207 protein-coding genes, 2 pseudogenes and 1 riboswitch (2 of these 210 cut by a window edge) are annotated in these 227,361 nt (G+C 71.5%); of the genes and pseudogenes, 114 read left to right on the plus strand and 95 right to left on the minus strand.

Features of this window, described 5'->3' with window-relative positions; all coding sequences use genetic code 11:
- Together ACFSKW_RS20640 and ACFSKW_RS20645 are read left to right on the plus strand one after the other, a co-directional pair.
- On the plus strand, positions 1-331 hold the 3' end of the coding sequence (locus ACFSKW_RS20640) for an aldo/keto reductase (RefSeq protein ID WP_379573912.1). It extends 650 nt beyond the left edge of the window; only the last 331 of its 981 coding nucleotides appear in the window; the start codon falls outside the window, past its left edge; the stop codon is at positions 329-331.
- A 231-nt stretch (positions 332-562) separates the two neighbouring features.
- Positions 563-1,393, plus strand: a complete 831-nt coding sequence (locus tag ACFSKW_RS20645; RefSeq protein WP_379573913.1) for an SDR family NAD(P)-dependent oxidoreductase — start codon at positions 563-565, stop codon at positions 1,391-1,393.
- A gap of 32 nt (positions 1,394-1,425) precedes the next feature.
- Here ACFSKW_RS20645 and ACFSKW_RS20650 read toward each other — a convergent pair whose 3' ends face one another.
- Positions 1,426-2,448, minus strand: coding sequence for a glycoside hydrolase family 18 protein (locus ACFSKW_RS20650; protein ID WP_379573914.1), 1,023 nt, complete (start codon positions 2,446-2,448; stop codon positions 1,426-1,428).
- 78 nt (positions 2,449-2,526) lie between these two features.
- Here ACFSKW_RS20650 and ACFSKW_RS20655 point away from each other — a divergent pair, with 78 nt between their 5' ends.
- The 5 genes from ACFSKW_RS20655 to ACFSKW_RS20675 all read left to right on the plus strand — a co-directional run bounded on the left by ACFSKW_RS20655 (position 2,527) and on the right by ACFSKW_RS20675 (position 9,930).
- On the plus strand, positions 2,527-3,432 hold the full coding sequence (locus ACFSKW_RS20655; protein ID WP_379573915.1) for an LLM class F420-dependent oxidoreductase: 906 nt from the start codon (positions 2,527-2,529) through the stop codon (positions 3,430-3,432).
- 147 nt (positions 3,433-3,579) lie between these two features.
- On the plus strand, positions 3,580-4,983 hold the full coding sequence (locus ACFSKW_RS20660; protein WP_379573916.1) for a 3' terminal RNA ribose 2'-O-methyltransferase Hen1: 1,404 nt from the start codon (positions 3,580-3,582) through the stop codon (positions 4,981-4,983).
- Positions 4,973-7,471: a polynucleotide kinase-phosphatase gene (locus ACFSKW_RS20665; RefSeq protein ID WP_379573917.1), complete on the plus strand. Its 2,499-nt coding sequence runs from the start codon at positions 4,973-4,975 to the stop codon at positions 7,469-7,471. The genes ACFSKW_RS20660 and ACFSKW_RS20665 overlap by 11 nt, the downstream gene beginning before the upstream one ends.
- 58 nt (positions 7,472-7,529) lie before the next feature.
- A complete protein-coding gene (locus ACFSKW_RS20670) occupies positions 7,530-8,933 on the plus strand; it encodes a sugar porter family MFS transporter (RefSeq protein WP_379573918.1) in 1,404 nt (467 codons plus the stop codon).
- Between the two features lie 118 nt (positions 8,934-9,051).
- Positions 9,052-9,930 (plus strand): hypothetical protein, encoded by an 879-nt coding sequence (locus ACFSKW_RS20675; protein ID WP_379573919.1) that lies wholly within the window; start codon positions 9,052-9,054, stop codon positions 9,928-9,930.
- On the opposite strand, the gene ACFSKW_RS20680 is transcribed toward ACFSKW_RS20675, so the two are convergent.
- Positions 9,917-10,264: a winged helix-turn-helix transcriptional regulator gene (locus tag ACFSKW_RS20680; RefSeq protein ID WP_379573920.1), complete on the minus strand. Its 348-nt coding sequence runs from the start codon at positions 10,262-10,264 to the stop codon at positions 9,917-9,919. The two genes, ACFSKW_RS20675 and ACFSKW_RS20680, sit on opposite strands and share 14 nt — an antisense overlap.
- 92 nt (positions 10,265-10,356) lie before the next feature.
- Between ACFSKW_RS20680 and ACFSKW_RS20685 the strand changes: the two genes are divergently transcribed.
- The 3 genes from ACFSKW_RS20685 to ACFSKW_RS20695 all read left to right on the plus strand — a co-directional run bounded on the left by ACFSKW_RS20685 (position 10,357) and on the right by ACFSKW_RS20695 (position 13,490).
- Positions 10,357-11,853, plus strand: coding sequence for an MFS transporter (locus tag ACFSKW_RS20685; RefSeq protein WP_379573921.1), 1,497 nt, complete (start codon positions 10,357-10,359; stop codon positions 11,851-11,853).
- Positions 11,854-11,932: 79 nt separating this feature from the next.
- Positions 11,933-12,424 carry an Lrp/AsnC family transcriptional regulator gene (locus ACFSKW_RS20690; RefSeq protein ID WP_379573922.1) on the plus strand — a complete coding sequence of 164 codons (492 nt, stop codon included), beginning with the start codon at positions 11,933-11,935 and terminating at the stop codon, positions 12,422-12,424.
- Positions 12,425-12,533: 109 nt separating this feature from the next.
- A complete protein-coding gene (locus ACFSKW_RS20695) occupies positions 12,534-13,490 on the plus strand; it encodes a DMT family transporter (protein ID WP_379573923.1) in 957 nt (318 codons plus the stop codon).
- Positions 13,491-13,505: 15 nt separating this feature from the next.
- Here ACFSKW_RS20695 and ACFSKW_RS20700 read toward each other — a convergent pair whose 3' ends face one another.
- Positions 13,506-13,667: a hypothetical protein gene (locus ACFSKW_RS20700; RefSeq protein WP_379573924.1), complete on the minus strand. Its 162-nt coding sequence runs from the start codon at positions 13,665-13,667 to the stop codon at positions 13,506-13,508.
- A 161-nt stretch (positions 13,668-13,828) separates the two neighbouring features.
- Between ACFSKW_RS20700 and ACFSKW_RS20705 the strand changes: the two genes are divergently transcribed.
- The 4 genes from ACFSKW_RS20705 to ACFSKW_RS20720 all read left to right on the plus strand — a co-directional run bounded on the left by ACFSKW_RS20705 (position 13,829) and on the right by ACFSKW_RS20720 (position 16,511).
- The gene (locus tag ACFSKW_RS20705; RefSeq protein ID WP_379573925.1) at positions 13,829-14,164 is read left to right on the plus strand and encodes a PadR family transcriptional regulator; all 336 of its coding nucleotides are present in this window, start codon (positions 13,829-13,831) and stop codon (positions 14,162-14,164) included.
- On the plus strand, positions 14,161-15,111 hold the full coding sequence (locus ACFSKW_RS20710) for a permease prefix domain 1-containing protein (RefSeq protein ID WP_379573927.1): 951 nt from the start codon (positions 14,161-14,163) through the stop codon (positions 15,109-15,111). Before ACFSKW_RS20705 ends, ACFSKW_RS20710 begins: the two co-directional genes overlap by 4 nt.
- A 162-nt stretch (positions 15,112-15,273) precedes the next feature.
- Positions 15,274-16,239, plus strand: a complete 966-nt coding sequence (locus ACFSKW_RS20715; RefSeq protein ID WP_379573928.1) for an NAD(P)-dependent alcohol dehydrogenase — start codon at positions 15,274-15,276, stop codon at positions 16,237-16,239.
- Positions 16,240-16,310: 71 nt separating this feature from the next.
- On the plus strand, positions 16,311-16,511 hold the full coding sequence (locus ACFSKW_RS20720; protein WP_379573929.1) for a hypothetical protein: 201 nt from the start codon (positions 16,311-16,313) through the stop codon (positions 16,509-16,511).
- A gap of 677 nt (positions 16,512-17,188) precedes the next feature.
- Here ACFSKW_RS20720 and ACFSKW_RS20725 read toward each other — a convergent pair.
- Both ACFSKW_RS20725 and ACFSKW_RS20730 read right to left on the minus strand, forming a co-directional pair.
- Positions 17,189-17,533: a hypothetical protein gene (locus ACFSKW_RS20725; protein WP_379573930.1), complete on the minus strand. Its 345-nt coding sequence runs from the start codon at positions 17,531-17,533 to the stop codon at positions 17,189-17,191.
- Positions 17,534-17,744: 211 nt separating this feature from the next.
- Positions 17,745-18,293 carry an RNA polymerase sigma factor gene (locus ACFSKW_RS20730; RefSeq protein WP_379573931.1) on the minus strand — a complete coding sequence of 183 codons (549 nt, stop codon included), beginning with the start codon at positions 18,291-18,293 and terminating at the stop codon, positions 17,745-17,747.
- A gap of 384 nt (positions 18,294-18,677) precedes the next feature.
- On the opposite strand from ACFSKW_RS20730, the gene ACFSKW_RS20735 reads away from it, so the two are divergent.
- Together ACFSKW_RS20735 and ACFSKW_RS20740 are read left to right on the plus strand one after the other, a co-directional pair.
- Entirely contained in the window at positions 18,678-19,643 is a 966-nt protein-coding gene (locus ACFSKW_RS20735; protein ID WP_379573933.1) for a GlxA family transcriptional regulator, read from the plus strand.
- Between the two features lie 2 nt (positions 19,644-19,645).
- Positions 19,646-20,269, plus strand: coding sequence for a DJ-1/PfpI family protein (locus ACFSKW_RS20740; RefSeq protein WP_379573934.1), 624 nt, complete (start codon positions 19,646-19,648; stop codon positions 20,267-20,269).
- A 20-nt stretch (positions 20,270-20,289) separates the two neighbouring features.
- On the opposite strand, the gene ACFSKW_RS20745 is transcribed toward ACFSKW_RS20740, so the two are convergent.
- Entirely contained in the window at positions 20,290-21,018 is a 729-nt protein-coding gene (locus ACFSKW_RS20745; protein WP_379573935.1) for a GntR family transcriptional regulator, read from the minus strand.
- Between the two features lie 234 nt (positions 21,019-21,252).
- On the opposite strand from ACFSKW_RS20745, the gene ACFSKW_RS20750 reads away from it, so the two are divergent.
- The 5 genes from ACFSKW_RS20750 to ACFSKW_RS20770 all read left to right on the plus strand — a co-directional run bounded on the left by ACFSKW_RS20750 (position 21,253) and on the right by ACFSKW_RS20770 (position 29,241).
- Positions 21,253-21,945: an N-acetylmannosamine-6-phosphate 2-epimerase gene (locus tag ACFSKW_RS20750; protein WP_379573936.1), complete on the plus strand. Its 693-nt coding sequence runs from the start codon at positions 21,253-21,255 to the stop codon at positions 21,943-21,945.
- A 5-nt stretch (positions 21,946-21,950) separates the two neighbouring features.
- Positions 21,951-22,865: an ROK family protein gene (locus ACFSKW_RS20755; protein WP_379573937.1), complete on the plus strand. Its 915-nt coding sequence runs from the start codon at positions 21,951-21,953 to the stop codon at positions 22,863-22,865.
- A 252-nt stretch (positions 22,866-23,117) separates the two neighbouring features.
- Entirely contained in the window at positions 23,118-23,912 is a 795-nt protein-coding gene (locus ACFSKW_RS20760; protein ID WP_379573938.1) for a class I SAM-dependent methyltransferase, read from the plus strand.
- A gap of 64 nt (positions 23,913-23,976) precedes the next feature.
- A complete protein-coding gene (locus ACFSKW_RS20765; RefSeq protein WP_379573939.1) occupies positions 23,977-29,091 on the plus strand; it encodes a tetratricopeptide repeat protein in 5,115 nt (1,704 codons plus the stop codon).
- Between the two features lie 3 nt (positions 29,092-29,094).
- A complete protein-coding gene (locus tag ACFSKW_RS20770; RefSeq protein ID WP_379573940.1) occupies positions 29,095-29,241 on the plus strand; it encodes a hypothetical protein in 147 nt (48 codons plus the stop codon).
- A gap of 52 nt (positions 29,242-29,293) precedes the next feature.
- Here ACFSKW_RS20770 and ACFSKW_RS20775 read toward each other — a convergent pair whose 3' ends face one another.
- From ACFSKW_RS20775 to ACFSKW_RS20785, 3 genes are all read right to left on the minus strand, one after another.
- On the minus strand, positions 29,294-30,478 hold the full coding sequence (locus ACFSKW_RS20775) for a cytochrome P450 (RefSeq protein ID WP_379573941.1): 1,185 nt from the start codon (positions 30,476-30,478) through the stop codon (positions 29,294-29,296).
- A 67-nt stretch (positions 30,479-30,545) separates the two neighbouring features.
- Positions 30,546-31,103 carry a DUF1707 SHOCT-like domain-containing protein gene (locus tag ACFSKW_RS20780; RefSeq protein ID WP_379573942.1) on the minus strand — a complete coding sequence of 186 codons (558 nt, stop codon included), beginning with the start codon at positions 31,101-31,103 and terminating at the stop codon, positions 30,546-30,548.
- A gap of 190 nt (positions 31,104-31,293) precedes the next feature.
- Positions 31,294-32,037 carry a PadR family transcriptional regulator gene (locus ACFSKW_RS20785; protein WP_379573944.1) on the minus strand — a complete coding sequence of 248 codons (744 nt, stop codon included), beginning with the start codon at positions 32,035-32,037 and terminating at the stop codon, positions 31,294-31,296.
- A 398-nt stretch (positions 32,038-32,435) separates the two neighbouring features.
- Here ACFSKW_RS20785 and ACFSKW_RS20790 point away from each other — a divergent pair, with 398 nt between their 5' ends.
- Both ACFSKW_RS20790 and acnA read left to right on the plus strand, forming a co-directional pair.
- Complete coding sequence (locus ACFSKW_RS20790) at positions 32,436-33,161, plus strand: metal-dependent hydrolase (protein ID WP_379573945.1); 726 nt, start codon at positions 32,436-32,438, stop codon at positions 33,159-33,161.
- A gap of 152 nt (positions 33,162-33,313) precedes the next feature.
- A complete protein-coding gene (gene acnA, locus ACFSKW_RS20795) occupies positions 33,314-36,040 on the plus strand; it encodes an aconitate hydratase AcnA (protein WP_379573946.1) in 2,727 nt (908 codons plus the stop codon).
- A 407-nt stretch (positions 36,041-36,447) separates the two neighbouring features.
- Here the strand turns inward: acnA and ACFSKW_RS20800 are convergent, their stop codons facing one another.
- Positions 36,448-37,293 carry a neutral zinc metallopeptidase gene (locus ACFSKW_RS20800; protein ID WP_379573947.1) on the minus strand — a complete coding sequence of 282 codons (846 nt, stop codon included), beginning with the start codon at positions 37,291-37,293 and terminating at the stop codon, positions 36,448-36,450.
- Positions 37,294-37,313: 20 nt separating this feature from the next.
- On the opposite strand from ACFSKW_RS20800, the gene ACFSKW_RS20805 reads away from it, so the two are divergent.
- The 5 genes from ACFSKW_RS20805 to ACFSKW_RS20825 all read left to right on the plus strand — a co-directional run bounded on the left by ACFSKW_RS20805 (position 37,314) and on the right by ACFSKW_RS20825 (position 42,696).
- Positions 37,314-38,039, plus strand: a complete 726-nt coding sequence (locus ACFSKW_RS20805; protein WP_379573948.1) for a sulfite exporter TauE/SafE family protein — start codon at positions 37,314-37,316, stop codon at positions 38,037-38,039.
- 173 nt (positions 38,040-38,212) lie between these two features.
- Complete coding sequence (locus ACFSKW_RS20810; RefSeq protein ID WP_379573950.1) at positions 38,213-39,340, plus strand: sugar ABC transporter substrate-binding protein; 1,128 nt, start codon at positions 38,213-38,215, stop codon at positions 39,338-39,340.
- 70 nt (positions 39,341-39,410) lie between these two features.
- Positions 39,411-40,175: an ATP-binding cassette domain-containing protein gene (locus tag ACFSKW_RS20815; protein ID WP_379573951.1), complete on the plus strand. Its 765-nt coding sequence runs from the start codon at positions 39,411-39,413 to the stop codon at positions 40,173-40,175.
- Complete coding sequence (locus ACFSKW_RS20820; protein WP_379573952.1) at positions 40,172-41,443, plus strand: sugar ABC transporter permease; 1,272 nt, start codon at positions 40,172-40,174, stop codon at positions 41,441-41,443. Before ACFSKW_RS20815 ends, ACFSKW_RS20820 begins: the two co-directional genes overlap by 4 nt.
- Before the next feature lie 35 nt (positions 41,444-41,478).
- Positions 41,479-42,696: an ROK family transcriptional regulator gene (locus tag ACFSKW_RS20825; protein WP_379573953.1), complete on the plus strand. Its 1,218-nt coding sequence runs from the start codon at positions 41,479-41,481 to the stop codon at positions 42,694-42,696.
- Positions 42,697-42,754: 58 nt separating this feature from the next.
- On the opposite strand, the gene ACFSKW_RS20830 is transcribed toward ACFSKW_RS20825, so the two are convergent.
- Complete coding sequence (locus ACFSKW_RS20830; protein WP_379573954.1) at positions 42,755-43,525, minus strand: neutral zinc metallopeptidase; 771 nt, start codon at positions 43,523-43,525, stop codon at positions 42,755-42,757.
- Positions 43,526-43,611: 86 nt separating this feature from the next.
- Positions 43,612-44,427: a neutral zinc metallopeptidase gene (locus tag ACFSKW_RS20835; protein ID WP_379573955.1), complete on the minus strand. Its 816-nt coding sequence runs from the start codon at positions 44,425-44,427 to the stop codon at positions 43,612-43,614.
- A 153-nt stretch (positions 44,428-44,580) separates the two neighbouring features.
- On the opposite strand from ACFSKW_RS20835, the gene dxs reads away from it, so the two are divergent.
- On the plus strand, positions 44,581-46,470 hold the full coding sequence (gene dxs, locus ACFSKW_RS20840) for a 1-deoxy-D-xylulose-5-phosphate synthase (protein WP_379573956.1): 1,890 nt from the start codon (positions 44,581-44,583) through the stop codon (positions 46,468-46,470).
- On the opposite strand, the gene ACFSKW_RS20845 is transcribed toward dxs, so the two are convergent.
- Positions 46,412-47,053 carry a DedA family protein gene (locus ACFSKW_RS20845; RefSeq protein WP_379573958.1) on the minus strand — a complete coding sequence of 214 codons (642 nt, stop codon included), beginning with the start codon at positions 47,051-47,053 and terminating at the stop codon, positions 46,412-46,414. The two genes, dxs and ACFSKW_RS20845, sit on opposite strands and share 59 nt — an antisense overlap.
- A 182-nt stretch (positions 47,054-47,235) precedes the next feature.
- Between ACFSKW_RS20845 and ACFSKW_RS20850 the strand changes: the two genes are divergently transcribed.
- Both ACFSKW_RS20850 and ACFSKW_RS20855 read left to right on the plus strand, forming a co-directional pair.
- Positions 47,236-48,717 carry an amino acid permease gene (locus tag ACFSKW_RS20850; RefSeq protein WP_379573959.1) on the plus strand — a complete coding sequence of 494 codons (1,482 nt, stop codon included), beginning with the start codon at positions 47,236-47,238 and terminating at the stop codon, positions 48,715-48,717.
- Positions 48,718-48,785: 68 nt separating this feature from the next.
- Positions 48,786-49,427 (plus strand): hypothetical protein, encoded by a 642-nt coding sequence (locus ACFSKW_RS20855; RefSeq protein WP_379573961.1) that lies wholly within the window; start codon positions 48,786-48,788, stop codon positions 49,425-49,427.
- On the opposite strand, the gene ACFSKW_RS20860 is transcribed toward ACFSKW_RS20855, so the two are convergent.
- Genes ACFSKW_RS20860 through ACFSKW_RS20880 form a run of 5 tightly spaced genes read right to left on the minus strand, consistent with a single transcriptional unit; the run spans position 49,417 to position 54,175 of the window.
- Positions 49,417-49,791: an SSI family serine proteinase inhibitor gene (locus ACFSKW_RS20860; protein ID WP_379573962.1), complete on the minus strand. Its 375-nt coding sequence runs from the start codon at positions 49,789-49,791 to the stop codon at positions 49,417-49,419. The two genes, ACFSKW_RS20855 and ACFSKW_RS20860, sit on opposite strands and share 11 nt — an antisense overlap.
- 56 nt (positions 49,792-49,847) lie before the next feature.
- Entirely contained in the window at positions 49,848-51,908 is a 2,061-nt protein-coding gene (locus ACFSKW_RS20865) for a 3-hydroxyacyl-CoA dehydrogenase NAD-binding domain-containing protein (RefSeq protein ID WP_379573963.1), read from the minus strand.
- Positions 51,905-53,089 carry a thiolase family protein gene (locus tag ACFSKW_RS20870; protein ID WP_379573964.1) on the minus strand — a complete coding sequence of 395 codons (1,185 nt, stop codon included), beginning with the start codon at positions 53,087-53,089 and terminating at the stop codon, positions 51,905-51,907. The genes ACFSKW_RS20865 and ACFSKW_RS20870 overlap by 4 nt, the downstream gene beginning before the upstream one ends.
- 39 nt (positions 53,090-53,128) lie before the next feature.
- Complete coding sequence (locus ACFSKW_RS20875; RefSeq protein WP_379573966.1) at positions 53,129-53,824, minus strand: hypothetical protein; 696 nt, start codon at positions 53,822-53,824, stop codon at positions 53,129-53,131.
- Positions 53,825-53,860: 36 nt separating this feature from the next.
- Complete coding sequence (locus ACFSKW_RS20880; protein WP_379573967.1) at positions 53,861-54,175, minus strand: ArsR/SmtB family transcription factor; 315 nt, start codon at positions 54,173-54,175, stop codon at positions 53,861-53,863.
- Positions 54,176-54,270: 95 nt separating this feature from the next.
- On the opposite strand from ACFSKW_RS20880, the gene ACFSKW_RS20885 reads away from it, so the two are divergent.
- The 7 genes from ACFSKW_RS20885 (at position 54,271) to ACFSKW_RS20915 (ending at position 64,364) form a co-directional block, all read left to right on the plus strand.
- Positions 54,271-55,656, plus strand: a complete 1,386-nt coding sequence (locus ACFSKW_RS20885; RefSeq protein ID WP_379573968.1) for an MFS transporter — start codon at positions 54,271-54,273, stop codon at positions 55,654-55,656.
- Between the two features lie 57 nt (positions 55,657-55,713).
- On the plus strand, positions 55,714-57,099 hold the full coding sequence (locus ACFSKW_RS20890; protein WP_379573969.1) for an FAD-dependent monooxygenase: 1,386 nt from the start codon (positions 55,714-55,716) through the stop codon (positions 57,097-57,099).
- 72 nt (positions 57,100-57,171) lie between these two features.
- On the plus strand, positions 57,172-58,107 hold the full coding sequence (locus ACFSKW_RS20895) for a hypothetical protein (RefSeq protein WP_379573970.1): 936 nt from the start codon (positions 57,172-57,174) through the stop codon (positions 58,105-58,107).
- Between the two features lie 116 nt (positions 58,108-58,223).
- Complete coding sequence (locus ACFSKW_RS20900; protein WP_379573971.1) at positions 58,224-59,216, plus strand: LacI family DNA-binding transcriptional regulator; 993 nt, start codon at positions 58,224-58,226, stop codon at positions 59,214-59,216.
- On the plus strand, positions 59,213-60,001 hold the full coding sequence (locus ACFSKW_RS20905) for a sugar phosphate isomerase/epimerase family protein (RefSeq protein ID WP_379573973.1): 789 nt from the start codon (positions 59,213-59,215) through the stop codon (positions 59,999-60,001). The genes ACFSKW_RS20900 and ACFSKW_RS20905 overlap by 4 nt, the downstream gene beginning before the upstream one ends.
- Positions 59,998-60,888, plus strand: a complete 891-nt coding sequence (locus ACFSKW_RS20910) for an alkaline phosphatase family protein (RefSeq protein WP_379573974.1) — start codon at positions 59,998-60,000, stop codon at positions 60,886-60,888. The genes ACFSKW_RS20905 and ACFSKW_RS20910 overlap by 4 nt, the downstream gene beginning before the upstream one ends.
- Before the next feature lie 818 nt (positions 60,889-61,706).
- Positions 61,707-64,364, plus strand: coding sequence for a PEP/pyruvate-binding domain-containing protein (locus ACFSKW_RS20915; RefSeq protein WP_379573975.1), 2,658 nt, complete (start codon positions 61,707-61,709; stop codon positions 64,362-64,364).
- 290 nt (positions 64,365-64,654) lie between these two features.
- Here the strand turns inward: ACFSKW_RS20915 and ACFSKW_RS20920 are convergent, their stop codons facing one another.
- From ACFSKW_RS20920 to ACFSKW_RS20940, 5 genes are all read right to left on the minus strand, one after another.
- Positions 64,655-65,491 (minus strand): sugar phosphate isomerase/epimerase family protein, encoded by an 837-nt coding sequence (locus tag ACFSKW_RS20920; RefSeq protein ID WP_379573976.1) that lies wholly within the window; start codon positions 65,489-65,491, stop codon positions 64,655-64,657.
- On the minus strand, positions 65,488-66,651 hold the full coding sequence (locus ACFSKW_RS20925; RefSeq protein ID WP_379573978.1) for a dihydrodipicolinate synthase family protein: 1,164 nt from the start codon (positions 66,649-66,651) through the stop codon (positions 65,488-65,490). The genes ACFSKW_RS20920 and ACFSKW_RS20925 overlap by 4 nt, the downstream gene beginning before the upstream one ends.
- Complete coding sequence (locus ACFSKW_RS20930) at positions 66,648-67,787, minus strand: Gfo/Idh/MocA family protein (RefSeq protein ID WP_379573980.1); 1,140 nt, start codon at positions 67,785-67,787, stop codon at positions 66,648-66,650. Before ACFSKW_RS20930 ends, ACFSKW_RS20925 begins: the two co-directional genes overlap by 4 nt.
- Before the next feature lie 68 nt (positions 67,788-67,855).
- Positions 67,856-69,151: a ribonuclease D gene (locus tag ACFSKW_RS20935; RefSeq protein ID WP_379573981.1), complete on the minus strand. Its 1,296-nt coding sequence runs from the start codon at positions 69,149-69,151 to the stop codon at positions 67,856-67,858.
- The gene (locus ACFSKW_RS20940) at positions 69,148-69,741 is read right to left on the minus strand and encodes a DUF3000 domain-containing protein (RefSeq protein WP_379573982.1); all 594 of its coding nucleotides are present in this window, start codon (positions 69,739-69,741) and stop codon (positions 69,148-69,150) included. The genes ACFSKW_RS20935 and ACFSKW_RS20940 overlap by 4 nt, the downstream gene beginning before the upstream one ends.
- Positions 69,742-70,353: 612 nt before the next feature.
- Between ACFSKW_RS20940 and hemE the strand changes: the two genes are divergently transcribed.
- A complete protein-coding gene (hemE, locus tag ACFSKW_RS20945; RefSeq protein WP_379573983.1) occupies positions 70,354-71,382 on the plus strand; it encodes a uroporphyrinogen decarboxylase in 1,029 nt (342 codons plus the stop codon).
- Here the strand turns inward: hemE and ACFSKW_RS20950 are convergent.
- Both ACFSKW_RS20950 and ACFSKW_RS20955 read right to left on the minus strand, forming a co-directional pair.
- On the minus strand, positions 71,371-72,129 hold the full coding sequence (locus tag ACFSKW_RS20950) for a sulfite exporter TauE/SafE family protein (protein WP_379573984.1): 759 nt from the start codon (positions 72,127-72,129) through the stop codon (positions 71,371-71,373). The two genes, hemE and ACFSKW_RS20950, sit on opposite strands and share 12 nt — an antisense overlap.
- Before the next feature lie 352 nt (positions 72,130-72,481).
- Positions 72,482-73,609 carry a DUF4349 domain-containing protein gene (locus ACFSKW_RS20955; RefSeq protein ID WP_379573985.1) on the minus strand — a complete coding sequence of 376 codons (1,128 nt, stop codon included), beginning with the start codon at positions 73,607-73,609 and terminating at the stop codon, positions 72,482-72,484.
- Between the two features lie 146 nt (positions 73,610-73,755).
- On the opposite strand from ACFSKW_RS20955, the gene ACFSKW_RS20960 reads away from it, so the two are divergent.
- The 4 genes from ACFSKW_RS20960 (at position 73,756) to ACFSKW_RS20975 (ending at position 77,287) form a co-directional block, all read left to right on the plus strand.
- Complete coding sequence (locus ACFSKW_RS20960) at positions 73,756-74,397, plus strand: class I SAM-dependent methyltransferase (protein WP_379573986.1); 642 nt, start codon at positions 73,756-73,758, stop codon at positions 74,395-74,397.
- Positions 74,398-74,416: 19 nt separating this feature from the next.
- On the plus strand, positions 74,417-75,829 hold the full coding sequence (gene hemG, locus ACFSKW_RS20965; RefSeq protein ID WP_379573987.1) for a protoporphyrinogen oxidase: 1,413 nt from the start codon (positions 74,417-74,419) through the stop codon (positions 75,827-75,829).
- 4 nt (positions 75,830-75,833) lie between these two features.
- A complete protein-coding gene (gene hemQ / locus ACFSKW_RS20970; RefSeq protein WP_379573988.1) occupies positions 75,834-76,538 on the plus strand; it encodes a hydrogen peroxide-dependent heme synthase in 705 nt (234 codons plus the stop codon).
- A 101-nt stretch (positions 76,539-76,639) separates the two neighbouring features.
- Entirely contained in the window at positions 76,640-77,287 is a 648-nt protein-coding gene (locus ACFSKW_RS20975; protein ID WP_379573989.1) for a hypothetical protein, read from the plus strand.
- A gap of 2 nt (positions 77,288-77,289) precedes the next feature.
- Here ACFSKW_RS20975 and msrB read toward each other — a convergent pair whose 3' ends face one another.
- Positions 77,290-77,691, minus strand: a complete 402-nt coding sequence (gene msrB / locus ACFSKW_RS20980) for a peptide-methionine (R)-S-oxide reductase MsrB (protein ID WP_379573990.1) — start codon at positions 77,689-77,691, stop codon at positions 77,290-77,292.
- Between the two features lie 354 nt (positions 77,692-78,045).
- Between msrB and ligD the strand changes: the two genes are divergently transcribed.
- The 3 genes from ligD (at position 78,046) to ACFSKW_RS20995 (ending at position 80,337) form a co-directional block, all read left to right on the plus strand.
- Positions 78,046-79,044, plus strand: coding sequence for a non-homologous end-joining DNA ligase (gene ligD / locus ACFSKW_RS20985; RefSeq protein ID WP_379573991.1), 999 nt, complete (start codon positions 78,046-78,048; stop codon positions 79,042-79,044).
- 68 nt (positions 79,045-79,112) lie between these two features.
- Positions 79,113-79,658: a hypothetical protein gene (locus ACFSKW_RS20990; RefSeq protein WP_379573992.1), complete on the plus strand. Its 546-nt coding sequence runs from the start codon at positions 79,113-79,115 to the stop codon at positions 79,656-79,658.
- Entirely contained in the window at positions 79,651-80,337 is a 687-nt protein-coding gene (locus ACFSKW_RS20995; RefSeq protein WP_379573993.1) for a class F sortase, read from the plus strand. The genes ACFSKW_RS20990 and ACFSKW_RS20995 overlap by 8 nt, the downstream gene beginning before the upstream one ends.
- A 270-nt stretch (positions 80,338-80,607) precedes the next feature.
- Here the strand turns inward: ACFSKW_RS20995 and ACFSKW_RS21000 are convergent, their stop codons facing one another.
- From ACFSKW_RS21000 to ACFSKW_RS21020, 5 genes are read right to left on the minus strand one after another with little or no spacing between them, the layout of a single operon-like run.
- Entirely contained in the window at positions 80,608-83,250 is a 2,643-nt protein-coding gene (locus ACFSKW_RS21000) for an acyl-CoA dehydrogenase family protein (RefSeq protein WP_379573994.1), read from the minus strand.
- 43 nt (positions 83,251-83,293) lie between these two features.
- Positions 83,294-84,724 carry an aldehyde dehydrogenase family protein gene (locus tag ACFSKW_RS21005; RefSeq protein ID WP_379574562.1) on the minus strand — a complete coding sequence of 477 codons (1,431 nt, stop codon included), beginning with the start codon at positions 84,722-84,724 and terminating at the stop codon, positions 83,294-83,296.
- Positions 84,725-84,761: 37 nt separating this feature from the next.
- The gene (locus tag ACFSKW_RS21010; protein WP_379573995.1) at positions 84,762-85,115 is read right to left on the minus strand and encodes a hypothetical protein; all 354 of its coding nucleotides are present in this window, start codon (positions 85,113-85,115) and stop codon (positions 84,762-84,764) included.
- Between the two features lie 26 nt (positions 85,116-85,141).
- Positions 85,142-86,266: an ATP-dependent DNA ligase gene (locus ACFSKW_RS21015; protein WP_379573996.1), complete on the minus strand. Its 1,125-nt coding sequence runs from the start codon at positions 86,264-86,266 to the stop codon at positions 85,142-85,144.
- A gap of 5 nt (positions 86,267-86,271) precedes the next feature.
- Positions 86,272-86,991, minus strand: a complete 720-nt coding sequence (locus tag ACFSKW_RS21020) for a pyrimidine reductase family protein (protein WP_379573997.1) — start codon at positions 86,989-86,991, stop codon at positions 86,272-86,274.
- A 130-nt stretch (positions 86,992-87,121) separates the two neighbouring features.
- On the opposite strand from ACFSKW_RS21020, the gene ACFSKW_RS21025 reads away from it, so the two are divergent.
- Positions 87,122-87,520 carry a hypothetical protein gene (locus ACFSKW_RS21025; RefSeq protein ID WP_379573998.1) on the plus strand — a complete coding sequence of 133 codons (399 nt, stop codon included), beginning with the start codon at positions 87,122-87,124 and terminating at the stop codon, positions 87,518-87,520.
- On the opposite strand, the gene ACFSKW_RS21030 is transcribed toward ACFSKW_RS21025, so the two are convergent.
- A complete protein-coding gene (locus ACFSKW_RS21030; RefSeq protein ID WP_379573999.1) occupies positions 87,513-88,409 on the minus strand; it encodes a LysR family transcriptional regulator in 897 nt (298 codons plus the stop codon). The two genes, ACFSKW_RS21025 and ACFSKW_RS21030, sit on opposite strands and share 8 nt — an antisense overlap.
- 73 nt (positions 88,410-88,482) lie before the next feature.
- Here ACFSKW_RS21030 and ACFSKW_RS21035 point away from each other — a divergent pair, with 73 nt between their 5' ends.
- Positions 88,483-88,866: a RidA family protein gene (locus ACFSKW_RS21035; RefSeq protein ID WP_379574000.1), complete on the plus strand. Its 384-nt coding sequence runs from the start codon at positions 88,483-88,485 to the stop codon at positions 88,864-88,866.
- Here ACFSKW_RS21035 and glgX read toward each other — a convergent pair.
- The 4 genes from glgX to ACFSKW_RS21055 form a co-directional block, all read right to left on the minus strand.
- Positions 88,863-91,004 carry a glycogen debranching protein GlgX gene (gene glgX, locus ACFSKW_RS21040; RefSeq protein ID WP_379574001.1) on the minus strand — a complete coding sequence of 714 codons (2,142 nt, stop codon included), beginning with the start codon at positions 91,002-91,004 and terminating at the stop codon, positions 88,863-88,865. The genes ACFSKW_RS21035 and glgX overlap by 4 nt on opposite strands.
- A 175-nt stretch (positions 91,005-91,179) precedes the next feature.
- Positions 91,180-91,608 carry an OsmC family protein gene (locus tag ACFSKW_RS21045; RefSeq protein ID WP_379574003.1) on the minus strand — a complete coding sequence of 143 codons (429 nt, stop codon included), beginning with the start codon at positions 91,606-91,608 and terminating at the stop codon, positions 91,180-91,182.
- Between the two features lie 100 nt (positions 91,609-91,708).
- Positions 91,709-92,236 carry a hypothetical protein gene (locus tag ACFSKW_RS21050; protein WP_379574004.1) on the minus strand — a complete coding sequence of 176 codons (528 nt, stop codon included), beginning with the start codon at positions 92,234-92,236 and terminating at the stop codon, positions 91,709-91,711.
- A 163-nt stretch (positions 92,237-92,399) separates the two neighbouring features.
- On the minus strand, positions 92,400-93,806 hold the full coding sequence (locus tag ACFSKW_RS21055; protein WP_379574005.1) for an ankyrin repeat domain-containing protein: 1,407 nt from the start codon (positions 93,804-93,806) through the stop codon (positions 92,400-92,402).
- 95 nt (positions 93,807-93,901) lie between these two features.
- Here ACFSKW_RS21055 and ACFSKW_RS21060 point away from each other — a divergent pair, with 95 nt between their 5' ends.
- Entirely contained in the window at positions 93,902-94,561 is a 660-nt protein-coding gene (locus ACFSKW_RS21060) for a DUF1707 SHOCT-like domain-containing protein (protein ID WP_379574006.1), read from the plus strand.
- Positions 94,562-94,646: 85 nt separating this feature from the next.
- Here ACFSKW_RS21060 and ACFSKW_RS21065 read toward each other — a convergent pair whose 3' ends face one another.
- The 5 genes from ACFSKW_RS21065 to ACFSKW_RS21085 form a co-directional block, all read right to left on the minus strand.
- Positions 94,647-95,453, minus strand: coding sequence for a sirohydrochlorin chelatase (locus tag ACFSKW_RS21065; RefSeq protein WP_379574007.1), 807 nt, complete (start codon positions 95,451-95,453; stop codon positions 94,647-94,649).
- On the minus strand, positions 95,435-96,163 hold the full coding sequence (locus tag ACFSKW_RS21070) for a phosphoadenylyl-sulfate reductase (RefSeq protein ID WP_379574008.1): 729 nt from the start codon (positions 96,161-96,163) through the stop codon (positions 95,435-95,437). Before ACFSKW_RS21070 ends, ACFSKW_RS21065 begins: the two co-directional genes overlap by 19 nt.
- A gap of 64 nt (positions 96,164-96,227) precedes the next feature.
- Positions 96,228-96,371 (minus strand): Insertion element protein, encoded by a 144-nt coding sequence (locus tag ACFSKW_RS21075; RefSeq protein WP_185077756.1) that lies wholly within the window; start codon positions 96,369-96,371, stop codon positions 96,228-96,230.
- Complete coding sequence (locus tag ACFSKW_RS21080; RefSeq protein ID WP_379574009.1) at positions 96,368-98,041, minus strand: nitrite/sulfite reductase; 1,674 nt, start codon at positions 98,039-98,041, stop codon at positions 96,368-96,370. Before ACFSKW_RS21080 ends, ACFSKW_RS21075 begins: the two co-directional genes overlap by 4 nt.
- A gap of 114 nt (positions 98,042-98,155) precedes the next feature.
- Positions 98,156-98,269, minus strand: a complete 114-nt coding sequence (locus tag ACFSKW_RS21085) for a putative leader peptide (protein ID WP_379574563.1) — start codon at positions 98,267-98,269, stop codon at positions 98,156-98,158.
- A gap of 172 nt (positions 98,270-98,441) precedes the next feature.
- On the opposite strand from ACFSKW_RS21085, the gene ACFSKW_RS21090 reads away from it, so the two are divergent.
- The 4 genes from ACFSKW_RS21090 to glyA all read left to right on the plus strand — a co-directional run bounded on the left by ACFSKW_RS21090 (position 98,442) and on the right by glyA (position 102,023).
- Entirely contained in the window at positions 98,442-99,221 is a 780-nt protein-coding gene (locus ACFSKW_RS21090) for a TIGR03084 family metal-binding protein (protein ID WP_379574010.1), read from the plus strand.
- Between the two features lie 33 nt (positions 99,222-99,254).
- Entirely contained in the window at positions 99,255-99,626 is a 372-nt protein-coding gene (locus ACFSKW_RS21095; protein WP_379574011.1) for a YccF domain-containing protein, read from the plus strand.
- Positions 99,627-99,693: 67 nt separating this feature from the next.
- Positions 99,694-100,650, plus strand: coding sequence for a YihY/virulence factor BrkB family protein (locus tag ACFSKW_RS21100; RefSeq protein ID WP_379574012.1), 957 nt, complete (start codon positions 99,694-99,696; stop codon positions 100,648-100,650).
- A 13-nt stretch (positions 100,651-100,663) separates the two neighbouring features.
- A riboswitch (ZMP/ZTP riboswitch) is annotated at positions 100,664-100,744 on the plus strand.
- Between the two features lie 25 nt (positions 100,745-100,769).
- The gene (gene glyA, locus ACFSKW_RS21105) at positions 100,770-102,023 is read left to right on the plus strand and encodes a serine hydroxymethyltransferase (protein WP_379574013.1); all 1,254 of its coding nucleotides are present in this window, start codon (positions 100,770-100,772) and stop codon (positions 102,021-102,023) included.
- Positions 102,024-102,083: 60 nt separating this feature from the next.
- On the opposite strand, the gene ACFSKW_RS21110 is transcribed toward glyA, so the two are convergent.
- A complete protein-coding gene (locus tag ACFSKW_RS21110; RefSeq protein WP_379574014.1) occupies positions 102,084-103,079 on the minus strand; it encodes a LacI family DNA-binding transcriptional regulator in 996 nt (331 codons plus the stop codon).
- A 106-nt stretch (positions 103,080-103,185) separates the two neighbouring features.
- On the opposite strand from ACFSKW_RS21110, the gene ACFSKW_RS21115 reads away from it, so the two are divergent.
- Genes ACFSKW_RS21115 through ACFSKW_RS21130 form a run of 4 tightly spaced genes read left to right on the plus strand, consistent with a single transcriptional unit; the run spans position 103,186 to position 106,605 of the window.
- Positions 103,186-104,061, plus strand: coding sequence for an ABC transporter substrate-binding protein (locus ACFSKW_RS21115; protein ID WP_379574015.1), 876 nt, complete (start codon positions 103,186-103,188; stop codon positions 104,059-104,061).
- Entirely contained in the window at positions 104,058-105,158 is a 1,101-nt protein-coding gene (locus ACFSKW_RS21120; RefSeq protein WP_379574016.1) for an amino acid ABC transporter permease, read from the plus strand. Before ACFSKW_RS21115 ends, ACFSKW_RS21120 begins: the two co-directional genes overlap by 4 nt.
- The gene (locus ACFSKW_RS21125) at positions 105,158-105,901 is read left to right on the plus strand and encodes an amino acid ABC transporter ATP-binding protein (protein WP_379574017.1); all 744 of its coding nucleotides are present in this window, start codon (positions 105,158-105,160) and stop codon (positions 105,899-105,901) included. The genes ACFSKW_RS21120 and ACFSKW_RS21125 overlap by 1 nt, the downstream gene beginning before the upstream one ends.
- Positions 105,898-106,605 (plus strand): type 1 glutamine amidotransferase, encoded by a 708-nt coding sequence (locus ACFSKW_RS21130; protein ID WP_379574018.1) that lies wholly within the window; start codon positions 105,898-105,900, stop codon positions 106,603-106,605. The genes ACFSKW_RS21125 and ACFSKW_RS21130 overlap by 4 nt, the downstream gene beginning before the upstream one ends.
- Positions 106,606-106,724: 119 nt before the next feature.
- Here ACFSKW_RS21130 and ACFSKW_RS21135 read toward each other — a convergent pair whose 3' ends face one another.
- The 3 genes from ACFSKW_RS21135 to ACFSKW_RS21145 all read right to left on the minus strand — a co-directional run bounded on the left by ACFSKW_RS21135 (position 106,725) and on the right by ACFSKW_RS21145 (position 109,465).
- Entirely contained in the window at positions 106,725-108,044 is a 1,320-nt protein-coding gene (locus ACFSKW_RS21135; RefSeq protein ID WP_379574019.1) for a CHRD domain-containing protein, read from the minus strand.
- A 168-nt stretch (positions 108,045-108,212) separates the two neighbouring features.
- Positions 108,213-108,914, minus strand: a complete 702-nt coding sequence (locus ACFSKW_RS21140) for an anti-sigma factor family protein (protein WP_379574020.1) — start codon at positions 108,912-108,914, stop codon at positions 108,213-108,215.
- Complete coding sequence (locus ACFSKW_RS21145; RefSeq protein ID WP_431902648.1) at positions 108,911-109,465, minus strand: sigma-70 family RNA polymerase sigma factor; 555 nt, start codon at positions 109,463-109,465, stop codon at positions 108,911-108,913. Before ACFSKW_RS21145 ends, ACFSKW_RS21140 begins: the two co-directional genes overlap by 4 nt.
- A 461-nt stretch (positions 109,466-109,926) precedes the next feature.
- Here ACFSKW_RS21145 and rsgA point away from each other — a divergent pair, with 461 nt between their 5' ends.
- Together rsgA and ACFSKW_RS21155 are read left to right on the plus strand one after the other, a co-directional pair.
- Positions 109,927-111,027 carry a ribosome small subunit-dependent GTPase A gene (gene rsgA, locus ACFSKW_RS21150; RefSeq protein ID WP_379574021.1) on the plus strand — a complete coding sequence of 367 codons (1,101 nt, stop codon included), beginning with the start codon at positions 109,927-109,929 and terminating at the stop codon, positions 111,025-111,027.
- A gap of 58 nt (positions 111,028-111,085) precedes the next feature.
- A complete protein-coding gene (locus tag ACFSKW_RS21155; protein WP_379574022.1) occupies positions 111,086-111,715 on the plus strand; it encodes a phosphoribosyltransferase in 630 nt (209 codons plus the stop codon).
- Positions 111,716-111,726: 11 nt separating this feature from the next.
- Here ACFSKW_RS21155 and ACFSKW_RS21160 read toward each other — a convergent pair whose 3' ends face one another.
- Positions 111,727-112,191, minus strand: a complete 465-nt coding sequence (locus tag ACFSKW_RS21160) for an ATP-binding protein (RefSeq protein ID WP_379574023.1) — start codon at positions 112,189-112,191, stop codon at positions 111,727-111,729.
- Between the two features lie 178 nt (positions 112,192-112,369).
- Here ACFSKW_RS21160 and ACFSKW_RS21165 point away from each other — a divergent pair, with 178 nt between their 5' ends.
- Both ACFSKW_RS21165 and ACFSKW_RS21170 read left to right on the plus strand, forming a co-directional pair.
- Positions 112,370-113,260, plus strand: a complete 891-nt coding sequence (locus ACFSKW_RS21165) for a helix-turn-helix domain-containing protein (RefSeq protein ID WP_379574024.1) — start codon at positions 112,370-112,372, stop codon at positions 113,258-113,260.
- A 64-nt stretch (positions 113,261-113,324) separates the two neighbouring features.
- Entirely contained in the window at positions 113,325-113,558 is a 234-nt protein-coding gene (locus ACFSKW_RS21170) for a DUF397 domain-containing protein (protein ID WP_192773818.1), read from the plus strand.
- Positions 113,559-113,710: 152 nt separating this feature from the next.
- Here the strand turns inward: ACFSKW_RS21170 and ACFSKW_RS21175 are convergent, their stop codons facing one another.
- The 4 genes from ACFSKW_RS21175 to ACFSKW_RS21190 all read right to left on the minus strand — a co-directional run bounded on the left by ACFSKW_RS21175 (position 113,711) and on the right by ACFSKW_RS21190 (position 117,092).
- Complete coding sequence (locus tag ACFSKW_RS21175) at positions 113,711-114,022, minus strand: WhiB family transcriptional regulator (RefSeq protein WP_192773819.1); 312 nt, start codon at positions 114,020-114,022, stop codon at positions 113,711-113,713.
- A gap of 101 nt (positions 114,023-114,123) precedes the next feature.
- Positions 114,124-115,038, minus strand: coding sequence for a sucrase ferredoxin (locus tag ACFSKW_RS21180; protein ID WP_379574025.1), 915 nt, complete (start codon positions 115,036-115,038; stop codon positions 114,124-114,126).
- A 78-nt stretch (positions 115,039-115,116) separates the two neighbouring features.
- A complete protein-coding gene (locus tag ACFSKW_RS21185) occupies positions 115,117-116,598 on the minus strand; it encodes a glycerol-3-phosphate dehydrogenase/oxidase (protein WP_379574026.1) in 1,482 nt (493 codons plus the stop codon).
- Positions 116,595-117,092, minus strand: a complete 498-nt coding sequence (locus tag ACFSKW_RS21190) for a TetR/AcrR family transcriptional regulator (protein ID WP_379574027.1) — start codon at positions 117,090-117,092, stop codon at positions 116,595-116,597. Before ACFSKW_RS21190 ends, ACFSKW_RS21185 begins: the two co-directional genes overlap by 4 nt.
- A gap of 32 nt (positions 117,093-117,124) precedes the next feature.
- On the opposite strand from ACFSKW_RS21190, the gene ACFSKW_RS21195 reads away from it, so the two are divergent.
- Positions 117,125-118,663, plus strand: coding sequence for an FAD-binding oxidoreductase (locus ACFSKW_RS21195; RefSeq protein WP_379574565.1), 1,539 nt, complete (start codon positions 117,125-117,127; stop codon positions 118,661-118,663).
- On the opposite strand, the gene ACFSKW_RS21200 is transcribed toward ACFSKW_RS21195, so the two are convergent.
- A complete protein-coding gene (locus ACFSKW_RS21200; protein ID WP_379574028.1) occupies positions 118,632-119,015 on the minus strand; it encodes a hypothetical protein in 384 nt (127 codons plus the stop codon). The two genes, ACFSKW_RS21195 and ACFSKW_RS21200, sit on opposite strands and share 32 nt — an antisense overlap.
- 101 nt (positions 119,016-119,116) lie before the next feature.
- Here ACFSKW_RS21200 and ACFSKW_RS21205 point away from each other — a divergent pair, with 101 nt between their 5' ends.
- Positions 119,117-120,607, plus strand: a complete 1,491-nt coding sequence (locus tag ACFSKW_RS21205) for a metallophosphoesterase family protein (RefSeq protein ID WP_379574029.1) — start codon at positions 119,117-119,119, stop codon at positions 120,605-120,607.
- 303 nt (positions 120,608-120,910) lie between these two features.
- Complete coding sequence (locus tag ACFSKW_RS21210; RefSeq protein ID WP_379574030.1) at positions 120,911-122,506, plus strand: bifunctional 3'-5' exonuclease/DNA polymerase; 1,596 nt, start codon at positions 120,911-120,913, stop codon at positions 122,504-122,506.
- A 387-nt stretch (positions 122,507-122,893) separates the two neighbouring features.
- Here ACFSKW_RS21210 and ACFSKW_RS21215 read toward each other — a convergent pair whose 3' ends face one another.
- The 6 genes from ACFSKW_RS21215 to ACFSKW_RS21240 all read right to left on the minus strand — a co-directional run bounded on the left by ACFSKW_RS21215 (position 122,894) and on the right by ACFSKW_RS21240 (position 131,833).
- Entirely contained in the window at positions 122,894-124,168 is a 1,275-nt protein-coding gene (locus ACFSKW_RS21215; RefSeq protein WP_379574031.1) for an MFS transporter, read from the minus strand.
- Positions 124,169-124,438: 270 nt separating this feature from the next.
- Complete coding sequence (locus ACFSKW_RS21220; RefSeq protein WP_379574032.1) at positions 124,439-125,254, minus strand: MOSC domain-containing protein; 816 nt, start codon at positions 125,252-125,254, stop codon at positions 124,439-124,441.
- A gap of 359 nt (positions 125,255-125,613) precedes the next feature.
- Entirely contained in the window at positions 125,614-128,097 is a 2,484-nt protein-coding gene (locus ACFSKW_RS21225; protein WP_379574033.1) for a serine/threonine protein kinase, read from the minus strand.
- A 147-nt stretch (positions 128,098-128,244) separates the two neighbouring features.
- Positions 128,245-129,624: a YlbE family protein gene (locus ACFSKW_RS21230; RefSeq protein ID WP_379574034.1), complete on the minus strand. Its 1,380-nt coding sequence runs from the start codon at positions 129,622-129,624 to the stop codon at positions 128,245-128,247.
- Positions 129,621-130,973, minus strand: a complete 1,353-nt coding sequence (locus tag ACFSKW_RS21235) for an FdrA family protein (RefSeq protein WP_379574035.1) — start codon at positions 130,971-130,973, stop codon at positions 129,621-129,623. Before ACFSKW_RS21235 ends, ACFSKW_RS21230 begins: the two co-directional genes overlap by 4 nt.
- Complete coding sequence (locus ACFSKW_RS21240; protein WP_379574036.1) at positions 130,970-131,833, minus strand: oxamate carbamoyltransferase subunit AllH family protein; 864 nt, start codon at positions 131,831-131,833, stop codon at positions 130,970-130,972. Before ACFSKW_RS21240 ends, ACFSKW_RS21235 begins: the two co-directional genes overlap by 4 nt.
- Positions 131,834-131,943: 110 nt before the next feature.
- On the opposite strand from ACFSKW_RS21240, the gene ACFSKW_RS21245 reads away from it, so the two are divergent.
- From ACFSKW_RS21245 to ACFSKW_RS21285, 9 genes are all read left to right on the plus strand, one after another.
- The gene (locus tag ACFSKW_RS21245) at positions 131,944-133,524 is read left to right on the plus strand and encodes a PucR family transcriptional regulator ligand-binding domain-containing protein (RefSeq protein WP_379574037.1); all 1,581 of its coding nucleotides are present in this window, start codon (positions 131,944-131,946) and stop codon (positions 133,522-133,524) included.
- Between the two features lie 10 nt (positions 133,525-133,534).
- Positions 133,535-133,744: an RNA-binding S4 domain-containing protein gene (locus tag ACFSKW_RS21250; protein ID WP_379574038.1), complete on the plus strand. Its 210-nt coding sequence runs from the start codon at positions 133,535-133,537 to the stop codon at positions 133,742-133,744.
- An 82-nt stretch (positions 133,745-133,826) separates the two neighbouring features.
- The gene (locus ACFSKW_RS21255; RefSeq protein ID WP_379574039.1) at positions 133,827-135,137 is read left to right on the plus strand and encodes a uracil-xanthine permease family protein; all 1,311 of its coding nucleotides are present in this window, start codon (positions 133,827-133,829) and stop codon (positions 135,135-135,137) included.
- Between the two features lie 206 nt (positions 135,138-135,343).
- Positions 135,344-136,702, plus strand: coding sequence for a uracil-xanthine permease family protein (locus ACFSKW_RS21260; RefSeq protein ID WP_379574040.1), 1,359 nt, complete (start codon positions 135,344-135,346; stop codon positions 136,700-136,702).
- The gene (locus tag ACFSKW_RS21265; RefSeq protein WP_379574041.1) at positions 136,699-137,562 is read left to right on the plus strand and encodes an FAD binding domain-containing protein; all 864 of its coding nucleotides are present in this window, start codon (positions 136,699-136,701) and stop codon (positions 137,560-137,562) included. Before ACFSKW_RS21260 ends, ACFSKW_RS21265 begins: the two co-directional genes overlap by 4 nt.
- A complete protein-coding gene (locus ACFSKW_RS21270) occupies positions 137,552-138,034 on the plus strand; it encodes a (2Fe-2S)-binding protein (RefSeq protein WP_379574042.1) in 483 nt (160 codons plus the stop codon). Before ACFSKW_RS21265 ends, ACFSKW_RS21270 begins: the two co-directional genes overlap by 11 nt.
- Positions 138,031-140,385 (plus strand): aerobic carbon-monoxide dehydrogenase large subunit, encoded by a 2,355-nt coding sequence (gene cutA, locus ACFSKW_RS21275; protein WP_379574043.1) that lies wholly within the window; start codon positions 138,031-138,033, stop codon positions 140,383-140,385. The genes ACFSKW_RS21270 and cutA overlap by 4 nt, the downstream gene beginning before the upstream one ends.
- Positions 140,382-141,395: a leucine-rich repeat domain-containing protein gene (locus ACFSKW_RS21280; RefSeq protein ID WP_379574044.1), complete on the plus strand. Its 1,014-nt coding sequence runs from the start codon at positions 140,382-140,384 to the stop codon at positions 141,393-141,395. The genes cutA and ACFSKW_RS21280 overlap by 4 nt, the downstream gene beginning before the upstream one ends.
- Before the next feature lie 35 nt (positions 141,396-141,430).
- Positions 141,431-141,835 carry a hypothetical protein gene (locus ACFSKW_RS21285; protein WP_379574045.1) on the plus strand — a complete coding sequence of 135 codons (405 nt, stop codon included), beginning with the start codon at positions 141,431-141,433 and terminating at the stop codon, positions 141,833-141,835.
- On the opposite strand, the gene ACFSKW_RS21290 is transcribed toward ACFSKW_RS21285, so the two are convergent.
- Positions 141,825-143,054, minus strand: a complete 1,230-nt coding sequence (locus ACFSKW_RS21290; RefSeq protein WP_379574046.1) for an MFS transporter — start codon at positions 143,052-143,054, stop codon at positions 141,825-141,827. The genes ACFSKW_RS21285 and ACFSKW_RS21290 overlap by 11 nt on opposite strands.
- A gap of 103 nt (positions 143,055-143,157) precedes the next feature.
- On the opposite strand from ACFSKW_RS21290, the gene ACFSKW_RS21295 reads away from it, so the two are divergent.
- A complete protein-coding gene (locus tag ACFSKW_RS21295; protein WP_379574047.1) occupies positions 143,158-144,873 on the plus strand; it encodes a M4 family metallopeptidase in 1,716 nt (571 codons plus the stop codon).
- Positions 144,874-145,030: 157 nt separating this feature from the next.
- Here the strand turns inward: ACFSKW_RS21295 and cydB are convergent, their stop codons facing one another.
- From cydB to ACFSKW_RS21310, 3 genes are all read right to left on the minus strand, one after another.
- Complete coding sequence (gene cydB, locus ACFSKW_RS21300; RefSeq protein WP_379574048.1) at positions 145,031-145,981, minus strand: cytochrome d ubiquinol oxidase subunit II; 951 nt, start codon at positions 145,979-145,981, stop codon at positions 145,031-145,033.
- Positions 145,982-145,991: 10 nt separating this feature from the next.
- On the minus strand, positions 145,992-147,332 hold the full coding sequence (locus ACFSKW_RS21305; protein ID WP_379574049.1) for a cytochrome ubiquinol oxidase subunit I: 1,341 nt from the start codon (positions 147,330-147,332) through the stop codon (positions 145,992-145,994).
- A gap of 229 nt (positions 147,333-147,561) precedes the next feature.
- Positions 147,562-148,431, minus strand: a complete 870-nt coding sequence (locus ACFSKW_RS21310) for a polysaccharide deacetylase family protein (protein ID WP_379574050.1) — start codon at positions 148,429-148,431, stop codon at positions 147,562-147,564.
- An 86-nt stretch (positions 148,432-148,517) separates the two neighbouring features.
- Between ACFSKW_RS21310 and ACFSKW_RS21315 the strand changes: the two genes are divergently transcribed.
- A complete protein-coding gene (locus tag ACFSKW_RS21315) occupies positions 148,518-149,255 on the plus strand; it encodes an SRPBCC family protein (RefSeq protein ID WP_379574051.1) in 738 nt (245 codons plus the stop codon).
- A 104-nt stretch (positions 149,256-149,359) separates the two neighbouring features.
- Here ACFSKW_RS21315 and ACFSKW_RS21320 read toward each other — a convergent pair whose 3' ends face one another.
- Both ACFSKW_RS21320 and ACFSKW_RS21325 read right to left on the minus strand, forming a co-directional pair.
- Positions 149,360-150,025, minus strand: coding sequence for a B3/B4 domain-containing protein (locus ACFSKW_RS21320; protein WP_379574052.1), 666 nt, complete (start codon positions 150,023-150,025; stop codon positions 149,360-149,362).
- 8 nt (positions 150,026-150,033) lie between these two features.
- Positions 150,034-150,630 carry a LysE family translocator gene (locus ACFSKW_RS21325; RefSeq protein ID WP_379574053.1) on the minus strand — a complete coding sequence of 199 codons (597 nt, stop codon included), beginning with the start codon at positions 150,628-150,630 and terminating at the stop codon, positions 150,034-150,036.
- 28 nt (positions 150,631-150,658) lie between these two features.
- Between ACFSKW_RS21325 and pdxR the strand changes: the two genes are divergently transcribed.
- The 3 genes from pdxR (at position 150,659) to ACFSKW_RS21340 (ending at position 153,666) form a co-directional block, all read left to right on the plus strand.
- Positions 150,659-152,146 carry a MocR-like pyridoxine biosynthesis transcription factor PdxR gene (gene pdxR / locus ACFSKW_RS21330; protein ID WP_379574054.1) on the plus strand — a complete coding sequence of 496 codons (1,488 nt, stop codon included), beginning with the start codon at positions 150,659-150,661 and terminating at the stop codon, positions 152,144-152,146.
- A 23-nt stretch (positions 152,147-152,169) separates the two neighbouring features.
- Entirely contained in the window at positions 152,170-152,970 is an 801-nt protein-coding gene (locus ACFSKW_RS21335; RefSeq protein WP_379574055.1) for an ArsR/SmtB family transcription factor, read from the plus strand.
- A gap of 120 nt (positions 152,971-153,090) precedes the next feature.
- The gene (locus ACFSKW_RS21340; protein WP_379574056.1) at positions 153,091-153,666 is read left to right on the plus strand and encodes a TetR/AcrR family transcriptional regulator; all 576 of its coding nucleotides are present in this window, start codon (positions 153,091-153,093) and stop codon (positions 153,664-153,666) included.
- Positions 153,667-153,672: 6 nt separating this feature from the next.
- On the opposite strand, the gene ACFSKW_RS21345 is transcribed toward ACFSKW_RS21340, so the two are convergent.
- Genes ACFSKW_RS21345 through ureA form a run of 3 tightly spaced genes read right to left on the minus strand, consistent with a single transcriptional unit; the run spans position 153,673 to position 157,050 of the window.
- Entirely contained in the window at positions 153,673-154,710 is a 1,038-nt protein-coding gene (locus ACFSKW_RS21345; protein ID WP_379574057.1) for an agmatine deiminase family protein, read from the minus strand.
- A gap of 28 nt (positions 154,711-154,738) precedes the next feature.
- Entirely contained in the window at positions 154,739-156,373 is a 1,635-nt protein-coding gene (locus ACFSKW_RS21350; RefSeq protein WP_379574058.1) for an urease subunit alpha, read from the minus strand.
- The gene (gene ureA, locus ACFSKW_RS21355) at positions 156,373-157,050 is read right to left on the minus strand and encodes an urease subunit gamma (RefSeq protein WP_379574059.1); all 678 of its coding nucleotides are present in this window, start codon (positions 157,048-157,050) and stop codon (positions 156,373-156,375) included. Before ureA ends, ACFSKW_RS21350 begins: the two co-directional genes overlap by 1 nt.
- Positions 157,051-157,191: 141 nt before the next feature.
- On the opposite strand from ureA, the gene ACFSKW_RS21360 reads away from it, so the two are divergent.
- Together ACFSKW_RS21360 and ACFSKW_RS21365 are read left to right on the plus strand one after the other, a co-directional pair.
- Positions 157,192-158,088, plus strand: a complete 897-nt coding sequence (locus ACFSKW_RS21360) for a hypothetical protein (RefSeq protein WP_379574060.1) — start codon at positions 157,192-157,194, stop codon at positions 158,086-158,088.
- A gap of 15 nt (positions 158,089-158,103) precedes the next feature.
- Positions 158,104-158,703, plus strand: a complete 600-nt coding sequence (locus tag ACFSKW_RS21365; RefSeq protein ID WP_379574061.1) for a DsbA family oxidoreductase — start codon at positions 158,104-158,106, stop codon at positions 158,701-158,703.
- 151 nt (positions 158,704-158,854) lie between these two features.
- Here ACFSKW_RS21365 and ACFSKW_RS21370 read toward each other — a convergent pair whose 3' ends face one another.
- Positions 158,855-159,376 carry an AAA family ATPase gene (locus tag ACFSKW_RS21370; RefSeq protein ID WP_379574062.1) on the minus strand — a complete coding sequence of 174 codons (522 nt, stop codon included), beginning with the start codon at positions 159,374-159,376 and terminating at the stop codon, positions 158,855-158,857.
- 252 nt (positions 159,377-159,628) lie between these two features.
- On the opposite strand from ACFSKW_RS21370, the gene ACFSKW_RS21375 reads away from it, so the two are divergent.
- From ACFSKW_RS21375 to ACFSKW_RS21385, 3 genes are read left to right on the plus strand one after another with little or no spacing between them, the layout of a single operon-like run.
- Complete coding sequence (locus ACFSKW_RS21375) at positions 159,629-160,555, plus strand: ABC transporter ATP-binding protein (RefSeq protein WP_379574064.1); 927 nt, start codon at positions 159,629-159,631, stop codon at positions 160,553-160,555.
- 31 nt (positions 160,556-160,586) lie between these two features.
- A complete protein-coding gene (locus tag ACFSKW_RS21380) occupies positions 160,587-161,378 on the plus strand; it encodes an ABC transporter permease (protein ID WP_379574065.1) in 792 nt (263 codons plus the stop codon).
- Complete coding sequence (locus ACFSKW_RS21385) at positions 161,375-162,895, plus strand: alpha/beta hydrolase (RefSeq protein WP_379574066.1); 1,521 nt, start codon at positions 161,375-161,377, stop codon at positions 162,893-162,895. Before ACFSKW_RS21380 ends, ACFSKW_RS21385 begins: the two co-directional genes overlap by 4 nt.
- A 226-nt stretch (positions 162,896-163,121) precedes the next feature.
- On the opposite strand, the gene ACFSKW_RS21390 is transcribed toward ACFSKW_RS21385, so the two are convergent.
- Positions 163,122-163,355 carry a response regulator transcription factor gene (locus tag ACFSKW_RS21390; RefSeq protein WP_379574067.1) on the minus strand — a complete coding sequence of 78 codons (234 nt, stop codon included), beginning with the start codon at positions 163,353-163,355 and terminating at the stop codon, positions 163,122-163,124.
- Positions 163,356-164,394: 1,039 nt separating this feature from the next.
- A complete protein-coding gene (locus tag ACFSKW_RS21395; protein WP_379574068.1) occupies positions 164,395-164,928 on the minus strand; it encodes a YbhB/YbcL family Raf kinase inhibitor-like protein in 534 nt (177 codons plus the stop codon).
- A 144-nt stretch (positions 164,929-165,072) separates the two neighbouring features.
- On the opposite strand from ACFSKW_RS21395, the gene ACFSKW_RS21400 reads away from it, so the two are divergent.
- Both ACFSKW_RS21400 and ACFSKW_RS21405 read left to right on the plus strand, forming a co-directional pair.
- Entirely contained in the window at positions 165,073-165,777 is a 705-nt protein-coding gene (locus tag ACFSKW_RS21400; RefSeq protein WP_379574069.1) for a GntR family transcriptional regulator, read from the plus strand.
- A gap of 99 nt (positions 165,778-165,876) precedes the next feature.
- Positions 165,877-166,302 (plus strand): annotated as a pseudogene (locus tag ACFSKW_RS21405) (helix-turn-helix domain-containing protein); the annotation flags it as partial.
- 846 nt (positions 166,303-167,148) lie between these two features.
- Here the strand turns inward: ACFSKW_RS21405 and ACFSKW_RS21410 are convergent.
- A complete protein-coding gene (locus ACFSKW_RS21410) occupies positions 167,149-167,799 on the minus strand; it encodes a thymidine kinase (RefSeq protein ID WP_379574070.1) in 651 nt (216 codons plus the stop codon).
- A 55-nt stretch (positions 167,800-167,854) separates the two neighbouring features.
- Between ACFSKW_RS21410 and ACFSKW_RS21415 the strand changes: the two genes are divergently transcribed.
- The 6 genes from ACFSKW_RS21415 (at position 167,855) to ACFSKW_RS21440 (ending at position 175,592) form a co-directional block, all read left to right on the plus strand.
- On the plus strand, positions 167,855-168,241 hold the full coding sequence (locus ACFSKW_RS21415) for a hypothetical protein (protein ID WP_379574071.1): 387 nt from the start codon (positions 167,855-167,857) through the stop codon (positions 168,239-168,241).
- Between the two features lie 356 nt (positions 168,242-168,597).
- Positions 168,598-170,613 (plus strand): hydantoinase/oxoprolinase family protein, encoded by a 2,016-nt coding sequence (locus ACFSKW_RS21420; protein WP_379574072.1) that lies wholly within the window; start codon positions 168,598-168,600, stop codon positions 170,611-170,613.
- Positions 170,610-172,412: a hydantoinase B/oxoprolinase family protein gene (locus ACFSKW_RS21425; protein WP_379574073.1), complete on the plus strand. Its 1,803-nt coding sequence runs from the start codon at positions 170,610-170,612 to the stop codon at positions 172,410-172,412. Before ACFSKW_RS21420 ends, ACFSKW_RS21425 begins: the two co-directional genes overlap by 4 nt.
- A gap of 121 nt (positions 172,413-172,533) precedes the next feature.
- Positions 172,534-173,424, plus strand: coding sequence for a Gfo/Idh/MocA family protein (locus ACFSKW_RS21430; protein WP_379574074.1), 891 nt, complete (start codon positions 172,534-172,536; stop codon positions 173,422-173,424).
- 72 nt (positions 173,425-173,496) lie between these two features.
- Positions 173,497-174,504, plus strand: a complete 1,008-nt coding sequence (locus ACFSKW_RS21435; RefSeq protein ID WP_379574075.1) for an NAD-dependent epimerase/dehydratase family protein — start codon at positions 173,497-173,499, stop codon at positions 174,502-174,504.
- 5 nt (positions 174,505-174,509) lie between these two features.
- Complete coding sequence (locus ACFSKW_RS21440) at positions 174,510-175,592, plus strand: dihydrodipicolinate synthase family protein (protein ID WP_379574076.1); 1,083 nt, start codon at positions 174,510-174,512, stop codon at positions 175,590-175,592.
- On the opposite strand, the gene ACFSKW_RS21445 is transcribed toward ACFSKW_RS21440, so the two are convergent.
- On the minus strand, positions 175,589-176,794 hold the full coding sequence (locus ACFSKW_RS21445; RefSeq protein ID WP_379574077.1) for a helix-turn-helix domain-containing protein: 1,206 nt from the start codon (positions 176,792-176,794) through the stop codon (positions 175,589-175,591). The two genes, ACFSKW_RS21440 and ACFSKW_RS21445, sit on opposite strands and share 4 nt — an antisense overlap.
- A 68-nt stretch (positions 176,795-176,862) precedes the next feature.
- On the opposite strand from ACFSKW_RS21445, the gene ACFSKW_RS21450 reads away from it, so the two are divergent.
- From ACFSKW_RS21450 to ACFSKW_RS21460, 3 genes are all read left to right on the plus strand, one after another.
- Positions 176,863-178,056, plus strand: coding sequence for a DegT/DnrJ/EryC1/StrS family aminotransferase (locus ACFSKW_RS21450; protein ID WP_379574078.1), 1,194 nt, complete (start codon positions 176,863-176,865; stop codon positions 178,054-178,056).
- A gap of 86 nt (positions 178,057-178,142) precedes the next feature.
- Positions 178,143-179,393, plus strand: coding sequence for an ABC transporter substrate-binding protein (locus ACFSKW_RS21455; protein WP_379574079.1), 1,251 nt, complete (start codon positions 178,143-178,145; stop codon positions 179,391-179,393).
- Between the two features lie 57 nt (positions 179,394-179,450).
- On the plus strand, positions 179,451-180,317 hold the full coding sequence (locus ACFSKW_RS21460) for a carbohydrate ABC transporter permease (RefSeq protein WP_379574080.1): 867 nt from the start codon (positions 179,451-179,453) through the stop codon (positions 180,315-180,317).
- A 50-nt stretch (positions 180,318-180,367) separates the two neighbouring features.
- Here the strand turns inward: ACFSKW_RS21460 and ACFSKW_RS21465 are convergent.
- Positions 180,368-181,543 (minus strand): annotated as a pseudogene (locus ACFSKW_RS21465) (RNA-guided endonuclease InsQ/TnpB family protein); the annotation flags it as partial.
- Positions 181,544-181,668: 125 nt separating this feature from the next.
- Between ACFSKW_RS21465 and ACFSKW_RS21470 the strand changes: the two are divergent.
- Both ACFSKW_RS21470 and ACFSKW_RS21475 read left to right on the plus strand, forming a co-directional pair.
- Positions 181,669-182,532, plus strand: a complete 864-nt coding sequence (locus ACFSKW_RS21470; RefSeq protein WP_379574081.1) for a carbohydrate ABC transporter permease — start codon at positions 181,669-181,671, stop codon at positions 182,530-182,532.
- 67 nt (positions 182,533-182,599) lie between these two features.
- A complete protein-coding gene (locus ACFSKW_RS21475; RefSeq protein ID WP_379574082.1) occupies positions 182,600-183,862 on the plus strand; it encodes a dihydrodipicolinate synthase family protein in 1,263 nt (420 codons plus the stop codon).
- 335 nt (positions 183,863-184,197) lie between these two features.
- Here ACFSKW_RS21475 and ACFSKW_RS21480 read toward each other — a convergent pair whose 3' ends face one another.
- The 3 genes from ACFSKW_RS21480 to ACFSKW_RS21490 are packed head-to-tail and all read right to left on the minus strand — an operon-like array spanning position 184,198 to position 187,632.
- Positions 184,198-186,138 (minus strand): ligand-binding sensor domain-containing protein, encoded by a 1,941-nt coding sequence (locus ACFSKW_RS21480; protein WP_379574084.1) that lies wholly within the window; start codon positions 186,136-186,138, stop codon positions 184,198-184,200.
- A gap of 43 nt (positions 186,139-186,181) precedes the next feature.
- Positions 186,182-186,910, minus strand: a complete 729-nt coding sequence (locus ACFSKW_RS21485) for an amidohydrolase family protein (protein ID WP_379574085.1) — start codon at positions 186,908-186,910, stop codon at positions 186,182-186,184.
- Positions 186,907-187,632 (minus strand): amidohydrolase family protein, encoded by a 726-nt coding sequence (locus ACFSKW_RS21490; protein ID WP_379574086.1) that lies wholly within the window; start codon positions 187,630-187,632, stop codon positions 186,907-186,909. Before ACFSKW_RS21490 ends, ACFSKW_RS21485 begins: the two co-directional genes overlap by 4 nt.
- 246 nt (positions 187,633-187,878) lie before the next feature.
- On the opposite strand from ACFSKW_RS21490, the gene ACFSKW_RS21495 reads away from it, so the two are divergent.
- From ACFSKW_RS21495 to ACFSKW_RS21515, 5 genes are read left to right on the plus strand one after another with little or no spacing between them, the layout of a single operon-like run.
- Positions 187,879-189,819 carry a hypothetical protein gene (locus ACFSKW_RS21495; RefSeq protein WP_379574087.1) on the plus strand — a complete coding sequence of 647 codons (1,941 nt, stop codon included), beginning with the start codon at positions 187,879-187,881 and terminating at the stop codon, positions 189,817-189,819.
- A gap of 10 nt (positions 189,820-189,829) precedes the next feature.
- Complete coding sequence (locus ACFSKW_RS21500) at positions 189,830-190,495, plus strand: amidohydrolase family protein (RefSeq protein WP_379574088.1); 666 nt, start codon at positions 189,830-189,832, stop codon at positions 190,493-190,495.
- Positions 190,492-191,220 carry an amidohydrolase family protein gene (locus tag ACFSKW_RS21505; RefSeq protein WP_379574089.1) on the plus strand — a complete coding sequence of 243 codons (729 nt, stop codon included), beginning with the start codon at positions 190,492-190,494 and terminating at the stop codon, positions 191,218-191,220. Before ACFSKW_RS21500 ends, ACFSKW_RS21505 begins: the two co-directional genes overlap by 4 nt.
- Positions 191,217-192,365: a DegT/DnrJ/EryC1/StrS family aminotransferase gene (locus ACFSKW_RS21510; RefSeq protein WP_379574090.1), complete on the plus strand. Its 1,149-nt coding sequence runs from the start codon at positions 191,217-191,219 to the stop codon at positions 192,363-192,365. The genes ACFSKW_RS21505 and ACFSKW_RS21510 overlap by 4 nt, the downstream gene beginning before the upstream one ends.
- Before the next feature lie 52 nt (positions 192,366-192,417).
- On the plus strand, positions 192,418-194,451 hold the full coding sequence (locus ACFSKW_RS21515; protein ID WP_379574091.1) for an outer membrane protein assembly factor BamB family protein: 2,034 nt from the start codon (positions 192,418-192,420) through the stop codon (positions 194,449-194,451).
- A gap of 57 nt (positions 194,452-194,508) precedes the next feature.
- On the opposite strand, the gene ACFSKW_RS21520 is transcribed toward ACFSKW_RS21515, so the two are convergent.
- Positions 194,509-194,706, minus strand: a complete 198-nt coding sequence (locus ACFSKW_RS21520; RefSeq protein ID WP_379574092.1) for a hypothetical protein — start codon at positions 194,704-194,706, stop codon at positions 194,509-194,511.
- Positions 194,707-195,051: 345 nt separating this feature from the next.
- Here ACFSKW_RS21520 and ACFSKW_RS21525 point away from each other — a divergent pair, with 345 nt between their 5' ends.
- Entirely contained in the window at positions 195,052-195,729 is a 678-nt protein-coding gene (locus ACFSKW_RS21525; protein WP_379574093.1) for a histidine phosphatase family protein, read from the plus strand.
- Here ACFSKW_RS21525 and ACFSKW_RS21530 read toward each other — a convergent pair.
- A complete protein-coding gene (locus tag ACFSKW_RS21530) occupies positions 195,726-196,241 on the minus strand; it encodes a uridine kinase family protein (RefSeq protein ID WP_379574094.1) in 516 nt (171 codons plus the stop codon). The genes ACFSKW_RS21525 and ACFSKW_RS21530 overlap by 4 nt on opposite strands.
- Before the next feature lie 118 nt (positions 196,242-196,359).
- Here ACFSKW_RS21530 and ACFSKW_RS21535 point away from each other — a divergent pair, with 118 nt between their 5' ends.
- A complete protein-coding gene (locus ACFSKW_RS21535; RefSeq protein ID WP_379574095.1) occupies positions 196,360-197,517 on the plus strand; it encodes a CaiB/BaiF CoA transferase family protein in 1,158 nt (385 codons plus the stop codon).
- Between the two features lie 43 nt (positions 197,518-197,560).
- On the plus strand, positions 197,561-199,051 hold the full coding sequence (locus tag ACFSKW_RS21540) for a carboxyl transferase domain-containing protein (protein WP_379574096.1): 1,491 nt from the start codon (positions 197,561-197,563) through the stop codon (positions 199,049-199,051).
- Here the strand turns inward: ACFSKW_RS21540 and ACFSKW_RS21545 are convergent.
- From ACFSKW_RS21545 to ACFSKW_RS21580, 8 genes are all read right to left on the minus strand, one after another.
- Positions 199,048-200,889 (minus strand): hypothetical protein, encoded by a 1,842-nt coding sequence (locus tag ACFSKW_RS21545; protein WP_379574097.1) that lies wholly within the window; start codon positions 200,887-200,889, stop codon positions 199,048-199,050. The genes ACFSKW_RS21540 and ACFSKW_RS21545 overlap by 4 nt on opposite strands.
- Positions 200,886-201,356 carry a sigma-70 family RNA polymerase sigma factor gene (locus ACFSKW_RS21550; RefSeq protein ID WP_379574098.1) on the minus strand — a complete coding sequence of 157 codons (471 nt, stop codon included), beginning with the start codon at positions 201,354-201,356 and terminating at the stop codon, positions 200,886-200,888. The genes ACFSKW_RS21545 and ACFSKW_RS21550 overlap by 4 nt, the downstream gene beginning before the upstream one ends.
- Before the next feature lie 14 nt (positions 201,357-201,370).
- Positions 201,371-201,847 (minus strand): hypothetical protein, encoded by a 477-nt coding sequence (locus tag ACFSKW_RS21555; RefSeq protein ID WP_379574099.1) that lies wholly within the window; start codon positions 201,845-201,847, stop codon positions 201,371-201,373.
- 31 nt (positions 201,848-201,878) lie between these two features.
- A complete protein-coding gene (locus ACFSKW_RS21560) occupies positions 201,879-202,274 on the minus strand; it encodes a hypothetical protein (RefSeq protein WP_379574100.1) in 396 nt (131 codons plus the stop codon).
- Positions 202,271-202,723, minus strand: coding sequence for a hypothetical protein (locus tag ACFSKW_RS21565; protein ID WP_379574101.1), 453 nt, complete (start codon positions 202,721-202,723; stop codon positions 202,271-202,273). The genes ACFSKW_RS21560 and ACFSKW_RS21565 overlap by 4 nt, the downstream gene beginning before the upstream one ends.
- 66 nt (positions 202,724-202,789) lie before the next feature.
- Positions 202,790-203,584: a carbon-nitrogen hydrolase family protein gene (locus tag ACFSKW_RS21570; protein WP_379574102.1), complete on the minus strand. Its 795-nt coding sequence runs from the start codon at positions 203,582-203,584 to the stop codon at positions 202,790-202,792.
- 10 nt (positions 203,585-203,594) lie between these two features.
- Positions 203,595-204,071, minus strand: coding sequence for a hypothetical protein (locus ACFSKW_RS21575; protein WP_379574103.1), 477 nt, complete (start codon positions 204,069-204,071; stop codon positions 203,595-203,597).
- The gene (locus ACFSKW_RS21580; RefSeq protein WP_379574104.1) at positions 204,068-205,702 is read right to left on the minus strand and encodes a RyR domain-containing protein; all 1,635 of its coding nucleotides are present in this window, start codon (positions 205,700-205,702) and stop codon (positions 204,068-204,070) included. The genes ACFSKW_RS21575 and ACFSKW_RS21580 overlap by 4 nt, the downstream gene beginning before the upstream one ends.
- Before the next feature lie 61 nt (positions 205,703-205,763).
- On the opposite strand from ACFSKW_RS21580, the gene ACFSKW_RS21585 reads away from it, so the two are divergent.
- A complete protein-coding gene (locus ACFSKW_RS21585; RefSeq protein ID WP_379574105.1) occupies positions 205,764-207,698 on the plus strand; it encodes a hypothetical protein in 1,935 nt (644 codons plus the stop codon).
- Here the strand turns inward: ACFSKW_RS21585 and ACFSKW_RS21590 are convergent.
- Genes ACFSKW_RS21590 through ACFSKW_RS21600 form a run of 3 tightly spaced genes read right to left on the minus strand, consistent with a single transcriptional unit; the run spans position 207,634 to position 211,630 of the window.
- Positions 207,634-208,860, minus strand: coding sequence for a M20 metallopeptidase family protein (locus tag ACFSKW_RS21590; protein ID WP_379574106.1), 1,227 nt, complete (start codon positions 208,858-208,860; stop codon positions 207,634-207,636). The two genes, ACFSKW_RS21585 and ACFSKW_RS21590, sit on opposite strands and share 65 nt — an antisense overlap.
- Positions 208,857-209,702: a DUF418 domain-containing protein gene (locus ACFSKW_RS21595; protein ID WP_379574107.1), complete on the minus strand. Its 846-nt coding sequence runs from the start codon at positions 209,700-209,702 to the stop codon at positions 208,857-208,859. Before ACFSKW_RS21595 ends, ACFSKW_RS21590 begins: the two co-directional genes overlap by 4 nt.
- The gene (locus tag ACFSKW_RS21600; protein WP_379574108.1) at positions 209,699-211,630 is read right to left on the minus strand and encodes an alpha/beta hydrolase; all 1,932 of its coding nucleotides are present in this window, start codon (positions 211,628-211,630) and stop codon (positions 209,699-209,701) included. Before ACFSKW_RS21600 ends, ACFSKW_RS21595 begins: the two co-directional genes overlap by 4 nt.
- Positions 211,631-211,656: 26 nt before the next feature.
- On the opposite strand from ACFSKW_RS21600, the gene ACFSKW_RS21605 reads away from it, so the two are divergent.
- Positions 211,657-212,823 (plus strand): pyridoxal phosphate-dependent aminotransferase, encoded by a 1,167-nt coding sequence (locus ACFSKW_RS21605; protein WP_379574109.1) that lies wholly within the window; start codon positions 211,657-211,659, stop codon positions 212,821-212,823.
- Between the two features lie 18 nt (positions 212,824-212,841).
- On the plus strand, positions 212,842-213,528 hold the full coding sequence (locus ACFSKW_RS21610; protein WP_379574110.1) for an aspartate/glutamate racemase family protein: 687 nt from the start codon (positions 212,842-212,844) through the stop codon (positions 213,526-213,528).
- Positions 213,529-213,606: 78 nt separating this feature from the next.
- Here ACFSKW_RS21610 and ACFSKW_RS21615 read toward each other — a convergent pair whose 3' ends face one another.
- Positions 213,607-214,530, minus strand: coding sequence for a LysR substrate-binding domain-containing protein (locus ACFSKW_RS21615; RefSeq protein ID WP_379574111.1), 924 nt, complete (start codon positions 214,528-214,530; stop codon positions 213,607-213,609).
- A gap of 116 nt (positions 214,531-214,646) precedes the next feature.
- Here ACFSKW_RS21615 and ACFSKW_RS21620 point away from each other — a divergent pair, with 116 nt between their 5' ends.
- Both ACFSKW_RS21620 and ahpD read left to right on the plus strand, forming a co-directional pair.
- The gene (locus ACFSKW_RS21620; protein WP_379574112.1) at positions 214,647-215,198 is read left to right on the plus strand and encodes a peroxiredoxin; all 552 of its coding nucleotides are present in this window, start codon (positions 214,647-214,649) and stop codon (positions 215,196-215,198) included.
- A gap of 64 nt (positions 215,199-215,262) precedes the next feature.
- Positions 215,263-215,799: an alkylhydroperoxidase, AhpD family gene (gene ahpD, locus ACFSKW_RS21625; protein ID WP_379574113.1), complete on the plus strand. Its 537-nt coding sequence runs from the start codon at positions 215,263-215,265 to the stop codon at positions 215,797-215,799.
- A gap of 127 nt (positions 215,800-215,926) precedes the next feature.
- Here ahpD and ACFSKW_RS21630 read toward each other — a convergent pair whose 3' ends face one another.
- The 3 genes from ACFSKW_RS21630 to ACFSKW_RS21640 are packed head-to-tail and all read right to left on the minus strand — an operon-like array spanning position 215,927 to position 218,528.
- Positions 215,927-216,589, minus strand: coding sequence for a TMEM175 family protein (locus ACFSKW_RS21630; protein WP_379574114.1), 663 nt, complete (start codon positions 216,587-216,589; stop codon positions 215,927-215,929).
- A 36-nt stretch (positions 216,590-216,625) separates the two neighbouring features.
- Positions 216,626-217,273: an alpha/beta fold hydrolase gene (locus ACFSKW_RS21635; protein ID WP_379574115.1), complete on the minus strand. Its 648-nt coding sequence runs from the start codon at positions 217,271-217,273 to the stop codon at positions 216,626-216,628.
- A gap of 10 nt (positions 217,274-217,283) precedes the next feature.
- The gene (locus ACFSKW_RS21640) at positions 217,284-218,528 is read right to left on the minus strand and encodes an alpha-hydroxy acid oxidase (RefSeq protein ID WP_379574116.1); all 1,245 of its coding nucleotides are present in this window, start codon (positions 218,526-218,528) and stop codon (positions 217,284-217,286) included.
- Between the two features lie 393 nt (positions 218,529-218,921).
- Between ACFSKW_RS21640 and ACFSKW_RS21645 the strand changes: the two genes are divergently transcribed.
- Complete coding sequence (locus ACFSKW_RS21645) at positions 218,922-219,401, plus strand: SRPBCC family protein (protein WP_379574117.1); 480 nt, start codon at positions 218,922-218,924, stop codon at positions 219,399-219,401.
- On the opposite strand, the gene ACFSKW_RS21650 is transcribed toward ACFSKW_RS21645, so the two are convergent.
- Complete coding sequence (locus ACFSKW_RS21650) at positions 219,365-222,505, minus strand: AfsR/SARP family transcriptional regulator (protein ID WP_379574118.1); 3,141 nt, start codon at positions 222,503-222,505, stop codon at positions 219,365-219,367. The genes ACFSKW_RS21645 and ACFSKW_RS21650 overlap by 37 nt on opposite strands.
- 100 nt (positions 222,506-222,605) lie before the next feature.
- Between ACFSKW_RS21650 and ACFSKW_RS21655 the strand changes: the two genes are divergently transcribed.
- Together ACFSKW_RS21655 and bar are read left to right on the plus strand one after the other, a co-directional pair.
- The gene (locus ACFSKW_RS21655) at positions 222,606-223,505 is read left to right on the plus strand and encodes a carbamate kinase (protein WP_379574119.1); all 900 of its coding nucleotides are present in this window, start codon (positions 222,606-222,608) and stop codon (positions 223,503-223,505) included.
- Complete coding sequence (bar, locus tag ACFSKW_RS21660) at positions 223,506-224,597, plus strand: barbiturase (RefSeq protein ID WP_379574120.1); 1,092 nt, start codon at positions 223,506-223,508, stop codon at positions 224,595-224,597.
- Positions 224,598-224,769: 172 nt separating this feature from the next.
- Here the strand turns inward: bar and ACFSKW_RS21665 are convergent, their stop codons facing one another.
- The gene (locus ACFSKW_RS21665; RefSeq protein ID WP_379574121.1) at positions 224,770-225,204 is read right to left on the minus strand and encodes an RpiB/LacA/LacB family sugar-phosphate isomerase; all 435 of its coding nucleotides are present in this window, start codon (positions 225,202-225,204) and stop codon (positions 224,770-224,772) included.
- Between the two features lie 3 nt (positions 225,205-225,207).
- Positions 225,208-226,071 carry an NAD(+)/NADH kinase gene (locus ACFSKW_RS21670; protein ID WP_379574122.1) on the minus strand — a complete coding sequence of 288 codons (864 nt, stop codon included), beginning with the start codon at positions 226,069-226,071 and terminating at the stop codon, positions 225,208-225,210.
- A gap of 76 nt (positions 226,072-226,147) precedes the next feature.
- On the opposite strand from ACFSKW_RS21670, the gene ACFSKW_RS21675 reads away from it, so the two are divergent.
- Together ACFSKW_RS21675 and ACFSKW_RS21680 are read left to right on the plus strand one after the other, a co-directional pair.
- Positions 226,148-226,693, plus strand: coding sequence for an SseB family protein (locus ACFSKW_RS21675; protein ID WP_379574123.1), 546 nt, complete (start codon positions 226,148-226,150; stop codon positions 226,691-226,693).
- Positions 226,694-226,762: 69 nt separating this feature from the next.
- Positions 226,763-227,361 carry the 5' portion of a prepilin peptidase gene (locus tag ACFSKW_RS21680; RefSeq protein ID WP_379574124.1) on the plus strand. It continues 34 nt past the right edge of the window, so the window shows 599 of its 633 coding nt (coding positions 1-599); its start codon is at positions 226,763-226,765; its stop codon lies beyond the right edge, outside the window.

Consider the following 227,361-nt stretch of genomic DNA (forward strand, 5'->3'; position numbering starts at 1 on the left):
GACGGACCAGTTCGCCGCCGACGACTTCCGGAGGAACAACCCGCGGTTCGCCGAGGGCAACTTCGAGCAGAACCTGCGCATCGTCGACGAGGTGGAGGCCGTCGCGCGGGAGGCCGGGGCCACGCCCGCGCAGGCGGCACTGGCCTGGCTGCTGTGCAAGGGCGACGACATCGCCCCCATCCCCGGCACGAAGAGGGTGTCGCGGGTGGAGGAGAACGCGGCGGCGGACGCCGTCCGGCTGACGCCTGAGCAGGTCAAGCGGCTCGACGCCATCACCCCGCCCGCGGGCGCACGCTACGCGGAGGAGCACATGCGGACGGTCGAGGGCTGAACCGGGACCGCCGACGCCGAAGGAGCGCATGCGGACGGTCGAGGGCTGGACCGGGACCGCCGGCGCCGAAGGAGCGCAGGCCGACGGTCGAGGGCTGGACCGGGCCGACGGGCAGGCGAGGTGGGAGGCGTGCCGGATCGGCCGCGCCGTCGAGGGTATGCGCGGCGGGCATGGGAGCTGTGCGAGACGGTCGCTTGTCGGCCGTCGCCCCGCACGCCTACCGTTCCTGGCATGAGCAAGATCGCATTGGTGACGGGCGCGAACCAGGGGCTGGGCTTCGCCCTGGCCGAGGGACTGGCCCGGCGGCTCGGCCCCGGCGACGTCGTCTACCTCACAGGACGTGACGCGGCCAGGGTCGCTCGGGCGAGGGAACGGGTGTCGGGCGCGAAGGCCGACGTGCGGGCCCACCTGCTGGACGTCGGCGACGCGGACGCGGTGGAGGAGTTCGCGCGCGAGCTGCGCAACCGCCACGGGGGCGTGGACGTCGTCTTCTCCAACCACTACCTGCGCACGGTGCCGCAGGACGTCCCGGCCGAGGTGATCGACGCCTACGTGGACGTCAACAACCTCGGTACGACGCGGATGACGCGCGCGTTCCTGCCCGTCCTTCGGCAGGGCGGACGCTTCGTCGTCGTCTCCAGCAGCCTCGGCCGCCTGCGGGAACTTCCCGAGGGGCTGCGGGGGCGCTTCGACGGGGCGCGGACTCCAGAGGAGGTCGACGCGATCATGCTGGCGTGGCGCGACGCCGTACGGGAGGGGCGGGCGGCGGCGGAGGGCTGGCCCGGGTTCATCAACATCCCGTCGAAGGTGGGGCAGGTGGCGGCCGTGCGGGCCCTCGCGCGGCAGCGGCGGGCCGACGACCTGGCGCACGACCGGCTGCTGGTCGCTGTCTGTCCCGGCATGATCGACACTGCCTCGTCGCGGCCGTGGTTCGACATGACAGGCGCGCAGACACCGGAGCAGGCGGCTGTCGCGCTCCTCGACCTGGCGCTGGAGCCGGGTTTCGATCCACGTCTCTACGGCGAGCTGGTGCGGTTCGGCAGGGTGCTCTCCTGGTCGTGAGGCGAACACGCATGCCATCCTCAGGAGCGCCGTCAGGCGCGCTCGCCCCTCAGCGCCCTGAGGACGGCGGCGGGCGGGGTGGCGCCACGTGTCGACAGCCATGCCAGGTGGTTGCGCGTGGAGTACCACGACAGCTTACGCGCGTCGAGCAGGCTGAGATCGTCAGGGCCGGCCAGGACGGCGGTGAGCGCGGTCCGCCGCCACGTCGTGGCCGCGTCGATCCCCAGGGCCCCCGCCAGCTGTCCCTGCGCGGCGCGGACGGCGGCGGCCAGCCGCCGCATGCGGCCCTCGCCCCCGGCGCGCGGCTCGATCGCGGCCAGCAGGTTGACCGTGTCGGGCGCCGCTCCCGCGGCCCTGCTCTGGCGGAGCATCTCGACGTCGGAGGGCGCCAGGCCGGAGGGTCCCAGCGGGACGCTGAAGACGACCGTGAACTTCTTGTCCCGCCGCAGGTCGGCCAGCGCGACGGCCCTGCGGCGTACGGCGGACACGTCGCCGCCGTCGCGGATCTCGAACTCCGCGAAGGAGGCGCCGAAGGCGGCGATCACCTTGCGGTAGGCGGAGGTGAGCGCGCGCTGGTCGGCGCAGGCGGCGGCCAGTTCCCTGCCCACGGGCCCGCCGAAGGCGAGGCCCGCGTCGCCGCCGGCCGCGCGCAGCCCCGGCAGCCGGTTGGCGACGGAACTGCGGCCGAGGTCGATCGTGCCGCCCCACTTGGGCGCGCAGCCGCTCGGGCCGGCCATCACCCGGCCGAGGGAGAACCACCGCACGCCGGTACGGCGGGCCGCCGCGGGCAGGTCGAACCCGGGGTCGGCCACGGTGTCGACGAAGGCCACGTAGCCGGAGGGCTCCGTCACCGCGAGCGCCGAAGGCGCGGACGCGGGGGAAGGGGAGGCGGCCGTCCGGGCGGGCGGGCTCGCGGCGGCGAGGGAAGCCGACCATTCGGGCGTGGCCTGGGCGGGCAGGAACCAGACCGCCACACCCGTCACGCCCGCCAGGCCGAGCCCTGCCAGCACCACGAGGGTGCGCGGCGGGGTGCCTGGCTCTCTGTGACGCGCCATGCTCACCTACCGTGTCAGGGTGATGACCGATGGTGAACGCTAGCAGGGCGCGGCTGAGGGCGACCCGATAATGGCCATATGAGGCTAAGGATCTTCACCGAACCCCAGCAGGGCGCCACCTACGACGATCTGCTGGCGGTGGCGAAGGCCACCGAGCGGCTCGGGTTCGACGCGTTCTTCCGCTCCGACCACTACCAGCGCATCGGCCCGGGCGAGCCGGGGCCCGGCTCGACCGACGCGTGGATCACCCTGGCGGCACTGGCGAGGGAGACCTCGACGATCAGGCTGGGCACCCTGGTCACGCCCGCGACCTTTCGCCTGCCGGGACCGCTGGCCATCAGCGTCGCCCAGGTGGACCAGATGAGCGGCGGCCGGGTGGAGCTGGGCTTCGGCACCGGCTGGTTCGACGGCGAGCACAACGCCTACGGCATCCCCTTCCCGCCGCTCGGCGAGCGGTTCGCCAGGTGGGAGGAGCAGCTGGAGATCATCACAGGGCTGTGGTCGGCCGACAAGGACTACTCCTTCGAGGGCGCCTACTACCGCGTGGTCGACTCGCCCGCGCTGCCCAAGCCCGCCCAGCGTCCCGGTCCTCCGATCATCATCGGCGGTATCGGCGCCAAGCGCACGCCGCGCGTGGCCGCCAGGTTCGCCGACGAGTACAACGTGCCCTTCCACTCGGTGGAGGAGACCGGCGCGGCGTTCGACAGGGTACGGCGGCTCGCCGAGCGTCCGATGATCTACTCCGTCGCGCAGACCGTCTGCGTCGGCGCCGACGAGGCCGAGGTGGAGCGGAGGGCGGCCGCCATCGGCGGCACCGCCGCCCAGCTGCGCGAGGGTGGCCTTGCCGGTACGCCCTCGGAGGTGCTCGACAAGATCGGCCGCTTCGCCGAGCTCGGTGCCGAGCGGATCTACCTGCAGGTCATGGACCTGTCCGATCTGGAGCACCTCGAGCTGATCGCGGCGCAGATCCTGCCGTCCGTCTGACGTCCACCCCCGAGGCGCCCTGGCCCACGCCGGCAGGGTGCCTCGGGCTCGGCTTCCCGCCGGACGGCGGCGCGTGAGCGTCGCCATGCGCATGTCGGCTGAAATTATGAGATGGCGACAGAAATATGGCTGCGGCACACTTGACGGGTGCTGCTGACGATCTCGACCACCGCCACACCGGCCACCGACCTGGGCTTCCTGCTCCACAAGCATCCCGACAGGGTGCAGGGGTTCGCCCAGTCCTTCGGCACGGCCACGGTGTTCTACCCGGAGGCGGGCGAGGAGCGGTGCACGGCGGCGCTCCTGCTCGACGTCGACCCCGTCGCGCTGGTGCGCACCAGAGGCCGCACGTCGCCCGACTTCAGCCTGTCGCAGTACGTCAACGACCGGCCCTACGCCGCCTCCTCGCTGATGGCGGTCGCGATCGGCGACGTCTTCCGCACCGCGCGCGGCGGGCGCTGCAACGCCAGGCCCGAGCTGGCGGCGGGCACGCTGCCACTGGAGATCACGCTGCCCGCGCTGCCCTGCAGAGGCGGTCCCGACCTGGCTCGCAGGCTGTTCGAGCCGCTCGGGTGGGAGACGGAGGCGCAGGCCGTACCGCTGGACGAGGCCTTTCCCGAGTGGGGTGACTCGCGGTACGTGCGGCTGCGGCTGCGCGGGCGGCTGCGGCTGGCCGACGCGCTCAACCACCTGTACGTGCTGCTGCCCGTGCTCGACGACGGCAAGCACTACTGGATCGCCCCCGACGAGGTCGACAAGCTGATCCGCGCGGGGGAGGGCTGGCTGGCCCAGCACCCCGAGCGGACGCTGATCACCCGCCGTTACCTGGGGCGGCGCCGGGCCCTGGAACGTACGGCCTTCGCCAGGCTCGCCGAGGTCGGCGACGAGACCGAGGAGGCGCTCGAGCCGCGCATCGAGGAGGACAAGGGCGGCCCGCTGGAGGAGAAGGCCGTCCCGCTGAACACCCGCCGCCGCGAAGAGGTCGTGAAGACGCTGGAGGAGCTGGGCGCCTCCTCGGTCATCGACCTTGGCTGCGGCTCGGGCCAGCTGGTCGGCGCGCTGCTGGCCGAGCCGAGGTTCGCCAGGATCGCCGGCGTGGACGTCTCGACGCTCGCGCTCGGCATCGCCGCCCGCAAGCTCAAGCTGGAGCGGATGCCGGACGTCAAACGGGCCAGGCTCACCCTGTTCCAGGGCGCGCTCACCTACACCGACCCGCGCTTCGCCGGGTACGACGCCGCCGTGCTCATGGAGGTCATCGAGCACGTCGACCCGCCCAGGCTGGCCGCGCTGGAGCGGGTGGTCTTCGGGCACGCCGCCCCGCAGCACGTGATCGTGACCACGCCCAACTCCGAGTACAACGTGAACTACGCGTTCCTGACCGGGATGCGCCATCCCGACCACCGCTTCGAGTGGACGCGCGCCGAGTTCGCCGCGTGGGCCGAGCGGGTGGCGCGGGAGTACCGCTACACCGTCACCTTCAAGCCGGTCGGCGACGAGGACCCCGGCAGGGGCTCGCCGACGCAGATGGGAGTCTTCACCCGTGAGCACTGAGATCCGCGTTCCCGAGCTGTCCCTCGTGGTGCTCGTCGGCGTCTCGGGCAGCGGGAAGTCGACGTTCGCCGCCAGGCACTTCAAGCCGACCCAGGTCATCTCCTCCGACTTCTGCCGCGGCCTGGTCTCCGACGACGAGAACGACCAGTCGGCCACGCACGCCGCCTTCGAGCTGCTCGACCACATCGTCTCGACCAGGCTCTCGCGCGGCCTGCTGACCGTCGTCGACGCCACCAGCGTGCAGTACGGCCCGCGGCAGAATCTCATCGCGCTGGCCAAGAAGCACGACGTGCTGTGTGACGCGATCGTCCTCGACGTGCCGGAGGAGGTGGCGATCGAGCGCAACGCCGCCCGCCCCGACCGCGACTTCGGCGCCGGCGTGGTGATCAGGCAGCGCAAGGACCTGCGCCGTTCCCTCGGCAAGATCAACAAGGACGGCTTCCGCAGGGTCCACGTGCTGCGCGGCGTGGAGGAGATCGACACCGCCACCGTCGCCTACGAGAGGGCGTGGACCGACAAGAAGGATCTCACGGGACCCTTCGACATCATCGGCGACGTCCACGGCTGCCGCGCCGAGCTGGAGTCGCTGCTCGGCGAGCTCGGCTGGGAGCTGACCCGCGTCGACGGCAAGGCGGTGACCGCCACGCATCCCGAGGGCCGCACCGCCGTGTTCGTCGGCGACCTCGTCGACCGCGGCCCCGACTCGCCCGGCGTGGTCCGCCTGGTCATGGGCATGGTCGCGGCCGGCACCGCCGTCTGCGTGCGGGGCAACCACGAGGAGAAGCTGGTCAAGGCGCTCAAGGGCCGCAAGGTGCGCGTCGCCCACGGCCTGGAGCAGTCGCTCGAGCAGTTCGCCGCCGAGAGCGAGGAGTTCACCCGCGAGGCGACCGCGTTCCTCGACGGGCTCATCAGCCACTACCAGCTCGACGAGGGCCGCCTGGTCGTCGCGCACGCCGGGCTGAAGGAGGCCTACCACGGCCGCGCCTCCGGCAGGGTCCGCTCCTTCGCGCTGTACGGCGACACCACGGGCGAGACCGACGAGTACGGCCTGCCCGTCCGCTACCCGTGGGCCCAGGAGTACCGGGGCCGCTCCATGGTCGTCTACGGCCACACCCCGACGACCAAGCCGGAGTGGATCAACAACACGATCTGCCTCGACACCGGTTGCGTGTTCGGCGGCAGGCTGACCGCGCTGCGCTACCCGTCGCGCGAGCTCGTCTCGGTGCCGGCCGAGAAGGTCTGGTACGAGCCGGTCAAGCCGCTCACCGCCCCCGGCTACCGCGACCCGGTCAGCCTCGACATCGGCGACGTGCAGGGCACCAGGTACGTCGAGACGCGCTTCGGCGCCAGGGTCAAGGTCATGGAGGAGAACGCCGCCGCGGCGCTGGAGGTGATGAGCCGCTTCGCCGTCGACCCGCGCTGGCTGGTCTACCTGCCGCCGACCATGGCACCGCCGGAGACCTCCCGGCTGGACGGCTACCTGGAGCACCCGCACGAGGCGTTCGAGGAGTTCGCCGCCCACGGCGTGCGCGAGGTCGTGTGCGAGGAGAAGCACATGGGGTCGAGGGCGGTCGCCGTTCTGGCCAGGACTCCTGAGGTCGCGGCCGAGCGGTTCGGCGTCACTGACGGCGGCGCGGGCGCCGTCTACACCCGCACGGGCCGGCCGTTCTTCGACGACCTGACGCCGCTGGTCGACCGGCTGCGGCAGGCGTGCGAGCCGCTGTGGGCCGAGCTCGGCTCCGACTGGGTGGCGCTCGACTGCGAGCTGCTGCCGTGGTCGGCGAAGGCGGGCGAGCTGATCCGGTCGCAGTACGCGTCCGTGGGCGCCGCGGCGCGCGCCGCGGTGCCCGAGGCGGTCGGCGTGCTGGAAGCGGCGGCCGGGCGCGGGCTGGATGTGGGCGAGTTGCTGTCCCGCACCCGGCGTCGCGAAGACAACGCTGCCCGTTTTCGCGACGCGTATGCGCGCTACTGCTGGCCGGTCGACGGACTCGACGGGGTACGGCTCGCGCCGTTCCAGATCCTGGCCGTCGAGGGACGCAACACCGCGCTCGAACCGCACGCGTGGCACCTGCAGCGGCTCGCCCTGCTCGACGACCCGATCATCACGCCCACCAGGCATCTGTTCGTCGACCTCGACTCGGCCGAGTCGAGGCGGAGCGCGGTCGAGTGGTGGCAGGCGCTGACGGAGGAGGGCGGTGAGGGCATGGTCGTCAAGCCCGCCGCCCACCCCGAGGGCCGCGTCCAGCCCGGCGTGAAGGTGCGCGGGCGCGAATACCTGCGCATCATCTACGGGCCCGACTACACAGAGTCGCTCGACACGCTGCGCCGCCGCTTCCTCGGCAAGAAGCGGTCGATGGCGCTGCGTGAGCACGCGCTCGGCCTGGAGGCGCTGGCCCGTCTCGCCGACGGCGACCCGCTGTGGCGCGTGCACGAGCCCGTCTTCGCCGTGCTGGCCATGGAATCGGAGCCGGTCGACCCCCGCCTGTGATCGTCAAAGTTTGGCCAGGCAAAGCCGTACAAGGGTGACATCTGGGTAGAGCTCGGGCATGGCGAGCTCCAGGGGAGTACGGCAGGAGAACATCGGCCACGTCGTGTTCATCACGGCGGCGGCCGCCATCGGCGGCTTCCTGTTCGGTTACGACAGCTCGGTGATCAACGGCGCGGTCACAGGCATCAGGAAGTACTTCCAGGTGGGCCCGGTCCAGACGGGCATCGTCGTGGCCATCGCGCTGCTGGGCTCGGCGATGGGGGCGTGGCTGGCCGGAGGGGTGGCCGACCGGTGGGGACGCATCAGGACGATGCAGGTGGCCGCGCTGCTGTTCGCGGTCAGCTCGATCGGTCAGATGCTGCCCTTCTCCATCTGGGACCTGGCCTTCTGGCGGGTGCTGGCGGGCGTGGCGATCGGCATGGCCTCGGTGATCGGGCCCGCCTACATCGCCGAGGTCGCCCCGCCCGCCTACCGCGGCAGGCTCGGCTCGTTCCAGCAGCTGGCCATCGTGCTCGGCATCGCCGTGTCGCAGCTGGTCAACTACGTCATCGCGCGCATCGCGGGCGGCAACGTCAACAACCCCCTCTTGGGGCTGCAGGCCTGGCAGTGGATGCTCGGCGCGTGCGTCGTGCCCGCCCTGCTCTACCTGCTGTTCGCCTCGGTGATCCCCGAATCGCCGCGCTTCCTCGTCGCGGTCGGCAGGACGGCGACGGCCAGGAAGGTCCTGGCCGAGGTCGAGGGCGAGCACGCCGACCTGGACGCCAGGATCGCCGAGATCCACGACGTGCTGAAGACGGAGGAGCGCTCGACGATGCGCGAACTGCGCGGCCCGGCGCTCGGCCTGCTGCCGATCGTGTGGATCGGCATCGGGCTGTCGGTCTTCCAGCAGTTCGTCGGCATCAACGTGATCTTCTACTACTCCTCCGAGCTGTGGCAGTCGGTCGGCATCAACCAGAGCGAGTCGCTGCTGTGGAGCTTCTCCACCTCGGTGATCAACATCATCGGCACGTTCATCGCCATCGCCCTGGTCGACAAGATCGGCCGCAAGCCGCTGCTGCTGATCGGCTCGGCCGGGATGACGGTCTCGCTGGCCACGGCCGCGTGGGCCTTCAGCGCCGCCAGGACGGTGGAAGGGAAGGTCACGCTGCCCGACCTCCAGGGCGCCGTCGCACTGATCGCGGCCCACACGTACGTGCTGTTCTTCGCCCTGTCGTGGGGTGTCGTGGTGTGGGTCCTGCTGGGAGAGATGTTCCCCAACCGCATCCGGGCTCTGGCCCTGTCGGTCGCGGCGTCCGCGCAGTGGCTGGCCAACTGGGCGATCACCGTGACGTTCCCCAGCCTGTCGGCCTGGAACCTGCCGCTCACCTACGTGATGTACACGATCTTCGCCGCGCTGTCCTTCCTCTTCGTCACCAAGTGGGTCAAGGAGACGAAGGGCCGCAAACTCGAGGAGATGGGGTAGTACTCCGCCGGTCGTACCGGAGCGGACGGCGTGACCGCCGTCGGTTGCGCGGCGAGAGCGCGCGGTGCCGCCCTGGGGCCGATGCGAGGGGACGGCTCCGCGCGTGAAGCTGGGCGGCATGCGAGCACGAACGATCACCGTCCTGGCTCTTGCCCTCACCTTCACCGCCTCCACCGCCGCGGCCCACGCCGATCCCGAGGCCGGTGCGACCACCGTCGACGTCGTCGTCGAGACCTCCGGCGTCACGGCGCCTGCCTCCGTGCCCGCCGGAGCGGCCACGTTCAGGATCCGGTCGGCCGACCCCGAAGGCGCCTACCTGGGCGTGCTGCGGGTCAGGCCGGGTCTGCCGCTGCGGCGGGTCCTCGCCGACCTGGAACGCGCCTACGACCGTGCGAACCCCCAGGACGCGCTGACCGCGGCGCGGACGCTGTCCAGGGAGGTGGTGATGCACGGCGGCGCCGCCGTCCTGCCGGGCACGCCCGTCTCCTACACCGCGGAGCTGGCCGCGGGCACCTACCACCTGATCGACTTCAAGGAGGTCGGCAGGCCAGGTCTGGAGGAGAAGGTCCGCACGCTGCGCGTGAGGCCCGCCCCCTGGCGCCCGTCCCTTCCGCCGGCCGCCGCGCAGATCACCCAGTACCGGGCACAGGACGGCACCAGCCGGTTCGAGGCGCCCGCCGCCATCGGGTCGGGCCTGCCGGTGCGCGTGGTCAACCGGTCGGGCCAGTTCAACGAGGCCATCCTCATGCCGGTACGGCCCGGCACCACCCGCGAGCAGGTGGGCGCCTTCTTCACGGCGATGGACGAGGGGCGGCAGGCGCCGAACCCGTTCACCGGCGGACCTGTCGGCCTGGTCCCCATGTCCCCAGGACGGTCGGCGATCGTGCGGGCGGACCTGCCGCCCGGCCCGTACGCGCTGGTCACCTGGTTGCCCGACTACCGCACGGGACGCGGGCACGCGGCCCAGGGCATGCACGAGCTGCTCACCGTGGAGTGACGGGACGGCGGTGGTCGAGGTACCACCTGCCCCACGCGTCGAGGAGCCTGGTGATCTCCTCCAGGCTCCTGCCCGTCTCGGTCAGGGAGTACTCCACCTTGGGCGGCACCTCGCGGTAGACGGTCCTGGTGACCAGCCCGTCCTCCTCCATCTCGCGCAGCTGGCGGGTGAGCATGCGCTGGGTGATGCCGCCCATCGCGCGCTTCAGCTCGCCGAACCTGTGGGTCCCGTCGAGCAGCTTGCGCAGGATCGCCAGCTTCCAGCGGCCGCCCAGAACCTCCATGGCCACCTCGACCGTGCAGGGCTCCGCCACCGTGTCGAGATCGCCACGCATCGCTCTGACCTCCATAGGTATACAGAACGGCACTATGCCACAGAAAAGACCGTACTTGTCGATGAGGAACCGGCTTCCGCAGGCTGTCCCGCATGGATGTGGACAGGAGCCGGACCCGGTGGGCCGTGCTGGCGGTGATGTGCGCCAGCCTGCTGCTGGTGGGAATCGACCTGACCGTGCTGCACGTGGCATTGCCGAGCATGAGCAGGAGCCTGATGCCCGGAGCGAGCGGGCTGCTGTGGATCGTCGACGTGTACTCGCTCACCGTGGCGGCGCTGCTGGTGACCTGCGGCACCCTGGGCGACAGGCTCGGGCGCAGGCGGCTGGTACTGGCGGGGTTCGCCGTGTTCGGCCTGGCGTCGGCCGCCGCCGCCTTCTCCGCCACGACCGCGCAGCTCATCGGCGCCCGCATGGCGCTGGGAGCGGGCGCGGCGATGATCATGGCGTCCACTGTCGCGATCATCAGGTCGGTCTTCCCCGTCGACCGCGAGCGCGCCCTCGCCCTGGGGCTGTGGACCGCGGCCCACAGCGCGGGGGCCGCGATCGGGCCGGTCGTCGGAGGGGCGCTGGTGGAGCGGTTCTGGTGGGGCGCGGTCTTCCTGGTCAACGTGCCCGTCGTGGTGATCGCGCTGGTGGCGGGTCTCCGGCTGATCCCCGAGTCGAAGGACCCCGCGCCGCGCCGCTGGGACCTGGCAGGGGTGGCGCTGTCGGTGGCGGGCCTCGCGCTGACCGTCTACGCGCTGAAGCGGGCGGCCGAGCAGCCCGGCACCGGCGCCCTGGTCGCGGGTGCCGCAGGGATGGCGTTGCTCGGCCTGTTCGCGGCCCGCCAGCGGCGCGCCGCCCAGCCGCTGCTGGACCTCGCGCTGTTCGCCGACCGCCGCTTCACCGCCGCGACGGTGTGCGTGCTGAGCTGCTTCGGCTGCTACACGGCGCTGCTGTTCTTCGCCACCCAGTGGCTTCAGCTCGAGGCGGGCCACGGCCCGCTCACGGCGGGCCTCGCGCTCGCGCCGCCGGCCGTCGCGAACGCCGTGGGCGCCGCGACCGCGCCGTGGCTGGCGGCCAGGATGGGACATCGCCGGGCGCTGACCTGGAGCCTGACGCTGTTCGCCGCGGCGCTGGCCACGCTCACCGCCGGGGGCGGTGCGGCCCTGCCCGGGGCGCTGGTCGCGGCCGGCGCCGGCGCGGGCGTGGTGATGACCCTGGGCGCCGACCTCATCATGTCCGCGGCCAGGCCGGAGCGGGCGGGGGAGGCCGCAGCGATCCAGGAGACCTCCTTCGAGCTGGGCGCTGGACTGGGGATCGCGGTGCTCGGTACGGCGCTGGCCGCCGCCTACCGCGGCGCGCTGCCCGCCGTACCGGGAGTGGACGGCGGGGCGGCCGAGACGGCGGGGGAGTCGCTCGCCGCGGCGCTGCAGGTCGCGGCGACACTGCCGCCGGCGGCGGCCGAGCCCCTGCGGGCCGCCGCGCGTGAGGCGTTCGGCCAGGGTTTCGCCGCGGTGACGGGAACGGCCGCGGCGCTGCTCGCCTTCACGGCGGTGCTCGCGACGGTCCTGCTGCGCGAGCGCCGGACCTCCTCGCCCGTCGAATAAAATTCGGAGAAGGAGCCGGAACGCTGACGGGACGCGCAGGACGTTCGCCTCGTCGGCACGGATGCGAAGGGGCTTTCACGTGGACGCCGTCGACCAGGCGATCCTCCGTCGGCTGCAGCGCGACGGCAGGCAGACCAACCGCGAGCTGGCCGAGGCTGTGGGGGTGGCGCCGTCCACCGCGCTGGAGCGCACCCGCGCCCTGCGCGCCCGCGGCGTGATCACCGGCTTCCACGCCGCTGTGGATCCCGAAGCCCTCGGCCGCGGAGTGCAGGCCCTGATCTCGATCAGGATCAGGCCGCAGTCGCGCGAGGCCATCGAGTCGACGCGCGACACCATGGCCGCGCTGCCGGAGACCCTCGGCGTGTTCGTCGTGACCGGCAACGAGGACATCCTGGTGCACGTGGCCGTCCCCAGCACGCAGTACCTGCGGGACTTCGTCCTCGACCGGCTGGCGCGGCGCAAGGAGTTCGTGGACGTGCGCACGACCGTGGTCTTCGACTACGTGCAGCCGGTGGAGCAGTCCGAACTTCCTGTGGCCGAGCGCAGGGAACGCCGAACTCCGTACGTCTGATCCGCTTCCGTGCGGCCGAAACCCGAAGGACCGGCGGCTTTCCACGCCTCGGCCGAATGAGCTTCGGCTGAACCGTTGGCGATCCGCACGAACGCCTAGCGTCCGAAGAGTGAACCAACGAAACGACGTCTCCGGCAGCCTGCTGGTGCTCGGTGCCGGGGTCCTGTGGGGAACGGTCGGCCCCGCCCAGGTCATGGCCGGGTCGGCGGCGAGCCCGGTGACCGTCGGCTGCGCCCGCATCCTGTTCGGCGGCCTGCTCCTGCTGGCCTTCGTGCTGCTCACCGACCGCGCCGCCTTCCGGACCCTCACCAGGCCCGCCTGGCCGCCGCTGCTGTCGGCCGCGGCCGCCACGGGAATCTTCCAGGCGGCGTTCCTGACCTCGGTCTCCCGCACCGGCGCCGCCGTGGCCACCGCGCTGGCGTTCGGCTTCGCGCCCGTCTTCACCGGGCTGTGCCAGCGGCTGTTCCTGCGCACCCCGCTCACCAGGACCTGGCTGGCCGGTACGGCGGCCGCGGTCGTCGGCGTCACGCTCATGTCGACGCCAGCGGGCTCGGCACGCGTCGATCCGCTCGGCCTGGTCCTGGGCGTCGTGGCCGGAGGCTGCTTCGGCGTCTACACCGTCTCGGCCAAGCGGCTCGTCGACGACAGGGTGGCGATGCCCGCCGCGGTGTCGCTGACCCTGCTGGTGGGCTCCATGGTCACGCTCCCATGGTTCGTGGCAGGGCTTCCCCTGCTCGCCGACGCCCGCTCGCTCGGACTGGTGGCCTGGCTCGCCGGGGCCACCACGGCCCTGGCGTACATGTTCTTCGTGAGCGGGCTGCGCAGGGTCAGCGCGGCGAGCGCCGCCACGCTCAGCCTCGCCGAGCCGCTGGTGGCCAGTGTGCTCGGCGTCCTCGTGCTGGGCGAGCGGATGCCCGCGCCGGTCACGGCGGGCGCGCTGATCCTTTTGGGCGGCCTCGCCGTGGTCAGCCTCTCCGGCCGCCGAGAGCCTGTCGTGGAGACGACGCGGCCGGTGCGGGTCCACGAGCGCGATCCCGGCGTCATCGGCCGGCGGCGGTCAGGCTGACGAGCACCTTCGGGGTCATCCCTCCAGGAGCCCGGCAGGGACGCCGGCCTCGTGCCGATGCCGCCGGGCGTGCATGTCCCAGAGGATGTCGGCCAGCTCGGCGGGGCGGCCCCCCGCACGTACGGCGACGGTCTGTCCGGCGCCACCGTCAAGCTCCGTGGCGTGTACGAGCTGCACGGCGACGTGGCCTCCCGCCTGCTGGACCCGCCCGCCTCACTCAGGCCGATCACCGCTGATCGCGAACGCGCACCGGCCCCGCTGCCACCGGGTGAGCGGTGCGGGTCCGTTCCGGGGGAGGTCTGTTGCAATAGTGTGTGCCACACACTATTGTGGGTCGCATGCTGAACGATGAGCTGCTCTCCACGCATCTGCAGGAGCTCAGGCGGGGCACCGTCGTGCTCGCGTGCCTGCTCATCCTTCGGCAGCCGAACTACGGGTACGCACTGCTCGACCTGCTCGGCGAGCGCGGCTTCACCGTCGACGCCAACACCCTGTACCCGCTCCTGCGCCGACTCGAGAAGCAGGGCCTGCTGACCAGCGACTGGAACACCGAGGAGTCCCGGCCGCGCAAGTTCTACCGAACCAGTGGCGACGGCGTCGCACTCGCCGACACCCTGAGCCGCGACTGGGACGAGCTCCACACGGCATTCCGCACCTTGAAGGGCGAGTCATGATCCCCGCGAGCACCCTCACCGACCGCTACGTCGACGCGACCCTGCGCCGCCTGCCCGAGCGGCAGCGGCCCGACATCGAGAAGGAACTCCGCGCCTCGATCGCGGACGCCGTCGACGACCGCCTCGACGCCGGAAGCGACCCGGTGGAAGCCGAGATCGCGGTGCTCACCGAGCTGGGCGACCCGGCGCGGCTGGCCGCGGGCTACGCGGATCGTCCGCTCCAGCTCATCGGGCCCGCGCTCTACCTCGACTACACCCGGCTGCTGACGGCGCTGATGGTGACGATCGTGCCTGTCGTGGCCGCGGTCGTCGGGCTCGCGCGGGCCCTGCAGGACGGCACCGCCCTGCTCGTGATCGGCGACACCCTCGGCGCGGCGTTCACGACCACCGTCCACATCGCCTTCTGGACGACGCTCGTCTTCGCGATCATCGAGCGCGTCTTCGCCGGCCGCAGGGCGACGGCACGGCCCTGGACCCCCGACTCGCTGCCCGAGCCGCCCAGCCGTCGCGCCCGGTACGGCGAGCTGGTCACCGGGACCGTGCTGTTCGTCCTCATGACGACCTTCATCCTGCTCTCGCCGGTGGTGAGCACCGAGACGGACGCGAACGGCGACCCCGTCGGCCTGCTCTCGCCCTGGCTGTGGGAGAGCGGCGCCGTCTACCTGTTCATCGCCTTCGTGATCGCGACCCTCGGCTTCGCCTTCGTGAAGTACTACGTGCGATGGAGCGTTCCCGTCGCCGTCGCGGGGTCGATCGCCGACCTCGCCTCCGCGGTCATGCTGATCTGGCTCGCCGCGACCCACCGGGTGCTCAACCCGGCCTTCGTCGAGGCGGCCGGTTGGTCGCCGAACGTACCGCAGTGGATCGACACGGGGCTTGTCGTGCTCTCCGCCGGCACGCTCGTCCACACCGTCCTCGAGGGGATCGGCCGGGCGCTTCGCCGCTGAGCGGCCGTCGACCCCGCTCCCACCAGTCCCCCTTCCCAACAGCCGGTCTACCGGCCCGAGCCGGTCTCCTGACCGGCCCCGATCCCGCGGGCACGCCGGACGTCGCCGGCACGATGCCCCCTGCCCTGGGACGCCCGTCCACCATCGAAGTGAGGAGCACCCATGAAAGCGATCGTCTACGAGGAGTACGGCTCCGCCGAGGTCCTGAGGTACAGCGACGTCGACAAGCCCGCAGTCGGCCCCGACGAGGTGCTCGTGCGGGTTCGGGCGGCTTCGGTCAACCAGGGCGACAGGTTCGCCATGCACGGCGTCCCGCGCATCGGGCGTCTCGCGTTCGGGATCCGGCGGCCGAAGGCGACCATCCTCGGGCGCGACATCGCCGGGACGGTGGAAGTGGCAGGGGCGAACGTCACCGGCCTCCAGGTCGGCGACGCGGTGTTCGGCGAGACGAGTCAGCGAGGCTTCGCCGAGTACGCGGCGGCGCCGGAGAAGCACCTGGCCCCGATACCCGCGGGGGTGACGTTCGAGCAGGCGGCCACCCTTCCCGTGGCGGCGACGACCGCGCTGCAGACGCTGCGTGCCGGCCAGGTCGGGCCCGGCCGTACAGTGCTCGTCAACGGGGCTTCCGGCGGAGTCGGCACCTTCGCCGTGCAGCTCGCGAAGACACTCGGCGCGGAGGTGACCGGCGTCTGCAGCACCCGGAACGCGGACCTGGTGCGCTCGATCGGCGCCGACCAGGTGATCGACTACACCCGCGAGGACGTCACCCGAGGCGCGGCCCGATTCGACGCCATCCTCGACTTCGCGGGCAACCACCGGCTCTCGGAGTTCCGCCGGGTGCTCGCGCCGAAGGGCGTCTACGTCTCGTCGAGCGGTGCGGGAGGAGAGGTGCTCGGCCCGCTGCCGCGGCTGTTCGTCCTCGCCGTGACCTCGCCGTTCGTGAGCCAGCGGCTCCGCGGACTGACCGCGAGGCGGAGCGTCGAGGATCTGACCCTTCTCGCCGGGCTCGTCGCGGCAGGAAAGGTCACCCCGGTGATCGAGCGGGAGTATCCCCTGAGCGAGACCGCCGACGCCATCCGCTACGTGGAGGCGGAGCACGCGCGCGGAAAAATCGTGCTGACGGTGTGAATGCGAATACCCTTGACAAGGGGCCCGCTTTCAGGTCGTTCGGACGGTGACCGGCGTACACGCTGCCTTTTATGAGCGGCATCGACAGCCGGGGGCGGCATTTCCGTAGGCGGATCGGCCTCGATGCCTTCTCGCTCGATATCGGTGATTGTTCTTCCGGTCCCCTGTTTCCTGCCCACTTCGCCGGGGCGACCGCAGCGGGCGTGCATGTCAAAGCTCTTCACCCGGTTATTCCGGCTGGATACTGGAAACGCAAAGGGACCATGTGCTGAGGTGTCCGGCCCGGCGTGAATGATGAGCCTTGTCCGGCCGTCCGTCATGGATCGCGTGCCCGGGATATCCGGCGCCGAAATCGTGCGCGAGCCGCGCCCATTCCCGAGCGCTTTCGCGCTGGATCGTCGCCAGGGACAGCGTGACGACCGAGGCGCGCGGGGGCGTCCACGGTACTGATCCGCTCCGGCCGTCAGCGTGACGATCGAGAAGCGCGCCGGGTGTCCACGGTGCCGATCCGCCCCGGCCGTCAGCGTGACGATCAAGGAGCGCGGGGGGCGTCTCCGGTACCGATTCGCCCCGGCCGTCCTGATCGGGAAGGCGAGCTCTCCTCCAGGTCGGACGCCTGGTGGAGCCTCGGACGGAGAACGGCTTGAGCGCCGCGTGACCTCGGCGGTCGCACGGCGCGGGAAGCAGGATGGAAGCGCGGAGGAGCGGGACCACGGTCCCCGCGTGTCGTCGTGCTGGTGGTCTCGGCGGGAACCTCGAACCCCGAAACCACCAACACGACACGCGACCGGCATGTGGCCCAGGCTCACCGTATTCGGCGAACCACTGCATTCCGCCCGCGATTATTCATCGACTCAGAGGCGAATTCCGCAATGCGCTAAGTTTCTCCCCAGGCTTCGGGCAGAGCGCGGGCCGGCGATGCCGGCCCGCGCCTATCCTGCTTTAGCGCTTACGACACCGTGTCGTGGTGGTGCGGGTCGTTGTTGCGGTTGTCGAGGTCGTTGTCGTTGTCGTTGTTGTTGTGGACGTTGATGTTGTTGTGGATCCTCACGTGACCGCCCCTGTGGTGACGGCCGCAGCAGCCGCGACGGCCCCAGCCGCCCCAGCCGCGGCCGAAGCCGCAGCGACGGAAGCCGCAGCCACCGCCCCAGCCGCCCCAGCTGGCCTGGTAGGAGACGGAGGTGGTGCTTGCGGCGGCCGACGTGGCGGTGGTCGCTGCGCCGAGGGCGACGACGCCGCCCGACATGGCGGTGGTGAGAGCGAGGCCTGCGATGACGCGCTTGAAGCTGGTCATTGGGTTTTCCTCCTGAAAGGACTGACTGCCCGTGAATGACGAATTCAGGGTGGTTGAAATGTTCTCAATGGTCACGAGCGACCATCCCTGCGCTGTCTTGATTTCCGGGCGGCATGCCAGACAAACGACTCAACGCCCCATTTTGCTATACATTAACAAGCCTATTGCTCTGAATAAACATCTATGCGTCCTTATAGCCCGATTTGGTCGGTTATAACGGGACGAGTGAATGTACAAAAGTTGCATTTCTCATAAAAGGGGCGAATAGGTCTATATCCGGACATCTCGCCCCATCTTGATCTCCGTGCAGCAGGACGTCCCTGTCCCCGGCCGAGAGCTCGGCCAGCGCCGCGGCCGGCTTCGGCTGCATGACCGCGGCGGACACGCGGCCCGCCACCTGGTCGTCGTGGCTCGCGTGGTCGGCGGGTTCGACGCTCCTCGCCATCGCCCGGTACCCGCGGGCCTCGCCGCGGGCGTGGTCGGCGATGAGATTGGACGCGATGCCGTACAGCCGGCCGCGGGCGCCGGCCCTGGTGGTGTCGAACTGCCTTCTGGCGCGGAAGGCGCGCAAGAAGGTCTCGGCGGCGATGTCGTCGGCGGCCGACTCTCCCAGGCGCAGGTGGGCGTAGCGGTGGATGGCGTCGAAGTAGCGGTCGAAGACGCCGCCGAAGCGCTCGGGGCGTTCGAGCGACGCGTGGATCAGGTCGGCGTCCGTCTCGGCCAGAACGGTCGTGGGATCCTGCGTGGGGCTGACATGCATGGTGGCCCTTCGGTGAGTACGTCGGACACGATTGGTACGGCGCAGCGCCGATCCGTATTCACGCCCGATCGGCCGGCCGGCCGGAGAACGGGGTGCCGCCCCGCCGATCCGGGACGATCAGGTCCATGCCGGTAACCTCCGCCTCGCTCGACCCACGGCCGCCGAAGAGGGCCTGATGCGGCGGTTACGACCTCTCCGGCCGAACGATCCCCGGCACATCGCCGGATTCTCCCTGCGCGGGCGGCCAGGGCAAGGTCTTCCTCTGCACCTCGCCGAACGGGGAGGAGGTGGCCGTCAAGCTCCTGATCCTGGAACGGATCTTGGCGGAATGTGCAATGTTCGTGTCATTGACGCCATCGCACTGTTCTGACCAGCATGAAAGACATGCAGCGACGCGTCGTCATCGTGGTCTTCGAGGGATTCCAGCTGCTCGACATGGCGGGTCCCGCCGACGTGTTCGCCCTGGCTGACCTGATGGCCGGTGCCGACGGCTACCAGGTCGAGGTGACCGCCGTCCGCGCGGGGAGCGTGACGGCGCACAACGGGATCGCGACCGTCGTGAGCACGCCGCTGCACAGGGTCGACGGGCCGATCGACACGCTGATGGTCGCCGGCGGGCTGACCACCATGGAGTTCCTGCCGGACAGGGAGCTCGTCGGCGGCATCGAACGGCTCGCGTGCCTGTCCCGGCGGATCACGTCCGTGTGCAGCGGGGCCCTGTTCCTGGCCGAGGCGGGACTCCTGGACGGCAGGCGGGCGACGACGCACTGGCTGATCGCCGACACGCTGCGCGGCCGGTACCCGCGGGTCGACGTGGACGCCGACCCCATCTACGTCAAGGACGGGAACGTGTGGACCTCGGCGGGAGTGACCGCCGGCGTCGACCTGGCGCTCGCGCTCGTCGCCGAAGACCACGGTCACCGGCTCGCCAGGGACGTGGCCTGCGGGCTGGTGGTCTACCTGCACAGGCCCGGTGGGCAGAGCCAGTTCAGCATGCCGATGAGCGCGTTTCCGCCGCGCAGCGAGCCGCTACGCGAGCTGCAGGCGTTCATCGACGCGAACCCGGCCGACGATCTGAGCGTGCCCGCCCTGGCCAGGCACGCCGGGATGAGTGAGCGGCACTTCTCCCGTGTCTTCACCGAGCAGGCGGGCATGCCGCCTGGCCGGTACGTCGAGCGCAGCAGGGCCGACGCCGCCAGGCGCCTGCTGGAGGTCACCGACCACCCGCTCGAGCGCGTGGCCAGGGAGGCGGGGCTGGGCACGCCGGAGACCCTCTACCGCGTCTTCCACCGCCACTGGCGGATCTCACCCGGCGCCTACCGGCGCCGGTTCCAGGCAAAGGAGAGCTGAGCATGCATGTCGCCATCCCCCTCTATCCGCGTTTCACCGCGCTCGACGCCGTCGGGCCGTACACCGTGATGGCCTTCGCCCCCGGCCACACCGTCACGTTCGTCGCCGCGGAGCCGGGGCCCGTCACCGACGACCGCGGCAGCCTCACCCTGCAGGCGACGGCGTCCTACGCCGACCTGCCGCACCCCGACGTGGTCATCGTGCCAGGCGGCGTCGGGACCTTCGATGCGCTCGCCGACCAGGCGCTCGTCGACTGGATCGCAGAGGCGCACGCGCACGCCCGGTGGACGACGTCGGTCTGCAGCGGGTCCCTCCTGCTGGGTGCGGCGGGCCTGCTCGGCGGCAGGAAGGCCACCACGCACTGGGCCCTGCTCGACTTCCTGGTCAGGTACGGCGCCGAGGCGGTGAGCGAGCGGGTGGTGACCGAAGGCAAGATCGTGACGGCGGCCGGGGTGTCGGCGGGGATCGACATGGCGCTCACCCTGCTGGCCCAGACGAGCGACGTGGAGACCGCGCAGGCGGTGCAGCTGGTCATCGAGTACGACCCGCGGCCGCCGTTCGACGCCGGTTCGCCGAAGACCGCGCCCGAGGGGCTGGCGGAGCGGGCGCTGGCACTGCTCGGCTGAAACGCGGCGGGGGCGGCGGCCTACGAGGTGCGTTCGATGGCGATCTCGTAGGAGTAGCGGTCGCCCCTGTAGAGCGACTTGGCCACCTCCACCGCGCGCCCGCGCTGGTCGTAGGCGGTGCGCTCGACCAGCAGCGCGGGGGACAGGGGCATGGCCTGCAGCAGCTCGGCCTCCTCGGGATCCAGGACGGTGGCACGGATGACCTGGTCGGCGCGTACGAGCCGGATCCTGAAGCGGGTCTCCAGCAGGGAGTACAGCGAGCCTTCCAGGGGGAGGTCGAGGAGGCCTGGCGCGAGGGCCAGGGGGACGTGGGAGGTCTCCAGGCACATGGGCGCGTCGTCGGCGGTGCGGACGCGGCGGACGCGGAACACGGGGTCGGCGGGGCTGATGGCCAGGGCGTACCCGATGCGGGCGCCCGCGGGGGTCTCGACGGCGTCGAGCAGCCGGGAGCCGGGCGACAGCCCGCGGCTGCGCATGTCCTCGCTGAAGGACGTGAACTCGATCGTCTTGGTGATGGGACGCCGGCTCGCGAAGGTGCCGGCGCCCTGGACCCTGTAGACCAGACGTTCGCTCTCGAGACGGTCGAGCGCGCGGCGGACGGTCAGCCTGCTCACCCCGAACTCGTCGGCCAGCTCGCGCTCGGTGGGCAGCCTGTCGCCGGGACGTAGCCGCTCGCCGACCAGCGTGGAGAGGTGCTCCCTGAGCTGATCGGTCTTGGTGAGCCTTTGGTCCGCACCAATTGTCGACATACCACGGAGCATAACAGCAGTATTGACGCTACTTTCAGAATTGGGCTATACCAATGTCGACATGGAGGTAGCCGTGATCCGACCAATGCCCCGCACTTCGCACGTCCCTGTTGGGTCGGCGTCGGTATTCGCCTGCGGTGAGGTGGCCGCGACGACAGAAAAGGGCGGCCCAATCGCCATCACCTTCTCCTGCGTGCGGGGGCGCCACCAGGAACCGATCGCGGACCGGACGCGATGACCGGCACCCTCATGGCGATCCGCGACGGTCTGGTGGTCTCCTGCCAGGCGCCGGACGGGCATCCGCTCCGCCGTACCCCGGTGATCGCGCTGCTGGCCGAGTGCGCCGAGCGCGGTGGCGCGGTCGGCCTGCGCGTCAACCATCCCGACGACGTCCGGGCGGTGAAGGACGTGGTCAGGCTGCCGGTGATCGGCCTGACCAAGGTGGTGAGACAGGAAGGGCGGGCGCTGATCACCCCGGAGTACGGCCTGGCCGAGCAGCTCGTCGCGGCGGGGGCCGACATGGTCGCCGTCGAGGCCACCGAGGAGGTGGAGGCCCTGTACGGGGACCCGCGCGCGCTCGTCACGCGGATCCGCGAGGGGCTCGGCGTCCAGGTCATGGCCGACGTCTCGACCCTGGAGGAGGGGTTGCGGGCCTGGGACGCGGGGGCGGACGTGGTGTCCAGCACGCTGTCCGGGTACACGCCCGCCTCTCCGGGCGCGGGCGGCGAACCCGACCTCGACCTGGTGGCCAGGCTGGCGTCCAGGGGCGTCAGGACCGTCGCCGAAGGCCGGCTGGCCACGACCGGGCACGTGACGACCGCCTTCGCGGCGGGCGCGTGGGCCGTGGTCGTCGGCGGGGCCGTGACCGACCCGCTGGCGATCACCCGGCGGCTGGCCGCGGCGACCCCGCTCGGGACCCGGCGGTGAAGGCCGTGCCGCGGGCCCCGGAGGCGGGGGAGGCCGTGCTGGGGATCGACATCGGCGGCACGAAGATCGCGGCGGGACTCGTGAGCGCCGAGGGCGTCGTCCTGCGCAGCCGCACGGCGCGCACGCCCGCGCGCGAGGGCGCCGCCGCCGTCCTCGCCCAGGCGGTACGGCTGGCCAGGGAGGTCTGCGCCGAAGGGGGCGAGATCGTCGCCTGCGGAGTGGGCAGCGCGGGCACCATCGACGCCGAGGGCGTCGTCACCCACGCCACCGCCGCCCTGCCCGGCTGGATCGGCACCGACCTGCGTTCGGCCTTCTCCTCGGCACTGCGACTGCCCGTGCGGGTGCTGAACGACGTGCACGCGTGGGCACTCGGCGAGGCCCGCTTCGGCGCGGCGGCGGGGGCGGAGGACGCCCTCGTGGTCACGGTCGGCACCGGCGTCGGCGGCGCGATCGTCCGCGAAGGCCGGGTCGTGCGCGGCGCGACGAACTCGGCGGGCGCCATCGGCCACATCCCCGCCCCGTCCCCCCTCCCGGGCCGCGCCGCGCGCCCCCGCCGCTGCCCTTGCGGGCGGATCGGGCACCTGGAGGCCTACGCCTCGGGTCCCGGCATCCTGGCCACCTTCAGGGAGCGCGGCGGTACGGCCGACGATCTGGCCTCGATGGAAGGCGGCCTGGCCGACGAGGTGATCGACGAGGCCGCCACCCTGCTGGGCCGCGCCCTGGCAGGGGTGATCACCGTCCTCGACCCCGAGATCGTCGTCATCGGCGGCGGCGTCGCCCGGTTGGGCGAGCGGTTGCTGCTCCCGCTGGCGCGAGCCGTCGGGCGAGAGGCCCTGCCGGGACCGGACAGGGTCACCATCCGCCCCGCCGCGCTCGCATCGGCGGGCGGCGTCGTAGGCGCCGCGGCGGCGGCGATGTAGGGCGCGCCCCTTCGTCCACCGCACCGATCCTGGATCGGCGGGTGAGGTGGTCATGCGACGAAGGGCCGGCGACCGGGGGCTGCGGCCTGCGGCTCGGCCACGCCGAGGCCGGTTTCCCTCTCGCGGGAGAAGGGGAGGGGACAGCTATCGGTGAAGCGGGGGCCGCCGCGGCAGGCGGGGGGACCCTTGAGCCGGGGTGGCCGCGCTCGGAGGGGACTCTCGCGGAGCCTGCCATTCGCCAAGGAGCGGGTCATGGGGTTCGAGGAATTCAAGAAGCGGCAGAGTGTCGTCTGGGGGACGGGGCCGTACGAGCGGTTTCCCGAGCACTACGAGCCGCTGCTCGACCACGTGGCGCGGGCGCTCGCCGCCGCTCCAGGGGAGCGGGTGCTCGACGTGGGCACGGGGACGGGCGCGCTGGCGACCAGGCTCGCGCGCACCGGCGCGGAGGTCACCGGCGTCGACCTGGCGCCGGCGCTGATCGCGACGGCGAAACGGCTCGCCGCCGACGACGGCCTCGACATCCGCTACGACGTCGGCGACGCCGAGCGCCTGCCGTACGAGGACGCGAGCTTCGACGGCGTCGCCTCGAGCGTCGGCTCGATCTTCGCCCCCGACCACGCGGCCGTCGCCAGGGAACTGGCGCGCGTCTGCAGGCCGGGCGGGCGGCTGGCGCTCGGCATGTGGAGCGACGAGCGGGGCGTCGTGGACATGTTCCAGATGATGCGGCCCTTCATGCCCGCGCCGCCGCAGGGGGCGGGCTCGCCGTTCCAGTGGGGCAGCAGGGACTACGTCGAGCAGCGCCTGGGCGCAGACTTCGAGCTCCGTTTCGAGGAGGGCGACGCGCCGCAGACCGGCGAGTCGGGCGAGGAGGTCTGGGAGCTCTTCTCCACGGTCTACGGTCCGGCCAGGACGCTCGCCGAGTCACTCGAGCCCGGCCGTCGCGAGGAACTGCGCCGCGCGTTCGTGGAGTTCTACGAGCGCTACCGCACCAAGAGCGGCGTGCACCAGCCCAGGCCGTACCTCGTCGCCGTCGGGGTCCGCCACTGAAACAGCAAGATCCCTGAATCCCCTGTGACCACGGTTACACATGTGTAGCTTTTTCACTCTATCCGTGACTGTGGGGGTGGAGATGGGGTCAAGTGAGCGGCTCGCCGAGGCCATGCGACTGTGGGGAGAGGGCGATCTCGACGGCGCCGCCGTGCTCCTGAGACAGATCGCCGCCTCAGGAGACCCCGAGGGCTCACACCACCTGGCCAGGCTGCTGGAGGAGCGGGGCGACCTCGAAGGGGCGGAGGCGGCGCACCGGTCGGTGATCCAGTCGGGTCACCCGGTGCTCGGACAGCATTCGGCCATCTCGCTCGGCATGATCCTGGTGGACGCCGGTGAGTGGGCCGCGGCGCACCGCGTGCTGACGGTCGCCTCGGACGGCGCCGACTTCGAGGTCGCCGCCCTCGCGGACACGGCGCTCGTGCTGGTGCTCAACAAGCTCGGCGACCAGCGGGGGGCGATGGAGGCGCTGGAGCGGGCGCGCCGATCCGACAGCCCCTCGGTCGCGGAACTGGCCGCGCGGCTGGAGCTGCCGGAGTTCGGCGGGCCTGACCCCGCGGCGGCCCGCGAGATGTACGAGCTGGCCGTGCAGATGGACGACGAGGACGCCTTCCGGCACCTGCTGACCTGCGGCGATCCGGAGATCGTGGCGCTGTCGGCGTTCCGGCTCTACTCCGTCTACGCCGACGACGAGGACTACGAGGCCGCCCGCGAGGTGTGCGAGCGCGCGATCGCCGTCGGCCATCCCGACCATCTGACGATGGCCTACAAGTTGCTCGGCGCCGTGCTGGTCGACCTTGGGGAGTACGCCGAGTCGCTGGAGGCCTACCGCAGGGCCGCGGAGGACAGCAGGCCGGAGCTGCGCCTGCCGGCGCTCATCGAGCAGGCGAAGGTGAGCGCGCAGCTCGGCGACGTGGAGACGACACGGGCGATCTTCCACAGAGTGATCGCGAGCGGCCACGCGGAGTTCGCGGTCGAGGCCCACGCCTGCCTGGGGCAGATGGCCGTCGAAGCGGGCCAGTACGCCGAGGCGGTCGAGGAACTGCGCGCGGTGCTCGACGCGGGCGCGTCGGAGTGGTGCTCGATCAGCGTCTCCATGCTGGGCATGCTGCTGGATCAGGCGCCGGCCCATCGCGAGGAGATCCTGGCGATGCTGCGCGCGGCCACGGAGCACGAGGACCAGGACGCGGCGTTCAGGGCGGCGCTGGTCCTGGAGCAGGCCGTCCTGCAGGAGCCGCTCGCCGACCCGGTCGAGGAGCAGGCGCTCCAGGACGTCGACACAGGCCTGCAGCTGCTGAGAGAGGGCGAGCTGGGCGAGGCGCGCAGGCTGCTGCGCCGCGCCTGCGACTCGGGCGCGCGGGAGCAGTCCGTGCGCGCCATGATCGCGCTGGCCGAGCTGGAGATGGCCGAAGGAGACCTGGAGCAGGCCGACGAGCTGCTGCGGTACGTCGCGGAGGGCGACGACATCCGCCAGGGCCTGTTCTGCGCCGTCTTCCTGCATCTGCTGGAGCAGCAGGGCGACGGCCTGCATCCCGTGCTGCGGGCGGTCGCGGTCCATCAGCGGCTGGGCAGGCAGGAAGGACTGGCCGCCTACCGGGAGGCCGCCGAGCACCCCGACTCCGGGGTGGCGGCGATCGGCACGGTCTTCCTGGCGCAGATCCTCGCCTCGATCGGACTCGACCTCTCCGACGCGGCCAAGCTGTTCGTCCGGGCCGCCGACTCGGGCGACCCGTTCGCCCTGTCGTACACGGCGCTGCTCTACAGCGAGGTGCTGGCGGGGCAGGAGATGGAGGAGGCGCTCGACCTGCTGCGCCGCGCCCACGCGGACGGGCACCAGGCGCTCGCGCCGTGGGTCGCCTACGAGCTGGGCCGGATGGTCGGCGACGAGGAGGACGGTTGGGCCGAGGCCCGCGCCGCCTATACTCCCCTGCTCGACGCGGGCCACGCGGGGCTGCGCTCGGAGGCGGCGGCGGCGCTGCTGCAGGTGCTGGAGAACCAGCAGGACCTGCTGGCCGCGTGCGCCTTGCACGAACGCGTGATCGCCCAGGGCGACCCTGAGCAGGCGCCGCGCAACGCGCTGCTGCTCGGCCTGACCCTCCTGCGGCTGGACGAGCCCGAGCGCGCACGCGTGGCCTTCGACCTGGTTCCCGAAGGCCACGGGGAACTGTCGCACGACGGCGTCTACGCGCGCGCCCTGCTCGACCGCGACCTCGCCGGCGCCTCCAGGGCGCTCGCCCTGGCGGGCGCCGGCTGGGTCGCCACGATGATCGCGATGCAGGCCGCGCACGCCTGGCAGCGTCGAGGCGAGATCGCGGCCGCCGACGGGGCGCTGTCGCTGGCTCTCGAGACGGGCCACCGGTCCTTCCGCCAGGAGGCCGCCGTCTACCTCGGCGCGCTGCGCAACGACGCGGGCGACGGGCGCGGCGCCATCGCCGCGTGGCGGCAGGGCGTCGACGGCGACAGCGAGCGGCTGACGAACCTGCTCCTGCACCGCATCGGGACCGCCGCGAACGCGCTGGGTGAGCACGACACCGCGGCGGAGGCCTTCCTGCGCGTGCTCGAAGAGCCTGACGACGAGCACGCGCGCGACGCCACCACGGGGCTCGGGCAGGCGCTGGTGGCCACGGGCCGGATCGACGAGGCCCGCGAGCTGTTCTCGGGCGCCTTCGGTGACCGGGCACCGTTCCACCTGGCGCCCGAACTGGACAGGGCGGGCAGGCCCGAGGAGGCGATCGCGGAGTACCGGACCGTCGCCCACCACCCCGAGCTGGCCGGGCCCGCCTCGATCAACATCGCGGTCGTCCTGCGCGCCCAGGACGACCTGCGGGGCGCCATCGCCGCGGCCCAGGCGGCCGTGGCACGCGCGAACGCCGAATGGGCCGCCGAGGCCGCGCGGACACTGGGCTCGCTGCTCGCCGAAGCGGGAGATCCGGCGGGGGCGAGCGCGGCCTACGAGCAGGCGGTGCGGGCCGACCGGCAGTCGGCGGGCACGAGCCTCCTCGAGCTCGGCCGCGTCCTGGAGGAGGCGGGCGAGTTCGAGGCCGCCAGGTCGGCGTACGAACGGGCGGCGGCGCAGGACGACGACCAGCGCGCCGCGGCCATCGCCGTCCACCGGCTCGGCATGGCCGCGCCGGAGGAGCGCCCGTGGGCCATGCTGGCCGACGGAGACAGGACCGGCGCCCTCGCGGGACTCACCGAGCTCACCGGGTCGGCGCCGCTGGCCGAACTCCTGCTGGCCCTCGACGCGGGCGACGTGGCCGAGATCGGCGTGCTGCTGACCGCCGACTCCGGCGAGGACTGCTTCGAGGAGACGATCCAGGCGGCCCGCGCGGACCACGACGACGCGCACGCGCTGCTCCGGCTGGTCATCGACCGCGGCGGACCGGTTCAGGCGGCCAAGGCCAGGCTGGTCGAGGCGGGCATGCTGGCCGAGGAAGGGCACCCGTGCAGGGCCGAGCTGTGCCTGGTCCCCGTGACCACGTGCGGTGAGGCCGAGTTCGAACGGTACGCGTGGAAGAACACCGCGATCCTGCGCGAGCGGCGGGGCGACGTCGACGGCGCCGTCGAGGCCTACCGCGCCGCGATGCCCGGCACGGTGGGGGAGGTGGTGCGGCTGCTGGAGGCGCGCGGCGACGAGGACGGCGTCCTTGAGACCCTGTACGGCGGCGCGGACGCGGGCGACCTGGAATCCCTGCGGTTCCTGCTGGGCCACCTGCTGCTGCGCCAGGACCACGCGCGGGCCGCGGCCATGGCCGAGCGGGCGGTCGCCACGGGCGACAAGGAGACCGTGGCGATGGGCTACTGGACGTGGGGCGACGTGCGCAAGGCCGAGGGCGATCCGGCGGGCGCGGTCGTGATGTACCGCAAGGGCATGGACGCCGGCGACCCCGACACCCTCGAACCCATCAGGGTCGACCTCGGGCAGGCGCTGCACGCCCAGGGCGACGTCGAGGGCGCTCGGCGGGAGCTGTGGCGGGCGATCGAGTCGGACAGCCCGGACGCGGTGGCCAGGGCGGGGGTGACGCTGGGCATGTGGTCGTACGAGGACGGCGACCTGCTCGGCGCGGCCAGGGCCTTCGCCCGCGCGGCCGCCACGGAGAGCCCGTTCGCCGGCAACGCGCTGACCAACCTCAACGCCGTCGCCTACCAGGCGGCCGGCCGGGGCGAGCACGCGCTCGCCGTACGGGTGCTGGAACTGGTCGGCGCGGAGGCGGCCGACACCGCGAGGGACCTCGCCGCCGAGTGCGCCGACCCTGAGGCGGTCCGCGGCTACTACGCGGTGATCGGCGCGGACCCGTACACCGAGCTGGGCCTGGCCGGGCGGCTCGCCGAGCTCGGCGAGACCGGCCAGGCGCGTGCCGTCTACGAGCGGCTGCAGGAGCACGACGATCCGAAGATCAGGTTCATCGCCGGCAGCCAGGCGCTGTCGATGCTCGACAAGGACGAGGACGGTGAGGCCGTCTACGAGCTCACCGCCCGGCGGGCGGCCGACGCCGACAGCCCGCTCCACGACGTGTTCGGCAGCCTGCTCGGCCTCCTGCAGAGCGAGCGGGGCGACGCCGAGGACTCCCTGCGCACCCTGCGGGCCGCGGCCGAGGGCGGCGCGCCTATGGCGCTCAGCGTGCTCGCGCAGGCGCTCGTCGCGGCGGGCGAGGTGGACGAGGCGCGCGAGACCTACGTGCGGGTGGCCGAGGGTGACGACGCCGACCTGGCCGCCCGAGCCATGATCTCCATCGGCCGGACCTACCACGACGAGGACGAGGAGCGGGCGCGCGGGTGGTACCTGCGCGGGGTCGCGGCGGGGGAGGGGCACACGGGCGCGGTGGCCGCGATGTACCTCGGCGCGCTGGCCAAGCGGGCCCGCGACTTCCCCGAGGCGCTCACCTGGTACCAGCGGGTGCTCGACTCGGGCGACTCCGAGTCGGGGATGGCCGCGGCGCACCTGGGCGAGCTGTGTTACTGGCTGGGCGACAGGGACGGCGCGCTGCGCTTCTACGAGCTGACGCTGAGCCTCACCGAACAGCCGGACCTGGTCGCCGAGGCCGCGCACCGGCTGGGCGAGATCCGTTTCGCGCACGGCGATCTGGCCGCGGCCCGCCGCATGCTGGAGATCGCGATCGAGACCGGTGACGCCGCCTTCGCGCCCCAGGCTCGTGATCTCCTGGCGCGGTTGCCCTGATGCGTGATCACGCTTCTACCTGCGGTGATCGTCCCGTTCCAGGTTGATCGGGTTTCGCAGACCCTCGCCGGCAAGACGCCGATCCGCAAGAGCGTCGTCTGCCAGGACATGATCTACCACGCCGGCGGCGGGGCCGCCTGCTCCGGCTGACGTCCTGATCCCGTACGGCCCGCGCGATCGAGCGCGCGGGCCGTACGGGCGGTCACATGCGCACCGGCAGCCGCACGGGCCGGTGCACCAGGTTCCCCTCGGTCCACGGCAGGTCGCCGGCGGGCTCGGTGAGCGTGAGCCCGGGCAGCCGCTCCACCAGGACGCCCAGGATCTCCTGCAGCTCCATCCGGGCCAGGTTCGCGCCAAGGCAGAAGTGCGCGCCGCGGCCGAACGTGATGTGCTGCGGCCCCTTCCTGTCCAGGGCCAGGGTCTGCGGGTCAGGGAAGACCGACGGGTCGTTGTTGGCGCCGACGAAGGCGGCGATGACCCCCTCGCCCTTGCCGATCGTGCCCGAGGGAAGCTCGACGTCCTCGGTGGCGACCCTGATCATCGCCCCCTCGCCGGGCGTCTCCAGCCGCAGCAGCTCCTCGACGGCGGTCGTGATCAGCTCGGGATCGGCGACGAGCCGCTCGTAGCCCTCGCGCGGGTCGAGCAGCCTGAGCATCGACCTGGCCAGCACCGAGCCCGTCGTCTCGTGCCCGGCGAGGAAGAGCCCGACCGTCATGCGCACGAGCTCGTCCTGGCTCAGCCGGTCGCCCTCGTCCCTGGCCTCGATCATCGACGCGAGCAGGCCGTCTCCTGGATCGTGGCGATGGGCGGCGATCAGGTCGGCGCCGTAGGCGTAGAACTCCATGGCCGCCGCGAGCTTCTCCTCCGAGGTCAGGCTGGAGGTCGACAGCATCGCGTCCGACCAGCCGCGCACCTGCTCGGTGTCGATGCCCGCCACGCCCATGACATCGCAGATCATCTGGACGGGAAGGGGGAAGGCGAGCTCGCCGACGAAGTCGAACTCGCCGGGCAGCGTGTCGATCAGCTCGTGCGTGAGCGCCCGCAGCCGCGGCCGCCAGGTGGCGACCTGCCGCGGGGTGAACGTGCCCGAGAGCAGCCTGCGCATCCTGGTGTGCTCGGGCGGATCGGTGTTCATCAGGCTGCCGGGGGAGTCGGCGATGTTGTACCCCTCGAACATCCTCGGCGCGCCCGGATAGCTCAGGTCGCGGCTGAACCGGGGATCGCTCAGGACCGCGACGACGTCGTCGTACCTGGTCACCAGTGTCACCACGTCGCCGCTCGGCAATTGGACCCTGCCGAGCGGATCGCTCTCGCGCCGCTGCGCGTACCGCGCGTGCGGACACCCACGTGGGCCGGTCAGAAAGGGAAAACTCTCGAGTTCGGCCATGGTTCGGACGGTACCCAGCGATCGGCGGGCTGAATAGCCTCCCGCCCTCATGAGGGACGGTCCTCGGTCAGGGGCCGAGACGGCGCATGTGGGAGCGGCGGTGCGCGAAGCCGAACACCATCACGGCCACCCACACGAAGAACAGCACCTTGAGCACCGTGAACCCGCCCACCGCGAGCCCGATGACGAGCGCGACGAGCAGGATGGGGGTGAGCGGCCCAGGACCCCTGTGGTGGCGGTGGCCTCTCATGTGCGCGTGGCGCAGGTGGCGCATCCGCCGCGCGTGCATGCGTTGCAGGTGCCGGTGGTGACTCGGGTGCGCCATGGCCCACTCCGGGGCGTATCCCTCCGGTCCCATCGGCCGGCCGTGGCCGAACTCCTCGAAATCCGGGTACCGCCCGGGCCTGCGCCGGTCCGCCTCGTAGGCCGCGAGGCGGCTCCCTGGACCCGGCAGGTCGGCGTGGACCCGGGCCAGGTCGCCCACGGTCCGCGCGGACAGCGCGAGGTCGAGCCGCTCGTCGAGCTCCTCGCGGGTCAGCCGGCCCTGCGCGAAGTGCTCGCGCAACGCCTCCATCGTCTCGTCGCGCTCGGCGTCGCCGATGCGCAGCTGGTCATCGGTGCTCATGCGTGGCTCCTTTCGGGAGCTCCTTCCAGGGCTCCCGGCCTGCGCTCTGCCTGGACTCTATGCGGCCTGCGCCCGCTGCGCGCGCCTGCTCGGGCCTCGAACCGCGGGTCCCGGCGAACCCGCGGTCGGAGACGTTCTCGTCGGAGCCCGGACGGGCTCGGGGCGCGGCGCAGGGGATCACGGCCGGGGATCACTCGTCGTCGTCGCCGTCGGCCAGGATCTGGTACAGCTTGCGGCGCGTCTCGATCAGCGCCTTGCGCGCCTCGCGGACCTGCGCCTCGGTGCCGCTGTGCAGGATCTGCATCATCGCGAACGCCGACTGCTTGGCGATGTCCATCAGCTCGGCCGAGTTGTCGTCGATGTCGGGACGCATCTCGTCCCAGGGAGCGCGCACCTCGTCCGGGTGCTCGGCGATGTAGGTCCTGCCGGCCTCGGTGAGGCGGAAGGTCTTGCGGCCCTCGCTCTCCTCGGCGATGACCAGCCCCTCGTCGGTGAGCTGCTGGAGCGCCGGGTAGACGGCTCCCGGGCTGGGCTTCCAGCCGCCCTCGCTGCGCTCGGCGATCTCCTGGATGATCTGGTAGCCGTTGCGCGGCTCCTCGGCGAGGAGGGCGAGGATGGCGGCGCGGACGTCGCCGCGCTTGGCCTTGCGCTGCCTGCCGCCGAAACCGTGGCGGCCGAAGGGACCGCCGGGGCCGCCCCACGGGCCGCCTCGCCCGAACTCGAAGGGGAAGGGGCCAGGCCTGCCCCTGCCGCGCTGCCGGTGGTCGTGCGGGCCGCCCTCGCCCTCCGGCCGGGGGCCGCGCCGAGGGTGGTGGTGATGCCCGCCGTGCTGCTGCCACGCCTCGGACATCATCCGGAACGCCTCACGCGCGGCGCGCTTGATCTCTCTGGCGTCGCCCCACTGGCCGGCGCCTGCTGCTTGTGCGGAAGTCATGGTGAGCTCCATTCGTACGCGATCGACCATCGATCGCTCTCGATGCTTCAAAGATATATCGCTAATGTGTCGATAGCAACCCTTCGTTCCGCTCCACGTCATGACTTGGCCAACAGAGTGAGCTAGATCACGAAAAAGTCGCGGAAATCGGGAACATGCTGGGGGATGGAGGCCGTTAACTAGAGCAGACGAGGTCGTTCCGCGTCGGCAGGGCTGGGGGGTGCTGTCGCCGAGGTAACGACCTCGTCTTTGTCTTTCCCTGGGCGCGGCGGTTCCCGCCCGTGGAATCTCCGGGGATCTCCGGCGCGTCCCCGGCTCCCACGCCTCCGCGTGGCGCGCCGGGCCATTCCATCGCATGGCGCGCGCTTTGCCCTACGATGACGTAGCGTGATCTTGACATGATGGGGCACACGCACGCGATGACCGGAGCCGTCGCCTGGCTGGGCCTGGCGCCCGCGCTGGCCGTGCTCCCGTTGCTGAACGAGTCGAGCCGGTTCATCGAGACCGGCATCATGGTGGGGGCTCTCAGTCCCGCGGAGATCATCGCGGGCGCGCTGGTGTGCGCGGGCGCCGCGATGCTCCCCGATCTCGATCATCCGAGCGCGACCATCGCGCAGACCTTCGGCCCGGTCACCTGGCTGCTGAGCAAGGCGGTCTCGTGGCTGTCGGGCGGGCACAGGGGGGCCACGCACTCCCTGGTGTTCGCGGTCGCGATGGGTTTCGGCGCGCACTGGCTGGCCGGCGCCTATCCGATCGGCAGGGACATCATGGTCGTCCTGCTCATCGGGCTCGCGTTACGCGCGATCGGCATCGGCATCCCCGGCAACAAGCTCGGCTCGGCGATGGTCAACATCGGCCTCACCGCGGGGTTGTACGTGGTGTTCATGTCGATGGGCGTCGGCTACGCCTGGCTCGGTCTGGCGGTGGCGATCGGCTGCCTCATCCACGTGGTCGGCGACTGCATGACCGAACGCGGCTGCCCCGTGCTGTGGCCCATGGCCTACAAGTTCATGCTGCCGTGGAAGATCGGCATCAAGACCGGCAAGAAGTTCGAGCAGAAGATTCTCGCGCCGATACTTTCGGTCGCCATTCTCGGCCTCCTGTACTGGAGGCTGGCCTACTAGCCGGTAACTTGATGTCGAGATACTTACCGAGATATCTTGATGTCGAGAGATCCGCCGCCACCTGCGAGTTAGGGTGACCTAACGTCGTGAGAGGTGCTCACGTGCGGGAGGATCTGTGACTGAGAACTTGTCTAACGAGGAGGCGAATCACCGTGTCCGCGAACAGCTTCGGCAGCCGTGACACGCTACGCGTCGGCGACGCGTCTTACGAGATCTTCCGGCTGGATGCCGTCGAGGGCGCTGCCCGCCTCCCGTACAGCCTGAAGATCCTGCTGGAGAACCTCCTTCGCACCGAGGACGGCGCCAACATCACCGCCGACCACATCAGTGCGCTGGGCCAGTGGGACCCGAACGCCGCCCCGAGCGTGGAGATCCAGTTCACGCCCGCCCGCGTCATCATGCAGGACTTCACCGGCGTGCCGTGCGTGGTCGACCTGGCCACGATGCGCGAGGCCGTACGCGACCTGGGCGGCGACCCCGCCCGCATCAACCCGCTGGCGCCCGCCGAGATGGTCATCGACCACTCGGTGATCGTCGACTTCTTCGGCCACCCCGACTCCTTCCAGCGCAACGTGGAGAGGGAGTACGAGCGCAACCGCGAGCGCTACCAGTTCCTGCGCTGGGGCCAGACGGCCTTCGACGAGTTCAAGGTGGTCCCGCCCGGCACCGGCATCGTCCACCAGGTCAACATCGAGCACCTGGCGCGCGTGGTCATGACCCGCGACGGCAAGGCCTACCCCGACACCTGCGTCGGCACCGACTCCCACACCACGATGGAGAACGGCATCGGCGTGCTCGGATGGGGCGTCGGCGGCATCGAGGCCGAGGCCGCGATGCTCGGCCAGCCGATCTCCATGCTGATCCCGCGCGTGGTCGGCTTCAAGCTGACGGGCAAGCTCCCCGCCGGCGCGACCGCCACCGACCTGGTGCTGACCATCACCGAGATCCTGCGCAAGCACGGCGTGGTCGGCAAGTTCGTCGAGTTCTACGGCGAGGGCGTCTCCTCGGTGCCGCTGGCCAACAGGGCCACGATCGGCAACATGAGCCCCGAGTTCGGCTCCACCTGCGCGATCTTCCCGATCGACGGCCAGACCATCGACTACCTGCGGCTGACCGGCCGCTCCGAGGAGCAGATCGCCCTCACCGAGGCCTACGCCAAGGCCCAGGGCCTGTGGCTCGACCCCTCGGCCGAGGAGCCTGTCTTCTCCGAGTACATCGAGCTCGACCTGGCCACGGTCGTCCCCTCGATCGCCGGGCCCAAGCGTCCGCAGGACCGCATCGCGCTGTCGTCGGCCAAGGCCACCTGGCGCCACGACGTCCTCAACTACGTCGTCGACGGGCTCGACGAGGAGGGCGAGGAGTCCTTCCCCGCCTCCGACGCCCCCGCCTCCAACGCCAGCGCCAACGGCCGCCCGCACAAGAGCGTGCCGGTCACGCTCGCCGACGGCACCAGCTTCGAGATCGACCACGGCATCGTCTCCATCGCCGCCATCACGAGCTGCACCAACACCTCCAACCCCTACGTCATGCTGGGCGCGGCCCTGCTGGCGCGCAACGCGGTGGAGAAGGGCCTGACCCGCAAGCCGTGGGTCAAGACCTCGCTGGCTCCCGGCTCGCAGGTCGTCACCGGCTACTTCGAGCGTTCGGGGCTCCAGCCGTACCTCGACAAGATCGGTTTCAACCTCGTCGGCTACGGCTGCACCACCTGCATCGGCAACTCGGGCCCGCTGCCCGAGGAGATCTCCGCCGCCGTCCAGGAGCACGACCTGGCCGTCACCGCGGTCCTGTCGGGCAACCGCAACTTCGAGGGCCGCATCAACCCCGACGTGAAGATGAACTACCTGGCCTCGCCGCCGCTGGTGGTCGCCTACGCGCTCGCGGGCACGATGGACATCGACCTCGACACCGAGCCGCTCGGCGCGGGCACCGACGGGCAGCCGGTGTTCCTCAAGGACATCTGGCCCTCGCCCGAGGAGGTCGCCGAGGTCGTCAACTCCTCCATCGGCCGCGAGATGTTCGAGCGCGACTACGCCGACGTCTTCAAGGGCGACGAGACCTGGCAGTCGCTGCCGATCCCGACCGGCAACACCTTCGAGTGGGACCCCGCCTCCACCTACGTGCGCAAGGCCCCCTACTTCGACGGCATGCCGGAGAAGCCCGAGCCCGTCAGCGACATCGCCGGCGCCCGCGTCCTGGTGAAGGTCGGCGACTCGGTCACCACCGACCACATCTCGCCCGCGGGCTCGATCAAGGTCGGCACCCCCGCCGCGCAGTACCTTCAGGCCAACGGCGTCGAGGTCAAGGACTTCAACTCCTACGGCTCGCGGCGCGGCAACCACGAGGTGATGATCCGCGGCACGTTCGCCAACATCCGCCTGCGCAACCAGATCGCGCCGGGCACCGAAGGCGGCTACACCCGCGACTTCACCCAGGACGGCGGCCCGGTGTCGTTCATCTACGACGCCTCGGTCAACTACGCCGCCGCGGGCACGCCGCTGGTGGTGCTGGCCGGCAAGGAGTACGGCTCCGGCTCCTCTCGTGACTGGGCGGCCAAGGGCACGGCGCTGCTGGGCGTCAAGGCCGTCATCGCCGAGTCCTACGAGCGCATCCACCGCTCCAACCTGATCGGCATGGGCGTGCTGCCGCTGCAGTTCCCCGAGGGCCAGACGGCCGTGTCGCTGGGGCTGAGCGGCGAGGAGAGCTTCGACATCACCGGTGTCGAGGAACTCAACCACGGCTCGATCCCCGCCACCGTCCACGTGAAGGCAGGCGACGTCGAGTTCGACGCGGTGGTCCGCATCGACACGCCCGGCGAGGCCGACTACTACCGGCACGGCGGCATCATGCAGTACGTGCTGCGGTCGCTGCTCGCCAAGTAAGGGGACTTCCCGCACCCGCGCCCGGCCACCCGCCGGGCCGCGGGCCGCGGGGGCCCGGCCGAGGCCGGGCGGGCGCGACCCTCAACGCGCCCATCTCGGGGGAACCACCCGACCCTGCCGCCGCCCCGCGCACCAACCCCGCGCGGGGCGGCGGCCTCTTGCCTCCTCTCCGTACGGCATGTCTCCTTTCCCGTACGGCAGGCCCCGAGTACGGCAGGCCCCGAGCCGGGCCTGCCCTGGTCACCGGTGACCGCCCATCCATCACGCGTACTCCAGCGGGACTCTGTTTCCCGCCGCGACGTCGCCCCCGCCGGTGCCCCGTGTCCCGCGCCGCCATGCCCCATGCCGGCGCCCCATGCCGCCGTTCCTCGCGCCGCCGTTCCTCGCGTCGGCCCGCGTGTGCGGCCTCAGGACACCTTGGACGACGGCGCCGACCAGGTGTCGCACGCCGCGGGCGACACCGCCGAGAGCCCTCGCTTGAACCAGGACACGCGGCTGCTCCCCGACCCGTGGCTGCGCGGTCCCTCGGGGTCGTCCCCCGCGGCCCTGACGGCGCCGGCCAGGGCCGTCCAGTCCTGCTCGGAGCGGCCGAGCGAGCGCCGGACGCTCCCGGCGAACACCCCCGACAGGCAGTCGGCCTGGAGTTCGTAGCGGCGGCCCAGTTCGGCCTGATCGTGCCCGCGGGCGCGTACCAGCCTCTCGTAGGCGGCCCTGATGCCCGCCCGCTGCTGCACGTGGTGACCGTACTCGTGGGCGGCGACCTTCAACGGGTACAGGTCGGTGCGTCCGTCGATCCACTGCCCTTGCAACGGGAAGACGAGGGTGGCCCGGCCGGTGCAGTAGAACGCCGCCGCGCCGCCCGGCCAGCGCACCCCGCAGACGCGGTCCATGGGCTCATCGACGTAGAGGATCTTCGGCGGGTGATAGGGCAGTTTGGCCCGCTTGAAATGCGCAGCCCACCCCCTATCCAGACACTTCGTGACCGCGACCAGGTACTCCTTCGGTCGCGGGATCCCCCCGGCGACGAGCGGCGGCTCCGGACATGAGGCGGCACGGAGTCTGCCGCTCCCGTAGAGCGCACGCGGCGAACCGCCCGTCGCCCCGGCACCGGAGGAGGGCGCTCCGGCCATGGCGCCGGGGGAGGGCGCGCCGGCCGGGGTGGGGGAGGAGAGGGCCTGCGGCGCGGTGGCCGCCAGAAGGGCGGCGGCGAGGCTGGTGGCGAGGCTGGTGGCCGAGAGAAGAGGGAGTCGCACGAGCATGCAGCATAGAGCTCATGACTTCTGAGGCCTTGGTCATGCTGTTGGCGGGTTTGGCGGTACTTGTGGGGGCGATCGTCCAGGGCGCCGTCGGCTTCGGGCTGGGCCTGGTCGCCGCGCCCGTCGTGACGATGCTCGACCCGACCCTCATGCCGGGCGCGATCCAGGTGGTCAATGTCACGCTGCCGCTGTTCACGCTGGCCGCCGAGTGGCGCAGGATCGACTGGCGCGGGCTCGGCTTCGCCGTCCTCGGCCGCCTGCCCGGCAGCGCGATCGGCGCGCTCATCGTCGTCTACGTCTCCACCCGGACGCTCGGCCTGTTCGTCGGCGTGATGGTCCTGATCGCCGTCACGCTGACCGCCAGGGCCGTCGCCGTACCGAGGAACGGGTGGACGATCACGGGGGCGGGCTTCGCCTCCGGCATCACCGGCACCGCCACCGGCATCGGCGGCCCGCCGGTGGCGCTGGTCTACCAGAACGCCAAGGGCCCGCAGATCCGCGCGACGCTGGCCGCCTTCTTCTTCCTCAGCGCCGCCCAGTCGCTGATCATCCTGTGGGTCGTCGACCACCTGCCGGCCAGGGCGCTGGCGTCCGGGGCGCTGCTGATCCCGTTCCTGGTCGCGGGCTTCCTCGTCTCGGGCCCGCTGCGCCGCCACCTCGACGGAAGCGGCGTGAGGGGAGCCGTCCTCGCGGTGGCCGCGCTTTCCGCGCTGGCGCTGATCGCGCAGACCCTGATCGGTTAACCGGGCGTTTCTGGATTGTTACCCGCCACAACAAACTCACCCTGTTGGGGGTCTTCCAAAGCAGGCCGTCGCGGAATACGTTGCCGCAAACAACATTCACCGAGTACGGCAGGCGCCGCCGTACCCCAGGTGGACCCGACCCCCCATCCATTCCCCAGAAAGGACCTTGCACCATGCGCAAGGGGATCCTCAGCCTCACCGCCGTGGCAGCGGCGACGACCCTCGGTCTCACCGCGTGCGGGGGCGACAGCGGTGGCACCACCCAGGCCAGTCCCGCCCAGTCCAGCGCGGCGCCCGCCTCCAGCGCGGCCGCCACGGGCAAGATCGGCGTCATCCTCCCCGACAGCAAGTCCTCGGCCAGGTGGGAGACGGCGGACCGCAAGTACCTGGAAGAGGCCTTCAAGGCCGCGGGCGTCGCCTACGACATCCAGAACGCCCAGGGTGACAAGAACGCCTTCCAGACGATCGCCGACCAGATGATCACCAATGGTGCGACCGTGCTGATGATCGTGAACCTGGACTCGGGGACCGGAAAGGCCGTGCTCAGCAAGGCCAAGTCGCAGGGCGTGGCGACGATCGACTACGACAGGCTCACCCTCGGCGGCGGTGCCGCCTACTACGTCAGCTTCGACAACACCAAGGTCGGCACCCTCCAGGGCGAGGGCCTGTCGAAGTGCCTGACCGACAAGAAGGCCGACAAGCCCATCGTCGCCTACCTCAACGGCTCGCCCACCGACAACAACGCCACGCTGTTCAAGCAGGGCTACGACGGCGTGCTCAAGCCGAAGTTCGACGCCGGCGAGTACGTCAAGGGCCCCGACGAGTCCGTGCCCGACTGGGACAACGCCAAGGCCGGCACCATCTTCGAGCAGATGCTCACCGGCGAGTCGAAGATCGCCGGCGTCCTCGCGGCCAACGACGGCCTCGGCAACGCCGCCATCACCGTGCTGAAGAAGAACAACCTCAACGGCAAGGTGCCCGTCACCGGCCAGGACGCCACCGTCCAGGGCCTGCAGAACATCCTCGCGGGCGACCAGTGCATGACCGTCTACAAGGCGATCAAGAAGGAGGCCGACGCGGCCGCCGCGCTGGCCGTCTCCCTGGCCAAGGGCGAGAAGCCCGCCGCCACGGGCAGCGTCAAGGACACCGAGAGCGGCCAGGACGTCCCGGCCGTGCTGCTCGACCCCCAGGCCATCTTCTTCGACAGCGTCAAGGACGTCGTGGCCGACGGCTTCGTCACCAAGGACGAGCTCTGCACGGGCGAGTTCGCCGCCAAGTGCACCGAAGCCGGAATCCAGTAGGCCGGAATCCAGTAACCCGCGGCCAGGGGCACGGCTGGCGACAGCCGTGCCCCTGCGGAGGACGCAGAATATGAACCCCGTTCTTGAAGTCCGAGGGATCGACAAGAGTTTCGGTCCCGTGCAGGTCCTGCACGACGTCACCTTCTCCGCCTACCCCGGCGAGGTGACCGCGCTGGTCGGCGACAACGGCGCAGGAAAGTCCACCCTGGTCAAGTGCATCGGCGGGATCTACCCGATCGACGCGGGCGACTACTACTTCGACGGCAACCAGGTGCAGGTCAGCGGCCCGCGCGACGCCGGCGAGCTGGGCATCGAGATCGTCTACCAGGACCTCGCGCTCTGCGACAACCTCGACATCGTCCAGAACATGTTCCTGGGCAGGGAGCGCAGGAGCGGGCTGGTGCTGGACGAGGCCACGATGGAGGAGATGGCCCAGCAGACCCTCTCCAGCCTCTCGGTCAGGACCGTCAAGTCCATCAGGCAGCAGGTCTCCAGCCTGTCGGGCGGCCAGCGGCAGACCGTCGCCATCGCCAAGGCCGTGCTGTGGAACAGCAAGGTCGTCATCCTCGACGAGCCCACGGCGGCGCTCGGCGTGGCCCAGACGGGCCAGGTGCTCGAACTGGTCCGCAGGCTCGCCGACAAGGGCCTGGCCGTCGTGCTCATCTCGCACAACATGAACGACGTCTTCGCCGTCTCCGACCGGATCGCGGCCCTCTACCTCGGGCGGATGGCCGCCCAGGTCAAGACCTCCGACGTGACCCACGCGCAGGTCGTCGAACTGATCACCGCAGGTCGCAGCGGAGAACTGGGCCTCAAGAACGGGGTCTCGGCATGAGCAGGATCCTCACCAGCGAGCCCGCCGAGGACGGGGCGATCGTCACAGCGACGCGCCGGCCCTCCGTCGGCAACAGCGCCCGCGCCTACCTCGAGCGGGTCCGCGGCGGCGACATGGGCGCCCTGCCGGCCGTGCTCGGCCTGGTCGTCCTCTGCACCGTGTTCACCGTGCTCAAGCCGGTGTTCCTCACCCCCGTCAACTTCGCCAACCTCTTCCAGCAGGGCGGCCAGGTCACCGTCATCGCGATGGGGCTGGTCTTCGTGCTGCTGATCGGCGAGATCGACCTGTCGGCGGGCTTCGCCAGCGGCCTGTGCGCGGCCGTGCTGGCCGTGTCGCTCACCAACATGGGCCTGCCGTGGTACGTCTGCGTGCTCGCGGCCATCCTCACCGGCGTCGTCATCGGCCTCGTGCTCGGCGTGCTGGTGGCCAAGCTCGGCATCCCCTCCTTCATCGTGACGCTCGCGGGCTTCCTGGCCTTCCAGGGCGTCCTGCTGGCGATCCTCGAAGAGGGCACCAACATCTCCATCCGCGACGAGACCATCCTCGCCATCGCCAACAAGAACCTTCCCGCGGCGCTGGGCTGGGGGCTGTGGCTGGTCGGAGTAGGCGGCTACGCGGCCGTCCAGGTCGTCAGGTCGGTCAAGCGCGGCAGGCGCGGCCTGGTGGCCGACCCGGTCTCGCTGATCGCGGCCAGGGTCGGCACGCTCGCCGTGCTCGGGGGCGTCGCCGTCTTCGTGCTCAACATGGAGCGCAGCCGCAACCCCGCGGTGGCGTCGCTGAGCGGCGTGCCGATCGTCGTCCCGATCGTGCTGGCGCTGCTGGTCATCTGGACGTTCGTCCTCAGCAGGACCCGCTTCGGCCGTCACCTCTACGCGGTCGGCGGCAACGCCGAGGCCTCCCGCAGGGCCGGCATCAACGTCGACCGCATCAAGGTCAGCGCCTTCGTCATCTGCTCGGCGGTCGCCGCCGTCGGCGGGATCATCGCCGCATCGCGCGGCGCGTCCGTCGACCCGAACACCGGCGGCAGCCAGGTCCTGCTGTACGCCGTGGGCGCCGCCGTCATCGGCGGGACCAGCCTGTTCGGCGGCAAGGGCAGGGTCCTCGACGCCGTCCTCGGCGGGGCGGTCATCGCGGTCATCGACAACGGCATGGGCCTGCTGGGGTTCGCCTCGAGCGAGAAGTTCATGGTGACCGGTTCGGTGCTGCTGCTGGCGGCGGGGGTTGACGCCCTCGCACGTCGTAGGGCCGCCGCCGCTGGTCTAAGGTGATCAGCGACTTCGGCACTGCAAAGGATTTACGGACTATGCGAGCGGGCCCGTCCCAGGAGGAGATCAGGCGCCACAACCTGGGCGCCCTGCTTCGTCATGTCCATCTCGGAGGGCCCACCTCGCGTGCCGAACTGACCTCGAGGATGGGCCTGAACCGCAGCACGATCATGGCGCTGACCTCCGACCTGACCGCGGCGGGCCTGGTGCGCGAGGAACTGCCGCGCGAGACGGGCCGCGCGGGCAGGCCGTCCCTGGTGGTGCGGCCCGAGTCGTCGCGGGTCTACGTCTTCGCCTTCGACCTGGGCCCCGACCGGCTGGTCGTCGCCCGCGTCGGCCTCGGCGGGGTGATCCTCGACAGGCGCGAGGCCGTACGGCGGCGCGGCGCCTTCGACCTGGACGAGGTCGTGGGCGCGCTGGCGGGCTTCGCCAGGCAGATGCACCGCAAGACCCGCGCCGACACCGTCTGCGTCGGCGCGGCCGCCGCGGTCGCCGGCGGGGTGCGCAAGAGCGACGGCGTCGTCAGGTACGGGCCCAACCTGCTGGCCGTGGACGTCCCGTTCGGCGAGGCGCTGAGCAAGAAGCTGGCACTCGGCCTGCCGGTCAGCGTCGGCAACGACGCCAATCTGGGCGCGCTGGCCGAGCACACCCGGGGTGTGGGCGCGGCCGTACGGGACCTCATCTACCTGCACGGCGACGTCGGCGTGGGCGGCGGCGTCATCGCGGGCGGGCACCTGCTCGGCGGGCACGAGGGCTTCGGCGGCGAGGTCGGCCACATGGTGGTCCACCCTGGCGGGCGCCTGTGCGGATGCGGCTCCCACGGCTGCCTGGAGGCGGAGGTGGGGGAGCGGGCGCTGCTCGAGGCGGCGGGCAGGGCCCCCGACGGCCCGGCCGAGGGGCCGCTCGGCCGGGACGCCGTCAGAGCCGTCGTCGACGCGGCCGACAGGGGCGACATCGTCGCGCAGGACGCGCTGAGCCGCGTGGGCGACTGGCTCGGCCTCGGCGTGGCCAACCTGGTCAACATCTTCAACCCCGAGATGGTGATCTTCGGGGGGATGCTGCGTGAGATCTACCTCGGCGCGGCCGCCCAGGTGCGCAGCCGACTCGCCGTCGACGCGCTGCCCGCCCACAGGGAGAGGCTGCGGCTGCGGACCTCGGCGCTGGCCGACGACGCCACGCTGGTCGGCGCGGCCGAGCTCGCGTTCGCGCACGTGCTGGCCGACCCGCTGGAGGCGTTGGCCAGGGCCGGCGGCTGACCGGCCCCTCCCATGCCGATGTCCGCGACCGGAAGCGATCGCGGACATCGGGAAGGGATCAGGAGACGCGGGCCTTGGGGGCGCTGAAGGTGTTGCAGGCGTTCGGCGATTCGGCGTCGAAGCCCTTCTTCAGCCAGTAGGCGATGTTGGCGGGCTTGCCGTGGATGCCGTCGTCGAACCCGGCCTGCGCGACCTTCAGGATGTACTTGAAGTCGAACTCACGCCTGCCCAGCGAGTGCCAGACACTGCCGATGAAGGCGCCGGACAGGCACTCGGCCTGCAGCTCGATCCTGCGGGCCTCGTCGTAGATGCGCTTCTTGCTCTTGCCCTTGACCCGGTCGACGACCTTGAGCATGCCGGTCAGCTCCTGGATGTGGTGGCCGTACTCGTGGGCCACGACCTCCATGAGGAACAGCTCGGTCGGCTCGGACAGGATGTAGGGGTCGAGCAGGACCGTCATCTTCCGCTCGGGCGGGCAGTAGAGCGCCTGCGCGCCCGCGGGGAACTTGCCGCACTTGCCCACGGGCTGGCCCGGCTTGCTCACGACCGCGAACTTCGGCTTGACGAAGGGGATCTTCGCCTTGGCCAGCTGCCGGCTCCACGACTCGTTCAGGCAGCCGAGCACGAACTCCAGGTAGACCTTGGCGCCGTCCAGCGAGTCGCGCTGGATCGGCTGCTCCTCGCACTCCTTGAGCTCCATCGCCCCGGTCTTGTAGACCTTGTTGTCGGTCAGGACCGGGGGGAAGCCGGAGGTCCCGGCGGCGGCCGTGCCGGCGAACAGCAGGCTCGCGAGGGCGCCGGAAAGTACGGCGAATAAGGGGGAACGCATAGTCACAGGACTTTAGACCACAGAACGGCCGCGCAGGAAGGCGCGGCCGTTCTGAGGGGCGGAGAGGTCAGGAAGCGGGCAAGGGACTAGGAGACGTACCTGGCGGGCGAGGTCCAGGTGTTACACGCGGCGGGGGCCCCGTAGTTCCAGCCGCGCTGCATCCAGCGGGCCTGGTTGGCGCTGGAGCCGTGGTCGTTCTGCGGCCAGATGGAGGCGCCCTTCTCGCCGAACCAGTCGATGATCTGCTGGTAGTAGGCCTCGTCGACGGGCAGCGAGTCCTTGACCGACTTCATGAAGACGGCCGACATGCACTCGGCCTGCAGCTCGAGGCGGCGGGAGTAGGCGAGCTTGGCCGACTTGCTCGCGCGCCAGCTCGCCTGGGCGTACCAGGGCATGATGCCGGCGACCTGCTGCACGTGGTGGGCGTACTCATGGGCCATCAGGCGGCCGATGCCGACCGGCGACGGGTTGCGCAGCTCCGTCTTGGTGATCAGCATGTACATGGTCTTGTCGGCGGAGCAGTAGACGCCGGAGGCGCCCGTCAGCCACCTGCCGCAGGCGGTGTTGCGCTTAGTGGTGATGATTCGCAGCCTGGGCTTGGAGAACGGCATCTTCGCCTGCCTGAACTCCGAGGCCCACGACCGGTTGAGACAGTTGGTGAACGCCTGGAGGAAGTGCTTGTAGGCGGCCGTGCTTCCGCGCTGGATGTCTCCAACGGGGCAGTTGCCGGCGAGCCTCCCGGTCTTGTACAGCGGGCTGCTCGTGGCCGCGGCCTTCCCTCTCGGAGGCGCCGCCTGGGCGGTGGCCTGGGTCGCCGTGGACTCCTGGGCGGTCGTCGTCGACGCCTCGGCGACGCCTGCCGTACCCACACCCATCAGGGCAAGAACCAGTCCGGCCGACACAAGTGACGAGAGTTTCCTAAGGGGGACAGTGTTCATAGTGGGTCAACCCTAGGCCAAGATCGGACAAATCAGGGTGCATTTGACTCCGTGGAGTCATCTTCTGCTCCACGAACTAGACTCGATCCGTTGACGAGTGGATGAGGGGATGATTCCGTGAGCGGGCTGCTGGCCTCGATCAAGGGACCGCACGACGTCAAACGGCTGGCAGTGGAGGACCTGCCACTGCTCGCACAGGAGGTCCGCGACCTTCTTGTCGACTCGTGCGCGAGGAACGGCGGACATCTCGGGCCCAACCTGGGCGTCGTCGAGCTGACCATCGCGCTTCACCGGGTGTTCGACTCCCCGGGCGACCCGATCATCTGGGACACCGGCCACCAGTCCTACGTGCACAAGATGCTCACCGGGCGCGCGGACGGCTTCGGCGCGCTCAAGCAGGAAGGCGGCCTGTCCGGCTACCCGAGCCAGGCCGAGTCCCCGCACGACTTCGTGGAGAACTCCCACGCCTCGACCGCGCTGTCGTACGCCGACGGCCTGGCCAAGGCGTTCAAGCTGCGCGGCGAGCGCGAGCGGGTCGCGGTCGCGGTCATCGGCGACGGCGCCCTCACCGGCGGCATGGCATGGGAGGCGCTCAACAACATCGCGGCGGTCAAGGACCTGCCGTGCGTCATCGTGGTCAACGACAACGGGCGCTCCTACTCGCCGACCATCGGCGGCCTGGCCACGCACCTGGCCAAGCTGAGGGTCGACCGCCGTTACGAGGACATGCTCGACTTCGTCAAGGACAAGATCGGGAACGTTCCTGTCGTCTACGACGCCCTCCACGGCATCAAGAAGGGCCTGAAGGACGTCCTGGCGCCGCAGGTGATGTTCGAGGACCTCGGCATGAAGTACGTCGGCCCCATCGACGGGCACGACGAGCAGGCCGTGGAGGAGGCGCTGCGCAAGGCGCGCGGCTTCGGCGGCCCCGTCATCGTCCACGTCCTCACCCAGAAGGGCCGCGGTTACGCGCCCGCCGAGAACCACGACGAGGACCAGTTCCACTCCCCGGGCGCCTTCGACAGGGACACCGGCGTGGAGAAGCCCAAGGGCCGCATCTGGACCAACGTGTTCAGCGAGGAGCTCGTCGCGCTCGGCAAGGAGCGCGACGACCTGGTCGCGATCACCGCCGCCATGCTCCACCCGACCGGGCTCAACGCCTTCGCCGACGCCTACCCCGACCGCACCTACGACGTCGGCATCGCCGAGCAGCACGCGCTGACCAGCGCCGCGGGCCTCGCGCTCGGCGGGCTCCACCCCGTCGTCGCCGTCTACGCCACCTTCCTCAACCGCGCCTTCGACCAGCTGCTGATGGACGTGGCGCTGCACAGACTGCCCGTCACGGTCGTCCTGGACAGGGCGGGCGTCACCGGCGACGACGGCGCCAGCCACAACGGCATGTGGGACCTGTCGATCCTGCAGGTCGTCCCCGAGCTGCGGATCGCGGTGCCGCGCGACGGCGAGCGGCTGACCGAGCTGCTGCGCGAGGCCGTCGCCGTCGACGACGCGCCGACCGTGCTGCGCTTCCCCAAGGGGCCGGTGGCCGAGACGATCGAGGCGATCGGCAGGCTCGGCCAGATGGACGTGCTGCGCGCGGGCGAGCCCGACGTGCTCCTCGTCGCCGTCGGTCCCATGGCGCACGTCGCGCTGGAGGCCGCCGTCCTGCTCGACGCGCAGGGCATCTCCGCCACCGTCGTCGACCCGCGCTGGGTCAAGCCGCTCGACGAGGCGCTCGTTCCGGCCGCCTCCGCCCACAAGCTCGTGGCCGTCGTCGAGGACAACGGCAGGGTCGGCGGCGTCGGCGACGCGGTCGCCCGCCTGCTGCGCGACAACGACGTCGACGTGCCCGTGCGCACGTTCGGCATCCCGCAGCGCTTCCTCGACCACGCCAAGCGGCCGAAGATCCTCGGCTACGCGGGTCTCACCGGGCAGGACCTGGCCCGCGAGGTCACCGAGGCGGTCGCGCGGCGGAGCGCGGCTCTGGAGAACCAGCCCGCCCAGCAGTGACCATCCGGCGGACCGCGGCGGAGACCGTCACGATGACGAGCGCCGCCACGGCCGCCACCGGCAGCAGCAGCTCGGCGTGCTCGCGGACGACTCCGCCCGCGAGCGCGCCGATCGTCACGTAGGTGCTCACCCACGCGGTGCCGCCGACGAGCGCCCACGGCATGAACCGCCTGTACGGCATGCCGAGCGCCCCGGCCACCGCCGGGGTGAGCGCGTGCACCACGGGCAGGTAGTAGGCCAGGGCCAGCGCCCAGCCGCTGCGCTCGAACAGCTCCTCGGCGCGCTGCCAGCGCTCCTCGCCCACCCTGCGGCCCAGCCTGCCGTGGCGCAGGCGGGACCCGAACGTCCTGCCCAGCCAGTGTCCGCCGGAGGCGCCCGCCACGCAGGCCAGAACGCCCGCGGCGACGAGCGCGACGGCCTCCGACGGCGTGCCGGCGGTCGTGCCGGCGACGATCAGCAGCGCGTCGCCCGGCACGATCAGGCCGATGCCGGCGGAGGCGTCCAAGGTGAGGAAGGTCAGCATGAGGGGCCACACCAGGAGCAGGTCCTGGGCGGCCAGGGCGTCGAGCAGGTCCCCGAACATGCCCCCAGCCTGCAGGCGCGGGCGTCTCGGCCCATCAGGGCCGAACCCCGGAGCGACCCGGAGATCTCCCGGCCACAAGGAGGACCCCAGCCGCCTCTCAGGCCGGTAGCGCGCAACCGCGTGCCCGTCGCGCAGGCCGCACGCCTCCGCATGGTCACTGCTCGTGTGGGCAGGATCACAGCGTGGAGATCTTCAGAACCAAGACTGTCGAACAGTCGATCAGAGACACCGAGGAACCGGAGCACCAGCTCAAACGCCGCCTGTCCGCCGTCGACCTGACCGTCTTCGGCATCGGTGTGATCGTCGGCACCGGCATCTTCGTCCTGACCGGCCGCGTGGCGAGGGACACGGCGGGTCCCGCCGTTGCTCTGTCGTTCATCATCGCGGGCATCGTGTGCGGCCTGGCCGCGCTGTGCTACGCCGAGTTCGCCTCGACGATCCCGGTGGCCGGCTCGGCCTACACCTTCGCCTTCGCCACCCTGGGCGAGTTCCCCGCCTGGATCATCGGCTGGGACCTGATGCTGGAGATGGCGCTGGCCGGGGCGGTGGTCGCGGTCGGCTGGTCGGGCTACTTCAACTCGCTGCTGAACACGATCGGAGTGAATCTCCCCAAGTTCGAGGTGCTCGGCGTCGAGGTCAACTATCCGGCGATGGCGATCGTCGCGATCCTGACCGTGGTGCTGACACTGGGCATCAAGCTCTCCTCGCGGGTGAACCTGACGATCGTGGTCATCAAGGTGGCAGTGATCATCTTGGTCATCATCGCCGGCCTGTTCTTCATCAACCCCACTCACTACACCCCGTTCATCCCGTCGCCTGAGCCCACCGCCGCCGTCCAGGGGCTCGACGCGCCGTTGATCCAGGCGCTGTTCGGGATCACTCCCGTCGCCTACGGCGTGCTCGGCATCTTCTCCGCCGCCGCGATCGTGTTCTTCGCGTTCATCGGCTTCGACATCGTGGCCACCGCGGCCGAGGAGACGATCAACCCACAACGTGACCTGCCGCGCGGCATCATCGGCTCGCTGGCCATCTGCACCTTCCTCTACGTCGCCGTCTCGCTCGTGGTGGTCGGCATGCAGCCGTACAAACAGCTCAGCGAGGACGCTCCTCTCGCGGACGCCTTCCGCGCGGTCGGCCAGCCGTGGATCGCCAGCCTGATCAGCATCGGCGCCATCGCGGGCCTCACCACCGTGGTGATGATCCTCATGCTGGGCCAGACCAGGGTGCTGTTCGCCATGTGCCGCGACGGCCTGCTGCCGCGCGTCCTGTCGAAGGTCCACCCGAAGTACGGCACCCCCGCGCGCATCACGGTGGTCGTCGGTCTCGTCACCATGCTGCTGTCGGGGGTCGTCTCGCTGAGCGAACTGGCCGAGCTGGTCAACATCGGCACGCTGTTCGCCTTCGTCGTGGTGTCGGCCGGTGTGGTCATCCTGCGCAAGACGCACCCCGAGCTGCACCGCGCCTTCCGCACGCCCTTGGTGCCGGTGCTGCCGATCCTGTCGGTGCTGGCCTGCCTCTACCTGATGATGAACCTGCCGGTGATCACGTGGCTGCGGTTCTTCCTCTGGATGATCATCGGCGTGGCGGTCTACTTCTGCTACGGCTACTGGCACAGCAGGGTCAGGGGCTGGCGCGGCAGCGCGCCGAAGCAGCCGAGCGTGTAGCACCTGGACGATCTCCACCACAGACGACGGTGCGAGAACCCGGAGCCGCCGGCCGGTGTATTCGGGGCATGAGACGCATCGTGCTCGTTCTGGCCCTGCTCCTGCCCGCCCTGGCCGTGGCGGCCCCGGCGCGGGCGGGCGGCTGGGCCGCCACCTACCTCGACCCCGTCCCGGCGACGTTCGCCCAAGGGGGCACGTACACCGTCGGCTTCTGGATGCTGCAGCACGGCACCCACCCTTACGAGGGCCCCGGCCTCGGCGAGGTGGGACTGAAGTTCACCAGCGGCGCCAGGAGTCTGGAGTTCACCGGCGTCCCGCTGAAGGAGAAGGCGCACTACGCCGCCGCGATCGCGCTGCCCGCGGGCGACTGGCGGGTGGAGGCGATCCAGGGCTGGTTCGCCCCCTTCCCCGTCGGCACGCTCAAGGTGCCGGGCGCGCTGACCGTCAAGCCGCTCGACCCCGAGCTCAAGGGCATGATCGCCAACTATCTGGACATGAACGGCGGCAAGGATCCGTGGGGAGAGGTGCGCCCTCCCGGCTTCGCCAGGAAGGGCGCGGCCAAGCCCGCGGCGGCGGCCGCCTCCGTGCCCGTCGCGGCTCCCACTCCCGCGCCCGCTGCCCGTGAGGTCTGGCCGTACTGGCTGGGGCTCGGGGTGGCCGCGGTGGCGGGCCTGACCTTCCTCGTGGCCAGGCGACGCGTCAGAGCGTGAAGACCGCTCCGCCCGCCGACTTCATCAGGCACGCGTTGGCGAAGGTCGTGGTGAAGCTCACGGGCCTGCCGCGCCAGGTGCCGCGGACGCTCACCACGTGCGGGCGGTACTCCCTGGTGCAGACCGGGTCCTTCACCCGGAGCCTGGCCGGGTCGCCCTTCACCGCGCGCAGCAGGCGGCAGGCCGTCCTGGGCGACGGGTGGTCGCCACCGTCGCGGTCGCACAGCAGGCCGGCGGACTTCGTCGCGCCCGCCGCGGTGACGCTCACCTTCAGCGAGGCCAGCGGCCGGTGGCCGGCCAGTGCGGGGGAGGCGGCGGCCAGCACGATCGCCCCCGCGAGGGCCAGTGTCGTGATCGATCTCATTCGCCCCACGCTACGGGGTCGCGGCGTGGGGCGAAGGGCGGAGGACCGATCGGATGTCAGGCGGGGACCGAGGCCACTCCCGGCTCGAGGAAGCGCGGAGCGGCGAAGCCCGCCCTGTCCAGGTACGGCGTGATGCCGCCGAGGTGGAAGGGCCAGCCCGCGCCGAGGATCATGCACAGGTCGATGTCCTGCGCGGCGGCGACCACGCCCTCGTCCAGCATGAGGTGGATCTCCTCGGCCAGCGCCTTCAGCACCCGCTCCCTGACCTGCTCGGCCGTCGAGGGCGCGCCGCCGCCGGCGAACAGCGCCACGGCCTCGGCGTCGAGGGAGAAGTCGGGAGCGTAGACGCCGGGCTTGCCGGAGGCGACCAGCTTGGCCATGTTCTCCGACACGCCGAACCGCGACGGGAAGGCCGCGTGCAGGGTCTCCGAGACGTGGTGGCCGACGGCCGGGCCGACGAGCTGCAGCAGCGCGAACGGCGTCATCGGCAGGCCCAGGTCGTCGAGCGAGTGCTCGGCGACCTCGAGCGGCGTGCCCTCGTCGACGGCCGCGATGACCTCGCCCATGAACCGGGTCAGCAGCCTGTTGACCACGAACGCGGGAGCGTCCTTGACCAGGACCGCCGACTTCTTCAGAGACCTGCCCACCGAGAACGCCGTCGCGAGCGTCGCGTCGTCGGTCGCGGAGCCCTTGATGATCTCCAGCAGCGGCATGACGGCGACCGGGTTGAAGAAGTGGAAGCCGACCAGCCGTTCGGGGTGCCTCAGCTCGGCGCCCATCTCGCCGAGCGAGAGCGAGGAGGTGTTGGTGGCCAGCACGCACTCGGCCGAGACGTGCTCCTCGACCTCGGCGAAGACCTTCTTCTTGACGCCCATGTCCTCGAAGACGGCCTCGATGACGAAGTCGGCGTCGGCGAAGGCGTCCTTGGTCAGCGACCCCGTCACCAGCGCCTTGAGCCTGTTGGCCTGGTCCTGGCTCACCCGGCCCTTGGACAGGAGCTTGTCGACCTCGGCGTGCACGTAACCGACGCCCTTGTCCAGGCGCGCCTGGTCGAGGTCGGTCAGCACGACGGGCACCTCGAGCCGGCGAGCGAACAGCAGCGCCATCTGCGAGGCCATCAGGCCCGCGCCGACCACGCCGACCTTGGTGACCTTGCGGGCCAGCGCCTTGTCGGGGGCGCCCGCGGGCCGCTTGGCGCGGCGCTGCACCAGGTCGAAGGAGTAGAGCCCGGCGCGCAGCTCGTCGCCCATGAGCAGGTCGGCCAGCGCCTCGTCCTCGGCGGCGAAGCCGGCGTCGCGGGTGGCGTCCTTGGCGGCGGCGATGAGGTCGAGCGCCCGGTAGGGGGCGGGGGCCGCGCCGCGCAGCTTCATGTCGACCAGGAAGCGGGCGTCGGCGACGGCCTTGTCCCAGTCCTCCTCGATCGCGGGCCGCTCGACCGCGACCGTGCCGTTGAGCACCTGGGCGGCCCAGCGCAGCGACTCCTCCAGGAAGTCGGCCGGCTCGAACATCGCGTCGGCGACGCCGAGCGCGAACGCGTCCCCGCCCTTGATCATGCGGTTCTGCGACAGCGGGTTCTCGATGATCAGCTTGATCGCCTTGGCCGGGCCGATCAGGCGGGGCAGGAGCTGCGTGCCGCCCCACCCGGGCACCAGCCCGAGGAAGCACTCGGGCAGCGCCACGGCCGGCACGCCCGAGGAGATGGTGCGGTACGTGCAGTGCAGCGCGATCTCCAGGCCCCCGCCCATGGCCGCGCCGTTCACGAACGCGAAGGACGGGACGTCGAGCTCGCCGAGGCGGCGGAAGACGGCGTGTCCGAGCCTGCCGATCTCCAGCGCCTCCTCCCTGGTGCGCACCAGCGCCGCGCCCTTGAGGTCGGCGCCGACGGCGAAGATGAACGGCTTGCCTGTGACGCCGACGGCCGCCAGGTCGGTCCTGGCCGCGACGGCGTCGAGGGCCTCGTTCAGCAGCGTCAGGCCGCCAGGCCCGAAGGTGTTCGGCTTGGTGTGGTCGAACCCGTTGTCCAGGGTGATCAGCGCCATCGTGCCGGCGCCGTGGGGCAGCTCGACGTCGCGCACCAGCGCCTTGGTGACTACCTCATCGTTGAACAGGTCGCTCATGCCAGGTTCTCCCAAATGACCGTGCCGCCCATGCCCATGCCGACGCACATGGTGGTGATGCCGTACCGCACGTCGGGCCGCTCGCCGAACTGGCGGGCCAGCTGCGTCATCAGCCGCACGCCCGAGGAGGCCAGCGGGTGGCCGAAGGCGATCGCGCCGCCGTACGGGTTGATCCTGGGGTCGTCGTCGGCGATCCCGAAGTGCTCGAGGAAGGCCAGCACCTGGACGGCGAAGGCCTCGTTGATCTCGAACAGGCCGATGTCGTCGATCGACAGCCCGGCCAGGCGCAGCGCCCGCTCGGTCGACGGGATGGGGCCCACGCCCATGACCTCGGGATCGACGCCGGCGAAGGCGTAGGAGACCAGACGCATCTTCGGCGAGAGGCCGAGCTCGGCGGCCACGTCGGCGGCGGCCACGAGGCAGCCTGTCGCGCCGTCGTTGATGCCGGAGGAGTTGCCGGCGCTGACGCGGCCGTGCGCGCGGAAGGGGGTCTTGAGCCCCGCGAGGCCCTCGACGGTCGTGCCGGGACGCGGTGCCTCGTCGGTCACCGCCAGCCCCCAGCCCTTCTCGGCGGTCCTGACGGCCGTGGGGACCAGGTCGGGCTGGATCTTGCCGTCGGCGTAGGCCTTGGCGACCTTCTCCTGCGAGAGGGCGGCGTAGGCGTCGGCGCGCTGCTTGGTGATGGTGGGGTAGCGGTCGTGCAGGTTCTCCGCGGTCATGCCCATGACCAGCGCACTGCCGTCGACCAGCTTCTCCGACAGGAACCTGGGGTTGGGGTCGACGCCCTCGCCCATCGGGTGGCGGCCCATGTGCTCGACGCCGCCGGCGATGGCCACGTCGTAGGCGCCGAAGGCGATGCCGCCTGCGACGGTGGTCACCGCGGTCATCGCACCCGCGCACATGCGGTCGATGGCGTAGCCGGGCACGCTCTTGGGCAGCCCCGCCAGCACCGCGGCCGAGCGCCCGATGGTCAGGCCCTGGTCGCCGATCTGGGTGGTGGCCGCGATCGCGACCTCGTCCACCCGCTCGGGCGGCAGCTCAGGGTTGCGCCTCATCAGCTCGCGGATGACGCGGACGACCAGGTCGTCGGCTCTGGTCTCCGCGTACAGGCCCTTCGGCCCCGACTTGCCGAACGGCGTGCGCACGCCGTCGACGAAAACGACGTCACGAGAGGAAGGCACGGATTCGCTCCTCGTTGCAGGACTGATTCGGCCCCTATGCTACTCGCGAGTAACTACAACTGAGACGAGGGTGGCCACCAGCAGCGCGCACACCAGCCAGGTGGCCGGCTCCCACAGGTGCGCGCGCGCTCCGACCAGCGCCGCCGTCGTCACCGCCGCGCCCGCCCACGCGGCCACGCGCCTCGTCCCCTCCTGTCCCGGGTCCCACGGGTCGTGCGGGGACCGGGTGCGGCCCGCGAACGTCTCGCGGGTCCACCACAGGGCGAACAACACCCCTGCGGCCAGGCAGGCCGGGGCCAGGACCCCGATCGCGCCGGCCAGCGACTCGGCGATGCCGTACAGCGCCGACTCCCTGAACAGCCGCGGCACCGTGAAGCCGAGCAGCAGCGTGACCAGCCAGCAGCCCGCCACGCCCAGCCTGGCGGCCGGGCCTCGGGCGCCCGAGGAGGGGCGGCCGTAGAGCGCGCGCTCGCCTTCGCGCACGCGGCGCGCCCGTGCTCCCCAGATCGCCTGGGTCGCGGCCAGCGCGGGGACTGCCAGGGCGAACAGCGCCAGGGCCAGCCAGGCGAGCGGTCGCGTGCCCTCCCTGGTCGGCGCTCGTTCGGCGAGCACCTGCGTGGTGGCCAGCGCGGCGATCGCGACGGTGAGCGCGATCAGGGCGAAGCGGCGCGCCGACCTGGCGCGGGCGCGCAGGCCGGTGAGCGCGGCCGCGCCTGGAAGGGTGGTGGAGGCCATGCGGGCCATCTTCGTCGGCGACGGCTCCCGGTTCGTTCACATCGCGGCGGATTCCTGGACCACCAGGTCGAGAAGGCCGGGAAAGCGGGCGTCCAGGTCATCGCGGCGCAGCGTGATGAACAGCTTGCGGCCTTCGGGCCGCTGGCGGATCACCCCCGCCTCCCGCAGCACCCGCCAGTGGTTGGTGAGGGTGGACTTGGGCACGTCGGGCAGGACCGAGCCGCAGAACAGCTCCTCGCCAGGGCCCTGCGCCCAGAGCGTGCGGACGATCTGGGCCCGCACCGGATGGCCGATCGCGGCCATGACCTCGATGAGCTGGATCTGCTCCCTCGTGGGGTGAAGCGCCGTCATTCGACCATTGTACGGAACTGTCGAACTTGACGCCGATCGTCCGACTGTACGAGTATCTCGTACTGTTCGTTGTTTCCGAACAGTTGAAGGATCTCATGCCGCACACCCGCTGGACGCTCGCCCTGCTTGCGCTCTCCCAGCTCATCACCTCTCTCGACTTCTTCATCGTGGTCGTGGCGCTGCCGGACATCGGCGCCGACCTCGGCTTCTCCGCCCAGAGTCTGCAATGGGTCTCCAGTGCCTACGCCGTCGCCTACGGCGGTTTCCTGCTGCTCGGCGGGCGGCTGGCCGACCTGGCGGGTCGCCGCAGGCTGTTCGTCGCCGCGCTGGCGCTGTTCGCGCTGTCCTCCCTGGCGGCGGGCCTCGCCACGGGCCCCGGCGTGCTCGTCGCGGTCAGGGCGATCCAGGGGCTGGGCGGCGCGCTGCTCTTCCCTGCGACCCTCGCCCTGGTCAACACCCTGTTCGAGGAGGGCAGGGCGCGCAACTCGGCGCTGGCGGTATGGAGCGGAGCCGGAGCCGGCGGCCTGGCGCTCGGTTCGCTGCTCGGCGGCCTGCTGACCGGCGCGTTCGGCTGGGAGGCGGTCTTCTACGTGAACGTCCCGCTGGCCGGCGCCGCCATCGCCGCCGCCTACGCGCTGATCCCCGCAGACGGGCCGATGGAGCGCGGCCGCCGCCTGGACCTGCCGGGCGCCGTCCTGGCCACCGCGGGCGTGAGCCTGCTGGCCTTCGCCCTCATCCAGGGCCCGGAGAGCGGATGGGCCTCCACGCCCGTCCTGGTCGGCTTCGGGCTCGCCGTCGTGCTGCTGGCCGCCTTCGTCGCCGTCGAGCGGGGCAGCGGCGACCCGCTCATGCCGCTGCGGCTGTTCGGCAACCGCAGCCTGACCTCGGCCATCGTGATCATCCTCGTCTTCGGCGGCACGTTCAACTCACTGCCGTACTTCCTGACCGTCTACTTCCAGACGGTGCTCGGCCACGGCGTCGTGACCACGGGGCTGGCGTTCCTGGTGCCGGCGCTGCTGATCGCCCTGGGCACGCAGCTCGGCGGACGGCTGGCAGGCCGCGCGGGGATGCGCGCCACCCTGCTCACCGGCACCCTCGGCGGCGCGGCGGGCACCGCGGCGCTCGCCCTCGGCCTCGGCTCCGGCGGCTACTGGGCCCTGCTGCCCGGCATCGTGGTCCTCGGCGTGAGCCAGGGCCTCACCTGGACCGGCATGTGGATCGCCGCCGCCACCGGCGTGGCCCCCCACCGGCAGGGGGTCGCCTCCGGCATGGCCTCCACCGCGCTGCAGGTCGGCTCGGCCATCGGCCTGGCCGTGCTCGTCGCGGTCGGCGGCGTGGGCGAGGCCACGGGCGCGGCGCTCGCGGGAGGGCTGCGCAGCGCCGTCATGGTCGCGGCGGGCGGCATGCTCCTCGGCGCCGCCATCTCGCTCACCTTCGCAAGGAAGCAGCGGGACGCCGGACTCCAGCCCACGCTCGCCTGACGCAACGCCCGCACCCTCGCCGGTGTTCACGCCCCAGTCCCTACAGAGGAGTTCCACATGTTCGATGTCGCCGTGGTCGGAGGCGGGCCCGTGGGCATGCTGCTCGCCGCCGAGCTCGCTCTCCAGCAGGTCGACGTGGTCGTGGTCGAGCGGCGCGCCGTACCGCTCACCGAGTCGAAGGCGGGCACCCTGCACGCCCGCACCGCCCAGAGCCTCGACCGGCGCGGGCTGCTGACCGAGGTCGGCCACCCGACCTGGGGGAGCGTCGCATTCCACTTCTCCGGGATGTTCGGGCTCGACCTGGGCGCGGTCGTCGAGGACGGCCCCTCCATCGTGGGCAGCCCTTCGGCGTGGGCCGAGCACGTCTACGCCGAGCGGGCGACGGCGCTCGGCGCGACGATCCTGCGCGGGCAGGAGGTCACCGGTCTGGTCCAGCACGACGATCACGTCCGGCTGTCCAACGGGATCGAGGCCCGCTACGTGGTCGGGGCCGACGGCGCCCGCAGCGCCGTCCGCAAGGCCGCGGGCATCCCGTTCACGGGAATGGGCGCCAGGGTGGCCGCGCTCATGGGAGAGGTACGGCTCCCGCCCGGCCTGCCCGGCGGATACCACAGGACTCCTCGCGGCTGGCTCATCGTCTGGCCCGGCGGCCGGATCACCACCTACGACTACCGGGGGCCGCACGCCGACAGGGACGCGCCGGTCACCCTCGAGGAACTGCAGGAGGCGGCCGAGTACATCGCGGGCTTCCCGATCCCGATGGCCGAGCCGCGCAGCCTCACCAGGTACGGCGACGCGTCACTGCAGGCGCGGACCTACCGCAGCGGCAGGGTGCTGCTGGCGGGCGATGCCGCCCACGTGCACTTCCCCTGGGGCGGCCAGGGGCTCAACACCGGGATGGAGGACGCCTTCAACCTGGGCTGGAAGCTGGCCGCGCAGGTGCGGGGCAGAGCGCCGGACGGCCTGCTCGACACCTATCACGCGGAGCGGCACCCCGTGGCCGCCAGGGTGCTGTGGAACGTCAGGGCGCAGAACGCGCTGGCCGACCCCGACCCGCGCATGGACCCGCTGAGGGAACTGTTCGCCGAGCTGATGCGCTTCGACGAGGTCAACACCTACCTCAGCGGCATGATCAGCGGCGTCGACACCGTCTACGACGTCGGGGTGCCGGGCGCAGGATGGATGGCCCCCGACCTGACCATCACCACTGACAGGGGCGCGGTCACGCTTGTCGAGCTGCTGCGGAAGGCGCGGCCGCTCTTCCTCGATCTGAACGGCAGGGACGACCTGGCGACGCTCGTCGGGGGCCGCGCGGAGGTGGTCGCGGGGAAGGCCGAAAGCCCCCTCGAAGCCCTGCTGATCAGGCCGGACGGGTACGTTGCGTGGACCTCGGAGGCGGGGGAGGAGACCCTGCCTGGAGCACTTGATCGCTGGTTCTTGTGAAATATCCGGACAAAGTGTGGGGGAGTCTGTTAGGAAGGTGCGCGATCACGTAAGCACTAGAGAGGTTCCACCGTGGCGCGCGACGAGAACGACAGCCCCGATCTGACAGGTGACGTGCTGTCGGACCGCTGGACCCCCGAGTCGGACGTAACCGACGAACAGCCCGCCGTCGTCGCGGAGGAGGAGCTCCTCGCCCCTGTCTCCGCGCCTGCCCCGCTCGTCGTGGAGGCGGAGGACATCCCCCTGGTGACGGTCATGGACGCGCCACCCGTGGTCGCTCTCGAGGTGCCCGAGACCGAGGCGCAGTACCTTCCCCTCGACCGGGGCTACGACGCTTCGGCCGACGAGGGCTACGACGCCCCGGGCGACGAGGGCTTCGACCCGCCGAGCGAGTCGTCCCCGCGCGGTTTCCTCGGCTCCGGCTGGACCGAGGACAGCGCCGCGCCCGAGCGGGAGGTGCGCAGGCGCACCAGGCTCCTGCTGGCGGGCGCGGCGGCCATCGTGGTGGTCGGCGCGGCCGGCGGGTGGATGCTGACCGGTTCCGGCGGCGACTCGTGCGCGGGCGGGACCTGCGCCTCCAGCCGCTCGGTGGCGCCCGCCGTCTCCGAGACACCCGTCGAGGAGACGGAATCGGACACCGAGCCCATCGTGGACCCGGTCATGGACCCCTCCCAGACCCCCGAGTCGTCCGCGACCGTCAGCGCCACGCCCGAGCCGCCCGTCCGGGTACGGCAGAGCAAGCAGCCCGATACGCCGCGGCCCACGGCCACCACGCGCATCGGCACGCCCACCACCAAGCCCAGCTCCAGGCCGGTGCGCACGCTCAGCGGCGAGACCGCCAAGGAGCAGACGTCGAAGAACGAGCCCGCCACCGAGCCGACCACCCAGGCCCCGCCGGCCGTCAGCACCGACGCGCCGCCCGCCGCCACGGAGCAGCCGGCCCCGCCTCCCCAGCAGCCCACCGAGGACAGGCGCTCCGGAGGGCTCCTGGACTGGTTGTTCGGCTAGGACCCCGCTCGCCCGCAGCCGCTCTCCCCTGGGGAGGGCGGCTGTCGCGTCGTTGCCGTACGATCGCGCGGAGGCCGAAGGTCTGACAGACTGGAAATCGCTTTCCGGGAGGGGCCATGATCACGCTCGAGGACGTCGCCAGGCAGGCGGGCGTCTCCCTCGCCACCGCCTCGCGCGTGCTCAACGGCAGCACCCGCCAGGTCGGCGCCTCCCTGCGGGCCAAGGTCGAGCAGGCCGCCGCCGAGCTGGGCTACCGCCCCAACCTCGCGGCCCAGACACTCGCCCGCGGCGCCAGCAACATCATCGGCATCGTCGTCCACGACCTCACCGACCCCTACTTCGCCGCCCTCGCCGACGGCGCCATGCGGGTGGCCGACGAGCAGGGGCTGCTGGTCATGGTCGGCGCCACCCACCGCGACCCCGAGCAGGAGATCGCCTACGTCGCCTCGCTCAACGCCCAGCGGGTGCGGGCGGTGCTGCTGGCGGGCTCGCGGGTCGACGATCCCCACGTCACCAGGCGGCTGCGCGAGGAGCTGGCCCGCTACCGCGCCAGCGGCGGCAGGGCCGCCTGCGTCGGCCAGGACCTGCTCGACGTCGACACCGTCGCGCCCGCCAACAGGAAGGGCGCGGCCGACCTGGCCCGCGCGCTGGCGCGGCTCGGCCACACCCGCTTCGCCGTCCTGGCCGGGCCCGCGGGGCTGCTGACGGCCGCCGACAGGTGCGCGGGGTTCGTGGACGCCCTCGCCGACCTCGGGCTGCCCGAGCCGGTGGTCGTCCACGGGGCCTTCGACCGCGACGGCGGGTACGCGGCCGCGCGCGAGACGGGCGAGGCGACGTGCGTGTTCGCGGTCAACGACGTGATGGCGGTCGGCGCGCTGGCCTCCTACCGCGAGCGCGGGATCGGGGTTCCGGCCGACGTGTCGGTGGCCGGGTTCGACGACATCGCGACCCTGCGCGATCACGTCCCGGCCCTGACGACGGTACGGCTGCCGCTGGCCGACATGGGGGCCAAGGCGTTGACGATGGCGCTGGGCGCCGACGACGAGACGTGTGTGGAGCGGGTCGTCGGACAGGTCGTGCTCAGAGAGAGCGTGAGGAGGCACGGGTGAGGCTGGCGGTCAGCACGCTGGGAATGCCGGGCGAGAGCCTGGAGTCGGCGATCGAGATCGCGGTGAAGGGCGGGTGCGAGGGTCTGGAACTGCGGCTGCATCCCGACACGGGGGTGCACGCCGGGCTGTCGCCCGCCGAGCGCGACGCGGTCCGCGAGCGGATCGCGGGCGCGGGGCTCGCCATCGCCGCTCTGGCGGGATATGTCGGCATCTGCGACCCGGAGCCGTCCGACTCCTCCGTCGAGGCGGCCCTGCTGGCCGACCTCGGGCTCGCCGCCGATCTAGGCGCCCCCGGCGTGCGGGTCTTCCCCCGGGGCGACGATCCGGCGGTGGGCGCGCGCAGGCTGCGGGCGGTCGCCGACACCGCCGCCTCGCTCGGCGTGCGGGTGTTCGTGGAGACCCACGACAAGATGCCCACAGGAGCCGCCCTCGCCGAGCTGCTGGCGCGGACCGGCAGGCCGGACGCGGCGGTCGCGCTGTGGGACCTGCTGCACCCCTGGCGGAACGGCGAACCCCTCGAGGAGACGCTGGCGGCCCTGACGCCGTACCTGGCCTACGTCCAGGTGAAGGACGCGGTGTCCGCGACCGAGACCACCCCCGTCCCCCTGTGGTCGGGTTCGGTGCCGCTGGACGCGGCGGGCGAGCTGCTGCGCGCGCACGGCTACGACGGGTGGGTCTCGCTGGAGTGGGAGCGCACCTGGTATCCGCAGGTCGCCCCGGTCGAGGAGATCCTGCCAGGCGCCTCCGCGTGGGTCGCCCGCTTCTCGGGCGGGGCCGCCTCATGACGCCGGTGCCCAAGGTGCTGGTCGTCGGGATGGACGGGCTCAGGTTCGACCGCGTCATGGCGGTACAGCCGCCGGTGCTGATCGGGCTGATGGCGGCGGGAGCCCACGGCACCAGCCTGCTGCCGTACGGCGAGGCGGCCGCGCCGCGCACCGAGTCGCCGGGCGAGGTGGTGCCGGCCGATCGGAGCGGCATCCTGGCCAGGACCGACTCGGGCCCCGGCTGGTCGTCGATCGCGACCGGTGTCTGGCCCGACAAGCACGGCGTGGTGGACAACAGCTTCGCCGCCGCCAACTTCACGAAATTTCCGGACTTTCTCACCCGGGCTAAGGCCGCGCGCCCCGAACTGTCCACCTTCGCGATCTTCTCGTGGGCCGCGCTCGCCGAGCACGGCGCGTTCGGCGAGGGCATCGGCACGCGCATCGTGTTCGACGGCTACGCCGACACCTTCGCCGCCTGCGACGTCCGCATCGCCGACGCGGCCGAGCGACACCTGGCCGAGCGGGATCCCGACCTGGCCTTCGTGTACTTCGGCGACACCGACGAGGTCGCCCATGACCTCGGCCCGCTGTGCCGGGAGTACACCGCCGCGCTGCTGCTGCAGGACGCCTTCCTCGGGCGGTTGCTCGCCGCGGTCAGGGGTCGCGCGACGTACGCCGGCGAACGCTGGACGGTGATCGTCACCACCGACCACGGGCACGTCGACGAGGGCGGGCACGGCGGCGTCTCCGACGAGGAACGCACCACGTTCGTCATCCTCGCCGAACTCGACCGGCCGACGGCGCCGCTGCTCTCCCCGCGCCTGGTGGACATCGCCCCGACCGTCCTGGCCCGCGTCGGCGTCCCCGTCGACCCCGCCTGGAACCTCGACGGCCACCCCCTCTCCTGACCCCGCATCGACCCCCTCTCCTGACCCCGCATCGGCCTCACCCGCTTCCCCGCCTCGCCTCGCCTTCTCGCCCTGACAGGTCTTCTCACCCGGGCCCGCCGGGGCTGCCCCGTCGACCTGGGCCGGGCCCGACCCGTCCTGGCCTTTCACGCAGTTCCTGATCCAGCCCTCACCTGTCGGGCCGCTCGCCTGTCGGGCCGCTTACCTGTCGGGCCCCTCGCCTGTCGGGCCCTCACCCGCTTCCGGCCCGGCACCCGGAACCCCGGCGCCGCCTCCGTCTCCTTTTCGCCTCCGGTGCCGCCTCCGTCGACTGTTCGCCGGGCCTGCCGACACCCGACCCGAGATCCCTGGCCCGGTCCGAGCGCTCGGCAGCCGCGCGTTTCGCTCCCTCCACCGAACCGCCGCCTGGCGAACGTCCCCGCGCGGCCCGGCATCCCGCGGCCCGGTACCCCACGGCCAGGCATCCCATCCACGGCCCGGCATCCCACGGCCCGGCATCGTGCGGTTCGCGGCCGTGCGGCTTGGCATCGCCGCGGCCGTGCGACCGGTCCGCTCGCCTCTCCGGCCCCGTCGACCGTGCTCGCCCGTCGCCACCCGGCAGGCCCGCCGTCTGCCCTGACATGGCCTCCGGCATGGTCTCCGGCAGGTCCTGGCGGGGTCCCGCTGGGGTCCCGGCGGGCCTCCGAGGGGCTCCGGCGGGATAGAAGTTCATCACTTGATGAATTTTTTTACGGAAAGGCATTCCCTCGTCCCTCTCCGCGATGCACACTGCTGACAAACAGGATGAGAAGCACAGCTGATGGCAAGGGGAACGCCAGATGACGACCGCACGCGAACCGCTCGCACTCCCGTTCACCGAGATCAACGCGGGCATGCTCGCCGAAGTCGGTGGCAAGGCGGCCAATCTGGGTGAACTGACCACCGCAGGCCTTCCCGTGCCCCCCGGATGCTGCCTGACCACCGAGGCCTACCACAGGGTCGCCGAGGGCACGGCCCTGAAGGACGTCATCGCCGAGCTCGCCACGACCGAGGCCGCCGACACCGCGACGCTCGCCGAGCTGGCGGGCAGGGCCAGGGCGCTGCTGCTCGAGGCCCCCGTCCCCGACGAGGTGGGCGAGGCCGTCGACGAGGCGTACGCGCGCTTGGGCGACCGGGTCCCTGTGGCCGTGCGCTCGTCGGCGACGGCCGAGGACCTGCCGTACGCGAGCTTCGCGGGCCAGCAGGACACCTACCTCAACATCGTGGGCCCCGAGGCGGTGCGAGAGGCGGTCCGCAGGTGCTGGGCCTCGCTGTGGACCGACAGGGCGGTGGCCTACCGCGCCTCCAACGGTATCGACCACGCGGCGGTCAGGCTCGCGGTGGTCCTGCAGCGGATGGTGGACGCCGAGGTGGCGGGCGTGATGTTCACGGCGAACCCCGTGACGGGCCGCCGCCACGAGGCCGTCATCGACGCGGCGCCCGGCCTGGGCGAGGCCGTGGTGTCCGGCGCGGTCAACCCGGACAGGTTCGTCGTCGACATGGCGAGCGGCCGGATCACCGAGCGCAGGATCGGCGACAAGCGCGTGTCGATCCGCTCCCTGCCGGGTGGCGGCACCGAGCGCGCCGACCTGGACGGCACGCAGGAGGCGTGCCTGACCGACAGGCAGGTACGCGAGCTGTCTGAGCTCGGCCGGAAGGTGGAGGACCACTACGGCGCTCCCCAGGACACCGAGTGGGCGATCGACGCCGCCGGCGGGCTCTGGCTCACCCAGGCCCGGCCCATCACCACGCTCTACCCTCTCCCCGAGACCACCAGGGACGGCCTGCGCGTCTACTTCTCCGTCAACGTCGCGCAGGGCGTGATGCGCCCGTTCACGCCGATGGGCCTGGCGGGCTTCAAGGTGATCAGCGGAGGGGCGGCCACGATGGCGGGCCACCCGCCCGCCGACCCGCAGGACGGGGCCGCGATCGCGACGGCGGGGGGACAGCGGATGTTCCTCGACATCACCGCCGCCGTGCGCAGCAGGGCGGGAAGGGCGATCCTGCCCAGGGCGCTGGCGTTCGGCGAGGCGCGTGCGGGTGTGGTGTTCCGGCAGGTCGCCGAGGATCCTCGGCTGTCGGTCACCACCACCTCCGTGCGGCCCTTGATCCGTACGGCGATGCGGATCGCGGGACGCGTCGGCGCCCCCAAGCGGGTGGCACTCGCGCTGGCCAGGCCGCAGGCGGCGCTCGACTACACCAGGCGGCTGGGCGAGACGCTCGAGGCCAGGCTGCGCATCGCCCCCGACGCGACCGCCGAGCAGCGCCTCGACCACGCCGAGCGCTGCCTGCGCGGCACGTTCCCGATGATCTTCTCGATCATGCCGGTGGTGCTCGTCGGCTACGCGGGCTTCGGCCTGGCGGGCAGGCTCTCGGGCGCGAAGGGCGACCAGTTGCAGGCCGTCCTGCGCAGCCTGCCGCACAACCCCACGACCGAGATGGACATCGAGCTGTGGCGGCTGGCCACCGACATCGGCGCCGACCCCGAGGCCGCGGAGCCGTTCAGGACGCAGCCGGTGGGCGAGCTGGCGGTCCGCTACAACGGCGGTGAGCTGAAGGCGCAGCGGGCGATCGAACGTTTCCTGGCCCGTTACGGCCATCGCGGCGTCGCCGAGATCGACCTCGGCATGCCGCGCTGGTCGGACGAGCCCGCGCACATCCTCGGCGTGCTGGCCAACTACCTCAGGCTGGACGGCGACGACGTCGCTCCCGACGCGATGTTCGCCAGGGGCGCCCAGGAGGCCGAGCTGGCGGTCAGGCAGATCGTGTCCATGGCGGCGGCCAAGGGCAGGTGGCGCGGGCGGCTGGCGGCGTTCGGGCTGCGCAGGACCAGGCTGTTCGGGGGCCTGCGCGAGCTGCCGAAGTACTACATGGTCGAGGTCCTGGCCGCGGTACGGCGCAGCATGCGCGTCGTGGGGGAGGAACTGGTGGCCAAGGGCGTGCTCGACACGGCCGACGACGTCTACTTCCTCGACTTCCGCGAGGTGCGCGCGGCGCTGGGCGGCGGACACCTCGGTGAGCTGGTGGCCGGGCGCAGGGCGTCCTACGAGCAGGAGGTGCGCCGCCGCCACGTGCCCAGGATGCTGCTGTCCGACGGCACCGAGCCGGAGGCGCTGGCCGTCAGGGAGGCGGCCGAGGACGGCGCGCTGACGGGCACCCCGGCCTCGGCGGGCACGGTCACCGGCCCCGCGAGGGTCGTGCTCGACCCGGTCGGCGCGCATCTGGAGCCTGGCGAGATCCTCGTCGCGCCCTCCACCGACCCCGGCTGGACGCCGCTGTTCCTGACGGCCGGCGGGCTGGTGATGGAGATGGGCGGCTCGATGTCGCACGGCGCGGTGGTGGCCAGGGAGTACGGGATCCCCGCGGTGGTCGGCGTGGCCGACGCCACCCACCAGATCGTCACCGGGCAGACGATCACCGTGGACGGCTCGGCGGGTGTGATCTCGATCGCGGACTGACCTCCCCGCCCGGCCCCACGCGCCCCGTTCGTTATAACGCGCCCATCCGTACCCACGCGCCCATCCCGTTCCCACGCGCCCATCCCGTTCCCACGCGCCCATCCCGTTCCCACGCGCCCATCCCGTCGCTCCGCGCGCTTCTCGCGGGTGACCGCAGGCGCGCGCGGGACGGCCGCCGTGCGGGGGCCGCGGGCGGACGCGTGAGGCCCCGGCCGCCTGCGCGGGGGCCGGACGGGCAGGTGGGGGTCCGGGAGGGCAGGTGGGGGCCTGGGCGGGGGCGTGGGCCGGGGTCAGAGCGGGAGGACGAGCGAGGCGAAGCGGTCCTTCATCGTGGACATCACCGTGTCAGGGTCGGCGGCCCAGACGTCGGCGTTGAAGATCTCCACCTCCACGTCCCCCGCGTAGCCCGCCTGCCGCACCGCCCGGGTGATCGGCGCGAACTCGATCACGCCGTCGCCCATCATCCCCCTGCCCAGCAGCACGTCGGCGGGCAGCGGCTGCAGGAAGTCGCACACCTGGTACGAGGCGATCCGCGCCCCCGCTCGCGCGATCTGCGCGAACAGCTCGGGGTCCCACCACACGTGGAAGGTGTCGACCACGACCCCCACCTGATCCACCGGGTACGGCTCGGCCAGGTCGAGCGCCTGGCCGAGCGTGGACAGCACCGCCCGGTCCGCGCAGTACATCGGGTGCAGCGGCTCCAGCGCCAGCCGTACCCCGCGCTCACCGGCGTAGGGGGCGAGCAGGGTCAGCGCCTCGGCCACCCGCTCCCGCGCCGCCGGCAGGTCGCGGGAGAACCCCTCGCCGGGCCCCTGGCCCGCGGGGACGCCCGGCAGACCGCCGACGACCATCACCAGGCAGGCCGCGCCGAGCTCGGCCGCCTCGTCGATCGCCCGCCTGTTGTCGTCCATGGCCTCTTGTGAACCGCCGGTCAGGAAGCCACCTCTGCACAGCGACGACACCCGCAGGCCGGCGTCGCCGACGAGCTTGACCGTCTCGGCCGGCCCCTGTGCCGCCACCTCCTGCCGCCACAGCCCGATGGCCTCGACGCCGTGCCGTACGCATCCTTCGACGGCCTCGGCCACCGTCCACCGCCTGGTGGTCCACTGGTTGAGCGACAGCTTCACAGCCCGTTCACCGCCAGCAGCGCCCGCATCCGCCGTACGGCGAGCTCCTGGTCGGCCAGCAGTCCCGCCTGGTCGGCGAGCCTGAACACCTCGCACAGATGGGGCAGCGACCTGGCCGCCTGGGCGCCGTTGACCATGGCGAAGGCGTCCTGGTGTCCGTTGAGCCAGGCCAGGAAGACGATGCCGGTCTTGTAGTTGTACGTCGGCGTCTCGAAGATCTTGCGCGACAGCGGGACGGTCGGGGCAAGGATCTCGTCGTAGTGGGCCAGCAGCCGGTCGCGCGCCTCGGGGGTGCAGGCGGCCTCGGCGGAATCGAGCACCTGGAGGGCCGCGGCGGCCGCGGGCGCGATCGCGTCGAAGATGCCCAGCAGCGCGTGCGAGCCCGTCCTGATCAGCGACGGATAGTTGAAGTCGTCGCCGGTGTAGAGCCTGACGCCCGGCGGCAGCGCCGCGCGCAGCGCCACCTCGTGCGCCTCGTCCAGCAGCGACACCTTGACGCCCTCGACCATCGCGGCGTTGGCGTGGATCAGCTCCAGGAAGGACTCGGTGGCCTTGGCGACGTCGTGCGAGCCCCAGTATCCGGCCAGCTGGGGGTCGAACATCTCGCCCAGCCAGTGGAGGATGACGGGCCGGTCGGCCACGCCGAACAGCTTGCCGTACACCCGGTGGTAGTCGGCGGGCCCCGCGGCGACACGGGCGAGCCGGCGTGAGGCCATCACGATCACGCCGGCGCCGGCGGCCTGCACGGTCTCGATCTGCTCGGTGTAGGCGGCGGTGATCTCGTCGAGGGTGCCGGCGCCGGGCGCGTGGTCGGTGCCCGCGCCGCAGGCCACCAGCTCGGCCGGGTCGCCGAAGGCGCGTGCCGCGGCGGCGCTGCGGCTGATCAGCTCGCGGGTGGCGGCCCAGTCCAGGCCCATGTTGCGCTGGGCGGTGTCCATGGCGTCGGCGACGCGCAGGCCATGCGACCACAGGTGCCCGCGAAAGCGCAGCGTCGCGTCCCAGTCGACCGCGGCGGGGGAGCCGGGGGTGTTGTCGCCCATCGGGTCGGCGACCACGTGCGCGGCGGCGTAGACGACGCGGCTGGTGGCGGGCCGGTCGACGACCGGCCAGGTGACGGGGTCGCTCAGCGTGTAGGCGCCACCAGGCAGGTCGATCCTCACAGCTCCGTCACCGCGATCCTGCGGCCCTCGGCCGAGCTGCGCAGCCCGAGCTCGGCCAGCCGCACGCCGCGCGCGCCCGAGGCGAAGTCGTAGGGGAAGGGCGCGCCCTCCACGACGTGCCTGACGAACAGCTCCCACTGGATCTTGAAGCCGTTGTCGAAGTCGGCGTTGTCGGGCACCTCCTGCCAGCCGTCGCGGAAGCGGGCGGTGACCGGCAGGTCGGGGTTCCAGACCGGCTTGGGGGTCGTGGCGCGGCTCTGGACGCGGCAGTCGCGCAGGCCCGCGACGGCGCTGCCGTGCGTGCCGTCGACCTGGAACTCCACCAGCTCGTCGCGGTTGACGCGCACCGCCCAGGACGAGTTGATCTGCGCGATGACGCCGCCGGACAGCTCGAAGATGCCGTAGGCGGCGTCGTCGGCGGTCGCCTCGTACGGCTCGCCCCGCTCGTCCACCCTGGTCGGGATGTGAGTGACGGCCTTGGCGTAGACGGACTCGACCTCGCCGAACAGGTTCTCCAGTACGTAGTGCCAGTGCGGGAACATGTCGAGGATGATGCCGCCGCCGTCCTGGGCCCGGTAGTTCCACGAGGGCCGCTGGGCGCTCTGCCAGTCACCCTCGAACACCCAGTAGCCGAACTCGCCGCGCACCGAGAGGATCCGGCCGAAGAAGCCGCCGTCGATCAGCCTCTTCAGCTTGAGCAGGCCGGGCAGGAACAGCTTGTCCTGCACGACGCCGTTCTTGACGCCCTTGGCGGCGGCCGCCTCGGCCAGGGCCACGGCCTCGGCGTAGGTCTCCGCGGTGGGCTTCTCCGCGTAGACGTGCTTGCCCGCCTCGATAGCCCTCAGCACCGCCTTGACCCGCGCCTGCGTGACCTGGGCGTCGAAGTAGACGTCGGCCTGTTCGAGCGCGGCGTCGAGGTCGGTGGTGTGGTCGGCGATGCCGTGCCTGGCGGCCAGATCGGCGAGCTTGGCCTCGCTGCGGCCCACGAGGATCGGCCGCAGCATGACCCTGCCGCCGTCGGAGAGGGTCACGCCGCCCTGCTCGTTGATGGCCAGGACCGACCGGACCAGGTGCTGGCGGTAGCCCATCCGGCCGGTGACGCCGTTCATCGCGACACTGATCGTGCGCACGCTCATGTGACCTCTCCTAAGGAAAGCGCTTTCCCGATGACCGTACGACCGCGAGAGCCGGGCCGTCAAGCGGCTTAGACGGCGCCCTTGGTCTCCAGCCGGTCGAGCGCCTTGGCCAGCGGATGGCCGACGAGGCCCAGCTGCCACTCCCGGGCGCCCAGCGAGCGCAGCCGCTCGACGACCGTCTCCTCGGTGATCTCGGCGGGCGGCTCCCACGTGAGCCTGCGCACGGCGTCAGGCTGCAGGAGGTTCTCCGTCGGCATCCTGTGCTCGTCGGCCAGCGCGGCCACCACCGAGCGGGCGGCGGCCAGCCGCTTGGCCGCGACGGGATCCCGGTCGGGCCAGCGGTTGGCGGGCGGCGGGCCGTCGCCGGGCGTGCTCGGCGCCGGCAGCTCCGAGTCGGGCAGCGTGCGGGCGCGGTGCACGGCGTCGAGCCAGGCCGCCATGTGGCGGCGGGCGGCCCGCCCGGTGAAGGCGGTGATGTCGGTCAGCGCCTTCTTGGTACGCGGCATCTCCAGCGCCGCGGTGATGATCGCCGCGTCCGGCAGCACCCTGCCGGGCGCGATGTCGCCGTCGCGGGCGATCCGGTCGCGCATGGTCCACAGCTCGCGCACGATCGCCAGCGCCCTGACGTTGCGCACCTTGTGGATGCCCGACGTGCGCCGCCACGGATCGGAGCGCGGAGCGGGCGGCGGCGTCGCGAGCACCGCCGCGAACTCCTCCTGCGCCCACTCCAGCTTGCCGCTGTCGACCAGTTCGTCGTGGAGCACGTCACGCAGCTCGACCAGCACCTCGACGTCGAGCGCCGCGTAGCGGAGCCAGTCTTCCGGCAGCGGCCTGGTCGACCAGTCGGCGGCCGAGTACCCCTTCTCCAGGCGCAGCCCGAGCACCGTCTCGACCATCGTGCCGAGACCCACCCTCTCGTAGCCGAGCAGCCGGCCCGCCAGCTCCGTGTCGAACATCCGCCGCGGCCTGAACCCGACCTCGGCCAGGCAGGGCAGGTCCTGCGACGCGGCGTGCAGGACGATCTCGGCGTCGGCCACCGCCTCGTCGAGCTTCGACAGGTCGGGGCAGACGATCGGGTCGATCAGCGCGCTTCCCGCGCCCGCGCGGCGCAGCTGCACGAGGTAGGCCCTGCCGCCGTAGCGGTAGCCCGAGGCGCGCTCGGCGTCGACCGCCACGGGGCCGCTGCCCCTGGCGAACTCCTCGACCACCCTGGTCAGCCCCTCTTCCGAGGCGATGACGGGCGGGATCCCCTCCCGTGGCTCGAGAAGGGGAACGACGCTGTTCTCCTGGCTCTGGAGGTCTCCTCCATCGGCCTCATGAGCCGGGCTGGTGCGCCTGCTGGTGCCCTCACTACGTTCGGTCACGGCCTGGTGGACTCCGGATCTTCGCGTCGGCGCGGCATCGTGGCCACGTCAGGTGGTAGCGGTGGGATGCCGGCCGCCAGGCACATCAGATCGCACCAGGCGGCGACGTGGCCGGAGAGGTCCTCCTCGGCGGGAGACCACGACGCGCGCAGCTCCAGCTCGGTGGAGACGGGATCGTCGGCCTTGTCGCCGAATCCCTCGGAGACCGCACGCGTCACCGTGCCACCCGCCGCGCGGTAGCCCGCCTCGCGTGAGTCGAGCGCCTCGGTCAGCCAGCTCCACACGACGGGACCCAGCATCGGATCGGAGGTGATCTCCGGCTCCATGTCGGCCCTGACGTAGGCGACCAGGCGGAACTGCCCCTCCCAGCCGCGCTGCCCCTCAGGGTCGAACAGCAGGATCAACCTGCCGACCGCCAGCTCCTCATCCTCACGATAGACCGACGCGCCGATGGCCGCGGAGAACGGTGCCAGCCGCTGAGGGGCGGGCAGGTCCTCCAGCTCGATCTCCGGCCTGACCTCGGCCGCGCGCAGGCTCTCGACCGCCCGCCTGAAAGCGGCGGGGGCCGGTGGCGCGTCACCGATGGTCATAGCCGAAGCGTAGGTCGAGGAGGGTCGCATGGGGACCACGGGGGTGCTCATCGAGGCCGATCAAGCCGCGACCGTCAGCGGGCGAGCGGCGGCGGCCGCCCGTTCGAAGGGAGCGATGAGCAACGCGTGGCCGCACTCCAGGCACGCCCACTCCGGGCACTCCTGGTGTCCCTCCATGCATGGCGGCTGCTCGAACAGCCTCTCACCAGCGCATGAGGGGCAGTGCTCACTGCGGCGCTCGGGGGAACTCCACAACGCGGTCATCGGTACGGAGCCTTTCTTCGCGGACGTGGCTCCGACGTTGGCATGCCGCGCTGACAATTCCGCGCAACGCGCTCGGCGTGTCCTGAAAGTGGGGCGGTAATCGATGACGCGCGGTGGATTGGGGAACATTTGGTCCAGTCGAGAGGGGATTTCGGGGTGACCGTGACAGGAACTGTACCCGGGCCGGGCCGGTGGCGGGGCCGTGTCCGGAGGGCACGCCCGCGCTAAAGGGATGAAGTGCTCTAAACCTCTTCTTCGACTCCTGATCGTGACTTTAGGCATGGCGTGCGTATGTTTCCGATTAGCGCCGGTGGAGCGACCACCACCATGGCGTGGCACCCTTGAACAGTGAATCTCGCCGACTCCGCCTTCCTGCGCGCCTGCCGCCGCCAGCCCGTCCCGCACACCCCCGTGTGGTACATGCGTCAGGCCGGGCGGTCCCTGCCCGAATACCTCAAGGTGCGCGAGGGCGTGCCCATGCTGACCGCATGCGCGCGGCCCGACCTGATCGTCGAGATCACCCTGCAGCCGGTCCGCCGCTACGGCGTCGACGCCGCCATCTTCTTCAGCGACATCGTCGTACCGCTCAAGGCCATCGGCGTCGACCTCGACATCAAGCCGGGCGTCGGCCCCGTCATCGCCGACCCGATCCGCGACCACGCGGGCCTCGAGGCGCTGCGCCCGCTGGAGCCGGACGACGTGCCGTACGTCACCGAGTCGATCCAGGCACTGGTGGGCGAACTGGGCGGCACGCCGCTGATCGGGTTCGCCGGCGCGCCCTTCACGCTGGCGTCCTACCTGATCGAGGGAGGACCCTCCAAGAACCACGACCACACCAAGGCCATGATGTACGGCGAGCCCGCGCTGTGGCACGCGCTCATGGACCGGCTGACCGGCATCGTCATCGAGCACCTCAGGGTCCAGATCCGCGCGGGAGCCTCGGCCATCCAGCTGTTCGACTCGTGGGTGGGCGCGGTCGCGCCCGACGACTACCGCGAGTTCGTCATGCCGTACACCCAGCGGATCTTCGCGGCCGTGCCCGAGGTGCCGCGCATCCACTTCGGCGTGGGCACCGGCGAGCTGCTCGGCGTGCTCGGCGAGGCCGGGCCCGACGTCGTGGGCGTCGACTGGCGGGTGCCGCTCGACGAGGCCGCACGCCGCGTCGGCCCCGGCAAGGCGCTGCAGGGCAACCTCGACCCCGCCATCCTGCTGGCCCCGTGGGAGGCCGTCGAGCCCAGAGCACGGCAGATCCTGGAGCGCGGGCGCGCCGCCGAAGGCCACGTGTTCAACCTCGGCCACGGGGTGCTGCCCTCCACCGACCCCGACCAGCTGCGCAGGCTGACCGACCTGGTCCACTCCTTCACGTCAGAGGCGTAGCTGGTCCAGGCCCAGCTTGACGATCAGGGCGGCGACCACGCACAGCAGCGTCGCCCTGATGAAGGCGGCGCCCCTGCGCAGCGCCGTACGGGTGCCGAGGCGCGCGCCCAGCACGTTGCAGGACGCCATCGCGAGCCCCAGCAGCCAGAACACCTGGCCGTGCGCGGCGAAGACCACCAGCGCGCCCAGGTTGGCGCCCACGTTGACGACCTTCGCCGTCGCCGAGCCCATCACGAAGTCCAGACCCAGCAGCGTGGTGAGCGCGAAAAGGATCAACGCCCCCGTGCCGGGTCCCACCAGGCCGTTGTAGAACGGCAGCACCACCCCCACCAACAGGACGGCGGTCACGACGCTGCGCCGCCGCGCCGGCCGCCGCCTCTCCCGCGTGCCCAGGCCGGGCCTGGCGATCACCAGTGCCGCCACCAGCGCCAGCATCACCAGCACGAACGGCCTGAACAGCTCGGGCGGAACACGTCCCGCGGTGAGCGCCCCCGCCCCCGACAGCGCGATCGCCAGCGCCGTCGCGGGCACCGCCACCCTGGCCTCCATGCGGACGCTCCTCGCGAAGCCCACCGCCGACACGGTCGTGCCGGAGATGGACGACAGCTTGTCGGTGGCCAGCACCGCGGGCGGCGGCGCCGCGGGCAGCGCCAGCAGCAGCACCGGCAGTTGGACCAGTCCTCCTCCGCCCACCACCGCGTCCACCCAGCCCGCCGCCAGCGCGACGGCCAGCAGTAACAAGATCAACTCGGTCTCCACCCGCGTCCCCCCGCATGGCCATGGCCCCCGCCAGGAAGATCCCAGGCGGCCGTTGGGCGAGCGTTGTGCGCCCGTTGGGCGGGTGGATCCGGTGTGCGACGGCGGCCGGGCCCGCGCAGGCCGCCCGGACCGCTGTGCGACGCGCCCGACGTGGAGGCCGGCGGTCTCGAGACGACGGGATCGCACGGGGTCACGGCCGGCCACCGCTGCACACCAGTTCCGGGACCGCCCTCAACGGCCTCGCGGAGGGTTCGCGTGGCCCACGTTCGCGCCGGCGATCACGTGCGGTGACGCGACCGCCGGGCAGCGAGCGGCCGGCTGCTCGCCGACCTGGGCGGTGTCAGGACGCGGGCGAGTCGTTCTCGGGCTGAGGCCGCGACCCCCCGCCCGCCACGGGCGCGTCCTTTCCCGGTTCCGGGTGCGCCGAGGTTCCTTGAGGCGACGGCACATCGTGGTCCTGCAGCGCGGGCTCCGGGGTCGCGCGGGGCGACGGTGTCTCGCTCTCAGAACCGGGGCGGGTTCCGCGGGCCGACGATGCGTCGTTTCCTGGCACAGGATGCGGTCGGCCGCTGGGGACCACGAGACCAGGGGCGGCCGGGCGCCGGGTACGGCCCCGCCGTACGAGGAGCAGGATGACGACGACGACCGGCACGATCAGCACCAGCCACGGCAGCAGCACGCCGATCACGGTCAGCAGGATCTTCACGAAGCTCACCAGCGCCGACCATCCGGCCTTCAGGCCGCCGAGGAAGCCCGCGGGCTCGTCGGAGGGTTCGACCACGGTCGCCACGGGGCCGATCAGGCGCAGCGTCAGCGTCCCCATCGACACCTGCGAGTTGAGCGCCTTCTGCCTGGCCTGCAGCGACTCCAGCTCCGCCTCGCGCGTGGCGATCTCCCGCTCGACCTCGATCACCTGGCCGACGGTGGTCGCCTTGGTGAGCAGCGTGCGCATGGAGGCCAGCGCCTGCTCGGCCGACTTCAGCCGGCTGGCGACGTCGGCCACCTCCTCGGTCACGTCGGTGGTGTTCTGCCGCAGCGACTCCCGCTTGCCGAGCTCCTTGCCCAGCCGGTCGAGCAGCCCCTGGTACGCCGTCGGCGGGATCTTGAACACCAGCGTGGAGCTGCCCTCGCTGCCGTCGAAGGCGTCCGACTGCTCGTTGGCCAGGTAGCCGCCCGCCCCCGTGACCAACTGCTTGGCCTGCTCGCTCGCCTTCGTGACATCCTTGGCGCGGACCGTCATCTCCGCCACGTAGATGATCGAGCGCTGCTCGGGCGCGATCGCGATCTGCTTGCCGGCCGCCTGGTCGGAGTCCCCGGCCGTCGCCTCGTTCGCTTTCTCGACGGGCGCGGCTGCGGGGGCGCCTCCGCCGGAGTCCATGCGGCTGGCGGAGGGACCGCCACCGCAGCCGGACAGGACGAGCGCGACGCCGGCCACCGTTAACGCCATGCCGTACCGAAATCTGGTCATATCCGTGAGACGGGCGCGGCCCGCGCGATGCCGTCACGAAGTCGTCACGTTCGGCACTCCTCCCGATCACGGCAGGACCCTGGGACGAGAGGCGAAATCCTCCTGGGGCACGATGATCCCGGCGTCGCGTCGCACAGGCTGGAATCATGCGTACGCTTCCTGACCGGCTTCACAGGACGTTCTTCCGCACGATGTCACTGCTGCCCGCGCGCGGGCAGGGCCGCTTCCTGCAGCGGTACTTCGACTGGTTCCACCGCAGGCCCGACCCGTGGCGGCACTCCGTCGACCCCTACGAGGCGGCCAAGTACGACACCACGCTCAGGAGCGTGGGCGGCGGCGACTTCCGCAGGATCCTGGACGTGGGGTGCAGCGAGGGCACGTTCACGCTGCTGGCCGCCGACGCCTACCCCGGCGCCGACGTGGTGGGTGTGGACGTCTCGCAGCGCGCCGTCGCGAGGGCGGCGGCCCGGGCGGGAGGCAGGGCCGCCTTCGCCGCTGCCGACTTCCTCAACCAGGACCCCGGAGGCCGCTTCGACCTGGTCTTCTGCGCCGAGACGCTCTATTACGTCGGCAGGGAGGAGCGGCTCAGGCTGGCCTCCGAACGGCTGCGCTCGTTCCTGGCGCCGCGGGGCACGCTGGTCGTGACGCACCCGTGGCCGGAGGCGCGCCGGCTCCACAGGTTCCTCGACGGGGACCCGATGCTGAGCAAGATCGGGGAGCACGTCGACGCCGGGCACGGGCGGCCGTTCGCCGTCAGCTCCTACCGTCTCGCAGGGGCGGGGGTGTGAGGCGGTAGCGTCAGGAGACGTGGAAGGGAATCAACGGCATGTAGTGATCGTCGGCGGTGGCATCTCGGGGCTGGCCGCGGCGTGGTTCCTCAGGCAGGGCGGCGGGGAGCGGGTACGGGTGACCGTACTCGAGGGCGGTCCCAGGGTGGGCGGCAAGCTGCACGCCTCTGAGGTCGCGGGCGTCAGCGTGGACGAGGGCGCCGAGTCGATGCTGGCCAGGCGGCCCGAGGGCATCGAGCTGGCCAGGATGGTCGGGCTCGGCGCGGACCTGGTCGACCCCGGCACCACCCAGGCGGCCATCTACACCAGGGGCGCGCTGCGGCCGATGCCGAGGGGCCAGGTCATGGGCGTGCCAGGCGACCTGACCGAGCTGGCCAGATCGGGCATCATCTCGCCCGGCGGGCTGCTCAGGGTGCCGCTGGACCAGGTGCTGCCCGCGACGCTGGTGCGCAGCGACGTGTCCGTCGCCTCCTACATCAGGGCGCGGATGGGAGCCGAGGTCGTCGAACGGCTGGTCGAGCCGCTGCTGGGCGGCGTCTACGCGGGCCGGGCCGACATGCTGTCGCTGGAGGCGACGATGCCCCGCATCGCCACCGCCGCGCGCTCGGAGCGGTCGCTGCTCGGCGCGGTCAGGGACATCGTGCACGAGACGCCCAAGGACGCGGGCCCGGTCTTCACCAGCCTGCGCGGCGGCCTCGGCAGGCTGCCCGAGGCGGTGGCCAAGGCCTCCGGCGCCGACATCAGGACCGGCGTGACGGTCAGGGAGCTGCGGCGCACGCAGGAAGGCTGGCGCCTGGTCACCGGGCCCGTCCCGAGGCCGGAGATCGTCGAGGCCGACGCGGTGATCGTCGCCGTGCCCGCGACCCCCGCCTCGAGGCTGCTCATGGACGCCGTGCCGAAGGCCGCCACCGAGCTGGCCAGGATCGAGTACTCCAGCATGGCCATCGTCACACTCGCCTACCCGGCGGCCGCCTTCCCCGAGCCGCCCACCGGCAGCGGCTACCTGGTGCCGCCCGTCGAAGGCCGCGCCGTGAAGGCCGCCACGTTCACCTCGGTGAAGTGGCCGCACCTGGTCGAGTCCGACCCCTCGGTCGTCCTGGTGCGCTGCTCCATCGGCCGCATCGGCGAGGAGCAGGTGCTCCAGCGCGACGACACCGAGCTGGTCTCGCTGGCCTCGGCCGAGATGGGCGAGGTCGTGGGCGTGCGCGGGCTGCCGCTCGACAGCCGTGTCAGCCGGTGGGGCGGATCGCTGCCGCAGTACAACGTCGGCCACCTCGACCGCGTGGCCCGCGTCCGCGCGGCCGTGGCCGTCGAGCCGGGGCTGGCGGTCTGCGGTGCGGCCTACGACGGGCTCGGCGTGCCCGCGTGCGTCTCGACCGCCCGCGGCGCCGCGGCCCGGATACTGGACCACCTGGGGGACAGGGGAGAATGACCGCATGACTGAGGGGACGACCCAGCGGCCCAAGGCCCGCGACCTTAACCAGGTGATCCGCTACACGATGTGGTCGGTGTTCAAGGCCACCGAGCAGTGCCCGGGCAACCGTGAGGGCATGGCCGACGAGGTCAACGAGCTGCTCGAGCAGGTCGCCGGCAAGGACGTCGTGACGCGCGGCTGCTACGACGTGGCGGGCTTCCGCGCCGACGCCGACTACATGTTCTGGTGGCACGCGCCGACGGCCGAGGACCTGCAGGACGTCTACGCGCGCTTCAGGCGCACCACACTGGGACGGCTGAGCGAGCCGGTCTGGTCGGCGATGGCGTTGCACAGGCCCGCCGAGTTCAACAAGTCGCACATCCCCGCCTTCCTCGCCGATGAGGAGGCAAGGCGATACGTGTGCGTCTACCCCTTCGTGCGGTCGCTGGAGTGGTATCTGCTCGAGGACTCCGAGCGGCGCACGATGCTCGCCGAGCACGGCATGATGGCCCGCGAGTACCCCGATGTCAGGTCCAACACGGTGGCCTGCTTCGCACTCAACGACTTCGAGTGGATGCTGGCCTTCGAGGCCGACGAGCTCCACCGGATCGTCGACCTCATGCGGCACCTGCGCGGCGCCGAGGCCAGGCGGCACACGAGGATCGAGGTGCCGTTCTACACCGGGGTCCGCAAGCCGGTCGGCGAGCTGATCACGGCGCTGCCCTGACTTTGTAAAGGCGCTCGCCTGCCGGTTCTGCCGTCTTCCGCGACTGATCGCCACTCCTTTGCCATAATCAGGCCAAATCCCCTGTCGTAGTGAGGCAAAGGGTGGCTGAAGACGGCGGCCTGGCACGCTCCAGGCGCGGGCGGCATGGGCGGCGGCGCAAGAAGCGCGGGCCGTGGGTGCTGGAGGGGGCGGTCGCCGGGGCGGCTCTGCTGGCCGTCGGCCTGGTCGCCGGTGGCGGGGTGTTCGGGCGGGAGCGCCCGCAGCAGTCCGCCGGCGCCGTGGCCGTCGTCCCCTTCACCAGGGGCACGCCCTCTCCCGTGGGGCAGGGAGGCGCCGGCAGGGTGGTGGCGAGCGCGGCGGCCGCCACGCTGAGCCCGCCTCCAGCGCCGCCGGCCGCCCCCGCGAGCGCGTCGGGCGCGGGCGACGGGTCCGAGCACACCGACAAGAAGGCGGCCGAGTACTTCCACAAGCGCTGGGGCGCCGGCGACAAGGCGGCCAAGCGGCTCAAGGACATCCGGACCGTGGGCGGCTACCTGCGCATCTACACGGACCTGCCGGAGTCGGCGCACAACTCCGCGCAGGCGATCACGCTGTGCGAGCGTGGGCTCGAGTATCTGCGGGAGGCGGGCGAGGACAGTCCCGTGGTCTTCGTCCAGGCGGAGTACGGCGAGAACGGCAACCCCGTCCTCGCCAACGTCCTCGGCCCCGACGACGGCGACTGCCGCGTCACCCACCCCGAGCCTGACTGACGCTAGTCCTTGGGCTCGAGCCGTACCGAGATCGAGTTGATGCAGTAGCGGTCGTCGGTGGGCGTCGGGTAGCCCTCGCCGTGGAAGACGTGACCCAGGTGGGAATCGCAGGCGGCGCAGCGGACCTCGGTGCGGACCATGCCGTGGCTGTGGTCCTCGATCAGGGTCACGGCCTCCGACTTCGACGGCTCGAAGAAGCTCGGCCATCCGCAGTGCGACTCGAACTTCGAGTCGGACCTGAACAGCTCGGCGCCGCAGGCGCGACAGGAGTAGACGCCCTCGGCCTTGGTGTCGACGTACTCCCCGCTGAAGGGTCGTTCGGTGCCCGCCTCCCTGAGGACGTGGTACTCCTCGGGAGTGAGCTGCGAGCGCCATTCGGCCTCGCTCTTGACCACCTTGTTCATGCTTCTACCTTATGCGGCGCGGAAAAATCTCTCCTCGGAAGCATCCTTTGTGGGGTGTTTCTGCGTCTTTGTCGGTGTGGGGGTGGACTTCACATCCCTAGAGGGGTGAGATCGCTCGCCTGGGGTCGTCGCCGCTGCGCAGATATGCCCGTACTGCGCGCAGGCGGCCCGTCGAGGCCGGCCGGACGATGCGCCAGCGTCCGGCGCGGCGTGAAGGCGGGCGGTCGTCAGGTTCGTCCTGTCGAGTGCCCGGTCCCGCCACCGTGGCACTCCAGGGCGGACCCACCCGCTCCCTTCCTCGGCCGATCGGCCGGGTCAGGGGCGTCATGAGCCGATTCGGGGTAGGTTCAGCCCATGGCGTCGCCTTTCATCGAGCTGCAGGTCGGGGACCGTACCGTCAAGGTCACCAATCCCGACAAGGTGTACTTTCCGGAGATCGGAGCCACCAAGCGGGAGCTGGTGGAGTACTACGTCAGCGTGGGCGAAGGGGCCCTGCGGGCGCTCCTTGACCGCCCCACGCACCTGAAGCGGCACCCGGACGGCGTCCAGACCGAGGCCATCTACCAGAAGCGGATGCCCCCCAAGCATCCCGACTGGCTGCAGACCGTCACCGTGACCTTCCCCAGCGGGCGAACGGCCGAGGCGCTCAGGGTCACCGAGGTGGCCTCGATCGCCTACTGCGCCAACCTCGCCACGCTCGACTTCCACCCGTGGCAGGTGCGCGCCGCCGACGTCGAGCACCCCGACGAGCTGCGCATCGACATCGACCCGCAGCCCGGCCTGGAGTTCGACGCGGCCCGCCGTGCCGCCTTCCTGACCCGCGAGGTGCTGGCCGAGGCCGGGCTGACCGGCTTCGTGAAGACCTCGGGCAACAGAGGAGTGCACATCGCGGTCAGGATCGAGCCCCGCTGGGACTTCGTCGAGGTACGGCACGCGGGCATCGCGCTGGCCAGGGCCGTCGAGGACCGCGACCCCGGCCTGGTGACGACCGCCTGGTGGAAGGAGGAGCGCGGCGAGCGGGTGTTCATCGACTTCAACCAGAACGCCAGGGACAGGACAGTCGCCAGCGCCTACTCGGTCCGCGCCAAGCCGCACGCGCCCGTCTCCGCGCCGCTCACCTGGGACGAACTGGCCGACGCCGAGCCTGGCGACTTCGACATCAGAACCATGCCCGAGCGCTTCGCCAGGGTCGGCGACGTGCACAAGGACATCGACGAGCGGGCGTTCTCGATCGAGACGCTGCTGGAGTGGTACGACAAGGACGAGCGCGGCGACATGCCGTACCCGCCGAACTATCCCAAGATGCCGGGCGAGCCGAAGCGGGTACAGCCCAGCAAGGCCAGGGATGAGTGACTTGTATCACTTGAATCACATTACTTGACGCCTGGTCCAATAGTTCGGGAGGCTCTCGGACTATGGCTATGGCATCAGCACGACGGCTCGCCGCCGCGGGAGCGGTGACGGCCTTCATCGTCGGCGGCGTGACCATGGTGGCGGGCGTGGGAACCGCCATGGCCGCCGACTGCAAACTGCTCATCCTGGCGTGCGAGGACGACCCCGTGCAGGGCGGCGACCCGGGCGACCCGTGGCAGCCCGACATCAAGTCGCCTCACCTGCCGAACCCGAACGACATCCTGCCCAACGTCCCCATCCCGTCGGACACCTGGTCGAACGCGCCCGCGCCCCAGGACACGTGGTCCAACGCGCCCGCCCCCCAGGACAGCTGGTCGCCGGGTCCTGCCGAGCCGCCGCGCCCCGAAGCGCCATGGAAGCCCGTGGACGAGGACAAGCACCGCATCCCCGAAGGCCCGCCGCAGACCGGCGCAGGCGGGCTCGCGCCCGGCGACCCCACGTTGCCGTTCGCCGCCGGCGGCGCGGCCCTGCTGGCCGGAGCGGGGCTCGCGGGCTTCGCGGTACGGCGCGGCGCCTCCGAACGGCCGGCTGCCGCGGAACGGCGGAGTGGCTAAGCCGCCTGGGCACAAGCTGATCATGACGGGGGCCGTGCTGGTGTCCCTCGCCGGAGTGGCCCTGATCTGGTTCGGCGTCACCGGCATGGTGGGCTCGCCGCAGCCGGAGCCCGTCTCCGCCACGGCCTCGTCGGCGCTGCCCAAGGTCGGCGCGCCGTCGCTGACCGAATCGCCCGACGTGCTGGTCGGCAAGGCCGCCAAGCCGATGAGGACGACCCGTCCGACGGCGGTGTACATCCCCAAGCTCGGCGTGTCGGCGCCCCTCATGGAGCTGGGCCTCGACGCGAAGGGCGCGATCGAGAACCCGCCACTCGACCACCCCAACGTGGCAGGGTGGTACCGGTACGCGCCCGTGCCGGGCGCGCGGGGCGCCGCCGTGATCACCGGGCACCTGGACACCCGCACCGGTCCCGCGGTGTTCGCGAACCTGCGACTGATCAAGCGGGGCGACCAGGTGCAGGTGATGCGGGCCGACCGATCGGTGGCCATCTTCGTGGTGGACCGGGTGGAGCAGGTGCCCAAGAGCGGCTTTCCCAGCACGAAGGTGTTCGGGAAGGTGAAGTACGCGGGGCTGCGGCTCGTGACGTGCGGGGGCGCGTTCGACCGGCGGGCGCACAGCTACAAGGACAACACCATCGTCTACGCGCACCTGGCCCACGCCTACCACCCCCAGTCCTGACATCACCGGCACCGCCGCGTCGCCCCGCTCTGCGCCGGTCACCTCCACCGGTTCCGGTCCCTGCAGGACGCCCGCCACCCGCGTCAGAAGGAGCCACAGGCCTCGGGCGGTGACATCCGCCACGTGCTGTGGGACGAGGGCCGGGACCGGGGTTGGCGGTGCTGCCTTGCGAAGGACGGCCGCCACCGGCGTCGGGTGGGGCCGCTGCTCCGGTGTGGAGCGACATGGCCCGGTTGCTCATGGCTCCGAGGACGCGCAGGGGAAGGGGCGTCAGGGGTCGCGGGGGAGGCCGAGGGCGCGCTCGGCGACGATGTTGAGCTGGACCTCCGTCGTCCCCCCGCCGATCGTGAACGCGCGGGTCGTCAGGATCATCCTGTTCCAGTGCGGATCGGCGGGCGCCAGCGACCAGCAGAACTCCGAGATCGCCTGAGCGTGCCGCATCCCGAGCAGCTTGCGCACGCTGGATGCCGTTCCCGACTCCGTCCCCGCCAGCTGCGAAAGCGTCACCCGCAGACCCAGCGCCGAGATCGCCTGCCCCTCGGCCCACAGCCGGCCCACCTGCTCGAGCTGGGCCTGCCGCAGCCGTGGAAGCCGCCGGACGAGCTTCACCATGTCCGTGTGCTGCGACCCGGGACCCCAGGAGTCCCCGAGCGCCACCCGCTCGTGCGACAGCGTGTCGCGGGCGACCCGCCAGCCCCCGTCCACCTCCCCGACGACCAGGTCGTCGGGCACGAACACGTCGTCGAGGAAGACCTCGTTGAAGATCTCCTCCCCGTTGATCTCCTTCAGTGGCCGCACGGTCACCCCCGGCGCTGACATGTCCACCAGAAAGTAGGTGATCCCATCGTGTTTCGGCTTGCCTGGCGAGGTGCGGGCCAGGCAGATGCCCCAGTGCGCGTACTGCGCGAGCGACGTCCAGATCTTCGACCCGCTGATCGACCAGCCGCCCTCCACCCGCACGGCCTTGGTCGCCAGCCCTGCCAGGTCCGATCCCGCTCCCGGCTCGCTGAACAGCTGGCACCACACGATCTCGCCGGTGAACGTCTTCGGCAGGAACCTGTCCTGCTGGTCGCGCGTGCCGTACCGGACGATGGACGGCACCGCCCACGCGGCGATGCCCAGGTTGGGCCGCCTGAGCCCCTTGAACTCCTGATGGATGATCACCTGCTCCAGCGGGGAGGCGGCGCGTCCCCACGGCTCGGGGAGGTACGGCATGATCCATCCTTCGCGCGCGAACCTCCCCAGCCTCGCTGGCGGCTCCTCCCGCGCCAGGTCCCCGGCGAGCGTCCTGATCTCTTCCCGCAGGGATGCCGCCTCGGCGGGCAGATCGGGCTCCATGGTCCTGCGCGCTCCGCCGACGGCCAGCTCCGCGACCTCCTCGGCCCAGACGCCGGGGTCGCCGGCCAGCATGCGAAGGGACAGCGCGCGCCGGTAGTAGCGGTGGGCGTCGTGCTCGAAGGTGTAGCCGATGCCACCCAGCACCTGGATCGCGTCCGCCGCGCATCGCACGGCCGCGTCGGGCCCGAGCACCGCCGCCACGCCCACCGCCAGTCGCACCGCCGCGTCGAGCGCCGTCACGCCCACCGCTGGTGGTGCCGCCGCGTCGAGTGCTGCCCCGTCCACCGTTGGTGGTGCCGCCGGTTCGAGCGTCGTCGCGCCCTCCTCCACCGTCTGCGCTCCGTGCCCGAGCGCCTCTGGGCGGTCCGTCGAGTGTCGAGCGTCGTGCCCGATCGCGTTCGGAAGGCTCGTCGAACCCTGAGTGTCCTGCCCGAGCGCCTTCTGCTCGCCTCCGCGTCGGCCGGCGTCGGTCTTGGTCCGCAGGTCGTCACCCAGCGCGGGCTCGGTGTCTCGTGCGCGGCCGATGTCCGGCGCGGAGATGGAGGCTTGCGCTGGGGAGCTGTCCGGAGCGGACTCGGCGTCTTGTGCGTGGCGGGTGTCCGGGGCGGAGGTGGAGGCTTGGGAGTGGGCTGTGTCCAGGGCGCGGGCGGCGTCCCAGACGGCGGCACGGGCCTGCTCCAGCGCCACCAGCGCCGCCGCGATCCGGTGTTTGACGCCCTGGAACTGCCCGATCGGCCGCCCGAACTGTTCGCGGACCTTCGCGTAGTCGGACGCCGTGCGGACCGCCCACGCGGCCACCCCGCACGCCTCCGCGCCGAGCAGCACCGCGGCGAGCTCCCGCACCGGCACCGCGCCCAGCACCCGCGACGCGGGCGCCTCCCACCCGTCCATCGCCCCGGCGTGTGAAAGTGTCTCGGCGTGTGAAGGCGTCTCGGCCCGTGAAGGCGAGGCCTGCGATGACGCCCCGGCCGCTGCAGGGGATGCGGGCTGCGAGGGCGATGCGGTCCCCGTAGGGGATCCGGTCCGCGTGGGTGACCCCTCCTGTCCGGGCGATCCCTCCTGTCCGTGCGGTTCGGCCTGTCCGTGCGGTTCGGTGGGGGACGGGGGTCCGGTGTGCGCGAGGATGGCCACCTGTGTCAGGGGCCGCGACAGGTCGATCCCCTCGACGGCCGTCGCCCGGACCGACGCCCGGTCCAGTACCGCCCACCCCTCCGCGACCGGCACCAGGAACAGGTCGGCGTCGGACGCGCCGAGCCCGTGCCCGTCCAGCACGACGGTGGCGGTCACCGTACCGTCGGCCAGGCCAGGCAGCAGCGACCCGCACCGCCCCGACCACGTGATCGCCGCCGACGTCAGCACCGTGGGAAGGAAGGGCCCGGGTGTGAGCGCGGATCCGAGTTCCTCCAGCGCGACCGCCAGCTCGAGGAGAGCGTACCCCTGCCCGCCCGCCGTCTCGGGCACGTGCAGTCCCAGCACTCCCTGCGCCGCCAGCGCCCCGTGGGAGGCGTCGCGCGCCACGAGCCCGCGCACGGACTCGGCCAGCGCCCTGTTTTCCTCGGTCAGTGCGATCGCCATGCGACCGAATCTAGAACCTTATTCGGTCAGTGGCCAGGGCCCCTCACAGGTTGATGATCGCGGCCTTCTCCCTGGTGTACTCCAGCACCGCGTCGTGGCCGTAGCCGCTGTCCTTCACCCCGCCGAACGGCAGGCCGGGCGGCATCTGCCGGAAGGTGTTGACCCACACCGTCCCGCTCTCAAGGTCGCGCACGAACCGGTGGGCGCGGCCCAGGTCGCGTGTCCACACCCCCGCGGCCAGCCCGTAGGCGGAGTCGTTGGCGATGGCCAGCGCCTCCTCGTCGCTCTCGAACGGCATGGCCACCGCGACGGGCCCGAAGATCTCCTCCTGGCAGACGCGCAGCTTGTTGTCGGTGGCGGTGTAGAGGGTCGGCGCGACCCAGTAGCCGCCCGGCAGGCTCGGCACCACCGCGGCGCCCGTCGTCCCGCCGAAGACCAGTGCGGCGCCCTCCTTCTCGGCGATCTCCAGGTAGGAGACGACTCGTTCGTACTGTCCCGCCGACACGATGGGGCCCATCGTGGTGGCCAGGTCGAGCGGGTCGTCGAGCACGATGCGGGAGGCCGCCGCGGTGATTCGTTCGAGCATCTCGTCCCAGATGTCGCGATGCAGGAGGATACGCGAACCGGCCGCGCAGACCTGCCCCGCGTTGCCGGTGAAGATGGAGTTGACGGTGACGCCCTCGGTTGCGGCGTCGAGGTCGGCGTCGGCGAAGACGATGTTGGGCGACTTGCCGCCCAGTTCGAAGGTGAGCGGCTTGATGCCGGCCGCCTGGGTGATCGCGACGCCGGTCTGCGTGGACCCGGTCAGGCTGATCTTGTTGACGCCGCGGTGCCGTACCAGCGCCTCGCCGACGTCCTCGCCCATGCCGGAGACGAGGTTCAGCACGCCGGGCGGCAGCACCTCGGCCAATAGTTCGCCCAGGCGCAGGACGGAGGCGCTGGCCTGTTCGGCCGGTTTCACGATCACGGTGTTGCCCGCGGCCAGCGCGAAGGCGGCCTTGGCGGAGAACGTCGAGACGGGGGAGTTCCACGGGATGATCGCCAGCGCCACGCCGTACGGCTCCCGCCTGGTCAGCCCGAGGCTGTCGGGGCCGAGGATGACGGTGTCGCCCTTGACGGCGTCGAGCACCTGCCCGGCGGCCAGTTCCCACAGGAACCGCATGCCGGGCAGGTCCCTGTGGAGGGTGTCGCGAAGGATGCGGCCGTTGTCGCGGGTCTCGATCCTGGCGAGTTCCTCGGCGTGCTCGGCGAAGACCGCCGCGACCTTGCGCAGGAAGTGGGCCCTGCCGAGGGCCGGCATCGCCGACCACGAAGGCAGCGCCGCGCGGGCGGCGGCCACGGCGGCGTCGGCGTCGGCCTTCCCGCCGGCGGGGATCCGCGCCCAGACCTCGCCCGTGGCGGGGTTGACCGAGTCGATGGTGCGGCCGTCGGCCGCGGAGACGAGCCTGCCGCCGATGAGGTTGCGATACTCCATCACGCGACCAAGCATATGCTTGCTTGATGCAAGACGGCTAGCGGCGCGGCGACCCCAGCGTGAAGGCCGCGTTGACCAGGACGACGCCACCCCACACCACCAGGTACGTCAGCAGGCCCGCGTCGCCGACGGTGAGTGCGACGGTCGCGATCGTGCCCATCACGATCGAGACGATCGCCAGCGCCAGCCGCATGCCGGCGGCGCTCTGCTGCTGCTTCAGCTCGCGCTTCGCCAGGCCCGCGTCGGCGGCGATGCGCTGGTCGACCCGCCGATCGACCTCCTTGCCCATCTTGTCGAGAAAGGACTCGATGATGGAGTCCTCGAAATCGGGGCCGAGGTCGCGGCGCGCCGCGACCGCGGCGCGCAGCTCATCGTCGTGGGGTGACGTCATAGGTCGAGATATAACGCATCTTCCGGTCAGCGGGCAAGAATGTCATCAAGGTTGTAGGAAATCGGCTTTTCAAGCTGGTCATAGGTGCACGATTCGGGCGTCCGATCGGGCCGCCACCGCCGGAAGTGCGCGGTGTGCCGGAACCTGTCGCCCTCCATGCTGTCGTAGGCCACCTCGATCACCAGCTCGGGCCTGAGCGGGATGAACGACAGGTCCTTCTTGGCGTTCCAGCGCGACACCGCCCCCGGCATCCGCTGGCCGCCGGTCGCCGGGGTCGCCGCGGGCAGCCCGGTCCGCAGCAGCGCCTGGTCGGCCCACTCGCCCCACGGGTGCTCGCCCAGCTGGGCGAGGTACGGCTTGAGCTCCTCGACCAGCTCGGCCCTGCGCGCCATCGGGAAGGACGCGGCGACGCCGACGTGGTGGAGCCTGCCGTCGGAGCCGTACAGACCGAGCAGCAGCGACCCCACGATCGGCCCCGTCTTGTGCTCGCGGTAGCCCGCGATCACCACGTCGGCGGTGCGCTCGTGCTTGACCTTGAACATCGTCCGCTTGTCCGGGACGTACGGCTGGTCGCCGGGCTTGACGATGATGCCGTCGAGCCCCGCCCCCTCGAACATCTCGAACCACTCGGCCGCCCGCTCGTCGCTGTCGGTCACGGGGGTGAGCCTGATGGAGCCGCCCGCCTCGGGGAAGAGCCCCTCGAGCCGGGCCCGCCGCTCGGCGAACGGCGTCTCCATCAGCGATTCGGACCCCAGCGCCAGCAGGTCGAAGGCGACGAACGAGGCGGGGGTCTGCTCGGAGAGCATCTTCACCCTGGAGGCGGCCGGATGGATGCGCTGCTGCAGCGCCTCGAAGTCGAGCTCCTGTCCTCTGCGCAGCACGATCTCGCCGTCCACCACACACTTGTCGGGCAGCTCGGCCTTGACCGCCTCGACCAGCTCGGGGAAGTAGCGTGTGAAGGGCCGCTCGTTGCGGCTGCCGAGGAAGACCTCGTCGCCGTCGCGGAAGATGATGCAGCGGAAGCCGTCCCACTTCGGCTCGTAGAACAGCGAGCCGTCCTGCTTGGGCATGCCCTTGACCGCCTTGGCCAGCATCGGCGCCACCGGCGGCAGCACCGGAAGGTCAAGCTGGAGCTCGAGCTCGTCGTCCATGGTTGCTACTCCCTGATGTATCTGCAGAAGAGGAAGCCCTCCTCCTCCAGCACGTGCGCCAGGCTCAGGCCGATCTGGGCCGCCTCGCCGTTCAGGACGCGCGCCGCGCCGCCGCCGATCAGCATCGGGCTCACCGACAGGCACAGCTCGTCGATCAGGCCTGCGGCGGCGAGCTGGCCGTTGAGCCGCGGGCCGCCCTCGCACAGGATCCGGTCGAGCCCCCTTTCGCGCAGCGCCTCGATCGCCAGGCCGAGCTCGACCCTGTCGTCGCCCGCCACGATCACGTCGGCGCGCTCGGCCGCCTCGGCGCGGCGATCCCGCGGCGCCGCCGCGCACGTGATCACGATCGTCCGCGCGTAGGGCTCGGCGTCGGTGAACAGCGGGCTGCCCAGGTCGAGGTCGAGGCGCCGGGTCACCACGGCGATGGGCGGCGCGGCGGGGCGGCCCTCGCGCAGCGGCCCCCACGACTCCCGCGGCTTGGCGGGGCCGTACCCCTCGGTCCTGACGGTGGCGGCGCCCGCCATGACGACGTCGGACAGGCCGCGCAGGACTCCGAAGATCCGCCGGTCGCCCTTGCTGGACAGGCCCCCTGACAGGCCCTTGACCCAGGTGCCGCCGTCGGCGCTGGCGACCATGTTGACCCGCAGCCATGGCCGCCGCTCGGGGTAGGCGTAGGCCTGGGGGATGTCGGGATCGTCTGCTGTGTCGGGATGGATGCGACGCACTCCTCTACCTTGGCACACGCCACCGACGATCCGGGGTGAGGGGCGTTATACGCAGTTTGATGTATCCGAAGACGTACGTGGCCGTTTGTGCATAGCGTGGCGGCAGGGATGGGGACACAGGGGAGGCCGGGTGGATCTCGTCACGGTCGCGGCATGGGTGCTCAACGCTCTGATCGGCTTCTATCTGCTGTACCTGTGGCTGTCGGGCGGCGGCCTGCGACAACAGGTGACGAAGGTCACCCGCTTCCCCGCGACGTTGATCTTCTCTCATCCCGTGCTGGCCGTCTCCGCGCTGGCATGCTGGGTGGGGCACCTGGTGACCGGGCAGCGGCTGCTGGCCTGGCTGGCCTTCGCCGTGCTGGCGGTCTCCGCGCTCCTGGGATTCACGATGTTCACCCGGTGGCTCGGCGCCGGACGCCACGCGAAGGGGGCCGAGCAGCGCTTTCCGCTGCTGGCCGTGCTGGCCCACGGGGTGGTGGGCGTGACCACGTTCGTCCTGGTGCTGCTGGCCGCCTCGTCGATCAGCTGAGCGCCTTTCCGACGGCGACGGCCAGGTGGGCGAAGGCGCTCACCAGCGGGTCGCCGGTGCCGTGCCGCCAGGCCAGCGCCACTGTCGTCGTCGGCGCGCCCTTCAGCGGCCGGTAGACCACGCCGGCGGGCCGTACCGCGCTCACCCCCGCGGGGGCGAGGCTCACGCCGAGACCGGCCGCGACCAGACCGGCCACCGTCTGCCACTCCACCGCCCGCTGCGTCACCCTCGGCTCGAACCCCGCCGCCCTGGCCGGCGCCAGCAGCCTGTCGTGGAAGCCCGCGCCGTGCTCGCGGGGGAAGAACACGAACGGCTCGCCGGCCAGGTCGGCCACCTCGACCCGTCGCCGCGACGCGAGGCGGTGGGCCGACGGCAGCACCGCGACCACCTCCTCGGCCAGCAGCGGGACCACCTCCAGCCCCTCCGCCTCCTCCGTCTCGCGCAGCAGCCCGACGTCGATCTCCTCCCCGCGCAGCGCCTGGAGCTGCCGGGAGGTCGTCAGCTCCCGCATCTCCACCCGCACCCCCGGTCGCTCCCGCGCGAAAGCGGCGATCACGCCGGGCACGACGGTCAGCGCGAGCGAGGCGGCGAACCCGACGCGCAGCCGTCCCGCCTCGCCGCGGCCCGCCCGCCTGGCCGCCTCCAGCCCGCCCGCCACCTCCTCGAGCGCCAGCCTCGCGGCCGGCAGCAGCCGCGCGCCCGCGGCCGTCAGCTCGCGGGCCGCCCGGTCGAACAGCGGATGTCCCACCCGCTCCTCCAGCCGCCTGATCTGCTGGCTGAAGGGCGGCTGCGCGACGCCGAGGCGCTCGGCGGCCCTGCCGAAGTGCAGCTCCTCGGCCAGCACCAGGAAGGCGTGCAGTTGCCTGAGATCCAGCTCGGGGCGTTCCATATCTCAAGAGATATCAGGACGACCTGTGCGACGTCTTGGACATATCGCCCGCCGTCCTGTGAGGATGCACGCCATGACAGCACGCACGCTCATCTCCAGCGACTCGACGTTCGAGCACGCCATCGGCTACTCCCGCGCGGTCGTCGAGGACGGCTGGGTCTTCGTCTCCGGCACCACCGGCTTCGACTACCGGACGATGACCATCTCCGACGACGTGGCCGAGCAGGCCGCCCAGTGCCTGCGCAACATCGGCGAGGCCCTCGACAGGGCCGGCGCGTCACTGGCCGACGTCGTCAGGGTCACCTACATGCTGCCGGAACCGGCAGACTTCGAGCCCTGCTGGCCGGTGCTCCGCCAGGCCTTCGACAAGGTACGGCCGGCCGCCACGATGATCGGCTGCCGCCTCGCCGACCCGCGCATGCGCATCGAGATCGAGGTCACCGCCCGGCTGCGCTAGAGGCTCGCCTGCTGGGGAGCCCGCATCGGGTGGCGGAGCACCTGGATGCTGCGCGCCGTGACCGCCACCACCGAGCCGGGCGACCACCGGTCGTCGGAGTAGAACTCCTCGCCCTGCCCCTCGTCGTTGGTGTCGAGCACGGTGATCCACGAGTCGGCGAACTCCTCACCGGGCAGCGTGAACGCCATGTCCTCGTGATGGGCGTTGATCAGCAGCAGGAACGAGTCGTCCACGATGCGCTCGCCGCGCGGTCCCGGCTCGGTGATGGCCTCGCCGTTGAGATAGACGCCCATCGACTTGGCGTACCCGGTGTGCCAGTCGCCGGCCGTCATCTCCGCGCCGGCCGGGGTGAGCCAGACCAGGTCGCGCTTGCCGTCGTCCGGTGTGCGGCCGCGGAAGAAGCGGCGGCGCTGGAAGACCGGATGCTCGCGGCGCAGCCTCGACAGCGAGCGGACGAAGTCGAGCAGGTTCTCCTCGGTGTGGGCCATCGACCAGTCGACCCAGGAGATCTCGTTGTCCTGGCAGTAGGCGTTGTTGTTGCCGCGCTGCGTGCAACCCAGCTCGTCGCCGTGGGAGAGCATGGGCACGCCCTGCGACAGGAAGAGCGTGGTCAGGAAGTTGCGTCGCTGGCGGTGGCGCAACCGTACGATCTCGGGGTCCTCGACGGGGCCCTCGACGCCGCAGTTCCACGAGCGGTTGTCGTCGGTGCCGTCGCGGTTGTCCTCGCCGTTCTCCTCGTTGTGCTTGCGGTTGTAGGAGACCAGGTCACTGAGGGTGAAGCCGTCGTGGCAGGTCACGAAGTTGATGGAGGCCACGGGGCGGCGGCCGGAGGAGGCGTACAGGTCGGCGGAGCCGGCCAGGCGGGAGGCGAACTCGGGCAGCGCCGACCCGGTGCCGCGCCAGAAGTCGCGCACCGAGTCGCGGTACTTGCCGTTCCACTCCGTCCACAAGGGCGGGAAGTTGCCCACCTGGTAGCCGCCGGGGCCGACGTCCCACGGCTCGGCGATCAGCTTGACCTGGGAGATCACCGGGTCCTGCTGGATGAGGTCGAAGAAGGCGCTCAGCCGGTCGACGTCGTGCAGCTCGCGGGCCAGCGCGGCGGCCAGGTCGAAGCGGAACCCGTCGACGTGCATGTCGAGCACCCAGTAGCGCAGGGAGTCCATGATGAGCTGCAGCGCGTGCGGTGAGCGCACGTTGAGACTGTTGCCGCAGCCGGTGTAGTCGAGGTAGTAGCGCCTGTCGCCGTCGTGCAGGCGGTAGTAGGCGCTGTTGTCGATCCCCCGGAAGCCGAGGGTCGGACCCATGTGGTCGCCCTCGGCGGTGTGGTTGTAGACGACGTCGAGGATCACCTCGATACCCGCCTCGTGCAGCGCCTTCACCATCGCCTTGAACTCGAGCACCTGCTCGCCGCGCTGGCCGGCGCTGGAGTAGGCGCCGTGCGGGGCCAGGTAGGCCATCGTGTTGTAGCCCCAGTAGTTGGTCAGCCCGCGGGCCACGAGGAAGTGCTCGGGCACGAAGTGGTGCACGGGCATCAGCTCGACCGCGGTGACGCCGAGCGAGAGCAGATGGTCGATGACCGCGGGGTGCCCGATGCCCGCGTAGGTGCCGCGCTGCTCCTCGGGGACGGCGGGGTGCCGCATGGTCAGCCCGCGCACGTGGGCCTCGTAGATCACCGTCTGGTGGTACGGCGTGTGCGGCGGCCGGTCGTTGCCCCATTCGAAGAACGGGTTGATGACCACGTTCTTCGGCATGTAGGGGGCGCTGTCGACGGTGTTGACCTTGGAGGGGTCGGTGAAGTGGTAGGGGAAGACCGCCTCGTTCCAGCGCAGCTCGCCCTCGATCGCCTTGGCGTAGGGGTCGAGCAACAGCTTGGCGGGGTTGGCGCGGTAGCCGTGCGACGGGTCGTAGGGGCCGTGGACGCGGTAGCCGTACCGCTGGCCTGGTGCGATGCCCGGCAGGTAGCCGTGCCAGACGAAGCCGTCGACCTCGGGCAGGTCGAGGCGCTCCTCGTTGCCGTCGTCGTCAAACAGGCACAGCTCGACCCGCTCGGCGACCTCGGAGAACACCGCGAAGCTGGTGCCAACGCCGTCCCAGGTGCCGCCGAGTGGATAGGGCTCGCCCGGCCAGACCTCTCGCATGTGGCCCAATTGTCGCACGTGTCCGCCTTTCCGTCGCTATGGCGACGACACGAACCAACCTGGAGCCCCCGCTCCAGGAGTGCCGTCGCCGTTCCGCTCGGGGGATCGGGACGATCCCCGCGCTCCGAACCCCGCGCCCGAGCGGCGGCGCGGGGTCGACGTCGACAGGAAGACGTCAGCCGAGCAGCTCGGCGTTGAGCGAGATGGTGGTGCCGGCCAGCGCCTTGCTCACCGGGCAGTTGGCCTTCGCCGTCTCGGCGGCCTCCTGGAACTGCTCGGGGGTGATGCCGGGCACCTGCGCGCGCACGGTGAGCACGATGCCCGTGATGCCCTCGCCCGGCTGGAACGTCACGTCGGCCTTGGTCTCCACCGTCTGCGGCGGGGTGCCCGCCTGCGCGAGCCCGTGGGACAGGGCCATCGAGAAGCACGAGGAGTGCGCGGCCGCGATGAGCTCCTCGGGAGAGGTCTTGCCGTTGGCCGCCTCGGCCCTCGACGGCCAGGAGACGTCGAAAGTACCGACGCCGGAGGTGTCGAGCGAGACCTGGCCAGAACCGTCGAGCAGGGCGCCCTTCCACTGCGTGGTGGCGGTACGAGTGGTCGCCATGGCGATGTCCTTTCGCTGGAAAGCCCCAACATATCCCGCTGGTGTCCGATGATCGTCCGCACCCGGCGAGGTCGGCGTGGGCGCGGCGCGCGGGGAACGGTCAGGCGCAGCCGCGCGAGGCCCGCGCGCGCAGACAGGCCCAGCCGAGCCCGCCGACCGGGCCGCGCGCACCCCGCCGCAGCGTGTCGGCGCTGCCGGTGTCGGGCCCGTAGACCTTCACGGTCGCCCCGTCGCGGGTGCCGCGCAGCAGCAGGTCGCCCGTGTGGTTGTTGTGCGCCGAGCCGAACCGGCCGGCGCGCAGCTCGACCCACCTGTCCTTGCCGCTGAGCACCCACTGGGTGCCCTGGTAGCGCGAGCGCGCCCAGAAACAGGCCACGCCCGAGTCGCAGTCGCCGAGCCCGTCGAAGCTCTCGCATGACGCGGGGAACACGTTGACGCTCAGCGCGCCGTCGTCGTAGGCGACGGTGTTGGAGTCGACCCTGGTGCCGCCGGGATGGCGGGCCAGCTGCGCCGCGAGCGCCCTGTCGCTGTCGACCGCGCACTGGTCGGGCGGCGCCGACGCGTGGCCCGCGGGGGCCGGCAGGCAGGTGACGAGCAGCGCGGTCGCCGCGGCGAGTCGGATGCGCACACACGATCCTTACGTCGAGTGACAGGTGGCCACCGGAACGTTAGCGCGCGATCGCTCTCCGTGACATCCGCTCGGAAAAACTCGCGTGCCGTGACTCCACGACGCCCCGGCGCACCGCTCCGAGGCGTGAGGAAGTCGCGGCACGCGTCATCTGCCCGCGCGCTCAGCCCTCCAGGGTCCTGCGCGCCTCCTCGGCGACCTCGCGGGCGTAGTCGTCGTCGCTTCCCGCCAGTACCCGCTCGATCCCCGCCCTGGCCCTGTCGTCCTTGCGCAGCGCGAGCCCGCGGGCCGCCTCCGCCACGGTGTGCAGGTCGCCGTCGTCCAGCCTGGCCGCGAGCGCCTCGCGGATCTCCGGGGTGTCGGCGTCGAGATTGGCGATGCCGGTGGTCGCCCAGTCGCGGACCTCCTCCTCGTCGTCCCTCGACATCTCCACCAGCAGGGCGAGCCCCTCGCCCCAGAGGTCGCGCTCGCCGCCGCCCTCCGCCTCGGCGCGCAGCAGTCCCGGATCGCCCGGCAGCACGTCGGCCAGCGCGATCGCGTCCGTCATCGTCCGCCTGTGCTCGGGACGGCCGATGATGTCGAGCACCTGGGGCAACGCCCTGTGGTCGCCCTGGTGGCCGAGCGCGGCCAGCACCGAGCGCAGCACCTGCGGGTTGCCCTCGGTCGTGGCCATCTTGCGCAGCAGGGGCAGCGTGCGCTCCAGGTACGGCTTGTCGCCCTCCTCGGTGATCCCGTACTGGGCGATGGCGTCCACGCCGAACTCGCGCTCCCTGGCGTCCTCGCTGACGCACAACCTGGACAGCGCCTCGTAGGTCTCCTCGTCGGCGCGCTTGCCGAGGGTGTCGGCGACGATCCACCAGGTCTCGGCGTCCTCGTCGGTGTCGCGGTGCGCCAGCGCCCTGGCGACGAGCTGCTCGACGGGGGTGTAGACGCCGTCGGCCTCCTCCAGGAGCGTGGCGATCGCCGCGTGGCCGCGCTGCGCCTGGATCTGCTCGCGCTGCTCGCCGTCGGGCGACTGTCCCGCCACCGTGACCAGTTCGGTGCCGTCCTTGGCGTACTGCCGGGCGACGACGTACTCCCATCCCTCCTGCCCGATCTGGTCGAGCAGCGCGCTCTCCAGGTGAACGCCCACCCAGTCGACCGCGATGTCCAGCGGGGTGTCGCCGTCGGCGTCGAACTTCTCGATGTCGGCGCCCGCCTCCAGCAGCACCCGCACCACGCCGAGCGCGCCACGCCGCGCGGCCAGCGTCAGCGGCGTGTCACCGTCGTCGTTGGCCGCGTCGACCTCCGCGCCCGCCTCGATGAGCGCCTGGGCGGTCTCGGCGTGGCCGTTGGCCGCCGCCCACGCCAGCGCCCGCCAGCCGCCGCCCTCCTGGCCGTTGACGTCGGCGCCCCCGGCCAGCAGCGCCCCGGCCACGGCCACCCGGTCCCACGCGGCCGCCGCGCACAGCGGGAGTCCCTCCTCCTCGCCCTGGCTCACCACGTTCGGGTCGGCCCCGGCCGCCAGCAGCTGGTCCACGGTCTCCAGGTCGCCGTTCAACGCCGCCCGGTAGAGCTGTTCCTCATGCATGACAGGACCCTAGCGTCTCCGCTCCGGGGGCCGGCTCCAGCGGCACGGGGATGTCGGTCCTCCGCAAGTATGACAAAACGCGATATGTTGCGAGTATGAGTGATCCGGGCGGACTGCGTGCTTCAGACGTCGAGCGGGAGGCCGTCGTCGAGCGGCTGCGGGTGGCCTCGGTCGAGGGCAGGCTGACGCTGGTCGAGCTGACCGACAGGACGGAGGCCGCCTACAAGGCGACCACGCACGCCGAGCTGGCCCTGATCACCCAGGACCTGCCCGCCGAGGGCACGATGGCGCCCGCACCCTCCGAGGCGCCGTCGCGCAGGCGGCGCTGGTTCGTGGCGATCATGGGTGACACCAAGCGCCGCGGCAAGTGGCGGGTCGACCAGGAGCTCGGCGCGGTGGCGGTGATGGGCGACGTCGTGCTCGACCTGCGCGAGGCGGAGGTCCGCACGAACGCCATCGACGTCACCGCGGTCTCCGTCATGGGCGACGTCAAGATCATCGTCCCCGACGGCGTCGACGTGGACCTCGATGGCGTGGCCGTCATGGGCGACAAGAAGGTCGACGTGCTGGAGGCCGCGCCCGGCATGAACGTCCCCGTGGTGCGGGTGCACGCCTATGTCTTCATGGGAGACGTGAAGGTCATCGGCGACTCGCGGGCCAAGCCGATCAAGCGCGGGTGGGCGGCGTGGCGCGAGCACCTCGGGCTCACCCACGAGCAGATGTGGAGCGAGCAGCGGCGGCTGGGCCGCGACTGACGCCCGGCGCGGCGCCTCCGCCGCGCCGGATCAGGGCCAGATCGGGGCCGGATCAGCGCCGGATCAGGTTCGCGTCAGGCCCCCATCACGCCGAGGCCATGACGGTCTCGGCCGCCAGAGCGAGCTCGTAGCGTTCCAGCAGCACCTCGACCAGCTCGGGCGCGGGGCCGAGCACGTCCGCGACGACGTCGGCACCTGAGCTCTGCCGTACCTTGTCGGCGAAGAACCCGGGAGCCAGCAGGTACGGCGCGACGGCGACCCGCGGCGCTCCCGCGGCGCGCAGGGCCGCGACCGCCTCAGCCGGAGTGGGCCCCGCGGCGGAGGCGTAGGCGGGCGCCACGGCCCACCAGCCCGCCCGCTCGCCCCACGACCGCGCGAGGTCGGCGACGACGGCGTTGGCGCGGGCGTCGCTCGAACCCGCGGAGACGAGCACGACGGCCGTGTCGCGGGCGCCGGGAGCGACCCCCGCCTCGGCCATGCGGCGCTCGAGCGCGTCCAGCAGCAGCGGGTGAGGGCCGAGCGTCGTGCCGTAGCGCACGCGCAGGCGCGCGTCACGGGCGCGCGCCTCGGCGAGCGCGGCGGGCAGGTCCACCCTGCTGTGATAGGCCTCGGTCAGCAGCAGCGGCAGCACGACCGCCTCGCGCAGCCCGTGCAGCGCCTGAGCGAGCGTGGGCGGTCCGTGGTCGAGGAAGGCCGAGCGGACGGGCAGCCAGGGACGGGCCTGCCTGACCCGCTCGAGCAGCGCCTCCACGGTCGCGGCGGCGCGCGGGTCTCGCGACCCGTGCGCCACCGCGACCAACGGGATCGCGCCCCTGCCAAGGCGCGCCCCCTCAGCCGCCGGATGCCGGCCGGCGGTGGCCACGGATGCGGACGTCAGAGGTGAATGCCGCATTCGGTCTTCCCCATGCCCGCCCAGCGGCCGCTGCGCGGGTCCTCGCCGTCGGCGACCTGGCGGGTGCAGGGAGCGCAGCCGATCGACGGGTAGTTGTCGTAGTGCAGCGGATTGATCAGGACGCCGTTGTCGGCCATGTAGTTGTCGACGTCGTCCTGCGTCCACCTGGCGATCGGGTTGACCTTGACCATCTGGCGCTTGGCGTCCCACTCCACGACCTTCGTGCCCGTGCGCGTGGGCGACTCGTCGCGGCGGATGCCGGAGATCCAGGCCAGGTACGGCTCGAGCGCCCTGTTCAACGGCTCGACCTTGCGCAGGTAGCAGCACAGGTCGGGGTTACGGCCGAACAGGCGGGGGCCGAGGTCGCGCTCCTGTTCCTCGACCGTCCGCGACGGCTGCACATTGATCACATTGACGTCATAGACCTGCTGGACCGCGTCACGGGTGCCGATCGTCTCGGCGAAGTGATACCCCGTGTCGATGAACAGGACGTCGACGCCCGGCTTCACCCTGCTCACCAGATCGATCAGCAGCGCGTCGCTCATGGAGGAGGTCAGGCACAACCGGTCGCCGAACGTCGCGGCCGCCCAGCGGATGATCTCCCTGGCGGGCGCGTCCTCCAGGAACACGGCGGCGGACTCGACAATGGACTGCAGGTCGAGCGTGCCGCGCTGTTCTCTTAACGTCACCTCGATGTCGACCAGCGTCATGAGGCCTCCTTCGTCGGCCCCACGACGAGCGTGCTGCGTCTACTGATGCCCTCACTGCGTTCGGTCATATCTTCACTCCGATCCCGAGAAACTTCAGCTTGAAGGCGCGGGCGCACGCCCTGCAGTACCAGCCGCCGTCGCCCTCGTACGGCTCCAGGTCCTCGTCACCGCAGTAGGGGCAGTGGAAGGGGACCGCGCGTTCGCTCATTTGAGGTCCCCCTCGTCTGCTCGCTGGACCCAGTCGGAGAACGACTCGCCGTCCTTCTTCTGGTCCTCGAAGTGGGTCAGGACCCGCTCCACGTAGTCGGGCAGCTCCTCGGCCGTGGTCTTCAGGCCACGGACCTTGCGGCCGAAACCGGGGTTGACGCCGAGCGACCCGCCCAGGTGGATCTGGAAGCCCTCGACCTGCTCGCCCTGGTCGTTGACGACCAGCTGGCCCTTCAGGCCGATGTCGGCGACCTGGATGCGGGCGCAGGAGTTCGGGCAGCCGTTGACGTTGATGGTCAGCGGCTCGGCGAAGGTCGGCAGCCGCTTCTCCAGCTCGTCGATCAGGTGCGAGGCGGTGGCCTTGGTCTCGACGATCGCCAGCTTGCAGTACTCGATGCCGGTGCACGCCATCGTCTGGCGGCGGAAGGTGGAGGGGGTGACCTGCAGGTCGTTGGCCTCCAGCGCGGCCACGAGCGAGTCGACCTGGTCCGGCGCGACGTCGAGGATGACCATCTTCTGCTCGACGGTCGTGCGGACCCTGGCCGAGCCGTGCCGCTCGGCGAGATCGGCGATCACGTGGAGCGTGTCGCCGTCGAGCCGGCCGACCCGCGGCGCGAAGCCGACGTAGAAGTTGCCGTCGTTCTGCGGGTGGACGCCCACGTGGTCGCGGCGGCTGTCGCGCGGCTGCTCGGGCGCGGGCCCGTCGGGCAGGTCCTCCTTGAGGTACTCCGTCTGGAGCACGTCGCGGAACTTCTCCGCACCCCAGTCGTTGACCAGGAACTTGATCCTGGCCCTGTGCCTGAGCCTGCGGTAGCCGTAGTCGCGGAAGATGCCGATCACGCCGCCGTAGACGTCGGCCACCTGGTCGGGGCGGACGAACACGCCGATGCGCTTGCCGAACATCGGGTTGGTGGACAGGCCGCCGCCCACCCACAGGTCGTAGCCCTTCTCGCCCTGCTCGTTGACGACCCCGACGAAGGCCACGTCGTTGATCTCGTGCACCGTGCAGTGCGCGGGGCACCCGGAGATCGCCGTCTTGAACTTGCGGGGCAGGTTGGAGTAGGCCGGGTCGCCGATGAAGCGGTCGTGCACCTCGCGGATCTGCTCGGTGGCGTCGAGCAATTCCTCGGTGTCGATGCCGGCCAGCGGGCAGCCGAGGATCACGCGCGGCGTGTCGCCGCAGGCCTCGGTCGTCGACAGGCCGACCGCCTCCAGGCGCTCCCAGATGTCGGGCACCGACTCGATCTCGATCCAGTGGTACTGGATGTTCTGCCGGTCGGTGAGGTCGGCGGTGCCCCTGCCGTACAGGTTGGAGATGTCGGCGAGCACCCGCAGCTGCTCGAGGCTCAGCTGGCCCCCGTCGATGCGGACGCGCAGCATGAAGTAGCGGTCGTCCAGCTCCTCCGGCTCGAGGATGGCGGTCTTGCCGCCGTCGATGCCGGGCTTGCGCTGGGTGTACAGGCCGTACCACCGCATGCGTCCACGCAGGTCGGCCGGGTCGATGGAGTCGAAGCCACGCTTGGAGTAGATGTCGATGATGCGCTGGCGAACGTTCAGCCCGTCATCGTTCTTCTTGTTCTCCTCGTTCTTGTTCAGCGGCTCGCGATAACCGAGAGCCCACTGACCTTCGCCGCGCGGGCGCTTGTGATGCCGGCTGGCAGGGGTGGTCATAGCGCGTCCTTTGAGTCGTGGGCGCGCGCCAGCCTCCTCCTGCCTCATCGTCGAGTGCAGGGGAACCGGGGTGTGCGACGCGCGCGGTCGTTTCAGAGAGAAAACGGGGAAGAATTAGCGGGCGTCGCTACAGATGGCACTACGGACACGCTGAAGGTCGACGTGACGTCGCACGACGAGCATCGGGTCCGCTGGCATACCTCGAACCATACCTTGGCCGTCTGGCATGTCCAAGACCGGGTCCACACTCTGGACGATCTAGCCCTGCCTCGGCCAGTCGAGCTCCGACTCCTTGGGAGTCTCGCTGTTCTGATGCTGGCAGTCGCACCATGATCCGCCAGGGCACTCCTGGTGAAGTTTGTCCTTGCACTTCTCGCAAATCACCTCTTGATTATTCATCGTGGACTTCTATCCGGCCCTGCTCACCGACCTGCGCGCCGAGACCGCCGACCTGGAGTCGCTCCTGGACGGCGCCGACTGGGAACTCCCCACGCCCGCGCAGGGGTGGTCGGTCCGCGACCAGGTCAGCCACCTGGCGTGGTTCGACGAGGCGGCCGTCAGAGCCGTCACCGACCCCGGCTCCCTGCGAGCCGGGGTGACCGAGACCTTCGTCGACGACCTGGTGGCCGAGGCGCGCTCGCTGTCCGTCGCCGAGGTGCACGCGTGGTTCCGCGCGGCACGCGCCCGCATGCTCGACCTCTTCGCCACGCTCGACCCGCGGCAGCGCGTCCCCTGGTACGGCCCGCCCATGTCGGCCGCCTCCTTCGCCACCGCCAGGCTCATGGAGACATGGGCGCACGGGCAGGACGTCGCCGACGCGCTCGCCGTCGTCAGGACGCCCACCGCCAGGCTCAGGCACGTCGCCACGCTCGGCGTGCGCGCCATGCCGTACGGCTTCGCGGTCAGGGGCAGGCCCGCGCCCGCCGACCCCGTGCGGGTGGAGCTGACGATGCCGGACGGCACGCCGTGGACGGCCGGCGCCCTCGGGGCGGCGGACGTGGTCCGCGGGCCGATGCTCGACTTCTGCCTGCTGGTCACCCAGCGGCGGCACCTGGACGACCTGCGTCTGGAGGTTCAGGGCGAGACCGCGCGGGCGTGGACGGAGGTCGCGCAGGCGTTCGCGGGCCCGCCGGGGAAGGGCAGGGATCCCTCAGGGGCGATTCAGGGCAATTCCGGATGATCTCTTTAGATATGCGCTGACATGCTTTGAACTATGCGGACCATTCTGAACGTCATCTGGCTGGTTCTCGCCGGAGTGTGGCTGGCGATCGGATACGTGATCGCCGGCATCATCTGCTGCATCCTGATCGTCACGATCCCCTTCGGCATCGCCTCGTTCAGGATCGCCGCCTACGCGCTGTGGCCGTTCGGCAGAACCGTCGAGCGCGACCCCGACGCGGGCGCGCTGTCCACCATCGGCAACGTCATCTGGCTCGTCTTCGCAGGCTGGTGGCTCGCGATCGGCCACGTGCTCACCGCCATCCCGCTGTTCGTCTCGATCATCGGGATCCCGCTGGGCGTGGCCAACATCAAGATGATTCCGGTCTCGCTGCTCCCCCTCGGCGCGCGTATCGTCGAAACCTGACACGAGATCGGATTGTCACAGGTCATGCGGGGAAGTGACCGGTGACAGCGCATACCCTTTGGTTGCCATGACCTCCACCGACGCACCGCCTCGCGCCAAACGGCGCGGGCCGCGGCTCAGCATGAGCCGCGCGAGGGAGCGGCTCAGCTGGGTGCTGGACACCCGGTCGTGGGCCATCGTCCGCGCGTCCGTGGACGCCGGCGTCAACTACAGGGTCACCGGTCTCGCGGGCGAGGCCGCGTTCTTCGCCCTGCTGTCGCTCCCGCCGTTCGTGCTCGGTCTCATCGCCGTGCTGGCCCAGCTCAGCTCGGTGCTCGGGCCCGACACCGTCGAGACCGTACGGGTGGAGGTGGAGAAGCAGGCGCACTTCATCTTCACCAACAACGCCGTCGACCAGGTCATCAAGCCGCTGCTGAACGACGTGCTCAACAGCAACAACAAGGTGCCGCTGATCTCGGTCGGCTTCCTGCTCGCGCTCTGGTCGGGGTCGCGGGCCCTGTACGTCTACGTGGACCTCATCTCGGTGGCCTACGGCCTCGGCGAGGAGCGGGGCATCATCCGCACCAGGCTGATGTCCTTCGGCCTCTACGTCGTCTCCCTGCTCATCGGCGTCATCGTCATGCCGGTCATGCTGATCGGGCCCGACCTGCTCCGGGCCGCGATCAAGGACTACGCGGTGCTGGTCGACATCCTCTACTGGCCCGTCGTGATCATCGGCTCCGTGCTGTTCCTGACCATGCTCTACCACGTCAGCGTCCCCGTGCGGACCAAGTGGTACAGGGAGCTGCCCGGCGCGGTGCTCGCCCTGTTCCTGTGGCTGCTGTGCGCCATGGTGCTGCGGGCGGTCTTCGCCTCGTGGTTCTCTCCCGTCTCGGTGTACGGCTCGCTCGCCGCGCCCATCGCCGTGCTGCTGTGGCTGTACATCACCGCGCTCGCCGTGCTCATCGGCGCCATCCTCAACGCCGAGGTCGACCGGCTGTGGCCGGGGGAGGGGGCGACGAGGGCCAGCCGTACGGCGGCCTGACATCCGATATCGTCTAGGACGTCGCGACTGGCGCATTAGGTGGTTGACCACCGGGGAGCGGAAGGGGCGAAGGCCGAGCGCCTGGGTCTTCGCACAATGTCAATGACGACAGGGGAGTCATGAGTTCTCTCGCCACGGTCGACCCGCAGCTCGCCGAGCTCATCAAGGCCGAGGAACGCCGCCAGGCCGACACCGTCAAGCTGATCGCGTCCGAGAACTACGTGTCCAAGGCGGTCCTCGAGGCCACCGGCACCGTTCTCACCAACAAGTACTCCGAGGGGTACGCGGGCAAGCGCTACTACGAGGGCCAGCAGGTCATCGACCAGATCGAGACCCTGGCGATCGACCGTGCCAAGTCGCTGTTCGGCGTCGGGCACGCCAACGTCCAGCCGTACTCGGGCTCGCCCGCCAACCTCGCCATCTATATGGCCTTCCTCAACCCGGGCGACACCGTCATGGGCATGGGCCTGCCGTTCGGCGGCCACCTGACCCACGGCTGGTCGGTCAGCGCCACCGGCAAGTGGTTCAACCCGGTCCGCTACGGCGTGCGCCAGGACACCGGCCGCATCGACCTCGACGAGGTCCGCGCGCTGGCCCTGGAGCACCGGCCCAAGCTGATCTTCTGCGGCGGCACCGCGATCCCGCGCACGATCGACTTCGAGGGCTTCGCCTCGATCGCCAAGGAGGTCGGCGCGGTCCTGGCCGCCGACATCGCGCACATCGCCGGCCTCGTGGCGGGCGGCGCGCACCCGTCGCCGGTGGGCCACGCGGACGTGATCTCCACGACCACGCACAAGACGCTGCGCGGTCCGCGCGGGGCGATGCTGATGGCCTCCGCCGACGAGCACGCCGCCGCGCTGAACAAGGCCGTCTTCCCCGGTCTGCAGGGTGGCCCGCACAACCACACCACCGCCGCGATCGCCGTCGCCCTGCACGAGGCGGCCCAGCCGTCCTTCCGCGAGTACGCCGCGCAGGTCGTCGCCAACGCCAAGGCGCTGGCCGAGGAGCTGTCGAGCCGCGGGTTCGACCTGGTCTCCGGCGGCACGGACAACCACCTGATCCTGCTCGACCTGACGCCCAAGGGCATCGGCGGCAAGCCGGCCGCCCAGGCCCTGGACAGGGCGGGCCTGGAGACCAACTACAACACGGTGCCGTTCGACACCCGCAAGCCGTTCGACCCGTCCGGCATCCGCATCGGCACGCCCTCGGTCACCTCGCGTGGCATGAAGGAGGCCGAGATGCGACAGATCGGCGCGTGGATGGACGAGGTCGTCACGGCGCTGGCCAAGGGCGACGCCGAGGACGTGATCACCCGCGTGCACCACGAGGTCTCCGAGCTGACCGCGCAGTTCCCCGCGCCCGGTCTCTCCTAGAGATCTGCCCCGAGCCCCGTCGCACATGGTGCGGCGGGGCTTCGCCGTGCCCGTCCCCGCTCAGTCGCCGGTCGAGGCACGGAACACCAGGCGGGTGGGGACGTGCAGCCGGCCCACCTCGTTTCCCGCGAGCAGGTCGATCAGCGCGCCCGCCGCGACCGCTCCCCGTGCGGCGGCCTCGAGGCTGACCACGGTGAGCGGCACCTCCCAGTGCTTGTCCTCTGAGGTCTCGCACATCATCGTCACCCGCAGGTCGCCGGGGATGGACAGCCCGAGCCTCCTGGCCGCCGCGAGCAGCGCCTCGCCGTAGGTCTCGTTGAGGCCGTGGACCGCGTCGGGGCGGGCGGCGCCCGACAGGAGCCGCTGCGCGGCCACCTCGGGGACCTCGTCCGGCTGGAGCGCCTCGACGATGGGCGGGTTGCCCGTGGTCGCGCACCACTCGCGGTAGGCGGCGCCCGTGTCGAGCGTGTAGGAGTCGGCCTCGGTGCCGGTGAGCAGCGCGACGCGCCGCGATCCCGTGGCGCGCAGCCGGTCGAGCAGCGCGCGCAGTGCGTCCTCCGCGTCACTGTGGACGACGGGAACGCCGCCGTGCCCCGGGTCGAGCGGCGCGCCGTCGGCGACCACGGGGATGCCCCTGCGCAGGCAGTCGGCCAGGATCGCGTCGTTCGGCTCGGGATCCACCACGATCATGCCGTCCAGCGGGACTCGGCGGATCATCCCGGAACCGGGCGCCGCGGGAACGACGACCAGGGCGTGCTCGCGTTCGACGGCCAGCATGGTGGCGCCGCCGGTGAAGGCGGCGTAGTAGGGGCGGTAGGTGTGGCCCCAGTGCCGCGAGTCGAGATGCACGACGGGGACGCCGATCACGCCGACCCTGCCGGAGGCCAGACCGGCGGCGATCGGGTCGGGCTGGTAGCCGAGCTCCTGGGCGGCGGCCAGGACGATCGCCCTTGTCTTCTCGGAGACCCGGCCCTTGCCGCTGAGGGCGTGCGACACCGTGGTGATCGACAGCCCTGTGGCGGTGGCGACGTCGCGGATACCGGCGCGTGAGCTCATGGCTTGATCCTAACCACGTTTGAGAAAACGTTTTGGCAACGCCCATTGACGTAGCCAAAGCGTTTTTGCAACCGTGGCGTACCCCAGAACCACTCAGGAGTGCGCCATGACCAGAACCCGCTCCGGCCTCGCCGCCGTGGGCCTCGCCGCCCTGCTCCTCGCGGCAGGCTGCGGATCCTCCACCTCGAGCACCACCGAGTCCAGCGGCACCGGCTACGGCGCCTGCGCCGTGACCGGCAAGCGCGGCGAGTTCACGCTCGCGACCGTGACGGAAGACACGCTCACGGTGCAGGGCGACCTGCCCTCGAAGGGCTGGTGGAACGGCGACACGGTGGCCGACATCAAGGACGGTTTCGAGTACTGCATGGCCGCCACCATCGCCTACCGCGCGGGGCTGTCCAAGCTCGCCATCGAGAACGCGCCCTTCGACGCCCTGGTCGCCGGCCACACCAAGGACTTCGACCTGGCCCTGGCCGAGATCTCCATCACCGACGCCCGCAAGAAGGTGGTCACCTTCTCCGAGCCCTACTTCGCCTCCAACATCGGGGTGATGACCAAGAAGGGCGCGGCCGTGACCGGGGACAACCTGCGGACGCTGCGCCTCGGCGTCAAGCAGGGGACGACCGGCGCCGACTTCGTGGCCAACGTGCTCAAGCCCGAGCAGCAGCCCAAGGTCTTCCCCAACGACCCCGAGATGGCGGCCGCCGTCAAGGCGGGGCAGATCGACGCCGCGCTCCAGGACGTGGCCATCATGCTCGGCACCGCGGCCAACTCGCAGGGCGCGCTGACCGTGGTCGGCCAGTACTCGACGGGCGAGTCGTACGGCGCGCTCTACCCCAAGGGCTCGCCCAACGCGGACACCCTGAACGCGATCATCAAGCAGATGGAGGCCGACGGGACGTACGCCAGGCTGTCGGCCCAGTACCTGGCCAAGGTGTTCGGCGGCGACCCTGCCGCGGTCCCGATCTGGCAGGCGTCGTGACCACCGGGCACGCCCTCCTCGAGGACGAGGCGGCCCCGCCCTCCCGCTCCCAGCCCCTTCCCGCTCCGGGACGCGGTTTCGCGCTGACCGGCCTGGCGGCGGCGGCGCTCGCGACGCTCGCGACCTGGGCGGTGGCGGCCGAGCTGGTCGCGACGGCCGCCTCCGGGCCCTGGCTCTGGGTGCTCGGCGCGGTCGCGGTCGCGGGCGCGCCGGCCGTCCTGGCCGTGTTCAGGCCCGCGTGGGACGCCTGGCGGGCCGCTCGGGCCTGCGCCGCCGCGCTGGCGGCTCCCGACGTCGTGGCCGCGCGCCGCCTGGCCGCGCGCGGCAGGGAATCGGCCTGGACCGCGCTGGGCGCGGCGTTCGCCGTGCTGTGCGCGCTGGCCGTGGTCGTGTTCGTGCTCGCCAACGACGCCGCCGTCCAGAAGACCTTCCTCGACGGCCCGCTCATGTGGGCGAGTGTCCCCGACATCGCGCGCGCCTTCGCGACGAACCTGCTCATCGCCGTGGTCGCGCAGGTCCTGGTGCTCGTCTGGGCCCTCGTCCTGGCCCTGGCCAGGCTCGCGCCGGGACGGGCGGGACGGCCGATCAGGATGCTCGCGACCTTCTACATCGACGCGATCCGCGCCATCCCCGCGATCATCGTGATCTACCTGATCGGCTTCGGCCTCCCGCTGGCCCAGGTCCCGCTGCTGAGCGGGCTCGACCAGACGTGGTACGCGATCCTGGCCCTCACCGTGGTCTACGGCGCCTACGTCGCCGAGGTCTTCCGCGCCGGAATCGAGAGCATCCACCCCAGCCAGATCGCGGCCTCCCGATCGCTCGGCTTCTCCTACCTGGCCACCATGCGCCACGTGGTGGTGCCGCAGGCGACGCGCAGGGTGATCCCGCCGCTGCTGAACGACTTCATCAGCCTGCAGAAGGACACCGCGCTGGTGAACGTCATCGGCAGCATCGACGCCTTCAACCAGGCGAAGATCCTCGCCTCCAACAACTTCAACCTGTCGTCGGTCACGGTCGTGGCGGGGCTGTTCATCCTCATCACCATCCCGCAGGCGCGCCTCGTCGACCGGCTCGTCACCCGCGATCGGAGCAAGTGATGGCCTTCCTGGAGCTCGAAGGGCTGCGCAAGAGCTACGGCGGCCACGAGGTGCTCAAGGGCATCGACCTGTCCGTCGCGCGGCACGAGGTGATCTGCCTCATCGGCGCCTCGGGCAGCGGCAAGTCCACGCTGCTGCGCTGCGTCAACGCGCTGGAGTCCATCGACGCGGGCGCGGTCCGCCTGGACGGCGAGGTGGTGTCGGGTGCGGGTGTGGACGTGAACCTGCTGCGCAGGGACGTCGGCATGGTCTTCCAGAGCTACAACCTCTTCCCGCACATGAGCGTGCTGGACAACATCACGCTCGCGCCGGTCAGGCTCGGCGGGCTCCCACGGGACAGGGCCCGTGAGGGCGCGCTGGAGCTGCTGCGCAGGGTGGGGCTGGAGGAGCGGGCCGACGCCTACCCCGACCGGCTCTCCGGCGGCCAGCAGCAGCGGGTCGCGATCGTGCGGACCCTCGCCATGGGGCCCCGCGTGCTGCTGCTTGACGAGATCACCTCGGCGCTCGATCCCGAACTGGTCGCCGAGGTCCTCGGCATCGTCCGCGACCTGGCCGCCGAAGGGATGACCATGCTGCTGGCCACCCACGAGATGGGCTTCGCCCGCGAGGTGGCGAGCCGGGTCTGTTTCCTGCACCAAGGGTGCCTGCTGGAGCAGGGGCCACCCGAGCAGATCTTCACCGAACCACGCGAGGAGCGTACGCGGATGTTCCTGAAGTCCATCATCGAGGCGGGCCGCCTGTGATCCTCGGCATCCAGCACGAACACGGCACGGGCCCCGGCCTGATCGGGGAGCGGATCGAGGAGGCCGGGCTCAAGCTCGACCTGCGGCATCCCTACCAGGGAGAGCCGCTGCCCGCTGACCTGTCGGCTCACAGCGGCCTGATCGTCCTCGGCGGCACCCCCGGCGCCGGCGACGTCGCCCTCGCCCCGTGGCTGCCCGCGGTGGAGGAGCTGCTGCGCGAGGCCGTCCGTGACGAGGTCCCGGTCCTCGGGGTCTGCCTGGGCGGCCAGCTGCTGGCCACGGCCTGCGGGGGTACGGTCACCGTCGCCCCCGCGGCCCAGGTCGGCCTGCACCCCCTCGGGCCCTATCCCGCGGCGTCGGACGACGAGCTGTTCGCCGGGTTCCCGGACGACGGGCGGGCCGTCCAGTGGCACTGGGACGAGATCACTACGCTGCCGCCCGGAGCCGTCCCGCTCCTGCGCGACGGCGCCTTCCCACACCAGGCCTTCCGCCTGGGCCGCAGGGCCTGGGGGGTGCAGTTCCATCCCGAGGTGCTGCTCGGGTCGGCCTCGGAGTGGGCCTCAGGAGACTCGCCCCAGCTGGCGGCCCTCGGCCTGGACGTGCCCGCCATGCTCGGCCGCATCGCCGAGGCCGAACCGTCGCTGCGCGCCCTGTGGGGCGGGATCACCGACCGCTGGCTCGCTCTGGTTCGCGAACCGGCGTGACCGTCGCCCTCCCCCCGGAAGGCCGCCGCCCGCGAGGGCGCGACCTCATCTCCCGGCAAGGTCAGGTCCCCGCGGCCCGGGGGGAGGGGCGGCGGGGACCTGTGGGGAGGAACGAACGGTCAGCCGAGGAAGAGATAGTCCGAGCCGTACGGCACCTGGATCCTGGGCTGCCTGCGCGGGTCGCACGCCCCGGCGGGAGCCGCGCCGCCGACGGTGTTCAGGCGCAGGATCTGCGTCGCGTGTGCCAGCAGCCCCTGCCGCGCGCCCGCCTGCGTGGCGTCGAGGACCAGCTCGGGGATGACGCCCTCACCGTTCGGGCGCCTGCTCGCCACCTTGCCGCGAACCGCGCTGCCGTCGGGGGCGATCCACTGGGGAGGCCCCGCCGCGGGCTTCACGAACGAGTGCCTGATGCCGCGCTGCAGCTTGGCGGTGACGCCCAGCTGGGTGAAGGCGTGGCCGCCGCCCGGCTGCTCGGTGCAGGCGTAGATCTGGGCGCCCTTGGCGACCGCGGTGGTGACCGCGCGCGGGTGGTCGAACCGGCCGCCGGACAGCTGGCCGCGCACCGCGCCGCCGGAGAACTCGACGGTGTGCAGGTTGGAGTAGTAGCGCGAGGGGTCGGCGGCGATCCGCCTGACGATCGCCCGCTTCACGGGGGTCTCGCCTGCGATGCCCGTGAGGTTGGCGGGCAGCCCCTTCTCCGCGGCGAACAGGTCGGCCACCACGTCGCCGTTCCTGCCCTTGACGCCCTTGTGGAGGTGGCCGTTCGTCGGGGCGGCGACGCCCGTCCAGGTCGCGGTGTAGGCGATGGCCGCGCCGTTCGGCCGCAGCCACCAGGTGGCCTTGCCGTCGGCGTCGCCGCGCTTCTTGCCGTCGGGCGCCTGGACCTCCTGGGCGCCGTCGGCGCGGGAGGAAAGGACCGCCTGGTTGCTGCCGTGCAGGACGCCGTCGAGGTCGACGGGCCTGGCGAGGCGGTGGAACTGGCCGCGCACGGCCCCCTTGGGGAAGGCGGCGTTGTGCAGGTTGGCGTAGAAGCCTCCGGGGTCGTCGATCAGGGACCGCAGCACGGCCTGGTCCTCGACGGCCACCGTGCCGGTGACCCCCAGCACGCCCGCGGGCAGCGGCTTGGTGAAGAACTCGAGCTTGACGTCGCCGTTGACGCCTTTGGCGCCGAGGTGGACGTGGGCGGCGCGGGGAGCCTCCACGCCGTTCCACCGGATGGCGAAGGAGACCTGGTCGCCGCTGATCCGCAGCACGACGGTCGAACGGCCGTCGGCGTCGCCCTTGACGCCCACCTCGTTGGCACCGCGCAGCCCGGCGGCGAGGTAGACGTCGTCGTCGGAGCGGCGGGCGTCGGCGTGGGCGCCGAGGGCGGGCAGCACGGGCAGCACGGGCAGCACGGCGGCGGTGAGGAGGCCGGTGGCGAGAATGCGCTTGACCATGATGGTGAACCTCTCAGGGGAGTCGTTCCGTCAGTCGGGCAGTAGTACGGGGCCCTGCCGACGGCGGGTTCACCACGTGGACCGGTAAAAGTACACACAAGAGAAAAGCGCCTCTGACCTGGGGAGAGGGCACGACAAAGCCCCCTCCCGTGCGGCGAGGGGGCTCTGTCAGATGTCGAAGGTAAGTAAGGTCTTACCTGCTGTCGTGACGACCTCGAACCTGTCGATCCCGGCGCGCGGGAACGGGCTGCCGCCGTGCATGTAGAGCGGCGTGGGCGAACCCGGCACGCCGTACCCCGACGGCGGCACCGACCAGCCGGTCATGACCCTGCGCTCGCCCGTGGTGGAGACGGCGAGCAGCTCGCACTCCAGCGGGCCCTTCACCCCGGCCAGCATGAGCGCGGCGTGCGTGCCCCAGCCCTTGTCCTCCAGCACCAGGCCACCGCTGGCGCCCGCCGTGCTCGTGCCGCGGATGGGGGTGCCCATCGCGTAGAACTGCTCGGCGGGGCCCATGTCATGGCCCGCGTGCGCGGCGGGCGCGCCCGAGCCGCCGATCGCCGAGCCCACCGTCACTCCGCCGGCGACCAGCGTGATCGCCGCGGCGACGCCGATGGCCAGCGTGCCCCGCCTCGTCCGCAGGTCGCGCGCCTTCTTCCTGCTGAGCAGGTCGGCGATCTCCTGGTGGGACGGCTCCTCCTCCCCGACGGGGTCCACCCCGGTCAGCGCGCTGGCCACGCCCGAAAGGTCGGTGAGCTCCGCCGTACACGAGGGGCATGAGGACAGGTGCGCCTCGAAGGCGCGCCTGTCGTCCTCCTCCAGCAGGCCGAGAGCGTAGGCGCCCACGTCGGTGTGCTCGATCCTCGAGGTCACGCCGTCACCCCTCTCTCCTCCAGAGCGACCCGCAGCGCGCGGACGGCGTAGTAGACCCGCGACTTGACTGTGCCGACGGGAATGCCGAGGATCTCGGCGGCCTCGTTGACCGAGCGGTCCCTCAGGATGGTCTCGTTGAGGATCTCCCGGTGGGCGGCCGACAGCGACCGCATCGCGTCTGACACGACCACCTGGCGCAGGAGGTCCTCCATCTGGTCGGGAATCGGCACGCTCTCCAGGGGGCCCTCGCCCGTCTCCTGGGGGCGCGCGTCCTTGCGGCGGCGTTCGTCGATCACGATACGCCTGGCGACCGTGGCCAGCCAGGGCATGAGCGACACGGCGCCGGGGTCGAGCGTGTCGGCGCTGCGCCACGCCCTGATCATCGTCTCCTGCACGACGTCCTCCGCGAGCTGCTGGTCTCCCGCGGTCAGCCTGAGCACGAACGCGAGCAGCGGACGGTGGTACTCCTCGTAGAGCCTGGCCATGACCAGCTCGTCGTCGGGATCCCTGACCGGGCGTAAGCGCCTGAGCCAGGAGCGCGGGCCTGTCACGGTATCGGCTCCCTGAGGGGGACAGGTGGTCTGTCGCGTCATCGCCCGATCCCTGGGTCGCGGATGGTCCTACGGCAGGCAGTACGCGCCCCGCTCGGCCGCGGGTTCAACCGTTCCCGGAATCCTTCCACGGCGTACGCCGTACCCGCCTCCAGGATGAGGCGCCCATGACGCACGAGGACGGCGACCACGGGGCGACGACTTCGAGTTCGGACTCCAGCGCGTTCTCGACGCAATCGCCGCCATGATCGGCGGGACGGCCCGGTGACCGGGGGAGACGCCGAAAATGATCGATCGTCGCACCGGGTGACGTGATAATGTGCGACGAAGGCAGACGGCCACGACACAAAGGGAGGTGGGGAGCATGCGGGTCTTTCTGAGCTGCTCGCTGTCCGAAAACCTCCGGGTGCCCGCCTGACCGTTCCGCCGCGGGGCCCGGCTTTCCGAAGGGTACCCAAAGCGTGACTTCGCACGATCTTTCTCTGCTCGGCTGGACCGATTCGCTGGCGGCCGAGCTACCCACCGACACGATCCCCGGGCGGGTGGCGCGGGTCGACCGCGGCGCCGCCGAGGTGATCGCCGCCGATGGGCACCACCACGTCAAGTACGGCGCGCGTGTCCGGCGCGCCTCGGCCGACGACCCGGTCGCGCTGCCGTGCGTGGGCGACTGGGTGGCGCTCAGAGCGCTGCCCGAAGGACGCTACGAGCTCGACGAGGTGCTGCCCCGCCGTACCGCGTTCGTCAGGGGCGGCGTCAGCCGCGTCTCTCGCGGCGGGCTGTCGGGCGACGGCCAGGGGCAGGTGCTCGCGGCCAACGTCGACCTCGTCTTCGTGGCCGAGCCATCCATGCACGCCACCGACTTCGCCGACCTCGGCCGTATCGAGCGACTGGTCGCCCTGGCGTGGGAGAGCGGCGGCACGCCCGTCGTGCTCATCACCAAGTCCGACCTGTTCGACCAGGGGCTGGACGAGCTGCTGGCCGACGTCGCGGCGGCGGCGCCCGGCGTGCCCGTGCACGCCGTCTCCTCGATGCTGGGCGAGGGCGTCTCGCTGGTGCGCGAGCACATCGCGGGATCCCGCACCGCCGTGGTGCTCGGCCCGTCGGGCGCGGGCAAGTCCACCTTGGTCAACGCGCTGGTCGAGGAGGGGGTCATGGAGACCCAGCAGGTCCGCGCGGCCGACGGCAGGGGACGGCACACCACCGTGCACAGGGAGCTCATCCCGCTGCCCGGCGGCGGGCTGATCATCGACACGCCGGGCATCAGGCGGGTCGGCCTGTACGAGATGACCGACGGGGTCGACCTGGTCTTCGCCGACATCGAGGAGCTGGCGAGGTCGTGCAGGTTCGGCGACTGCGGACACGACGGCGAGCCCGGCTGCGCCGTGCGCGCGGCGATGGAGTCGGGCGAGCTGCCCGAGCGCAGGCTGGAGAGCTGGTTCAAGCTCCAGCGCGAGGCCGCGTGGATGGCGGGCAGGACCGACGCCAGGCTGCGCAAGGAGCAGCAGCAGAAGTGGAAGATCATTCACAAGGAGATGCGCAGGTCAGGCCGCAACCGCCCCTAGCCGATACCCGGGTGCGCTCACGGCGCTAGGAGGCGCCGGGTGCGGGTATCACTCGGGCATGGGGCATCTGTTCACCGACAGAGCCGAGGCAGGCGCCCTGCTGGCCGAGCGTCTGCGCGGGCTGAAGGACCCCGTCGTGCTGGCACTGCCGCGCGGCGGGGTGGCCGTGGCGGTGCCCGTGGTGCGACGGCTCGGCGGCGTGCTCGATGTCCTGGTCACCAGGAAGATCGGCTACCCGGCCCAGCCGGAGCTGGGCGTCGGCGCCATGGCGGAGGACGGGGAGCCGGTGTTCGACGAGCGGCTGATGACCAGTCTCGGCCTGACGCGCGCGGCCCTGGAGAAGGTGGTCGAGAGCGAGCGGGCCGAACTGGCGCGCAGGGTCCGGGTCTACAGGGGGAACAGGCCGCTGCCCTCGCTGACGGGCCGCGACATCGTGGTCGTCGACGACGGTCTTGCCACGGGTGGTACGGCGAGGGCGGCACTCAGGTTCGTGGACGCGGCCAAGCCGGGCAGGCTCACCCTCGCCGTGCCCGTCGGGGCGCCGCAGACGGTCAGGGCGTTGCGGGCCGAGGCCGACGAGGTGGTGGTGCTGGCCACGCCCCCGGACTTCCACGCGGTCGGGCAGTGGTACGGGAGCTTCGAGCAGCTGAGCGACGCCGACGTGCTGGCGCTGCTGGCGAAGGAGTGACGCGCGCCGCCTCAGCTGAGCGCGGCCCAGACGAGCTTGCCGCCCCCGGCCGGATAAAGCCACCCCCAGGCGGTCGTCAGCGCCTCGATGAGCGGCAGCCCCCTGCCGAACTCGGCCAGGAAGCCGGACGTCGCGGTCACCGGTACCGCGCCGCTGAAGTCGCGCACCGCGCACCCGAGCCGGCGCCGGGAACAGACCAGCCTCAGCGACCTGGCGCCCCCGCCGTGTCTGATGGCGTTGGTCACCAGCTCGGAGACGACGAGCTGCGCGTCGAACACCGCGTCATCGGAGTCCCAGCCGGTGAAGGTGGTGCGCACGAAGGACCTGGCCACCCCCACGACGGCCGGGTCCGCCGGCATGGGGAAGTCGAGCACCGCCGCCTCGTCGCCTGGCGGGCTGCCTGACAGCAGGACACCGAGCCAGTCGGGCGGTGCGGTGCCCGTGGCGGCGTGCCATGGTGCTGCGGAAGTGGTCATGGAGATCCCCGGGGCTCGGATACTTCGCGCGGTCCAAGTGACCATATTTACGGCGAGGGCTTACAGATGCAAGACTTTTCGTGTTTTACGGATGCAAGTCGCAAATGCACGTGCGGCATGGCCGATTCTCCCCACGATCCGTGTCACACTGTGATCTTTCCCTGAAAGGAGTAGGCGAGTGGAAACCGCGGAGAACGTGCGACCCCTGAGCTCCACCCAGGGCGGCGGCCCGACGGTTCTGCGCATCCTGCTCGGCGCCCAGCTCAGGAGGCTGCGCACCGCGAAGGGAATCTCCAGGGAGGACGCGGGCTACGCGATCAGGGCCTCGCACGCCAAGATCAGTCGTCTGGAGCTCGGCCAGGTCAGCTTCAAGGAGCGCGACGTCGCCGACCTGCTCACCATGTACGGCGTGAGCGACCCCGACGACCGGGCGAGGTTGCTCGACCTGGCGAGGCAGGCCAACCAGCCCGGCTGGTGGCACAAGTACAGCGACCTGCTGCCGAACTGGTTCGAGGTCTACATCGGCCTGGAGGGCGCGGCCTCGATCATCCGTACTTACGAGAACCAGTTCGTCCCCGGCCTGCTGCAGACGCCGGAGTACGCCAGGGCGGTGATCTCGCTCGCGCACGACAAGGCGCCCAAGAGCGAGATGGAGCGCAGGATCACGCTGAGGACCACCAGGCAGGAGCGGTTGAGGGGGGACCGGCCTGTCGCGCTGTGGGCGGTGCTCGACGAGGCGGTGCTGCGCCGCATGATGGGCGGGGCCGAGGTCATGCGCGGCCAGATCGACCGCCTCATCGACGCCTCCGAGCTGCCGAACGTGACGGTGCAGGTCATGCCGTTCGACAGGGGTGGCCACGCCGCGGCGGGCGGGCCCTTCTCGATCCTGCGCTTCCCCGAGCCCGAACTGCCCGACGTGGTCTACATGGAGCAGCTGTCGAGCGCGCTCTATCTGGACAAGCTGGGTGAGTCCGAGCACTACATGAAGGTCATGGACCGTCTCAGCGTGCAAGCGGACACTCCCGCAGAAAGCAAGCGTTTTCTGGAGCGATTGCGCAAGATCTTCTAGTTCGTCGTATCCTCGTGCCCTGCAAGCACCGATGCACGTGCATCCGCACGCACGAGGAGGAACCATGGGGGAGATTCCCAACGGCATCACCGCGAGCAGCCTCGCGGTGGCCTGGCGCAAGGGCAGGCGCAGTAATCCGAACGGCAACTGCGTGGAGGTGGCCGCCCTGCCGACGGGTCAGTACGCGGTGCGCAACTCCCGCTTCCCCGACGATCCCGCACTCATCTACACCAAGGCGGAGATCACCGCGTTCGTGCTCGGTGCGAAGGACGGGGAGTTCGACGACCTGATCGCCTGAAGACTTCGGGCATCGCGGTCGGCCCCCTCAGGAGGCGCGGGACTCAGCGGATGCCGATGGTGCTTGATCAGGCAGTTGTCCCGACCGGGTTCGAGTTGGTCATCGGGACAACTGCGTGATCACGCTGTTGCTGGACGCTGCCGGGGTGGAACTCAGGCGGCGGAGATGCCGGCGCTGGCCGCGCGGCGCATACGACGGCGACGCTCGGAGGCGCGCTCGTCCTCGTTCAGACCGCCCCACGTGCCGTACTTCTCGGGCCGGGACAGCGCGTAGTCAAGGCACTCGGCGCGAACGGGGCACTGGGCGCAGATCGCCTTGGCCTTCCGCTCGCGGACGTCACGCTCGGGCTGCCGCTCGCCATCGGGACCGAAGAAGAGCACGAGGTCCTCACCTCGGCACGCGGCATCATCCTGCCAACCCCAGCTGGGGCGCGGGCGGGCGATCTGCCGACGTACCTGAGACATGAGAAAACCACCTTCGTGAGAGGTATTTCAGTGTTTGAGCCGCATTGGACGCTTTCGGCGTCACTGGTCCAACGCAGGAGTACGCCGTGATGTTCCCGTGATCAGGCGAGGGCGGGCGTGGCGTACCGCACAGGCGCGAGCCTGTCCAGCGAGACCAGCCGGTAGGTGGTGATCGTCTCGGCGCAAGCCGTACCACACGGTGTTTGGAACACCGATGGCTCAACCACAACCTGGAACCGGACATCACCGCAGCGCACGATGGCTTCGGTGACGTCGCCGTCCGACCTTGAGGATTCCACGGCCACTCCGCCTACCGACAGCTCACCCGTGTGGGCACGGGCGAAATGTTCGGCGGCCTGCAATGGCTCAGGGATGCCTGCGCGTCCCCGGAAACGGTCGAGAATCACCTCGCCGGACCGGTACGCGTTGGCCGCTGCGATCGCAGCAGCCTGAGACATGCTGCCGTAGAAAATTCCGTGTGGCAAGCACACGAGGTTGGCGGCGTAGCGATCGCCGCCAACATGTGAGGTTTCCCACACTCTGCCCGGCAAAACTTCTGCCAGGCGGCGAGCGAGGGGTAGTCCAATGCGGGCGCAGCACGCATTGCGCTTGGCGTGCGTGCAGACCAGAAATACCGGCTCGTCTTCAAGTATGCAGGACTCTGGGACCACTCCGGCCACCACGGCGTCCAAGTCAAGATCGTCGGGACCTGCGATGACACCGCTGGCCAACCAGGGGTTCTCGCCCGCCGCGTAGCCGACTAGCACACGGATGCCCTGGTCCCGCGGACGGGTCCGCCTGCCGGGGCGGCGGATCAGCTGGGGCCTGATACCGCGTTCCGAGGCTCTTCGCACGAGTTCCGCGATCTCTTCAGGAAGTTCGCAGTTTTCCAGGTGCGAGGCCCACGGGCCCTCGTGCTCGATGAGCAGCCACAGGCGGGCGCCGACCGTCGCGCTGGCGAGGGTCGGCACGTCACCGGTGTGACAGCCGACCGGATGGTCGCACCCCTTGGCCATGCGTCACCTTTCCCCGAACGCCTTATTAGGTAAGACTAACCTAACGGTTCGGGTAGGGTGCGCGGGGCCGACACGCGCTCAGAGCGTGAGGGCCAGGCGGGCCGCCGCCAGCGCCGCGTCCCTGTCCTCGGGAATCAGCCCGATCCTGGTCCGCCGGTCGAGCAGGTCCGCCTCGTCGAGCGCGCCCTCATGCCTGACCGCCCACACCAGCTCGCCGAGCGAGCGGCCGGCCCCGACCGGCTCCGGGTGCAGCTTCACCAGCTCGTGGACGCCGGCGGCCTCGCCGCCGTACCGCTCCACGAGCTCCGGGGGACCTCCCCGCGGGTCGGCGCCGACCAGCGGGACCCGATGCGTCACGCAGGGCCCCGCGTGCAGGCCCCGCAGCCGGACGGCCGCGTCCACGGCGTCCTGAGCCATCCGCCGGTAGGTGGTCAGCTTCCCGCCGGTGACGGTGATCACCTCGTCGGGCGACGTCAGCACCGCATGCCTGCGCGACAGGTCGGCCGTGCGTCCCTCGGCCTCCAGGAGCGGCCTCAGGCCGGCGTAGGCGCCCGCCACCTGGCTCCGGTCCACCGCGGCCTCCAGGACCGTGTTGAGCACCGCCAGCAGCGCGCTCACGTCCTCCTCGGGAACCTCGGGCACGTCGGGTACGGGCCCGTCCACCGGCTCGTCGGTCAGGCCGACGTAGACCCGCCCGTCGTGCTGGGGCAGGACCAGCGCGAACCGGTTGCTCTCCCCTGGAATCGGCACGTGGAGCCCGGCGCGCAGCCCGGGAAGCGCCTGTCCGCGCAGAACCAGGTGGGTGCCGCGCGAGGGTCGCAGCCTGATCTCGCGGCTCAGCTGCCCCGCCCACACGCCTGCCGCGTTGACCACGACGCGGGCCCTGATCGTGAAGGACTCGCCGGTCAGCTCGTCACGCACCTGGGCGCCGTCGCGGTGCAGCTCCAGCGCCCTGCATCTGGTCAGGATCCGCGCGCCGTGGCCGGCCGCCGTACGGGCGATCGCCACGACGAGGCGGGCGTCGTCGACCAGCCGCCCGTCCCATGACAGCAGGGCCCCGCGCAGGCCGTCCCCGCGCAGCGGCGGCGCCAGCTCCCTGGCCTTGCCCGCGGGCAGGCGCGAGGGCCCCGGCAGCAGCCTGCGCGGCGTGCGCGCGGCGGCGCGCAGCCCGTCGCCCATGCGGTAGCCGGTCATGACCAGCGCCGCCTGCCCGCGCGTGACGGCAGGGGTGAGCGGCAGCAGGTACGGCGCGGCCCTGACCAGGTGGGGGGCGGTGCGGGTGAGCAGGATGCCGCGCTCGACCGCGCTCTCGTGGGCCACTCCCACCTGGCCCTTGGCGAGGTACCTCAGCCCGCCGTGGATCATCTTGGAGCTCCACCTCGAGGTGCCGAAAGCCAGGTCGTGCGCGTCGATCGCGGCCACCGTGAGCCCGCGCGACGCGGCGTCGAGTGCCACGCCCGCTCCTGTCGCGCCCAGTCCCACGACCAGCACGTCGACGGTCTCGTGGCGGACCCTCTCCAGCTCGGCGAGCCTGCGGGCGGCGTTCAGCGAGGTGTTCATGCCAGGTACCTCTCCAGGAGGGTCGCCAGTTCGGCGTCGAGGGTCGAGGGGTCGCCCATGGTGTGGGCCGACAGCAGGAACGACTGGGCGGTCAGCAGCACGGCGCGCGCCCGCGCCGGGCTCATGCTCCGCTCGAGCACCGCGAGGATCGCGTCGTGGCTCGTGCCCCTGCGCATGGTCAGGTACGGCAGCAGCAGTTCGGGGTCGACGTCGACGATCTTCCGCCACAACGGATGCTCCCTGAGCGTCCGCACGCCCTGGACCACCGCCGCGACGGGGTCGGACAGGTCGAGACCCTCCACCACGGCCAGCCACTCGCGGGTCATCAGATCCGCGACCAGGCTGCCCACGTCCGGCCAGCCGCGGTAGATGGTCATCCGCGACACCCCGGCCCGCCGCGCCACGTCGGTCAGCGTCGTACGCCTGACCCCGTAGGCCAGCACGCATGCACGCGCGGCATCCAGAACGACGTCATTGTGACGAATTGCCGTCATGTGTCACAGTGTAAGGCGTGGAGAACGAACCGATGCTGTGGAGCGGCTGGGGCGACCCCGCCAAGGCCCGCGAGCTGCCCGAACAGATCCGCACGCTCCTGCACGACCTCATGGGGGTGAGCGAGCCGTCGGCGGCCGCGGCCTTCGACGAGGTGCGGCTCCCTTCCCTCTCCCTGCCCGACGCGGCGGCGGCCGAGTTGCGCGACGTGGTGGGCGAGGCCCACGTGCGCTCCGACCACGGGTCCAGAGTCAGGCACACCCGCGGCAAGTCCACGCCCGACCTGTTGCGCATGCGCGCCGGCGACGGCTCGGAGGCCCCCGACGCGGTCGTGCTGCCCGGCTCGCACGAGGAGGTGCTGCGCGTCCTCGAGGTGTGCGGGCGGCACGGCGTGGCGGTCGTCCCCTTCGGCGGCGGCACCTCGGTCGTGGGCGGCCTCGTCGCAGGGAGCGGCGTGATCGCCCTTTACCTGGCGCGGCTCGACCGGCTGGTCTCGGTCGACACCGAGTCGATGGTCGCCGTGCTGGAGCCAGGACTGCGCGCGCCCGACGCCGAACGGCTGCTGGGCGAGCACGGGCTCACGCTCGGCCACTTCCCCCAGTCCTACGAGTACGCCACGCTCGGCGGCTTCGCGGCGGCGAGGTCGAGCGGCCAGGCCTCCGCGGGATACGGGCGATTCGACGACATCGTCGTAGGCATGACCGTGGCCACTCCCACGGGAACGCTCGACCTCGGCCGGGCGCCCAAATCCGGCGCGGGACCCGACCTGCGGCAACTCGTCCTCGGCTCCGAGGGCGCCTTCGGAGTCATCACCTCCCTGCGCCTGCGGGTGCGTAGGATCCCTGCGGAGACGGTCTACGAGGGATGGCGCTTCGAGTCGTTCGCGGCGGGCACGGCGGCGATGCGCACGCTCGCGCAGTCGGGACTGCTGCCGACCGTGCTGCGGCTGTCGGACGAGACCGAGACGATGATCGGCCTGGCCAAGCCCGAGGCCATCGGCTCGGGTGGCTCAGGCTGCCTGCTGATCGCGGGCCACGAGAAGGACCGCCACGGCGCGGCCGCCGCCCTGGCCCAGGCGGGCGGCACCTACCTGGGCGCCGAGCCGGGACAGGCGTGGGAGCACGGCAGGTTCGCCGCGCCGTACCTGCGTGACTCCCTGCTCGCCGCGGGCGCCACCGTCGAGACGCTGGAGACCGCGGGCTTCTGGGCGAACCTGCCCAGGCTCTACGACGCGGTACGACTGGCCCTGCTCGGCGAACTGGGCACGCCGCTGGTCATGTGCCACATCTCGCACGTCTACGAGACCGGCGCGTCCCTGTACTTCACCGTGGTGACCGAGCGGGGCCTCGCCGAGTGGGAGAACGCCAAGCGGGCGGTCAACGCCGCGATCGTCGCCGCGGGCGGCACGATCTCGCACCACCACGGCGTCGGCAGGGACCACAGGGAGGCCTACGCCGAGGAGATCGGCCCGCTCGGCGTCGAGATCCTGCGCGCGGTCAAGGAACGCCTCGACCCTGCGGGGATCATGAACCCGGGCGTGCTCATTCCTTCTCCGCCTCCGCCAGCAGCATGAACGCCTCCTCCTTGCGGCCGAGGGCGGTCAGCACCTCCGCCGTGCAGCCGAGCGCCATGACCAGCGGCGCGCCGCCGATGCTCCTGGCCAGCCCGAGCGCCTCCTCCGCCAGCGGCAGCGCCATGGCGGGGCTGCCGCGCGACATCAGATGTCTGGCGCCCGTCCGCAGTGCCCTGGCCAGCAACCCCGCGTACGCGACAGGATCGCGGGCCGCCAGCACGCGGGCGTCCGCGATCGCCCTCTCCACGCTCCTCATCGCCCCGCCGCCGAACCCCCGCTGCGTCGCGGCATAGGCGAGCAGCCCCTCGACGGCGTCGGCGCTGATCCCATCCCCTGAACCGGTGCGGGCCATCCCCAGCCCCCCGCAGCATCGACAACCGCTTGCTTGGGGGTGAAGGCTACCGCACGTGGTCGCTCGATGACAGGGGCGAGAGATCAGGTAAAGATATGGTCATGGTCGAAGTCGCCGCGGAACGTGGAAAGCGGGTCTCCTCCCGCACCTCGGAGGAGGGCGCCGGATGGCGCTGCCAGCAGATCGGGACCTTCAAGGAACTGCGGCCCGACCGCGACTCCTTCTCCTGGTTCCACCCTCGCACGCTCTGGCGCTCCCGCAACGAGGTCCTTTCCGGCCTGTTCGGCGACCCCTCGGGAGAGGTACGGCGGCGCTGGGTCGAGGCGCAGCGCGACCGTGGTGTGGACGGCGACTTCAGGATCAGGCAGGGGCTCGGCAAGAGCTACAGCTTCCTGCTCATGGGCGACCCGGGCGAGGGCGACGCCTCACAGTACGCCGTGGTGCCGGGGCTGCTGGCGATCGGCGAGGACACCTCGTTCGCGGTGATCGCCAGTGACGTGATCTACCCGACGGGGGCGGGCAACGACTACCCCCACAAGTTCTTCCGGCCGTACAAGGACTACCGGGCGCCCATCTACGCCGTCCCCGGCAACCACGACTGGTACGACGGGCTCGGCGGGTTCATGCGGGTCTTCTGCGACGCGCCCCCGCTCAGACCCAGGCCCGACAGGGGGCTGCGCGGCCTGCTGTGGCGCAAACCCGAGCCGATCGACGAGGCGGCGCTCGCCGAGGCCCGCACGTTACGGGGCGCCCCTGCGCAGCAGGGCGTGCAGCCCGCCCCCTACTGGGCGATCGAGAGCGAGAGCCTGCTGATCGTCGGCGTCGACACCGGCATCGACGGCCTGATCGACAGGGAACAGGCCGCGTGGCTGCGCCGTACCTCGCTCGACCCACGGCCCAAGATCCTCGTCACCGGCAAGCCGATCTACACGCGCAACGTCTACAAGCCCTCGCCGCTGGAAGGCGGAGGGACGATCGACGACATCGTCCGCGACCCCGCGCACCGCTACGTCGCGGCGATCGGCGGCGACGTGCACAACTACCAGCGCTACCCGGTCAGGGTCGGCGACCGCGTCATCCAGTACGTGGTCGCGGGAGGGGCGGGCGCCTTCATGCACGCCACGCACACGATCGAGCGGGTGGACGTGGCAGGCGTGCACGAGGACGACTTCAAGTGCTACCCGCTGCGCGGCGACTCGCTGTCGTTCTACAGCCAGTTGTACGCCAAGCGGCTGCGGATGCGGTGGCTGTACCTGACGCCGAGCGAGGCGGCCTGCATCATGGCCGACCGCGTCAAGAACACTCCTGTGCGGCAGGTCGACCCCAACGTGACGATCACGCGCAGGATGAGGTGGGCGGCGCGTGTGCTCGGCGCGTGGCCCATGCCGCTGCGGCTGCCGGTGGGCAGGGTCTTCCACCGGTATCTGTCGGAACTGTCGGACTGGGACACGCCGCCGTTCTTCAAGAGCTTCCTGCACCTGAAGGTGACGCCCGCGGCGCTGACCCTCCGGTGCTTCGCGGCGACGGGATGCCTGCCGCAGGAGCTCGACCCGCCGCTGGAGGACGAGGTGACCATCTCCCTGACCCCGTGAGCCCGCCCCGCCCCGTTCCGGCCCGCCCCGCCCCGTTCCGGCCCGCCCCGCTCCGTTCCGGCCCGGCGGCCACGGCGACAGCAGGTCCCTGCGGGCCCTCCGGCCCTCTCCCCGGCGCCGCAGGCTTCGCCTGCCACGCGAGCCCTCCGCCTGCCACGCGAGCCCTCCGCCCGGGCACGCAGGCTCCGGCCGCCCAGGCACGCGGGCTCCTCGGCCGGGGGCTCATGGACCGGGGGCTCATGGGCCGGGCAGCCAGGGTCGCCATCCGGGGGAAATGTCGGTGCGGCCTGGCAGGCTGGAGGCGTGTACGTCGCCCTGACCTCAGACTCCTCGGGCGGCGGGACGCTGCGCCCGGTCGAGGGCCAGGCCCGCCGCGTCGACGACCTGGCCGCCGCCGTACGGGAGCTGGAGCCGCGCCGTCCCCGCTGGGTGTGGGCCGACGCACGACAGGTCTACCCGGCGCTGCTGGCGGCGGGCGTGCGGGTGGCGCGCTGCCACGACCTGACGCTCACGGAGGCGCTGCTGCTCGCCCACGAGGGCAGGTACGGCGAGCCGCGCTCGGCCGAGGCCGCCCACGCCAGGCTCCACGGGCTTCCCGTGCCCGAGGACGGTGACGAGCCCACCGCCAGGCAGGACACGCTGTTCGAGCCCGAGAGGGCCGAACTGGGCGCCGACGCGCTGGCCGAGATCCTGGCCGACCAGCTCGCCAGGATCGAGGCGCTGCCCGACCCCGGCAGGTTCAGGCTGCTCGTCGCCGCCGAGTCGGCGGGCACGCTGATCGCCGCCGAGATGGGCCACGACGGCATGCCGTGGCGGCGTGACGTCCATGAGGAGCTGCTCGCCGAACTGCTCGGCCCGCGGCCCGTCCACGGCATGCGGCCCGCCAAGCTGCAGGCGCTGGCCGACCAGGTGTCGGCGGCGTTCGGCCACCCCGTCAACCCCGACTCCGTGCAGCAACTGGTCAAGGCGTTCAAGTCGGCCGGCGTGGCGCTGAAGACCACCAGGTCGAGTGAGCTCAAGCAGGTCGACCACCCCGCCGTCGCCCCGCTGCTGGCCTACAAGGAGCTGGCCCGGCTCTACAGCTTCCACGGCTGGGTATGGGCCGACCAGTGGGTGCGGGAGGGGCGCTTCAGAGCGGAGTACGTCGTGGGCGGCGTCGTCTCGGGCCGCTGGGCGACCAGCGGCGGAGGGGCGCTGCAGATCCCGAAGGTGATGCGCAAGGTCGTGGTGGCCGACGAGGGCTGGGCGTTGATCGTGGCCGACGCCGCCCAGCTGGAACCGAGGGTGCTGGCCGCCATGGCGGGCGACAGGGGCTTGGCCACCGCGGCGGGCGAGATCGACCTCTACTCCGCGCTGGCCAAGGCCTTCGGCGGCGAACGCGACAACGCCAAGATCGCGATGCTGTCCGCCATGTACGGCGGGACCAGCGGCGACGCGCCCAAGCTGCTGGCCGTGATGCGGGAGCGCTTCCCCCGCGCCTACCGGTTCGTCGAGGACGCGGCCAAGGCGGGGGAGGAGGGCAAGCTCGTCAGGTCGTGGCTCGGCCGTACCAGCCCGCCGCCGTCGCAACGCTGGAAGGATCTGGTCTCCGGGCCCGACGGGGCTCGGGCGGCCCGCGACAGGGGGCGCTTCACCCGCAACTTCGTCGTCCAGGCCACGGCCGCGGAATGGGCGCTGGCGCTGATGGCCGTGCTGCGCGGGCTGCTGCCCGAGCCCGCCAGGCTGGTGTTCTTCCAGCACGACGAGGTGATGGTGCACTGCCCGCTCGACCAGGCCGAGCAGGTGACCGCCGCGGTCGCGACGGCGGCGACGGAGGCGACCCGGCTGCTGTTCGGGGCGACGCCGGTGCGCTTCCCGATGGAGGCGGTCACCGTCTCCTGCTACGCCGACGCCAAGTGACCCCCGGTCGTCCCACCCGCTCTTCCCGGACGCCAAGTGACCCCCGGTCGTCCCACCCGCTCTTCCCGGACGCCAAGTGACCCCCGGTCGTCCCACTCGCCCTTCCCGTTGGACCGCCCACCTCGATCCCGGGTGTCCTGCCACGGCCGGCCCGCGGACTCCCAGCCCCTACCCTTGCGTCCCCATCACCGCGCCCCCGACTTCGTGGCCACCGCTTCGTGGCCACCGCGCCGCCGACCCTCTGAGCGCCGCCAGTAGGCCTCTGGGGGCCGGTGGGCGGGCGAGGCGGCGACGCGTGTGATCGGTTCCACGGGCGGGGCGATCTTCACGCTGTGGTGTGGACGGGGCCAGGGCCTGGAGCCGATGGGTTCGTGGGGTCGGAGCCGGTCAGGCGGCCGGTGCGATCCGGCCCGATCGCCCTCTGAGGGCCAGCCACAGCCCCGTGATCGTGACCATGGCGCCCACGACCAGGCCGAGCATGCCGTAGGACAGCGCACCCACGATCGCGCCCGCCACGATGGTGCCCGTCGCGCCGCAGACGTTCATCAGCAGGTCCGACAGGCCCTGTACGGCGGGGCGGCGCTCGATGGCGACCGACTCCGAGAGCATGGCCGAGCCCGCGACCAGGCCGCAGGACCAGCCGACGCCCAGCAGCACCAGTCCTGCCGTCACCTGCCCGACGTGGTGCTCGCCCGCCGTACCGGCGAGCGTCGCGGCGGCCAGCAGCAGCGCCATGCCGAGGACCAGTACGGGCAGCTTCCCGAGCTTGTCGGCGATCCACCCGACCAACGGCGACAGCACGAACATGCCCGCGATGTGCAGGCTGAGCACCAGCCCGATGACCTCCAGATGGGCGCCCTCGTGGTGCAGGTGGACGGGGGTCATCGACATGACCGACACCATCGCGGTGTGGCTGACGGCGATCGCCAGCAGCGCCATGCGGGCGGCGGGGGTGGCGCGGAGGGTGTCCCAGGCGTCCCTGATCGTCCTGGACCCGGCCGCGGCGGAGGCCGCTGTGCCGCTGTGCCGCCTGGCGAGGACGAGCGGGTCGGGCCGCAGGCCCACCATGATGATGAGGAGCGCGACGGCGAAGGAGATCGCGGCGAACGCGAAGGGGCCCGCCGTGGGCACCAATCCCAGGTCGATGCCGAGCCCGTCGGCGGGCGCGGCCAGGTTCGGCCCGGCCACCGAGCCGATGGTCGCGGCCCACACCACCAGCGACAGATGCCTGGCGGCGTGACCCGGCGGTGACAGGTCCGTGGCCGAGTAGCGGGCGGCCAGGTTGCCCGCGCTGCCGCCGCCGACCAGCACCAGTCCCGCCAGCAACAGCGGCCACGAGGCGATCGTGATCGCCAGCACCGAGATCAGGCATCCGGTCAGCGCCGCCAGGTACGTCAGGCCGAGGCCCGCCCTGCGCCCGCCCTTGCCCGAGACCTTCGCGGCGGGCAGCGCCAGGATCGCCGCCCCCAGCACGGTCGCCGTGCCGGCCAGGCCGCTGACGGCCTCGGAGCCCGACAGCTTGAAGACCACGAGGGAGCTGAGCGCCAGGCCCACGGCCACGCCGACGCCGCCGGTGATCTGGGCGCCCGAAAGGACGGCGAGCGTGCGGCGCTGCACACCCTCGACTGACGGAGTTTCGGGCTTGGTGGGGCTGGTGGTCACCGGTGAAGTGTCGCATAGCCCTCAACATCACCCCAAAGCGGACGAAGATCGCTCCCGTGAGTCCCCCGAGAGCCGGGCCCCACGCGTGCGGGACGGCTCCACGTGGATGGGACGGCCGACCTCACGCACGCGGGACCACGGTCAGGAGCGCATGCGGGATGGCAGCCGGGAGAGCGTGCGGGTCGCCGGTCGGGTGGAGGTGTGCGATGGCCTGGAGGGCGTGCGGGACAGAGGCCCCACGTCTGCGGGACCCCCATCGGCCTGCGGGTGTCAGGGGGCGGTTACGGGGTCGCCGACGCGGATCGTGCCGGGGCCGTCCGGGATGAGGTTGACGGCGAACAGCAGCTTCTTGTCGATCCTGCGGTGCCTGCCGAGCGTGCGCAGCGGCTCCTTGCCCTTCTGCAGGGTGTCGGGGTCGATGGTGGTCAGCACGCACCTGGCGCACGGCTTGGTCATGCGGAAGCTCACCTCGCCGATGCGCACCCGCTTCCAGCCGTCCTCGACGAACGGCGTCGCGGCCCCCGAGACGACCACGTTCGGGCGGAACCTGCGCATGGGCAGCGGCTCGGGCAGTTCCTCGCCGCGTTCGACGGCGCCCTCGGCGATCCAGTCGTTCAGCTGGTCGAGGGAGGTGGTGGAGGCGAGCAGCAGCGGATAGCCGTCGGCGAGCGACACCCGGTCCTGCGGCGTGCCGTGTTCGGGGTTGACGGGACGGCGCGTCGGATCGTCGAGCCACATCAGCCGGACGGGCCTGTCCACCAGCGCGGACAGCCACTCGGCCGCGTCGTCGCCGCAGTCGGTGAGCTTCACCCGGGTGCGCCACACCTGGGTGTCGCTCAGCTGGGAGGTGGGGGTCACGAGGAGCGGCGGGCGGTGCGGACCGGCGAGAGTGAGGCGTCCGCCGGACACCTCCGCCCTGCAGGCCAGCAGCTTGGGCTCCTCCCTCGCCGTCAGCATCTCGCCGTCGGGGGTGGCGACCAGGTAGCGGCGATCGTCCTTCAGCCCCCACGGCTCCACCTCGGCCTCGGTGACGTCGTGACCCGCGGTGGACTTGACCGGATAGAAATGGATGCTCGCCAACCTCATGGCGTGACGGTAGCGCACGCGAGGGGCTCGCCGGATCCCGGCCCCATCCCCGTCCTGGAGGCCGAACGGCGAGCGGCCCCGCCCTTGAGGGCGGCAGGGGATGGGTCGGCGGGCCGCCAGAAGCCGTACCTGACAGGCCAGGCGGCAAGGTGTCTGCGGTCGCGCCCGACAGTGGTTGAGCCTTGGGGGAGGGGGCACAGGGCGAGCGGCCGCGCAGCGACGGCCGCGGGCTGGGCTCCGCGGGGCGGGGCGGGGCGGCTTCAGGACGTGGGCACGGGCCTCGAGAGGTGGGTGGGCATGGGCTTCAGGGGTGGGAGGGGCGTCAGGTGGTGGGCACGGGCTTCAGCGGTGGGGGAGTGTCAGGTGGTGGGGCGGAAGGTGTCCAGGAAGACCTTGCGGGTCTCGGCCTGGTCGTCCCATCGCAACTGCGGCGTCGTGAACGTGATCTGGAAGGCGTCCCTGTCGTCCAGCGTGACGTAACGGGTCAGCACCTGCATCGGCACGCCGTTGGACTGCGTGTACTGGTACTCCCAGTCCGCGGCCTTCCACGAGCGGTACCTGACCTCCTGGAGCTGGACCTGGATGTACCCCTCGACCCCGCCGTCGGCCTCCCTGCCGGTCAGTTCGGCCAGCCCGCCGTCCTTCTGCGGTGAGGCCTGCTCCACGGTGATCTTCATTCCGGAGTCCTTGGGGCCCGTGAAGATCGCCTCCCCGCCGGACGCCGACAGCTTCCACTCCGCAGGGACGGCCGCGGTGAAGCCCTCCGGGGTGTGCTCCTTGAACCCCTCGGGTACGGCGACGGCGGCCAGCGGTTGCTTGACCGGCGCAGGGGAGGCCGCGGTGGTGGCGCTGACGCTCGGCTCGGAAGGGGAACCGCCCGAGGTGAGGACGACGATCGCGGCCGCCGCCGCGCCGATGACGGCGACCAGGGTGACGATCAGGCGCGGGGTGGGGCGGCCGTCGCGTGTCCAGCCGCCGCCCGTGTTCCGCCTGCGGCCGTGTCCCGCGAGGTCGTCACGGGTGGCGGAACGAGGCTCGTCACCCGGGGTCAGCGGCCACGGGGCCGCGGCGGGGGAGCCGCCGCGCAGGCTGTCGGTCAGCGGCAGGATCGGCTGCGGCTCGGGCACGCCCCGCCCGCCGGGGGCCGGTGGGGGAGAGGCGGGGAAGGAGTTCGCGCCCGTACGGCCGGAGCCTGGCCCCGCGGGAGGCGGGGAGGCGCCGGGTCCGCCGGGGAAGGCGCCGGAGCGCCCGGGCGCGGGTCCCGCCGGGTCGGAGGGAAAGCCGCGAGGGTCGGAGGAGCTACGGAGGGCATCGTAACCGCGGGGGTCGAAGGAGCCGCGGGAGTCCGAGGAACCGCGGGGATCCGAGGAACTGCGGGGGTCGAAGGAGCCGCGGGGGTCGGAGGAACTGCGGAGCGCGTCGTAACCCCGGGGGTCCGACGAGCTGTGCAGGGCGTCGTAGCCATGCGGTCCCGATGGGCCGCCCAAGGAGTCGTAGCCGCCCACGGAGTGGTAGCCGCCCGCGGAGTCGCGACCTCCGACGGAGTCGTAGCCCCCCGTCGAGTCGTAGCCGCCTGCGGAGTGGTAGCCGCCCGCGGGGTCATGACCTCCGACGGAGTTGTGGCCCCCCGTCGAGTCGTAGCCGCGGGGGCCGCCGAGTGAGTCGTAACCGCCAGGGTCGCTCATCGCGTCGAATCCGCCCTTCGCATCGGGAACAGGACCAGTCGAGCCCCCCGAAGAGCTACCGAAAGCGTCGAACCCCTGCGGGTGCGCGTGGGCGCCGGATGGGGTCCCCGTCCCCTCCGAAGGGCCGGCCTGCGGGTCGTACGGCACGCGGACCGGCCCGGACGGCGTCTCCACGATCCGCGTGGGCAGCGGCCCCGACGGCGGGTCGAGCGGCGGCAGCAGGTGCGCGGGCGTCGAGTTCGACGGCGTCGGAATCGGCCCCTGCGAGCGCGGCGAGCCGCCCCCGTGGCTGGCCAGAACCCGTTCGAGCAGGTCGGCGACCTGGCCCGCGTTCATCCGCTCGGCCGGGTTCTTGCGCAGCAGTCCCTCGATGACCGGCAGCATGGCGCCGGCCCGCTGCGGCCTGACCGGGTCCTGCGTCAGCACCGCGCCGAGCACGGCGATCGCGTCGGGCCCCTCGTACGGCGGCCGCCCCTCCACGGCCGCGTAGAGGGTCGCCCCGAAGGACCACAGGTCGGCCGCCTGGGTGATGGGCTGTCCGGACAGCCGCTCCGGTGGGACGTAGGCCGGCGAGCCCATCAGCAGCCCGGTCTGGGTGATCGTGACGTCGCCCTCGATGGCCGCGATGCCGAAGTCGGTCAGGACGACCCTGTCGGCGGTGAGCAGGACGTTGCCCGGCTTGACGTCACGGTGGAGTATGCCCGCCGCGTGCGCGTGCCTGAGCGCGTCGAGCACCCTGATGCCGATCTCGGCGGCCTGGATGACGGGCAGGGGCCCGCTCTGCCGTACGGCCTGCTCCAGGGACCATGCCCTGACCAGCTCCATCACGATCCACGGCCGCCCGTCCTCCTCGACGACGTCGTGGACGGTCACGATCCCGGGGTGGCCGAGGCGCGCGGCCGAGCGGGCCTCGCGCATCATGCGGCGGTGCGCCACCTGCTTGCCCGCGTGGTCGAGGCCGTAGGGAAGGATCAGCTCCTTCACCGCTACGGGCCGGTCGAGCAACACGTCGTGCGCGTGCCACACCATGCCCATGCCGCCCCTGCCGACGGGGGACAGCAACTTGTACCTGCGACCGACCAGACGACCGTGGCTCTCCGTGCCCCCCGGCACGCCAGGTCCCTCGGCAGGGACCTGTCCGAGCAAGCGGTCAGACATCTCCCGCCCCCTATTCCCTACGCCGAATTGCGAGGTTCGACACCATATCGGCATGCGATTAGTAAACGGAAGTCGACGCGCGGGCAACGTAATCGAACGGACGGCAATCCGGGTTTGACGTGCGGGAACGCCGAAACTGCTAATTGATCACTTATCGAATGCGAGCGCGTTGAGTGCGGCAATGAAGGCCTCGGCGGGCGGACTCACCAGTCCCGCACCTACTTGTCCTGTTCCTGGGATCTTGCCTGCTATGCCGGTGTTGACGACGGGAAGCAGGCCCGTCCTGGCGACGAGCGCCACGTCGATGCCGACGGGCGTGCCGCGGAATCCGAGCCCGGGAATCTGGTAGGCGGGATGCTCGGCGAGCGTGATCTCGTACATCGAGCGCGTGGCCGTGACCGCGTCGCCGACCTCGCCGCCGACGAACCTGACGATGGCGGGCGCCGCGGCCATGGCGAAGCCGCCCAGGCCCGAGGTCTCGGTGATGGTCGAGTCGCCGATGTCGGGATTGGCGTCGGCGGGGCCGTACGCGCCGAGGTAGAGGCCGTCGGGGACGCCCGCGGGCCCGGTGAACCAGCGGTCGCCCAGACCGGAGACCTGCACGCCGAAGTCGGTGCCGTTGCGGGCCATGGCCACGACCAGCGAGGAGCCGGGCACGCCCCGGGCGGCGTCGGTGCTGACCTTGCCCGCGGCCATGGCGGGGTTGAGGAAGAAGTGGTCGTTGCCTCCCGCGAAGCGCAGAACCTCCGCGGCGCGGGCGGGGGCGGCCTCGACCAGCGCGGGGGCCAGTTCGCGCAGGAACAGCGAGGTGGCGGCCCTGTTGCGGTTGTGGAGCTCGTCGCCCATCTGCAGCGCCTGCGCGATGAGCGCGCGCAGGTCGATCGGGCCGCTGATCCGCAGCGCGTCGCGCAGGGCGGGCCCCAGCACCTCGCCCATCCAGCGCAGCCGGTCCAGCACCTCGGGGCCGTAGGCGCCGTAGCGCAGCACCTTGCCGAGGCCCTCGTTGAGCGAGCAGTAGGCGGTGCCGCCGTGCTCGGCGTCGCGCACCTCGAACAGCCACATGGAGGGGCTGACCACGCCCGCCATCGGGCCGACCGTGCGGTGGTGGTGGCAGGAGTCGAGCGTGACCTCGCCCGCCGCCAGGCCGCGCTCGGCCTCCTCGACCGTGGCGGCCATGCCTTCCAGCAGCATCGCGCCGATCAGCGCGCCGCGCATGGGGCCCGACGCCCGCTCCCAGGTGATCGGCGGCCCCGCGTGCAGGAACGTCCCCCTGCCGAGGCCGAGCGCGTCGGCGGCCGGCCGTACGTCGACGAGCTGCGGGCGGGCGCTCAGCAGGCGGCCGACGGCCACCTCGTTGGCGGCGGTCCTGCGCGGGTCGGCCAGCACCGCGGCAAGCGCGGCGGCCGTGCCGGGCAGCGGAGGCCGCCAGTCGACCGCGGTCCTGGTGACCGCCTGGGCGTCCAGCGCCTCGCCGAGCAGGTCGGCGCCGACCGTGACGACGTGCGGATCGACGGGCAGAAGGCTCACGTGGCGCTCCCTGCGGCGTGACGGGCGGCGTGGGCGTTGGAGGTGAAGACCGCGGCGCCCGCCTCGTACAACGTCGCGGCCTGGCGGCGCAGCCCCTGCGGGTCGCCCTCCGTGCCGATCAGGGCGATCACCACCTGGACGCCCCTGCCGGCCGCCGCCCCGATCGCGGGGGCCAGCCGAAGCGCGGGATCGGGGTCGGCGCCGTGGCCCAGCACCACGTCCATCAGCGCCACCTCGCCTGGCTCGACCTTGGCGAGGGCTTCGAGCCTGAGGGTCGGGTCGATCATCGGATGCGCCCTGCCCCTGGTGAAGACGTCGTCGCCGTAGTCGACGAAGCCGCCCGGCGTGATCAGCGACGCCTCGGTGCAGAGGGTGCCGCCCGAGTACAGGCCGCGGACGGAGCCGCGCGCGATCGGCCTGCTCCACGAGGGCCACGCGGGCGGTTCGAGACCGAGCCTGCCCAGCGCGCTCTCCGCGGCCGCGGTCAGGTCGCCGCCCGAGGTGCCCAGCAGCGCGGACACCACGGGCGTCCGCAGCTTGTCCACGACCTCCTGTACCGCCCGCGCCACCTCGGGCGCGGGCGGCTTGGAGATCAGCACGATCAGCTCGGTCCCCGGATCGTCGTCGAGCCAGCGCAGCGCCCGTATCGCCGACAGGCCGCCCACCTGGGCGGACAGGTCCCTGCTCCCGACGCCCAGCACATGGCTCACGCCGACGCCTGCCAGGTCGAGCAGCGAGGTCACGTGCTGCGCCCCCGTGCCCGAGGCGGCGACCACGCCGACGGGTCCAGGTCGCAGCACGTTGGCGAACCCCAGTCCCGCCCCGCCGATCACCGCGGTCCCGCAGTCGGGGCCCATGACGAGGCCGCCGCGCTCCTCGGCCAGCCGCTTGAGCAGCACTTCCTGTTCCACGGGCACGTTGTCACTGAAGATCATCACGGGCAGGCCCGCCTCGACGGCGTCGAGCGCCTCGGCGAAGGCGTGCTCGCCCGGCACCGAGACCAGCACCAGGTTGGCCGCTCCCGCCCTGACCGCCGAGCGGGTGGTGCGCGGAGGGAAGTCGGCCGCCTCGGCGGGCGAGCGGCTCGACAGCTCGCCCAGCAGCCGGTCGAGCTCGTCCGTCGCGGCCGTCACGTCCCGCGCCCGCACCGCCACCAGCAGCTCGGACCCGGAGGACGCGGCGGCGGGAGGGTCGAAGCCCAGCTCCCTGGCCAGATCGAGGTTGAGCGGCGTGGCCATCGCGATGACGGCCACCTCCACGCCCGGCATCGCGGACAGCGCCTGGCTGACCCGCATCAGGCTCACCGAGTCGTGATAGACGCCGGGGACCAGTTTCACCAGGGAGTTCATGAGCCCGCTCCGAGGGCCAGCACCGAGTCGAGGCCGATGCGCAGGCCTTGCGCGAGATCGGCGCCGGAGGTGTGCCCGAGTTGTAGCAGCCGTCTCAGGGCGGGCTCGATCGGCTGCGCGCCCGCGATGCCGCGCAGCACGCCCGCCACTTCGGGGCTCGCCTCTCCTCTGGCCGCGCAGTGCAGGAGCGTCGCCGAGATCGGGGTGGTGCGCGTACGCGCGTCGAAGGTGACGGCGGCGGACAGCCAGTCGGCCAGCCACACCGCGCGGGCGACCCGCGCGGCCGAGCCCAGGTGGCGCAGCGCCACGAGCAGGCCCGCGAGCACGTCGTCGCCGCTGGGGGTCAGCCCGGGTCCGAGCCCCACCAGCTGTTCGGCGGCGCTCACGGCGCGCACCAGCGACGCCTCGGCGCATCCGGCCGCCAGCAGGGAGATGGCGCCGTTGCCTTCGAGGCCAGGCCGCCTGGACGTCTGCGGCGACATCGCCGGAACGGCGCGGGCCAGCCGTTCGAGCCCCACGGAGGGCAGCGCGGGCGAGGGGTCCCACCAGCGGCGCGCCTTCACCCGGTAGCGGCCGACCTCGATGACCCCGTCGCCCACGGCGGCCTCGTCGCCGACGCTCACCCGCGGCAGCTCGCCCGCCAGCAGCACCGAGTTGGGCAGCCTGGTCGCCTCGCCGGTGATCATCGCGATCACCGATGGCTCCAGCTGCGTCCGCACCTCCAGATACACGCCCACGGACACCGTCGCCAGCACCCGCGCCGGCATCCTGGCCGACTCCAGCACCGGGCGGACGGCCGCGCTCGCCGCTCCCGTGAGGTGGGTGCGCGGCTGGACCCTTCTCTGCGTGCCGAGCGTCATGGACCCGACGGTAGAGCGGCCCTTCACACCTCCGTACGGAGAAATGTGCCAACAGTCGGTCAAAAGGTTGGCTCTTCCTGACACACAGGTTCATCAGTCACAATCGCCTCATGGAGCCCCCTGTCCGCCTGGCCAGCACCGGAACGATCATCCACGGCGTTTCGGTGGGCGAAGTGCTCGGCGTCTCCACGCTAGCGAAGGCCGAGCTGATCGCGGGAGAGTCCGGTCTCGACCGGATCGTCCAGCGACTCAACGTGATGGAGGTCCCCGACATCCTCGCCTGGGTGAAGCCGCACGAGCTGCTGCTCACCACGGGCTACCCGCTGCGCAACACCCCGCAGTCGCTCGACCGCCTGGTCGCCGACCTCGACGAACGCGGCCTGGCCGCGCTCGCCATCAAGCTCGGCCGCTACGTCGACGCGCTGCCCGACGAGATGGTCGCCCAGGCCGACCGGCTGGGCTTCCCGCTGATCCTGCTGCCCAACGACGTGGGCTTCGACGACATCCTCAACCAGGTGCTCACCGACATCCTCAACAGGCAGGCGGCCGTGCTCGTCCGTGCGGAGGAGGCGCACCGGGCGCTGGTCCAGGTGGTGCTGGCCGGAGGCGGGCTCGGCGAGGTCACCGCCGAGGTGGCCGGGCTGCTGGACGTGGCCGTCGCCGCCGTCGACGGCGCGGGCAGGGTTCTGGCCTCCGCAGGCCCGCCCGAGCACGTCGCCGCCCTCCGCCAGCTGTCCGGTACGGCGGGCCGTACGGGGAACTTCGCCGCCGTTCCCGTCGTCGCGGGCGGCCACCATCACGGCAGGATCCTCGCCCACAGCCCCGCGGGGACGATCCGCGACAGCGACATCGGCATCCTCGAACGCGCCGCCACAGTCGCGGCGCTCGTCATCACCAGGCAGGACGCGGTCAACGCGGTCGAGAGCAAGTACCGTGCCGACTTCCTGCGGGATGTGCTGACCGGCAGGGCGGGCTCGGCCGAGCGGATCGCCAACAGGTCGCGCGCCTTCGGCTGGGACCTCGAACGCCCCGTCACCGTCCTGGTCGCCGAACTCGATCCCGAGTGCGACGAGCGCACCGCGCAGGACCGCCTGGTCGCCTCGTGGACCTCCGCCATGCGCCGCCACGACCCGCGTGGCGCGGTCGCCGGCTTCTCCCATGAGGTGGTCGCCGTGGTCGACGCCGGCGTCGACAGCTCGAAGGTCGCCCGCGACGCGGCGGCCGCCTTCGCCGACGCCTCCTCCGTCGGCACCTTCTCCACCGGCACGAGCCGCTCCTGTCCCGGCGCCGAGGGCCTGCCCGAGGCGTACGGCCAGGCGCTGAAGGCGGCCAGGGTGGGCAGGCAGCTGCACGGGCCAGGCGCGGTCGCGCACTTCGACCAGCTCGGCGTCTACCGGCTGCTGTCGCTGGTCAACGACACCGCGGAGCTGCACGCCTTCGTCCGCGAGACGCTCGGTCCGCTGGCCGGCGACGACGACAGCGAGAACGCCGACCTGCGCAGGACGCTGCAGGTGCTGCTGGAGACGAACCTGAACGTCGCCGAGACGGCCAGGCGGCTGCACTTCCACTACAACACGCTGCGCTACCGCATCGGCAAGCTCGAACGGCTCCTCGGCAACTTCACCGAGGACCCCCACCTGCGGCTCAACCTGACCCTGGCCCTGCACGTGCTGCGCATGCGGGGCATCTAGGCTGTGGTCCGTGGACCTGGACTTCGAGCTCAACTCCGACTACATCCCGCTGTGCGACCTGCTGAAGTACTGCGGCGTCACCGAGACGGGCGGCATGGCCAAGCACCTGATCGCCGAGGGGATGGTGCTGGTCGACGGGCAGGTCGAGCTCCGCAAGACCTGCAAGATCAGGTCGGGCCAGGTCGTCAGCGGTGACGGGTTCACCATCCACATCGCCTGATGAACGGTCCCGCCCGCCCAGCCTCTAAGGTTCTCTCCGGCATCAAGTAGGAGACGTAACCGCAGGTTGGGAAGTGGTTTGGATGGCACTCGGGTGGAAGCTGCACGGTGAAGGGAAGTCGCCGGCTCCCGGCGAGCTGGTCAGGCCCGACGAAAGACTGACGTGGCCGCGCATGGTGGGCTTCGGCGCGCAGCACGTGATCGCGATGTTCGGCGCCACGTTCGTCTTCCCCTTGGTGATGGGCCTGGACGCCAACCTCGCGGTGATGATGTCGGGTGTGGCGACGATCATCTTCCTGCTGATCGTGAAGGGGAGGATCCCCAGCTACGTCGGGTCGAGCGCGTCGTTCGTCGGCGCGGTCGTGGCGATCAGGGCCGCGGGCGGCGGCGACGCCACCGTGACCGGCGCGCTGCTGGCGGTCGGCGTCGTGCTCGCGCTGGCCGGCCTGGCGATCCACCTGCTGGGCGTGCGGATCATCCACAGGGTCTTCCCGCCGATCGTCACCGGCGGCGTCGTCATGCTGATCGGATTCGGCATGGCCTACGTGGCGGCCGACGTCTACTGGCCGCAGGATCCATGGGTGGCGCTCATCACCATGGCCGCGACGTTCGTCTTCGTCGGCGTCCTGCGCGGCTTCCTCGGCAGGATCGGCGTGCTGCTCGGCCTGGTCTTCGGGTTCGTCCTGTCCTGGGTGTGGGACAGGACGGGCGGGACGATCACCTCGCCGGGAGGCGACGGCAGGGTCACCGAGCACTTCAGGGTGAACTTCGACGCGGTCGCCCAGGCCGACTGGATCGGGCTGCCGACCCTGCACGGCCCGGTCTTCGAGGCGTCGGCGATCGTGCTGGTGCTGCCGGTGGTCATCGCGCTGATCGCGGAGAACGTCGGCCACGTCAAAGCGGTCGGCGAGATGACGGGCGCCGACGTCGACGGGTACATGGGACGGGCGGTCATGGCCGACGGCGTCGGCACGGTCGTCTCGACCGCGGTCGGCGGCCCCGCGACCACGACGTACGCGGAGAACATCGGCGTCATGGCCGCCACCAGGGTCTACTCCACGGCCGCCTACTACGTGGCGGCGGTGATCGCGATCCTGTTCGGGCTCTGCCCGAAGTTCGGCGCGCTGGTGGCGGCCACGCCCGGCGGAGTGCTCGGCGGCGTGACGACCATCCTGTACGGCATGATCGGCCTGCTCGGGGCCAAGATCTGGATCGAGAACAAGGTCGACCTCAACGACCCCGTCAACCTGGTGCCGGTCGGCGCGGGCATCATCTGCGCCATCGGGCCCGTGGCCTTCCCTGTGACGGGCACCTTCGCGCTCAGCGGCATCGCTCTCGGCACGCTCGTCCTGCTGGCCGGCTACCACGGGTTGCGCGCCGTCAACAGGAACTGACGGCCCTGGTGGGGGTGGGCGTCCTCGAGGAAGGGTACGGCGTGCGGTAACGGTTGGTCACCGACGGCGCATGACCCGGCTTGCCGTACGGGATGAAGAAAGTTGGCAGAACATGCCGGTGAACGCCCGCCGGAGACGTCCTAATGTGCCCGCAACGGCCTGCGGGGCGGCCACCGAACCGATGGAGCGCGAACAGAGGGGCTCTCATGGTTTTGGGTTGGACCAAACACGGAGACGGCAAACACCTGGCCCCCGGAGAGGTCGTCAAGCCTGACGAGCGCCTCTCCTGGCCCCGCATGGTGGGGTTCGGCGCGCAGCACGTGATCGCGATGTTCGGCGCGACGTTCGTGTTCCCGCTGGTCATGGGCCTTGATCCGAATACCGCGATCATGATGTCGGGTGTCGCGACGATCCTGTTCCTGTTGATCGTCAAGGGGAAGATCCCCAGCTATCTCGGCACCAGCGCCTCCTTCGTCGGCGGCGTGCTGGCGATCAGGGCGGCGTTCGGCGGTGACACGGCGGGCGTCGACGCGATCGTCACGGGCGCCATCCTCGTCGCCGGGTTCGTCCTGTTCCTGGCGGGTGTGGCGATCCACGTGCTGGGCGTGCAGATCATCCACAAGATCTTCCCGCCGGTCGTCACCGGCGCGGTGGTCATGCTGATCGGCTTCGGCCTCGCGTTCGTCGTCGCCGACGTCTACTGGCCGCAGGACCAGTGGATGGCGCTGGTCACGATGGTGATCACGTTCGTGGTGATCGTGGCGTTCAAGGGATTCCTCGGCCGCATCGGCATCCTCATCGGGCTGGTCGCCGGGTTCGTGCTGTCCTGGGCGGCCGACAAGGTCTTCGGGAACATCACCTCCTTCAACGCCGGCGCCGGCAAGATCGACACGCATCCGCGGGTGAACCTCGACGCGGTCGCGCAGGCCGACTGGATCGGACTGCCGAGCATGCACCTGCCCGACTTCAGGATCTCCGCCTCGCTGCTGGTACTGCCCGCCGTGATCGCGCTGATCGCCGAGAACATCGGGCACGTCAAGGCGGTGGGCCAGATGACCGGCACCGACGTGGACCCGTACATGGGCCGCGCCGTCGCCGCCGACGGCATCGGCACGATGATCACCAGCGCGGTCGGCGGCTCGCCCACCACCACCTACGCCGAGAACATCGGCGTCATGGCCGCCACCCGCGTCTACTCCACCGCCGCCTACTACATCGCCGGCGTCATCGCGATCCTGTTCGGCCTGTGCCCGAAGTTCGGGGCGCTGGTCGCCGCCACGCCGGGCGGCGTGCTCGGCGGGGTCACCGTCATCCTCTACGGCATGATCGGTCTCCTGGGCGCGAAGATCTGGATCGAGAACAGGGTGGACTTCTCCGACCCCGTCAACATGGTCCCGATCGGCGCGGGCATCATCATGGCCATCGGACCGGTCAAACACGTGATCAGCAGCGACTTCACCCTGGAGGGCATCGCGCTCGGCACCATCGTGGTGGTGGCCGGCTACCACCTGCTGCGCTGGATCGCGGGAACGAGGGCCCCTGCAGTGAGGGAGACCACCGGGTGAAACCCGCCCCGTTCGTCTACCACGCGCCCCGCGACCTCGGCGAGGCCATCGAGGCCCTCGCCGAGGCAGGGGCGCACGGCAAGGTGCTGGCCGGGGGCCAGAGCCTGATCCCGCTGCTCAACATGCGCCTGGCCGCGCCCGAGCAGCTGATCGACATCAACAGGATCGAGGCCCTTGAACCCTTCGGGATCGAAGGGGCGGGCGTGCGCGTCGGCGCGCTGGCCCGCCACTCCCAGGTGGAGCGCTCGGCCGAGGTCGCGCGGGCGCAGCCGCTGCTGCGCCAGGCGCTCAAGCTGGTGGCGCACCCGGTGATCCGCAACCGCGGCACCGTCGTCGGCAGCCTCGTGCACGCCGACCCCGCCGCCGAACTGCCCGCCGTGCTGGCGCTGCTCGACGGCAGCGTACGGCTGGCCCGCGTCGACGTCGTGCGCGACGTGCCCGCGGGCGAGTTCTTCACCGGGCCGCTGGAGTCGGCGCTGGAGCCGGGCGAGCTGGCCGTCTCGGCCTACTTCCCCGCGCTGCCCGAGCGGACGGGCACCGCCTTCGCCGAGGTGGCCAGGCGCCACGGCGACTACGCGCTCGCGGGCGTCGCCGCGCTCGTCGGGCTCGACGACGACCTGAGGGTGGCGGTGGCGAAGGTGGCGTGCGTCGGCGTCGGGCACGTCCCGATCACGGCCGACGTGAGCGAGGAGTGCGAGCACCGGCCCGCCTCGACCGTCGACTGGGCGGGCGTGGCGCGGGCCGTACAGGACAGGACCGAACCGGAGGCGGACATCCACGCGACCGCCGAGTACCGCAGGCACCTGGTCGGGGTGCTGGCCGTGCGGGCGCTGACAGAGGCGGCGAGAAATGCGGCATGAGATCACGCTGATCGTCAACGGTGTCGCCGAGCGGGTCAGCGTGCCCGCGCGACGGCTGCTGTCGGACTGCCTGCGCCAGGACCTCGGGCTGACCGGCACCCACGTGGGGTGCGAGCACGGCGTCTGCGGCTGCTGCACGGTGCTGCTCGACGGCGAGCCCGTGCGCTCGTGCCTGACGTTCGCGGTGACCGTCGACGGCAGGCAGATCACCACGGTCGAGGGCCTGGCGGGGCCAGGAGGGATGTCGCCCGTGCAGCGGGCCTTCGCCGAGTGCCACGGGCTGCAGTGCGGCTTCTGCACGCCCGGCTTCCTCTGCACGGTCACCGCGCTGCTGAGGGACAACCCTGCGCCCACCGACGAGGAGGTCGTGGAGGGCATCTCGGGGAACCTGTGCAGGTGCACCGGCTACCAGAACATCGTCAAGTCCGTCCACCGGGCGGCCGAGCTGATCGCCGAGGAGGAGGGCCGATGACGACGCGGCTGTTCGGCGAGCGGGTCCAGCGCAAGGAGGACCCCCGCCTGCTCACCGGGCAGGGCCGCTTCCTCGACGACCTCGGTCGTGACGCGCTGGCCGTGGCCTTCGTCCGCTCCCCGCACGCGCACGCCCGCATCCTCGACATCGACGTCTCAGGCGCGCTCGACGTCGAAGGACTGGTCGCCGTCTACACATGGGAGGACCTGCCGGGGCGCGTCGCCGAGCCGCTCCCGCTGCTCATCCCGCACCCCGCGCTCACCCACGGCCGCACGGCCTACGCCCTCGCCAAGGAGTTCGTCAGGCACGTCGGCGAGCCCGTCGTCATGGTCGTCGCCGAGGACCGCTACCTCGCAGAGGACGCCTGCGCGCGCATCCACGTCCACTACGAGCTGCTCAAGGCGGTCGTCGGCATCGAGGAGGCCGCCCAGGGCGCCGCACTCGTCCACGACGACGTGCCGGGCAACATCGGCGCGCACCTGGTGCAGGAGGTGCCCTCCAGGGAGGGGCGGAACGCCCGCGAGGCCATCGAGACCGCCCCGCACACGCTGGCCTTCAGGCTCGACATCGAGCGCAGCGCGTGCACGCCGCTGGAGGGGCGCGGCGTGCACGCCCGATGGGACGGCACCGATCTGCGCGTCCACTCCTCCACCCAGACCTCCACCAGCGTCAGGATGGCCATCGCCGCCAAGCTCGACCTGCCGCTCCCGCACGTCGAGGTGATCGCCCCCGACGTCGGCGGCGGGTTCGGTGTCAAGATCGTGCACCCGTGGCCCGAGGAGATCCTCGTGCCGTGGGCGGCGATGCTGCTGAACCGCGAGCTGAAATGGACCGAGGACAGGCGCGAGCACTTCATCTCCTCCGCGCACGAGCGCGGCCAGGTGCAGTACGTGCGGGTCGGCTTCGACGACGAGGGCCGCGTCCTCGGCCTCGACGTGACGATCATGCACGACCACGGCGCGTACACGCCCTACGGGATCATCGTGCCGATCGTCACCTCGACGCAGCTCCTCGGCCCGTACAAGATCGGCGCCTACCGGGTCGAGTTCACCTCGATCTACACCAACACCGTGCAGGTCACGCCGTACAGGGGCGCGGGCCGCCCGCAGGGCGTGTTCTGCATGGAGCGGACGATGGACAAGATCGCCCGGTATCTCGGCAAGGACCGCACCGAGGTGCGGGCCGCCAACTTCATCCAGCCCGAGGACTTCCCCTACGACCAGGGCATGATCTTCCAGGACGGCCGCCCGCTGATCTACGACAGCGGCGACTACCCGGCGATGCTCGCCCTGCTGAAGCGCCTCATCGGCTGGGACACCTTCGAGAGGCGGCCCGGGCTCGGCATCGGCATCGGCTGCTACGTCGAGGGCACCGGAGTAGGGCCCTACGAGGGCGGGCACGTGCAGGTCACCTCCGACGGACGGGTGCACGTGTCCACGGGCCTCACCTCGCAGGGTCAGGGCCACGAGACGGTGTTCGCGCAGATCGCGGCAACGGAGCTCGGCGTGCCGATCGAGCGGGTGTCCGTCGTCACGGGCGACACCCGCAGGTTCGGGTACGCCGTGGGCACCTTCGCCTCGCGCGCGGCCGTGGTCAGCGGCAACGCGATCGCCCTGGCCTGCAGGAAGGTGCGGGAGAAGGCGCTGCGGATCGCGGCCGAAGCCCTGGAGGCCGACCCGGGCGACCTGGAGATCACCGACGGGCTCGTCCACGTGGTCGGCGCGCCGTCCGCCTCCATCCCGCTGTCCACGGTCGCGGTCCTGTCCAACCCGCTGCGCTACTCCTTCGACGCCGAGACCGCGAAGGCGACGCAGTTCTCCGGCGCCGCCTCCTACGACAAGCCGCCCGTCGCCGAGGGCGACGAGCCGGGGCTGGAGGGCCGCGACTACTACTCGCCGCTGCGCTCCACCTTCGCCGCGGGCATGCACGCCGCGATCGTGGAGACCGACAAGGACACCGCGGAGATCCGCATCCTGCGCTACGCCGTCGTCCACGACTGCGGCAGGCTCATCAACCCGATGATCGTCGAAGGGCAGATCCACGGCGGCGTCGCGCAGGGCGTGGGCGGCGCGCTCTACGAGCGGATGGTCTACGACTCGCACGGCCAGCTGCTCAACGCCTCGTTCATGGACTTCCTGATGCCGTACGCCACCGAGGTCCCGCGCATCGAGACCGACCACCTGGAGACGCCCTCGCCGCTCAACCCGCTGGGCATCAAGGGCGCGGGCGAGGCGGGCGTCATCCCGGTGTCCTCGGTGATCGCCGGCGCGATCGAGGACGCCGAGGGCCTGGACATCGACAGGATGCCGATCTCGCCGTCGGAGCTGTTCCAGCTAAGATCCGGTGAGTGAGCGAGCTTCGAGCGCCTGGGGCGGGCCTGACCGAACTGCCGGACGTGGCCGGTGACGTCCGCCTGATCGACCTGGCATGGAACCGGCTGACCGAGCTGCCCGCGAGGGTGGGTGAGCTGACGCGGCTGGAGGAGCTGCGCCTCGACGGCAACCTGCTCACCTCGCTGCCCGCGCTGCCGTCCTCGCTCAAGGCGCTGCACCTCGACGGCAACCTGCTCACCTCGCTGCCCGCGTGCCCGCCGTACCTGGAGAGCCTCTTCGTGTACGGCAACGCGCTGGAGAGCCTGCCCGCCGATCTCGGCCCGCTGAGACACCTGGCGGCCGGCGGCAACCGCCTGACGAGGGTGCCCGACGCGGTGTGGCGGCTGGAGGGGCTGGAGTCGCTCAACCTGGCGGAGAACCGGCTGACCTCGGTGCCGGAGGAGATCGGCGGGCTGTCCCGCCTGCGGATGCTGGACCTGGGCCACAACGCCCTGCGGGAGATCCCCTCGGCGATCGGCGAGCTCGACCTGACCGACTACCTCTACCTCAGCGACAACGGCTTCACCTCGGTGCCCGAGTCGCTGGGCAAGCTGGGCCGCCTGGCCTACCTCAACCTGACCGACAACGAGCTCACCGAGCTGCCCGACTCGATCGGCGGGCTGGCCGAGCTGAAGGAGCTGCGGCTCTACAACAACAGGCTGACCACGCTGCCCGAGACGGTCGGCGGCCTGACCGAGCTGCGCGAGCTGCACCTGCGTGGCAACCGGCTGACCCGGCTGCCGCCGCTGCCCGCCACGCTGCGCCTGCTCGACGTGCGCGACAACCAGCTGGCAGAGGTGCCCGCCTGCATCGGAAGCCTGGCCGGGCTGACGCACCTCGACCTGCGCGGCAACAGGCTGAGGACGCTGCCGCCGGCGCTGGCCGAGCTGCCCGCGCTGGAGAAGCTGGACCTGCGGTGGAACAAGCTGGACGGCGGCGCCTCCGTGCTGGACGCACTGGAGGCGCGGGGCTGCGTCGTGCTGCGCTGAACCCTGCCGGCGAAGGGCGCGTACCTCGTGGCGTGATGACTTATCTCCGCATAGCGGCTTTCGTGCTGGTGCTCGCGGCCTGCGCACCAGGAGACGGCGGCGGTGGCGACGGCGGCGACGACAGCGGCGGAGGCTACATGGCCGCCGCCCAGTCGATGACCGTCGAGCAACTGGCCGCCAAGGCCGGATGCACGCCCCACATCCAGATCGACGCCGTCGACCTCAGGCAGGGGCACTGCGAGACCGGCGACGGCCAGTTCTTCCTCACCACGTTCACCACCCAGGAGGGCAAGGACGCGTGGATGGACACCGCGCCCGAGTACAACCCGCACCTGGTCGGCCCGCTGTGGACGGCCCTGTCCAGCAGGGCCGTGCTGGAGCGCGTGCAACGCAGGCTCGGCGGCGACCTGCACCTGAAGGACCACAGGGTCAAGGGCTGAGCGGCTCGGGCAGGTCGCGCATCCTCCGCAGCGGCGACAGCAGCAGCGGGATCACCGACAGCGGCGTCAGCGCGCACGCGATCCACACCGCCGGCACCACGCCCAGGTGCTCGCCGAGGACGCCTCCGATGAGCGCGCCCAGTGGCAGCGTGCCCCACACGATGAAGCGCATCGTCGCGTTCATCCTGCCCAGCAGGTGGCCGGGGGTGATCGCCTGGCGGAAGCTGACCTGCGACACGTTGTAGACGACGATGCCCACGCTCACCACGAACCAGGCGAAGGCGTACAGGCCCAGCCGCCAGCCCTGCGCGGCGAACGGCACCAGCAGGATGAACGGCGAGGTGAGCAGGTTCGACAGCCAGATCGTCCTGGCCGAGCCCGCCCACCTCGACATCGGGCCGACCAGCGCGGCGCCCACCAGACCGCCGACGCCCGCGACCGAGAACAGCAACCCCATCACCCCCGGCGTGATGCCGACGACGTTGATGAGGAAGAGCACGGAGAGCGTGTTGTTCATGGCGTGGGCCAGGTTGGCACTGGCCGTACAGGCGGCGATCATGCGCAGGATCGGGTGCCGCAGCACGAACGCCAGGCCCTCGCCGATCTCCCTGACCAGGCCGCGCCGCTCGTCGCGGGCGGGGACGTCCCTGTCGGACCTGATGCCGGCCAGCAGCAGGCCCGACAGCAGGAAGCTGACCGCGTCGACCAGGATCGCGACCGGCGCCGTGACGAGCTGGACCAGCCAGCCGGCCGCGCCAGGACCCGCCACCTGCGCGCCGGAGCGGACGATCTCCAGCTTGGCGTTGCCCTCCACGATCCGCTCGCGCTCCACCAGCGACGGCAGGTAGCTCTGGTAGGCGACGTCGAAGAAGACGGTGGCCACGCTGACGCACAGGCCCACCACGTAGAGCTGCGGCATCGACAGCACGCCCAGCCACCAGGCCACCGGCACCGAGGCCAGCAGGACGGCGCGCGCCAGGTCGCCGGTGATCAGGATGGGGCGCCGGCGCAGCCGGTCCACCCACACCCCCGCGGGCAGCCCGATGACCAGGAACGCGGCGCTCTCCGCCGCGACCAGCAGGCCCATCTCGAACGGTGAGGCGTGCAGCGCCACGACCGCGACCAGCGGCAGGGCCACCATGCTGACCTGGGTGCCGACCTGGCTGATGGTGTCCGCGCCGAACAGGAGCGCGAAGCCCCGATGCCGTAAGAGATTCATCTGCCGTATACAACCAGACCAAGTCGGCCCCTACTCATGACAAAGCCGCGTCAGAGGCTCACGATGTCGCCACAAGTCTTCAACTCATGTAGGGGGGCGCGCCATGAGTCGACACTTCGACCGCATGCGCTACCACATCGCCGACGACCCCGACGCAGGGGGCAGGCCCAGGCCGCCGGGCGCGTTCACCGGCATCGCCCCAGGGCTCGAGGACGTCGCGCCGCGCTTCACCTCCAACGAGGCGGCCGCCAGGTTCTACCTCGACCACAAGCTCGCCGAGGACGCCTCCGCGCCGGGCTTCAGGGCCGCGCTGGCCACGGAGTCGCCCGCCAGGGTGCCCGACCTGGAGCTCAGGTCCTCCCGTCAGACGCCCGCGTCGGGCACCACGCTGGTGCGTTTCGACCAGACCCACGCCCGGATCCCGATCTTCGGCAGCGACGTGCTCGTCGAACTCGACCAGGCCAGGGAACTCGTCGCCATGGACGCGCGGCTCACCGAGGTGCTCGGCGCGCCCGGCGCGCCCGACATCGACTCGTCGGCCGCGCTGGCGCGGGTGGCCGAGGCCACCGGCACCGCGCTCGAAGGCGCGGGCACGGCGCCGCCCAGCCTCACCTACTTCCTCGACGAGGCAGGCACGTGGCATCTGGCGTGGCACCTGCACGGCCTGACCGCGGTCCTGCCCGAGGCCAGGCCCGCTCCCGGCGGCCGTGCGGGCGCGACCGGGCACGGCATGGAGGATCCCTCGCCCCGCGATCTCCACCCGCAGGTCGACTACCTGGTCGACGCCGAGGACGGCAGGATCCTCTACTACTTCGGCGTCACCCCCACGGTCGACATCCCCACCAAGTTGCGCGGCTTCGACGAGAACGGCACGCTCGTCGACCGGATCTGGGGCGACAGGCTGGCCGGCGCCTTCGCCCTGCGCGACAGGCTGAGGAACATCGTCACCCACGACCTGGCCCTCGCCGACCTCAACGAGAACCCGCCGTTACCCGACCCGGTCCAGGCGGCCGACCCCGACCTGGGGGAGAAGTTCAAGGCGGCGGTCTCCGCCCACGCCAACGCGACCAGGGTCTTCGACTTCTACCGCAGCGTCCTCAGCCGCGACAGCATCGACGACCAGGGGATGGCGCTCACCTCGGTCATCAACTGCACCGTCGGCGAAGGCCCCGAGTGGCGCAACGCCGCCTGGTGGAAGGGCCGCATGTGGTACGGCCAGATGCGCAACCCGGCGGGCGTGCTGGTGAGCACCTCCCGCTTCCTCGACGTGATCGGGCACGAGCTCACCCACGGCGTCATCGAGAGCTCCAGCGGACTGGTGTACCAGGACCAGCCGGGAGCGCTCAACGAGTCCTTCGCCGACATCTTCGGCATCGCGATCAAGAACTGGTACGAGGCTTCCGCGCAGGAGCGGACGGACACCTGGAACTGGGAGCTCGGGGCCGGCTGGCGTCCGACGGGCGCGGGGTTGCGCTCGCTCAGCGATCCAGCGGCCTTCGGCCAGCCCGCGCACATGCGCGACTTCGTGCGCACCAGGGCCGACAACGGCGGCGTCCACACCAACAGCGGCATCCCCAACAAGGCCGCCCACCTGCTGCTCACCTCGACCACGCCCGAGGGGAGGCCGGTCCTGGACGCCAGGGACTGGCTCGTGCTCATCTACCTGGCGATGGTGCGGCTGAGCAGACTCTCGGACTTCGCCGACGTGCCCGTGGCGCTGCGGGACGTGGCGAAGGTGTACCTCGCGGGGAGCCCCCGGCAGCTCGAACCCGTGCTGGCCGCGATCACCGCGGCCTACGCGGCGGTGGGCATCGAGTAGCCGCCAAGGGTCGCTCCGGGGCAGCCCGGTCCCCGGGGCGACCCGCCTCCCGCCGGCTCCCGGCCTGGGCGAGGCCGTCACGTCCGGCGGGCGGCGGAAGCAGGTGAATCTCGCCCGCGCGCCCGGCACCGTCGACGTCTCAGAGCCCGCGCGCGAGCTAGTGGCCGATCGCCGCCTGGCCGCCCTCAACCCGGGCGGCCCCGCCAGGAGCCGAGATCCGCTTCCTGAACACCCAGTACGTCCAGCCCTGGTAGCCCAGCACGAACGGCAGGATGGCCAGGCCGATCCAGGTCAGCACGTTGAGCGTGTACGGGCCCGAGGCGGCCTCGGCCAGCGTGAGCCCGGGCAGCGGCCTGGCCGCCAGCATCCCGAACAGCGCGGCCGAGGTCAGCACGATCGCCCCTGCCGTCGCGGCGAACGCCCAGCCCTCCCGACGCCGCCAGATCAGCGAGCCGCCGGCGGCCAGCAGCGCCATCGCGCCGCCCGCGGCGATCCACACGGCGAGGTCGCCTTCCCCGGGGATGGAGGACAGCGCGACGATCGCCAGCGGGATGACGGCGAACGTGGCGCCCGTCGCGGCGGCGCGGGCCCGCCGTCGTACCTGTCCCTCGGTCCTGAGCGCCAGGAACACCGCTCCGTGCAGCACGGCGACCGCGAGGGAGAACGCTCCGCCCACCAGCGTGGCGACACCGCTGTCGAGCAGCACGTCGGCGAAGACGGCACCCCAGAGGAAGGCGGGCAGCGCGCTGCCGACCAGGATGCCCACATCGGCCCACGCCCTGTCGGAGGCGTGCTCCAGCTTGCCGCGCCACTCCAGCGCCACCCCGCGCACGATCAGCCCGGCCAGCACCAGCGTGAGCGGCAGGTAGAAGGAGCTGAGGAAACCCGCGTACCAGGCCGGGAAGGCCGCGAACATCGCGCCCACCGCGGTGATCAGCCAGACCTCGTTGCCGTCCCATACGGGGCCGATGGTCTGCAGGATCTGCTTGCGCTGCCCCTCGTTCCCGCTGAGGAACGGCGACAGCATGCCGACCCCGAAGTCGAAGCCTTCGAGGACGAAGTAGCCGGTCCAGAGGAAGGCGATGATGACGAACCACAAATCGATCACTGTGCGCTCCTCAGTACATGAGCGAGGGTTCGCGCACCGGCTCGCGGGCCGGCGCGGGAAGCTGTTCTGGACCCTTCTTGACGCTCCTGATCAGCAGGACCACCTCGGCCACCGCGAGCACGCCGTACACGAGGGTGAACAGCGTCAGCGAGGTGGCGACCTCGGCCAGCGACACCCCCGGCGAGACGCTGGAGGCGGTCAGCAGCTCGCCGGCGACCGTCCACGGCTGCCTTCCGATCTCGCTGAGCAGCCACCCGGCGATGATCGCCAGCAGCGGCAGCGGAAGCGCCAGCAGCAGCGCCCTGGCGTACCACGGCGGCACCTGCCTGCGCCTGCGGGTCAGCCACAGGCCGAGCACCGACAGGCCCACCGTCGACAGGCCGAAGACGATCATCACCCGGTAGGACCAGAAGACGACCGCCTGGTCGGGCCGGTAGTCGCCGGGACCGAACTGCTTCTCCAGGCGGCGCTGGATGTCCTCGGTGCCCTGGACGGTGGCGTCGGGGTCGTTGGCCGACAGGAAGCTGAGCAGCTTGGGGATCTCGATGCCCGGTAGCACGTGGAAGGGCGCGCCCTGGGTGTCATGCGTCAGACCCTCGGCGGCGGCCAGCTTCATCGGCTGCTGCTCGTACAGCAGCTTGCCCGACAGGTCGCCCGTGCCGGCGACGACGGCCCCGGCGATCGCGGTCATGACCAGCGCGCCGCGCAGCGGGCCCCTGAAGGTCGTGTCGCCCTTGAGCAGCCGGTAGCCGCTGACCGCCAGCACGAATCCGCCCGCCACGATGAAGCTGGCCGCGATCACGTGCGGCACCTGGGCGAGCGCGGTGGAGTTGGTCAGCACCGCCCACAGGTCGGTCATCCTGGCTCTGCCGTCCACCACCTCGTAGCCGACGGGATGCTTCATCCACGCGTTGGCGGCGAGGATGAAGTAGGCGGACAGGTTGGAGCCGATGACCGCCGCCCAGATGGTGGCCAGGTGGACCCGCTTGGGCAACTTGTCCCAACCGAAGATCCACAGCCCCAGGAACGTCGACTCCATGAAGAAGGCGAGCAGCGCCTCCAGTGCCAGCGGAGCGCCGAAGACGTCACCCACGAACACGGAGTACTCGCTCCAGTTCATGCCGAACTGGAACTCCTGCACGATGCCCGTCACCACGCCCATCGCGAAGTTGATCAGGAACAGCTTCCCGAAGAACTTCGTCAGTCGCAGGTAGTGCTCCTTGCCTGTGCGGTGCCAGGCGGTCTGGAGTCCGGCGACGAAGACGCCGAGACCGATCGTCAACGGTACGAACAGAAAGTGGTACACGGTGGTCACCCCGAACTGCCACCGTGCCAGGTCTAGCGCGTCCATCTTCCCCTCACGGGCTTGGAGCTCTACGAGCTGTAGTTCTACTAAAAGTAGTACTACGGCTTGTAGAGCAAAGCGACGGGAGTGCGCTGCGATCTTCGTCACAGACATGCTCAAGGGGTGCGAGGCCGCACACCTCGCACCCCTCGAGGGCTCCCCCGGAGTCCCCCTCCGAGGACAACGATCGCCTGTCCCGGGGTCGCCGCGCGTCACCCGCGCGGCTGATTCGCCCCTACTTCGCTCGGCGGAGAGCCGCCTTCAGGTAGGCGTCCAGGTTGCCGAGCTCGTAGCCCCTGCGCCTGATCTTGTCGACCAGGATCCTGAAGTCCCTGGCCAGGTTGGGCCTGAAGTGCAGCAGCAGGATGTCTCCTGGGCGCAGCCGCTTGTCCGGCACCTGGTAGGCGATCTTCCCGCCCGGCTGCACGGTCGCCGTCCACAGCAGCAGCGCCTCGACGCCGCACGCCTTGGCGGCCCGCAGGGTGCCGGCGCCGTAGTTGCCGAACGGCGGCCTGAACAGCGTCGGCCGGGTGCCGATGTGCTCGCGGATCAGCTTCGACGAGCCGCAGATCTCGGCCTTCTGCGCGTCGTAGCCGAGCGTGCGCAGGTCGGGATGGGTGAGCGTGTGGTTCTCGATCGGCACGCCCGCGTCGCGCAGCTGCCTGAAGTAGCTCCACTTGCCGCGTCCGACGTACTTGCCCACGCCGCCCGCGGGATCGGGCGCGCCGAGCGCCTCCACCGCGTCGCGCATGACGAAGGCGGTGATCGGTATGCGCTGCTCGCGCACCTGCCTGACGAAGCCGGGGTCCTGCTCCCAGCCGTCGTCGATGGTCAGGAACACCACCTTGCGTGTGGTGGGGATCGAGCTGATCACCGGCAGGACGGAGCCGGCGGGGGCAATCGCCTTCACCTCGCCGGGCCGGGGAAGGACGCCGGGTGGACCCGCCTTCTGCTGCGGCTTGACCGGGACGGGCGGTGAGGAAGCGGGCGCGGCGGAGGAGGCCGGGCTCGTCCCTCCCGCGGCGCAACCCGAGACCAGCGCGGCCGCCACGATGCCCGCCGACACGCGCATCAGGCGCGTTCCCCCGAATCGCCGCCCGATCATGGGACCCCATCCTGCCATGGATCATGGACCATTCTCGGCGTGAGTTGCCATGAAGAAGAGGCGCGGTGCTGCCTAGAGTGGCCTTTGTGAAGGTCGCAGGCAGTGCGGTGCTCGGCATCGGCAGAGATCGTGTGTGGGACGCGCTCCAGGACCCGGCGGTGCTGGTGCGCACCATCCCGGGCTGTGAGCGCCTGGAGGAGACGGGCCCCGGCACCTACCGGATGACGGTCAGCGCGGGCGTCGCCTCGATCAAGGGCGTGTACCAGGGGGAGGTGGCGCTGTCCGAGCCGTCGCCGCCCGAGCGCTTCGTGCTGAGAGCGCGGGGGCAGGGCGCGCCCGGCACGGTCGAGGCCACCGTCGAGGTACGGCTGGCCGAGGTCGAGGGCGGGACGCGGATCGACTACGACGCCGAGGCCGTGGTCGGCGGGATGATCGGCGGGGTGGGGCAGCGGATGCTCGGCTCGGTCGCCAAGCGCACGGCGGGAGACTTCTTCAGCGCCGTCGAATCCCACCTGGTCACCGGGGTCCCCGCCCAGGCTGGCGCCCTCGCGGGATCGGCGGCGTCGCGTGGTCGCGCGCCCGCCGTTCCCGCTCAGGCGGGCCCGATGCGTTCGGCGGCCGGGCCGGATCATGGCGTGGCCGCGCCCGCCGTCCGCAGGGCGGAGCAGGAGGGCGCGGGGCAGGTCTTCGAACGGCCGCGCCCCGCGAAGGACCACACCCAGACCCGCCCGTGGGTCATGCTGGCCGCCTTTGGCATGGGCGCGGGCATCGCCCTGGGCAGCGCGGCGATCGGCTGGGTGCTCGGCAGGGCGGGCCGCCGGTAGCCGCGCGTCCGGCCATGCCCCCCGCTGTCGGCAGCACCCGCGGCTCCCGCCCGCGCAAGCCGGGCCTCGCCCCCCGGATGTCCGGACTCCCGGACTCCCGGGGGTCAGCTGCTCCTGATCGAGGTCTCGGGCCGGGCTGACCAGGTGCGCGACAACTCCTCGGCCAGCGCCGCCGTGAGCGCCTCGACGTCGGCGCGCGCCGTCCCGTGCATCGCCTCGGCGACGATCAGGACGGCGCCCGTCGACTCCCTGACGGCCGAGTGGCCGCTCTGCCTGTTCGACCAGCGGCGGGCGTGCGCGCGCCGCTCCGCGTCCGCGAAGATCACTTCGCCGGGTTCGGGCCGCTCGACCTCGCCGCCGAAGGTGAGGTAGGTCTCGTCCCCGTACGCGTGGCGGACCTCCATGCTCCCCGCGACCCGGGCGCGGTCGAAGACCGCCACGGGGATCGCGTAGGCCAGCGAGACGGCGTTGCACAGGTCGATCAGCGGGTGGATGCGCGGCAGCGACCCCTCCTTCCTGAAGCGCCGCAACAGCGACTCGGCGGCGCACCGGTACTGGGTCGGCTTCAGCCCCATCTTCGAGAAGGCCCTCCGCCACGCCTGGATCTCGGGGAGGTCGGCCTCCGTGCCGGCCGCGAGCCGCTCCTTGGCGATCGCGGTGAACCTGTCCAGGTCGGGCGCGGCGTCAGCGGTGATCCCCTCGGCGAGGAGCACGCCCGCCGCGAGTTCGGGGAAGTCCGACCAGATCCGGGGCGAATGCTGGACATCCATGAGGGCTCCTAGAGGTCGGCGAAGGCGAGTCGGACGCCGAGGGCGACGAAGGAGGCGGCGAAGATCCGCCCCATCCAGGCCATCACCCTGGGCCGTGAGGTGACCTGGTCGCGCACCGAGGCGGCGCACAGGCCGTAGGCGGCGAAGACGACGAAGGTGAGCAGCATGAACACCCCGCCGAGCCACAGCATCTCCTGGCCAGTCTCGGCGAACTGCGGCAGGAAGGCGAGGAAGAACATGGTCAACTTCGGGTTCAGAATGTTGATCAGGACGCCCGAGACGATCATTCGGGTCGCCGAGCGTGGCGCGGCGTCCTCGTCGACCGCCACCGTGCCCTTGTCGCGCAGCGCGGCCCACGCCATGAACAGCAGGTAGGCCACCCCCACGTACTTCAGCACCTGGAAGGCCACGGGGCTGGCGCGCAGCAGCGTGGCCAGCCCGGTGATCGTGGCCGCCAGGTGCGGCACGATCCCGAGCGTGCAGCCGAACGCGGCGACCACGCTCGCCGTGCGCCCGCGCGACAGTCCCGCCGACAGCGTGTAGACGACCCCGGTCCCCGGAGTGGCGACCACGACCAGCGTGGTCAGGAAGAACGCGAAACTCACCCGTCCACCCTGGCGCGACAATGGTCTGATGAACAGGTCCAAACAGGACGCTTCACGCAGGTCCATTGCGGTCGGCTCCGACTTCCTGCAGCTGGACGCCGGCGAGGCTCCCGCAGGCGGCCTGTCGGACTGGCTGGCGGGAAGGCTCAGGCGCGCCATGGCCGACGGCCGCCTGCCGGTGGGCGGCAGGCTGCCGGCCACACGCGTGCTGGCCGCGGAGCTGGGCGTGTCGCGCGGCGTGGTCACCGAGGCCTACCAGCGGTTGAGAGAGGAGGGCCACGTCGCGGGACGCGGGAGGGCGGGGACCGTCGTCGTCGCCGTGCCCGCGACGCCACCCCGCCCCCTCGGCCCGCCCCGCGCGACCGCGCCGGGGGAGCTGTTCGCGGCCGAGCCCATGGCCGACGTCTTCGACGCGCTGCGCGCCGCGCCGGCGCGCATCGACCTGTCACCGGGACTGCCTGATCTGGCCGCCTTCCCCAGGACGGCATGGCTGAGGGCCGAACGCTCCGTCCTCGCCGGGTTGTCGGCCGCCGATCTCGGATACGGCGATCCCAGGGGAGCGCTCGCCCTGCGCACGGCCGTGGTCCACTGGCTGGCGCGCAACAGGGGGATCAGGGCGGATCCGGGCGAGGTGCTCATCGTGTCGGGGACCGCCCAGGCGCTCGGCCTGCTGGCCCACGTGCTGGGCAGGGAGGGCGTCGACGAGGTCGCGGTGGAGGACCCTGGCTCGCTCGGGGCCCGCCAACACCTCGGCGACGCGGGCATGCGCACCCCGCCCGTCACCGTCGACGCCGAGGGCGTGCGGGTGGACGAGCTGCGAGCGCTCGGCGCTCCGGTGGTCCTGCTGACCCCGGCCCACCAGTTCCCGACCGGCGTGGTACTGGGCGGACGGCGCCGGCGCGCGCTGCTGGACTGGGCCAGGGACGGCGGGCTGGTCGTCGAGGACGACTACGACGCCGAGCACCGCTACGACCGCTCGCCCGTGCCCGCCGTCCGCTCGGTCCTGGCCGAGCGGGTCTTCTACGCGGGCAGCGTCTCCAAGCTGCTCGCGCCCGCGCTGCGCGTGGGATGGCTGCTGGCGCCCCCGCGGTACAGGGACGCGCTCGTCGACGCCAAGCGCTTCGCCGACCTCGGCAACGCCGTACTGCCCCAGCTGGTGCTCGCCGCGCTCATGGAGAGCGGCGCGATGGAGCGTCACCTGCGCCTGCTGCGCACCCGTCACAGGCGGCGCAGGGACGCCATGGTCGAGGCGATCGCCGCGCACCTGCCGGGGGCGGTGGCGCACGGAGCGGCCGCGGGGCTGCACCTGATGGTCACCTACGCGGCGGGGCCCGCCGACACCGACCTCGCCGCGGCGGCGCTGGCCCGCGGGGTGAAGGTCCAGCCGCTGTCGTGGCACACCCAGCGCCCGGGCCCGCAGGGGTTGGTCATGGGTTATGCCGCGCGGACGCCCGCGGAGATCGGCGAGGGGGTGGCGGTCCTCGGCGGCGTGCTGCGCGACTGGACAGGCAACTAAATGGTTGCCTATTGTGGGGGGTTGTGGACGCGGTGTTCAAGGCCCTGGCCGACGGGAGCCGCAGGAGGCTGCTCGACCGGCTCAACGAGCGCAACGGGCAGACGCTCCTGGAGCTGACCGAGGGGCTCGGCATGAGCCGGCAGGCGGTGAGCAAGCACCTGGCGGTGCTGGAGGCCGCCAATCTGGTCAGCACCGTGCGGCACGGCAGGGAGAAGCTGCACTACCTCAATCCCGTGCCGATCCACGACATCGCCGACCGGTGGATCCGCCGCTACGAGCAAGGGCGGCTGTCCGTACTGGCCCGACTGAAGCAATCGCTGGAGGCATCACCCATGAGCAAGCCCGAGTTCGTCTACGTGACCTACATCCAGACCACGGCGGAGAAGCTCTACCAGGCACTCACCGACCCCGAGCTCATCAAGGTCTACATGGGCGGCACGGGCCCCGAGTCCACGTGGGAGATCGGCTCTCCCGTGCGCTGGAAGTCCCACCCCGACGGAGAGTTCGAGGAGCTGGGCCAGCGGGTCCTCGAGGCCGAGCCGGGCAAGCGGCTGTCGTACACCTGGCACACGCTCCAGCCCATGCACCGTGAGCTGTTCGACTCCGACGAGGCGTTCGCGGAGGCCGTCAAGGAGCGGTCGAGGGTGACTTTCGAGATCGAGCCCGCCGAGATCCCGATAATGGGCATCAAGCTGACGATCATCCATGACGGCTTCGACAGCCCCGACAGCAAGATGCTGGAGGGCACCAGCGGCGGCTGGATCATGATCCTCTCGGCGCTGAAGACGTTCCTGGAGGGCGGCAAGCTCCTCGCCGACCAGTGACCCGGCCGGCGACCCCCTCGCCGGGATGGGCCGGATCCGGCGCCCCCGATCCCGCGGCCGTCGCCGGTCCGGTCCACGGTGACGGGTTCGCGGGAGAGGGGCTCGTGATAGATAGGGGGCATGGGCAGACGGGCCGGGCGGCGCAGGCAGGACGTGCTCGAGGGGGCCGCGCGGGTGATCGCCGAGCGGGGGGCGGAGGCGACCAGGTTCGCCGACGTCGCCGAGGTGTCGGGAGTCCCGATCAGCACGCTGCAGTACTACTTCGGCAACCGCGAGGACCTGCTGGTCGCCGCCTTCCGCCACGCCGCGGCCACCGACCTGGAGACCGTCAGGCAAGGCCTGCAGGGCACGCCCTGGCAGCGGCTCCTCCACATCGCCCGGCACGTCGCAGGGGAGGAGGGCGGCGGCTGGCGGGTGTGGGTGGAGTCGTGGCGGTGGGCGCTGCGCGACGTGGAGTGGCGGGGGGAGTTCCTGCGCGACTACGCGGCCTGGCGCGGCCTGCTGACCGAGGTGATCGCCGACGGCGTCGCCGACGGCAGCTTCGCGGTGGGCGACGACCCGGTACGGCTGGCCAGCCAGGTGCTCGCCCTGCTCGACGGGCTCGGCATGCCCACCGCGCTGGCCGATCCCGCGCTGAAGGACCCCGAGGTGCTGACCGGGGCCCTGCGCAGGCTGCTGGCCGTGTCGGAGGCGTGATCCGGGCTAGGCCCGCATGCCCGAGACGGCGGGCTGCTGCTGCGTGATGCAGTGGATGCCGCCGCCGCCCGCGAAGATCTCCCTGGCGTCCACCAGTTCCACCGTCCGCGAGGGGAAGAGCTTGGCGAACAGCGCGGCGGCCTCAGCGTCGCGCGGGTCGTCGAAGGCGCACAGGATCACCGCGTCGTTGGCGAGGTAGTGGTTGATGTAGGAGTAGTCGACAGGCTCGCCGTCCACCTCCGTCACCGTGGGCGCCGGCACCTCGACGACCTCGAGCGCGCGACCGCGGGCGTCGGTGAACGAGCGCAGCAGGGCGATGTTCTCGCGGCAGACCTCGTGGTCGGGGTGCGAGGGGTCGGGCTGGCTGTGCGCGACGACCAGGCCGGGGCGGACGAAGGCGGCGAAGACGTCGATGTGGCCGCGGGTGCCGTACATGCCGTAGTCGGCGGTGAGCCCGCGCGGCATCCACAGGCACTTCTCCGCGCCGACGAACGCCTTCAGCTCGGCCTCGACCCGCTCGCGCGTCCAACCCGGGTTGCGGAAGGGGTCGAGCTGGACGGTCTCGGTCAGCAGCACCGTCCCCTCACCGTCCACGTGGATGCCGCCGCCCTCGTTGACCATCGACGAGGTGTACGGCACCGCCTCCGCCATCTCCGAGACGAGCGCGCCCACCTTGGAGTCGTTCTCCCAGCGGGCGAAGCTCTGCTGTCCCCACCCGTTGAAGACCCAGTTCGCCGTGGCGAGCCCGCCCTTGCCGTCCACCAGGAACGTGGGCCCGCTGTCGCGCAGCCACGCGTCGTCGATGGGCCGCTCGACCACGGTGATGCCAGGGTCGAGGCAGTAGCGGGCGTCGGCGCTCTCGCCGGTGTTGGCGACCATCACGACGGGCTCGTACCTGGCGATCGCGTCGGCCACCTGGCCCCATGCCCTGCGCGCGGCCTCCAGGTCGGTGAAGGTCGGGTTGGCGGTCGGGAAGGCCATCCAGGTACGGGCGTGCGGCTCCCACTCGGCGGGCATCCGGAAGCCGGCGGCGGCAGGTGTCATGGCGAGTCCTTAGTCTGTCGGTGGTTCGTCAGAGGAAGTAGAGGCGGCTGAGCGGGACCGACGAGGCCGGCTCGGTGCCGATGGGCCGGTCGTCGAGCGTGACCTGCCCGGTGCGCGGGTCGACCCTGACCTCGCCGAGGCGGTCGTTGCGCACCATCGAGGCGGGGCCGATCCCGCGCGTGCCGCGCACCGGCACCTGCCGGCGCCTGGTCGGCAGGGACTGCGACACCCCGCTGACGAAGGCGACCGACAGTTCGGCGGGGGTGGCGCCGTGCCCGCCGAACTGCGGGCCGTACACGAGGGGCTGGCAGACGTCGATGGAGGCGTTGGGGTCGCCGGTGACGCCCCACGCGGGAAAGCCCGCCTTGAGCACCAGCCACGGCTTCGCGCCGAAGGAGGCGGGGTTCCAGAGCACGATGTCGGCCATCTTGCCGACGCTGATCGATCCCACCTCGTGCGACAGGCCGTGCGCGATCGCCGGGTTGATCGTCAGCTTGGCGATGTAGCGCAGCACGCGCGCGTTGTCCGGCCCGCCCGTCGAGAACCTCGAGGCCAGCTGGAAGGTACGGCGGACCGTCTCGCCCGCCCGGCCCATGCCCTGCGCGTCGGAGGAGGTGATGCCGATGACGCCCAGGTCGTGCAGCACGTTCTCGGCGCCCATCGTGCCGGCCCTGATCCGCTCGCGGGCGATGATCTGGTCGCTGGGCAGGTCGGGCTTGAGCCCGTGGGCGGCCACGATCATGTCGTAGTGCTCGCCGAGCGCGTCGCGCCCGAACGGCAGCGTGGGATTGGTCGAGGAGCCGATCACGTTGGCGACGCCCGCCATGCGCAGCACGTTGGGGACGTGGCCGCCGCCGCAGCCCTCGATGTGGAAGGCGTGGATGGTCCTGCCCTCCAGCACGGCGAGCGTGTCCTCGACCGACAGGCACTCGTTCAGCCCGTCGGTGTGCAGCGCCACCTGCACGTCGTGCTCCTCGGCCACCCGGAGCGCGGTGTCGAGCGCCCTGGTGTGCGCGCCCATGTCCTCGTGCACCTTGAACCCGCAGGCGCCGCCTTCGACCAGCGCCTCCACCAGCGGGTCGGCCACCGACGACGAGCCGCGCGCCAGGAAGCCGATGTTGACAGGCCAGGCGTCGAAGGCGGCGAAGGCGTTGCGCAGCGCCCAGGGCGAGTTGACGCCCACCCCCCAGACGGGGCCGAACTCCTGACCGATGATCGTGGTCACGCCCGACGCCAGCGACGCCTCCATGATCCGCGGCGACATCAGGTGGACGTGCGTGTCGATCGCGCCCGCCGTGGCGATCAGCCCCTCGCCCGAGACGATCGTGGTGCCGGTGCCCACCACCACGTCCACGCCGTCGAGCGTGTCGGGGTTGCCCGCGCGGCCGATCGCGTGGATGCGTCCCTGGCGCACCCCGATCGACACCTTCCTCACCCCGAGCAGCGCGTCGATCACCAGCACGTTGCTGATCACCAGGTCGCAGGTCTCGCGGATGGAGGCGGCCTTCAGGTGCAGGCCGTCCCTGGCGGTCTTGGCGAATCCGGCCAGGAACTCCTCTCCCGGCTCCTGCGAGTCGTGCTCCACCTCGACGACCAGGCCCGTGTCGCCGAGCCGTACCAGGTCGCCCTCGCGCGGCCCGTGCACCCCGATGTAGTCGTGCACTATGCCCCCTCGTATCCGCAGGCGCGCGCTCTGCGCAGCGCCTCCTCCTTCGCGCCCGGCGCGTCCAGCGGGCCGTCCACCAGGCCCGCGAACCCGATCGCGGTACGGCCGCCGCCGATCGGGATCAGCTCCACGTCCACGGTCGTGCCGGGGTCGAAGCGCACGGTCGCGCCCGCGGGCACGTTGAGCCGCATGCCGTACCCCTCCTGCCTGGGGAAGCGGAGACGCGGGTTGACCTCGAAGAAGTGGAAGTGAGAGCTGACGGAGATCGGCACCTCGGCGGTGTTGAGCACCTGGACGCGCACCGGTGACGGGGGTTGCTCCCACGCGGACCTGGACACGACCGCTCCCGGCGCGGCGTCGCCGAGCGAGCCGCCGCCCACGGGGTCGGTGACCACCGCGAGCCTGCTGCCGTCGTCGAAGACCGCCTCGACCGTCACCTGGGTGACGATGTCGGCCACTCCCGGCAGCACGTCGTCGGGGCCCAGCACGGCCCTGCCGGCCGCGATGGCCTCAGCCAGCCTCGCACCGTCCCTGGCCGCCTCGCACACCGTGTCGGCGATGAGCGCGGTCGCCTCGGGGACGTTCAGGCGCAGGCCGCGGGCCCGCCTGGCGCGGGCGAGCTGCGCGGCGGTGAAGAGCAGGAGCCGGTCCCGCTCGGTCGGCGTCAAGCGCACCAGTGCCTCCCTCGTTCAGTGGCCCGATGGCAACCAGTGGAACATCCCCAGGTCGGGACCGCTGACGCGGGTGACCGTATCGTCATACAGGTTCGTCGTACAAGCTGTTGGAAAAGGATCTCCCGGCGTAGCGTGGCTGGTATGCGGGAGGCACACGCTGAAGACGCAAGGACCGAGGCCCGACGAGTCATCAACAACCTGCTCGGAGAGGAGCGGCCGACCGCGGCCGCGCTGATCGCCGACGCGCGCGCCGCGCTCGGTGAGGACCGCACCTCCCGATGTCTCGAGCTGGCACTCGGCGCGTCGCTGACGAGGCGCTCGGCTGAGCTCTCCTCCCTCGCCGCGCTCGTGGTCGGCGTCAGGGACCTGGGCGGCACATGGTGGGAGACCGAGCGGGGCGGAAAGCTGCCCGCGCCCGTCGAGGTGCTGCACACCGCCGCCGCGATCGAGCCGTGGACCGACCTGACGGTGCTGGAGATGCTGGCGGCCTGGATCGCCGACGACGCGGCCGACACGCTCTGGGGGCGCCCGGTGGCCGAGGTCGACCTGAACTCGTGGCAGGCCGAGGACCGCATCAGGCTCCCCGGCGGAGTCGGCCCAGGACAGCGGCTCGTCGTCCACTTCGACGCGGGCGGCAGGCTCGACGCGGTGGTGACCAGGCGGCCGGACGGCGAGCTGGGCTCCAACCTCGACTTCTCCTCGCTGCGCTATTCCAAGCCCGCCGAGGCGCAGTGGAGCTGGGGCGTGGCCGCCGGGCTCGGACCGCACCGGCTGCCCGGCGAGGACCCCGACCCGTACGCCAGGCCGGTGGCCGACGACGCGGTGCGCATCCTGCGCGAGTGGGCGCTGCGCCATGGCGCCACGCACGAGCAGCTCGGCACGTCGTGGACGAGCGTGGGCGACGTGGTGGCCGCTATCGAGCGGGTCGACTGGATGTGGCGCAGCGCCGAGTGGTTCGGCTGGTGGCGCGGTGCCTCGGCGCTGGTGGACGACTCGGGTTACCTTCCCCACAGGCTGGAAGAACTCGCGGCCGATTGATTGTTACGGCTTTCCGTGAAAGTTGAAATTTTTTCGGACGTCGTCTGTCCCTGGTGCTACATCGGGCACAAGCGCTTCGCCAGGGCGGTGGCGCGCTTCGCGGGCGAGGTGGAGGTGATCCACCGTCCCTTCGAGCTCAACCCGGACGCCCCCGCCACGGGTGAGCCGCTGCTGGAGGCGCTCGATCGCAAGTTCGGCGGCAACGCGGCGCAGATGACCCGCCAGGTCGCGGACGTCGGCGCCCAGGAGGGCCTGGAACTCCGCTTCGACCACGCGATCAGCGCGAACTCGTTCGAGGCGCACCGGCTGATCGAGCTGGCCTCCCGCCAGGGGCTGGCCGAGGAGATGACGAACCGGCTGTTCGAGGCGCACTTCACCGACGGGCTGAACATCGGCGACGCGGGCGTCCTGGCCAAGCTCGCCGCCGAGGTGGGCGTCGCGGACACCGGCGAGGCCGCCGCGCAGGTCAGGGAGCAGCTCGGCAGGGCGCGCGCGCTCGGGATCACCGGCGTTCCGTTCTTCCTGTTCGAGGAGCAGTTCGGCGTCTCGGGGGCGCAGCCTGAGGACACCTTCCTCGCCGCCCTGGAGGAGGTCGCCGAGCGTACGGCCCGCTGACCGAACGGGCGCGCGCCCGGGCCGGTTCTCCCGGGCGACCGAGGGACACCGGCACCGGGCGCTCGGGCGGTGGTGTCGCGTGAGGCGGCCGCTCGGGCGGTGGGGTCGCGTGAGGCGGGCGCTCGGGGGCGGGGTCGCGTGAGGCGGTCGCTCAGGCCCGGGCGACGCGCTGGGGCGCGCCGTCACGCGCCCATGCGAGGACTCGTGCCGCCAGCCCGGCGACGTCGTCGTCGCTGTGGAAGACCGCAGGGGCGAGGGCGCGGCCCTGGGCGGCGTCGGCCATCGCGTCCTCGATCCAGTCCTGGGCCCAGCCGCGCTCCCACAGCCGGTGCAGGCGCACCTCGTCCGGGCAGTCGAGGAGCGCCCAGCGGACCGGGGCCGCCCAGCGGCCGTCCGGGGCGAGTTCCTCGGGGTCGGGCACAGGGCACAGCAGGAGCACCGGATGCCCCGCCCGCCTGACCATGGTGACGACGCGCTGCCACAGCCGGTCGTAGGCGGGCCAGATCGGCGCGGCCTCCGGGTCGGCGATGGTCACACCGATCAGCGTGCCGTCCTCGAGCAGCTCATCCATCTCCATCACGACCAGCCCACCGGCGGACCGCAGCAGGTGCGGCAGCAGGGTCGTCTTGCCGGCGCCCGGCGCGCCCATGAGGAGGGACAGGGGTGCGTGCATCCGCCCGATCGTAGCGCTCCACCAGGCGATCCGGCCTCCCGAATTATCAAGATCTCTCTCTTCTGTCAAGCCGCGAAATTCAGTGACATGACGCGCGATGGACTGTCCTGCTTACTGGAACGCAGGGCCCGGCACAGAGGAACGCGGGCCTCCACGCGGGTGAGAACGGCATGACCCGCTGAAGAGCCGCGACTCCGCTCCCGCGCACGACGGGCAGGAGGCGGCAGGACACGAGACCGCGGAGACATCCAGATGATCGAAACACGGGGGCTGACCAAGCGGTTCGGGGGAACCCTGGCGGTGAACGACCTGTCCGTCACGGTGAGACCGGGCGCCATCACCGGCTTCCTCGGACCCAACGGCTCGGGCAAGTCGACGACCATGCGCATGATCATGGGGTTGGATCGCCCCACGTCGGGCAACGCCACCGTCAACGGCCGGCCGTATCACAGGCTGCGATACCCGCTCAGAGAGATCGGCGCGCTGCTGGACGCCGAGGCCGCGCACCCGGGCAGGTCCGCCCACGACCACCTGCTGTGCCTCGCGCACAGCAACGGCATCAGCCGCGCCAGAGTGGCGGACGTGCTCGACCTGGTCGGGCTCTCGGCAGTGGCGGGCAGGCGCGTCGGCAGGTTCTCGCTCGGCATGAAGCAGCGGCTGGGCATCGGGGCCGCGCTGCTCGGGGACCCGGAGATCCTGGTGCTCGACGAGCCGATGAACGGCCTCGACCCCGAGGGCATCCTGTGGGTCCGCACGCTCATGCGGTCGTTCGCCGCCCAGGGCAGGGCCGTCTTCGTCTCCAGCCATCTCATGAACGAGATGCAGGGCACCGCCGACCACGTCATCGTCATCGGCCAGGGGCGGCTCATCGCCGACGAGGCCATGGCGGCGTTCGTGGCAGGCAACTCGCTCGCGACCGTGCACGTGCGCGCCCCGCACCCGATGGTCCTGCAGTCCGTCCTGGAGGCCGCGGGAGGGCAGGTCAGGAAGGAATCCGACGGCTCACTCACCGTCATCGGACTCTCCACATCGCGCGTCGGCGATCTCGCGCTGACAGCGGGAGTGGCGGTGCACGAGCTCTGGACGCGCAACGACTCTCTCGAATCGGTGTTCATGAGGCTGACGCGGGAGCACGTCGAATTCCGGGCCGATGCGCCCATGACCATGGCCGGCGCCTGACCGGCACGAAGCGATCTGACGGGGGAGAATCATGGTGGCAACCACTCTGGCGGTGCCCGCGGCCGGCCTGGCACCGGCGAGAGGCGGGTTCGGCAACGTACTCCGCGCCGAATGGACCAAGTTCCGTTCGGTGCGATCGGTCCGCTGGTGTCTGGCGATCTTCGCGATGCTCGCCGTCGGCACCAGCGCCATCGTCGCGGCCGTGTCGGCCGTGTCGCCGTTCGGCGGTGAGACGAGGACCATGGGCCAGGTGGTGGCCGTGGTCATGGCGGGGAACGCGCTCGGCGAGATCGCCATCCTGGTACTGGGCATCCTGGCGATCAGCGGCGAGTACCGCTCGGGGATGATCAGAACCTCGCTGATGAGCGTGCCGTGGCGCGGGCGCATGCTGATGGCCAAGACGGTGGTGGTCGCGGCGGCGACCCTGGTGGTCTCGCTGGCCGTGACGGCGATCTCGCTCGCCGTCCAGCTCTTCTCTGGGGAGGTGCTCGGCGGCCTCACCGACCCCGAGGTGCTGCGATCCCTGCTGGGCCTGTCCGCCTATCTCACGGTGCTGGCCGTCTTCGCGATGGCCGTCGGCGCGATCATCCGCCACACGGCAGGCGCCATTCTCACCATGATCGGCGTGTTCTACGTCATGCCGAGCGTCCTGAGCCTCGTGCCGGGGACCCAGGCGGTGGCCAGGGCCATGCCGTACGTGGCGGGAATGCAGATCGCCGACATGACCTCGACCGCTCCGTGGGGCTGGTTCGCCGTCTACTGCGCGTGGACGGCCGCGATGTTCGGCCTCGCCGTCCTCCTGATGCGGCGGAGGGACGCGTGACGGCGCCGAGAGAGCGCGTCCGGCTGGGCCTGCTCGCCGTCGGCACCGTCCTGCTGGGGCTGCTGGCCGCCGGGTGCGCCACGGGGAGGGCCGACGACCGGCCGCCCTCCGTCCCCGCGGACGCCGGGGCGCTGCGTTCCTTCTACGAGCAGCGGATCACCTGGAACGAGTGCGACGACGGATTCGAATGCGGCCGCCTCCAGGTCCCGCTCGACTACGCCGACCCCGCGGGGGACACGATCACGCTGGCCGTCATCCGCAAGCCGGCAGCCGACCGGAAACGGCGGATCGGCTCCCTCCTGCTGAACCCGGGCGGGCCGGGCGGTTCAGGGGTGAGGTTCGGCCTCGTCTCCGGTGAGATCCTCACCGAGCGGCTGCGCGCCCGCTACGACGTCGTCGGGTTCGACCCCAGAGGCGTCGGAGAGAGCACGGCGATCCGCTGCGCGCCCGAGGTGGGCACCGGCACCTTCGGCCCCGAGGTGAACCCGCGAAGGCGCGTCCGCGCCACGGCCGGCGACCTCGCCGACCAGCTCAAGCGGTTCGGGGCCGGCTGCCAGGCCCGGTCAGGCAAGCTGCTCGCCCACGTCTCGACCGTCGAAGCGGCCAGGGACATGGACGTGCTGCGCGGCGTGCTCGGCGATGCCAAGCTGAACTATCTCGGCATCTCGTACGGCACCTACCTCGGGGCCGTCTACGCCGAGCGCTTCCCCGGCAGGGTCGGCAGGCTGGTCCTCGACGCCGCCGTCGATCCCAGGGCATGGCCGACGAGCGCGGCGATCACACAGGCCCGCGGATTCGAGGTGGCACTCGACTCCTTCCTCGCCGACTGCGCCAGGCGCGCGGGCTGCCCGCTCGGCACCGACGCCAAGGCGGCCAGGCGGCGCGTCGCCGGCCTGCTGGAGCGTATCGACCGCAGGCCGCTGCCCGGCAAGGGCGCGCAGGTCGTCGACAAGGAGACGGCCGTCCAGCTCATCGGCGGAGCCCTGTACAGCGAGCATGCGTGGCCGCTCATACGAACGGCCTTCCAGCGGGCCCTGCGGGGCGACGGGGAGGGACTGCTGGAACTGGGCGGCGGCTCCGTGGGCGGGGGCGACGACAACTTCGCCGAGGCCATGGCGGCGATCGTCTGCCTTGACGGCCCGCCGGCACAGACCTCGGCACGCCAGGTCGAGGCACGGCTGCCCGCCTTCCGCCAGGCCGCGCCCGTCTTCGGGGAGATGATGGCATGGGCGGAGCTCAGATGCGCGTACTGGCCGGTCGCACCGGTCGACACGCCGCGTGCCATCCACGCGAGTGGCGCGGCCCCGATCCTGGTCGTGGGCGCCGTCAGGGATCCGGCCACGCCGTACGCGTGGGCTCAGGGGCTGGCCGGCCAGCTGTCCTCCGGCGTGCTGCTCACCTACGACGGCGACGGTCACGGCGCCTACGACAAGCGTGGCAGCGCGTGCGTCAACGACGCGGTCGACACCTATCTCATCGACGGCCGTCCGCCGCTCAAGGGAGCGTGGTGCCGTTGAGGTCACCGGCCTCCGCGCAGACGTCGACCGGCGTCGGTGTCGACCGGCCTCCGCGTCGACCGGCGTCGGTGTCGACCGGCCTCTACATCGACCGGCCTCTACATCGACCGGCCTCTGCGTCGACCGGCGTCCGTGTCGACCGGCCTCTGCATCGCCCGGCCTCGGTGTCGGCCGGCCCACCGGGGCGCGGCCTCGGGGACGGTCACCCGTGCGACCGTCCCCGAGATCACAGGCCGAGCGCGACGGCCAGCCGGGTGAGCTCCGCCTTGCTGGTGATCCCGAACTTGAGCCGGACCCTGCGCAGGTAGGTGTCGATGGTGTGCAGGCTGACCCCCATGCGCCGGGCGGCCTGGGAGTAGGTGCACCCGGCGGCTATGTGGCGCAAGGTCTCCGCCTCGCGAGGGGCGAGGGCGGGTTCGGCGAGCTCTTCCTCGTCGCCGTGCGGAACGAACGGGAGCATCTGGTCGCTTTCGGTGCTCTCGGGTAACTGTCGAGACCGTACGGCCCGCGTGGGGGCCGCGGGCTTCCGGCGGCTGTGCCCCGATCGCCCGTGACGGAAGGGAACCCGGCTCAGGAGCGCCAATCTTCCGATTTGTGCTGTTAAGCGAGTTTTGTAGCCGTTACTGGTTGTAAGTCGCTTTCGACTGGCTTGCTGTCGCCTGACATCACGCGCGGCACGGGGCGGCCACCGTGGACGCGTCGCCGGCCGATGATCTCCTCGGCCGGCGAACCGACCGGCCCCTCGTCGGTGCTCGCGCCTCGTCGCGGTGCGCGCTGGATGGTGGGCGGCCGGGGTCGACCGGCCTGCGGCAACGGGTCGACGGCGGCTGTCCGCCGCCACGGTCGGCTGTTGCGAACCCGCCGGGTGCGGCGCCAGGCAGGGGGGTGCGAGCGGGGTGCGGCGGCAGGCGGGGGAGGGGGCGCGGTGGTAGGTGGGCCCCGGTGCGTCCCACGTGCCGCGACGATGTCGGAGGAGGCGCCTGTCGGCCGAAGGGATACAGGGTCCGGACACGGGGACGGTGGTGGCACACAACGGGGAGTTGGACACGGCCACCACCGCACCGCCGGCGTCCACCATCGTGCCGGTCACTTCAAGTCTAACTGACTCCTTGTTGGACCGCCTGTAAAGATCGGATCACAACGTGACCTGCCTTGGTCAATGCGACATTCACTCGTGGTGATCCGGAAATACATCCGATGTATGCGGTCCTATGGAGCTGGACGTCCAGCCCGGCTGGTACATCCACCCGCCGCCGGCGGCGGGTGGATGTCCGTGTGCGTGGATGATGCGGGGGATGGTGGAGCGCCCGCCGCTGACCCCGCCCCAACCCAAGATCGATCTCAGCGCCGACGACTGTCCGCAGGTTCCTCGCCCCCGAGGATCCCCGTTCGCGGCTGGTGACACGTTCGTCGACGGTCCGCCGGTACAGAGGTCTCGCGGCGACGAGCATGGCCCTCGACCGCGATCGTGGTCGAGGGCCATCCCCGTTTGCCGTTCGTCAGGCGGAGGTTTCGGCGGTGGCGGTCAGGACCGCGCGGCCGAGGACGTGACCGGCCATGGTGAAGCCGAGCAAGGCCGGGGTGGCGTCGGCCGGGACGCCGATGGAGGCGACGTCGAGGGCATGCACCACGACGAAGTAGCGGTGCGGCCCGTGCCCGGCCGGCGGTGCGGCACCGATGAAGCGGGCTGCGCGTGCGTCGTTGGGCAGTTGGAAGGCACCCTCGGGCAGGCCCGAGCCGGTGTCGTCGCCGGCGCCCTCGGGCAACTCGGTGACAGTGGCCGGGATGTCGGCGACCGCCCAGTGCCAGAACCCCGACCCCGTGGGGGCGTCGGGGTCGTAGACGGTGACGGCGTAGCTCTTGGTGCCGTCCGGCGCACCGCTCCAGGACAGTTGGGGGGAGACGTCCTTACCGCCGGGGACACCGGAGGACCATTGCTCGGGCGACCAGGCGGCGCCGTCGGCGACGGTGGTACTGGTCACGGCGAAGGACGCTGCCTCGGGGAGCCGGGCGAAGGGGTCGTTGGCGCTCATATCGCATCGTTCCTTTCAGGTCGTGCCGTGGGGTGGCGGTGATGCGGTCGACGGAGGGCTCACACCGCTGCCGTCTCCCGTCCGCCTGCATGTCGACCATAACACAAATAATCGATTATTTGTCAGATCGTCTATGATGGTGGCATGAGTCAGTCGATCCACTCCTCAGCCTCGTCGGGGAAGCAGATGCTCTCCGAGCAGATCTACGCGCACCTGCGGAACGCGATCATGCACGGGAACTACGCTCCCGGTGCCGCCCTCAAGCCCCAGGATCTGGCGAAGGAGCAGGGCGTGAGCCTGGCCGTCGTCCGCGAGGCGCTCGTGCGGGTGGTCGGCGAGGGCCTCGCCGAGCGGCTGCCCAACCGCGGTTTCGCCGTTCCGGCCTTCTCCGACCGCCGCTGGCAACAGATCGCCGAGGCCCGCCGGAGCATCGAGCCGGTCATGCTGCGCATGTCCATCGAGCGCGGCGACCTCGACTGGGAGGCCCGCGTACGAGCCGCCCACCATCGTCTGGCCCGCACCCCGACGCACGTGCCTGAGGAGGGCGAGTACTACAGCGACGCCTGGGCCGAAGCCCACCGGGTCTTCCACCGCACCCTGCTGGAAGGCTGCGGCAACCCCGTCCTGCTGGAGACCTTCGACCGGATGTGGACCATGAGCGAGCTGGCCCGCCGCTGGTCGGCACACCGCAACCCCGACCGGGACGGCGTCGCCGAACACCGCAGGCTGGAGGAGGCGGCACTGGCCCGCGACGCCGACACCGCGGCCGAAGCACTCGCCAGGCACCTCACCCTCACCGCGGCCGAACTGACCGGCTGCACCCACCACGAACCCGCGCAGGAAGCCTGACGCGCCTCACCGATCCGCCCCGCCCACCGCCACAACGCCACCGGCAAGGCACCGACGTCGGCGCTGCTCATGTAGCCCCGTGGCTGATCCCCAGAGCAGTGGGCCGCCGCCCGCGACCGGCTGTGCGAGCGCGGCTTGCTGGGCGAGGCGGGGGATCTCACGGAATCGGGCACCGTCCTGCGTGGTGAAGTCGAGGCGCTCACCGACCGCATCGACCGCTCAATCACCGGCGCTTGCCAGGGTCGCGCGTCACGAGGCCCGGCACCCGACGCCGCCACCGCCCCGGCCCTCGGAGGCGTACCGGTGGGCAGCAGGAGCGCCGGCAGCCTGCTGCCCCGCCCCTGTCGGGGCCTGGCGGTAACCCACTCCACCGTGTTCCCCGTCCTCTCGGCGAGTTACTTCCACACTTCCGCGTTGTGCGCTTCCCATGTGCGACCGCATGAGACTGTCCAGGTCAGCGGCTTTGGCTGCCCCCCTCCTGGCTTCGCGGGCGCCCTGAGGGTCTTGGTCCCGTGGACGCTGTAGGTGATCTTCCCCCAGACGACGCTCTGGCAGTCCACCCAGTACTTGTACGTGCCTGGCTTCGTGCACTTGAAGTGCGCGAACCGCCCGTCGTTGGAGTGCTGGCATCCGGCGGGGTCAGCCGCACGGAGTGCGCTCGCGCCGGCCTGGCCGGCCGGGAGAGCGAACAAAGGTACGGCGGCCAGCACGGGCAGCAGGTAGCGGCCCGCCGGTCGGAAAGCGGCGTATACCCACGCGGTTGAGCGATTTGGTTGCACCTTTGATCCCCTCTGGTCGGTGACTGTCGGTGCAGTCACGTTTCGTCCACCGCAGCCTTCAACAGGCATGTCATAAGCGAGTCATAAGCCGTGGTGCTCACGAGCCCTCTGGGGCAACGTAGGGAGGCAGCGCTCGGTCGCAAGCGGCTGCCGGCGTGGCCACGCCGGCAGCCTGCCGTGGCCGCACCACCCTGGTAGCGGGCCGGCGGCCGACGAACAGCTCGCCGCGGCGGCCATGGATCTGGGTCCGGCGGTCCCACCGCTTGGAGCCGACGCAGGAGATTCCGGACGGCCCGATCATCAGGCGGTCGACGTTGGCCCGGTCATAGGGCGGGCGCCGGTCGTGCAGCACGGCGTAGCCGATCCGTTTCCAGAGGACGCGGCAGCCGTGCAGCGGCACGCTCGCCGGCGGCGCCCTTGCGCCAGGCCGTGACGGCGGAGTGGGCGCGCGCCGACGGTGGAAGGCATCGGCGGCCGCGGCGAGCGCGACGGCGATCAGGGCGGCGTGCCCAGGTACCCGTCCGTCCAGCCGGCGCGCCCCTGGACCGGGGCGGGGCGGGGGCTACCGCGCCCTGGCGGGCGTGTAGGGCGGTCAGGAGGCCGTAAGGCTGGGCACGGGCATCGCCAGCTGCCCAGAGCGGTGGTGCCTGCGGCAGAGCACCTGGTAGCGGACGGGCGAGGCGTCGGTGTCGCCGATCACCACCTGCTCGCCGCTGCGCGCCATGGCACCGCCGACCACGCGGGCGTTCAGCAGCCCTGGACGCCCGCACCAGCACAGCACCTCCACCTGCAGCCTGCACACCTCGTCGGCCAGTTCGAACAGGCGCTGCGCGGCGGGGAACATCTGCGACCTGAAGTCAGAGGCCAGGCCGAAGGCGTAGACGTCCACGCCGTGCTCGTCGACCAGGTCTGCCAGCTGCTCGATCTGCTCGACGGTGTAGAAGCAGGCCTCGTCGCAGATCAGATAGTCGATCCTGTCGTGCGCGCCGACGAGCGTGACCAGGTCGAGCGCGTCGTCCACCTCGATCGCGTCGAGGCCGAGCCCTATCCTGCTGGTGACCTTCGCCCCACCCGACCTGTCGTGCTTGGTCAGCACGAGCCCGCGCCTGCCCTGCCGTCCGTGGTTGTAGTTCATCTGCAGCGCCAGCGTGGACTTCCCGCAGTCCATCGGGCCGAAGTAGAACTTCAGCACCGCGTCGCGGGCGGCGGAGGGGACGGGAGAGAGCGCGGACAATTCGGTCACAGGCCGCTAGCTTACTGGTCATCACTACTGCTCCCATCTGTCACTGGAGGCGACCTTGGCCACGGACAACCCGGCCGCGCTGGAGGCACTGATGACCCCCGACGACCTGACCGCGGCCCAGGCCGACGCCGCGCGCTGGCGCTACGGCTTCTTCGTCGTGCTGACCGGCATTATCGTGATCCTCGTCGCCTTCGGCGCCGCGGTGTTCGCCACCAAGGAGTTCGCGACGATGTTCGCCGGCGTGTGCGGCGTGATCGGCACCATCATCGGCGCCTACTTCGGCATCCAGGCAGGGCAGTCGGGCAAGGCGCGGGTGGAGATGGAGCTGCACAGGGCCCACGAGCTCGCCGTACGGCTGGCCGCCTACGTCGGCACCGAGCACGCCCCCAAGGTGATCGACGACGTCCTCGGCAGCAGGAGACGGTCGGCTTCTCGGCCGTGAACGACCGAGCTTGCGGCTCCTCGCCGTCGATGGAGTCGACGGTTCAGGCCGCGTCGCCGGCAGCGTGACTCACTGCCCAGCCCGTCACACCATGTGAGGCGATGTGGCGGGCCGCGTTGCCGTCGGCGTGCCCGGCGAAGCCGCACGACGTACAGGCGAAGGTTCCTGGCCGGGCCGATGCAGGGTGACCCGCTGGGGCTCCGGTCGCTTGGGCGATCGCGTCGCACACACGCGACAGACGAACGGCGGCCTCGCCCAGAGCCCGGCTGCCTCGCAAGATAACGCTGAAGAATCGCCCGTTGTTCGGCAGGTTTCGCTGATCCCTGGGGGTGAGCCCCCAGGTAGACACTGAACCCATGCGTATCGGAGTGGACACCGGCGGCACGTTCACCGACGTCGTCGCGCTCGACGAGCGAACCGGCGAGATCTTCACGACCAAGACACCCTCGACGCCCGCCAACCCGGCCGACGGCTTCATGGCGGGCATCGCGAAGGTGGGCGGCGGCCCGGTCACAGGGCTCGTCCACGGCACGACCGTGGCGACCAACCAACTGCTCGAGGACCGGATCGCCTACCTGGGCTTCGTGACGACCGAGGGGTTCGAGTTCATCCTGGAGATCGCCAGGCAGAGCGTGCCCGACGGCTACGGCAACTCCTACTTCTGGGTCAAACCGCCCAGGATCGTTCCCGTGCACAGGGTGAAGACCGTCGGCGGCCGGCTCGACCACCTGGGCGAGGAGGTCAGGCCGTTCGACGAGGAGGAGGCGGCGCTGGTCGCCCGGTGGTTCAGGGAGCAGGGGATCACCGCGATCGGCGTGTGCTTCCTGCACTCCTACGCCAACCCCGCCCATGAACGGCGCATGCGGGAGGTGCTCGAGCGGGAGCATCCCGAGGCGGTGGTGTCGCTCTCGAGCGACGTGCTGCGCGAGTACAGGGAGTACGAGCGGTCGGTGACCACGCTGGTCGACGCGGCCGTCAAGCCGACGATGCGGCGTTACATCGCCAACCTGTCCGAACGGCTCGGCCTGCCGTTCTCGGTGATGAAGTCGAACGGGGGCGTCCTGAGCGCCGCCGAGGTGGTGCACCAGCCGATCACCACCGTGCTGTCGGGACCCGCCGCGGGAGCGCTGGGCGCGGCGCTGATCGCCTCCACCGCGGGGCGGCCGTCGGTGATCACGCTGGACGGCGGCGGCACCTCGACCGACGTCGCGGTGGTCGTGGAGGGGGAGCCCTCGCTGACCACCGAGGGGTCGATCGGGCGCTACCCGTGCAAGATCCCCATGATCGACATCGTGACCGTCGGCGCCGGTGGCGGGTCCATCGCGTGGATCTCGCCCGAGGGCACGTTGAAGGTGGGACCCAAGTCGGCGGGCGCCGACCCAGGGCCGCTCTGCTATGGCAAGGGCGGCGGCGACGTCACGGTCACCGACGCGCACGTCTTCCTCGGCAGGATCCCCCCGCACCTGCTCGGCGGGGAGATCCCGCTCGACCGCGAGGCCGCGAGGCAGGGCATCGAGGCGCTGGCGGGCAAGCTCGGCCTGACCCCCGAACGCACCGCGACCGGCATCCTGGAGATCAGCGCGTTCAACCAGTGCAACGCGATCCGCCAGATCACCGTCAAGCGCGGACTCGACGTGCGCGACTTCCCGCTCGTGACGTTCGGCGGCTCGGGTCCGCTGCTGGCCTGCCGCCTCATCGACATCCTCGGCATGCCCGCGGTGGTCGTGCCGCCCGACCCCGGCAACGTCTCGGCGTTCGGGCTGCTCACCGTGGACGTCAAGAACGACTACGTCCGTACCTACGTCACCCGCGAGCCCTCGGCGGACGTGCTGGCCGACGTCTTCGCCGAGTTGGAGGGGCACGCCGTGCTGGCGCTCGACAGGGAGGGCTTCACCGCGCCCGTCTGCCAGCGCAGCGCCGACCTGCGCTACTACGGCCAGGCCTACGAGGTGCGCGTGGCCGCGCCCCCGGGGCCACCGGACGGCGAGTGGCAGGCCGAGGTGGTCGCCCGCTTCCACGAGGCGCACGAGAAGCTCTACGGGTACGGCTACCGCGGCGATCCCCGGCACGCGGTCGAGTGGGTCAACCTGCGGGTGTCCGGTATCGGACCCATCACCCGACCCTCGATCCCGGTGCGGCCCGCGCGCAGCGGGCCCATGGCCGAGCCCGGCGCCCGCCGCGTCTCCTTCGACGACGACGGCTGGTCGTCGTGTCCCGTCCACGCGCGCGCCACGCTCCGCGCGGGCGACGTGATCACCGGCCCGGCCGTCATCGAGGAGTACGGCTCGACGCTGCCGCTCCACCCCGGCTTCACCGCCGAGTGCGACGCCCACGGAAACCTGATCGTCCGCAAGGAAGGGACCCTCCAGTGACCGTCGACCCGGTCCTCGTCGAGATCGTCGAGGGCACCCTCGCCTCCGTGGAGATGGAGGTCGAGACCGCAATCGCGCGCACCGCCCGCTCCCCGATGATCCGCGACGCCCACGACTTCCGCGCCGGCATCCACGACGTCAGGCTGCGCAAACTCACCGGGCGCTCCTACTCGGCGCTCGTCCAGCCGATCGTCCGCGACTTCCCCGTCGAGACCATGAACCCCGGCGACGTCTTCTTCCACAACGACGTCTACCTGTCCGAGGGCGGCATCGGCCACCTGCCCGATCTCTGCGTCACCGTCCCCGTCTTCCACGGCGGCGAGGTGGTGGCGTTCGTGCAGGCCTTCGGCCACCATGACGACATCGGCGGCGCCGTACCTGGGAGCATGCCCTCCCACGCGCGTTCGGTCTTCGAGGAGGGGCTGATGGTCCCGCCGATCAGGCTGTGGGACCGCGGCGTCCCCAACGAGGCCGCGCTGCGGATCATGACGCGCAACTCCCGCATGCCCGACTCCCTGGCCGGCGACCTCGACGCCGAGTGCTCGGCGTGCCTGATGGGCGCGCGCCGGCTTGGCGAGCTGTTCGACAGGTACGGCAGAGCGGCCGTCGAGCAGTGCTTCGACGCGATCATCGACAACACCACGCAGACGTTCCGCAGGGAACTGCTGTCGAAGATCCCGCTCGGCACCTACGTCTGGGAGGACTACGCCGAGCACGACGGCGTCGACGAGCCGCGCCTGCACACCCAGCGGATCACGCTCACCAGGCTCGAGGACCGCCTGGTGATCGACTTCACCGGCACCTCGCCGCAGGCCAAGGGGCCGATCAACCACGCGGGCGACTACGCCGACGGGGTGTTCCTGAAGAAGTGGCTGGCCCCGATCCTGCGCAACCTCGCCGACACGCCCGCCCGGATGGCCGAGCTGGACGTCAACGAGGGGGTCGTCCCGCTCATCGAGATGCGGTTCCCCGACAAGGGGACGCTGCTCACGCCGATCTTCCCGGCGCCCACCAACGCCAGGACGTTCGTCATCCTGCGCCTGCTGGGGGTGCTGGCAGGGGTGCTGGCCAAGGCCACGGGCGGCCGGATGCCCGCCGACCAGGAGACGATCAGGTACACCGGCGTGTACGGCGACGACGCGGACGGCATGCCGTACCTGATGAGGGAGGTGCTGGGCGGCGGCTCGGGCGGCCGGTGGTACGCCGACGGGGAGGACACGATCCACGTCGTGCCCGACTCGCGCAACATCCCCGTGGAGTTCGCCGAGGCGCGCTGGCCGTTCAGGGTGGAGCGGCTCGGGCTCGCGGTCGACTCGGGCGGGCCAGGGCTGTTCAGGGGCGGGCTCGGGTACGACAAGCACATCAGGATGCTGCGCGACGCCTCCTACATGTCGATCGCGGACCGGTCGATCCTGTCGTGCTGGGGGGTCAACGGGGGCCTGGCGGGGCGGCCCTTCACGGTCTCGGTGGCGGGGCAGGAGATGGAGGGCCTGGTCGACGACCACCCCGTGAGGGCCGGTGAGATCATCCGCATCCGCACCACGGGCGGCGGTGGCTGGGGCTCCCCCTACGACCGAGACCCGCTGACGGTGGCTGCCGACGTCCGCGACGGCAAGGTGTCGGTGGAGGGGGCGAGGGAGGACTACGGCGTGGTCCTGTCGGACGGCGTGGTGGACGACCTGGCGACGTCGGACCTGCGTGCGAGGCTGCGCGCCCGGTCGGCCCGCTTCTTCGACCGGGGCCCCGGCTACCCCGCGCTGGCCGACGGCCGCACCCACGCGGAGGTGGACGAACCCTAGCCGCGGCCCCCCTCGGGACGCCGTGAGCGGGAGCAGGGCCGCGGGCAGGGACGGGGGCAGGGCCAGGGGAGTGGCGGCGCGGGGGTGCCATGATGGCGCACATTCCGATTTGGAGGACGATGTGCGTATCGCCCTGGCCGGCCTGGCCACCAGTCACCCCTACACCGACGCCCGTACCCTGGCCCGCCACGCCGAGCTCGTCGTGTGGGAGCAGGACCCCGACAGGCTGCGACGCTTCACCGACGAGCACCCCGGCGCCGAGGTGGCCTCGAGCCTGGCCGGCCTGCTCGCGACCGCCCCCGACGGCGTCGTGCTGACCGTGCCGAACCCGCAGGCCCCGCAGGCGCTGGAAGCGGTCCTGGAGACCGGCGCTCCCGTGTTCATGAACAAGCCCGCCGCCGCCAGCCGCGCCCAGCTGGAGGCGCTCGACCGGCTGGAGATCACCGACAGGGTGCTGTCCAGCTCGGTGCTGCGTTTCGCCCCCGCCTTCACCGCGGCCAAGATCGATCCCGAGGCCGTGCTCTCCGTGCGCGCCACCGTCAGGCACGACGTCGGCATCTGGGCCACCGGATACAACCCGTGGCAGGACACTCCGGGCGAAGGCGGCGGCACGATGGTCACGATGGGCGTCCACGGCGTCGAGTTGCTCGTCGCGCTGCTCGGCCCCCAGGTGCGCCTGGCCGGCGCGGCGGGCGCCATCAGGCACTACGACGGCCTGCGCTCGGAGGACACCGGCGTGATGGCGCTGCGCTGGGACAGCGGCGTCACCGGCACCGTGGAGATCATCGGCGTCTCGGAGTCCGAGGCGTACACGGTGACCGTGCACACCCGCGAAGGCTCCTCGGAGATCGTCATCGAGGGCGGCGACGACGTCCTGAAGGGTCTCGGCTACGAAGGCACCGTCGAGGCGTTCCTCGCGATGGTCGGCGGCGCGCCGAGCCCCGTGCCGTGGGCCCAGACCAGGGCCATCCTCGACGTGCTCGTCACGGCCCGCGAGGCGGTACCGGCCTGACAAGCCCTTCCCCCATTGACAGGGCAAGACTCGCGAAGTTACGGTCTGGACCGTAAATGAGAGGAGTTCGGGGTGCGGACGGTAGTGGAGCTCGAGGAGCGACTGGCGCGGCCCAGCGAAGGACTTGTCGCTGACCTGGCCAGACTCGACGGCGACATCATGATCCTTGGAGCGGGAGGGAAGCTCGGCCCCAGCCTGGTGAGGCTGGCGCTCAACGCCGCCAAGGGCGGCAAGCGGATCACGGCCGTGTCCAGGTTCTCCGAGCCGGGCCTGGCCGACGCGCTCACGGCGGAGGGCGCCACGGTCGTGAGCGCCGACGTCGCCGACGAGCGGGCACTGCGCGACCTGCCCGAGGTGGAGAACGTGGTGTTCCTGGTCGGGGCCAAGTTCGGCACGCAGGGCGCCGAGCACGCCACGTGGTTCACCAACTCCTACCTGCCGGGCCGAGTCGCCGACCGGTTCAGGGACAGCAGGATCGCGGCGCTGTCGACCGGCAACGTCTACCCGCTGGTCCCGGTGACCAGCGGCGGCGCCACCGAGGAGACGCCGCCGGACCCCGTGGGCGAGTACGCGATGAGCTGCCTCGGAAGGGAGCGGGTGATGTCGCACTTCAGCGAGAAGTACGGCACCCGCCTGTCCCTCATCCGCCTCAACTACGCCGTCGAGATGCGCTACGGCGTGCTCGTCGACCTGGCCCAGAAGGTGCACGCGGGAGAGCCCGTCGACGTGTCCACGGGCATGGCCAACGTCGTGTGGCAGGGCTACGCCAACGAGGTCACTCTGCGCTCGCTGCTGCACGCGTCCGCGCCGCCGTTCGTCCTCAACCTGACGGGACCCGAGCTGATCTCGGTACGGCAGGCCGCGCTCGACCTCGGCAGGGCGCTGGGCAAGGAACCCGCGTTCGCCGGTGAGGAGGCGCCGACCGCGCTGCTGTCCAACGCCGCCAAGTGCCACCGGCTGTTCGGCTATCCCGAGCTGACGCCCGCCGAACTGGTCGAGCTCACGGCCGCGTGGATCGCCGAGGGCGGCCCGCTGCTCGGCAAGCCGACGAAGTTCGAGCGCCGCGACGGCCGGTTCTGACCAGCATGCTCATCGATCAAGGGGGAAGCGACGTGCTCAGCACGGCTCCAGAGGCACAGACGTCCGTGCGGGACCTGTTCAGGCGCGGGCTGGTCATTCCCGCGCACCCGCTCGCGCTCGACGCCGACCGCAGGCTGGACGAGCGCCGCCAGCGGGCGCTGACCCGCTACTACGTGGACGCGGGAGCGGGCGGGCTGGCGGTAGGCGTGCACACCACGCAGTTCGCCATCCACGGCACCGAACTGCTGCCGCCCGTCCTGGAGTTGGCGGCCGAGACCGCCCGCGAGGCGGGCCGCGAGATCGTGCTGGTGGCGGGCGCGACGGGCCCGACCCGTCAGGCGGTGGCGGAGGCCGAGCTGGCCAGGTCGCTCGGCTACCACATGGTGCTGCTCAGCCCGCACAAGGAGCTGGACGAGGACGGGCTGATCGAGCGCGCCCGCGCGGTCGGCGAGGTGCTGCCGGTCATCGGCTTCTACCTGCAGCCCGCGGTCGGCGGCCGCACGCTGTCGCGCGACTTCTGGACCAGGCTGGCCGCCGTCGAGTCGGTCGTCGGCATCAAGGTGGCGCCGTTCGACCGCTACCGCACGCTGGACGTGCTGCACGGCGTGGTCAGGGCGGGCAGGGCCGAGGAGGTGGCGCTCTACACGGGCAACGACGACCACATCCTGGCCGACCTCATCACCACGCACCGCGTCGTCGTCGACGGCCGTCAGGTGGAGGTCGAGTTCGTCGGCGGGCTGCTCGGCCAGTGGGCGGTCTGGGTGAAGAAGGCGGTCGAACTGCTCGACGAGGCCAAGCTCGCCCGCGCGGGCGACGACGCCGCCGTGCGCAGGCTGCTCGGCCTCGACGGCCACCTGACCGACGCCAACGCCGCCATCTTCGACTCCGCCAACGGCTTCCACGGCTGCATCCCCGGCATCCACGAGATCCTGCGCCGCCAGGGGCTGCTGGCGGGCCGCTGGTGCCTCGACCCCACCGAGGAGCTGTCGCCTGGACAGCTCGCCGAGATCGATCGCGTGTGGTCCGCCTACCCCTGGCTGCGCGACGACGACTTCGTGGCCGAGGGCCTCGACCGGTGGCTCGCCTAGAGCGTCAGCCGGTACAGGGTCAGCGGGCGGCCGCTGGTCCCGCTGGTCAGGTTGCCGGTGCGTTCGGCGAGCCCGGCCAGCTCCAGCCGGTGCAGCATGCGGCGCGCGGTCCGCTGCTGCACCGCGAGCCGTTCGGCGATCTCCCTGGTGGTCAGCGGCTCGCCGCCGGCCGCCTCGCGGGCCTCGAGCAGCTTCTCCAGCGTCGGCACCGACAGGCCGACCCTGCGCGCGATCACCGACAGGTTCTGCTCGCCCGCGGGGGTCGCGCTGACCGACTCCAGCACGATGTCGGTGTCGGCGCGCAGCGACAGCACGGCCGCGACGTCGCCGATGCGGCGGGCGCGGGCCAGCGCCCTGCGCGCCAGGCTCTCCGCCTCGGCGGCGCTGCGCCCCAGCCCGAAGCCGACCCTGACGACCTGGCTGGGCACGGCCAGGCGCGACAGCATCGGCAGCCCGGTGAAGTTGCCCGTCGCGTCGGCCAGCGGCCCCCGCGTGGTGACGAGCAGGTGGGTGCCGCCCCTGAAGGCGGCCAGCGTGCCGCCGAGGGCCGCGGCCTCGCGCAGCAGCCCCTCCTCCCTCTCCACCTCGATCAGCCCGAGCGCGATCTGCGCGTCCTCCTGCGCTTGCCCCTCCGCGGTCAGCAGGAGCTGGCGCAGCGCCACCCGCACCGAGTGCACCGACGGCGCCAGGCGCAGCACGTGCATGTCGTCGCGCAGCGCCTCGTGCACCGAACTCAGGCAGGTGATCACCGCGTGGTCGCCGCCGCGCCGGTGGAAGGAGACCGCCTTCTTGGAGGTCATCTCCGGCCGGTAGGGGAGCGTGCGCACCTGCTCGGTGGGCAGCCCCGCCTCCTCGAACGTGGCGATGACGTCGGCGGCCGAGATGGTGTCGATGGACAGGCGCGTGATGTCCTGTCCCTCGTGCTGGAGCCGTACCAGGGCGGTCAGCAGCGTCGCCCCGGAGTAGTCGACGAACGCCGCGGGCCGGGTGAGGACGTCGGCGTCGCGGGCCAGCATGTATGGCACGATGCCGGTGAAAAGCCAGCCCTCCACCGTGGCCGAGTGCGCCTCGACGATCGCGGGGGCCTGCGACTCGTGGTCGTAGTCGAGCCGCAGCGCGGTCACACCCGGCTGCTCCTCGCAGGTGGCCGCGACGTCGTCGACCAGATCGTGCGGGCCGACGACCCCGATGACGATACCCACCCACGCCTCCCTCTGCATTATTACGGTCAAGACCGAAAGGTTAACTCGTGACCCCGAAGTTTCCAACCATGGCAGATCCCGAGGGCCGCACGCTCGGCGACGAGGAGGTGGCCGCGCTCGAGCGGGTGATCCGCTCGGGCATGCTCAACTCCGTCTGGGGGACCGAGGGCCGGGCGCTGGAACGCGAGATGGCGGAGCTGTACGGCTCCCGCCACGCGATCGCGTGCAGCTCCGGCACCGCGGCCCTCCATCTGTCGGTCGTGGCGGCGGCTCCTGATCCCGGGGACGAGATCATCACGACGCCGATCACGGATTTCGGGACCGTGGCCCCCATCTTGGCGCAGAACGCGGTCCCTGTCTTCGCCGACGTGGACCCCGCTGACGGCAATCTCGATCCCGGCGCGGTGGCGAGGCTGATCGGGCCGCGTACCAGGGCCATCATGGCGGTCCACCTGTTCGGCGCGCCCGCGAGGGTCGACGAGCTGCGGGCGCTGGCCGACGAGCACGGCCTGACCCTGATCGAGGACTGCGCCCAGGCCTGGCTCACCGAGCTCCCAGACGACCCGGGCCTCCCAGGCGAGCCGGTGCTCGCAGGCCACCCGGGTCTCGTCGGCCGGTCCGGCGGAGGCAGGCTCGCGGGCACCGTCGGGCAGGTCGGCACGTTCAGCCTCCAGCAGTGGAAGCACATCACCTGCGGTGATGGCGGCCTGGTCATCACCCAGGACGACGCCATGGCCCACAGGATGCGCCTGTTCTCCGACAAGGGCTGGGACCGCGCGGCCGGCCGCTCGCATGCCAGCCTCGGCCTCAACTACCGCATGACCGAGCTCCAGGCGGCGGTGGCCCGCGCCCAGCTGGCCAAACTGCCGGGAGTCCTCGAGGCCAGGCGGCGCACCGCCGTGCGGCTCATCGCGGCGCTGGAGGGCGTGCCGGGGATACGGCTGCCGCGGCCCGAGGGGCACGCCTGGTGGCTGTTCCCTCTCGTCCTGCCCGACGGGAAGGCCTCGGCGCTGGCCGAGCACCTGCGGGCCGCCGGGATTCCGGCGCGGGCCGGTTACCTCGGCGAGCCCCTGAACAGGGCGCCGGTGTGGAACGGGCCCATCTACGGCTCCTCGCCGTACCCACTGGAGGGTTATGCGCCCGACGCCTGCCCCGAGGCCGAACGACTGGTGGCTGAGACGCTGCTGGTCATCGACTGGAACGAGCACTACACCGACGAGCACGTCGAGCTCGTCGCCGAGCGGGTCAGGGACTGGTCGTAGTCACGTTCGTGTATCGGGCATTGACCGTTGGTCTCCCCGCTCATTAGGTTTCGGTCAGGACCGGTATTCATGAAAGGAAGCCGCCGATGAGGAAGGTAGCGGCAGCCGGAATCGCGGCCGCCATGACGGTCGTGATCGCCGGGTGCGGGTCCGGTGGCTCAGGCGCGTCGGACAAGAGCACGGTCACTCTCTGGATGTACCCCGTGATCGCGGACCAGGCCAAGAACCAGGCGTTCTGGGGCAAGGTCGAGAAGGACTTCGAGGCCGCCAACCCGACGGTCGACGTCAAGATCGACCAGCAGCCGTGGGACGGCCGTCAGGAGAAGATCACGACGGCCCTGGCCTCGAAGACGGGCTTCGACCTGGTCGTGCTCGGACCCGACCAGATTCCGCAGTACGCCCAGCAGGGCACCCTCGAGCCGGTGGACGACGTGATCGCCAAGGACAAGGCCGCCTACCTGCCCAACGCGCTCACCGCGCTGACGGTCGACGGCAAGCTCTACGGCGTCCCGATCTACCAGACGATCACCGCCCCGATCTTCAACAAGAAGCTCTTCACCGAGGCGGGCGTCACCGAGGTCCCCGACACTCTGGAGGAGCTGAAGGCTGCCGCGCCGAAGCTGGCCGCCAAGAAGGTCGCCGTTCTCGACTACCCCGGCAAGCCCGAGGTGTCGCTCAACCAGAGCTTCTACCCGATCCTCTGGGCCAACGGCGGCACCGTCTTCGCCCCCGACGGCAAGACCGTCGCCTTCAACGGCCCCGAGGGCGTGGAGAGCCTGCAGTTCCTGCTGGACCTGAAGGCCGCGGGCGGCCTGCCCGAGAACACCGCGAGCAAGGGCAACGACATCGAGGGCGGCCCGCTGGCCGGCGGCAAGACCGCGATGTACCACGCGGCCACCGCGGGCATGGTCGAGCAGCTCGCCGCCGCCATCGGCCAGGAGAACGTCGGCGTCGGCCTGCCCCTCGAAGGCAGGAAGCGGGTCGCGTTCGGCATCCCCGGCGGACTCGTCGTGGCCAAGCACTCCAAGAGCAAGGACGCCGCGAAGAAGCTCGCCGCCTACATCTCCTCCCCCGCGGTGGGCGCCGAACTGGCCAAGGAGTCCGGCTTCTTCACCGCGCGGACCGACGTGACGATCCCCGGACAGACCGAGGCGTCCAAGGAGTTCGCCAAGTCGCTGGAGTTCGCCTTCCCCGGCGACACCCACCCGAAGGCCCGCCAGGTGATGGCCATGGTCGCGTCGCACATCCAGGCGGCGCTGCTGGGCAAGGAGGACGCCAAGACCGCCCTCGACGCGGCGGCTAAGGAGGCCAACGAGCTGCTGTCCAGCGGCAGCTGACACGATGAGGGCCTTCCTTCGGGAAGGCCCTGCTTTTCTGGAAAGGTGTGAAACCCGGTGCGTCATCGCCTGCGTGACCCGGTCACGGGACTGCTGTTCGTCCTGCCCGTGCTCGTCCTCTTCCTGATCTTCCGGATCTTCCCCACGCTGGGCGCGGCAGGCATGAGCCTGACCAACTGGAACATCGGCGGGGAATGGGACGTCATCGGCGCCGACAACTACGTCCGGCTGTGGAACGACGCGAACTTCTGGGCCAGCCTGCGCGTCACCCTGGTGTACGCGGCGATCTTCGTGCCGCTGACGGTGCTCGTCTCGCTCGGCACCGCGCTGCTCCTCAACGCGGTGATCTTCATGCGGGGCCTTTTCCGCAGCATGCTCTTCCTGCCCTACGTAACCAGCTTCGTGTTCGCGGGCATCATCTGGCGCTGGATCTACGAGTTCGACGGGCTGCTCAACGGCCTGCTCGTCAAGATGGACCTCGGCCCCCTCCAGGTCCTGGAGGACTCGGCTCTGGTGCTGCCCGCGCTGGCGATCGTCTCCTGTTGGAAGGGCTTCGGCTACTCGATGCTGATCCTGCTGGCGGGGCTGAAGGCCATCCCCGGCTCCTACATGGAGGCCGCCCGAGTCGACGGCGCCAGCGCGTGGCAGCGCTTCCGCAGCATCACGCTGCCGCTGCTCAAGCCCGCCCTGTTCTTCGTGGTGGTGATCGAGACGATCAGCTCGTTCCAGGTCTTCGACACCATCTACGTCATGACCGGCGGCGGCCCCGCCAAGGCCAGCTACACGCTCATCTACGGCATCTACGAGCGCGGCTTCAGGTTCTTCGAATTCGGCTACGCGGCCACGTGGGGCATGGTGCTGTTCGCCATCGTGCTGGCCGTCTCGCTCATCCAGCGCCGCTTCCTCGGCAGGGGGAACACTTGACCTCCTCCCCACGGCTGAAGCCAGGGGACTCCAACCCTCGCGGGTCGGGTTTCCTGCTTCACCGCCGGCCGCCCGCCCAGCTTGCGCCGCTTGGGTCTCACGCCGGCTCCACAGGCGTTTCACCTCTCGGCCAGCCCGACCGCGAGGATGTTCTTGGCCGCGTTCACATCCCGGTCATGGGACGTGCCACAGGCACACTCCCACGTCCGGACGTGCAGCGGCATCGTGTCTTGCCCAGCGCCGCACGCCGAGCACAGCTTGGAGGAGGGAAACCAGCGGTCGATCACGACCAACTGCCGCCCATACCAACTCGTCTTGTACTCCAGCATGCCGCGCAGTTCCCGCCAACTCGCATCCGAGATGGCGCGCGCCAGGCGGCGGTTTTTGACCATGTTGCGCACGGCAAGATCCTCGATCACGACCGTTTGGTTCTCACGGACGAGTCGAGTAGTCACTTTGTGCAGGTGATCACGGCGCCTGTCGGCGATCCGGGCATACACCCGCGCCACCTTGAGCTTCGCCTTCCGCCGGTTGAGCGAGCCGTTCTCCTTGCGGGCCAACTCCCGTTGCATCCTGGCCGGCTTGCGCCGGTCGGCCCGCTCATGCTTCGGGTTGACGATCTTCTCTCCGGTCGACAGCGTCACCAGGGCGGTGATACCCGCGTCCACGCCGACCGACCGCGCCACGGGATCGAGCGGCCGGATCGCGTCTTCGCAGAGGATGGACACGAACCAGCGTCCGGCCGCGTCCTTCGACACCGTCACCGTGGACGGCTCGACGCCCTCGGGAAGCGGACGCGACCACACGATGTCCAGCGGCCCGTCCATCTTGGCCAGGGTGAGCCGCCCATCACGGAAGGTGAACGCCGAGCGGGTGTACTCCGCCGACAGCCGCGACTTCTTGCGGGACTTGAACGCCGGGTATCTGGCCCGCTTGGCGAAGAAGTCGGCGAAGGCGGCCTGCAGGTGACGCAGCGCCTGCTGGAGCGGGACCGAGGACACCGTGTTCAGGAACGCGAGCTCGTCGGTGCGTTTCCACTCGGTCAGCGCGGCCGACGACTCCACATAGGAGATCCGCCGCCCTTCCTTGGAGTAGGCGCGAGCGCGCTCCTCCAACGCCTTGTTGTAGACGAGGCGGACGCAGCCGAACGTCCGGGCCAGCTCTTCGGCCTGTCCGGGGGTCGGATAGAAGCGGTACTTGAACGCCCGCTTCACGCTCTGTGCCACGCCACAGGTTCTACCGCACGATCAGCTGGGTGCGGACGGGTATTCGAGATCAAAACTCGTGCGGCGCCGTGCCGCGTTTCCTCCCCAGGGCAGAAGCCCGGGGTCTCCACGCTTCAGGAGTTCGGATGACGCTCACCGCCACCCGCCCCGCCGCCACCACCGCCCCCGCCAGGGTGAAGCCCAGCCGGCCACGCGGCAGGTGGGCGCTGTACGCCCTGCTCGCCGTCATGTCGCTGCTGACGGTCACGCCGTTCATCGCGATGATCATCGTGGCGCTCAGCCCCAAGGGCAAGCCCACGGTTCCCGTGCAGTGGCCCGACTCGCTGACCTTCGACAACATCGCGCAGGTGCTGTCGGCCTCCGGGTTCGCCCAGTGGACGCTCAACTCGCTGATCTACTCGGCCGTCTCCGTGGTGGTCATCCTGATCACCGCCTCGATGGCCGGCTACGCCTTCGCCAAGAAGCGTTTCCCCGGCCGCGACGCCATGCTCTGGACGTTCCTCGCCACGATGATGGTGCCTTTCCAGGCGACGCTGATCCCCGTCTTCGTGCTCATCTCCGACCTGGGCGGCGTCGACACCTTCTGGGGCCTGATCGTGCCGACCCTCGCCAACTCGCAGGCCGTCTTCCTGATGCGCCAGTTCATCCTCGGGCTGCCCGACGAGCTGTTCGACGCGGCCAAGGTGGATGGGGCCTCCGAGCTGCGCGTGTACTGGACGATCGTGGTGCCGCTCACCAAGCCGATCATGGCCACGCTGGGCGTGTTCGTGTTCCTGTGGCACTGGAACGACTTCCTGTGGCCGCTGGTCATCGCGCAGAGCGACGCGACCAGGACGCTGACGGTCGGCCTCACGGTCCTGCGGACCGAGGAACTGCAGTGGTCGATGATCATGTCCTCGGCGGCCGTCTCGGCCGTGCCCTGCCTGCTGGTGTTCTTCCTGCTGCAGCGATACCTGGTCAACAGCATCGCGATGACCGGCATGAAGTAGCCGGCTCACCGCTTCGGTCGGGAACGGCCTAATCTGGACGCCCGAAACGTCCGGTGAGGGAGCGATCATGAGCACGGCAATCGACACGCGCGCCGCCGGCCTGCGCGACCGCCTGCGCGGCGCGCTGGTGGCCGCCGCCGCGACCCCGATGACCCGCTCGGGCGAGGTGGACCTCGACCTCGCCGAGAGCTACTTCCACCGGCTTGTCGCCACGGGCGCCGACGCCCTCGCCGTCCTCGCCCACACCGGCCGCGGACCCTTCCTTCCCGCCGAGCTCCGGCGCGAGCTGATCCTGCGCGCCAGGACCGCCGGCGTTCCCGTCATCGTGGGCGTCGGCGGCTCCTCGGACCAGACCGGGCCTCCCGGTACGGCTGCGCGCCCGCGCGCCGCCCGTGCGACAGACCCCGCGACCGCCTCGCCACCCGCGAAGGACTCCGGCAAGCCCTCCCGCGACGACGAGCGGGCGAGCACAGGGGCGTTCTCGATCGCGATGCCCCCCGCCGAGACAGCCACCGCCGCACACGATCCCGGCACGCGCGAGCCCGGTGATGGCGGGCACGGCGCTCCCGCACCCGGTGGTGGCGCGCACGGGGACATCGGTCGCGGCACGACCGAGCGCGGGGACGCGGGGGGTGGCGCGCGCGGGCACGGTGATGGCGGAGACGGTGAGGCGGGGCGCGGTGTGCGGGGGAGCGAGGCGGCGCTCGGGGACGACCCGGTCCGCGGGACCGTGGCGGACGCGCGGATGGCGGCCGAACTCGGCGCCGACGGTGTGCTGGTGTTCCCCTCGGCGGGCGACAGGGTGGCCGAGCACGACGCCGTGTGGCAGGCCACCGGTCTGCCGATGATCGCGTTCGACCTCTACACCGCCCCTTGCCCGCCCGCCGTCCTGGCCGAGATCCTGCGCCACCCCGGCGTCGCGGGCCTCAAGACGGCCCTGCTGTCGGACGCCATGGGCTGCCAGGAGACCATCGCCCTGACGCGGGAGGCAGGCAGGCTGGCGCTGACAGGTGAGGACCGCATGTTCGGCGCCTCCCTGCTGTGGGGGGCCGAGGCCGCGCTGGTCGGGATCGCGGCGGCCTCGGTGGAGGCGACGGCCGCGGTACTGCGCGCGTTCGAGGGCGACGATCTGCGCGCCTTCGAGAAGGCGTCGGCACGGCTCGACCGGCTCGCCGCGGCCACGTTCACCGCGCCTATGGAGGGATACGTCCAGCGCATGCTCTGGCTGGCAGCGGCCGAGGGGCTGATCCCCGAGGCCCACGCCCACGATCCGTTCGGCCCTGAACTGCCCGAGGGAGAGCGCGCCGCGGTCATCGCCGCGTCCTCCTGACCCGCACCGCCGTCGGTCTGGGTCTGGTGCGGCCGACCCTGGAGCCATTCTGGCCCTGAGACTCCCCGCCCGGGACTTCGCCCGCCGGGGCCGGCGTGAGGTGACGGGGGTGTCGGGCGGGGCGGTGCCGTGACGGTGGCAGGCCCCGCGCGCACGAGAAGCGTGCCCCTGGACGGAGCCGGGCCACGTGCCCAGGGTGGCGCCCTCCCGTGCGTGCCGTGAAGAGAAAGACGTGCGGGAGACGAGCCGCGGGGGGCGGGCCGCACGCGGGGGAGCCGCACGGGAGGAGAGCTGTAGCGAGGGCGGCCCCGTCGCGCGGGCGGGGCCGGGGGCGGTCAGCTGTACGGGGAGATGGCGATACGGACGAGGTTGCGGCCCTTGATGCCGTAGAGCGCCCGGTGGGAGGGGTCGATGTTGAGCTTCGACCCGCCGCCGAACCAGTCGCTCGCCAGCCCCGTCACGATCGTCTTCGACGTCCACGACAGCAGGTTGATCCTGTAGACGGCGTCCACGTCGCTGGTGTAGGCGGTGAAGCCGGCGATGAGCAGGTCGCCTCCCCTGCCGTTGACCTTGAGCGTCCTGCTGATCTTCTTGCGCAGCAGGTCGTACTCGAACAGCACGCCCGTGTTGGTGATCCCGTAGACGGCCAGGGGGGTGTGCTTGAGCCCGGTGATCGTCCCGATGCCCGGCAGCGGCTCGATCTCCCACAGCTTCTCGCGCGTGCGCAGGTCGAAGGCGGCCAGGCGGGCCGTGGGCGTCACCGGTGGCGCGCCGAGCCCCTCCTGGGTGCTGGTGCCGAGGTAGACGACGCCGCGCAGCGCGGTCACCGAGGCGACGGTCTGGCGCTCCACGACGGGCCGGTAGGTGTCGACCTCGCCGCTGCGCGGGTCGTAGACGTCGAGCGCGCCGTTGGGATGTCCCGGCTCCGACTGGGTGGGCATGATGATCAGCCCGGTATGCCTGTCGTAGGCGAGGTCGCGCGGCCGGTCCTGGTTGTGTCCTGTGCGGAACAGCAGCCTGGCCTCGGGGTCGCCGATGCGGTGGGAGTAGAGGGCGGCCTGGGTGTAGACGCCGAGGTACGTGGTGCCCTCAACGGTGATCATGGTCTTCGGCTCGCCGGGGACGGGCAGCCTGGTGACCTCGCGGGTGGCCAGTTCGTGGATGTCGGCGCCGCTCTTGCCGCCGACGTAGACGTACTTCCCGTCCGAGTGCACGGACATGGGCGCCTCGGCGGCGGCCCGGAAGCCGCGCTGCACGTGGCTGAGGTAGTCGATCTTGTTGGTCGCCGGGTCGTAGACGAAGACGCCGGTGTCCTGGATGCCGTAGATGCGCCCCTCGTGCTCCAGGATCCTGCTCGTGGCCGCCTCGAAGAACGGCACGCCGAGGACGTCGAGCTTGTCGGTGGCGATGTGGTAGCGGTAGAAGGTGCCGGACGGCCGTCCTGCGAAGTAGACCCAGCCGTCGTGGACGAGCACGGAGACGACGTACTTCTCGCCCGGCGCGGTCGCCTTGACGATCTTGTAGTTGGCCGGGTCGGCCTTCTCGACCACGAGCAGTTCGGCCAGCGACAGCACGCCGCCCGCCACGTGCGTGTCCGAGCTCGACATGCTCGACACCCAGTCGCGGTCGGCCAGCTCGGCGGGCAGCAGGTCGCGCTTCTCGCCGGTCTTCCTGTCGATCGCGATGAGGTGGGCGTTGGTGCCGATGCCGGCGTAGACGTGGTCGGCGTCGGCCTGGATGCTGCGCACGTACGACTCGCCGGGCACGGGCTGACCGAGGTCGCGGCTGGCGCCGGTGGCGGGGTCGTACTCGACCACTCTGCCAGGCTCCGACATGCCCATGTAGATCTTGCCGTCGGGCGAGGAGGCCATCGTCCAGATGAAGTGGTCGGGGTACTCGGCGAGCTTGGTCGTCGTCCCGGTCAGCGTGTCGATCCGGTAGAGGTCGGACCTGGAGTGGGTGCCGACGTAGACGTCGGTGCCGACCTTGCACATGGCCCAGATGCCCACGCCCGTGGGGATCTCGTAGTGCGTGGTGATCTTGTCGGTGCCGAGGTCCCATGCGCCCACGACGTTGGGCGACAGGCCCCGCGAGCCCATGTAGAGCACGTCGCCGACGAATTCGGCGTTGCCCAGGGGGCTGGCGACGCTGGCGGGGCCGAGGTCGGTGAGCGTGCCTTCGGGCTCGCGGGCCGCGGCGAGAGCGGGGGTGGCCGGAAGGGTCGCCGCCGCCGCGGAGGCGGCGGCGGCTTGGAGGAATCGGCGGCGCGGGATCATGCGCTGGCTCCCTTGTGAAGTTTTCGCCGCACGCTATAACGGCCTAGGCCGTAATGTCCAGGCTGAAAAGTCGTACGGCGTTGCGCCACGCGATCGCCTCGGCGGCCTCGGGAGACAGGTTCGCCGCCGCGACGGCGCCGAAGGCCGAGGCGGGATCGATGAGCGTGGAGTCGGTGCCGAACAGCAGCCGGTCCTGCTCGACGCCCGCGACCACGGCGGCGATCCGGCCGGCCGGTGCGTGGGAGTAGCACGGTTCGAGATAGAGCCGGTCGCAGGCGGCGGCGGCCTCGATGGCGTAGCGGAAACCGTCGGCCCCCATGTGCCCCGCGATCACCCGCAGGCCGGGTGTGTCGAGGCAGACCTGCGCCAGGTCGAGCACCGAGGGGCCCCACGTGTGGACGAGTGCGGGCACCCCGCGGGAGGCCACCAGTGCCAGCGCCTCGCGCAGTTGCGGCGAGGTGACGGGGGAGCCCGTGTAGTCGGTGTGGATCTTCACCCCGACGAAGCGCCCCGTGGGCAGGTACTCGTCGAGATCCCGCTCGGCGTCGGCCGGCCGGCGCGGGTTGACCGTGACGTACCCGTAGTGCCGGTCGGTACCGGCCAGCCAGGCGGCCAGCGCCCTGTTGCCCGACGCCGCGTCGTAGATGACCGCCTCGGTGGCCGACACGATCGACACGTCGATGCCGTAGCGGTCCATGGTCGCCCTGTTGGCCTCGGCCACGTCCATGGTGAAGAACCACGGGCCCCAGTGCGCGTGCACGTCGACGATCATCCGAACAGCCTCTCTGCGTTGCCGCCCGCCACGGCGGTGATCTCATCGGGCTTCAGGCCGCTGGTCGCCAGCCGCAGCAGGGGGACCAGCGGTTCGTAGTGGGGGGTGCGGGAGCCGTACAGCAGCCGGTCGGCGGGCACGGCCTCCAGCGCGTCCGGGGAGTTGAGCAGCCGCGTCGAGGTGTGGAAGCCCGGCTCGTCGGCGGCGGCCACCAGGAAGTCGCCGAGGTGGTAGAAGTGCGTGTCGAGGAAGACGACCTTGGCGCCGAGTCCCGAGAACGGTTGCCAGAAGCGCCGTACGTCCCCGCCGGTCAGCACCACGAGATCGAGCGCGGCCGCCCGCCTGGCGACGTGCCGTACGGAGGGGAAGCCCGCCTCGACGCCCTGCTCGTCGGGGAAGAGCCTGACCGCCTTCACCCCGAGGGCGGCCAGCCGCTCCATCTCGCGCACCGAGCCGATGGGGTCGCGCAGGTCGAGCGCGCCCACGGGGACGGCGCCCCGGACGGCGAGGGCCTCGTCGTTGCCCGAGCGCATGTCGAACAGCGCCGCCCGCAGCGAGGCCACGGCCCCGGCCTGGATCCGGTGCTCGGCCAGCCGTTCCATGACCGCCGCCGGCGTGCCGGGCGGTCCTTCCCTGTCGGCGTAGGCGCCGACCAGCACGTCCACATCGAGCGTCACCGTGAGCTCGCCGATCAACTCGCGCGCGTCGAACGCCGTCACCATCGCCTCCATTGACTATTCGCGCTCAAAACATTACGGTCTGGGCCAAAATCGAGCAACAGGAGGAGGCGCCGTGTGCCGAGACCGCTCTGCGCTCCCCGCTCGTCCCGTCGCTCCTCCTCCCGGCTCCCGTACGCGCCGCCACCTGCGCGTCCGCCGTGACACGGTACGGCCCCGCGTCGCCCACCTCCGCCGCCGCCCATGCGCGGCGAAGAGCACGCCCCCACCCCGACGCCCGAAAGTGACGCCGTGAAAACTCTCGTCGTGGCGCTGGTCGCCGCGCTCCTCACCGCCGCCTCCCCAGCGGAGGCGGCCACCTGCCAACCCCCGACGGTGGAGAAGTTCGGCCCCGCCTCCGTGACGGGCGCCATCGTCGGCGCCTCCGTTCACGAGGGCAAGGCCTACCTGGTGACCCGAGGCCAGAAGCCGCCCGTGCTGGCCGAGTTCGACCTGGCCACCCGCAAGGTCGTCAGGAGCGCCACACTGCCTGACGCGCCCGCCACGGGTGAGCCCGAAGGCGCGTGGGCCACCGTGGTCTCGGGTGGCAAGGTCTACGCGGGCACCTATCCCGTTCCCGACCTCTACAGCTTCGACCTCGCCACAGGTGAGGTGAAGCACCTGCACTCCTTCGGCAGGAACGGCGGCTTCGTCTGGAGCCTGGCCGCCTCCCCCGACGGCACGATCTACGCGGGCACCTATCCCGACGGCAGGGTGTGGGAGTACAGGCCCGACACCGGCGCCGTGCGCAACTTCGGCGTCCTCGCGGCGGGCGAGCGCTACGTCAGGTCGGTCGCCGCCGACGCCGACCACGTCTACGCCGGCCTGCTCGACAAGGGCAAGCTCATGTCGATCGACCGCGGCAGCGGAGCGGTGCGCGAGCTGGCGCAGGGGCCCACCGGCATCGGCGTGGTCGCCCCGCACGGCGACAGGATCCTGGCCGTCAGCGGCACGACGCTGATCGACGTCCGCAGGGACGGCGCCGACGTCAGGAAGGTCGAGACGGGGGCCGGCCTCGACGCGCTCGTGTCGACCCCCGACGGCACCGTCTACGGCACCAGCAGGCCCGACGGCACCGTCTACCGGTACCGCACGGGTGACACCGCCCTCACCAAGGTCGCCGACGCGCCCTCGCCGGGCGACGAGACCAGGCGCCTCGAGCTCACCGCCGCGGGCACGCTGGTCGGCTTCTCGGGCAGCGGCGGCATGTGGTCCCTCGACCTGGTCTCGGCGACCTCCGAGTTCGTCGACCTGATCGAGGCGGGGCTGCCCGGCGGCGCCGAGCGCCCGCAGAGCATGCTCGTGGTGCCCAACAGAGCCGTCTACATCGGCGGCCACTTCTCGATGGACGTGCGCGACCTGCGCACGGGCGAGCACCGCCGCTTCCGTGTCCCTGGTGAACCCAAGGACCTGGTGCGGCGCGGCGACAAGATCTACGCCGCCGTCTACCCCAGCGGGGAGATCGTCTCCATCGACATCAGGACCGACAAGGTCGCCAGCCTCGGCTTCCTCGGCCACGGCCAGCAGCGCCCGTGGGACATCGAGTACGACCCGCGTACCGACAAGCTCCTGGTCGCCTCCGCCCCGCTGGGCGCCAGGCTCAACGGCGCGCTGTCGATCGTCGACCCCGACTCCGGCGAGATCGACGTCTACGAGGGTGTCATCCCCGACCAGAGCCTGATGAGCCTGTCGCTCGACCCGGACGGGGGCGTGGTGTACCTGGGCGGCGACGTGCTGGGCGGCGGCGGCACCCCGCCGACGAAGGCCTCGGCCTCGGTGGCGGCCTTCGACCTGCGGACCCGTACGGTGCGATGGCAGGTGGACCCGGTCGCCGGCTACCGCACCTTCCAGGACGTCAAGGTCCACGACGGCCTGCTCTACGGCGTCTACAAGCGCAACTCCGGCGCCTGGATCGCCCTCGACCTCGCGACCCGGACGATCAAGTACCAGGGCACGCTGTCGGGCTACGGCGAGCTGACCGTGCACAGGGGCAGGGTCTTCGCCTCCACCTTCTTCGGCGGCGGCAACGCCTACGTGCTCGGGACGGAGGCCAAGCTCCTGGCCACGGGACTGGGCGACGAGTGGTACACCAATCCTCAGCTGCACTTCGAGCCGGGCTCGTGGCGCGCTTGGGCGCTGTCGGGCAGGGAGCTGGCCAGGATCAGGCTTGACCCCAGGTGCCCGTCGAGCTAGGTTTCGGTCTGTGCCGAAATTGACGGACGCGCACCGCCTCATCGGGCCCGTACCCTTCGACGACCTGCCGGAGGACCCGCGGCCCGAGATGGACCGCCTGGGCATCGAGCAGGCCTACGTGACCCACACGCTGAGCCTGTACTCCGACGCCCGGGCGGGCAACCAGGCACTCTTCGAGCTCGACGACCCCCGGTTGATCCCCGTCCCCGTCGTCGTCCCCGAGGCGTTCGCGGACATCCCCCGATGGCCGGTCCCGATGGTGCGGCTCTGCCCCGAACGGCACAGGTTCGACCTGACAGGGCCCGTCGCCCTGCGCTGGCTGGCCGAGCTCGACACGATCATGGCGATCGACCTGGAGGAGACCTCGCCCGCCCAGCTGCTCGCCCTCACCAGGCGGCTGCCCGGCCAGCGGATCCTCCTGCTCAACCCGGGCTACCGCAGGCTGCGCGCGATCGCCGAGCTGATGTCGGAGGCGCCCACCGTGTGGCTGGAGATGGGCACGGTCAACACTCAGCGCGCCGTCGAATGGCTGGCCGAGCGCTTCGGCGCGCGCCGCCTGGTCTTCGGCACCGGCGCGCCGATCCTCGACGACTGCGGCCCCCGCTTCCTGCTGGACCACCTGGAGCTGCCCGGCAAGGACGTCGAGCTCATCGCGACGGGAGGCGACCTGCTGTGATCCTCGACGCGCACGGTCACGTCGGCACCTGGCCCGACTTCCTCATCCCCGACCCCACCGCCGAGGGCCTGGTCAGCCTCATGGACAGGCTCGGCATCGACGCCATGGGCATCAGCCACCTGCTCGGCGTCGGACCCGACGCCGTCGAGGGCAACCGCCTGGCCTTCGAGATCGCCGCGCGCCACCCGGGCAGGTTCGGCGTCTGGCAGGTCTACAACCCCCACCACCGCACTCCGCTCGTCACCGAGGGCGTGTGGGGCGTCAAGATCCATCCCGACGTGCACCAGTGCCCGCTGGACGACCCGCGCTACGCGCCCGTGTGGGAGCTCGGCCTGCCGGTCCTGGCCCACGGGCAGACCGACTCCCCGTGGAGCGACCCCGCCCGGTTCGCGGTCGTGGCGGGCCGCCATCCCGACGTGCCGCTGCTCATGGGGCACACCGGGCTCTGGCCGTACGGCTTCGCCCGCGCCGCCCGCCTGGCGGCCGACCACCCGAACCTCTACCTGGAGACCTGCGGCTCGAAGATGACCGGCCGCTGGATCGCCAGGCTGGCCGAGCTCGCCGGCGCGGACCGGGTCATGTTCGGCTCCGACTCCTGCTTCCTCGACCTGCGCGCCGGATACGGCCGCGTCGCCCTCGCGCCGCTCGCCGACGCCGACAGGGCGCTCATCCAGGGCGGCAACCTGGCCCGCGTACTCGCCCGATCATCCGGAGGATTCCCGTGACCCTCGCCCTGCACGGCGGCACCCCCGTCCGCTCCACCCCGTGGCCCTCGTGGCCACCGCCCATGGACGACGCGCAGCGCAAGCTCGTCACCGACGTGCTGGAGAGCGGCCTGTGGGGCGCCACCCAGGGCGGCTCGGCCGTCTCCGACCTGACCGCGGCCTTCGCCGGCCGCTCCGGCGTGCCGTACGGCGTGGCGGTGGGCAACGCCACGCTGGGCCTGTTCGCCGCGCTGCGCGGCCTCGGCGTCGGGCCGGGCGACGAGGTGATCGTGCCCGCCTACACCTTCGTCGCCTCGGCCACCTCGGTCCTGCTCGCCGGCGCGACCCCGGTCATCGTCGACGTCGACCCGGTGGACCTGCACCTGTCCGCGACGGCCGCGGAGGCGGCGATCACCTCGAAGACCGTGGCGGTCATGCCGGTCCACCTGGCGGGCAGCCCCGCCGACATGGACCCGTTCAACGAGCTGGCGGCGCGTTACGGCCTGGTCGTCGTGGAGGACGCGGCCCAGGCGCACGGCGCCGCCTACCGTGGACGCCCGATCGGCGGTCTCGGCGACGCGGGCGTCTACAGCTTCCAGGCGAGCAAGGCGATGACCGCGGGGGAGGGGGGCCTGATCGTCTGCCGCGAGGAGTCGGTCCACGAGGCGATCTGGTCGGTGTGCAATCTCGGCCGCAAGCTCGGCGGCCAGTGGTACGGCCACCCGAATCTCGGCTGGAACCTGCGCCTGACCGAGATCCAGGCGGCCCTGCTGATCCCGTGGCTGGACCGGCTGGACGCCGAGATCGACCGGCGGGAGGCCTTCTGCGCCGCGCTCGACCTCGGAGACCTGCCCGTGCGTGCCGTGCCGCAGCCCGAGGGCACCACCCGCGACTCGCGGCATCTGCTGATGCTCCGCTTCGAGCAACCGGTCGACCGCGCGTTCCTGCTGGCGGCGATGGCGGCCGAGGGCGTGCCGCTGGAGGCGGGCTACCCGCCGCTGGGCACGATGAGCGCGCTCACGGAGGCGGGTGCCCGCGCGGAGCCGTGCCCCGCCACGCAGGCCGCGGCCGAGAGCGTCGTGTGGGTGCGCCAGTCGATGCTCATGGACGACCCCGCGCGTGCCGTCGACATCGCCGAGGCCCTCGCCAAGGTCCTGAGTGCCTGACCTTCTAATTTCGGTCTTTACCGGAACCTTCTCGTCGTTTTAAATTTCGGTCATGACCCTTATCCCCAAACTGCTCGCCGCCGGCCTGGCGCTGACGACGGCGCTGACGGGGGCGCCTCCCCCCATGTCCGCCTCCTCCACGGCCGAGCCCGGCGACCGCGTCCAGGACCTGGGAGTCCCGCTCCAGGACGTCCTGCTCATCGGCGGCACCGTCGCCGCGGGGCCCGGTGGCGGCACCGTGCTCTGGGGCGCCTCCTCCGGTGCCCCCGCCCACCTCAACGCCGTCGACCCCGCGACCGGCGCCGAGGTCGCCCGCGTGGACCTGGAGGGCGCCGCGGGATCGTGGGCGGTCGACGCCGCGCCCGACGGCAGCGTCTACGTCGGAACGTACGGCGACGGCCGCCTTTACCGCTGGAGCGAGCAGGGCGGCGTGAAGGACCTGGGCCGCCCCGTCGCCTCCGACAACTTCATCTGGTCGGTGGCCGCGGGGGAGGGGGCGACCGTCTACGGCGGCACCTCTCCCGGCGGCCGGCTGTTCGGCTACGACCCCGCCACCGGCTTCCGCGACTACGGCAGGCTGTCGGCCGCGCACGCCTACGTCCGCAGCGTCTCCTACGCGGGCGGGAAGATCTTCGCGGGCACCGAGGCGCCCGCCGCCGTCTTCGAGGTGGACGCCGCCACCGGCGCGGCCACCGCGTTGCCCACCCCGCCCGGGCTCGACCCCGCGGGCAAATGGGCCTACGACGTCAACGCCGCGGGCGGCCACCTCTACGTCAGGTACGGCGCCGCCGCCCCCGGCCCGCTGCACGTGTGGGACATCGCCGCCAGGACCTGGACCCACGCGCTCGAGCAGGCTCACGGCCTCGACGTCTCCCCGCCGGACGAGCAGGGCGGGGTCTACTTTGTAAAGGCGGGCGAGCTGGTCCGCTACGACCCTCGTACGAAGGCCGTCACCCCGACCGGCATGCCGTTCACCGGCAGGGTCGCCAACACGCGCGGCATCGGATGGGCCGAGCTCGGCCTGCCCGACTACCCGGGCAAGAGCGTCGTCGGCCTGCTGTGGCGCGGGCTGATGTTCCGCTACAACCCCCAGACCGGCGCGCGCGCGTTCGTGCAGACCGGCGTCCGGGGCGAGCCCATCGACATCACCGCGATCTCCGAGGGCCCCGACGGCCGCGTCTACACCGGCGGCTTCCTCAACGGCGGTTTCGCCGCGCTCGACCCGGCCACGGGGCAGCGGGAGGAGTTCCACACCTTCTCGCAGAGCGAGGACATGGTCACCCACGCCGGCAAGCTCTACGTCGGCGCCTATCCCGAGGCCAGGGTCTACGCCTACGACCCCGAGCTGCCGTGGAACAGCACCGAGTACTCCCCGAGCCCCGAGCCGGGGCCCGTCCCCAACCCCGCCAGGCTCTTCGACTTCGCCGCCGACAAGCAGATCCGCCCGCGCGCGATGGTCTCCGCGGGGCGCTACCTGGCCGTCGGCACCATGCCCGACCTCGGCCACCTCGGCGGCGTGCTGGCCATCTGGGACCCGGCCGAGGGCAAGCTGAAGCACGCCCAGCGCAACGTGGTCACCGACCAGTCGATCGTCTCGCTGGCCTACCGTGACGGCATCGTCTACGGCGGCACCTCCATCTACAGCGGCCAGTCGGCGACCCCGCCGACCCAGCCCGAGGCCAAGCTCTTCGCCTGGTCGGTGGCGCGGAACAGGCTGCTGTGGGAGATCACCCCCGCGCCCGGCAAGCCGGCGATCCCCGCGCTGACCTTCGACGACCGCGGCAGGCTGTGGGGCATCGCGGGCGGCACGGTGTTCGGCGTGGACACCGGGGAGCGCAAGGTCGTCACGACGGTCACGCTGTCCGGCAGCAAGAGCGCCGGCGGGCAGCTCGTGTTCAACAGCGCCGACCGGCTGCTGTACGGCGCGCACGCCGGCGCGGAGGTGTTCTGGCTCGACCCGCGCAGACGGACGCACGGCGTGCTGAGGCAGGGGGCCGTGCACCAGCTGGCGGTCCACCGTTCGGGCGAGGTGTACTTCGCCGAGGGGCCGAGGCTGTTCAAGCTGGAGGCGAAGCGAACCGGTTGACCCTGGACGACGAGGCCTCCCGTCCCGCGGTGGGACGGGGGGCCTCGTCGTCTGCGCTCAGCAGAGGCGGTAGGTGTAGAAGTTCTCGAAGCGGGACAGGTACATGTGCCCGTCGGATCCCTTCAGCAGGAGCGAGAGGGGCCTGACGAGGAGCGTCAGCGCCATGCTCGCCCTGTCGATCCTGTAGGCCTTGCCCTGGACCTTGCCGTACAGCTTGCCGTCCGAGCCGAGCTCGATGTTGGTGTCGAGCAGCACCTGGATGGCGGTGGCCCACGGGTAGGTCTGGTGCTTGGTGACGCGCAGGGTCCGGCCGGTGGCAGGGTCGAGCTCGAACAGCGCGTCAGGGCTCAGGCCCCACAGCTTGCCCTGGTCGTCGAAGGTGATCGAGCCGAGCGCGCGCCCGCCAGGATACGGTCATGGCCGTAATTCTGGCAGTTGCCCCCTTTCAGGGGAAGGGCGCCGCCGGTCGCCGACCATGTCGTGATCCTTCACGTCATCGCCCGCCTTTCCGGCTCGGTCCCGCACCGTCAGGCCCGGCGGGTGTGCCGATCTCGTCACGTTCCGCACGCACGGGCCGGTGATCACTGCACAATGATCGGCATGAGCGACCCCCAGCGCATCATCGCGGTACGGCACGGCCAGAGCGAGGCGAACCTGGCCTACCAGCAGGCCGCCGGTGTCCCCCTCGTCTACGAGCGCGAGGACCACGAGATCACCCTCACCGACCTGGGCCGGTTACAGGCGGCGGCGCTGGGCGTGTTCCTCAAGTCGCTCCCCTGGCAGGAGGCGCCCGAGATCGTCTGGTGCTCGCCCTACCTGAGGGCGATGGACACCTGGAGCCTCGCCCACCAGGCGTGGGGAGTGGGGCCGCTGCCCGTCAGAGTCGACGCGCGGCTGCGCGACAGGGAGTGGGGCGAGCTGCGCCGCTACAACCAGGCCGCCATGCAGCAGCGCTTCCCCGAGGAGGCGGCGCGGCTGCTGGCCGAGGGCGAGTACGGCTACCGCCCGCCGGGCGGCGAGTCGTTCGGCGACGTGGCGATCCGGCTCAGACGTTTCCTCGGCGACCTGCGCACGTGGGCGGAGGGGCGGCGGGTGCTGATCGTCGCGCACGACTCGGTGGTGCTCATCCTGCGCCACGTGATCGAGGAGTCGCCCGACACCGAACTGGCCGCCGTCGGCGTCCACGCGCCGATCATGAACGCCTCCGTCTCGACGTGGGAGTCGAGGGACGGACGGCTCGAACTGCTGGCGTTCAACGAGGTGGGGCACCTGGACTAGGCGAGAGCGAGGACGGCGTCGGCCCGCCCCCTGGTGCCGTCCTCGGCGAACCACCGCTCCTCCGCGGCGAACCACTCCACCCATCGCGCCTCGAGCTCGGGCCCGTCGCGCTCCAGCACCCTGGCCATGCGCACGTCCCTCGGGGCCTCCACCCACACCCTGAAGGACACGGGCGCGGTACGGCGCGCCGTACCGACGCCCTCGATGACCAGCACGGGTGCGACGGGCACCGTCACCTCCTCGGCGTAGACGCCGCGCGCCCAGTCATAGCGGCGGAAGGCGCCCGGCCTGCCCTCGCCGAGCGGGCGCAGCACCCGCTCCTCCAGGGCGGCGAACCACGGTCCAGGACCCTGCTCCCACGGCACGGGGAAGTCGTCGCTGTGCACCACCTGCGCGCCGAGCGCGGGACCCAGCCGCCCGGCCAGCGTCGTCTTGCCCGACCCCGCGGGCCCGTCCACCGCGACGACACGGGTGAGACCGCAGGAAGGCGGGCGCTCCATGATGCGTTTCACCAGGTGATCCATTCCTCCGATCCTGTCATGGTGGAACAGGGACCTGACTGTCGAGCGTCGGCTCTCGCCTGAAAGGCTGGTAAGGCCATAAGCTCGGCGACCACAGTGGAGGTTGATCTTGCGCGGACCCCTTGGCGACATCGTCGTCCTCGACCTCTCGCGGGCTCTGGCGGGCCCGCACGCCGCCCAGATGCTCGGTGACCTCGGCGCCAAGGTGATCAAGGTCGAGCATCCCGAAGGCGGCGACGAGTCACGCGGCTGGGGGCCGCCGTTCGCCGGCCCCGACCACGACATCTCCACCTACTTCCTGGCGGCCAACCGCAACAAGCAGTCCATCGCGGTCGACCTGAAGTCCGAGGAGGGCAGGCGGCTCATCGAGCGCCTCGTCCGGCAGAGCGACGTCCTGATCGAGAACTTCCGCACCGGCGTGCTCGACAGGCTCGGCTTCCCCGTCGAGCGCCTGCACGAGCTCAACCCCCGCCTGGTGGTGCTGTCCATCACGGGCTTCGGCCACGACGGCCCGGAGGGCGGCAGGCCGGGCTACGACCAGATCGCCCAGGGCGAGGCGGGCCTCATGTCGCTGACCGGCCCCTCGCCCGACGCGCCGTACCGGGTGGGCGCCTCCATCGCCGACCTGCTGGCAGGCATCCACGGCGCCTACGGCGTGGTCGCCGCCCTCTACGAGCGTGAGCGCACCGGAAAGGGCGAGGTGGTGCGCACCTCGCTGCTGGCCGCGGTGACGGGCGTGCACTCCTACCACGGCACCGCGTGGACGGTCGGCGGGCAGGTGCCCGTCGCGGGCGGCAACCACCACGCCTCCATCGCGCCCTACGGCGCCTTCCACTGCGCCGACGGGATGCTCCAGATCGCCGCCGCCAACGACGTCCAGTGGCGCAAGGTGGCCGCCTTGCTGGACATCGACCCCGATGACGCGAAGTATGCGACGAACAGGCAGAGGTTCGCGCACAGGGATGAGCTGATCGGCGAGATGGAGAAGGCACTGGCCCGCCACGACCGGGCGCACTGGCTGGCCGCGCTGGCCGAGCTCGGCGTACCCGCCGGCGCCATCCGCACACTCGACGAGGTCTACGCATGGGAGCAGACCCGCTCCCAGGGGCTGGTGGTCGAGGTGGACCATCCCGTGCTCGGCCCTATCGAGCTGCCGGGGCCTCCGCTGCGCTTCGACGGCGCCGAGCCCTTCGAGCACAGCCCGCCGCCCGCCCTCGGACAGGACGGCGAAGCCGTACTTTCCTGGTTGGCGGAACGGGAACGGTGACCGGCGCGTCAACATTGCAGCACTCGACGACAGCAGGGGAGCAGTGGTGAGCCGGCCGGACGCGCGCACTCTCATCGAGACGGTCCTCGACCGGGGATCGTGGAAGTCGTGGGACACGCCGCCCGCCGACCCTGCCCAGCCCGGCTCCTCCTACGCCGAGGAGCTGGCCGCCGCCCGCGCCAAGAGCGGCTACGACGAGTCGGTGATCACCGGTGAGGGGTCCGTCGACGGGCACAGGGTGGCCATCGTGGCCTGCGAGTTCTCCTTCATGGCGGGCTCCATCGGGGTGGCCGCGGCCGAGCGGCTCGTGCTGGCGGTCGAGCGGGCCACCAGGGAAGGGCTGCCACTGCTCGCCTCGCCCGCCTCCGGCGGCACCCGCATGCAGGAGGGCGCGCTCGCCTTCACCCAGATGGTCAAGATCACGGCGGCGGTGCAGCTGCACCGCGAGGCGGGCCTGCCGTACATCGTCTACCTGCGTCACCCGACCACCGGCGGCGTCTTCGCCAGCTGGGGCTCGCTCGGGCACGTGACCGCGGCCGAGCCGGGGGCGCTCATCGGCTTCCTCGGGCCCAGGGTGTTCGAGTCGCTGCACGGCTACGCCTTCCCCGAGGGCGTCCAGGTGGCCGAGAACCTGTTCACGCACGGCCTGGTCGACGCCGTCGTCACGGCGCAGGAGGCGCGCGCCATCGCGATCAGGGCGCTGACCGTCCTCACCGCGGGCCGCGGCGGGCTGGTGAAGGGGACGGCGCCGGAGGAGGACCTGCGCCCCGTCGAGGCGTGGGACGCCATCACCCGCTCGCGCCGCGACGATCGTCCCGGCATCCGCACCCTGCTCAAGCTGGCCGCCACCGATGTCACCCCGCTGAACGGCACCGGCGAGGGCGAGGCCGATCCCGGACTGCTGCTGGCCCTGGCCAGGTTCGGCAGCGCCCCTGCCGTCGTCCTCGGCCAGGACCGGCGCACGCAGCGCGCGACGGGGCCGTTCGGGCCGGCGGGGCTGCGCGTGGCCAGGCGGGGCATGCGCCTGGCCGCCGAGCTCGGCCTGCCGCTGGTCACCGTGATCGACACGGCCGGCGCCGCTCTGTCCAAGGCGGCCGAGGAAGGCGGGCTGGCCGCCGAGATCGCCCGCTCGCTGACCGATCTGGTCATGCTCGACGCGCCGACCGTGTGCCTGCTGCTCGGCGAGGGGGCGGGCGGCGGCGCGCTGGCCCTGCTGCCCGCCGACAGGGTGCTTGCGGCCCAGCACGCCTGGCTGTCGCCGCTGCCGCCCGAGGGCGCGTCGGCGATCCTGTACCGCAGCGTCGACTTCGCGCCCGAGATCGCCCAGGCGCAGGGCGTGCGCGCCACCGACCTGCGTCGCGACGGGATCGTGGACCGGGTCATCCCCGAGCGGCCCGACGCCGCCTACGAGCCGAGGGCCTTCTGCGAACGGGTGGCTCGGGCGCTGGAGTTCGAGATCGCGGGGCTGCTGGAAACGCCCCAGGCGGACAGGTTGCCTGCCCGCCTGGCGCGCTACCGCTCTCTCGGGATCTAGCGCCGCCAGATCTCCTTGCCGGCGGCGTCGTAGCCGACGACGTCGGCGTCCGGGTTGGAGTTCGTCGAGCGTGCGGAGAACAGGGTGAGACCGAGACCCCACGGGTCGGCCGTCAGGGTCGCGGTCACACGGGAGCCGTCGTCGTAGACCAACTCGACCTTGGCCGTCTTCACGACCGCGTATCCGGCGAGGAAGCCGCTCCTGAACTCGTAGGTGGCATCGTCGATCTTGTGCTTCTCGGTGATGAAGCGCCCGTTGTCCGTCCAGATGATCAGGCAGCCGTCCTGGTGGGTCAAGGTGGCCCAGGTCCCCAGCGCGGCGGCCTGTCCGACGGGCGGGGAGACCGAGCACTTGTCAGGCGCGCTGCCGCCGACCGTGGCGACCGTGTCCTGCTCGGCGTTCCGCAGGGCGAACCTCTCCGACCCGCCGCGGTTGGGGACGACCCAGATCTTCAGCGGCGCCCCCGAGGGCGCGTACACCGAGCCGCGAGTGCCGGACGTCACCGCCTCCACCTGGGTGACCTCGGATCCCGCCACGCCGATCGCGCTCTTGCCGAGATCGGGCAGGCGCTCGGCGTCTCCGGCCGCGACCGGCTGGAAGGCGTCGCAGGTGGTCTTCTCGCCCGCGACCGAGCGGCACAGCCCGTCCCAGGTCCTGCCGTCGGCGAGCGTCACCTTGCTGAACCACACCTTCGCCTCGCCGATGGTGACGACCTCGCCGATCGGCGGGTGCGGGTCCCAGGCCGGCTTGTCGGCGGGGTGGTCCTCGCGCCACAGCTCCTTGCCCGAGGAGTCGTAGCCGACGAGGGCGAAGCCCTCCAGGTAGAGGTCGCCGGAGACGGGCTCCTCACCGGCGAACAGCCGCACACCGATCTTCCACGGGTCCTGCTTGACCGCCGCCCTGAGCACCTTGCCGTCCTTACGGACCAGTTCCACCTTCGCGGTGGCCGGGCGGGCGATGCCGAACCAGCGACCGCCGTTGACCCGCAGCTCGACGTCCATCGGCTTGCCGCCCATGTCGCGCATCAGGTCCTTGGCCCTGACCAGGTTCAGCCCCAGCTCGCGACCGTCGAGGGTCCAGATGAGCGTCCTGTCGGGCGTGCTGTAGGGCCGCACGCTCAGGTCGGCGAGATCCGTCGCGGCGCCCGCGGGCCTGCCCTGCTCGGCCTCGGGCGGCATCGCGACGGTTCTGGCGACCCGCGACAGGAGCCTGCCGTCGGCGGCGGCGAACTCGTAGGCGGTGACCTGGTCCGTGGCAGGGAAGACGACCGTCCAGATCTTGAAGGGCGCGCCGGCAGGCCGGCGAACGGCTCCGGTGACGCGCGTCCCCTTCTTGGTCACCGCCGTCACCGTGGCCACGTCCGGGCGTGCGCCGCCGTAGTCGAGCACGCTCTCGCGCGGCGGGACGGACTGTGTCGTCCCCTCGAACCAGCCGGCGCTCTTCATCGCCTGGGCCCCGACGTTGCCGCCGCAGCTGGTCTGGGTGGCGTCGCCCGCGTACTGCACGGCATGGCAGAAGACGACCAGGCCCCTGTGATCGGTGGCGTACCACAGCCGCATCGGCCGGTTCTCGGCCGGGTTGTCGATGACCAGCTCCCGGCCCACCGGGACCGGATTCGGCGGCGGACCGGTGACCGTCTGCCTGTCCAGGCCCCCGTTGAGCAGGACGGGCACGAGCACGGCCACCAGGGCGACCGGCAGGGCCGCCAGGATGACGGGCCAGGCCCACCGGCGGCGTCCGGCCCGCTGCTGGACCTTCATCCAGGCCGTCGGGCTTGCCTCGTAGGTGGCCGCGCGGGCGTCGAGTGCGGCGCGCAGCCGCTCTTCCAGGTCGTTCACAGCATCCCCCTCAGCGCCGCCATGCCCCTGCTGGCGTGTGTCTTGACCGAACCGGGCGACACGCCCATGGCATCGGCGATCTCTCGTTCGGACAGGTCGAGCCAGTAGCGCAGGATCAGCGCCTCCCGCTGGCGGCGCGGCAACGTGTCGAGGGCGGCCAGCAGCTCGCGGTGCTCCTCGGCGACGATGACGGCGTGCTCGCTGCTGCGGGCGTGCTCGGGAGGGTCGGGACGGCGTAGCCGGGTGATGCGCAGGTGCCGCAGCCGGTTGCGGGTCAGGTTGCAGACGGTCGCGCGCAGGTAGCCGAGCGCTGCCGCGTCGTCCCGCAGGCGGCGGGAGTGCAGCCTGGCGAACGCCTCCTGCGCGATGTCCTCGGGGTCGTCCGCGCCCAGCAGACCCGCCAGCCGTACCAGGGACTGGTACTGGGCGGCGAACAACTCCGCGAAGGTCGGAGCGGTGGGCGCCATGGTGGGTGTTTCCATCACATACCAGAGACACTCGCGGTGGCGACGGGTTGACCGGATCCGTCGACGAATTCGAAGGCGCGCACGGTCGCGCCGTGGACGGTCACCGTCCAGATGGCCAGGGGCGCCCCCTCCGGCCGGTGGACGGTGCCGTCGACCCTGATTCCTTCGGCCGTCACCGCGCGCACGCCCGCTACTCCGCTCCTCGCGGCGCCGTAGTACAGGTCGTCCTCGCGGGCCTCGGCCCACGCGGGCTCGGGACGGTCGGACAGGTCGTGGCCGCAGGAGGCGGGCCCGCACAGCCGCACGTCGCCGTCCTCGTCGGTGGTGCGGGCGAACCACAGCCGCACCGGCGGGTCCGACACGGACAGCACCTCGCCGATCGGCGCCTTTCCCTGCATGACCCGCTGGTAGATCTCGGAGGTCTCGGACGCCCCGCCGCACGCCACGAGGGCGAGCGGCACGAGGGCGAGCATCCATCGCATGTTGTTCAAGACACCTTCGACCCGGCCCAGGGTGACAGGGTCAGTCGACGGGAAGGCGCTCCACCCGGATCGAGAAGACCTCCTCGCGCGGCACGACCACTTCGTAGGCCCCATGGTCGACCATCCAGTAGCCGAGCGCCTCCGCTTTCATGCCGCTGTGTCCCGTGTAGGCGATGTGGAGGCCGTCGTCGTCCTCGTCGAGGACGACGCAGGGCTCGCCGCCGAACGCGCCGACCGTGCGCACGAGCACCAGCCACTCCAGTTCGGAGCGCTCCACGGTGCGGCGCCAGTAGCCCGAGCCCGCCTCGAAGCCCTCCAGCTCCTCCTCGCTGAACAGGACGACCTCGTCGCTGTCAGGCCCGATCGCCGCCGGATGGGTGCGGCCCCTGTGACGGGCGGCGAACCCCGACGCCACGGGAACGATCGCGTCGTTCATGTGGACGGCCGCCAGGTCAGCCCGTCGTAGGCGGCGAAGGGCCGCTCGCCCCTGTCGCCCACGTGCACGATCTCGGCTCCCGCGGGGATGGGCATCGGGGTGGTGTGGAACTGCGGCACCACGTGCTCGCGGGAGGTGGTGAACCCGTTGCCGGCGAACGGCGGCGCGTCGCTCCAGTCGCCGCCCATGTGCGGCCCGTACGGCACCGCGTAGGTGTCGACGTCACGCGCGTACCACCGCATGACGTACAGCTCGGGCACCTCCGCGCTCAGCTCCGATCCCTCGAAGGACAGGTCGAGCCCCAGGAATAACGCGCGCGGCGTGGTCAGCCGCACGCAGTCCTGCACGCGGTAGACGTAGCCGGAGATGACCGTGCGCTTTCCCGAGAGGTAGGGCACGAGCAGCCGAGGCGGCACCACCTTCTGCATCTGTGTCCTACGCTCGTTCACGGCACCACTTTACGATCTCTTGGCCACTCCGATTGAGGAACCCCGCCAATCGGAGCGACTCCCAGGTCACGGCAGTCTCGCCACGCCCAGCACCCTGTGCTCCAGGCACGGCAGCGTGGCGCGGGCGGAGGCGGTCAGCTCGGGGTCGAGGTCGACCACCTGCACCGCCGGTGCGCTACCCAGATCGGCGCGGACCACGCCCAGCGGGTCGACCAGCATGCTGCGCCCGACCCCGAACCCGTCGCCGGACTCGGCGGGGTTGGGCGCCTGACCGACGGCGGCGGTCCACATCGTGTTCTCCAGCGCCCTGGCTCGCACGAGAGTGATCCAGTGGTCCTCCTTGAGCGGTCCCGAGCCCCATGCCGCGATGACGGCGAACATGTCGGCGCCCCTGTCGACGAGCGCTCTGGCCAGCTCGGGGAAGCGCAGGTCGTAGCAGGTGACCAGGCCGACGCGCAGCCCCGCGACCTCGACCACGGTCGGTTCTGAGCCGGGCGCGACGAGCTCCGACTCGCGCGACCCGAAGGAGTCGAACAGGTGGATCTTCCGGTAGGCGGCCAGGACGGCGCCCGAGGCGTCGAGCGCCACCGCGGTGTTGTGGACGCGGCCGTCTCCCGGCTCGAAGACGCCGGCGATCACCGCGACGCCGTGCTCGCGGGCCGCCTCGGCCAGGCCTGTGACGAACGGGCCGTCCAGCGGCTCGGCCAGGTCGGTGATCCGCTTGCCGTACCTGGTGAGGGTGGCTTCGGGGAAGATCGCGAGGTCGGCGCCCTCGGCCTTGGCGATGGCCTCCCTGGCCCGCTTGAGGTTGACCACGGGGTCGGGGGAGACGGGCAGCTGGCAGAGCGCGATTCTCGTCACGCCCTCGAGCCTATGCCCGGCTGGAACCCGGCGGCCAGATCACCCGCACGGGCATCCCCGCCCGGACGGCCATGGCCACCACCTCGGCGGTGCCGCCGCGCCCGCGTGGCACCGCGCCGTCCCACACTGCGACGAGCTCGTCGGCCTCGGCCAGCATGGCTTCGGCCGCGGCGAGGTAGGCGGGCACCCCGGCCTCGTCGAAGGGCAGTTCGAGGACGTGCGCGGCCTTGCCGAGCAGCATGTCGTAGGTGTGGCGGGCGTCGGCGGGCAGGCTCTCCCTGTAGTGGTGGGCGGGCAGGACGGCGCGCAGCTCGCCGCCGGCCGCGATCGTCTCGGCGGCGAAGATCTGATCGGTTCCCTCGGCCAGGCACGACACGCCGACCAGGTCGGGGCCGGCGTCCGCCAGCGCCTCGCGCAGCGCCTGGCTGACCAGCTCCACGGTGTGCGGCGTCAGCTCGCGGTGTCCTGTCACGGCGAACCTCGTCATCGGGTCCTCACCACCTGGAAACCGGCCAGTGCCAGGATGCCGGGAAGGTTCCTGACCGTGTCCCGGTCCTTCTCCTTCGCCGATGCTGACAAAGTGGACCAATCTCCTATGTCGGGATGCGTCTTGTTCTCATCATCCCTCAACGGTCCGTGGGACCAGCCGCGGCTCACCATCATCCGTACCCAGCGCACGTGCTCCATCTCCGCGAGGAGCTCGATCTCCCCCTCGGTGAAGGCGAAGCCGAGGTCGGGGTCGACACGCGGGCCGAGCGCGCAACCGACCTCCTTCAGCTTCCTGCCGATGTCCTCGGCCAGCAGCCTGTTGGACTCGCGCTTGCTCTCCTCCAGTTCCTCCCAGGGCACCAGCGAAGGGTTGAGCGCGAACCGCGCGCCCCTGCCGCGCTGGTCGGCCAGATAGTGGTTGTGGGCCGCCTTGGCGAGGGTCTCCACCAGGTCCTCGGAGATCAGCGCGGGATCGCCGGCCGCATCCGTGACGGGGAAGACCCTGAGCGCGCCGTCCAGCCCCTCCAGCAGGCTGGAGTCGAAGGCCGCCGCGTGGTCGACGCGGACGACCAGCGAGCCTGGGCCGCCGCCCCACAGGCGCAGCGACGTGAGCGCCACCTTCAGCGCGAGGTCCTGGTCGGGGTAGCAGACGTAGACGCGGCGCGAGGCCTGCGGCAGCATCTCGGGCAGGCTCACCTGCTCCGGCTCCAGGTCGATCGCCTCGAGATCGCAGGCCGTCAGCAGCAGGTCGTGCCTGGCGCACAGGGCCGCCACGGTGCTCGTCGCGGCCGCGTCGACGACGGTGACAGGAAGGGGGCCGGAGTCCGGCGCGTGCAGGCGCCAGTGCCTGGCCAGTTCCAGCAGCAGTGTCCTGCCGAAGGTGCCGAGGCCGATGAGCATGACGGGGTCGGCCGTGGTGGGCGGGTCGTTCTGCAGCAGCACGCGGGCCGCGAGCGTGTCGGGGTTGAAGAAGTCCAGGTGCAGCCCCGTCGGCCTGGTCAGCCCCAGTCGCCTGGCGCGCAGCGCCGCGCACATGTCGGGGTCGGAGATGAGCCCGTAGGCGGCAAGCGGGCGGGTCTTCGGCCTCGGCATGGCGTGCGCGGCCAGCGCGATCGCGGTGTTGGTCGCGCTGTCGCTCTCGCAGGCGTACAGGACGGCCGCGCGCTCGATGCCTGCGGCGCGCAGCACGGAGGGATCGCGCGGGTCGCCCTCGACGTGCAGGACTCCCCGGTCGGCGTTGGGCGTGGGGGCGATCTGCACCACGCCGCGGCCGGCCGTACGCAGGCGCCTGGTCAGCACGCCCGCGATCGGCCCCGTGCCGCAGACGACCGCGTGGCCGCGCGAGCCGCGGGCGCGCAGGCGGCGGATCTCGGTCGAGAACAGCAGCAGCAGACCGGCGACCAGGGCGTAGATCGTGGCGGCGGGGGCGGTGAAGCGGGCCACCTCCAGCGCCCACCCCAACGGCTCGTGGTCGACGTCGAAAGGCGCGGGGTCCAGGACGAACAACTGGAGGGAGTAGTAGACCAGGTCGAAGGCGGAGGCACCCGGCTGGAGGTAGGCGGCGAAACCCACCAGGCCGAGAACGAAAGACGCGACCACCAGTACGGCAAAAGACAGCCGCAATGCCATTCCGTCACGATATTTTCGCCCTCTTTGAAAGTCCAGTCGTCTGTCGTGTATTCATGTCTGCATGGACCCCGTCAATGCATTTCTCGCCTGGTCCACCGAGGCTGAGGGATCCGAATCCGTCATCAGGGCGGTCCAGTCGGTGAAGGGACAGCTGGCCGAGCGCCACTACGACGTCTACGACTGGAGCGAGCAGCCCCACAGCCGCAACATTGGCATCGAGATCCAGGAGCAGATCCGCAGGTCGGACATTCTCATCCTGGAAGGAAGTACGGTTCGCCCCAATCTGGCATTTGAAGTCGGATTTGCGCGGGCGCTGGATTTGCCTGTCGTCGTCATCAAGCAGGAGGGCACCCACGAACTGCCGGAAGACTTCGGCGCTCCCCGATACCTCAACTATCCGAGTGCCGGCAGCGACGCGGGATTCGGGAAATTCGAGACCGATTTCGGCAGGTTGCTCGACCGGCTGGAGATGGAGTCGCTCAGCCCTGGCCACCGCGCGCTGCGCCGCAAGCTGACCCAGCTGCACGGCGGCCTGCAGTCCGTGCTCGGCAACCACGACTCCGACCACCCGCAGCTCCACCTGCGCAGCGGCTGGCTGGAGGCGCTGGCCTCCGAGGTGCGCAACTCGGGCCCTTCCAACCTCGTCACCGACGCCGACTACTACTCCCACTGCTTCGCCGAGCTGCGCGACTGGAACGACGGGCCGATCAGGGCCATCGCCGACCTGACCGACAACACCGAGACGTTCTGGCAGACCGACCTCGAGCACCCCGAGCTGATGAGTTCCCAGGTCACCGAGCGGATCTTCCTCATCGACTGGCGGCTGTTCTTCCAGGGCGAGGCCGAGCTGTCACGGCACATGTCCATGTGGCGCGACCACATCGGCAGCCTGTCGGGCAGCGGCTACGAGATCTACGTGGCCGCCGTCGACGACGTGGGGCTCGGCGTGCGCCACCCGTTCGGCGACACCGCCGTCGGCGCCCACCTGCTGCTGCTCAACCCCGACTGCATCGGCGGCTACCGGCGCAGGCTGGAGAGCGACTTCGGCGAGCGCCGCATGCTCCACATCGAGCGCGACCGCCACCGCTTCAACCTGGCCACCCGCTACTACGAGGCGGTCAAGGCGCGGGCGGTGCGCTTCGACCCCAACCACGACTTCCACACGCTCAAGCGCGAATGGCTGCGCAAGCTGGAGATCGGCAGGTGGGACGAGCACTGGACGCTGCGCACCGAGCACCGCTCGCCGGCCTACTTCGACCGCTACGACCAGCACATCCGCACCTGGATCCCGATGTACGACGACCTGATCCAGGACTGCTCGGCCACCGTCACCAGCGAGATCCTGCGCATCTTCCAGGAGATCGACATGTCGGTCTCCGTGCTGGAGATCGGGTACGGCACCGGCAGCCTCACCGCGGCGATCGTCCCGTGGATCCGCACCCTGTGCGAGCCGTTCGAGCAACTCGGCCAGCTCTACCCGGTCGACAGCTACCGTGCCATGGACCGCGCGGTGCAGATGCGCAAACTCGCCCACAGGAAGATCGGAGACGACCTCAACCGCTGGGTCCGCCTGCTGAACAAGACCGCCTGGGACGACGTCGAGGACCACATCACCTACAACGTCATCTTCGGCTCGCTCGTCACCCACTTCCTGCTCGGCCAGAGCCCCACCGAGGAGTCCGTCGACTGCTTCTTCGCCGAGTGCGCCAAACGCCTCGAACCCGGCGGCAGCCTCGTCTTCTCCGACTGCTTCGCCCCCGAGGAGGACAGGGAGCGGCAGGCGGCGGTGACCGCGTGGCGCACCTGGATGATCGACAACGGGCTCTCCGAGGGATACGCGGAGGCCTACCTGGCGGGCAACCAGGACATGGTCAACGCGGTCTCCGTCGCCCGCCTGGCGGCCGGCGCCGAGCGCCACGGACTGCGCCTGGTCAAGGAGAAGCTGGTCGGCTCCACGCAGATGTTCCGCCTGCTGGTGTTCCGCTCCGCACGCTGAGCGCGGCGGCGTAGGCCAGCGCCTGCGCACGCGCGCACGCGGCCACCGCCTCGTCGGGCGGCAGGAAGCGCGGATCGTGCAGCCCGGCGTGGGCGAAGCCGGGCGCGCCGTTCAGCCCGACGAACGCCATCAGCGTGGGCCGCGCGGTGCCGTAGTGGGCGAAGTCGTCGCCGCCGCAGGAGTGCCAGGCGGGCGCGAGGGCGAACCCGGCCGCCGCGGCCCTGCGCCTGGCGGCCTCGGCCAGCGCCGGGTCGTTGACCAGCGGCGGCTCGCTCTTGGTGAAGGTCAGCCGCGCCGTGCACCCGTGCGCGGCGGCCACGTGCTCGGCGCACTCCCTGACGGCCAGCCGCAGCTCGCGCTGGTCGGCCGCGTCCAGCGCGCGGACGGTGACCAGGGCGTGGCCGGCGCCGGGGATGACGTTCTCGGCCGTGCCCGCGTGGACGGCCCCGACCGTGAGCGTCGCGCCGTGAACCGGGTCGACGCGCCGCCCCACCAGTCCGTGCAGCGCCACCACGAGATGCGAGAGCGCCAGCACCGGGTCCCTCGTGCGGTGCGGGTAGGCGGCGTGCCCGCCGCGCCCTTCGACATCGATCCTGATCGCGTCGGCGGCCGCGTTGACCGTGCCCGGATCGGCGCCGATCGACCCCCACGGCAGGTCGGGGTGGACGTGCACGGCGACCACCGACTCCACCGCCTCCGCCTCCAGCTCGCCGTCGCGCAGCAGCGCCACCGCGCCCGAGGGATGCCGCTCCTCGCACGGCTGGAAGATCGCCACCAGCGGCGCAGGCAGCGCCGTCTTGCGGGCCGCCCGCACCAGCGCGACGAGCGCGGCCAGATGGACGTCGTGGCCGCAGGCGTGCATGTGGCCGTTGGCCGACGCGTACGCCGCCCCCGTCCGCTCGGTCATCGGCAGCCCGTCCAGCTCGGCCCTGACGCCGATCGCGGGCTCGCCGCCCGCGCCGCCCGCGCCGCCCGCGCCGACCCTCACGATCATCCCGGTGCCCGCCACGACCCTGTGCGGCAGCGGCAGATGCTCGGCGATGATCGCGCAGGTCTCCGCCTCGGCGCCGCCCAGTTCGGGTACGGCATGCAGCCGGTGACGGAGGCGGATCGCGTCGGGCAGCTCGTCGTCCAGCAGGCGGAGCAAGGCGCTTGGCGTCACGAACGGAGTATGGGCTTGTTCTCCACGCGTTTCCACCAGGTGAGCACGCGCCAGGCCCATTCGAGCGGGCCGTACCTGAACCTGGACAGCCACCACCAGCTGAACAGCAGCTGCGCGGCCAGTGTCACGGCCACCACCGGGAGCACGGGCCACCGCATCGGGGCGGTCAGCGCGATGACGACGGTGCCCGAGACGTAGTTGGTCAGCGCCATCCTGCCCATCGGCTCCAGCCACCGCGGCCGCAGGTACAGCACCAGCGTGGAGTAGGCGGCGGCGCCCGCGAGGGCCGCCGTCACGTAGATCCACCACTGTTCGGTTCGCGGGTAGGCCCAGGTGAGCACCGCGGAGACGGCCGCCGACGCCACGAAGCCCGGCAGCAGCCATCGGCGTCCCAGCCGCAGCTCCATCAGGGCCATGCCGATCAGGAAGAGCCCGGGGATGATCAGGATGCCGCCGCCCATCCAGGTGCCCCACGCGATCGCCGCCACCCCGAGCGCCAGGATCGGCCAGCCGCCGGACAGGAACGAGGCGGGCAGCAGCACGCCGATTCCGAACAGCGCGTAGTCGGTCAGCACCTCTCCCGGATACCAGGTGTGCTGGACCAGCCCGAACACCAGCAGCCACAGCAGCCTGCGCAGCAGCACCCACCGGGTGGCGCCCTGCAGCACGAGCACGAAGCTGATGCCGAACAGCAGGGAGAAGATCGGGTAGAAGCGTCCCTGGAAGAACGTCTCGACCCACCAGTCGCTCTCCGGCCCCTCAGCGTGCTGCCAGGTGTTGACCAGCATGATCCCGCACACCGCGAAACCGCGGAGCGCGTCGAGCTCTCTGATGCGTGTCACAGGAACCAGGACCACCACCACACGAGGAGGCCGGCCGCGATCACGGTGGCCAGGATGTTGGGGATTGTACGGGCTCGTAGCAGAGCGGCCACCGTGAGAACGGCCGAGCCGGCCGCGACCCAGCCGTAGGCCTCGAGCGTGTGCGGCACCCCGACGGCCAGCGCGGTCTCGTTCTCCTTCATCAGCCCCCACACCGCGTCGGCCGCCAGGCCGACGAAGGCCACGCCGGCCAGCCCGGCGAACGCGGTCAGCGCCCTGCCTCTGAGCGCGCCGCCGACGAGCTGAGCCAGGCTCGCCAGCGCGAACAACGCGAGCGGCACGGCCAGCCACGGGGAGGTCAGCGCCTGGTACGGCGCGCCGGTGACGTGAAGGTCGCCGGGTCGCACGGAGGTGAAGCCGCGCTGCGAAGGGTCGCACGGCTGCTTCCAGCCCACAGGGTCGGCGACGAACGCGGCGATGGTGCGGGCGCCGCACGCCGTCGACAGGAACACCGCGTGGCCGACTCCGGCGAACTCCACGAAGCGGGCGTTGGGCAACCTCTCCGCCGCCGGTCTGGCGGTGCGGGCGGGCGTGGTCGGATCGTACTGGCCGCCGAGTACGAGCACGGGCGCCTTCGTCGTGGCCTTCGTGGGCGTGGAGGCCGGCAGCTTCCATGCCGCGCACACCTCCTTGTCGGAGGTCACCGTGAACAGGCGTGACCGTTCGGGGAAGTCGGCCTCGTCCTGGCACTGGACCGCGTGGTAGAGCCCGAACTCGTGGGAGGCGAGACCGGGCCCCACCTGGTCGGCCAGCGGCCGCAGCAGTTCGTCGTGCCCCTCGGCCAGGGCGTCGACCAGCGCGGGGGCCACCGCGATCACGCTCGCGTCGTGCAGGCCCTCGGCGAGCACCGTCGCCACGTCGTCGCCGGTCAGCCTGGCGGTGAACGCCCTGCCCGTCAGCGGGTCGGTGGCGGGCACCAGCGCGGGACGCGCGTTCAACCGCTTCACCATCGCCTCGAACCTGTCGCCGACGCCCAGGGCGGCCACGGTGTCGGCCAGGTTCCGGTCGGCCTCTCCGTACCAGGAGACGTCCTGCGGCAGGAAGGAGTCGAGCACCACCGCGCTCACACCCTCGGGGTCGGCCGCGGCGGCGTCCACCATCACCCTGGTGGAGTAGCTGACCCCGAACAGGTTCCACCTGGCGTAGCCGAGCGCCTTACGCAGGTCGACGACGTCGGCCGCGATCTCCTTGGTGGTGTAGCCGCGCAGGTCGACGCCCTGCTCCTCGTGCCTCCTGCGGCAGTCGAGCGCGCCCTTCGCGACGTCGGCCCTGGGGGCGCGCAGCCTGTCGAGCATGGCCGAGACGGTCTCGGGGCAGCCGAGCGTGGGCTTGGAGTACCTGCTGCCGCGCTGTTCCAGCGTGACGACGTCGCGGTCGGGGAAGATCGACGCCAGGAAGCCGGTGAGCTGGATCGAGGCCGAGGCGGGACCACCGCTCGTGTAGACGACGGGGTCGCCCGCGGGGTTCCTCGCCCGGTGGACGGCGAAGCCCACTCTGATCGTTTTTGCCCGGTCGCCGTCCCGCCTTTCGGGTACCACCAGGAAGCCGCACCTGGTCCCTGGGGGCATGGGGACGGGGCACGCCCGCTCCTCGACAGGACCGGCCCCGACCCCCGACCCGTTCCCGGCCCCCGACTCGTTCCCGGCCCCGACCCCCGACTCGTTCCCGGGTCCGGTCCCGTTCCCGGGCCCGGTCGACCAGCTCTCGACGCTGGTCCCGGTCCGGCGCTCGGGTCCGGTCCCGACACCGGTCCGGCGCTCGGCTCCGGCGCTGGTCCCGAGCTCGGCACCGGCGGGGGCGGCGACGACGGGTTCGTTGACCCATCCGGCGGTGGGGAGGGCGCTCGGAGCGGACACGAGCGCGACGGCGAGAGCGACCCGGGTGATCACGCCCTCGAGACTAATAGTGTGGTCCTGTGAACGATCCCCTTGTTTCCCGAATGCGACAGTTCGGCACCACGATCTTCGCCGAGATGAGCGCGCTGGCCGTACGGACCGGTTCGATCAATCTGGGGCAGGGGTTTCCCGACACCGACGGCCCGCCCGCGATGCTCGACCGCGCGGTGGAGGCCATCAGGTCGGGCGCCAACCAGTACCCGCCGGGGCCGGGGGTGCCCGAGCTGCGGCAGGCCGTGGCCGAGCACCGGCGGCGGCACTACGACCTCGCCTACGATCCCGACGGTGAGGTGCTGGTCACCGTGGGCGCCACCGAGGCGATCGCGGCCTCGGTGCTGGCACTGTGCGAGCCGGGCGACGAGGTGATCGCCTTCGAGCCCTACTACGACTCCTACGCCGCCTCCATCGCGCTGGCCGGGGCCAGGCTGGTCGCGGTCACCCTGCGGCCCGAGCGGGGGCGCTTCACCTTCGACCCCGACGAGCTGCGCGCCGCTGTCACGCCGCGCACCAGGGCGATCCTGGTCAACTCGCCGCACAACCCGACGGGCACCGTGTTCACCGCCGAGGAACTGGCCTGTATCGCCGAGCTGTGCCAGGAGCGCGACCTGGTGGCGATCACCGACGAGGTGTACGAGCACCTGACCTTCGACGGCGTCGCGCACATCCCCATGGCCACGCTGCCGGGCATGCGCGAGCGGACCGTGATGATCGCCTCGGCGGGCAAGACGTTCTCGGTGACGGGATGGAAGACGGGCTGGGTGTGCGCTCCGCCCGAGCTGGTGCGGGCCGTTCAGACCGTCAAGCAGTTCCTGACCTTCACGGCCAACGGGCCGTGGCAGCTCGCCGTGGCGTACGGCCTGCGCGAGGAACTGGACTGGGTCGCGGGCCTGCGCGAAGGCCTCGAGGGCAAGCGCGACAGGCTGATGAGCGGGCTGGCGGCGGCGGGGTTCGAGGTGCTGAAGCCGTCCGGGACGTACTTCGTGCAGACCGACATCAGGCCGCTGGGCTTCACCGACGGCCTGGAGCTGACCAGGCGGCTGCCCGAACTGGCCGGAGTGGTGGCGATCCCGACGCAGGTCTTCTACGACCACCCCGACAGGGGCCGGCACTTCGTCAGGTTCGCCTTCTGCAAGAAGGACGAGGTCATCGACGAGGCGGTGACCAGGCTCAAGCGGCTCGGACAATAGTGGTATACCGTTGCGCGCATGGAGATCCTCGTGGTCAACCCCAACCGCGTCGACGGCTGCACCCTGCTGATCCACGAGGCCGCGCGCGCCGCCGCCGCGCCGGGCACCACCGTCACCACGCTCGCGCCGCGCCGCGGGCCCGCCGAGCTGACCGGGCACTGTGAGGTGCTGTTCAGCGCGGTCGGCGTCCTCGAACTGATCGCGGAGACGCCCGCCGACGCGGTGGTGATGGCGGGGTTCGGCGAGCCGGGCAAGGAGGCCGCGCAGGAGCTCACCGCCGCGCCCGTCCTCGACATCACCGAGTGCGGGCCGCTGCTGGCCCGCACGCTCGGCGCGCGGTTCACGATCGTCACCTCCACCGCCGCGGCCGCGCCGATCGTCGAGGACCGCCTGCGGACGCTGCGGCTCGACGCGGCCTGCGCCGGCGTCCTGGCCTCGGGCCTGGGCGTGCCCGACCTGGTCGACCACCGCGAGGAGGCGGTGACAGCGGTCGCCGACACCGCGCGACGCGCGGCCACCGAGGTGGTCGTGCTGGGCTGTGGCGGCATGGCGGGCATGGCGGCGGACGTCGCCGCGGCCACCGGGCTGGTCGTCGTGGACGGCGTGAGCGCCGCCGTCAAGATGGCCGAGTCGCTGGGCGCGCTCGGCCTCGCCCCTGGATTGACCCCGCGCCCGCCCGTCACCGGCTGGCCGTTCACCACCTAACCGGTACCGGTCCAAGGTGGTGCCGGTCCAAGGTGGTGCCCCCAGCCGGTGCCGTTCGAGCCGGTGCCGGGCTCCAGGTCAGGCGACCACCTTCACCGGCAGCTTCCGCTGCCTCACCGCGCTCCGCACCGCCTTGGCGAGCTGCGCGTACTCCGCGGCCCGCGCCGAGCTGGCCCGGTAGGCCATGCCGATCGTCCTGCCAGGCGCCGGATCGGCGAACCTGCGCAGCGCCAGCCGTACTCTCTTGCCCGTCTCCACCGGCACCGCCGACTCCGGCAGCAGCGTCACCCCGAGGCCGCCCGCCACCAGCTGCACCAGCGTCGGCAGGCTGGTGGCGTAGGTGGTCGCGGTGGCCCGCGCGCCCACCTCCCTGCACACGTCGATCGCCTGCTCCCGCAGGCAGTGGCCCTGGTTCAGCAGCACGATGTCGAGACCCTTCAGCGCCGACCTGCGCAGCGGCGTCTCCTCGACGGCCAGCGGATGGCCCTCGGGGACGGCCAGCAGGAATTCCTCGTCGTAGAGCGGCTCCTCCACCAGCCCGCTCGTCTCGGTCGGCAGGGCCAGCAGCACCAGGTCGAGCCTGCCCTCCCTCACCTCCTCGACGATCGTCTCGGTCTTGGCCTCGTGCACGGTGAGTTTCAGCTTCGGGAAGCGCCTGGCGAACATCGGCAGCAGCGCGGGCAGCACGTACGGCGCGACCGTCGGGATCACGCCCAGGTGCGCGGGCCCGCTGAACGGCTCGCGGTTGCGCGCCACCTCGCCGACCAGGTCGTCGACCGCCGCCAGCACCCGCGTGGCGTGCGCGGCCACCCGCTCGCCCGCGGGTGTCAGCAGCACTCTTCTGGTGGTCCTTTCGAGCAGCTGTGTGTCGAGGATCTCCTCCAGCGCGGAGACCGACCCCGACAGCGCGGGCTGGCTCATCCTGAGCGCGGTGGCGGCCTCCCTGAAGTGGAGATGGTCGGCTACAGCGAGGAATGCCCGCAGTTGAGCGAGGGTGGGCATGGGCTCACTGATAGGAATCACCTCTCAGATTGGTCCGACTGCTCGATTTCTCGGATCAATGGTAGGTGCGGCAACCTGGAGGCACTGACAACGACGTCCTACAAGGAGACATCCACGTGCTCACCGTTGGTGACAAGTTCCCCGAGTACGAGCTCACCGCCTGCGTCGACCTGGACCCCGAGAAGGCGTTCACGGAGATCAACCACAAGACCTACGAGGGCAAGTGGCGCGTGGTGTTCTTCTGGCCGAAGGACTTCACCTTCGTGTGCCCCACCGAGATCGCCGAGTTCGGCCGGCTCAACGAGGACTTCGCCGACCGTGACGCGCAGGTGCTCGGCGTCTCCGTCGACTCGGAGTTCGTCCACCACGCGTGGCGCAAGGACCACGAGGACCTGCGCGACCTGCCGTTCCCGATGCTGAGCGACATCAAGCGCGAGCTGTCGTCGGAGCTCGGCATCCTCGGCGAGGACGGCGTCGCCCAGCGCGCCACCTTCATCGTGGACCCGAACAACGAGATCCAGTTCACGATGGTGACGGCGGGTTCGGTCGGCCGCAACGTCAAGGAGGTCCTGCGGGTCCTCGACGCCCTGCAGTCCGACGAGCTGTGCCCCTGCAACTGGAACAAGGGCGAGAAGGGCCTCGACGCGAAGGCCCTGCTGGGCGCATGAGCGAGCGAACCGAGCGCGGGGAGCACGGCCGGCCGATGACCGTGCGAGCGGCGAGGGAGCAGGCATGAGCATCGACAACCTGAAGGCCGCGCTGCCCGACTACGCCAAGGACACCAAGCTCAACCTGGGCTCGGTCACGACGACGTCGTCGCTGACCGACCAGCAGCTGTGGGGCGCGGTCCTGGCGTGCGCGCTGGCCACCAGGTCGGCCCGGGTCATCGCCGAGGTGGCGGGCGAGGCCGCCGCCGCCCTGTCGGCCGAGGCGTTCAAGGCGGCCAAGGCCGCCGCCTCGATCATGGCGATGAACAACGTCTACTACCGCGCCACCCACCTGATCGGCGACGAGCAGTACGGCACGATGCCGGCCAGGCTGCGCATGACCGTCATCGGCAACCCGGGTGTCGACAAGGTCGACTTCGAGCTGTGGTGCCTGGCGGTCTCCGCGATCAACGGCTGTGGGCGCTGCCTGGAGTCGCACGAGCAGGTGCTGCGCGGCTCCGGCATGCCGCGTGAGCAGATCCAGGAGGCGCTGCGGATCGCGGCCGTCGTCAACGCGACGGCCGCGACCCTGGAGGCCGAGGCCGCCCTCGTGACGGTCTGACCCGCCTTCCCTGCACAGGGCGTGACCCGCCTTCCCAGCACAGGGCGTGACCCGCCTTCCCAGCACAGGACGTGATCCGCCTTTGCTGCACAGGGCGTGATCCGCCTTCCGCGCGCAAGGGCGTCCCTCAGCCGAGGGACGCCCTTCGGCTTTCACGGCCCCGCCGCAGGCGCATGCCGTACAGGATGGCCAGGGCCAGCAGCGGGGTGGCCAGCCACAGCAGGGTGACGCCGTCGCCGAGCGGGAAGGCCAGCATCGCGCTGACCGCCCACAGGACGCCGATGCCCCAGTTGATCGCGGCCGCGGTGCTCATGCGCGTGGTGCTGGCGCCGACGGCGTACAGGCCCTGCCTCAGGGTGAGCGTGTAGAGCAGGCCCTGGCACAGCATGAGCACCGCTTCGGTGCCGCCGAACATCGCCACCGCGATGGACCTGGCGTCCGTCGGCAGCTCCTCCAGGGCGAACAGACCGGTCGCGTACGGCAGGAAGGCCGAGAACAGCAGCAGCGGGATGTGCACCGCCAGCACCGCCTGCGACACCCGCGCGAGCTGGTCGAACAGTGTGTGGTGGGCACGCCAGTTGAACCACAGCATCAGGAAGGCCAGCGCGAACCCGGCGAAGGCGCCGGCGTGCTCGCTCAGGAAGTGCCCGAGGTCGGCGAGTTGCTCCGGTTCCTCGGGTCGCGGGATCTCCAGAGCGAGCAAGGTGATGGCGATGGCGAAGATCGCGTCGGTGAACACGCCGACGCGTTCCGCGCTCAGCCCGGGGCGCGGCTTGTCGTCACCGGTCATGAACTATCTCCTCTTGAGGGGGGAGGAGATAGTTTGTCAGCCCTCGAGGAACTCCTCGACCGCCGCCGAGAACTCCTTCGGCGCCGCCGAGTGGATCAGGTGCCCCGCGTCGATGGTGACGAGCTTCGCGCCCGGGATCAGCTCGGCGAGCGGCGCGGCGTCGACGTGACTGGAAGGACCGCCCGACAGCACCAGCGTGGGCGCTGTGACGCGTTTCAGCCCCTCCGCCCACGCCGGATCGGGGGAGACGATCTGGCGTTCGGTCTCGACCATCATGGGGGAGTCGTCCTCCAGCGGCGGCCTGTCGATCGGCAGTGGCGCAGGAGGGTCCTCCAGGATCAGGACCGAGACCAGGTCGGGGTGGTTCATGGCCAGGTGGTAGGCCACCGCGCCGCCGAGCGAGTGTCCGATCAGCACCGCCTGCTCCACGCCGAGCGCTCTGAGCAGCGCCACGATGTCCTCGGCCATGTCGGGCAGCGCGTACGTGGCCGGATGCCCGCTCGCGCCGTGGCCACGCAGGTCGGGAGCGACCACGTGGAAGCGCTCGGCGAAGCGGCGGGTGTAGAGGTTCCAGTGGTTGTGGTCGGCGGTACGGCCGTGCAGCAGGACCATCGTGGGCGAGGCGGGATCGCCCTCCTCCCGGTAGGCGAGGTCGATGCCGTTGACGTGTGCGGTGCGAATCACGTCCGTGAGGCTACCGCCCGTTCCACGCGCGCAGGGAGGCGTGCTCCCCGCCCACGTCCTCCATGCGCGGCACGCCGAGAAGCCGCAGGGTGCGCGTGGCCTCCTGGTGCAGGATGCCGAGGGCCCGCCGTACACCTCGCTCGCCGCCGGCCATCAGGCCGTAGAGGTAGGCCCGCCCCACCATCCCCGCCGACGCGCCCAGCGCCCGCGCGGCCACGAGGTCGGCGCCCGAGCAGATGCCGGTGTCGACCATCACCTCGGCCCGCCCGCCGACGGCCGCCACGACGTGGGGCAGGAGTTCGAGCGGGACCGGCGCCCTGTCGAGCTGGCGGCCGCCGTGGTTGGACACGACGACGGCGTCCGCGCCGCGCTCGACCACCGCCACGGCGTCCTCGACGCACTGGACTCCCTTGACGACCAGCTTTCCCGGCCACGTCTCCCTGAGCCATGCGAGGTCCTTCATGGTCACCCCGGGGTCGAACATCCGCCGGGCGAGTTCCTCGGCCGTCCCGTTCCACGACGCCATCGAGGCGAACTCCAGCGGCCTGGTCGTCAGCAGGTTGAACCACCAGGACGGGTGCAGAGACATGTCGGCCAGCGTGCGCGGCGACAGCGAGGGCGGGATCGTCAGGCCGTTGCGCACGTCTCGCATGCGGGCCCCGCCGACGGGCGTGTCCACCGTCAGGATCAGCGTCTCGACGTTCGCCGCGATCGCCCGTTCGACGAGCCGCGCGCTCGCGTCCCTGTCCCGCCACAGATAGAGCTGGAACCATGTGCGAGCGGCGGGGACCGCGCGCACGAGGTCCTCGATCGACGTCGTGCCCATCGTCGACAGTACGTAGGGGACGCCGGCGTCGGCGGCGGCGCGGGCCACGGCGATCTCGCCTTCGTGGTGCATCATCCGGGTGAAGCCGGTCGGTGCGAGGACCAGCGGAAGCGCGCTGCGCCTGCCGAGGACGCCGACCGACGGGTCGACCGTGCCGACGTCCCTGAGGACGCGCGGGTGGAACTCGACGGCGCGGAAGGCGTCCCTCGCGCGGCCGATGCCGATCTCGTCCTCGGCCGCGCCGTCGACGTAGTCGAAGACCGAGCGCGGCACCCGCCGGCGGGCCACGGCCCGCAGGTCCGCGATCGTGTGGGCCTTGGACAGCCGGCGCTCGACCGCGTCGGCGATGAACGGCCTGCCCCGCAGCAGGGGCCGGATCTCGGACCAGCGTGGGAGCCGCCGCGCCGCGCCGCCGCCGGCGCTTGTCATGGGCGCCTCCGCATCGGCCGGGCGCGTCCTCGGGTGGCCCTGGTCGCTACCGGCCTGGGCCTTCGAAAGGGCGGTTGTCACGGGACCTTCGCGTCAGCAGGCAGATCGCGGACAGTCCCGCGAGGGCGAGCAAGGCTTGGATCAGCACGATCCAGGCGATCATGAAGGCTCCCAACCGAGTGACGGATATCTCTTAAGACTGTTTACAGTACGGAGCTCCCACACGGAAGGGATGAATCCACTAATAAACCCCCAAAGCGGGATCTTTACCCTTTTAGGGGTGGTTGTTCACCCCGCGGGATCCGGCCTTAAGGACACCAGAAGGCATCCGTAAGGGCCACAGGGCACGGTGGATCTCGTCGAAAGCGATCCACGACCCCTGAGAGGGCAGCCATGACGCAGACCGCCGAGTACGAGATCATCCGCCGGTTCGCCGCGCACCCCGCGGACGTGTACGCCGCCTGGACCCGCCCGGAGCGCTTCGCCCGCTGGTTCGGCCCGCGCGTCTTCACCACCCCGGCCGACCGGATCGTGCTGGACGTCCGCCCCGGCGGCGCCTGGCGGGCCACGCTGGTCGGCGAAGAGGGCTTCGAGGTGACGCTGCACGGGGTCTACCGGGAGGTCGCCGGTCCTGGACGGCTCGTCTTCACCACCGGCGACCCCGACAACCCCGGCGAGGGGCCCGCCTCAGTGGTCACCCTCACGCTGGAGGAGCACGAGGGCGGCACGGCGATGCGGTTCCACCAGTTCGGGGTCAACACCGACGAGGAGCACGCCGAACAGGCCAAGCAGGGCTGGCTGGAGTTCTTCGACCGGCTGGCCGAGCACCTCGCGGGTCAGGCCACGTCGTCGAAGGTCAGCTCCCGGCCGTGAGCGAAGGCGGCGGCGAACGCCTCCTCGCCCAGCGCGTCCACGGCCCTGCCGGTGATCCGCCGCAGCTCCTCCTCCTCCGAGGGACTGGCAGGCGTACGGTGCGACACCCTGGCCTCGGCGGCCAGACCCAGCAGCCTGGCGCACTCCTCGGGCGCCGACGCGGCGGCCAGACCCTCGACCGTGAACGCCGCCGTCCTGGGGTCGCCGATCCGCCTGGCCGCGGCGAACGCCTCCATGAACAGCTCGCGCGCACCTGCGGCATCGCCGCGCAGCTCGTGCACGAAGCCCAGCTCGGCCAGGGTGGAGGGCAGGAACAGCGGCGGCTCGCCGTCCCTCGGGACGCCGTCCAGCAGGTGCTCGAGGTGCTCCAGCGCCACATCGAGCAGGCCCGCGCGGCGGGCGGCGAAGCCGCACCCCATCCTGGCGAAGATCTGCCCCTCCCTGTAGCCCTGCCCCGTGGCAAGCAGGAGCGCCTCACCGCAGCGCTCCATGGCCGTGGCGTGGTCGCCGGTGTTCATGGCCGACCAGCCCAGCCACGACAGCCGCCGCACCGCCTCGGGCCACAGCCCGAGTTCCTCGGCCATGCGCAGGTCCTCGGTGAACAGCCGGACGACCTGCTCGTTGTCGCCGCGGATCTCGGCCAGGCCGCCGAGCCACTCGGTGGCCTGCAGCAGCCCCCAGCGGTCGCCGAGCTCGCGGAAGAGCCTCTCGCTCTCGCCGCCGTCGCGCTGCAGGGACTCCAGGTCGCGGACGGTGAACGCGTCGCGGGCGTGCCTGCTCAGCGCGGCCGCCTCGCCCCACCGGTCACCGACCTCCCGGAAGGTGGCGAGCGCCTGGTCGACCAGCGGCCGGGCGGACGCCAGATCGGCCAGGCTCAGCGAGACGAACCACTGCGCCATCGCACGGTCGCCGGGATCAGCGATGTCGAGGGCCCGCTCCCAGTCGACCTCGTCGCCGAGCAGCAGCGCGAACCCCGCGTGCCAGGCCCGCGCCCTGGCCAGGTCGGCGGCCACCGATCCGTCAGACGCGCAGGGCCCGGCGCTCGTGTCGGAAGCGGCGGCCCCGTCGGGCTCCGCGCTCACGGCAGGCGCGGCGCTCACGGCAGGCGCGGCGGCCAGAGCGGTCTCCAGGGCACGCAGGCCCTCACCCAGCCTGCCGCGCAGGAACCAGTACCACGCCAGGGCGTTGGCCAACCGCAGCGCTCCGGCCCGCGGGGCAGCGCCGAGGGCGGCCCGCAGGTTCGCGGACTCGGCGTCCAGCAGCCGCAGCCAGCGCGCCTGCTCGGACCCCCGCAGGTACGGCGCGGCGCGGACGGCGAGCTCCACGTAGTAGCCGGCGTGCGCCTGCCGTACCCGCTCGGTCTCGCCCGCGTCGTCCAGCCTGTGCAGGCAGTAGGCGGCCACCGACTCCAGCAGCCGGTAACGGACGCCCGCGGGCCCGTCCACGAGCACCACCAGCGAGCGGTCGACCAGCCGCGCCAGCGTGTCGAGCACGTCGATCCCCGCCTCGGCGCACACTGTCTCCGCCGCGTCCAGCGTGCACCCGTCGGCGTGGACGGCCAGGCGGCGCAGCACGACGCGCTCGGAGTCGGTGAGCAGCGTCCAGCTCCAGTCGATCATCGCCATCAACGTCTGCTGCCGCGCAGGAGCCCCGCGCTGGAAGCCCGCCAGGAGCCGGAACCTGTCATCCAGCCTGGCCACGAGCTCGTGGACGCCGAGCGACCTGACACGGGTTGCGGCCAGCTCGAGCGCAAGCGGAAGGCCGTCGAGCCTCCGGCAGAGCTGCGCGACCGCCTCGGCGTTGCCCGCGTCGAGCGCGAACCCGCGAGCCGACGCGCTCGCCCTGGCCATGAACAGTCGCACGGCGTCGGCCTTGGCCACCGTGAGCAGCTCCGACCCCTCCGGCAGCCGCAGCGGGGGCACGCTCCACAGCACCTCGCCCGCCACATTCAGCGGTTCGCGGCTGGTCACCAGGATCCGCAGCCCCGGCGCGGAACGCAGCAGCGTGTCGGCGAGCAGGGCCGCCTGCTCGATCACGTGCTCGCAGTTGTCGAGCACCAGCAGCATCCGCCTGTCCCGCAGCGCTTCGGCGAGGCGTTCCATGGCGCCCGCCGAGTCCGCCCTGATGTCGAGCGCGGCGAGCACGGCGTCGGCCAGCGACGGCGTGCGCCGGTCGTAGGGCGCCAGCTCGACCAGCCACGCGCCGTCGGGATGCGCTTCCACCAGCCGGCGCGCGGTCTCCACAGCCAGGCTCGTCTTCCCCACGCCTCCCGAACCGGTGAGCGTGACGAGCCTGCCGCCGTCCTCCAGCAGGGCGCGAACCTCGGCCACGGCCTCGTCGCGCCCGATCAGGCCGCCGACCGCGGCGGGCAGGTTGGTCGCGGGGCGCTCCGCCCTGCCGCTCAGCGCGGGGTCCTGTCGCAGGATCCCCTCGTACAGCCGGGCCAGCTCGGGCGAGGGGTCCAGGCCCAGCTCGTCGGCCAGCCGCTCCCTCAACTCGGCGTAGCTGGCCAGCGCCTCGCTCTGCCGTCCCGCTCGGTAGAGCGCCTTCATGTGGACGGCGCGCAACCGCTCCCTGAGCGGGTGCTCGGCCACGAGCGCGGCCAGCTCGACCGGCTCGCCCGCTGCCAGCCGTACCTCCGAGAGCCCCTCGATCGCGGCCAGCCGCGCCTCCTCCAGGCGGGCGATCACCGGGCGGAGGAACTCCGCGTCGGCGAAGTCCGCGTAGGCCGATCCACGCCACAGCTCCAGCGCCTCGGCCGGCTCCGCCTTGTCCACCAACCGTGCGAAGCGGGTGGCGTCCACGCGCTCGGGGTCGACCAGCAGTGCGTAGCCGGGCGCGCGGGAGACCACCAGGTCCCGCCCGCCGGGCTCGGCGTCCTCGAGGGCGCGGCGCAGTTGCGAGACCCGCACCTGCAGGGCCGCCGAGGCGTTGGCGGGCGGTTCGTCGCCCCACAGATCGTCGACGAGCCGGTCGGCGGACACGACCCGCCCCTCGTGGGCGAGCAGGTCGGCGAGCAGGGCGCGCACCTTCAGCCCGGGGATCGGCACGACCTCGCCGGAGTCGGTCCACACCGTCACAGGGCCCAGCACACCAAAGCGCATGGGACCGACCCTAGAGGCACGGCCCCCGCCATGCCGAGGGGCCCATCATGGGCAAAGGTTGCCAATGAACGGCCTCCGCGGCCTGGGTAGCGTCGCGACCGTGGGTGAAAGGGTACTCATCGCGCTCGGCGGCAACGCCATGACGGCCCCCGACGGCAGCGCCTCGCCACGCGACCAGCAGGCCGCGGTCGAGGCGGCGATCCTGCAGGTCAGGGTACTCATCGACGCGGGCCGCGACGTGGTGCTGACCCACGGCAACGGCCCGCAGGTCGGCAACCTGCTGCTGAAGAACCAGCTGGCCGCCTCGGTCGTGCCGCCCGTGCCGCTCGACTGGTGCGGCGCGCAGACCCAGGCCACCATCGGCACGCTCATCATGAACGCGCTCGGCGGCCGGGCCGCCACCGTCGTCACCCGCACCCTGGTCGACGCGCGCGACCCCGCCTTCGAGGACCCGGTCAAGCCGATCGGGCGCTACTTCACCGAGGCGGAGGCGCGCAGGTTCGAGAAGCTCGGGCAGAACTGGCGGCGCTTCGAGCGCGGCTGGCGGCGCGTGGTCGCCTCGCCCGAGCCGCTGGAGATCCTCGACGCGGACGCCGCGACGGCGCTCATCGCCGCCGGGTTCACGGTCGTGGCCGCGGGCGGCGGGGGAGTACCCGTCGTACGGCAGGCCGACGGGTCGTTGGCGGGCGTCGAGGCGGTCGTCGACAAGGACCTCGCGGCGGCTCTGCTCGCGCAGGCCGTCAGGGCGGAGGTTCTGATCATCGCGACCGACGTGCCGAACGCCGTCGTCGGATACGGCGGGCCCGACCCGCGGCCCATCGGCCGGATCTCCGCGGACGAGCTGCGTGTCCTGCACGCCGCCGGGCACTTCGCCGGGGGGAGCATGGGACCGAAGGTGGAAGCGGCTCTGCGCTTCGTCGCAGGCGGGGGCAGGCAGGCCGTGATCACCTCGCTGGAGCACATCGCGAACGACGATGTCGGTACGAGAGTGGAGAGATAGATGCCGGAACCGATCGAAGTGCGCAAGGTCGCCATCGAGAGCGTGACCGACGCCTCAGGGCTGGAGAAGCTCATCGACGACGGGGTCATCGAGGCGCACAGGGTGCTCGCGGTGATCGGCAAGACCGAGGGCAACGGCGGCGTCAACGACTACACCCGCATCCTGGCCGACACGGCCTTCCGCGGGGTGCTGGCCAGGAAGGGGCATCCGGCGCCGGAGAGCGTCCCGCTGGTGTGGTCGGGTGGCACCGACGGCGTGCTCAGCCCGCACGCCACGATCTTCGCCACCACCGCCGACGCCCCCGCCACGGACGAGCCGAGGGTGTCGGTCGGCGTGGCCATGAGCGACGTCATCCTGCCCGAGGACATCGGCCGCCCCGCCATGGTCGAGAAGGTCGCGGCCGGAGTGCGGGAGGCCATGAAGGTCGCCGGCATCGACGACCCGCGCGACGTCCACTACGTGCAGACCAAGACCCCGCTGCTCACGCTGGCCACGATCACCGACGCCAAGAGCCGCGGCAAGGACACCGCCATCGAGGAGACGGGCCCCTCCATGGACCTGTCGAACTCCACCACCGCCCTCGGCATCGCCGTCGCACTCGGTGAGATCGAGATGCCGGCCGCCGACCAGATCCACCGCGACCTGTCCCTCTACAGCAGCGTCGCCTCCTGCTCCAGCGGCGTCGAGCTGGACAGGGCGCAGATCGTCGTCGTCGGCAACGTGCGCGGGATCGGCGGGCGCTACCGCATCGGGCACAGCGTCATGAAGGACGCGCTCGACGCCGACGGCATCTGGGAGGCCATCCGCGACTCCGGCATCCCGCTGCCCGACCGGCCGCATCCCTCCGACCTGGGCGACCGCCTCGTCAACGTCTTCATGAAGTGCGAGGCCGACCCCTCGGGGCGGGTGCGCGGACGCCGCAACATCATGCTCGACGACTCCGACGTGCACTGGCACCGCCAGATCAAGGCCACGGTCGGCGGTGTCGCGGCCTCCGTCACCGGCGACCCGGCCGTGTTCGTCTCCGTCGCCGCCGTGCACCAGGGCCCGTCGGGCGGCGGACCTGTCGCCGCGATCGCCGACCTGTCCTGACCGCGGACTGTCCCGATCGCGGCCCTGACAGGGGCCCGTCCCGGTCACGGCCCTGATGAGGGCCCGGCCCGCATCAGGGCCGGGCCCGCATCAGGGCCCGGCCAGTCCTGATCGTCGGGCCGCCCTGATGCGTGTACGGCCCGGCCGCCGGGTTTCCCCGCGGCCGGACCGGTCAGCGCGCCTCGAGGTGGCCGATGTTGGCCACGTCGGCGGGGTCCGCGCTGGGCGTCCCCGCGAACCACGCGTCGAGGATCTCGATCAGCAGCGGCTCGGAGACCACGCGCAGGCTCAGCGCCAGCACGTTGGCGTCGTTCCACCTGCGTGCGCCGTCGGCGGTGTAGGCGTCGGCGCACAGAGCGGCCCTGACCCCGCGCACCTTGTTGGCCGCGATCGAGGCGCCGGTGCCCGTCCAGCAGCACACCACCGCCTGCTCGGCCCTGCCCTCCGCCACGTCGAGCGCCGCGGCCTCGCTGGCCCATGCCCAGTCGTCGCGCTCGGCGTCGTCGAGCGCGCCGTGCGCGATCACCTCGTGGCCGCGCTCACGCAGCTCCTGCACCACTTTCGCGGCCACTCCGTCGAGGCTGTCGGCCGCCACCGCGATCCGCATGGCTCAGTCCACTTCCGCGCTGCCGTTGACCCTGAGCTTCCGCCGGGCGCGTTCGTAGAAGGTCGTCGTGCCGAGCCGTACCACCCACGCGGCGCCGGAGACGGCGCCGGCGGTCACGCAGTCGCCCGGGGCCAGGTGGCCCATCACCACGCCGTCGACCTCCACGGCCAGAGTGCCGCTCGTGGGCAGCAGCTCCAGGGTGACCTTCTCGTTCGCCGACAACATCACCGCCCTGTTGAACGCCGAGTGCGCCGCCGCCGGGATCACCAGGAAGCCCTCGACCAGGGGCGAGACGATCGGCCCTCCCGCCGAGAAGCTGTAGGCGGTCGAACCCGTCGACGTGGACAGGATGACCGCGTCGGCCGCGTAACGCACGAACGAGTGCCCCTCGACGGCCACCGCGACCGCGGCGATCCCGTCGCCAGGCACCCGCACCAGCGCGATGTCGTTGAAGGCGGTGACCTCGTCGCCGTCCTTCAGCGTCGTCCGCACCGCCATGCGCGGCTCCACGGTGTAGCGGTGCTCGTCGATGGCCGACAGCGCCTCGGGCAGCTCGTCCACGTCGATCTCGGCGAGGAAGCCGAGCTTGCCGAGGTTGACGCCGAGGATCGGGGTCTGCAGCCCCGCGATCAGCCGCATCGTGCGCAGCATCGTGCCGTCGCCGCCCAGGCTGACCAGCAGGTCGGAGCGCTTGCACAGCTCCTCGGGCTCGACCGCGACCGCGCTGCAGTGGATGCGGTCCACCTCCTCCGGCAGCCCGAGCACCGTCACGCCCCGCGAGGTGGCCCACGAGAGAATCGTCTCGATCGCGGTCTGCGAGTCGCGTCGCGGGTGCAGAACCAGACCAACAGTCCCGATCATGCCCATGCGTTTCACTGTACGCGGGCATGCTCAGCCGGCGTCCACCCAGACCACACGTGATACGCCGGTAGTCTCGTGCGTTGTGCCGAGCATTCCGCAGCCCCTGGTCCCAGGTGACGACGGCAGCGCCGACGCCGCCGTCGCCGCCGCGCTGGCCGCCTTCTCGGCTGGTACGGCCGACGCCACCGCCGTCCTGTCGGCGCTGAGCGGCTCCCGACTGCTGGTGCCCGTGGTGGCGCTGCTGACCGAGTCCGAGGTCGGCGCGCACGGGCTCAGGCAGGAGAAGGAGAGCGAGATGGCGCTGCCCAAGCTCGTCGGCAAGGACGGCAGGGAAGCGGTGATCGCCTTCACCGGCGTCGAGGCGCTCACCAGGTGGCGGCCGGACGCCCGGCCCATCCAGGCGACGACGCTGCAGGTCTGCCAGGCGGCCGTCCACGAGAACGCGGCGGCGGTGGTGGTCGACGTCGCGGGGCCCGTGCCGTTCGTGATCGAGGGCGGCGTGCTGGAGGCGATGGCCGCCGTGGAGTCGGGGACGCTCGACAGCATGGGGCCTTCGGTGACCGTGGCCCGTTTCGCGGAGGAGCCCGCTCCCAGGCGCCGTCGCTTTCCCTGGTCGCGCCGCACCTGAGCCGCCCTGCGCCCGCGTGCCGTACGGAAAGGCCTGACAGCGGCCGCCGCCCACGGCCAAGATGGACCAGTGGTGATCTGGGCCGCGCTGGCGGGGTTCGTCGCAGGCGTCCTCGTGCGCTCACTCGCCGCGGGCTTCGCGACCGACCCTCCTGACACCCGCGCCGAGGCGCGGCGAGCCGTCCAAGGCCTGCTCAGGAGGCCGGAGCTCGGTGTCCCTACGATCGAGCTGCCGACGGCGGCGGTGTTCGCGCTGCTCGCCTGGCGGATGGACGCGGCCTACCTGCCCGCGCTCTACTACGCCGCGACGGCCGGCGCCGCGCTCTGCGTGATCGACTGGCGCACCAGCCGCCTGCCCGACGTGATCACCCTGCCCTCCTACCCGATCCTGGCCCTCCTCCTCATCCCCACGGGCCGGTTGCCCGAGGCGCTGCTCGGCGGCCTCGCCCTGTTCGTCCTGTACGGCGTGCTGTGGTTCGTCAGGCCCGCCGCCATGGGTCTGGGAGACGTCAAACTCGCCGGGCTCATCGGCATGATCGCCTGCTCGGTGAGCTGGAACGCGTGGATCGCCGCGGCGCTCGCGGGGCAGGTGCTCGGCGCGCTCTACGCAACCACCCTCCTTGTCACGAAAAAGGCGGATAAATCGACGGAGTTTCCGTTTGGCCCCTT

The sequence above is a fragment of the Nonomuraea mangrovi genome, assembly GCF_042681425.1.
GTDB lineage: Bacteria > Actinomycetota > Actinomycetes > Streptosporangiales > Streptosporangiaceae > Nonomuraea > Nonomuraea mangrovi.

Coding starts and splice junctions, on each gene's coding strand:
- ACFSKW_RS20645 (WP_379573913.1), top strand. CDS start 563: ATGAGCAAGATCGCATTGGTGACGGGCGCGAACCAGGGGCTGGGCTTC.
- ACFSKW_RS20650 (WP_379573914.1), bottom strand. CDS start 2,448: ATGGCGCGTCACAGAGAGCCAGGCACCCCGCCGCGCACCCTCGTGGTG.
- ACFSKW_RS20655 (WP_379573915.1), top strand. CDS start 2,527: ATGAGGCTAAGGATCTTCACCGAACCCCAGCAGGGCGCCACCTACGAC.
- ACFSKW_RS20670 (WP_379573918.1), top strand. CDS start 7,530: ATGGCGAGCTCCAGGGGAGTACGGCAGGAGAACATCGGCCACGTCGTG.
- ACFSKW_RS20675 (WP_379573919.1), top strand. CDS start 9,052: ATGCGAGCACGAACGATCACCGTCCTGGCTCTTGCCCTCACCTTCACC.
- ACFSKW_RS20680 (WP_379573920.1), bottom strand. CDS start 10,264: ATGCGTGGCGATCTCGACACGGTGGCGGAGCCCTGCACGGTCGAGGTG.
- ACFSKW_RS20685 (WP_379573921.1), top strand. CDS start 10,357: ATGGATGTGGACAGGAGCCGGACCCGGTGGGCCGTGCTGGCGGTGATG.
- ACFSKW_RS20705 (WP_379573925.1), top strand. CDS start 13,829: ATGCTGAACGATGAGCTGCTCTCCACGCATCTGCAGGAGCTCAGGCGG.
- ACFSKW_RS20710 (WP_379573927.1), top strand. CDS start 14,161: ATGATCCCCGCGAGCACCCTCACCGACCGCTACGTCGACGCGACCCTG.
- ACFSKW_RS20715 (WP_379573928.1), top strand. CDS start 15,274: ATGAAAGCGATCGTCTACGAGGAGTACGGCTCCGCCGAGGTCCTGAGG.
- ACFSKW_RS20720 (WP_379573929.1), top strand. CDS start 16,311: ATGAGCGGCATCGACAGCCGGGGGCGGCATTTCCGTAGGCGGATCGGC.
- ACFSKW_RS20725 (WP_379573930.1), bottom strand. CDS start 17,533: ATGACCAGCTTCAAGCGCGTCATCGCAGGCCTCGCTCTCACCACCGCC.
- ACFSKW_RS20730 (WP_379573931.1), bottom strand. CDS start 18,293: ATGCATGTCAGCCCCACGCAGGATCCCACGACCGTTCTGGCCGAGACG.
- ACFSKW_RS20735 (WP_379573933.1), top strand. CDS start 18,678: ATGCAGCGACGCGTCGTCATCGTGGTCTTCGAGGGATTCCAGCTGCTC.
- ACFSKW_RS20740 (WP_379573934.1), top strand. CDS start 19,646: ATGCATGTCGCCATCCCCCTCTATCCGCGTTTCACCGCGCTCGACGCC.
- ACFSKW_RS20745 (WP_379573935.1), bottom strand. CDS start 21,018: ATGTCGACAATTGGTGCGGACCAAAGGCTCACCAAGACCGATCAGCTC.
- ACFSKW_RS20750 (WP_379573936.1), top strand. CDS start 21,253: ATGACCGGCACCCTCATGGCGATCCGCGACGGTCTGGTGGTCTCCTGC.
- ACFSKW_RS20760 (WP_379573938.1), top strand. CDS start 23,118: ATGGGGTTCGAGGAATTCAAGAAGCGGCAGAGTGTCGTCTGGGGGACG.
- ACFSKW_RS20775 (WP_379573941.1), bottom strand. CDS start 30,478: ATGGCCGAACTCGAGAGTTTTCCCTTTCTGACCGGCCCACGTGGGTGT.
- ACFSKW_RS20780 (WP_379573942.1), bottom strand. CDS start 31,103: ATGAGCACCGATGACCAGCTGCGCATCGGCGACGCCGAGCGCGACGAG.
- ACFSKW_RS20785 (WP_379573944.1), bottom strand. CDS start 32,037: ATGACTTCCGCACAAGCAGCAGGCGCCGGCCAGTGGGGCGACGCCAGA.
- ACFSKW_RS20790 (WP_379573945.1), top strand. CDS start 32,436: ATGATGGGGCACACGCACGCGATGACCGGAGCCGTCGCCTGGCTGGGC.
- ACFSKW_RS20805 (WP_379573948.1), top strand. CDS start 37,314: ATGACTTCTGAGGCCTTGGTCATGCTGTTGGCGGGTTTGGCGGTACTT.
- ACFSKW_RS20810 (WP_379573950.1), top strand. CDS start 38,213: ATGCGCAAGGGGATCCTCAGCCTCACCGCCGTGGCAGCGGCGACGACC.
- ACFSKW_RS20815 (WP_379573951.1), top strand. CDS start 39,411: ATGAACCCCGTTCTTGAAGTCCGAGGGATCGACAAGAGTTTCGGTCCC.
- ACFSKW_RS20820 (WP_379573952.1), top strand. CDS start 40,172: ATGAGCAGGATCCTCACCAGCGAGCCCGCCGAGGACGGGGCGATCGTC.
- ACFSKW_RS20825 (WP_379573953.1), top strand. CDS start 41,479: ATGCGAGCGGGCCCGTCCCAGGAGGAGATCAGGCGCCACAACCTGGGC.
- ACFSKW_RS20830 (WP_379573954.1), bottom strand. CDS start 43,525: ATGCGTTCCCCCTTATTCGCCGTACTTTCCGGCGCCCTCGCGAGCCTG.
- ACFSKW_RS20845 (WP_379573958.1), bottom strand. CDS start 47,053: ATGTTCGGGGACCTGCTCGACGCCCTGGCCGCCCAGGACCTGCTCCTG.
- ACFSKW_RS20855 (WP_379573961.1), top strand. CDS start 48,786: ATGAGACGCATCGTGCTCGTTCTGGCCCTGCTCCTGCCCGCCCTGGCC.
- ACFSKW_RS20860 (WP_379573962.1), bottom strand. CDS start 49,791: ATGAGATCGATCACGACACTGGCCCTCGCGGGGGCGATCGTGCTGGCC.
- ACFSKW_RS20865 (WP_379573963.1), bottom strand. CDS start 51,908: ATGAGCGACCTGTTCAACGATGAGGTAGTCACCAAGGCGCTGGTGCGC.
- ACFSKW_RS20875 (WP_379573966.1), bottom strand. CDS start 53,824: ATGGCCTCCACCACCCTTCCAGGCGCGGCCGCGCTCACCGGCCTGCGC.
- ACFSKW_RS20880 (WP_379573967.1), bottom strand. CDS start 54,175: ATGACGGCGCTTCACCCCACGAGGGAGCAGATCCAGCTCATCGAGGTC.
- ACFSKW_RS20885 (WP_379573968.1), top strand. CDS start 54,271: ATGCCGCACACCCGCTGGACGCTCGCCCTGCTTGCGCTCTCCCAGCTC.
- ACFSKW_RS20890 (WP_379573969.1), top strand. CDS start 55,714: ATGTTCGATGTCGCCGTGGTCGGAGGCGGGCCCGTGGGCATGCTGCTC.
- ACFSKW_RS20900 (WP_379573971.1), top strand. CDS start 58,224: ATGATCACGCTCGAGGACGTCGCCAGGCAGGCGGGCGTCTCCCTCGCC.
- ACFSKW_RS20910 (WP_379573974.1), top strand. CDS start 59,998: ATGACGCCGGTGCCCAAGGTGCTGGTCGTCGGGATGGACGGGCTCAGG.
- ACFSKW_RS20915 (WP_379573975.1), top strand. CDS start 61,707: ATGACGACCGCACGCGAACCGCTCGCACTCCCGTTCACCGAGATCAAC.
- ACFSKW_RS20930 (WP_379573980.1), bottom strand. CDS start 67,787: ATGAGCGTGCGCACGATCAGTGTCGCGATGAACGGCGTCACCGGCCGG.
- ACFSKW_RS20940 (WP_379573982.1), bottom strand. CDS start 69,741: ATGACCATCGGTGACGCGCCACCGGCCCCCGCCGCTTTCAGGCGGGCG.
- ACFSKW_RS20955 (WP_379573985.1), bottom strand. CDS start 73,609: ATGACCAGATTTCGGTACGGCATGGCGTTAACGGTGGCCGGCGTCGCG.
- ACFSKW_RS20960 (WP_379573986.1), top strand. CDS start 73,756: ATGCGTACGCTTCCTGACCGGCTTCACAGGACGTTCTTCCGCACGATG.
- hemQ (WP_379573988.1), top strand. CDS start 75,834: ATGACTGAGGGGACGACCCAGCGGCCCAAGGCCCGCGACCTTAACCAG.
- msrB (WP_379573990.1), bottom strand. CDS start 77,691: ATGAACAAGGTGGTCAAGAGCGAGGCCGAATGGCGCTCGCAGCTCACT.
- ligD (WP_379573991.1), top strand. CDS start 78,046: ATGGCGTCGCCTTTCATCGAGCTGCAGGTCGGGGACCGTACCGTCAAG.
- ACFSKW_RS20990 (WP_379573992.1), top strand. CDS start 79,113: ATGGCATCAGCACGACGGCTCGCCGCCGCGGGAGCGGTGACGGCCTTC.
- ACFSKW_RS21000 (WP_379573994.1), bottom strand. CDS start 83,250: ATGGCGATCGCACTGACCGAGGAAAACAGGGCGCTGGCCGAGTCCGTG.
- ACFSKW_RS21005 (WP_379574562.1), bottom strand. CDS start 84,724: ATGGAGTATCGCAACCTCATCGGCGGCAGGCTCGTCTCCGCGGCCGAC.
- ACFSKW_RS21010 (WP_379573995.1), bottom strand. CDS start 85,115: ATGACGTCACCCCACGACGATGAGCTGCGCGCCGCGGTCGCGGCGCGC.
- ACFSKW_RS21015 (WP_379573996.1), bottom strand. CDS start 86,266: ATGGACGACGAGCTCGAGCTCCAGCTTGACCTTCCGGTGCTGCCGCCG.
- ACFSKW_RS21030 (WP_379573999.1), bottom strand. CDS start 88,409: ATGGAACGCCCCGAGCTGGATCTCAGGCAACTGCACGCCTTCCTGGTG.
- ACFSKW_RS21035 (WP_379574000.1), top strand. CDS start 88,483: ATGACAGCACGCACGCTCATCTCCAGCGACTCGACGTTCGAGCACGCC.
- glgX (WP_379574001.1), bottom strand. CDS start 91,004: ATGCGAGAGGTCTGGCCGGGCGAGCCCTATCCACTCGGCGGCACCTGG.
- ACFSKW_RS21045 (WP_379574003.1), bottom strand. CDS start 91,608: ATGGCGACCACTCGTACCGCCACCACGCAGTGGAAGGGCGCCCTGCTC.
- ACFSKW_RS21055 (WP_379574005.1), bottom strand. CDS start 93,806: ATGCATGAGGAACAGCTCTACCGGGCGGCGTTGAACGGCGACCTGGAG.
- ACFSKW_RS21060 (WP_379574006.1), top strand. CDS start 93,902: ATGAGTGATCCGGGCGGACTGCGTGCTTCAGACGTCGAGCGGGAGGCC.
- ACFSKW_RS21065 (WP_379574007.1), bottom strand. CDS start 95,453: ATGCGGCATTCACCTCTGACGTCCGCATCCGTGGCCACCGCCGGCCGG.
- ACFSKW_RS21070 (WP_379574008.1), bottom strand. CDS start 96,163: ATGACGCTGGTCGACATCGAGGTGACGTTAAGAGAACAGCGCGGCACG.
- ACFSKW_RS21075 (WP_185077756.1), bottom strand. CDS start 96,371: ATGAGCGAACGCGCGGTCCCCTTCCACTGCCCCTACTGCGGTGACGAG.
- ACFSKW_RS21080 (WP_379574009.1), bottom strand. CDS start 98,041: ATGACCACCCCTGCCAGCCGGCATCACAAGCGCCCGCGCGGCGAAGGT.
- ACFSKW_RS21085 (WP_379574563.1), bottom strand. CDS start 98,269: ATGCCAGACGGCCAAGGTATGGTTCGAGGTATGCCAGCGGACCCGATG.
- ACFSKW_RS21095 (WP_379574011.1), top strand. CDS start 99,255: ATGCGGACCATTCTGAACGTCATCTGGCTGGTTCTCGCCGGAGTGTGG.
- ACFSKW_RS21100 (WP_379574012.1), top strand. CDS start 99,694: ATGACCTCCACCGACGCACCGCCTCGCGCCAAACGGCGCGGGCCGCGG.
- glyA (WP_379574013.1), top strand. CDS start 100,770: ATGAGTTCTCTCGCCACGGTCGACCCGCAGCTCGCCGAGCTCATCAAG.
- ACFSKW_RS21110 (WP_379574014.1), bottom strand. CDS start 103,079: ATGAGCTCACGCGCCGGTATCCGCGACGTCGCCACCGCCACAGGGCTG.
- ACFSKW_RS21115 (WP_379574015.1), top strand. CDS start 103,186: ATGACCAGAACCCGCTCCGGCCTCGCCGCCGTGGGCCTCGCCGCCCTG.
- ACFSKW_RS21125 (WP_379574017.1), top strand. CDS start 105,158: ATGGCCTTCCTGGAGCTCGAAGGGCTGCGCAAGAGCTACGGCGGCCAC.
- ACFSKW_RS21135 (WP_379574019.1), bottom strand. CDS start 108,044: ATGGTCAAGCGCATTCTCGCCACCGGCCTCCTCACCGCCGCCGTGCTG.
- ACFSKW_RS21155 (WP_379574022.1), top strand. CDS start 111,086: ATGGGGCATCTGTTCACCGACAGAGCCGAGGCAGGCGCCCTGCTGGCC.
- ACFSKW_RS21160 (WP_379574023.1), bottom strand. CDS start 112,191: ATGACCACTTCCGCAGCACCATGGCACGCCGCCACGGGCACCGCACCG.
- ACFSKW_RS21170 (WP_192773818.1), top strand. CDS start 113,325: ATGGGGGAGATTCCCAACGGCATCACCGCGAGCAGCCTCGCGGTGGCC.
- ACFSKW_RS21175 (WP_192773819.1), bottom strand. CDS start 114,022: ATGTCTCAGGTACGTCGGCAGATCGCCCGCCCGCGCCCCAGCTGGGGT.
- ACFSKW_RS21180 (WP_379574025.1), bottom strand. CDS start 115,038: ATGGCCAAGGGGTGCGACCATCCGGTCGGCTGTCACACCGGTGACGTG.
- ACFSKW_RS21185 (WP_379574026.1), bottom strand. CDS start 116,598: ATGAACACCTCGCTGAACGCCGCCCGCAGGCTCGCCGAGCTGGAGAGG.
- ACFSKW_RS21190 (WP_379574027.1), bottom strand. CDS start 117,092: ATGACGGCAATTCGTCACAATGACGTCGTTCTGGATGCCGCGCGTGCA.
- ACFSKW_RS21195 (WP_379574565.1), top strand. CDS start 117,125: ATGCTGTGGAGCGGCTGGGGCGACCCCGCCAAGGCCCGCGAGCTGCCC.
- ACFSKW_RS21200 (WP_379574028.1), bottom strand. CDS start 119,015: ATGGCCCGCACCGGTTCAGGGGATGGGATCAGCGCCGACGCCGTCGAG.
- ACFSKW_RS21205 (WP_379574029.1), top strand. CDS start 119,117: ATGGTCGAAGTCGCCGCGGAACGTGGAAAGCGGGTCTCCTCCCGCACC.
- ACFSKW_RS21220 (WP_379574032.1), bottom strand. CDS start 125,254: ATGAGGTTGGCGAGCATCCATTTCTATCCGGTCAAGTCCACCGCGGGT.
- ACFSKW_RS21225 (WP_379574033.1), bottom strand. CDS start 128,097: ATGTCTGACCGCTTGCTCGGACAGGTCCCTGCCGAGGGACCTGGCGTG.
- ACFSKW_RS21235 (WP_379574035.1), bottom strand. CDS start 130,973: ATGAACTCCCTGGTGAAACTGGTCCCCGGCGTCTATCACGACTCGGTG.
- ACFSKW_RS21240 (WP_379574036.1), bottom strand. CDS start 131,833: ATGACGCTCGGCACGCAGAGAAGGGTCCAGCCGCGCACCCACCTCACG.
- ACFSKW_RS21245 (WP_379574037.1), top strand. CDS start 131,944: ATGGAGCCCCCTGTCCGCCTGGCCAGCACCGGAACGATCATCCACGGC.
- ACFSKW_RS21255 (WP_379574039.1), top strand. CDS start 133,827: ATGGCACTCGGGTGGAAGCTGCACGGTGAAGGGAAGTCGCCGGCTCCC.
- ACFSKW_RS21260 (WP_379574040.1), top strand. CDS start 135,344: ATGGTTTTGGGTTGGACCAAACACGGAGACGGCAAACACCTGGCCCCC.
- ACFSKW_RS21270 (WP_379574042.1), top strand. CDS start 137,552: ATGCGGCATGAGATCACGCTGATCGTCAACGGTGTCGCCGAGCGGGTC.
- cutA (WP_379574043.1), top strand. CDS start 138,031: ATGACGACGCGGCTGTTCGGCGAGCGGGTCCAGCGCAAGGAGGACCCC.
- ACFSKW_RS21285 (WP_379574045.1), top strand. CDS start 141,431: ATGACTTATCTCCGCATAGCGGCTTTCGTGCTGGTGCTCGCGGCCTGC.
- ACFSKW_RS21290 (WP_379574046.1), bottom strand. CDS start 143,054: ATGAATCTCTTACGGCATCGGGGCTTCGCGCTCCTGTTCGGCGCGGAC.
- ACFSKW_RS21295 (WP_379574047.1), top strand. CDS start 143,158: ATGAGTCGACACTTCGACCGCATGCGCTACCACATCGCCGACGACCCC.
- ACFSKW_RS21305 (WP_379574049.1), bottom strand. CDS start 147,332: ATGGACGCGCTAGACCTGGCACGGTGGCAGTTCGGGGTGACCACCGTG.
- ACFSKW_RS21310 (WP_379574050.1), bottom strand. CDS start 148,431: ATGATCGGGCGGCGATTCGGGGGAACGCGCCTGATGCGCGTGTCGGCG.
- ACFSKW_RS21320 (WP_379574052.1), bottom strand. CDS start 150,025: ATGGATGTCCAGCATTCGCCCCGGATCTGGTCGGACTTCCCCGAACTC.
- pdxR (WP_379574054.1), top strand. CDS start 150,659: ATGAACAGGTCCAAACAGGACGCTTCACGCAGGTCCATTGCGGTCGGC.
- ACFSKW_RS21340 (WP_379574056.1), top strand. CDS start 153,091: ATGGGCAGACGGGCCGGGCGGCGCAGGCAGGACGTGCTCGAGGGGGCC.
- ACFSKW_RS21345 (WP_379574057.1), bottom strand. CDS start 154,710: ATGACACCTGCCGCCGCCGGCTTCCGGATGCCCGCCGAGTGGGAGCCG.
- ACFSKW_RS21360 (WP_379574060.1), top strand. CDS start 157,192: ATGCGGGAGGCACACGCTGAAGACGCAAGGACCGAGGCCCGACGAGTC.
- ACFSKW_RS21370 (WP_379574062.1), bottom strand. CDS start 159,376: ATGCACGCACCCCTGTCCCTCCTCATGGGCGCGCCGGGCGCCGGCAAG.
- ACFSKW_RS21375 (WP_379574064.1), top strand. CDS start 159,629: ATGATCGAAACACGGGGGCTGACCAAGCGGTTCGGGGGAACCCTGGCG.
- ACFSKW_RS21380 (WP_379574065.1), top strand. CDS start 160,587: ATGGTGGCAACCACTCTGGCGGTGCCCGCGGCCGGCCTGGCACCGGCG.
- ACFSKW_RS21390 (WP_379574067.1), bottom strand. CDS start 163,355: ATGCTCCCGTTCGTTCCGCACGGCGACGAGGAAGAGCTCGCCGAACCC.
- ACFSKW_RS21395 (WP_379574068.1), bottom strand. CDS start 164,928: ATGAGCGCCAACGACCCCTTCGCCCGGCTCCCCGAGGCAGCGTCCTTC.
- ACFSKW_RS21400 (WP_379574069.1), top strand. CDS start 165,073: ATGAGTCAGTCGATCCACTCCTCAGCCTCGTCGGGGAAGCAGATGCTC.
- ACFSKW_RS21420 (WP_379574072.1), top strand. CDS start 168,598: ATGCGTATCGGAGTGGACACCGGCGGCACGTTCACCGACGTCGTCGCG.
- ACFSKW_RS21440 (WP_379574076.1), top strand. CDS start 174,510: ATGCTCATCGATCAAGGGGGAAGCGACGTGCTCAGCACGGCTCCAGAG.
- ACFSKW_RS21450 (WP_379574078.1), top strand. CDS start 176,863: ATGGCAGATCCCGAGGGCCGCACGCTCGGCGACGAGGAGGTGGCCGCG.
- ACFSKW_RS21455 (WP_379574079.1), top strand. CDS start 178,143: ATGAGGAAGGTAGCGGCAGCCGGAATCGCGGCCGCCATGACGGTCGTG.
- ACFSKW_RS21470 (WP_379574081.1), top strand. CDS start 181,669: ATGACGCTCACCGCCACCCGCCCCGCCGCCACCACCGCCCCCGCCAGG.
- ACFSKW_RS21475 (WP_379574082.1), top strand. CDS start 182,600: ATGAGCACGGCAATCGACACGCGCGCCGCCGGCCTGCGCGACCGCCTG.
- ACFSKW_RS21480 (WP_379574084.1), bottom strand. CDS start 186,138: ATGATCCCGCGCCGCCGATTCCTCCAAGCCGCCGCCGCCTCCGCGGCG.
- ACFSKW_RS21485 (WP_379574085.1), bottom strand. CDS start 186,910: ATGATCGTCGACGTGCACGCGCACTGGGGCCCGTGGTTCTTCACCATG.
- ACFSKW_RS21490 (WP_379574086.1), bottom strand. CDS start 187,632: ATGGTGACGGCGTTCGACGCGCGCGAGTTGATCGGCGAGCTCACGGTG.
- ACFSKW_RS21515 (WP_379574091.1), top strand. CDS start 192,418: ATGACCCTTATCCCCAAACTGCTCGCCGCCGGCCTGGCGCTGACGACG.
- ACFSKW_RS21525 (WP_379574093.1), top strand. CDS start 195,052: ATGAGCGACCCCCAGCGCATCATCGCGGTACGGCACGGCCAGAGCGAG.
- ACFSKW_RS21550 (WP_379574098.1), bottom strand. CDS start 201,356: ATGGCGCCCACCGCTCCGACCTTCGCGGAGTTGTTCGCCGCCCAGTAC.
- ACFSKW_RS21560 (WP_379574100.1), bottom strand. CDS start 202,274: ATGAACGACGCGATCGTTCCCGTGGCGTCGGGGTTCGCCGCCCGTCAC.
- ACFSKW_RS21575 (WP_379574103.1), bottom strand. CDS start 204,071: ATGACGAGGTTCGCCGTGACAGGACACCGCGAGCTGACGCCGCACACC.
- ACFSKW_RS21580 (WP_379574104.1), bottom strand. CDS start 205,702: ATGGCATTGCGGCTGTCTTTTGCCGTACTGGTGGTCGCGTCTTTCGTT.
- ACFSKW_RS21585 (WP_379574105.1), top strand. CDS start 205,764: ATGGACCCCGTCAATGCATTTCTCGCCTGGTCCACCGAGGCTGAGGGA.
- ACFSKW_RS21610 (WP_379574110.1), top strand. CDS start 212,842: ATGGAGATCCTCGTGGTCAACCCCAACCGCGTCGACGGCTGCACCCTG.
- ACFSKW_RS21615 (WP_379574111.1), bottom strand. CDS start 214,530: ATGCCCACCCTCGCTCAACTGCGGGCATTCCTCGCTGTAGCCGACCAT.
- ahpD (WP_379574113.1), top strand. CDS start 215,263: ATGAGCATCGACAACCTGAAGGCCGCGCTGCCCGACTACGCCAAGGAC.
- ACFSKW_RS21630 (WP_379574114.1), bottom strand. CDS start 216,589: ATGACCGGTGACGACAAGCCGCGCCCCGGGCTGAGCGCGGAACGCGTC.
- ACFSKW_RS21640 (WP_379574116.1), bottom strand. CDS start 218,528: ATGACAAGCGCCGGCGGCGGCGCGGCGCGGCGGCTCCCACGCTGGTCC.
- ACFSKW_RS21645 (WP_379574117.1), top strand. CDS start 218,922: ATGACGCAGACCGCCGAGTACGAGATCATCCGCCGGTTCGCCGCGCAC.
- ACFSKW_RS21650 (WP_379574118.1), bottom strand. CDS start 222,505: ATGCGCTTTGGTGTGCTGGGCCCTGTGACGGTGTGGACCGACTCCGGC.
- bar (WP_379574120.1), top strand. CDS start 223,506: ATGCCGGAACCGATCGAAGTGCGCAAGGTCGCCATCGAGAGCGTGACC.
- ACFSKW_RS21665 (WP_379574121.1), bottom strand. CDS start 225,204: ATGCGGATCGCGGTGGCGGCCGACAGCCTCGACGGAGTGGCCGCGAAA.
- ACFSKW_RS21670 (WP_379574122.1), bottom strand. CDS start 226,071: ATGGGCATGATCGGGACTGTTGGTCTGGTTCTGCACCCGCGACGCGAC.